Annotated in this window: 218 protein-coding genes, 2 tRNA genes and 7 pseudogenes (2 of these 227 only partly in view); 112 read left to right on the top strand and 115 right to left on the bottom strand. The window is 63.0% G+C overall.

The window, feature by feature from the left end; all coding sequences use genetic code 11:
- From groL to V1279_RS03105, 3 genes are all read left to right on the top strand, one after another.
- Positions 1–681: the end of a chaperonin GroEL gene (groL, locus tag V1279_RS03115; RefSeq protein ID WP_334432361.1), read on the top strand. Its footprint begins 966 nt before the window's first position; only the last 681 of its 1647 coding nucleotides appear in the window; its start codon lies beyond the left edge, outside the window; its stop codon occupies positions 679–681.
- Positions 682–854: 173 nt separating this feature from the next.
- Positions 855–2057, top strand: coding sequence for a hypothetical protein (locus V1279_RS03110; protein WP_334432359.1), 1203 nt, complete (start codon positions 855–857; stop codon positions 2055–2057).
- 201 nt (positions 2058–2258) lie between these two features.
- The gene (locus V1279_RS03105; RefSeq protein ID WP_334432357.1) at positions 2259–2915 is read left to right on the top strand and encodes a hypothetical protein; all 657 of its coding nucleotides are present in this window, start codon (positions 2259–2261) and stop codon (positions 2913–2915) included.
- A 13-nt stretch (positions 2916–2928) separates the two neighbouring features.
- Here the strand turns inward: V1279_RS03105 and V1279_RS03100 are convergent, their stop codons facing one another.
- Both V1279_RS03100 and V1279_RS37740 read right to left on the bottom strand, forming a co-directional pair.
- On the bottom strand, positions 2929–3345 hold the full coding sequence (locus V1279_RS03100; RefSeq protein ID WP_334432353.1) for an META domain-containing protein: 417 nt from the start codon (positions 3343–3345) through the stop codon (positions 2929–2931).
- A gap of 67 nt (positions 3346–3412) precedes the next feature.
- Positions 3413–3638, bottom strand: a pseudogene (locus V1279_RS37740) (hypothetical protein); the annotation flags it as partial.
- A 416-nt stretch (positions 3639–4054) separates the two neighbouring features.
- On the opposite strand from V1279_RS37740, the gene V1279_RS03090 reads away from it, so the two are divergent.
- Positions 4055–5797, top strand: coding sequence for an ABC transporter ATP-binding protein/permease (locus V1279_RS03090; RefSeq protein WP_334432351.1), 1743 nt, complete (start codon positions 4055–4057; stop codon positions 5795–5797).
- Between the two features lie 83 nt (positions 5798–5880).
- Here V1279_RS03090 and V1279_RS03085 read toward each other — a convergent pair whose 3' ends face one another.
- The 5 genes from V1279_RS03085 to V1279_RS03065 all read right to left on the bottom strand — a co-directional run bounded on the left by V1279_RS03085 (position 5881) and on the right by V1279_RS03065 (position 10652).
- On the bottom strand, positions 5881–6003 hold the full coding sequence (locus V1279_RS03085) for a hypothetical protein (protein ID WP_334432349.1): 123 nt from the start codon (positions 6001–6003) through the stop codon (positions 5881–5883).
- A gap of 67 nt (positions 6004–6070) precedes the next feature.
- A complete protein-coding gene (locus V1279_RS03080; protein WP_334432346.1) occupies positions 6071–7078 on the bottom strand; it encodes a TorF family putative porin in 1008 nt (335 codons plus the stop codon).
- 402 nt (positions 7079–7480) lie between these two features.
- Positions 7481–7870 carry a hypothetical protein gene (locus tag V1279_RS03075; RefSeq protein ID WP_334432344.1) on the bottom strand — a complete coding sequence of 130 codons (390 nt, stop codon included), beginning with the start codon at positions 7868–7870 and terminating at the stop codon, positions 7481–7483.
- A gap of 224 nt (positions 7871–8094) precedes the next feature.
- Positions 8095–9417 carry a glycolate oxidase subunit GlcF gene (glcF, locus tag V1279_RS03070; protein ID WP_334432342.1) on the bottom strand — a complete coding sequence of 441 codons (1323 nt, stop codon included), beginning with the start codon at positions 9415–9417 and terminating at the stop codon, positions 8095–8097.
- A complete protein-coding gene (locus V1279_RS03065; protein WP_334446181.1) occupies positions 9414–10652 on the bottom strand; it encodes an FAD-binding protein in 1239 nt (412 codons plus the stop codon). The genes glcF and V1279_RS03065 overlap by 4 nt, the downstream gene beginning before the upstream one ends.
- A 251-nt stretch (positions 10653–10903) precedes the next feature.
- Between V1279_RS03065 and V1279_RS03060 the strand changes: the two genes are divergently transcribed.
- Positions 10904–11242, top strand: coding sequence for a putative quinol monooxygenase (locus V1279_RS03060; RefSeq protein WP_334432340.1), 339 nt, complete (start codon positions 10904–10906; stop codon positions 11240–11242).
- Between the two features lie 69 nt (positions 11243–11311).
- Here V1279_RS03060 and V1279_RS03055 read toward each other — a convergent pair whose 3' ends face one another.
- Positions 11312–12805 (bottom strand): FAD-linked oxidase C-terminal domain-containing protein, encoded by a 1494-nt coding sequence (locus tag V1279_RS03055; protein WP_334432337.1) that lies wholly within the window; start codon positions 12803–12805, stop codon positions 11312–11314.
- Between the two features lie 231 nt (positions 12806–13036).
- On the opposite strand from V1279_RS03055, the gene cycA reads away from it, so the two are divergent.
- Positions 13037–13429 (top strand): cytochrome c-550 CycA, encoded by a 393-nt coding sequence (cycA, locus tag V1279_RS03050; protein WP_334432334.1) that lies wholly within the window; start codon positions 13037–13039, stop codon positions 13427–13429.
- 63 nt (positions 13430–13492) lie between these two features.
- Here the strand turns inward: cycA and V1279_RS03045 are convergent, their stop codons facing one another.
- A complete protein-coding gene (locus V1279_RS03045; RefSeq protein WP_334432332.1) occupies positions 13493–13786 on the bottom strand; it encodes an antibiotic biosynthesis monooxygenase in 294 nt (97 codons plus the stop codon).
- Positions 13787–13973: 187 nt separating this feature from the next.
- Positions 13974–14939: an alpha/beta fold hydrolase gene (locus V1279_RS03040; RefSeq protein WP_334432330.1), complete on the bottom strand. Its 966-nt coding sequence runs from the start codon at positions 14937–14939 to the stop codon at positions 13974–13976.
- 263 nt (positions 14940–15202) lie between these two features.
- Between V1279_RS03040 and V1279_RS03035 the strand changes: the two genes are divergently transcribed.
- A complete protein-coding gene (locus V1279_RS03035) occupies positions 15203–15382 on the top strand; it encodes a hypothetical protein (protein WP_334432327.1) in 180 nt (59 codons plus the stop codon).
- A 51-nt stretch (positions 15383–15433) separates the two neighbouring features.
- Here the strand turns inward: V1279_RS03035 and V1279_RS03030 are convergent, their stop codons facing one another.
- The 5 genes from V1279_RS03030 to V1279_RS03010 form a co-directional block, all read right to left on the bottom strand.
- A complete protein-coding gene (locus V1279_RS03030) occupies positions 15434–15709 on the bottom strand; it encodes a hypothetical protein (RefSeq protein ID WP_334432324.1) in 276 nt (91 codons plus the stop codon).
- A 99-nt stretch (positions 15710–15808) separates the two neighbouring features.
- Positions 15809–16408: a tetratricopeptide repeat protein gene (locus tag V1279_RS03025; RefSeq protein WP_442894871.1), complete on the bottom strand. Its 600-nt coding sequence runs from the start codon at positions 16406–16408 to the stop codon at positions 15809–15811.
- Between the two features lie 164 nt (positions 16409–16572).
- Positions 16573–16698 (bottom strand): type B 50S ribosomal protein L36, encoded by a 126-nt coding sequence (gene ykgO / locus V1279_RS03020; protein WP_002718645.1) that lies wholly within the window; start codon positions 16696–16698, stop codon positions 16573–16575.
- A gap of 258 nt (positions 16699–16956) precedes the next feature.
- On the bottom strand, positions 16957–17406 hold the full coding sequence (locus V1279_RS03015; protein ID WP_334432319.1) for a MaoC family dehydratase: 450 nt from the start codon (positions 17404–17406) through the stop codon (positions 16957–16959).
- Between the two features lie 13 nt (positions 17407–17419).
- Complete coding sequence (locus V1279_RS03010) at positions 17420–17896, bottom strand: MaoC family dehydratase (protein ID WP_334446179.1); 477 nt, start codon at positions 17894–17896, stop codon at positions 17420–17422.
- 106 nt (positions 17897–18002) lie between these two features.
- On the opposite strand from V1279_RS03010, the gene V1279_RS03005 reads away from it, so the two are divergent.
- Genes V1279_RS03005 through V1279_RS02990 form a run of 4 tightly spaced genes read left to right on the top strand, consistent with a single transcriptional unit; the run spans position 18003 to position 21008 of the window.
- The gene (locus tag V1279_RS03005; RefSeq protein ID WP_334432317.1) at positions 18003–18887 is read left to right on the top strand and encodes an amidohydrolase family protein; all 885 of its coding nucleotides are present in this window, start codon (positions 18003–18005) and stop codon (positions 18885–18887) included.
- A 38-nt stretch (positions 18888–18925) separates the two neighbouring features.
- The gene (locus V1279_RS03000) at positions 18926–19750 is read left to right on the top strand and encodes a dienelactone hydrolase family protein (protein WP_334432315.1); all 825 of its coding nucleotides are present in this window, start codon (positions 18926–18928) and stop codon (positions 19748–19750) included.
- A 5-nt stretch (positions 19751–19755) separates the two neighbouring features.
- A complete protein-coding gene (locus tag V1279_RS02995) occupies positions 19756–20502 on the top strand; it encodes a haloacid dehalogenase type II (RefSeq protein WP_334432312.1) in 747 nt (248 codons plus the stop codon).
- A 5-nt stretch (positions 20503–20507) separates the two neighbouring features.
- The gene (locus V1279_RS02990) at positions 20508–21008 is read left to right on the top strand and encodes a YbaK/EbsC family protein (RefSeq protein ID WP_334432310.1); all 501 of its coding nucleotides are present in this window, start codon (positions 20508–20510) and stop codon (positions 21006–21008) included.
- On the opposite strand, the gene V1279_RS02985 is transcribed toward V1279_RS02990, so the two are convergent.
- On the bottom strand, positions 20990–21352 hold the full coding sequence (locus tag V1279_RS02985) for a hypothetical protein (protein ID WP_334432306.1): 363 nt from the start codon (positions 21350–21352) through the stop codon (positions 20990–20992). The genes V1279_RS02990 and V1279_RS02985 overlap by 19 nt on opposite strands.
- 123 nt (positions 21353–21475) lie before the next feature.
- Positions 21476–22465, bottom strand: coding sequence for a tripartite tricarboxylate transporter substrate binding protein (locus V1279_RS02980; protein WP_334432303.1), 990 nt, complete (start codon positions 22463–22465; stop codon positions 21476–21478).
- Positions 22466–22740: 275 nt separating this feature from the next.
- Between V1279_RS02980 and V1279_RS02975 the strand changes: the two genes are divergently transcribed.
- Entirely contained in the window at positions 22741–23250 is a 510-nt protein-coding gene (locus tag V1279_RS02975; protein WP_334432301.1) for a hypothetical protein, read from the top strand.
- 135 nt (positions 23251–23385) lie between these two features.
- Here the strand turns inward: V1279_RS02975 and V1279_RS02970 are convergent, their stop codons facing one another.
- On the bottom strand, positions 23386–24297 hold the full coding sequence (locus V1279_RS02970) for a LysR family transcriptional regulator (protein WP_334432299.1): 912 nt from the start codon (positions 24295–24297) through the stop codon (positions 23386–23388).
- Between the two features lie 115 nt (positions 24298–24412).
- Here V1279_RS02970 and V1279_RS02965 point away from each other — a divergent pair, with 115 nt between their 5' ends.
- The 4 genes from V1279_RS02965 (at position 24413) to V1279_RS02950 (ending at position 27109) form a co-directional block, all read left to right on the top strand.
- The gene (locus V1279_RS02965) at positions 24413–25111 is read left to right on the top strand and encodes a pirin family protein (protein ID WP_334432296.1); all 699 of its coding nucleotides are present in this window, start codon (positions 24413–24415) and stop codon (positions 25109–25111) included.
- 156 nt (positions 25112–25267) lie between these two features.
- Positions 25268–25867: an NAD(P)H:quinone oxidoreductase gene (gene wrbA, locus V1279_RS02960; protein WP_334432294.1), complete on the top strand. Its 600-nt coding sequence runs from the start codon at positions 25268–25270 to the stop codon at positions 25865–25867.
- Positions 25868–25934: 67 nt separating this feature from the next.
- Entirely contained in the window at positions 25935–26069 is a 135-nt protein-coding gene (locus V1279_RS02955) for a hypothetical protein (protein WP_334432292.1), read from the top strand.
- Positions 26070–26161: 92 nt separating this feature from the next.
- On the top strand, positions 26162–27109 hold the full coding sequence (locus V1279_RS02950) for a DUF5996 family protein (protein WP_334432289.1): 948 nt from the start codon (positions 26162–26164) through the stop codon (positions 27107–27109).
- 71 nt (positions 27110–27180) lie between these two features.
- Here V1279_RS02950 and V1279_RS02945 read toward each other — a convergent pair whose 3' ends face one another.
- From V1279_RS02945 to V1279_RS02935, 3 genes are all read right to left on the bottom strand, one after another.
- On the bottom strand, positions 27181–27372 hold the full coding sequence (locus V1279_RS02945) for a hypothetical protein (RefSeq protein ID WP_334432286.1): 192 nt from the start codon (positions 27370–27372) through the stop codon (positions 27181–27183).
- Between the two features lie 178 nt (positions 27373–27550).
- Positions 27551–28738, bottom strand: a complete 1188-nt coding sequence (locus V1279_RS02940) for a GNAT family N-acetyltransferase (RefSeq protein WP_334432284.1) — start codon at positions 28736–28738, stop codon at positions 27551–27553.
- Positions 28739–28750: 12 nt separating this feature from the next.
- On the bottom strand, positions 28751–29683 hold the full coding sequence (locus tag V1279_RS02935) for a cupin-like domain-containing protein (protein ID WP_334432282.1): 933 nt from the start codon (positions 29681–29683) through the stop codon (positions 28751–28753).
- Positions 29684–29965: 282 nt separating this feature from the next.
- Between V1279_RS02935 and V1279_RS02930 the strand changes: the two genes are divergently transcribed.
- Entirely contained in the window at positions 29966–31057 is a 1092-nt protein-coding gene (locus V1279_RS02930) for a hypothetical protein (RefSeq protein WP_334432280.1), read from the top strand.
- Between the two features lie 3 nt (positions 31058–31060).
- Here the strand turns inward: V1279_RS02930 and V1279_RS02925 are convergent, their stop codons facing one another.
- The 4 genes from V1279_RS02925 to V1279_RS02910 all read right to left on the bottom strand — a co-directional run bounded on the left by V1279_RS02925 (position 31061) and on the right by V1279_RS02910 (position 34888).
- Positions 31061–32374, bottom strand: a complete 1314-nt coding sequence (locus tag V1279_RS02925; RefSeq protein ID WP_334432277.1) for an O-antigen ligase family protein — start codon at positions 32372–32374, stop codon at positions 31061–31063.
- Entirely contained in the window at positions 32371–33372 is a 1002-nt protein-coding gene (locus V1279_RS02920; RefSeq protein WP_334446178.1) for a glycosyltransferase family 2 protein, read from the bottom strand. Before V1279_RS02920 ends, V1279_RS02925 begins: the two co-directional genes overlap by 4 nt.
- A 261-nt stretch (positions 33373–33633) precedes the next feature.
- A complete protein-coding gene (locus V1279_RS02915; RefSeq protein WP_334432273.1) occupies positions 33634–34581 on the bottom strand; it encodes a glycoside hydrolase family 26 protein in 948 nt (315 codons plus the stop codon).
- A 25-nt stretch (positions 34582–34606) separates the two neighbouring features.
- A complete protein-coding gene (locus tag V1279_RS02910) occupies positions 34607–34888 on the bottom strand; it encodes a hypothetical protein (protein ID WP_334432270.1) in 282 nt (93 codons plus the stop codon).
- A 321-nt stretch (positions 34889–35209) separates the two neighbouring features.
- On the opposite strand from V1279_RS02910, the gene V1279_RS02905 reads away from it, so the two are divergent.
- The 7 genes from V1279_RS02905 (at position 35210) to galE (ending at position 43763) form a co-directional block, all read left to right on the top strand.
- Entirely contained in the window at positions 35210–36685 is a 1476-nt protein-coding gene (locus V1279_RS02905) for a lipopolysaccharide biosynthesis protein (RefSeq protein WP_334432267.1), read from the top strand.
- Entirely contained in the window at positions 36685–37896 is a 1212-nt protein-coding gene (locus V1279_RS02900) for a hypothetical protein (RefSeq protein WP_334432264.1), read from the top strand. Before V1279_RS02905 ends, V1279_RS02900 begins: the two co-directional genes overlap by 1 nt.
- Position 37897: 1 nt before the next feature.
- Positions 37898–38722, top strand: a complete 825-nt coding sequence (locus V1279_RS02895; RefSeq protein ID WP_334432262.1) for a class I SAM-dependent methyltransferase — start codon at positions 37898–37900, stop codon at positions 38720–38722.
- A 4-nt stretch (positions 38723–38726) separates the two neighbouring features.
- On the top strand, positions 38727–39479 hold the full coding sequence (locus V1279_RS02890; protein ID WP_334432260.1) for a polysaccharide deacetylase family protein: 753 nt from the start codon (positions 38727–38729) through the stop codon (positions 39477–39479).
- A gap of 156 nt (positions 39480–39635) precedes the next feature.
- Positions 39636–41939 carry an exopolysaccharide transport family protein gene (locus V1279_RS02885; protein ID WP_334432257.1) on the top strand — a complete coding sequence of 768 codons (2304 nt, stop codon included), beginning with the start codon at positions 39636–39638 and terminating at the stop codon, positions 41937–41939.
- Entirely contained in the window at positions 41932–42756 is an 825-nt protein-coding gene (locus V1279_RS02880; protein WP_334432254.1) for a WecB/TagA/CpsF family glycosyltransferase, read from the top strand. Before V1279_RS02885 ends, V1279_RS02880 begins: the two co-directional genes overlap by 8 nt.
- Positions 42753–43763, top strand: a complete 1011-nt coding sequence (gene galE / locus V1279_RS02875) for a UDP-glucose 4-epimerase GalE (protein ID WP_334432251.1) — start codon at positions 42753–42755, stop codon at positions 43761–43763. Before V1279_RS02880 ends, galE begins: the two co-directional genes overlap by 4 nt.
- Before the next feature lie 35 nt (positions 43764–43798).
- Here the strand turns inward: galE and V1279_RS02870 are convergent, their stop codons facing one another.
- The gene (locus V1279_RS02870; protein WP_334432248.1) at positions 43799–44401 is read right to left on the bottom strand and encodes a 3-keto-disaccharide hydrolase; all 603 of its coding nucleotides are present in this window, start codon (positions 44399–44401) and stop codon (positions 43799–43801) included.
- Positions 44402–44628: 227 nt separating this feature from the next.
- On the opposite strand from V1279_RS02870, the gene V1279_RS02865 reads away from it, so the two are divergent.
- From V1279_RS02865 to V1279_RS02855, 3 genes are all read left to right on the top strand, one after another.
- The gene (locus V1279_RS02865) at positions 44629–45096 is read left to right on the top strand and encodes a cupin domain-containing protein (protein ID WP_334432245.1); all 468 of its coding nucleotides are present in this window, start codon (positions 44629–44631) and stop codon (positions 45094–45096) included.
- A gap of 97 nt (positions 45097–45193) precedes the next feature.
- Positions 45194–45433 carry a DUF2171 domain-containing protein gene (locus V1279_RS02860; protein WP_334432242.1) on the top strand — a complete coding sequence of 80 codons (240 nt, stop codon included), beginning with the start codon at positions 45194–45196 and terminating at the stop codon, positions 45431–45433.
- Positions 45434–45492: 59 nt separating this feature from the next.
- Positions 45493–45834: a hypothetical protein gene (locus V1279_RS02855; RefSeq protein ID WP_334432240.1), complete on the top strand. Its 342-nt coding sequence runs from the start codon at positions 45493–45495 to the stop codon at positions 45832–45834.
- Here the strand turns inward: V1279_RS02855 and V1279_RS02850 are convergent.
- Positions 45808–46557: a putative bifunctional diguanylate cyclase/phosphodiesterase gene (locus tag V1279_RS02850; RefSeq protein ID WP_442894870.1), complete on the bottom strand. Its 750-nt coding sequence runs from the start codon at positions 46555–46557 to the stop codon at positions 45808–45810. The two genes, V1279_RS02855 and V1279_RS02850, sit on opposite strands and share 27 nt — an antisense overlap.
- 175 nt (positions 46558–46732) lie before the next feature.
- Positions 46733–49897: pseudogene (locus V1279_RS02845) on the bottom strand (GAF domain-containing protein); the annotation flags it as partial.
- A 387-nt stretch (positions 49898–50284) separates the two neighbouring features.
- Between V1279_RS02845 and V1279_RS02840 the strand changes: the two are divergent.
- The 4 genes from V1279_RS02840 (at position 50285) to iaaH (ending at position 55132) form a co-directional block, all read left to right on the top strand.
- Positions 50285–51337 (top strand): Ldh family oxidoreductase, encoded by a 1053-nt coding sequence (locus tag V1279_RS02840; RefSeq protein WP_334432238.1) that lies wholly within the window; start codon positions 50285–50287, stop codon positions 51335–51337.
- A gap of 30 nt (positions 51338–51367) precedes the next feature.
- Positions 51368–52735, top strand: coding sequence for an LLM class flavin-dependent oxidoreductase (locus V1279_RS02835; RefSeq protein WP_334432236.1), 1368 nt, complete (start codon positions 51368–51370; stop codon positions 52733–52735).
- 15 nt (positions 52736–52750) lie between these two features.
- Positions 52751–53536, top strand: coding sequence for a fumarylacetoacetate hydrolase family protein (locus tag V1279_RS02830; protein ID WP_334432234.1), 786 nt, complete (start codon positions 52751–52753; stop codon positions 53534–53536).
- Positions 53537–53704: 168 nt separating this feature from the next.
- Entirely contained in the window at positions 53705–55132 is a 1428-nt protein-coding gene (iaaH, locus tag V1279_RS02825) for an indoleacetamide hydrolase (protein WP_334446175.1), read from the top strand.
- A gap of 16 nt (positions 55133–55148) precedes the next feature.
- Here the strand turns inward: iaaH and V1279_RS02820 are convergent, their stop codons facing one another.
- The 3 genes from V1279_RS02820 to V1279_RS02810 are packed head-to-tail and all read right to left on the bottom strand — an operon-like array spanning position 55149 to position 58179.
- Positions 55149–55883 carry a helix-turn-helix transcriptional regulator gene (locus V1279_RS02820; protein WP_334432232.1) on the bottom strand — a complete coding sequence of 245 codons (735 nt, stop codon included), beginning with the start codon at positions 55881–55883 and terminating at the stop codon, positions 55149–55151.
- A 59-nt stretch (positions 55884–55942) separates the two neighbouring features.
- Positions 55943–56926 (bottom strand): tripartite tricarboxylate transporter substrate binding protein, encoded by a 984-nt coding sequence (locus V1279_RS02815; RefSeq protein ID WP_334432229.1) that lies wholly within the window; start codon positions 56924–56926, stop codon positions 55943–55945.
- A 32-nt stretch (positions 56927–56958) separates the two neighbouring features.
- On the bottom strand, positions 56959–58179 hold the full coding sequence (locus tag V1279_RS02810) for an acyltransferase (RefSeq protein ID WP_334432227.1): 1221 nt from the start codon (positions 58177–58179) through the stop codon (positions 56959–56961).
- Between the two features lie 121 nt (positions 58180–58300).
- Here V1279_RS02810 and V1279_RS02805 point away from each other — a divergent pair, with 121 nt between their 5' ends.
- Entirely contained in the window at positions 58301–58762 is a 462-nt protein-coding gene (locus V1279_RS02805; protein ID WP_334432225.1) for a carboxymuconolactone decarboxylase family protein, read from the top strand.
- A 21-nt stretch (positions 58763–58783) separates the two neighbouring features.
- Positions 58784–59191 carry a cupin domain-containing protein gene (locus tag V1279_RS02800; RefSeq protein WP_334446173.1) on the top strand — a complete coding sequence of 136 codons (408 nt, stop codon included), beginning with the start codon at positions 58784–58786 and terminating at the stop codon, positions 59189–59191.
- Between the two features lie 219 nt (positions 59192–59410).
- On the opposite strand, the gene V1279_RS02795 is transcribed toward V1279_RS02800, so the two are convergent.
- The 6 genes from V1279_RS02795 to V1279_RS02770 all read right to left on the bottom strand — a co-directional run bounded on the left by V1279_RS02795 (position 59411) and on the right by V1279_RS02770 (position 64200).
- A complete protein-coding gene (locus tag V1279_RS02795; protein WP_334432223.1) occupies positions 59411–60268 on the bottom strand; it encodes a D-amino-acid transaminase in 858 nt (285 codons plus the stop codon).
- A 56-nt stretch (positions 60269–60324) separates the two neighbouring features.
- Entirely contained in the window at positions 60325–61056 is a 732-nt protein-coding gene (locus tag V1279_RS02790) for an amino acid ABC transporter ATP-binding protein (protein WP_334432222.1), read from the bottom strand.
- 9 nt (positions 61057–61065) lie between these two features.
- The gene (locus tag V1279_RS02785) at positions 61066–61758 is read right to left on the bottom strand and encodes an amino acid ABC transporter permease (RefSeq protein WP_334432221.1); all 693 of its coding nucleotides are present in this window, start codon (positions 61756–61758) and stop codon (positions 61066–61068) included.
- Between the two features lie 2 nt (positions 61759–61760).
- Positions 61761–62492 (bottom strand): amino acid ABC transporter permease, encoded by a 732-nt coding sequence (locus tag V1279_RS02780; RefSeq protein WP_334432220.1) that lies wholly within the window; start codon positions 62490–62492, stop codon positions 61761–61763.
- A gap of 78 nt (positions 62493–62570) precedes the next feature.
- Complete coding sequence (locus tag V1279_RS02775; RefSeq protein WP_334446171.1) at positions 62571–63422, bottom strand: amino acid ABC transporter substrate-binding protein; 852 nt, start codon at positions 63420–63422, stop codon at positions 62571–62573.
- 397 nt (positions 63423–63819) lie between these two features.
- Entirely contained in the window at positions 63820–64200 is a 381-nt protein-coding gene (locus tag V1279_RS02770) for a hypothetical protein (RefSeq protein WP_334432219.1), read from the bottom strand.
- 50 nt (positions 64201–64250) lie between these two features.
- Here V1279_RS02770 and V1279_RS02765 point away from each other — a divergent pair, with 50 nt between their 5' ends.
- The 3 genes from V1279_RS02765 (at position 64251) to V1279_RS02755 (ending at position 67368) form a co-directional block, all read left to right on the top strand.
- The gene (locus tag V1279_RS02765) at positions 64251–65222 is read left to right on the top strand and encodes a Bug family tripartite tricarboxylate transporter substrate binding protein (RefSeq protein WP_334432218.1); all 972 of its coding nucleotides are present in this window, start codon (positions 64251–64253) and stop codon (positions 65220–65222) included.
- 144 nt (positions 65223–65366) lie between these two features.
- Entirely contained in the window at positions 65367–65852 is a 486-nt protein-coding gene (locus tag V1279_RS02760; protein ID WP_334432217.1) for a tripartite tricarboxylate transporter TctB family protein, read from the top strand.
- A 7-nt stretch (positions 65853–65859) separates the two neighbouring features.
- Positions 65860–67368, top strand: a complete 1509-nt coding sequence (locus V1279_RS02755; protein ID WP_334432216.1) for a tripartite tricarboxylate transporter permease — start codon at positions 65860–65862, stop codon at positions 67366–67368.
- Between the two features lie 7 nt (positions 67369–67375).
- On the opposite strand, the gene V1279_RS02750 is transcribed toward V1279_RS02755, so the two are convergent.
- Positions 67376–68761 (bottom strand): M20 family metallopeptidase, encoded by a 1386-nt coding sequence (locus V1279_RS02750; protein ID WP_334432215.1) that lies wholly within the window; start codon positions 68759–68761, stop codon positions 67376–67378.
- 183 nt (positions 68762–68944) lie between these two features.
- Here V1279_RS02750 and V1279_RS02745 point away from each other — a divergent pair, with 183 nt between their 5' ends.
- Positions 68945–70333: an LLM class flavin-dependent oxidoreductase gene (locus V1279_RS02745; RefSeq protein ID WP_334432214.1), complete on the top strand. Its 1389-nt coding sequence runs from the start codon at positions 68945–68947 to the stop codon at positions 70331–70333.
- Between the two features lie 97 nt (positions 70334–70430).
- Here the strand turns inward: V1279_RS02745 and V1279_RS02740 are convergent, their stop codons facing one another.
- The 3 genes from V1279_RS02740 to V1279_RS02730 form a co-directional block, all read right to left on the bottom strand.
- The gene (locus V1279_RS02740) at positions 70431–72095 is read right to left on the bottom strand and encodes a thiamine pyrophosphate-binding protein (RefSeq protein WP_334432212.1); all 1665 of its coding nucleotides are present in this window, start codon (positions 72093–72095) and stop codon (positions 70431–70433) included.
- A 284-nt stretch (positions 72096–72379) separates the two neighbouring features.
- Positions 72380–72892 carry a GFA family protein gene (locus V1279_RS02735; RefSeq protein WP_334432210.1) on the bottom strand — a complete coding sequence of 171 codons (513 nt, stop codon included), beginning with the start codon at positions 72890–72892 and terminating at the stop codon, positions 72380–72382.
- A gap of 115 nt (positions 72893–73007) precedes the next feature.
- Positions 73008–74132 (bottom strand): alkene reductase, encoded by a 1125-nt coding sequence (locus tag V1279_RS02730; protein WP_334432209.1) that lies wholly within the window; start codon positions 74130–74132, stop codon positions 73008–73010.
- A 106-nt stretch (positions 74133–74238) separates the two neighbouring features.
- On the opposite strand from V1279_RS02730, the gene V1279_RS02725 reads away from it, so the two are divergent.
- Positions 74239–74619: a winged helix-turn-helix domain-containing protein gene (locus tag V1279_RS02725; RefSeq protein WP_334432207.1), complete on the top strand. Its 381-nt coding sequence runs from the start codon at positions 74239–74241 to the stop codon at positions 74617–74619.
- A gap of 68 nt (positions 74620–74687) precedes the next feature.
- Positions 74688–75551, top strand: coding sequence for an SDR family NAD(P)-dependent oxidoreductase (locus tag V1279_RS02720; RefSeq protein WP_334432206.1), 864 nt, complete (start codon positions 74688–74690; stop codon positions 75549–75551).
- A 163-nt stretch (positions 75552–75714) separates the two neighbouring features.
- On the opposite strand, the gene V1279_RS02715 is transcribed toward V1279_RS02720, so the two are convergent.
- The 7 genes from V1279_RS02715 to V1279_RS02685 form a co-directional block, all read right to left on the bottom strand.
- A complete protein-coding gene (locus V1279_RS02715) occupies positions 75715–75921 on the bottom strand; it encodes a hypothetical protein (RefSeq protein WP_275190458.1) in 207 nt (68 codons plus the stop codon).
- Between the two features lie 93 nt (positions 75922–76014).
- Positions 76015–77214, bottom strand: coding sequence for a hypothetical protein (locus V1279_RS02710; RefSeq protein WP_334432203.1), 1200 nt, complete (start codon positions 77212–77214; stop codon positions 76015–76017).
- Positions 77211–78272, bottom strand: coding sequence for a hypothetical protein (locus V1279_RS02705; RefSeq protein ID WP_334432202.1), 1062 nt, complete (start codon positions 78270–78272; stop codon positions 77211–77213). The genes V1279_RS02710 and V1279_RS02705 overlap by 4 nt, the downstream gene beginning before the upstream one ends.
- 215 nt (positions 78273–78487) lie before the next feature.
- Positions 78488–78763 carry a YiaA/YiaB family inner membrane protein gene (locus V1279_RS02700; protein ID WP_247781240.1) on the bottom strand — a complete coding sequence of 92 codons (276 nt, stop codon included), beginning with the start codon at positions 78761–78763 and terminating at the stop codon, positions 78488–78490.
- A 405-nt stretch (positions 78764–79168) separates the two neighbouring features.
- Positions 79169–79585, bottom strand: coding sequence for a hypothetical protein (locus tag V1279_RS02695; protein WP_334432198.1), 417 nt, complete (start codon positions 79583–79585; stop codon positions 79169–79171).
- A gap of 141 nt (positions 79586–79726) precedes the next feature.
- Positions 79727–80002 (bottom strand): YiaA/YiaB family inner membrane protein, encoded by a 276-nt coding sequence (locus V1279_RS02690; protein ID WP_334432196.1) that lies wholly within the window; start codon positions 80000–80002, stop codon positions 79727–79729.
- A gap of 44 nt (positions 80003–80046) precedes the next feature.
- Positions 80047–80742 carry a PspA/IM30 family protein gene (locus V1279_RS02685; protein ID WP_334432195.1) on the bottom strand — a complete coding sequence of 232 codons (696 nt, stop codon included), beginning with the start codon at positions 80740–80742 and terminating at the stop codon, positions 80047–80049.
- Between the two features lie 104 nt (positions 80743–80846).
- On the opposite strand from V1279_RS02685, the gene V1279_RS02680 reads away from it, so the two are divergent.
- The 6 genes from V1279_RS02680 to V1279_RS02655 all read left to right on the top strand — a co-directional run bounded on the left by V1279_RS02680 (position 80847) and on the right by V1279_RS02655 (position 89621).
- The gene (locus tag V1279_RS02680) at positions 80847–81449 is read left to right on the top strand and encodes a TetR/AcrR family transcriptional regulator (RefSeq protein ID WP_334432194.1); all 603 of its coding nucleotides are present in this window, start codon (positions 80847–80849) and stop codon (positions 81447–81449) included.
- A gap of 217 nt (positions 81450–81666) precedes the next feature.
- The gene (locus tag V1279_RS02675) at positions 81667–83415 is read left to right on the top strand and encodes an FAD-dependent oxidoreductase (protein WP_334432192.1); all 1749 of its coding nucleotides are present in this window, start codon (positions 81667–81669) and stop codon (positions 83413–83415) included.
- Between the two features lie 66 nt (positions 83416–83481).
- Positions 83482–83952 (top strand): hypothetical protein, encoded by a 471-nt coding sequence (locus V1279_RS02670; RefSeq protein WP_334432190.1) that lies wholly within the window; start codon positions 83482–83484, stop codon positions 83950–83952.
- A gap of 125 nt (positions 83953–84077) precedes the next feature.
- On the top strand, positions 84078–85586 hold the full coding sequence (locus V1279_RS02665) for a glucan biosynthesis protein G (RefSeq protein ID WP_334432188.1): 1509 nt from the start codon (positions 84078–84080) through the stop codon (positions 85584–85586).
- A complete protein-coding gene (gene mdoH / locus V1279_RS02660; RefSeq protein WP_334432186.1) occupies positions 85574–87712 on the top strand; it encodes a glucans biosynthesis glucosyltransferase MdoH in 2139 nt (712 codons plus the stop codon). Before V1279_RS02665 ends, mdoH begins: the two co-directional genes overlap by 13 nt.
- A 145-nt stretch (positions 87713–87857) precedes the next feature.
- Positions 87858–89621: an adenylate/guanylate cyclase domain-containing protein gene (locus V1279_RS02655; protein WP_334432185.1), complete on the top strand. Its 1764-nt coding sequence runs from the start codon at positions 87858–87860 to the stop codon at positions 89619–89621.
- 130 nt (positions 89622–89751) lie between these two features.
- Here V1279_RS02655 and V1279_RS02650 read toward each other — a convergent pair.
- Together V1279_RS02650 and cpdR are read right to left on the bottom strand one after the other, a co-directional pair.
- Positions 89752–89826, bottom strand: a tRNA-Val gene (locus tag V1279_RS02650).
- Positions 89827–89960: 134 nt separating this feature from the next.
- Positions 89961–90320, bottom strand: a complete 360-nt coding sequence (gene cpdR, locus V1279_RS02645) for a cell cycle two-component system response regulator CpdR (RefSeq protein ID WP_334432184.1) — start codon at positions 90318–90320, stop codon at positions 89961–89963.
- Positions 90321–90641: 321 nt separating this feature from the next.
- Between cpdR and V1279_RS02640 the strand changes: the two genes are divergently transcribed.
- From V1279_RS02640 to V1279_RS02625, 4 genes and pseudogenes are all read left to right on the top strand, one after another.
- Positions 90642–91529 carry an N-formylglutamate amidohydrolase gene (locus V1279_RS02640; RefSeq protein ID WP_334432183.1) on the top strand — a complete coding sequence of 296 codons (888 nt, stop codon included), beginning with the start codon at positions 90642–90644 and terminating at the stop codon, positions 91527–91529.
- Between the two features lie 546 nt (positions 91530–92075).
- On the top strand, positions 92076–92855 hold the full coding sequence (hisN, locus tag V1279_RS02635; RefSeq protein ID WP_334432181.1) for a histidinol-phosphatase: 780 nt from the start codon (positions 92076–92078) through the stop codon (positions 92853–92855).
- 23 nt (positions 92856–92878) lie between these two features.
- On the top strand, positions 92879–93406 hold the full coding sequence (locus V1279_RS02630) for a cysteine hydrolase family protein (protein ID WP_334432179.1): 528 nt from the start codon (positions 92879–92881) through the stop codon (positions 93404–93406).
- 99 nt (positions 93407–93505) lie between these two features.
- Positions 93506–94472 (top strand): annotated as a pseudogene (locus tag V1279_RS02625) (Bug family tripartite tricarboxylate transporter substrate binding protein).
- A gap of 3 nt (positions 94473–94475) precedes the next feature.
- Here the strand turns inward: V1279_RS02625 and V1279_RS02620 are convergent.
- Positions 94476–95366 carry a LysR substrate-binding domain-containing protein gene (locus tag V1279_RS02620; protein ID WP_334432177.1) on the bottom strand — a complete coding sequence of 297 codons (891 nt, stop codon included), beginning with the start codon at positions 95364–95366 and terminating at the stop codon, positions 94476–94478.
- Between the two features lie 101 nt (positions 95367–95467).
- Here V1279_RS02620 and V1279_RS02615 point away from each other — a divergent pair, with 101 nt between their 5' ends.
- Positions 95468–96220 carry a sulfite exporter TauE/SafE family protein gene (locus V1279_RS02615; RefSeq protein WP_334432175.1) on the top strand — a complete coding sequence of 251 codons (753 nt, stop codon included), beginning with the start codon at positions 95468–95470 and terminating at the stop codon, positions 96218–96220.
- A gap of 74 nt (positions 96221–96294) precedes the next feature.
- Here V1279_RS02615 and V1279_RS02610 read toward each other — a convergent pair whose 3' ends face one another.
- Positions 96295–96939 carry a LysE family translocator gene (locus tag V1279_RS02610; RefSeq protein ID WP_334432172.1) on the bottom strand — a complete coding sequence of 215 codons (645 nt, stop codon included), beginning with the start codon at positions 96937–96939 and terminating at the stop codon, positions 96295–96297.
- Between the two features lie 187 nt (positions 96940–97126).
- On the opposite strand from V1279_RS02610, the gene V1279_RS02605 reads away from it, so the two are divergent.
- Both V1279_RS02605 and V1279_RS02600 read left to right on the top strand, forming a co-directional pair.
- A complete protein-coding gene (locus tag V1279_RS02605; RefSeq protein ID WP_334432169.1) occupies positions 97127–98941 on the top strand; it encodes a tetratricopeptide repeat protein in 1815 nt (604 codons plus the stop codon).
- A gap of 157 nt (positions 98942–99098) precedes the next feature.
- Positions 99099–99761, top strand: a pseudogene (locus V1279_RS02600) (di-heme-cytochrome C peroxidase); the annotation flags it as partial.
- A 9-nt stretch (positions 99762–99770) separates the two neighbouring features.
- Here the strand turns inward: V1279_RS02600 and V1279_RS02595 are convergent.
- Positions 99771–100718 carry an alpha/beta hydrolase gene (locus V1279_RS02595; protein ID WP_334432167.1) on the bottom strand — a complete coding sequence of 316 codons (948 nt, stop codon included), beginning with the start codon at positions 100716–100718 and terminating at the stop codon, positions 99771–99773.
- Positions 100719–100950: 232 nt separating this feature from the next.
- Between V1279_RS02595 and V1279_RS02590 the strand changes: the two genes are divergently transcribed.
- Positions 100951–101418, top strand: coding sequence for an Hsp20 family protein (locus V1279_RS02590; RefSeq protein WP_334432165.1), 468 nt, complete (start codon positions 100951–100953; stop codon positions 101416–101418).
- A gap of 106 nt (positions 101419–101524) precedes the next feature.
- Here the strand turns inward: V1279_RS02590 and V1279_RS02585 are convergent, their stop codons facing one another.
- Positions 101525–102238 (bottom strand): hypothetical protein, encoded by a 714-nt coding sequence (locus V1279_RS02585; RefSeq protein ID WP_334446169.1) that lies wholly within the window; start codon positions 102236–102238, stop codon positions 101525–101527.
- A gap of 480 nt (positions 102239–102718) precedes the next feature.
- Here V1279_RS02585 and gltB point away from each other — a divergent pair, with 480 nt between their 5' ends.
- Positions 102719–107467 (top strand): glutamate synthase large subunit, encoded by a 4749-nt coding sequence (gene gltB, locus V1279_RS02580; protein WP_334432163.1) that lies wholly within the window; start codon positions 102719–102721, stop codon positions 107465–107467.
- Positions 107468–107616: 149 nt separating this feature from the next.
- The gene (locus tag V1279_RS02575) at positions 107617–109074 is read left to right on the top strand and encodes a glutamate synthase subunit beta (RefSeq protein WP_334432161.1); all 1458 of its coding nucleotides are present in this window, start codon (positions 107617–107619) and stop codon (positions 109072–109074) included.
- 127 nt (positions 109075–109201) lie between these two features.
- On the opposite strand, the gene V1279_RS02570 is transcribed toward V1279_RS02575, so the two are convergent.
- On the bottom strand, positions 109202–110905 hold the full coding sequence (locus V1279_RS02570) for an outer membrane beta-barrel protein (RefSeq protein WP_334432159.1): 1704 nt from the start codon (positions 110903–110905) through the stop codon (positions 109202–109204).
- Between the two features lie 193 nt (positions 110906–111098).
- Between V1279_RS02570 and V1279_RS02565 the strand changes: the two genes are divergently transcribed.
- On the top strand, positions 111099–112112 hold the full coding sequence (locus V1279_RS02565) for a KpsF/GutQ family sugar-phosphate isomerase (RefSeq protein WP_334432156.1): 1014 nt from the start codon (positions 111099–111101) through the stop codon (positions 112110–112112).
- A 104-nt stretch (positions 112113–112216) separates the two neighbouring features.
- Here V1279_RS02565 and V1279_RS02560 read toward each other — a convergent pair whose 3' ends face one another.
- A complete protein-coding gene (locus V1279_RS02560) occupies positions 112217–112768 on the bottom strand; it encodes a carboxymuconolactone decarboxylase family protein (RefSeq protein ID WP_334432153.1) in 552 nt (183 codons plus the stop codon).
- Between the two features lie 69 nt (positions 112769–112837).
- Between V1279_RS02560 and V1279_RS02555 the strand changes: the two are divergent.
- Positions 112838–113043, top strand: a pseudogene (locus tag V1279_RS02555) (winged helix-turn-helix transcriptional regulator); the annotation flags it as partial.
- Positions 113044–113061: 18 nt separating this feature from the next.
- Here V1279_RS02555 and V1279_RS02550 read toward each other — a convergent pair.
- From V1279_RS02550 to hemH, 3 genes are all read right to left on the bottom strand, one after another.
- The gene (locus V1279_RS02550; RefSeq protein ID WP_334432151.1) at positions 113062–113508 is read right to left on the bottom strand and encodes an NfeD family protein; all 447 of its coding nucleotides are present in this window, start codon (positions 113506–113508) and stop codon (positions 113062–113064) included.
- A gap of 44 nt (positions 113509–113552) precedes the next feature.
- Complete coding sequence (locus V1279_RS02545) at positions 113553–114551, bottom strand: SPFH domain-containing protein (RefSeq protein ID WP_334432150.1); 999 nt, start codon at positions 114549–114551, stop codon at positions 113553–113555.
- 180 nt (positions 114552–114731) lie between these two features.
- Complete coding sequence (hemH, locus tag V1279_RS02540) at positions 114732–115769, bottom strand: ferrochelatase (protein WP_334432149.1); 1038 nt, start codon at positions 115767–115769, stop codon at positions 114732–114734.
- A 90-nt stretch (positions 115770–115859) separates the two neighbouring features.
- Here hemH and V1279_RS02535 point away from each other — a divergent pair, with 90 nt between their 5' ends.
- The 4 genes from V1279_RS02535 (at position 115860) to V1279_RS02520 (ending at position 122132) form a co-directional block, all read left to right on the top strand.
- The gene (locus tag V1279_RS02535) at positions 115860–116258 is read left to right on the top strand and encodes an MAPEG family protein (RefSeq protein WP_334432147.1); all 399 of its coding nucleotides are present in this window, start codon (positions 115860–115862) and stop codon (positions 116256–116258) included.
- 685 nt (positions 116259–116943) lie between these two features.
- Positions 116944–118605: an efflux RND transporter periplasmic adaptor subunit gene (locus V1279_RS02530; RefSeq protein ID WP_334432145.1), complete on the top strand. Its 1662-nt coding sequence runs from the start codon at positions 116944–116946 to the stop codon at positions 118603–118605.
- A 12-nt stretch (positions 118606–118617) separates the two neighbouring features.
- Entirely contained in the window at positions 118618–121746 is a 3129-nt protein-coding gene (locus tag V1279_RS02525) for an efflux RND transporter permease subunit (RefSeq protein ID WP_334432143.1), read from the top strand.
- Between the two features lie 53 nt (positions 121747–121799).
- Positions 121800–122132 carry a hypothetical protein gene (locus V1279_RS02520; protein ID WP_334432140.1) on the top strand — a complete coding sequence of 111 codons (333 nt, stop codon included), beginning with the start codon at positions 121800–121802 and terminating at the stop codon, positions 122130–122132.
- Between the two features lie 163 nt (positions 122133–122295).
- Here V1279_RS02520 and V1279_RS02515 read toward each other — a convergent pair whose 3' ends face one another.
- The 4 genes and pseudogenes from V1279_RS02515 to V1279_RS02500 all read right to left on the bottom strand — a co-directional run bounded on the left by V1279_RS02515 (position 122296) and on the right by V1279_RS02500 (position 126683).
- Complete coding sequence (locus tag V1279_RS02515; protein ID WP_334432138.1) at positions 122296–122733, bottom strand: acyl-CoA thioesterase; 438 nt, start codon at positions 122731–122733, stop codon at positions 122296–122298.
- 151 nt (positions 122734–122884) lie between these two features.
- Positions 122885–123938 (bottom strand): annotated as a pseudogene (locus V1279_RS02510) (nickel/cobalt transporter).
- Positions 123939–123943: 5 nt separating this feature from the next.
- The gene (locus tag V1279_RS02505; RefSeq protein WP_334432136.1) at positions 123944–124579 is read right to left on the bottom strand and encodes a DUF1007 family protein; all 636 of its coding nucleotides are present in this window, start codon (positions 124577–124579) and stop codon (positions 123944–123946) included.
- A 13-nt stretch (positions 124580–124592) separates the two neighbouring features.
- The gene (locus V1279_RS02500; protein WP_334432133.1) at positions 124593–126683 is read right to left on the bottom strand and encodes a M3 family metallopeptidase; all 2091 of its coding nucleotides are present in this window, start codon (positions 126681–126683) and stop codon (positions 124593–124595) included.
- A 130-nt stretch (positions 126684–126813) separates the two neighbouring features.
- Here V1279_RS02500 and V1279_RS02495 point away from each other — a divergent pair, with 130 nt between their 5' ends.
- From V1279_RS02495 to V1279_RS02460, 8 genes are all read left to right on the top strand, one after another.
- A complete protein-coding gene (locus tag V1279_RS02495) occupies positions 126814–127074 on the top strand; it encodes a hypothetical protein (RefSeq protein ID WP_334432130.1) in 261 nt (86 codons plus the stop codon).
- Between the two features lie 652 nt (positions 127075–127726).
- Positions 127727–128869, top strand: a complete 1143-nt coding sequence (locus V1279_RS02490; RefSeq protein ID WP_334432128.1) for a type III PLP-dependent enzyme — start codon at positions 127727–127729, stop codon at positions 128867–128869.
- Between the two features lie 120 nt (positions 128870–128989).
- Entirely contained in the window at positions 128990–129589 is a 600-nt protein-coding gene (locus V1279_RS02485; RefSeq protein WP_334432126.1) for a GNAT family N-acetyltransferase, read from the top strand.
- A gap of 4 nt (positions 129590–129593) precedes the next feature.
- A complete protein-coding gene (locus tag V1279_RS02480; protein ID WP_334432124.1) occupies positions 129594–129764 on the top strand; it encodes a hypothetical protein in 171 nt (56 codons plus the stop codon).
- Between the two features lie 93 nt (positions 129765–129857).
- On the top strand, positions 129858–130247 hold the full coding sequence (locus tag V1279_RS02475) for a RidA family protein (RefSeq protein WP_334432122.1): 390 nt from the start codon (positions 129858–129860) through the stop codon (positions 130245–130247).
- A gap of 40 nt (positions 130248–130287) precedes the next feature.
- Positions 130288–131718, top strand: coding sequence for a homospermidine synthase (locus V1279_RS02470; RefSeq protein WP_334432118.1), 1431 nt, complete (start codon positions 130288–130290; stop codon positions 131716–131718).
- Positions 131719–131949: 231 nt separating this feature from the next.
- Positions 131950–132822 carry a hypothetical protein gene (locus V1279_RS02465; protein ID WP_334432116.1) on the top strand — a complete coding sequence of 291 codons (873 nt, stop codon included), beginning with the start codon at positions 131950–131952 and terminating at the stop codon, positions 132820–132822.
- A 219-nt stretch (positions 132823–133041) separates the two neighbouring features.
- Entirely contained in the window at positions 133042–133263 is a 222-nt protein-coding gene (locus tag V1279_RS02460; RefSeq protein ID WP_334432113.1) for a hypothetical protein, read from the top strand.
- A gap of 24 nt (positions 133264–133287) precedes the next feature.
- On the opposite strand, the gene V1279_RS02455 is transcribed toward V1279_RS02460, so the two are convergent.
- The 24 genes and pseudogenes from V1279_RS02455 to V1279_RS02340 form a co-directional block, all read right to left on the bottom strand.
- Entirely contained in the window at positions 133288–134025 is a 738-nt protein-coding gene (locus V1279_RS02455; protein WP_334432110.1) for an ABC transporter ATP-binding protein, read from the bottom strand.
- A gap of 81 nt (positions 134026–134106) precedes the next feature.
- Complete coding sequence (locus tag V1279_RS02450) at positions 134107–134754, bottom strand: ABC transporter ATP-binding protein (protein ID WP_334432108.1); 648 nt, start codon at positions 134752–134754, stop codon at positions 134107–134109.
- Complete coding sequence (locus V1279_RS02445) at positions 134751–135716, bottom strand: branched-chain amino acid ABC transporter permease (RefSeq protein WP_334432106.1); 966 nt, start codon at positions 135714–135716, stop codon at positions 134751–134753. The genes V1279_RS02450 and V1279_RS02445 overlap by 4 nt, the downstream gene beginning before the upstream one ends.
- Positions 135713–136579 (bottom strand): branched-chain amino acid ABC transporter permease, encoded by an 867-nt coding sequence (locus V1279_RS02440; RefSeq protein ID WP_334446167.1) that lies wholly within the window; start codon positions 136577–136579, stop codon positions 135713–135715. Before V1279_RS02440 ends, V1279_RS02445 begins: the two co-directional genes overlap by 4 nt.
- Before the next feature lie 51 nt (positions 136580–136630).
- The gene (locus tag V1279_RS02435) at positions 136631–137134 is read right to left on the bottom strand and encodes an ABC transporter substrate-binding protein (RefSeq protein WP_334432103.1); all 504 of its coding nucleotides are present in this window, start codon (positions 137132–137134) and stop codon (positions 136631–136633) included.
- A gap of 61 nt (positions 137135–137195) precedes the next feature.
- A pseudogene (locus V1279_RS02430) lies at positions 137196–137774 on the bottom strand (ABC transporter substrate-binding protein); the annotation flags it as partial.
- 192 nt (positions 137775–137966) lie between these two features.
- Complete coding sequence (locus V1279_RS02425) at positions 137967–138911, bottom strand: dioxygenase family protein (RefSeq protein ID WP_334432100.1); 945 nt, start codon at positions 138909–138911, stop codon at positions 137967–137969.
- Positions 138912–139151: 240 nt separating this feature from the next.
- Entirely contained in the window at positions 139152–139487 is a 336-nt protein-coding gene (locus V1279_RS02420; RefSeq protein ID WP_334432097.1) for a hypothetical protein, read from the bottom strand.
- Between the two features lie 86 nt (positions 139488–139573).
- On the bottom strand, positions 139574–140590 hold the full coding sequence (locus tag V1279_RS02415; protein WP_334432094.1) for a WD40 repeat domain-containing protein: 1017 nt from the start codon (positions 140588–140590) through the stop codon (positions 139574–139576).
- The gene (locus V1279_RS02410) at positions 140590–141639 is read right to left on the bottom strand and encodes a CobW family GTP-binding protein (RefSeq protein WP_334432091.1); all 1050 of its coding nucleotides are present in this window, start codon (positions 141637–141639) and stop codon (positions 140590–140592) included. Before V1279_RS02410 ends, V1279_RS02415 begins: the two co-directional genes overlap by 1 nt.
- A gap of 50 nt (positions 141640–141689) precedes the next feature.
- Positions 141690–142559: a metal ABC transporter substrate-binding protein gene (locus V1279_RS02405; protein ID WP_334432089.1), complete on the bottom strand. Its 870-nt coding sequence runs from the start codon at positions 142557–142559 to the stop codon at positions 141690–141692.
- A 2-nt stretch (positions 142560–142561) separates the two neighbouring features.
- Positions 142562–143431, bottom strand: a complete 870-nt coding sequence (locus V1279_RS02400; RefSeq protein ID WP_334432087.1) for a metal ABC transporter permease — start codon at positions 143429–143431, stop codon at positions 142562–142564.
- Positions 143431–144186: a metal ABC transporter ATP-binding protein gene (locus tag V1279_RS02395; RefSeq protein ID WP_334432085.1), complete on the bottom strand. Its 756-nt coding sequence runs from the start codon at positions 144184–144186 to the stop codon at positions 143431–143433. The genes V1279_RS02400 and V1279_RS02395 overlap by 1 nt, the downstream gene beginning before the upstream one ends.
- A gap of 2 nt (positions 144187–144188) precedes the next feature.
- A complete protein-coding gene (locus tag V1279_RS02390; protein ID WP_334432083.1) occupies positions 144189–144392 on the bottom strand; it encodes a hypothetical protein in 204 nt (67 codons plus the stop codon).
- A gap of 643 nt (positions 144393–145035) precedes the next feature.
- A complete protein-coding gene (locus V1279_RS02385) occupies positions 145036–145173 on the bottom strand; it encodes a hypothetical protein (protein WP_334432082.1) in 138 nt (45 codons plus the stop codon).
- Positions 145174–145374: 201 nt separating this feature from the next.
- Positions 145375–145605, bottom strand: a complete 231-nt coding sequence (locus V1279_RS02380) for a HepT-like ribonuclease domain-containing protein (protein ID WP_334432081.1) — start codon at positions 145603–145605, stop codon at positions 145375–145377.
- Between the two features lie 112 nt (positions 145606–145717).
- On the bottom strand, positions 145718–146014 hold the full coding sequence (locus V1279_RS02375; RefSeq protein WP_334432080.1) for a nucleotidyltransferase family protein: 297 nt from the start codon (positions 146012–146014) through the stop codon (positions 145718–145720).
- A 300-nt stretch (positions 146015–146314) separates the two neighbouring features.
- Positions 146315–146953 (bottom strand): cation transporter, encoded by a 639-nt coding sequence (locus tag V1279_RS02370; RefSeq protein ID WP_334432078.1) that lies wholly within the window; start codon positions 146951–146953, stop codon positions 146315–146317.
- Between the two features lie 28 nt (positions 146954–146981).
- Positions 146982–147200: a GDCCVxC domain-containing (seleno)protein gene (locus tag V1279_RS02365; RefSeq protein ID WP_334432076.1), complete on the bottom strand. Its 219-nt coding sequence runs from the start codon at positions 147198–147200 to the stop codon at positions 146982–146984.
- Between the two features lie 31 nt (positions 147201–147231).
- Positions 147232–147417, bottom strand: coding sequence for a hypothetical protein (locus V1279_RS02360; protein WP_334432074.1), 186 nt, complete (start codon positions 147415–147417; stop codon positions 147232–147234).
- Positions 147418–147516: 99 nt separating this feature from the next.
- Complete coding sequence (locus tag V1279_RS02355; RefSeq protein ID WP_334432072.1) at positions 147517–148020, bottom strand: hypothetical protein; 504 nt, start codon at positions 148018–148020, stop codon at positions 147517–147519.
- Positions 148017–148619, bottom strand: coding sequence for a permease (locus V1279_RS02350; protein ID WP_334432070.1), 603 nt, complete (start codon positions 148617–148619; stop codon positions 148017–148019). The genes V1279_RS02355 and V1279_RS02350 overlap by 4 nt, the downstream gene beginning before the upstream one ends.
- Before the next feature lie 138 nt (positions 148620–148757).
- Positions 148758–149132 carry a fluoride efflux transporter CrcB gene (gene crcB, locus V1279_RS02345; RefSeq protein WP_334432068.1) on the bottom strand — a complete coding sequence of 125 codons (375 nt, stop codon included), beginning with the start codon at positions 149130–149132 and terminating at the stop codon, positions 148758–148760.
- 254 nt (positions 149133–149386) lie between these two features.
- Positions 149387–149989 (bottom strand): superoxide dismutase, encoded by a 603-nt coding sequence (locus V1279_RS02340; protein ID WP_334432066.1) that lies wholly within the window; start codon positions 149987–149989, stop codon positions 149387–149389.
- A gap of 182 nt (positions 149990–150171) precedes the next feature.
- Between V1279_RS02340 and V1279_RS02335 the strand changes: the two genes are divergently transcribed.
- The 3 genes from V1279_RS02335 (at position 150172) to V1279_RS02325 (ending at position 152707) form a co-directional block, all read left to right on the top strand.
- Positions 150172–150711: a GNAT family N-acetyltransferase gene (locus tag V1279_RS02335; RefSeq protein WP_334432064.1), complete on the top strand. Its 540-nt coding sequence runs from the start codon at positions 150172–150174 to the stop codon at positions 150709–150711.
- An 86-nt stretch (positions 150712–150797) separates the two neighbouring features.
- Positions 150798–152183, top strand: coding sequence for an MATE family efflux transporter (locus V1279_RS02330; RefSeq protein WP_334432062.1), 1386 nt, complete (start codon positions 150798–150800; stop codon positions 152181–152183).
- A gap of 80 nt (positions 152184–152263) precedes the next feature.
- Positions 152264–152707, top strand: a complete 444-nt coding sequence (locus tag V1279_RS02325) for a DUF2147 domain-containing protein (RefSeq protein ID WP_334432060.1) — start codon at positions 152264–152266, stop codon at positions 152705–152707.
- A gap of 138 nt (positions 152708–152845) precedes the next feature.
- Here the strand turns inward: V1279_RS02325 and V1279_RS02320 are convergent, their stop codons facing one another.
- From V1279_RS02320 to V1279_RS02305, 4 genes are all read right to left on the bottom strand, one after another.
- Positions 152846–154000, bottom strand: coding sequence for a DUF3095 domain-containing protein (locus V1279_RS02320; RefSeq protein ID WP_334432057.1), 1155 nt, complete (start codon positions 153998–154000; stop codon positions 152846–152848).
- 85 nt (positions 154001–154085) lie between these two features.
- Positions 154086–155966 (bottom strand): molecular chaperone HtpG, encoded by a 1881-nt coding sequence (gene htpG, locus V1279_RS02315; protein WP_334432055.1) that lies wholly within the window; start codon positions 155964–155966, stop codon positions 154086–154088.
- Positions 155967–156068: 102 nt separating this feature from the next.
- Positions 156069–158066 carry an HlyD family type I secretion periplasmic adaptor subunit gene (locus V1279_RS02310; RefSeq protein ID WP_334432052.1) on the bottom strand — a complete coding sequence of 666 codons (1998 nt, stop codon included), beginning with the start codon at positions 158064–158066 and terminating at the stop codon, positions 156069–156071.
- Entirely contained in the window at positions 158063–159778 is a 1716-nt protein-coding gene (locus tag V1279_RS02305; RefSeq protein WP_334446165.1) for a type I secretion system permease/ATPase, read from the bottom strand. The genes V1279_RS02310 and V1279_RS02305 overlap by 4 nt, the downstream gene beginning before the upstream one ends.
- Positions 159779–160360: 582 nt before the next feature.
- Here V1279_RS02305 and V1279_RS02300 point away from each other — a divergent pair.
- Genes V1279_RS02300 through V1279_RS02285 form a run of 4 tightly spaced genes read left to right on the top strand, consistent with a single transcriptional unit; the run spans position 160361 to position 164672 of the window.
- Positions 160361–161431, top strand: a complete 1071-nt coding sequence (locus V1279_RS02300) for a hypothetical protein (RefSeq protein WP_334432050.1) — start codon at positions 160361–160363, stop codon at positions 161429–161431.
- A gap of 54 nt (positions 161432–161485) precedes the next feature.
- Positions 161486–161668 (top strand): hypothetical protein, encoded by a 183-nt coding sequence (locus V1279_RS02295; protein WP_334432049.1) that lies wholly within the window; start codon positions 161486–161488, stop codon positions 161666–161668.
- 28 nt (positions 161669–161696) lie between these two features.
- Positions 161697–163583: an ethylbenzene dehydrogenase-related protein gene (locus V1279_RS02290; RefSeq protein ID WP_334432047.1), complete on the top strand. Its 1887-nt coding sequence runs from the start codon at positions 161697–161699 to the stop codon at positions 163581–163583.
- On the top strand, positions 163584–164672 hold the full coding sequence (locus tag V1279_RS02285; RefSeq protein WP_334432044.1) for a 2Fe-2S iron-sulfur cluster-binding protein: 1089 nt from the start codon (positions 163584–163586) through the stop codon (positions 164670–164672).
- A 108-nt stretch (positions 164673–164780) separates the two neighbouring features.
- On the opposite strand, the gene V1279_RS02280 is transcribed toward V1279_RS02285, so the two are convergent.
- The 3 genes from V1279_RS02280 to V1279_RS02270 all read right to left on the bottom strand — a co-directional run bounded on the left by V1279_RS02280 (position 164781) and on the right by V1279_RS02270 (position 169385).
- Complete coding sequence (locus tag V1279_RS02280) at positions 164781–165587, bottom strand: MBL fold metallo-hydrolase (protein WP_334432042.1); 807 nt, start codon at positions 165585–165587, stop codon at positions 164781–164783.
- Between the two features lie 71 nt (positions 165588–165658).
- Positions 165659–167281, bottom strand: coding sequence for a gamma-glutamyltransferase (ggt, locus tag V1279_RS02275; protein WP_334432040.1), 1623 nt, complete (start codon positions 167279–167281; stop codon positions 165659–165661).
- A gap of 127 nt (positions 167282–167408) precedes the next feature.
- On the bottom strand, positions 167409–169385 hold the full coding sequence (locus tag V1279_RS02270; protein ID WP_334432038.1) for a primary-amine oxidase: 1977 nt from the start codon (positions 169383–169385) through the stop codon (positions 167409–167411).
- A gap of 59 nt (positions 169386–169444) precedes the next feature.
- Between V1279_RS02270 and V1279_RS02265 the strand changes: the two genes are divergently transcribed.
- Positions 169445–170497 carry a helix-turn-helix domain-containing protein gene (locus V1279_RS02265; protein ID WP_334432036.1) on the top strand — a complete coding sequence of 351 codons (1053 nt, stop codon included), beginning with the start codon at positions 169445–169447 and terminating at the stop codon, positions 170495–170497.
- On the opposite strand, the gene V1279_RS02260 is transcribed toward V1279_RS02265, so the two are convergent.
- The 5 genes from V1279_RS02260 to V1279_RS02240 form a co-directional block, all read right to left on the bottom strand.
- Complete coding sequence (locus tag V1279_RS02260) at positions 170494–171516, bottom strand: NAD-dependent epimerase (protein ID WP_334446163.1); 1023 nt, start codon at positions 171514–171516, stop codon at positions 170494–170496. The two genes, V1279_RS02265 and V1279_RS02260, sit on opposite strands and share 4 nt — an antisense overlap.
- 49 nt (positions 171517–171565) lie before the next feature.
- The gene (locus V1279_RS02255) at positions 171566–172885 is read right to left on the bottom strand and encodes a UDP-glucose dehydrogenase family protein (RefSeq protein ID WP_334432034.1); all 1320 of its coding nucleotides are present in this window, start codon (positions 172883–172885) and stop codon (positions 171566–171568) included.
- Between the two features lie 66 nt (positions 172886–172951).
- The gene (locus V1279_RS02250) at positions 172952–173740 is read right to left on the bottom strand and encodes an FkbM family methyltransferase (protein WP_334432031.1); all 789 of its coding nucleotides are present in this window, start codon (positions 173738–173740) and stop codon (positions 172952–172954) included.
- Between the two features lie 87 nt (positions 173741–173827).
- Positions 173828–175261 carry a mannose-1-phosphate guanylyltransferase/mannose-6-phosphate isomerase gene (locus tag V1279_RS02245; protein ID WP_334446161.1) on the bottom strand — a complete coding sequence of 478 codons (1434 nt, stop codon included), beginning with the start codon at positions 175259–175261 and terminating at the stop codon, positions 173828–173830.
- A gap of 35 nt (positions 175262–175296) precedes the next feature.
- Positions 175297–176061 (bottom strand): sugar transferase, encoded by a 765-nt coding sequence (locus V1279_RS02240; protein WP_334432029.1) that lies wholly within the window; start codon positions 176059–176061, stop codon positions 175297–175299.
- A gap of 775 nt (positions 176062–176836) precedes the next feature.
- On the opposite strand from V1279_RS02240, the gene V1279_RS02235 reads away from it, so the two are divergent.
- The 9 genes from V1279_RS02235 (at position 176837) to V1279_RS02195 (ending at position 188384) form a co-directional block, all read left to right on the top strand.
- Positions 176837–177562: a metallophosphoesterase family protein gene (locus V1279_RS02235; RefSeq protein ID WP_334432027.1), complete on the top strand. Its 726-nt coding sequence runs from the start codon at positions 176837–176839 to the stop codon at positions 177560–177562.
- Positions 177563–177690: 128 nt separating this feature from the next.
- The gene (locus tag V1279_RS02230; protein WP_334432025.1) at positions 177691–178278 is read left to right on the top strand and encodes a polysaccharide biosynthesis/export family protein; all 588 of its coding nucleotides are present in this window, start codon (positions 177691–177693) and stop codon (positions 178276–178278) included.
- Between the two features lie 363 nt (positions 178279–178641).
- Positions 178642–179997 (top strand): outer membrane beta-barrel protein, encoded by a 1356-nt coding sequence (locus tag V1279_RS02225; RefSeq protein WP_334432023.1) that lies wholly within the window; start codon positions 178642–178644, stop codon positions 179995–179997.
- Complete coding sequence (locus V1279_RS02220; protein WP_334432021.1) at positions 179978–182290, top strand: AAA family ATPase; 2313 nt, start codon at positions 179978–179980, stop codon at positions 182288–182290. Before V1279_RS02225 ends, V1279_RS02220 begins: the two co-directional genes overlap by 20 nt.
- A 2-nt stretch (positions 182291–182292) precedes the next feature.
- Positions 182293–183687 (top strand): VpsF family polysaccharide biosynthesis protein, encoded by a 1395-nt coding sequence (locus V1279_RS02215; RefSeq protein WP_334446159.1) that lies wholly within the window; start codon positions 182293–182295, stop codon positions 183685–183687.
- 18 nt (positions 183688–183705) lie between these two features.
- Entirely contained in the window at positions 183706–184740 is a 1035-nt protein-coding gene (locus V1279_RS02210) for a glycosyltransferase (RefSeq protein ID WP_334432019.1), read from the top strand.
- A 42-nt stretch (positions 184741–184782) separates the two neighbouring features.
- Positions 184783–185889 (top strand): acyltransferase family protein, encoded by a 1107-nt coding sequence (locus V1279_RS02205; protein ID WP_334432017.1) that lies wholly within the window; start codon positions 184783–184785, stop codon positions 185887–185889.
- Positions 185886–186941 (top strand): acyltransferase, encoded by a 1056-nt coding sequence (locus V1279_RS02200; RefSeq protein WP_334432015.1) that lies wholly within the window; start codon positions 185886–185888, stop codon positions 186939–186941. The genes V1279_RS02205 and V1279_RS02200 overlap by 4 nt, the downstream gene beginning before the upstream one ends.
- A 3-nt stretch (positions 186942–186944) precedes the next feature.
- Complete coding sequence (locus V1279_RS02195; RefSeq protein WP_334432013.1) at positions 186945–188384, top strand: lipopolysaccharide biosynthesis protein; 1440 nt, start codon at positions 186945–186947, stop codon at positions 188382–188384.
- 22 nt (positions 188385–188406) lie between these two features.
- Here V1279_RS02195 and V1279_RS02190 read toward each other — a convergent pair whose 3' ends face one another.
- Complete coding sequence (locus tag V1279_RS02190) at positions 188407–189507, bottom strand: endo-1,4-beta-xylanase (RefSeq protein ID WP_334432011.1); 1101 nt, start codon at positions 189505–189507, stop codon at positions 188407–188409.
- A 203-nt stretch (positions 189508–189710) separates the two neighbouring features.
- Here V1279_RS02190 and V1279_RS02185 point away from each other — a divergent pair, with 203 nt between their 5' ends.
- From V1279_RS02185 to V1279_RS02170, 4 genes are read left to right on the top strand one after another with little or no spacing between them, the layout of a single operon-like run.
- Entirely contained in the window at positions 189711–190505 is a 795-nt protein-coding gene (locus V1279_RS02185) for a WecB/TagA/CpsF family glycosyltransferase (protein ID WP_334432009.1), read from the top strand.
- Positions 190502–191779 carry a glycosyltransferase family 4 protein gene (locus V1279_RS02180; RefSeq protein ID WP_334432007.1) on the top strand — a complete coding sequence of 426 codons (1278 nt, stop codon included), beginning with the start codon at positions 190502–190504 and terminating at the stop codon, positions 191777–191779. Before V1279_RS02185 ends, V1279_RS02180 begins: the two co-directional genes overlap by 4 nt.
- A complete protein-coding gene (locus tag V1279_RS02175; RefSeq protein ID WP_334432005.1) occupies positions 191742–192971 on the top strand; it encodes a glycosyltransferase family 4 protein in 1230 nt (409 codons plus the stop codon). The genes V1279_RS02180 and V1279_RS02175 overlap by 38 nt, the downstream gene beginning before the upstream one ends.
- Positions 192968–193381 (top strand): hypothetical protein, encoded by a 414-nt coding sequence (locus V1279_RS02170; protein ID WP_334432003.1) that lies wholly within the window; start codon positions 192968–192970, stop codon positions 193379–193381. The genes V1279_RS02175 and V1279_RS02170 overlap by 4 nt, the downstream gene beginning before the upstream one ends.
- A 23-nt stretch (positions 193382–193404) precedes the next feature.
- Here the strand turns inward: V1279_RS02170 and V1279_RS02165 are convergent, their stop codons facing one another.
- The gene (locus tag V1279_RS02165) at positions 193405–194226 is read right to left on the bottom strand and encodes a class I SAM-dependent methyltransferase (protein WP_334432001.1); all 822 of its coding nucleotides are present in this window, start codon (positions 194224–194226) and stop codon (positions 193405–193407) included.
- Positions 194227–195004: 778 nt separating this feature from the next.
- Between V1279_RS02165 and V1279_RS02160 the strand changes: the two genes are divergently transcribed.
- Together V1279_RS02160 and greA are read left to right on the top strand one after the other, a co-directional pair.
- Entirely contained in the window at positions 195005–195463 is a 459-nt protein-coding gene (locus tag V1279_RS02160; RefSeq protein WP_334431999.1) for a hypothetical protein, read from the top strand.
- Positions 195464–195667: 204 nt separating this feature from the next.
- The gene (gene greA / locus V1279_RS02155; protein WP_334431997.1) at positions 195668–196168 is read left to right on the top strand and encodes a transcription elongation factor GreA; all 501 of its coding nucleotides are present in this window, start codon (positions 195668–195670) and stop codon (positions 196166–196168) included.
- Between the two features lie 55 nt (positions 196169–196223).
- On the opposite strand, the gene V1279_RS02150 is transcribed toward greA, so the two are convergent.
- Entirely contained in the window at positions 196224–196688 is a 465-nt protein-coding gene (locus V1279_RS02150; protein WP_334431995.1) for a YbhB/YbcL family Raf kinase inhibitor-like protein, read from the bottom strand.
- Between the two features lie 422 nt (positions 196689–197110).
- On the opposite strand from V1279_RS02150, the gene V1279_RS02145 reads away from it, so the two are divergent.
- The gene (locus V1279_RS02145) at positions 197111–198208 is read left to right on the top strand and encodes a CapA family protein (RefSeq protein WP_334431993.1); all 1098 of its coding nucleotides are present in this window, start codon (positions 197111–197113) and stop codon (positions 198206–198208) included.
- Here V1279_RS02145 and V1279_RS02140 read toward each other — a convergent pair.
- Together V1279_RS02140 and V1279_RS02135 are read right to left on the bottom strand one after the other, a co-directional pair.
- Positions 198205–199239, bottom strand: coding sequence for a ribose-phosphate diphosphokinase (locus tag V1279_RS02140; protein ID WP_334431991.1), 1035 nt, complete (start codon positions 199237–199239; stop codon positions 198205–198207). The genes V1279_RS02145 and V1279_RS02140 overlap by 4 nt on opposite strands.
- 529 nt (positions 199240–199768) lie before the next feature.
- A complete protein-coding gene (locus V1279_RS02135; RefSeq protein WP_334431989.1) occupies positions 199769–201256 on the bottom strand; it encodes a trypsin-like peptidase domain-containing protein in 1488 nt (495 codons plus the stop codon).
- Between the two features lie 591 nt (positions 201257–201847).
- On the opposite strand from V1279_RS02135, the gene V1279_RS37735 reads away from it, so the two are divergent.
- Together V1279_RS37735 and V1279_RS02130 are read left to right on the top strand one after the other, a co-directional pair.
- Positions 201848–202021 (top strand): RNA polymerase sigma factor, encoded by a 174-nt coding sequence (locus tag V1279_RS37735; RefSeq protein WP_442894869.1) that lies wholly within the window; start codon positions 201848–201850, stop codon positions 202019–202021.
- On the top strand, positions 201984–202181 hold the full coding sequence (locus V1279_RS02130) for a hypothetical protein (RefSeq protein WP_442894722.1): 198 nt from the start codon (positions 201984–201986) through the stop codon (positions 202179–202181). The genes V1279_RS37735 and V1279_RS02130 overlap by 38 nt, the downstream gene beginning before the upstream one ends.
- Positions 202182–202375: 194 nt before the next feature.
- Here the strand turns inward: V1279_RS02130 and V1279_RS02125 are convergent, their stop codons facing one another.
- The 4 genes from V1279_RS02125 to V1279_RS02110 form a co-directional block, all read right to left on the bottom strand.
- Positions 202376–202954: a DUF302 domain-containing protein gene (locus V1279_RS02125; protein WP_334431984.1), complete on the bottom strand. Its 579-nt coding sequence runs from the start codon at positions 202952–202954 to the stop codon at positions 202376–202378.
- Positions 202924–203655 (bottom strand): cytochrome c biogenesis CcdA family protein, encoded by a 732-nt coding sequence (locus V1279_RS02120; RefSeq protein ID WP_334431982.1) that lies wholly within the window; start codon positions 203653–203655, stop codon positions 202924–202926. The genes V1279_RS02125 and V1279_RS02120 overlap by 31 nt, the downstream gene beginning before the upstream one ends.
- On the bottom strand, positions 203652–204032 hold the full coding sequence (locus tag V1279_RS02115) for a thioredoxin family protein (protein ID WP_334431979.1): 381 nt from the start codon (positions 204030–204032) through the stop codon (positions 203652–203654). Before V1279_RS02115 ends, V1279_RS02120 begins: the two co-directional genes overlap by 4 nt.
- Before the next feature lie 336 nt (positions 204033–204368).
- Positions 204369–204445: transfer RNA gene (locus V1279_RS02110), tRNA-Met, on the bottom strand.
- 326 nt (positions 204446–204771) lie between these two features.
- Here V1279_RS02110 and V1279_RS02105 point away from each other — a divergent pair.
- The 4 genes from V1279_RS02105 (at position 204772) to V1279_RS02090 (ending at position 209163) form a co-directional block, all read left to right on the top strand.
- Complete coding sequence (locus tag V1279_RS02105) at positions 204772–206379, top strand: GMC family oxidoreductase (RefSeq protein WP_334431977.1); 1608 nt, start codon at positions 204772–204774, stop codon at positions 206377–206379.
- A gap of 351 nt (positions 206380–206730) precedes the next feature.
- Positions 206731–207246 (top strand): CvpA family protein, encoded by a 516-nt coding sequence (locus tag V1279_RS02100; RefSeq protein ID WP_334431975.1) that lies wholly within the window; start codon positions 206731–206733, stop codon positions 207244–207246.
- Positions 207247–207379: 133 nt separating this feature from the next.
- On the top strand, positions 207380–208162 hold the full coding sequence (locus tag V1279_RS02095) for an SDR family oxidoreductase (RefSeq protein WP_334431973.1): 783 nt from the start codon (positions 207380–207382) through the stop codon (positions 208160–208162).
- On the top strand, positions 208159–209163 hold the full coding sequence (locus V1279_RS02090) for an NADPH:quinone reductase (RefSeq protein ID WP_334431971.1): 1005 nt from the start codon (positions 208159–208161) through the stop codon (positions 209161–209163). The genes V1279_RS02095 and V1279_RS02090 overlap by 4 nt, the downstream gene beginning before the upstream one ends.
- Here the strand turns inward: V1279_RS02090 and V1279_RS02085 are convergent.
- Positions 209126–209581 carry a DUF3775 domain-containing protein gene (locus V1279_RS02085; RefSeq protein WP_334431968.1) on the bottom strand — a complete coding sequence of 152 codons (456 nt, stop codon included), beginning with the start codon at positions 209579–209581 and terminating at the stop codon, positions 209126–209128. The genes V1279_RS02090 and V1279_RS02085 overlap by 38 nt on opposite strands.
- Positions 209582–209695: 114 nt before the next feature.
- Between V1279_RS02085 and V1279_RS02080 the strand changes: the two genes are divergently transcribed.
- From V1279_RS02080 to V1279_RS02055, 6 genes are all read left to right on the top strand, one after another.
- On the top strand, positions 209696–210550 hold the full coding sequence (locus V1279_RS02080) for an MBL fold metallo-hydrolase (RefSeq protein ID WP_334431966.1): 855 nt from the start codon (positions 209696–209698) through the stop codon (positions 210548–210550).
- 257 nt (positions 210551–210807) lie between these two features.
- Positions 210808–211650 (top strand): fumarylacetoacetate hydrolase family protein, encoded by an 843-nt coding sequence (locus tag V1279_RS02075; RefSeq protein WP_334431964.1) that lies wholly within the window; start codon positions 210808–210810, stop codon positions 211648–211650.
- A gap of 185 nt (positions 211651–211835) precedes the next feature.
- Positions 211836–212450 (top strand): glutathione S-transferase family protein, encoded by a 615-nt coding sequence (locus V1279_RS02070; protein ID WP_334431962.1) that lies wholly within the window; start codon positions 211836–211838, stop codon positions 212448–212450.
- Between the two features lie 22 nt (positions 212451–212472).
- Complete coding sequence (locus tag V1279_RS02065; RefSeq protein ID WP_334431959.1) at positions 212473–213669, top strand: serine hydrolase domain-containing protein; 1197 nt, start codon at positions 212473–212475, stop codon at positions 213667–213669.
- 15 nt (positions 213670–213684) lie between these two features.
- On the top strand, positions 213685–214554 hold the full coding sequence (locus tag V1279_RS02060) for an MBL fold metallo-hydrolase (protein ID WP_334431957.1): 870 nt from the start codon (positions 213685–213687) through the stop codon (positions 214552–214554).
- On the top strand, positions 214551–215354 hold the full coding sequence (locus tag V1279_RS02055; RefSeq protein WP_334431955.1) for an enoyl-CoA hydratase/isomerase family protein: 804 nt from the start codon (positions 214551–214553) through the stop codon (positions 215352–215354). Before V1279_RS02060 ends, V1279_RS02055 begins: the two co-directional genes overlap by 4 nt.
- Positions 215355–215452: 98 nt before the next feature.
- Here V1279_RS02055 and V1279_RS02050 read toward each other — a convergent pair whose 3' ends face one another.
- Positions 215453–215995, bottom strand: a complete 543-nt coding sequence (locus tag V1279_RS02050) for a methylated-DNA--[protein]-cysteine S-methyltransferase (RefSeq protein WP_334431953.1) — start codon at positions 215993–215995, stop codon at positions 215453–215455.
- A 187-nt stretch (positions 215996–216182) separates the two neighbouring features.
- On the opposite strand from V1279_RS02050, the gene V1279_RS02045 reads away from it, so the two are divergent.
- The gene (locus V1279_RS02045; RefSeq protein WP_334431951.1) at positions 216183–217004 is read left to right on the top strand and encodes an alpha/beta fold hydrolase; all 822 of its coding nucleotides are present in this window, start codon (positions 216183–216185) and stop codon (positions 217002–217004) included.
- Between the two features lie 13 nt (positions 217005–217017).
- On the opposite strand, the gene V1279_RS02040 is transcribed toward V1279_RS02045, so the two are convergent.
- The gene (locus tag V1279_RS02040; RefSeq protein ID WP_334431948.1) at positions 217018–218751 is read right to left on the bottom strand and encodes an adenylate/guanylate cyclase domain-containing protein; all 1734 of its coding nucleotides are present in this window, start codon (positions 218749–218751) and stop codon (positions 217018–217020) included.
- A 162-nt stretch (positions 218752–218913) separates the two neighbouring features.
- Entirely contained in the window at positions 218914–219369 is a 456-nt protein-coding gene (locus tag V1279_RS02035) for a carboxymuconolactone decarboxylase family protein (protein ID WP_334446158.1), read from the bottom strand.
- Positions 219370–219486: 117 nt separating this feature from the next.
- Here V1279_RS02035 and V1279_RS02030 point away from each other — a divergent pair, with 117 nt between their 5' ends.
- The gene (locus tag V1279_RS02030) at positions 219487–220344 is read left to right on the top strand and encodes a sigma-70 family RNA polymerase sigma factor (protein WP_334431946.1); all 858 of its coding nucleotides are present in this window, start codon (positions 219487–219489) and stop codon (positions 220342–220344) included.
- Between the two features lie 6 nt (positions 220345–220350).
- Here V1279_RS02030 and V1279_RS02025 read toward each other — a convergent pair whose 3' ends face one another.
- On the bottom strand, positions 220351–221163 hold the full coding sequence (locus tag V1279_RS02025; RefSeq protein ID WP_334431943.1) for a class I SAM-dependent methyltransferase: 813 nt from the start codon (positions 221161–221163) through the stop codon (positions 220351–220353).
- A gap of 158 nt (positions 221164–221321) precedes the next feature.
- On the opposite strand from V1279_RS02025, the gene V1279_RS02020 reads away from it, so the two are divergent.
- The 3 genes from V1279_RS02020 (at position 221322) to V1279_RS02010 (ending at position 224358) form a co-directional block, all read left to right on the top strand.
- The gene (locus tag V1279_RS02020) at positions 221322–221996 is read left to right on the top strand and encodes a GntR family transcriptional regulator (protein WP_334431941.1); all 675 of its coding nucleotides are present in this window, start codon (positions 221322–221324) and stop codon (positions 221994–221996) included.
- Positions 221997–222082: 86 nt separating this feature from the next.
- On the top strand, positions 222083–222883 hold the full coding sequence (locus V1279_RS02015) for a phytanoyl-CoA dioxygenase family protein (RefSeq protein WP_334431939.1): 801 nt from the start codon (positions 222083–222085) through the stop codon (positions 222881–222883).
- A 161-nt stretch (positions 222884–223044) separates the two neighbouring features.
- The gene (locus tag V1279_RS02010; protein ID WP_334431937.1) at positions 223045–224358 is read left to right on the top strand and encodes an NAD(P)H-dependent oxidoreductase; all 1314 of its coding nucleotides are present in this window, start codon (positions 223045–223047) and stop codon (positions 224356–224358) included.
- 39 nt (positions 224359–224397) lie between these two features.
- Here V1279_RS02010 and V1279_RS02005 read toward each other — a convergent pair whose 3' ends face one another.
- Positions 224398–224778: a hypothetical protein gene (locus V1279_RS02005; RefSeq protein WP_334431935.1), complete on the bottom strand. Its 381-nt coding sequence runs from the start codon at positions 224776–224778 to the stop codon at positions 224398–224400.
- Between the two features lie 13 nt (positions 224779–224791).
- Between V1279_RS02005 and V1279_RS02000 the strand changes: the two genes are divergently transcribed.
- Positions 224792–225880, top strand: a complete 1089-nt coding sequence (locus tag V1279_RS02000) for a TRAP transporter substrate-binding protein (RefSeq protein WP_334431933.1) — start codon at positions 224792–224794, stop codon at positions 225878–225880.
- 260 nt (positions 225881–226140) lie between these two features.
- On the opposite strand, the gene V1279_RS01995 is transcribed toward V1279_RS02000, so the two are convergent.
- Positions 226141–226749, bottom strand: coding sequence for a hypothetical protein (locus V1279_RS01995; protein WP_334431931.1), 609 nt, complete (start codon positions 226747–226749; stop codon positions 226141–226143).
- Between the two features lie 274 nt (positions 226750–227023).
- Here V1279_RS01995 and V1279_RS01990 point away from each other — a divergent pair, with 274 nt between their 5' ends.
- Positions 227024–227120, top strand: the start of a protein-coding gene (locus V1279_RS01990) for a DUF2199 domain-containing protein (RefSeq protein WP_334431929.1). 407 nt of this gene lie beyond the right edge of the window; 97 of the gene's 504 nt are visible here — the first part of the coding sequence; its start codon is at positions 227024–227026; its stop codon lies off the right edge, out of view.

Genomic DNA, 227120 nt, shown 5'->3' with positions numbered 1-227120 from the left:
GTGGTGATCGACAAGGAAAACACCACGATCGTCAAGGGCGCCGGCAAGAAGAAGGACATCGAAGCCCGCGTCACGCAGATCAAGGCGCAGATCGAGGAAACCACCTCGGACTACGACCGCGAAAAGCTGCAGGAGCGTCTGGCCAAGCTCGCCGGCGGCGTCGCGGTGATCCGCGTCGGCGGCGCGACCGAGATCGAGGTCAAGGAAAAGAAGGATCGCGTCGAGGACGCCCTCAACGCGACCCGTGCGGCCGTCCAGGAAGGCATCGTGCCGGGCGGCGGCGTGGCGCTGCTGCGCGCCAAGAAAGCCGTCGGCCGCATCCACAACGACAATTCCGACGTCCAGGCCGGTATCAATATCGTGCTGAAGGCGCTGGAAGCTCCGGTCCGCCAGATCTCGGAGAATGCCGGTGTCGAGGGCTCGATCGTGGTCGGCAAGATCCTCGAGAACAAGTCCGAGACCTTCGGCTTCGACGCCCAGACCGAGGAATATGTCGATATGGTCGACAAGGGCATCATCGACCCGGCCAAGGTGGTTCGTACCGCGCTGCAGGACGCTTCGTCGGTCGCGGGCCTGCTGGTGACCACCGAAGCCATGGTCGCCGAACTGCCAAGGGAGCCCGCGCCGGCGATGCCCGGCGGTGGCGGCGGCATGGGTGGAATGGGCGGCATGGGCTTCTAAGGCCTGGCTTTCCCAAGCAAACAGATCGAAGGCTGCCTCCGGGCGGCCTTCTTTTTTGGCTTTTTTTGGCGATGAAGCACGCCCGATCGGTTCCAGACGTGCTTGGCTCGAAAACTCTGCCGGGGTTTGCTACTTACGACCCCTGCCGATTCCATCGTTTCAGGGAATTTCATATGCGCGTGCGCTCCCTTCTCCTGCTCGGTCTGATCACGGTCTCCCCAAGCCTCGCTTTCGCCCAGATGAAACTTCCCTCCAAGACGGCGCCGGGCGCCATCGAGACACGCTATTTCACCGCAATCGACGGCCTGATGGACGGCAACGCCGATGTCATCCTGAAGGAAACCCGCCAGGGCAAGGCCGTCACCGCGGCCGTGCTCGACGTCTGTTACCCCGCCGCGAAGGGCTCCGACCGCAAGGACCGCTTCGTCGCCAATCTCGCCGTCCTCAACGGGCAGAACCTGACCGGCATCACGCAGAGCCTCGGTGACAAGCTGCCGGTCACCGTCAAGCTGTCGCGCAAGCCTGTCGGCGACACCTTCGAATTCCGCGGCCAGATCACGATTGGTCAGGCTGTCACCGAAGTGACCTCGACGGACAATTCCGATCTCAGCGAGAAGGAATTTCTGGACAACCAGACCAGCGACGACGGCATCACCCCGGCGCCGAAGGATTTTACCGACGTTTCGCCTGAGGCGTTCGGCGTGCGGGTCAAGCTCGACGCCGCGCTCGATTTCCTCAAAAGCCTGAAGGGCGAGGCCGTCGAGGTCGGGCTCTCGAGCCTTTCGATCTCCTGCGATGCACTGCGCGCGGGCGAGCAGACCATCAGCCTCACGGCCGATCCGGAGCGCACGGCTGCGCTGATTGCAAAGGCCAAATCGATGCCGGGCGTGGTCGCGGCGGGATGGACCAGCGGCTCTGTCGAGATGGACCGCACCATCCGCTTTGCCGCGGCCGAATGGCGCGACGGCGACAAGATCAACAAGGACAAGATCGCATCGGCGATTTCGGGCGTGCTCGCGAAAACGCTGGCCGCCAAGGCCGCAGGCACCGAGTGGGACGCCAACACCGGAAAACTGACATTGACCTTGAAGCGGCCGAGCCCGGTCTATCCGGCGCTCGGCCTCACCGAAAGCGTCGAGGTCACCGCGCTGGTCTCGCCGGACAAACCGGGTCCATCCGACAGACTGATGCTGTGGATCTCGAGCCCGGTGATAACGACCGCGGATGAAGGCACCGGCCCCAAGCTGAGCCTGTCGGAAGAGTCCACCGGCGACGAGGAAGGCGGCGAGCCAAAGGACGACAACGGTTCGGTCGAAGCGCTGGCCAGGGAATTCAAGGGCCAGCGCTGGGACGCCGACAGGAGCGTGTGGAAGTAAGGTCGCATGCCAGCACGATGGGGCGAGGGCGACCGGCAGGCTGCGCGCGTATCAACGCCTTCCCGCCACGGTACAGTGCGCAATGATCTGGTCCCGTGCCTCGATTGTTAAGATTCGATTCAGCTTAGAGGAACATCATCGGTTCGCCGAAATGTGGGTCACGCCATGCAAGACCGCGAGCCGAGTACCGTTGAAAGCATCTTGTCGGGGAATGTGGTTGCCGGCCAGTGGCGGGAGCAACGGGCGAACCTGTGGAATTTCGTGAAGCCCGATCGCGACGAAGTATTGGTGGTGCGGGAGCCATTTGGCGATCGGGCACGCACCGCTTTGCTGGTCACTGTCGCAGCGGTGGCAAGCTTTGGGCTGGGATGGGCCGGCGGTCTGAATTGGCCCCAGTTCGCAAACACGCTCGATCCTGTAGCAGTCGCGCAGAACGAAACGCCCTCGCCGCGAATTTCTGAAGCGCGATCAAGCGGCAGGATTGAAGGCACTCGAAAAACGGCATCCGCGTCAGATGCGCCTGCCATTGTCGGAAGCATTCCCAAGCCATCCGCGCTGTTGCCGGGCGGTGCACGCCCGTCTGCGAGCCCGGCCTCCCAGGCAAATGCGAGCCCTTCCGCCGCTGCGATCGCGATGCGGCAGCCGCTGGTGGCGGCGCCGGAAACCAGGCCGGCGACGATTCCCGGTTGGACGGTTGTTGATGTCCGGGACGGCACCGCTGTTCTCGAAGGTCCTGACGGTATCAGGATGGCCGCACGCGGCGACACCATTCCCGGAATCGGACGCGTGGAGTCCATCGTGCGCTGGGGCAACCGCTGGGTCATTGCCACTGCCAGCGGATTGATTGCGACGCAGTAACTGGGCTTCCGTCCTAATTCGTATTGATCCGGAAGCGCAGCGTCTTCGCGCCGACGAACGATACGAAATCGCCCTGCCGCTTCCAGGTGCCCGCCTCAGCCAGGGCCGCGATCAGTTCATCATCTTGTTGCGCGCGATCCGACGGACAAGTGCGGTTCTCCATCGCGCCGGGAACGAAAATCACGGTATTGCCAGCGACCGAGAACTGGCCCTTGCCGCCCTTGCACCAAAGTTCGAGGATCACCTCGCCCTTGTCGCCGATCTCGAGATTGGGAATCCGCTTCGACCCGCGCTGACGATCCACGTCGAGTGTCATTTCCGATCCGAACGGAAAGCCGTCATCGGCGAAGGCCGGGCTCAACGCCAGGACCGTTGCGATCAGCAAGAGCGAAGCAGTGCCTGCCCGCGCCATACCTGCGAATGAAATCATGCAACCTCTCGAAAAATACCTGACCTACCGCGCCGGGCGCCGTTCTATTGGACAAGTCCGTCGTTGGCTAGACGGCCGCGCCCGCAAAAAAAACACGGATGCCGGCCACGGGGATTTTAGCTGCCGTCGATAGCGCCTGCTTCAGCACCAGCATCGTGAACGGATAGACGTAAGCCTGCAGCGTCACGGGCACGCCGACGAGGCACCAGTTGGTTGCGGTCGAGGCGACGACGATCGATTGCGTCGATCATCTTGCCCATGACGCCAATGTTGGCGACGACAAGCGCGATGATGGCCGCGAGATGCGCCTTGACCTTGCCGTTGGCAATCAGCACCAGCAGGGCGACGACAGGCAGGGTGGCCGCCATCGTCGACGGGGCGGTGTTGCCAGGCAGATTATAGTGTTGGTCCCACATTTTGGTTCTCCCGCATTTGTTATTGGCGCGCCCGGCAGCGTGGTGGGACCGGATGCGGAGTTGAGCGATTTGCGGGAACAACCTTGCAAGGCGAGGTTGGGCTGCATTAATGCGCCCCAACGCTCACAACCTCGCGAAGTTCGATGGCCGCCGCCCCTCGCCGTCGCAGCCATGCTAGGGTCAAGCCGACCCTTGCGACAAGCCGTCGCAGGCAGCCCTTCCTAACCTTAGTCGTAGACCTGATTCCTCTATCCCTTCAGGGCCTTAAGCCCATTTTCCGGAGACGGTGATCTGTGAACAACATCCGCCCGAAGCTCACCACGGTATGGCGCATCGCCGCCCCCTACTTCCGCTCCGAGGACAAATGGGCCGGCCGCGGGCTGCTTGCCGCCGTGATCGCCATTGAGCTTGCGATCGTCGGCATCAACGTCCTGATCAATCAGTGGAACGCCCGCTTCTACAACGCGCTGCAGGAACGAAACTGGGACAACTTCGTCAGCGAGATCATCTATTTCAGCGTGCTAGCGACCGTTTTTATCGTGCTGGCGGTCTACCAGCTCTATCTCAATCAATGGCTGCAGATCCGTTGGCGGCGCTGGATGACCGCGCAATATCTCAGCGACTGGCTGCATCAGGCCAACCACTACCGGATGCAGCTTCAGGGCGACGCCGCAGACAACCCCGACCAGCGCATGACCGACGACGTCAAGCTGTTCGTCGATCGCACGCTCAACATCGGAGTCGGTTTGCTAAGCTCGATCGTCACGATCGCGTCGTTTGTCACGATCCTGTGGGGCCTTTCGAATGCCGCGCCGCTGCACATGTTCGGTCAGGATTATCCGATCCCCGGCTACCTGGTCTGGGGCGCGCTGATCTATTCGATACTCGGCACCATCCTGACCCATCTGATCGGCTGGCCGCTGGTCGGCATCGATTTTCGGCAGCAGCAATACGAAGCGGATTTTCGTTTCAACCTGGTGCGCGTGCGGGAAAACTCGGAACAGATCGCGCTGCTGGACGGCGAGCAGGCCGAGCGCGAGCGCCTTATGGTTCGCTTCGGACGTGTTGTTGAAAACTGGCTAGCCATCATGAACCGGACCAAGAAAATAACGGCGTTTACGGCGAGCTACAATCAGGCTTCAGTGATCTTTCCCTACGTGCTGGTGGCACCGGCCTACTTCGCAGAGAAGATCCAACTCGGCGGCATGATGCAAACCGCATCGGCGTTTTCGAACGTTCAGGGCGCGCTTTCGTTCTTCATCACCATCTACCGTCAATTGGCGGAATGGCAGGCCGTGGTTAACCGTCTCGACGGGTTCGAGGCGGGCATTGTGGCAGCGCGCGAACTCGCCACCCGTGACGACCGGATTCACGTCACCGAGGGAGGCGACGGCACCATCGACCTCAAGGGGCTGGCGCTGCGGCTGCCGAACGGAACGCCGCTGGTAAACGCGAGTGGACTGAGTTTGCGCAAGGGCGAGCGCACGCTGATGACGGGTCCCTCCGGCTCCGGCAAATCGACGCTGTTCCGTGCCATTGCCGGTATCTGGCCGTTCGGGACCGGCTCCATCACGATTCCGGCCGGAGCAACCATGATGATGCTGCCGCAGCGACCGTATTTCCCGACCGGGTCGCTGCGGGGCGCGATCGAGTACCCCGCCAAGGAAGGGACATTTACCGACGTTCAAATCGCCGACGCGCTCGCGTCGGTAGGACTTCCGAAGCTCGCGCCGCAACTCGACGAACACGGGCACTGGAACCGGACGCTTTCGCTCGGCGAACAGCAACGCCTTGGGCTGACCCGCGCGCTGCTGCACGCCCCGCAGTATTTGTTCCTGGACGAAGCGACGGCGTCGCTCGACGAACCTTCGGAGGCAGCACTGTATCAACTGCTCGAGAAGAAGCTGCTGACGACCACCATCGTCTCGATCGGCCATCGCTCGACGCTGGATGCCTTCCACCAGCGCAATATCGTGCTCGCCCGTGACGGCGATCGATTCGCGCTGCAGAAGGGAAAGAGCGTCGCTGCGTCGTGAGCGTGTAGCCCGGATGAAGCGAAGCGTAATCCGGGATAAATTCATCCGCTCGTAAACTGGTCCCGGATTTCGCTTCATCCGGGCTACGCTTCCAAGGCGCCGATGGCGATCGCGCCGCCGAGGCCCGCGACCGCGCCCGCCACGACGCTGCGGTGATCGTTGCGGGAGATCGCCTTCTGCGCCGCGCGCCGCCAATCCCGTTTCATCCGCTCCACCCAAAAAGAAAAGAGGCGGCAGATCGCTCTGCCGCCCCTCGTCTTCGACAGGAAGATCTTACTTCAGGTTGGTCAACGCGGTCAGGTCAGCCGACAGCTTGACGATACCGGCGGCGCCGCACCAGTTCGAACCCACGCCGGTCGGATTGATCGGGGTGACGAAGGTGCCCTGGTTTACAGCGAGGTTGCCGCGGGCTGAGAAGTCGCTGGTGAAGGCGTTGCAATCACCCTTCGACAGGTTGGTGTCGGAGTAACGGAAGTCCAGCGTGAACACCTTGTAGGTGAAGCCGATGCCGACATTCCAAGTGTTGTAGTCGGCATAGTTGATGCCGTTCGGGAACGCAGGGACACCGTAGAACGAGTCTGACGTGCCCAGCCACTGGCGGCCGAACTCACCCGACACATACATGCCGATGCCGCTGGCGCCGAACCAGGTGCTCGGCGCGATCGCCTTGCCGACGATCGAAGCATAGGTGCCTTCGGCGCCGCTGTTGAGGAAGCTCGGCGTATAGTAGACGTTGCCGCCCATCGAGAAGTTGTCGTTGAAGGTGTAGTTTACCTTGCCGTAGACCTCGAAGAAGCTGAGGTCTTTCTTGATGACGTTGCCGTTGATCAGCGCGTTGGTCTGGCATTCGAGGCTGAGCGGAACGCCGGCAGTATCGGTGGCCGCGCCGTAGTGGCAGGTTCCACCCGGATACATGTAGCCCCAAGCGCCGACGTCGAAGGCGAATTGGCCAACCGTCAGGCGCGCGCCGCCGTAAGCGTCGACTTCAGCCGCTGCACGGTTCGGGAACGAGATGCTGGCGCCGCCCACACCGACATAGAGCTGGAAATCCTTGGTGACGTTGTAGCGCGGCTCGAAATAGACGTTGACGGACGGCTTGTGGTTGGACTGGGTGATGCCGCGGAAAATGTAGTCATTGGTGATCCCGCCGCCGAAGGCGAAATCCCAGGGATCGAACGCGACCGGCGGCGGCGCCTTGACGGCCTTCAACCGCATATCCGCAGCGAGAGCCGGAGCCGATACCATTGCCAGCGCCGTTGCCAACAAAGCCAGTTTCTTCATGACGATCCCCATCACCTTCTAAAACAGTCCTGTACCGGCGCCCCCAGGGCAAGCGACAACTGACTGCGGCCAAATTTCTTAACGTGTTTGCAATCTGGTCCGCAGCGTCACGATCGTGAAGCAAAAAAGGCAAGCATGTGCCGCCTTTTTAGGCGTTCTGACCATTTCGGAAAATGTTGTCGGCGGGTGTTGCATTCCCATCACATTTTTGGCGATTTCCGGGTCGTATTCACGACATGGGAATCCGAAAAGCCACTATGGGGACGCAGTCGGACAGCGCTTTTTGCGAATCAACCTCCCCGTGAAACTACGGCGCCGGTGCATCGAGGCGGCCCTCACGAAAAAGGCCGCAGCGGTGGACGCTGCGGCCTTTCCGAAACGTTGTTCCCGGCAGGCGACCGTCTAGTTGTGGTCGCCGCCGTTGGACGAGCCCGACCCCCATGAGGGTGCGGACGGTTCCGGGGTCGCCCAGCTCGGCGCCGGTGTGGGCGCGGGTTCCGGCTCGGGCGCCGCCATCGCGGGCGCCGCCTTGGGAGCGGCAGGCTTGGCAACGGCCTTCTTTTTCTTTGCCGGGCTCTTCTTTGCGGCCTTCGGTGCGGCCGCCTTTGACTTCGTGGCAGCCTTCTTGGCGGATTTCTTTGCGCCCTTCTTGGCAGCCTTCTTCGCCGATTTCTTTGCAGATTTCTTGGCGGCCTTCTTCGACGCCTTCTTGGCGGACTTCTTCTTCGCCACTACGGCCTTCTTGGCCTTTTTAGCCTTCTTGCCCTTCTTGCTCTTCTTCGCCTTCGCCATCTGGTCCTCCTGTTGCCGCTGTCCATGTCTGTCGAGCGCTTCGAATAGTCCGTGGGCCAGACCGGGGCGACACTTCTTCGAAGTGCCCTCCCGCTCCATCCCTTGTCCGGGCGCGATCTCCGGGCAAACGCTTCGCGTTTGGTCCCGAAGAAACCGGATGCCGATCCCGCCATCCACATGCAGGGCAGGCTTTCCGGATCACGCCCGTAGGCCGATCGATCAATTCAATCCTGGCCGATCGATCCAGGCTTTGGACCTCCTGTCGCCCAATCGAGAAGCTCAATCGTGTGCACCACAGGAACTGACGTACCACCGGCAATTTGAACCATGCATCCAATATTGCCTGCAGCGATCATGTCCGGTTTGACTGTCGCAATATTGGCGATCTTCCGATCGCGCAATCTGCTCGCAATGTCGGGCTGGAGAATGTTGTAGGTCCCCGCCGAACCGCAACACAAATGGCTCTCGGGCACATCTTTCACCACGAATCCATTCTTGGAAAGCAATTCTTTCGGAAGGCCTGTGATTTTCTGTCCATGCTGCAGCGAACATGCCGAGTGATAGGCCACTGTTACGTCGCCTTTCTGGCGCGATGGCGTGAGCGCGAGGCCTGCGAGATACTCGGTGATATCCTTTGCCATCGCAGAAATCTGCGCCGCGCTTTCCGCGAAATCGAGGTCCTCGCGCAGCATGAAACCATAGTCCTTGATGACCGTGCCGCAGCCCGATGCCGTGACCAGGATGGCGTCGAGGCCGCCCTGCTCCGCCTCCTTTTTCCACACCGTGATGTTGGCGCGCGCCCGCGCCAGCGCGTCGCCGTCCTGCCCGAGGTGGTGGGTGAGCGCGCCGCAGCATTGCTCGTCCTTGACCAGGACGACCTCGATGCCATGGCGCGTCAGGAGATTGATGGCGGCCTGGTTGATGCGCGGCGCCAGCACCTGCTGGGCGCAGCCCTGCAGCAGCGCGACCCGCCCGTGCCGCTCGCCCGCGGCCGCAAAGACGCTGCCGCCCGAGGGCCCCGGCGGGGGAAGGCCGTTCGGCGCGAGCGCCAGCATCGCCTTGATCCGCCGCAACAGGCCGGGTGTCGCGGCCGCATTTGACGCCGGCAGCAGGGCCGCAAACGGCCGGGCGAGCCGCGCCATGATCATACTGGCGCGAAACAGCTTTGGCCGCGGCAGCACCAGCGCCAGCACCGCGCGCAACGCCCGCTCCGCCAGCGGCCTGGAAAAATCCCGTTCGATCCGGACCCGCGCCTGATCGACCAGGTGCATGTAGTGCACCCCCGACGGACAGGTGGTCATGCAGGCAAGGCAGGAGAGGCAGCGGTCGATATGCTTGACTACCTCCGCGGTCGGCGGGCGGTCCTTTTCCAGCATCTCCTTGATCAGGTAGATGCGACCGCGCGGGCTATCGAGCTCGTCGCCGAGCAGGACATAGGTCGGACAGGTCGCGGTGCAGAACCCGCAATGCACGCAGGCGCGCAGGATCTTGTCGGCTTCCGCGATATCGGGATCGGCGAGCTGAGTGAGCGAGAACTCGGTTTTCATGGCGCTGACATCGGCAGCATCCGGCCGCGGTTGAGGATGATCTTGGGATCGAAACTGTTGCGCACGCGCTGGCTCAGCGCGGCGAGGCCGTCAGCCTGCGGATGGAAGACGTCGACATTTTGCCTGGTCTGCTCGGACGCCCGGATCAGCGAGGCGTGGCCGCCGGCGGCCTCGACGCGCTGACGCACCAGCGCGGCTAGCGCATCCGGCTTGGGTGGCAATGCCGCCCAGATCAGGCCGCCGCCCCAATCATAGATCACGTCGCCCCCGCTGTCGCGCGCCAGCGCCTGGCCGAGCGCGCCGCCTGCGGCCGGTGGACAAACGATCCGCCACACCGGCCAGGCGCCGAGCGCGCCGCCGGCAGCAAAGGGTTCGACGTCGCGGATGGCGTCCCAAACCGTTGCCGAAGCCGCATCCTCCAGCATGTCCACAGACCCGAACGGGGCCAGCGTCTTGCCCAGCGAATTGGCGCGATCGGCGACCGATGCGGCAATGCCTTCGAGCCGCAGCAGCGTGACCGCCCGCCCCTGCGTCGAAAAACCCGCGAGCTCGCCCGTCGCGGGCCGGAATGCCGAGTTCGGCAGGTGCGCCGCGCCCGAGACGTCGTAGGGTGAGCCAAGTGCAGAGGTCATCGCCCGGTTTGCGGTCGCATCGTCCAGCCCGCTTAGCACCAGCGTGCGCTCGCTCTCCGGCTTCGGCATCACCTTGAGCGTCACTTCCGTCATGACCGCCAGCGTGCCCCACGACCCCGCCAACAGCTTGCAGAGATCGTAGCCGGTGACGTTCTTCACCACCTTACCCCCGGTTTTAAAACTGTCGCCGAAGCCGGACACCGCATGCGCGCCGAGCAGATGATCGCGGGCGCCGCCGGCCTTGATGCGGCGGGGACCGGCGAGCCCCGCGCCGATCATGCCGCCGATGGTGCCGCTGCCGGACACGCCCAGCAGCGCGGAAGTGTCCATCGGCTCGAAGGCGAATTGCTGGTTCTTGGAATCGATCAGCGACTGCACGTCGGCAAGGGGCGCACCGGCCTGCACCGTGATGATCAGCTCGTTCGGCTCGTAGGAGGTGACGGCGTTGAGCGCCGAGAGATCGAGCACCGCGTTGGTCGCCATCGGATGGCCGATCGTGCGCTTGGTGCCATGGCCAATGATCTCCAGCGGCTGATCGTCGGCGATCGCCGCGCGCACCACCTCTTCGACGTCTTTGGCGTCACGTACCTTGAGCGTATCCACGAGTGAGCCGGTAGCGAAATTTGCGGCGGAAATCAAATTTCGCGGCGCCATGCGCGAAGCGGCGGCCACGCTGGTTTCGGCGGACTGGCGTTCGGGACCGCTTCGGGCGATCACGTCCGCCGGCACCCGCGACATCCTTACTTCGGCGAGTATCGAATCATTGACGTGCAAATTTCGCTATCTGTCGAATTGTCCCCGTCACGTTCCTTTGCAACGCGGCAATCGGGAGCAGGTGCGAAGAGGAGTTCCACATGAACCAGCAGGTAATGAACCACCAAATCATCAACGAGGCGATCAGCGGCGGAGGGCTTCTGGTTGTGGCGCAATGGGAAGCCAGGGAGGGACAGGCCGACAGGGTCGCCGAGATCCTGCGCGACTTTCTTCCCGAGGCGCAAAGCGAACCCGGAGTAAAGCTGTTCCTGATCAGCCGCGCGACCGAGAACCCGGCGCAGTTTCTGTTCTACGAGCTGTTCCGCGATGAGGCGGCCTTTAAGGCGCATCAGGACAGCGCGCACTTCAAGACCCATATAGCAGGGCAAGCCGTGCCGCTGCTGGCGCGGCGCGAGCGTACGCAATATGCGCTGATGTGAAGCTGCCTCCGGTCAAGCGGCTGCGGGGGGAGGCAATTGCTTGTCGTCGCCCTCCGCATCTCGCGGGAGCTAGAATCTGGGGATATCCGGAAACGCCAGCTTGCCGGCATGGACATGCATGCGGCCGAGTTCGGCGCAGCGGTGCAGCGTCGGGAAAACCTTGCCGGGGTTGAGCAGCCCCTGGGCATCGAATGCGCATTTCAGCCGCTGCTGCTGGTTCAGGTCGATCTCGGAAAACATCTCTGGCATCAGGTCGCGCTTCTCGATGCCGACGCCATGTTCGCCGGTGAGCACGCCGCCGAATTCGACGCAGGCGCGCAGGATATCGGCGCCGAAGGCTTCCGCCCGCTCGATCTCGCCGGGCTGGTTGGCATCGTAGAGGATCAGCGGATGCAGATTGCCGTCGCCGGCGTGGAACACGTTGGCGACGCGCAGACCGTATTTGGCCGAGAGGTCGCGGATGCGGGCCAGCGCCTTCGGCAGCGCGCCGCGCGGAATGGTGCCGTCCATGCAGAGATAGTCGGGCGAAATCCTGCCCACCGCCGGGAATGCCGCCTTGCGGCCGGCCCAGAACAGATTGCGCTCGGCCTCTGACGTGGAAATCTGGCAGGTCGTCGAGCCGCAGCCTTGCGCGATCGCCTCGACCCGCTTGATCAGCTCGTCGACTTCCACGCTCGGGCCATCGAGTTCGATAATCAAAAGCGCCTCGACGTCGAGCGGATAGCCGGCATGGACGAAGGCTTCCGCCGCGTGGATCGCCGGCTTGTCCATCATCTCCATGCCGCCGGGGATGATGCCATTGCCGATGATCCGCGCCACGCATTCGCCGGCGGCCTCGACCTCGGCGAAACCGACCATCAGGGCGCGGGCCGTCTCCGGCTTCTGCAGGATCCGCACCGTGATTTCGGTGATGACGCCGAGCAGCCCTTCGGAGCCGGTGATGATGCCCATCAGGTCGTAGCCTGAGTTCTCCACAGCCTTGCCGCCGATCCGCAAGATCTCGCCCGACATCAGCACGATCTCGCAGCCCAGCACGTTGTTGGTGGTCATGCCGTATTTCAGGCAATGCACCCCGCCGGAATTTTCCGCGACATTGCCGCCGATCGAGCAGGCGATCTGCGACGACGGGTCGGGCGCATAATAGAAGCCGGCATGCGCCACCGCCTGGCTGATGGCAAGATTGGTGACGCCGGGCTCGGTCACCACCACGCGGTTGTCGAAATCAATCTCGCGGATGCGCTTGAACTTGCCGAGCCCCAGCAGCACGCCATCGGCGAGCGGCAGCGCGCCGCCCGATAGCGATGTGCCGGAGCCGCGCGGCACCACCTTGATGCCCTGCTCGAAGCAGTATTTCAGCACCTGCGAGACCTGTTCCGTGGTGTCCGGCAGCACCACGACCATCGGCGGCTGCCGGTACGCCATCAGCCCATCGGACTCGTAGGGCAGCATTTCGGCCGCGCTGTCGATCACGCCCTCACCCGGCACGATCGCGCGCAGGGCTGTGACGATTTCACCGCGACGGCTGAGAACCGCCTGATCGGCAGCCGGCATCATGATGGCCATGCGCGTCCTCCAGGCCCCGCGAATTAACGATTTATGGTGACAAATCAAGCACGTCCACCAAAGTTTGGGTAGGCCATCCAAAGGTTGGATTGCCACAGTCCAAACGATCAGTTCTCTCTGGGACAAGTCTGCAATGGTGAAACCTGTCAAAGTTTCGTGGCTTGTCCCGTCCAGGCGGGCCTGCCACAAGAAATTCGCCTCTCTGACCCGGGAAGAAACGAAGAGCACCACATGAAAACATCGACTTTGAGCGCGCTGGTTTTCGTTACCTCCTTGACCGCGGTATCCGGCGCGCTGGCGCAGGACGCCGCGGCCGGCAAGACCTCGTTCAACAAATGCCTGGCCTGCCACGCGATCGGCGAAGGCGCCAAGAACAAGGTCGGCCCCGTGCTGAACGGGCTCGATGGCCGCAAGTCCGGCACCATCGAGGGCTACTCCTATTCGGACGCCAACAAGAATTCCGGCATTACCTGGAACAAGGACGTGTTCCTCGAATACATCAAGGATCCGAAGGCTAAGATTCCCGGCACCAAGATGGTGTTCGCCGGCATCAAGAACGAGAAAGAGGCAGGCGATCTCTGGACCTATGTCTCCTCGTTCGACAAGGACGGCAAGACGAAGTGAGGTTATCAGCGGCTCTGCACGCGTTGCCGAGCCGCGGCTTCTCGCCAAGTCGTGCGCGCATCCTCAAGCCAGCGTGTGCACGATCACCGGCCCGGCCGTCGCGGTGGCCGGTCCGGTCAACAACGGTGCCAGATCGTGTTCGATCCACGCCAGCGCGCGCTTGTTGGATTCCTCGGCAGCCGCAAAATTGTTGAACAGGCTGATCGCGATCACGGTGTCGTCGGGCGCATAGACCACGTAATAGCCCATGAAACCGTCGACCCCGCTGATGACAGGAATCGCGCCTTCCTTGATCCTGCGTGTGAGTTCTTCGGCCTTGCCAGCCTTGGCCTTGCCCTGACGAATGGCGGCGTACATGGCGCTCTCCCTCGAAGGTCGGCTGCCCGATATCGCTAATCTCAGGTTCATCCCTGGCGGGACGAGCAGCGGAGTCCCGCACGGCCCGATCGTATCGCATCTGAAGCCGTCAGGCGACGTGCGGCGTCACCGTCGCCCCGGATCACGCGAAAAACGCGGGTCGATAGAACCCGGGCTCCGGTTCCCATCAATGGGCCGCCGCTGCCGCCCTCAGCGTCATCGCGCCCTTCATCGCCTCCACTTCCGCGATCACGAGATCGGGCGCCGCCTGCTGGATCATGTGGCCGACGCCGGGCAGCACGATCAGCTTTGCGTTCGGCGCAGTGGCGGCGAGCGGTCGCGAATGGATGTGGGTCGAGACCGTTTTGTCGGATCCATCGCCAGTGATGATCGTCATCGGCGCCGTGATCTCGGCGTAGCGCGGCGCTTGCTCGGCCACCGCCGCCTTTAACGTCACGAAGTCACGCGCATTGGCGATAAATTCGCGCGGCCGCAGCAGCAGCGGCGTCGCAGTGTTCCTGACAAAGTCGTCCGGCATGGTCTGCGGCAGGAAGACGACGCGCGCGCCGCGTTCGGCCAGGAGATGGCCGAGCGGCAGCGTGATTGTGTGGGCGAGCAGCGGGCCGATCATCGGCGTCGCGATGACCTTGTTGTATCGCCCGATGCCGCCCGGCCAGGGATAGGCGACCGGCGCCAGCATTACGAGGCCCGCCATAGTTTGCGGCTCATCCAGCGCCATGCGCAGGCCGAGGGCGCCCGCCCAGGAATGCACCACGAAGATCGCCGGGCCGACGCCGAGCTTTGCCAAAGCCTCCCCGATCATCCGGCCCTGGATTTCGGGCGTCGAATCCTCCAGCCGGAGGCGGGTGCTCCAGCCATGTCCGGGCCGGTCGATCAGGATCACGCGGTGCTTTCCGGCAAGCCGTTCCCCGACCGGCCGCCGCATCACCTCGAGATTGGAACTCGCGCCATGCAGCATCACGATCGGCGGGCCGGCCGCATCGCGCGGCCCTATTTCGAGGATGTGGAGGACACCGCCGGCCACCTCGACCATCCTGCCTTGGGCCGGATGAGCCCGCTGCGCGAGAAAGACGCCGATTTGCGTGACCAGCGCCAGCAGCGCCAGCGCCGCCACTACGATCACTATCGCCATCGAGAATTTCCGGCTGATTTTTTGCACCTGCGAGCTACGGCCCAAACCGGCGCTGGTTTCCGAGGTTGTCCACAGGGGACCGATTCTGTGGATAGCGGGGTCATACTGATGTCATCGACAAATTTGTACAGTGGCGCTGACACTTTCGCCATGTGTGCGCGTGCCTGATTAGGGGGTAGCCGGGCGCTGCGTTGTACCCAACATCCACAGGAACAAGGGCGCTCACTACAAATTGTTCCAGCGTATCATCGGAGGACTGCCCCATGATTTCTGACGCAAGCGAAGCCGCCATCGATCAGATCGTAGCGAGTTGCAATGGCGACATCCGCGGCGCACTCAAGGCCCTGCTGCGGGTAAACGAACAGCTCGAGGCGGAGCTGGCGCAATTCTACGCGGCGGTTGGCCTCGACGGCATGGCGCGCGGTAGCACCGCCGTACACTAAGGCGTTTTAGGGTCGACACATGTTCTCGACACGAAACGGCTTAAAAGCGCTCTAATCGGATTTGTTCTCGTCATCCTGCGCGGGCGGTTCTTCCACCGCCGGGCAACCGCGGATGGTCGAACGGGCCAGCTTGGCGTCGTCAAGCGACTTGAACGGCCCGGATCCAAACCAGATATTTCCGCCGACCTGGGCGTTGATGACGGGATTGCTCGTGACAATCTCGCATTTGTTGGTCGCGCGGTTGCCGGCTACCCAAAAACCACCTTGCGCGAAGGCGCAGGTTCCGGTCGCGACAATCATCGCGCCGGTCAGCAGCAATGATTTCATGGCTCACTCCTGTCACGCCGTCAGCCAATAATAGCGCTTTGGCGGCGCGACGTTCCTGCGTGAACCAGCTCGCGGGGCATCAAGGTTAATCGCGAAAGATCAGATATCGCGGCCTTCGACCTTTTCGGTGAGAGTCTTGACCAGCTCAGGCACCTTCTCGAGATGCGGATTGACGGCCAGCGCCTTGCGGAACGCTTCCAGCGCGCGCCTTTCGTCGCCGATGTCCTGCATGATCATGCCAAGGCCTGCCAGCGCGCCGAAATGCCGGGGCTCGCGGATCAGCACCTGCCGGATGTCCTCCAGCGAACGGGTGTAGTCGTTCTTCAGGTAGTACAGCGTCGCGCGCCGGTTCCATGCCTCGACATAATCGGGACGCAGCTTGACGACCGCATCGAGCAGTTTCAACGCAACGTCGGCCTTCTGCGCTTCCATCGCGGCCTTGGCGCGCAGCATCAACAGCGCAGCTGTGTCGCTCGGGGTCTGCATCCACAGCGCCCAGATCCGCGCCTCGACATGTTTGGCGCTGGCTTCATCGGGAGCGGCCTTCAGGGCGCCGAACAGGAAATCCAGCCCGCGGGTGCGATCGGCGCCGACCTTGGGAAGCTTGCTCGGCGCTTCCGGCAATTTCTTTTGGGCTTTCGGCGGGGGAATGACCCTGGGGTCGTCCTGGGCAACAGCGACCACCGGGACGGCCGTCATGATTGCGGCGAGGACCACGATCCGGCAGTTACGGGCGCTTGGGAATCTCAAAGCCATGGGGCAAGTCTAGACGCGCAAAATCGCGCCGCAAAGCGGCACGTCGTCAAAGACCTGTGAAACGAAGAAAAAAGCCGGCTCAGCGTCCGAGGCTTAGCCTTGGCGGCTTAACCTTGGCGGGCCTTGAAGCGGCGCTGCACCTTGTTGATCACGTAAACTCGGCCCTTGCGGCGGACCAGACGGTTGTTGCGGTGACGCCCACGCAGCGATTTCAAGGAGTTACGGACCTTCATGGGACAATCCTGATGCTTTGAAAGGCCGTGCTGGAGGCCCGAACCTGAGCTACCCGAAAGTGGCAAAATGGGGTTAATCCCGCCAGCGGTAACCGCCCGGGATGGGGCGGTTTCTAAGCAGCGCGGGAGCGTATGTCAATCCAAATGGGCCGTTTTCGGCTCCATCTGTCCTGTTCCGGACCTAACGCCGGATGGCTTATACCACTTGGCATTCAGCCTGGTGGAGTCAAGCTTCCGCATCCGTGGAACTCTGCGGAATCACTGGCAAAACAGGTCGCGCGGAAATTCGACCAGGGCCTCGCCGGTCGCGACCTTTTCGCCCGCCTGGTTCTTCACCACCACGTCGATCAACACCCAGCGGGATTTTTCAGTCGATTGCTTGGCCTTGATGATTCCTGTGGGCTGGATGGTATCGCCGGGCCGGACCGGCTTGACCCACCGCGTCTCCAGCCGCCGGTGGACCGCACCGGCGGGGCAGGCCCAATCGGTGATCATTCGGGAGATCAGCCCGAAATTGTTCATGCCGTGCATGATGATGCCGCCAAAATTGGTCTTGCCGAAATTGCCCTTCATGTAGTCGTCGTCGAGATGCAGCGGGTTGTAGTCGAGCGAGGCATCGCAGAACAGGCGGATGGATTCGCGTGAAACCGCGAATTTCGGGCCGTCGATGACGTCGCCGGCGGAGAGATTGTCGAACGTAGCAGTCATTGATCGCTCCCTCTCACATCGGCCGAATCGTCCAGCCGCGGCCGGAACAGATTACGTCGCCTTTCTGATTGAAAAAGACGTTGTCGTGCACCACGAACAGCCGCTCGCGCTTGATGAACTTGTCGAGCGCGCGGGCCTGCAGGGTGATGACGTCGTTGGGGCGCGCCGGAATGTTGTAGCTCCAGGACTGCCCGGCATTGACGGTGCCGGGCGAGCGCATCCAGTCGTCGGCTGGCGTGCAGGAAAATATCAAGAGGATGTGGATCGAGGGCGGCGCGATCAGCCCGCCATAGCGGGTGGTCTTGGCATAGGCCTCGTCGAAATAGATAGGATGATCCTCGCCGACCGATTTGCAGTACAGCTCGATCGCCTCTTTGGTCAGCGTGTAGGGAATGGTTTTGCGCGGCTCGCCCGGGACGATGTCGTCCCATGTTTTCCGCAAGTTAGCGTCTTTCCAGAAATCGGTCTCGAAGACCTCCGCCTGCGCCATACCATCCTCCCTGATTCCGCTCATATATTTCTGCCGTCTTGCGGAATTTGTTATATAGTATAATCAATTTTCCAGACCCAAAAATCAAGCCGCCGGGGAAGCTCAAATGCCCAAGCTCAAACTGCCCGATATCGAAAAAGTCGTCGCGATCGACATCCATACTCATGCGGAAGAACCCTGCGGCATGCATGGCGACGACGGCTACGACGATTTCCAGGAGCGCATGGCCGACTATTTCAAATCGCCGCACAAACATCCGCCGACTGTGCCGGAAACCGCGGCCTATTACCGTTCCAAGAACATCGCGGCCGTGATCTTTCCGGTCGACGCCGAGCGCGAAACCGGTTTCCGCCGCTACAACAATTACGAGATGCTGGAAGTCGCGTCCGACAATCTCGACGTTCTGATCCCCTTCGTCTCGATCGATCCGCACAAGGGCAAGCTTGGCGTGCGCGAGGCGAAGAAGCTGATGGAGGAATACGGCGTCCGCGGCTTCAAATTCCATCCGACCATGCAGGGTTTTTACGCCAACGACCGCATGGCCTATCCGCTGTACGAGGCGATCAACGACGGCGGCGCGATCGCGCTGTTTCACACCGGCCAGACCGGCGTCGGCTCGGGCATGCCCGGCGGCATGGGGATGCGGCTGAAATATTCCAACCCGATGTACATGGACGATGTGGCGGCGGATTTCCCCGACCTGAAAATCATCCTCGCGCACCCTTCCTTCCCCTGGCAGGAAGAGGCGTTGTCGGTCGCGACCCACAAGCCGAACGTCTATATCGACCTCTCCGGCTGGTCGCCGAAATATTTTCCGCCGATCCTGGTGCGCTACATCAACTCGATCCTGCAGGACAAGATGCTGTTCGGCTCGGATTGGCCGGTGATTACGCCGGACCGCTGGCTGGCGGATTTCGCCAAGCTCGACATCCGCGAGGAAATCAGGCCGAAGGTTTTGAAGGCCAACGCGCGGAAGATTTTGGGTATATAACGAAAGGCTCCCTCATCGGCGAAGCGTTGAGATGGCCCGTGACGAAATTCGCTAAGACCATCACCTTCCTCGCGGCGCTCCTGACCGGAAGCGTGGCTGATTGCTTTGCAGGTGAATCTTCCGCGATCGTGGTCGAAATCGAGAGCCCGCTTGCCAGTACGCATCCGCTCCAGGGTTACCTGAGGCGAGCCAACAATACGGGACCCGCGCCCGCGGTGGTGTTGCTGCATAGCTGCCATGGAAACTGGAAACGGATCGATGAACGCTGGGGAAAGCGGATCGCGTCCTGGGGCTATGTGGTGCTCACGGTAGATAGCTTGGGTCCGCGCGGTCTCAAAACGTGCGACGGCAGGGCTCCGAAGGATTCGGCCACGGACGCCTACCGTGCGCTGAACTTTCTGGTGAGCGATCAATTCGTCGATCCCAATCGTGTTGCAGTGATTGGTTTTGCGAATGGCGGCCGGGTGGCCCTGATGTCGGTCGAACATGGCTATCTGGAACAGGCATCGCCGACCAAGTTCCGCGCAGCCGTTGCGTTTTATCCGTCTTGCCTTAACTTGAAGGGCGAGATGACCGCGCCGGCGCTGATCCTGATCGGCGAGCTCGACGATTGGGCCTTGGCCAAGGAATGCCGGAATATGGTGGAGCGCCGAGACGACTGGGGGATATCGCGGCAGAAGGACAAGGGCGTGCCGATCAAGCTGATGGTCCTTCCCGGCGCCTATCACGCATTCGATGCTCCGCAGCTCACGACGCCGCTCCTGTTGAAGGGTCACCACCTCGAATTCAACCAGTCGGCGACAGATCAATCGTCCGAGGCGCTGCGCGAATTTCTCGATTCAACGATCGGCGCCAAAGAGTAGTTACAGTGACCATCAAAGCCGTTGTGTTCGACGCCTATGGCACGCTTTACGACATCCAGTCGGTGGCTGACGTCACCGAGGATGCGTTTCCCGGCTATGGCGGGATCATCACGCAGGTCTGGCGCATCAAGCAGCTCGAATACACCTGGCTGCGCTCGCTGATGCGGCACTACCGGGATTTCTCCGAAGTGACGCGCGACTCGCTGGCCTACACGCTTGATAGCCTCGGGCTCGAATATGACGACGACACGTTCACGCGCATCATCGACAAATACCTGCATCTCGATCTCTATCCGGATGCCCTTGCGACGCTTTCGGCGATGAAGGACCGCAAGCTCGCCATCCTGTCCAACGGCAGCCCCGATATGCTCGACACGCTGGTGCGCAACAGCGGGCTCGACCGCGTGCTCGATGCGGTCATCAGCGTCGACGCCAGGAAGATTTTCAAGCCCAGCCCCGAAGCCTACATGCTGATCGAGGAGGTGCTGCATGTGCCGCCCGGCGAGGTGCTGTTCATCTCGGCCAATCCCTGGGACGCCTGCGGCGCCAAGGCGTGCGGGCTCAACGTCGCCTGGATCGAGCGGGTGACGCCGGAAGCGATGGCATTGGCCTGCCTCGAAAGCGAGACGCTGCCGCCATTGACGATGTTTTGGGCGTTGCGTACCCAGATGGATGAACTCGGCGTCATGCCCGATCATCGCATCCACGGCCTCGCCGAACTTCCCACCCTGGTGTCTGCCCAAAGGTCCTGAACAAGATGAGCCTTGAGTCCGTCCGCGCCTTCTTCGCAGAAAAGGCGCCCGATATCTCCGTGATCGAATCCAGCATGAGCTCCGCCACCGTCGCGCTAGCCGCCGAAGCCTATGGCGTCGAGCCGGCGCGGATCGCCAAGACGCTGTCCCTGCGGGTCGGAGACCGCGTGGTGCTGATCGTGGCCGCCGGCACCTCGCGAATGGACAACAAGAAGGTGAAGGCGCTGTTCGGGGGAAAGCCGAAAATGCTCGGCCTCGAGGAAGTCGCCGAGATCACCGGGCACGAAGTCGGCGGCGTCTGTCCGTTCGGATTGAAGAAGCCGCTGCCGGTCTATTGCGACGTCTCGCTGAAGGCGTTCGATATCGTGGTGCCGGCCGCGGGCTCGACCCATAGCGCGGTGAAGATTACGCCGGCACGCATGGCGGAGCTGACGGCAGCCGAATGGGTCGACGTCTGCGAACTCAGGCCCGCGCCGGAAGAGCCGGCCTATTCGTCTTCCTCATAATAGAACGGTCGCGGCTGGGGCCGCACGGCCTGCGGCTGCACTTGTTGCGGCGCGCGCGAACGAGGCACCATCTGCTGTGGCACACGCTGTGTTGGCTGCTGTGCATTGGCCTGCGATTCGAATACCGCGCGGCAATTGCTGGAGAGCTGCGGCGTGTTCTGCCGCAAGCAGGCCACGATCCGGTTGACATCCGGGATCTGGTCGCCGCAGAGCCGCCAGACATCCGGCGTGCAGGCCATCTGCTGTTCCCAGGTTCCGCGGTATTCCTGCGACGACGCGGGAGCGATCACGCCTATTCCGCCGATCGCGATGGCGAGGCCGAGGACAATCCGCTGCGTTCGCATGGATAAAGTCCTTTCGTTCGATTTCGAGTTGACGCGGAACTCCGCGCGGCGGCGGCGTTCAGCCTGCGGAATGAATGCGGCCACGCGACGTTAGTGCGAACAAAAAATTGTGAAGCGGGTTCCCTACTCCACCTTGCCGATCTTCTTCACCGCCGCGACCAGCCGCGCGCTGTCTTCCGCGACGAATTTTGCAAATTCCGGCGCGTCGAGATAGGCGACCGGGCTGCCGGCGGTCTCGAAGGTCTTCACCACCTCCGGCGCCTTCACCGCTTGCGCCATCGCCTCACGCAGCCGCGTCATGATCGGTGCCGGCAAGGCTACTTGCGCGAACAATCCCGCCCAGATGTAGAACTCGACATCCTTGTAGCCGAGTTCGCGGAAGGTCGGCAGGTCGGGGAAACTCTTGACGCGCTCGGCGCCCCAATTGGCGAGCACGCGCATCTTGCCGTCATCGACCTGCTGCTTCAGCGTGCCCGGGGCGGATGCCATCGCCTGTACGGTGCCGCTCAAGAGCGCGGCTAGTGCGGGGCCGGCGCCGCGGAACGGCACATGCAGCAATTTGATGCCGGCGCTCGCCGCAAACATTTCCATCGCCACATGCAGCGTGCCGTAGGGACCGGACGAGCCATACGGAATTTGCCCGGGACGTTTTTTGGCGTCATCGACGAAATCCTGCAGCGTCTTCCACGGCGCAGACGCCGGCACCGCCAATAGCGTGGGATCGGCCAGCACGCGCGCGATCGGCGCGAACTGCGCGACCTCATACGCCACCGGGCGATCGAACAGCCGGTCGGCTTCGGGCAATACGGCCAGCGAGGACAGCGTCATCAATAGCGTGTGGCCATCGGGCTCGGCGCGCGCTGCTGCCGCATTGCCGACCGATCCGCCACCGCCGCCGGCGCGGTTGTCGACGATCACGGGCTTGCCGAGGATCCGCTCCAGCGCCTGCGCGATCGGGCGTGCGGCGAGATCGGCTTGGCCGCCGGGCGGGAATGGGACGATCATGGTGATGTTGCGCGAGGGATATGGGGCTTGCGCGGAGGCGGCGTTGGAGAGCGCGGCTTGCGCCAGCGGCAGCGCGGCGGCGGCCTTGAGAAGTTCGCGGCGGTTCATTGGTGGGTGCCTCCTCGGCGTTTGTTTTCGTTGTTGAAGACAGCCTAACCTCATTTCGTAGGGTGGGCAAAGCGAAGCGTGCCCACCATCCCTCGGCCTTGGCGCTCATTGCGTGCGTTCAACGAACTTTCCGGCCGTGCGCATCTGCGGGAGCGATAGCGGCCACCACCTCAATCTCCCATTCCGGAAGGGCTCAATCCGGTTTCGCTGCCTCGTCATCCGATCTACAATGAACCCGCGCCCCAAATCTCTCATGCAAAGTCGGGGGATTCGAGTTGCCGATCAACGCCCAAACATTGAACGACATCGTCAGGCGCGAACTGGCAACTGTAACCGACGCTCGCGTTGTCGCGCACATTCGGGGATTGCTGGTATCCCCGAAGGTTGTGCTTCGCGATTGGGACTATGGCTCACCAGGCCAACAGTATCCTTGCTGGATCGTTCTCAACGATGCTGGGCATTCGGACACGGCGATCGGCTATTGCGAATACGGCTTTGGACCGCGTTGCCCGTGGGGGCTGCTTCACTACGCGGACGATCCACAGCATCAAAGCATGGGTATGGATTCTGGCTGGTTTCCAACTTTTCTCGAAGCCTTTTTCGACTCATCCGCAGCTACTCGGCTTCCTATCTGGCGGATTTTCAAGGCTGCTGGCGACGGAGCTCGCACTCCGCTAACGGACGAAGGCCCATGGCAGGACACGTGGAAGCGGATCGAGGCGTTGCGAAGTCAGGATCCGACGGCCCGTTATGACTGCGATCACAGCATTTCTTATGGGCGTTAGCCTCAAACCGTAGGGGTGGGCGAAGCGCAGCGTGGCCTCCATCTCTAGGGCCTCGGTGTTCATTGTGCGCGTTCAGCTAATTTCCGGCCGTGCATATCAGCGGTGGACACGCTGCGCTTTGCCCACCCTACGAGACTACTTCCGCTTCTTCGCCTTCGCAAAATGCTTCGCCAAAAACTCCGCCAGCACTTCCACGCGCGCGGGCCGCGGGCCGCCGGGCGGGGTGACCAGATGCACCGCGCCTTCCGGCTGGTGCCAGCCTTTCAGGATCACCTCGACTTCGCCCGATGCAACGGCGTCGCCCACGATGAAGTCCGGCAGGTCGGCGATGCCGAGCCCGGCGATGACGCTCGGCAACAACGCCTCGCCATTATTGACGCGGAGCTGGCCCGCGGGCCGCACGCTGGCCTGCTCGCCAGAGCCGTTGGTGTAGTGCCAGACGCCGGGTGTGGAGAGATAGGCGTAGTCGAAGCATTTATGCTCCGCAAGATGCATGGGATGCGTCGGCCTGCCGTGGCGTTTCAGGTATGACGGCGCCGCTACCGTGTAGCGCGCCATCGCGCACAGTCGCCGCGCGATCAGCGAAGAGTCTGGCAGCCGCGCGATGCGCAGGCCGGCATCGAACCCTTCGCCGATCAGGTCCACCGTTGCGTCGCTCAGGTGCAGGTCGATCGAGACTTCCGGATAGGTGCTAAGAAATTCCGGCAAGATCGGCGCGACGGCTTTCACGCCGAATGTCATGGGTACCGCGAGCCGCACCAGCCCGCGCGGCGCCATCGATTGCGATAACGCCTCGTTCTCGACGTCTTCACCATCAGCCAGCAGGCGCGCCGCACGCCCGGCGAGCTTCTGCCCGGCATCGGTCAATGCGAGCCGCCGCGAGGTGCGGTTGAACAGCCGCGCGCCGAGCCGCTGCTCCAGCCGGCTGACCGCCTTGGACACCGTCGCCTTGGACAGCGCCAGTTCGGTCGCGGTTGCTGCAAACGACCGCATTTCCACGACTTTTGCGAAAATCGCCAGCGCCTCGAAATCCGGGAGCTTTGACATGCGGATCGCCTTCAAGGTCAATTCTGGAAACAATGCGTTTCAATAGTTTCTATTTCTATACCACGCCGGGCGGCATATCCAATGGCCATCGGAATGCAAGCAACGGAGAAATCCAATGATCGAACTCAGACCTTTTGCAAGACTCGCCAGCGCCGATCACGGCTGGCTGAAGGCAAAACATCACTTCTCGTTCGGCAGCCATTACGATCCCGATAATATGGGCCACGGCGCGTTGCGGGTGTGGAACGATGACGAGATCGCGCCGAACACCGGCTTTCCCGCCCATCCCCACGCCAACATGGAAATCATCACCTATGTGCGCGAAGGCGCCATCACGCACCAGGACTCGCTTGGCAACGAGGGCCGAACGGAAGCCGGCGACGTGCAGGTGATGAGCGCCGGAAGCGGCATTCGTCATTCCGAATACAATCTGGAATCTTCGAAGACCAAGATCTTCCAGATCTGGATCGAGCCGACCACGAAGGGCGGCCAGCCGACCTGGGGCGCGAAACCGTTTCCGAAGTCGGATCGCTCCGGCAAGCTCATCACCATCGCCAGCGGCATCGCCGGCGACAAGGATGCGCTGCCGATCCGCGCCGATGCGCGGGTGCTCGCTACCACGCTGAAGGCCGGCGAAAGCGCGGAATACGAACCGCAGAAGGCGCGTCATCTTTATCTCGTGCCGGCGGCCGGCAGCCTCGAAGTCAACGGCGTTCGCGTCAACGCCCGCGATGGTGCTGCGATCCGCGACGAGGCGAAGCTGACGATTACCGCGCTGGAAGATTCCGAACTGGTGCTGGTCGATGCGGCGTAGCGCCACTCGCTGATCGTCATGCCCGGGCTTGCCCCGGGCATCCATCCTCTTCGCGAGGAGTCTTTCGAAGCGCGATGGATTGCCGGGGTCAAGCCCGGCAATGACACCTCAGAAATCAACAACGGACACATCTGCAAACCCAAAAGGAAAGCCATCATGGCCAAAGTTCTCGTGCTCTATTATTCCGCCTACGGTCACATCGAGGCGATGGCGAATGCCGTCGCAGAAGGCGCGCGCAAGGCCGGCGCTACCGTCGACATCAAGCGCGTGCCGGAGTTGGTGCCCGAAGCGGTCGCCAAGGCTTCGTATTACAAGCTCGACCAGGCCGCGCCGATCGCCAACATCGAGGATCTCGCCAATTACGACGCGATCGTCATCGGCACCGGCACGCGCTTCGGCCGGATGGCCTCGCAGATGGCGAACTTCCTCGATCAGTCCGGCGGCCTCTGGACCAAGGGCGCGCTGCACGGCAAGGTCGGCGGTGCATTTACTTCAACGGCTACCCAGCACGGCGGACAGGAAACCACGCTGTTCTCGATCATCACCAACCTGCTGCACTTCGGCATGACGATCGTCGGCCTGAACTACGGCTTCGCCGGCCAGATGAAGCTCGACGAAGTCACCGGCGGCGCGCCTTATGGCGCGACCACGATCACCGGCGGCGACGGCAGCCGCCAGCCAAGCGAGAACGAACTCGCCGGCGCGCGCTACCAAGGGCGCGTGATCGCGGAGACCGCGAACAAACTGCATGGCTGATACGATATGGGCGGCATTCTCATTCGGGAATGCCGTCCTATCTCGTCCCTCACGGGACGACGGAAGAATGATGGTCGAAATTCTCTTTATCGCTCAACTGGCGCGCCGGCCGCTGCAAGCCATGGCGCGGCGCTGGTGGTGCAGAAACCTCTACCGTGCCTCGCGCGGCCAGCGGCGCTGCCGGGAGTGCACGAAATCGTGAGCCGCGGTTTTTAAAGGCCTCGTGAATTCGTGAGCCTCGTGAATTCGTGATACGCCTTCTGCCTTCACAGCAGGTACGCGCAGGGTTCTGGTATGAGTAACAATTCGCAAGGCCCGTGGCCGGAATTGCCGACTGCGGCGTGGCGTGACACCTGTGCGACGCTGCACCTCTGGACCCAGATCGTCGGCAAGATCCGGCTGACAAAATCGCCCTGGCTCAATCATTCCTGGCACGTGACGCTCTATGTCACGCCGCGCGGATTGACGACGTCGCCGGTCCCCGACGGCGCGCGAACGTTCCAGATCGACTTCGATTTCATTGACCACACGCTGCGCATCTCGACCAGCGACGGCTCGCTGGAGCAATTTACGCTAGCAGGACATTCGGTCGCCAGCTTCTACGCCGCCACCATGGCAGCGCTTGCCGAACTCGGCATTGCCGTTGCCATCGACGAGATGCCGAACGAACTGCCCGATCCGGTGCGCTTCCCAGAAGATACCGCGCATGCCTCCTACGATCCCGATGCCGTCGGGCGCTTCCTGCAAATCCTCGTCAACTGCGACCGCGTCTTCAAGCAATTCCGAACCGGCTTCCTCGGCAAGGCGAGCCCGGTGCATTTCTTTTGGGGCAGTTTCGATCTGGCGGTGACGCGCTTCTCGGGCCGTCGCGCGCCGCGCCATCCCGGCGGCGTACCGAATTTGCCCGACGCGGTCGCACACGAAGCCTATTCACACGAGGTCAGCAGCGCCGGCTTCTGGCCAGGCAGCGGCGCGATCGATTATCCCGCGTTCTATTCCTATGCCTATCCCGAGCCATCAGGCTTCCGCGCGGCGAAGGTGCGGCCGGACGCTGCGTTCTTCAGCGAAACGCTCGGCGAATTCATTCTGCCCTACGACGCTGTGCGAACGGCTGCCGGTCCCGACGAGGCGCTGCTCGATTTCCTGCAGAGCACCTACGAGGCTGCGGCGACTGCAGCGAAGTGGAATCGCGGGGAACTCGAATGCGATCCGGGCAAGCCGGGTGTGGTGCGGCAGGTTTGATGCTGCTGTGTAGGGTGGTTAGGCGCAGGCGTAACGCACTATCGCAGCAAAGAAATCGGTGAATTCACCGGCTAATGCCGCAGTTGCGGTTTCACGATGGTCTGGCGAACTTCGGTGCCGCAGTCGGCGCATTCATAGGTGAAGTCGATCTTCGCCATGCTCCAATGCGGCTCGACGTCGCGCACAAACATCGGCAGTCCGACGCAGCTCGGACAGAGAACGAAGGCTGGTTCGATATCGTGCTGATGGATAAAGGCTGGCATGTCGGCTCTCCCCAAGAAAGCTTTCAAGAAAGCATTCACCGGTGGTCCCTGACCCGACGCAGAGCATACGCCGCTGCCGCAAAGGCGATCATCAACTCTCGTGAACACAGGAAGAACAGCCGCACAATCCTGGCATGTGTTGCATATTTGCACGCCGTTCCCGTGCGGCAACAATGTGTCAATTCTCTTCGCGTGATAGCGGCTTACCGAGCGCGTGCCTCAGCCAGGCATCGAGCCGCGGGTAGTTGCGCAATGCGCGTACCACACGATCGCGAAGTGCGTAGGGCCATCCGCGCCAGCTCAAGGCGGCGCTGATGTCGATCAGCGGCAGCCGCGTCACGCCGAAGCGGCGCTTGTAAGCGTAGTTGCCGACAGAGAAGTCGAACTCGCGAACGCCATCCCTGTGCAGGGCGGCCATGGTACGCTCGATGATCAGCCGGCCCGGCGAACAGTTCGACCATTTCTCGCCGGCATTGCTGATGCGGATCATTACGTAGCGTGAGCCCGTCCTGATGCCGAGCAGTGTCGCCACGACCTCGTCGCCGACCGTGAGCACTGAGACCAGCGCATAGCCGTTGCCGACGCCGTCGCGAACCAGATTGCGGTAGAACGCCGCGCAGGTCTCGTCATTGAGAATGTAGTTCAGCCCGAGGCTCTGCATCCGTTCGCCCTGCTGGACCTCGGTGATCGAGAGTATCCGCAACGCCTCACTGGTATCGGTGATGATCGCAAAGGACGCGGCCGGATCGCGCGTGAACACACGCCAGTTCCGCTCCAGCTCCTTGCGTACGGTCCTCCCCAGCGTGTGGCGCCAGGCGTCGTAATCCTCGCCTGACGTGACGAGATTGCCGTTGAGCGCGCACGGACCGCCGGCGCCGAGCAAAGCCAGCGGGTTTGGCCTGCCGTCGAGATCGACAGGCACCTTGCGAAGGCGGATGAGATCGGCTTTCTCGGGCATCCGGCGCAGCGCCGACAACAGGCTGCGCCACAGCATGCGCGCCGCCCTGGCATCGCACGGCGCGGCGCTGCCCAGGATCGGCGCGTTGTAGTCGGTCAGATCGAGATCGGCGAATTCGACAATTGCAATATTGTCTTGCTCGCGGCGGATCAGCGGCAGCAGCACCGCCGGTTCGCCGGTCGAGGTGTCAGTGACAACTGCGATCAGCGGCTCAATACCCTCGGCGCCGGCGAAGGCGGCGTACCATGCGTCATACCATTGCGGGTGCTGGAATGGCGTAAACGGGCTGATGTCGTGCCAGCGCGCGAGGACCTGTTTCCAGTCGCGCAGCAGCTCGACGCGGAATCCGGCCGCGCGGCTTGTGGACCTCGCCGCCAATTGCCCCGCACTGGTCGTCAGCACCGTCATCGGCGTTGCGACTTATGCCGCCTTCGGCAGATCGACGATCCTGCCGGGCTCAGTGGCGTCGAGGCGGAAATCGATCGCGCGGCGCGCGTTGCGCTCGCGCTTGACCCACTTGCTGTCGCGCACGAGTTTTTGCAGCACCTTCTTGGCGAAGAAAGACGGCCCGCGCAGATTGCGGGTCTTCGGTGTGTAGCCGAAGCGGTGACGCAGCAGGCCGTTGGCTAGGTGGACGATCTGGGCGCGGCGGATCTCGTCGTTGCCGTAGGATACCGTCATGGAGATGTTGACGGTGCCGAGATTCTCGACGCGATGCGGCGCGTTCAGCGGCCAGTTCAGCATCTGGCCGGGTTCGAGATCGAACACCTGCGCATGCGCGTCGTACCAGGGCGCGTAAGGTAGATCGACCTCGACGTCGAACAGCGCAATGTCCTCAAGGTGTTGCGGCTTGATGAACGGCGCGGTGTTTGGATAGACATAGACCCGCTTGCGGCCGGCGATCTGGATCAAGCCCTGCCCCGGCAAATCGGCATGATAATAGACCTGCGCGTCCGGCGAGGAGATCAGAATGCCGGCCTGGTGATTCGGCACCACGAACCCTGGAACCTTGGCCGCGATCTCGTCGAACATCCGGTCTATCAGCTTGCGGTAGCGGCTATCGACCGAGCCGACATCGCGCATGTTGAGCCAGAGGCCACCGCGGGAAATCGCTTCGATGACCTGCCGGCCGGAGAGGTTACCGATATCGCCCTCGCGCCACACGCGGCTGGATCCCTTGGCGCCCGTCTTCACCAGGCTGTAGTGCTCGCGCGGATAGCTCTCGATCAACTGGGTGAGATCGTCGATCGAGAACGCCGGCGATTTGTGCATCTCGTGTTCGAGCCGGATCGGCTGATGGCTCCAAAGCTCGGAATGCGTCTCATCCCATGTGCCGAAGATCTTGCCCGTCATCGCCGCGCTCCTGCTTCCGTTGCCTGGCCCGCCGGCATTCCGGCTGTCCCGAAATCGCGGCCTTCCGCCATTGCCGTGACCGCCCGATGTCCCGTTATGAGACGGCCGGACGCTCTTCACGGTCGGATTGGCAAGAACGGTGCCGGGCGGACGCCGCCGCTTACCGGAAGCTAATGTCTGGGATGTATGGCTAACGCCGGTATCTATTTCGGCGCGTTTTCTTAACGCGAACCAGGATCCACTTCGCTTGAAAACGCTTTTAGAAAACCTCGCCGCCGCACGATGACTGGAGAAACCCGATATCAGGCGCTGTTTCTCGGCGCGGGACCGCAGATGCATTGCGGCGTCGGCCAGTTCACCCGCCTGTTGCAGGAAGCGATCGAAAAGCTCGAGCCCGGAACCAGCACGACGTTAACGCTAACGCGCAGCGAAGGTTCGCTTGCCGAGATCTGGCGCGCGGTCGGCACGGCGCAAAGCGTGGTCTGCAACTTCCCGATCGTGGCCTGGAAGCGCGTGATGTTCGCACCGCTCGTGGCGATGGCGATCGCCCGGCTGCGCCGGCGTAAGCTCGTCCTGATCCAGCACGAATGGAACGGGCTGCATTGGCTGCGCCGCATCACCTACATGCCGGCCTTGCTGCTTGCCGACGCCATTGTCATGTTCTCGCCGCTGGTGCGGCGCGAGCTGGCCAGTGACCGCCTGCTCGGCTGGACCGCCAAAAAGAGCGTGCTGGCGCCACTGCCGCCGAACATCGAGGCCCCGGCAGGAATTGAAGACTCGAAATTGCGGCATCGCCTCATCGCCGCGAAAGGTGACGGGCGGCTCTTGATCGGTCATTTCGGATCGATCTATCCGGGCAAGCAGCCCAATGCGCTGCTCGAGATCGGCGCCATTCTGAAGCAACGCGGGCTCAAGCCGCTGATCGTCTATATCGGCTCCTTCATCCGCGGCGTCGACAAGGTCGAGGCGGAGTTTCATGCCCGCGCCAGAGAACTCGGCATCGCCGACGACGTGATCGTCTCCGGCTTCGTCGCCTCCGATCACAAGGTGTTCGGCCTGTTCAGCGAGATCGACGCATTCTGTTATCCGCTCGATGAGGGACTCACGGCGCGCCGTTCCAGCATTCTCACCTGCGTGCAATCCGGCCGTCCGCTCGTCGTCGCCGGCCCTGCGCTGCCGGAGGAATTCGACCACCATCCGCGCTTCAAGGAATTGATCGGCCGCGGCGCGGTCGTGCTGGTCGCGCGCGGCGCTGATAACGAGACCTATGCCGACCGGATCGCCGCGGCGGTCAAACGGCCGCCGGTGCCGTTGCCGTTCGATTTCGACGGCTGGTGGACGGACGTGGCCGAAGCGGTGCGGGCGCAGCTTTGAGCCTCAGGCTCGCGCACGGAAACGCGCGAGATAGTGCAGGCCGAATACCGCCAGCAGGAACGTGAACCACAGGGGATCGGCACGGTCGAGGAAGAAGCTTTCCATCGCCGACAGATAGAGCCCGAACAGCCAGATCCGCAGCAGCATCATGGCGAGCGGACCGTTGTTGCCGCCCTCGTCCGCCCGCTGAAAATTCCGCAAGGGTACGATCACGAGTACCACAATGAGCAAGAGCAGCCCGGGAACGCCCATGCCCAGCGCCGTGTCGAGATAGCCATTGTGGCTGTGGGCGGCGAAGCTCGCCCACTCCTTGCCCTCGGGAAGATTTTGAATGGCGCTGCTGCCCCAGAAGGACGCAAAGCCGTAACCGGTGAGCAATCGTGCATGGAGCGACTGCAGCGCAAACGCCCAGATGTCGGTACGGCCGGTGAATGTCGAGTCGAACGGCAGCAGTTTGGAAATCGCGGCAAGCCCCTCAAACATCACGGTGCCGACGCTCAGCAGGTTCAGCAATAGCAGCGGCGTCAGCAATATGATCGCGCGAAGCCAGAACGAGCGGATGACTGACGCTAACGACGTCAGCAACAACACCGCAAAACACAGGGTAAGCGAGCTCTTTCCGGCCGAATACAGCAGGAACAGCGAGGCAAGCGCGATAATCGCGGCCCCCGATAGCCATAGGCCGGAACGGTTAATGTAGACGCCGAGAAACAGCACCATCACCATGATGGCCGCGGCCTGATTCTTGTGGCCGAACGTGCCGCGCCAGTTGCCGGCCAATCCGGGCTCCTGCGGATCGGTCGCCAGGTGAACCGAAAGGTCCGGGGCCAGCAATATTCCGAGATAGCAGATCGCCAATAACGCGAGCGCCGCGATCGTGAACCAGTGCATCAATTCCTGCTGCGACCGCGGCAGCAGCATCAGGGCGGCGGTCACCGCGACAACGCAGATCGTCAACGAAAGACGCCTGACCGACGTTGTCGGATCGAGCGACAGCACGACCGTCACCAGCACCCAGGTGCCGAACAGGACGAACGCCGGAGACAGCAACGTCGCCAGTCCTCGCGCGTCATTTCGCATGGCGAGCGCGATCGTCAGCACGCTGAGGGCGCCGAACATCGCATAGGTCGCCAGCTCGTTACCGGTGCCGACGTCGCCGATCTGCATGTCGCCGAGACTGACGAACGGATGCAGCGATACCCAGCCGAGCAGCAGCGTTCCGACAAAGGTCGCGCCGCGAACGACATCCATCACCTGCTGGCGCTCTATCCCGGCAGCAACGCTACGGATTTCGGATGCGTCGACGAGCTGGCTCATGAGACGATCCTCGAAGCCTTGTAGGGTTGCGGTTCGAGGCCGAACACGGCCAGCGCGCTGCCGATCGCCACCGTGACGGGATGCATGGCCATGGTCCGCTCACGTTCGGTCAGGATTACGCCCACGGCATAGACAAAAGAAAGCGGCAGGGCTGCCAGCAATTTGGCTGTCAACTTCGTCCGCAGCCAAAGCGTCGGCGTCGCCTTGCGCTGGACGTGATAGTTGATCGCGCCGATCCGCAGGCCGCGCATCGCCAACCATTTCAGGCTGGTCCGGCTTTGCGGCACGGTCTCGCTGATCACGGCTTCGGCCACCCAATGAAACCGCAAGCCGAGCCTTCGACAACGGTAGAAGAAATCGGTATCTCCGCCGCCCAGAAAATTGAAACGGAGGTCAAACGCCGGCGTGCCCAAGCGGGCAAACACCGAACGCCGGATCAGGCAATTACCGCAGCCATAGATCACCGGCACCGAGCCTGAGACGTCGTACGCCGGGGCAAAAGCGGGATGGCGGCGCAAGCCGCGCTTCCGTTCATCATCGAATTCGGGGAATACCGGACCACCGACGATGTCGGCGCCGGTCGCATTGGCAGTCCTTACCATCTGCTCCAGCCAGTCCGGCGACGCGATTTCGTCGTCGTCGATCATCAGGAAGCTGGTTGCCGCCGAGAACATCTGCAGCGCCGTCTCGAAGGCAGCGTTGATCGCATGGCAATTGCCCTGCCGCGGCTCGATCACGCATAGCCCTGCGAATTTCCCCGACGCCAGGAACTCTGTGGCAACCGGGACGCTCTCGCTCTTCGACGCATCGTTCTCCACCATGACGACGGCGAAGCGGCGGCTGGTGCGCTGAGCGGCAAGCGACTCCAGCGTCCGGCGCAGATACTGAGGACGACGGAAACAGGGGATGCAAACGACGGTTTCGATCGTGGGATCGAGCGCGGGCGAAACCGCCACCAGCGCGCGCAGAGCCCTGACCGACGGATCAGGCCCGTCCATCCGGAGATCGCTGGTCGAAATCTCTGCCATGACGCTCAGGTCGTTCACGAATATGTCTCATCGTCCCGAAACGGGATGGCCGGCGTCATGCCGGGACACTTCCGTCTCGATAAGGTCGTTCATTCCGGGATTGATCCGGCCTTTGCGAACGTAACGCGCGCAGCGGTGCAATATTCGGTCCGGCGGCAAAACGTGAAGCAACGAACTCCGACGACGGTTAATGGACGGAGTTAATCAGCGCTGAACGAACGCTGGCCGCAATCAGCGGCTGAACAGCTTTCGGAACAGCCGCTGCGAATTCGGAAACTGGCCGTTGTCGATCTGGGTAGGCCACGCACCGTTGACGTCGAAGTAAGCGGCGTAGGCAATCCTGTCTTCGTTCTTCATGAACCAGTCGTGCATCTGCTGAATGAAGAACGGATTGTCGCCAAAATTGCCCACGCCCCATTCGGGGTAGCTCATCCGCTTGCCGTGCAGATGCGCAAACTCGCGGTGCCATTCCAGGCCGAATGGCGCCTTGACGTAGAAGGCGTTCCAGCGCTCCTCAGGCGTGCCCTCGTGCTTGAAGTCGTAGACGTCGAGACCGATGTAGTCGACGACGTCGTCGCCGGGATAGCTGAGATCCGCCGGCATCTCCTGCGGCCCCCACCCCGGACACCAGTCGAACTTGAAGCCCGTGGAATGACGCCTGAATATTTCCACGACGCGCCGGAACGCCCTGATGTAATCGGCTTCATGTCCTTTGGCGAACCACGCCATGTCAGCCAGATTCATCTCCCAGCCGAGCCGAATGATCGCCTGCGGATGCGCCTCTGAAATCGCCCGGGCGGCGGCTTCGAATTCGGCATCGTGGAGCCCATCGGCAACGTCAGCGAGAGGCGTCCCCTTCATGGTCAGCGGGATCGACCAGACCAAATTGCGCGCAGGATTGAGCTTCTTCCAGACGCCCGGAACCCAGCTCAGTTTGGAAAAATCCTCCCAGGTCGTTTGCCCATAGAAGTCGACACCGAGCACCGAGGACGGCTTCTGCTTCAGCCATTTTTCCCACGCCTGCAGCGTATGCTCGCGCCCTATGGGCCCCCAATTGACGAAGGCGCCTGCGAACTTCGATGGGTTGGACGCGGCGCGCGAAGCGGCATTGCTGTCGACGCGCGCCAGCAGCAGCACGGTCAGGACAAAGGCCGCCAGAAACAGCACCAACCGCTTCACGCCGTGCCTTTTGGGTCGCTTTGGATCAGTTCGAAACATCGCTTGCCCTCGCGTGCTTTCTGGCAAAGGCGGCCGATAGCAGGAAGCCGTTGCGATCGTGGGCTCTCGCCGTCGCAAAAGGATACAGGCCGGACAGGGCGGCTGTACCAAAAAGAACAGGAGGCTCGCAGCCCGCTTCTTGCGAAAAGAGTTTTCTTCGAAAATCGGTCATCTGAAATCCAATCGCCGACGGGGTCGACGATGTCATCGACCGGCTTTGCAATATCCAGTCCAGTACGGGCCCATGCCCGAACGGCGCCTGCGCCATGGTTACCGCGGAGCTGGAGCGGCATCGGCGTGTCGCAAATGCGGACACCGTAGACGAGCCGGATGTGCCGGACATGCCGGGCTTCAGCGGCGGCGACGCCTTATCCGCAACAGACGATGGGAAAGCGACAAGTTAACCACGCCGACGCGCCGCAAGACGTACTGCGCCGGTTCGGCACCGATTTTGCTCCATGGGCACTGCGGGACTTCTGCGCCGGTTAGCGGCGGGCCTCCGGCAGATTGTTAAGCTGAATTGCAACGTGTCGTTAACCCTGAACCCATTGCCGAAGCGAAGTTCCGCGCTTCAAAGGCAGAAAGTATAATGCTCAGCCAAACGTTCCATTATTCGGTTGCGAGCGTCGTATCGGCCGCGATCGGCTTGCTGAGCGCGATCGTGTTCACGCGTCTGCTCTCGCCCGAAGAGTATGGCGTGTACGTCGTCGGTCTGAGCACCGCGGGCATCGTCTCGGCGCTGCTGTTCACCTGGGTTCGCGTCTCTGCGCTGCGTTTCCAGTCGGAAGGCGGCGCGGTCGACGTCCGGAAGACCATCTTCGTCGCCTATCTCATCTCGGCCCTCGCCGCACCGATCGCGCTCCTTATTGCCACGCTGACGACTTCGGTATCGCTGGAGCGAAATCTCGCAGCAATCTTTTTCGCGCTGGGGCTCGGCCTTTTTGAGCTCGGGCAGGAACTGCTGAAGGCGCGATTGCAATCGTTCGCATTCATGTCAGCGTCGATCATTCGCGCCTGCCTGGCGTTCACGCTGTGCCTGGCCGCGGCGCTTTTGGGCGGCGGCGGACTGTGCCAGCTCGCGATGGTGACCATCACCTACTTCGTCACGACGACGCTGTTTGCGGGCACGATCCTGCGATCCCCCGTCGCCGGCCCGAAGATTTCCGATTTGCGGACGTTTGCGACATTCGGCATTCCGATCACGCTGTCGGGCATCGTCTTTGCGATCCACGCCGCGCTCGACCGGATACTGGTGTTTCATTTCATGGGCGACCACGCGGCCGGCCAGTACGGCGCATCCGCCGATCTCGTCCGGCAGATCATCCTGATCCCGGCGGTGAGCATCGCGTCCGCAACGATCCCGCTGGCGGTGCGCGCCTGCGCCACCGGTGGCGCCGCCGAGGCGCGGCCGCATCTGGAATTCAGCCTCGAAATTCTGCTGGCCGCCGTCTTGCCGGCAGTGGTCGGCGTGGCCTTGACGAGCAGCTATATCGCTGGCGTGGTCCTCGGCAGCGAGTTCAGGGAGACCGCGGCGCAGATCATGCCGATCCTGGCCTTTGCCTGGCTGTTTCAGTCGATCTCCCAATCCTACATTCATGCGAGCTTTCACCTCGCCAAGACGCCGTTCTTGATGACGACGCAAAGCGTCGTGATGCTGATCGCGAATTTGCTGGTCATGCCGCTCCTGCTCGCCAGATTTGGCCTGGTCGGCGCGGCGTCGAGCCTCGTTATCGTGGAAGCTTTCGGCGCGGCCTTCGGCTGGTATCTCACGCGAAAGGCATTTCCGCTCCCCTTCAACGCATTCCAGGCCATGCGCATCGTCGCGGCGACGGCGATCATGGCGCTGGTGCTGACGTTCATCAAACCACTGCTTCCGATCGGCGTGGTCTCGTTTGGCGTGCTGGCCGCAACCGGCTGCCTGGTCTACGTCGCCGCGGCCTTCGCATTCGATATCACCGGCTTGCGCAAGGCCGTGATCGCCTATACCGCGCGGCGCAATCTCCCGGCCCCGTCCATCACCGCCCCGTCTCCGGGACTACCCAGCATGTCGACAAGAGAATCATGATGCGGCTGGCAAGCAAAAATGCGGTCGTTGCAACCGACAATCGACATGTCATCTGCCGGACCAACCCGATGTCGCTGTCGGACTTTACCGACAAGCGGCGCGAGGCGGCGCGCCCGCTCGAGTTTCGGGGCGAGAATTTCGACCGCGACTTCGACAGCAATACGTTGTTCTACGATGCAGTGCAGGTGAGCAAATCGAAGATTGCCCTGTTTGCACCGCCATTCTTCAACCTCGCGCGCGACGTCGCGACGACGAACTTCATCAGCGGCGCCGGGACCCGCAAGGCGCGGACAAGGCACCTCGACCGCCATGCCCAATTGTGGCTGGACATTCCCGAGCATGCAGGCCCGATCCAGGCATTGGGCGAACTGGGGAGCTTCGCGTTCTCGGTGTCGCCGAACGAGTCGGAGATGTTCCGGGATCGCCGTGTCATCTTCACGATGTCGAAGGACAATCCGATCGAATGGATCCTCGATTGGGTGAGGTTCAACCGGGACATTCACGGCGCAGATGCCGTTCTGATTTATGACAACGGCTCCAGCGCCTACGACAGCGCCACGCTGAGCGCGGCGCTCCGCTCGGTCCCGGGCATCCAATGCTCGGTCGTGATGGAGTGGCCTTTCAAATACGGTCCGCAGGGCGCGAACAGCTGGGATCACTGGGATTCCGATTTCTGCCAGCTGGGGGCGTGGGAGCACGCCAGATGGCGTTTCCTGCAGAATGCCCGGAGCGCCATGAACTCCGACATCGACGAGCTGGTCCTGTCAAAGACGGGAAAGTCGGTGTTTGAAGCCGCCGAACAATCGTGGACCGGGCTTGTCCGATATCGCGGGCGATGGATCATCGGCATCGACGATGGGGTCCGCGACAACGCAAGCAAGGCGCCCCATCGCCACGCCGACTTCTCGATTCTCATGCCGCCGAAATACGCGTTCTCAAGGCTCGTGATGCGGTGCGACTCGAACGAGTGTCTGCCGAAATGGACGGTGGTTCCCGCCCGATGCCCCACGCATGCGCAATGGCATGTCCATTCGATCTTCTCCTGGTGGGCGTCCTATTTCTGCACCAGGGACTTTTCGTTTCGACACTTCCGCGAGATCGGCAGCAATTGGAAGTATCAACGGACCAACCGCGTGCCGTTCGATCCGTCGATTCACACGGCAGACCAGGCATTGATGGAAGCTTTTCAGCGCGTCGATTGGGAAAACTAAAATGAGCAAGGCAACTCCCACGTCAGAATGGATGAAGTCGATGAACGAGGCAGCCACGATCGACCGCAGGCAGGCGACCGAAACCGTGAAGCATCCGCAGGCGCTGCTCGAGCTGGCACACGGCCAGGCACGGCAGAGCCTGCTGACCGTTCACGGCATCCTTGAAGCGACACTGCCTGCGGGCGAACTCTCGATCTACGAAGCCGGTGGCGGCTCAACCAGCTTCCTGCCGCTCAAGGTGCTGCATCGCGCCCATGTCACCGTGGTCGACATCGACGAGGACCAGGTCCGCAACAACGACTACGCGCAGCAGGCTATCCTCGGCGACATCCAGACCTATCGCTTCAAGCCCAACAGCTTCGATCTGGTGATCTGCTACAACGTGATCGAACACGTGCCCGACGTCGAAGCAGCCCTGCTGAATTTCCACGAATCGTTGAAGCCGAACGGCATGATCCTGATCGGCGCGCCCAATCCAAGGTCGCTGTCCGGCGTCGTCACCAAATACTCGCCGCACTGGTTCCATGTCTGGTTCTATCGCCACGTCCGCGGCGACAAGAAAGCCGGCCTGCCCGGCCACGCGCCGTTCCCAACGCTGTTCCATCCGCTGGTCACGCTTTCCAACCTGGAGGCGTTCGCCGAGCAGCACGGCCTGCAAATGATCTACCGCAAGCAGTATGAGAGCCCGCGCTACCCGGAGATGCGGCTGCGCAAGCCTCTGTTCGCCGCCATGGTCGATGCCGCGGCGAAGGTGATGAACTTCTTCCTGCCCGGCCGCATCGACGTGCGGCACGGCGACTACCACGTGATCCTGCGAAAGCGTTGAGACCATGAATACGATGTTGTCAGAGGCAAGGGCGAAGGTCGGTCACCGGCTGGCGATGCATCTGCGCGTCGATTTATTCCGGCTGCGCAACAGCACGCCGATGGTCAGCTTCACCTTCGATGATCTTCCAAAGAGTGCGGTGACGGCCGGCGCCGAGATGCTCGAAGCGCATGGCGCACGCGGGACGTTCTATGTCTCGGGCAGCCTGGTCGGCGCCGACGCGCCGGACTGGGTGGCGGGCGATGCCGAGGACGTGGTCGCGCTTCACCGCAGGGGTCACGAGATCGGCTGCCACACGTTCTCGCATCAGCGCGCCTGCGATCTCGACGAGGCCGCGATGCGGCAGGAAATCACGCGCAACAGCGCTTACCTTCGCGCGCTCGATCATTCGATACGGGTCGATAGTTTTGCCTACCCGTTCGGATACGGCTCCTACGCCCGGAAGCGTCAGCTCAGGAAGGCGTTCCAGACCTGCCGCAGCATCGTGCAGGGCGTCAACACCGGCAGCGTCGACTTGCAGTTCCTGCGCGCCATGCCGCTGATCGATCGCGAGATGGATTGCGGCGGGATCGACCGTGCGTTCGACGAAGCGCAAACCAATAACGGATGGTTAATTTTCTACGGTCACGACGTCACCGACCGGCCGAGTCCCTATGGCTGTTCGCCCGCCCTGCTCGCGCATGCGCTGGAAGCGGCATCGCGGCGGAAGATTCCGGTTCTCACCATGGCGGAGGCGATGCGATGCGCCCGCGTTTAAACGCTTTGTTTGCCAATTCGGGGAATAGTCCCTCAGTGAGTATGGTTAATTTTCCCTGTTGCGTTTGTTCAGCGCTTTTTTTCGGCGCCCATGGCGTAACCCGAGGAGTAGCCCCTCAGCCGAAGCGTACGGCAGTTCGAATGGAAGCTGGGGTCGATGCTTATCTATGACCAGCCGATAGACCGGGCGAAGCCTGAGGCCGGACCGGCGGCGGCAGCCGCGCCGGCGGGTTTCAGCGTGCTCGATCTGGCCCAGCTCCTGTGGCAGCGGAAGGTCGCGATCGCCTCAGCGGCACTGATCTCCGCCTGCGTCGCGGTTGCGATCGGCAAGGGCCTGACGCCGAAATACACCGCTTCCGCCCAGCTCTACGTCGATCCCCGCGAATTGCAGTTGGTCGATCGCGAACTGACGCCGCGCGCCCAGGACATTTCCGGCCTCGCGATGGTGGTGGAGAGCCAGGCGCGCGTCATCACCTCGAACAATGTGCTGCTGCAGGTGATCCGCGATACCCATCTGGAAAAGGACCCGGAGTTCGGCGGCGGCGATTCAAAGGGCATTCTGGGATCGCTGCTCGGCCTGTTCGGGGTCGAACTGCGCCCGACCGCCGAGCAGCAGAAGCAGATCGAGATGGGCGCGCTGGAAGCGCTCAATCGCCACATCAACGTCAAGAAGACCGACCGCACCTTCATCGTCGATATCGACGTCTGGTCGTATGAGCCAGCCAAGGCGGCGATGCTCGCCAACGCAATCTCGAAGGCCTATCTCGCCGAATCCAAGCAGTCGCAGGCCGCCGCCGCGCGGCGTGCAACCAGCGACCTTTCCGGCCGGCTGAAGGAATTGCAGGAACGGCTTCGCAACGCCGAGAACACGCTCGCGGTATACAAGGCGCAGAACAATTTCGTCGGCACCCAGGACACGCTGATCAGCGACCAGCAGCTCTCCTCCAGCAACCAGCGGCTCGCTGCCGCCCGCGCCCTGACGCTCGACGCACAGGCCAAGTACGACCAGATCGAAGCCAGCCGCAAGGCATCCTCCGATGCGGGCGCCATTCCCGAGGCGCTGCAGTCGCAGACCATCGCCAATCTGCGCGCGCAATATGCCGAGGCGCGGAAGCGCCAGGCGGAATTGCAGAGCGAGTTGGGACCGCGTCATCCGGCGCTGCGCCAGATGGAACAGCAGGTGCAGGACCTGCGCCGCGCCATCAACGAAGAGGTCGAGCGCTACGCGCAGGCCGCGAAGAACGACCTGATCCGCGCCCGCGACTATGAAGCCTCGCTCAACAAGGCGCTGGAAGCCCAGAAGCGCCAGAGCGTCCAGATGAGCCAGGCCTCGGTGCGCCTGCGCGAACTCGAACGCGAGGTGGAGGCAAGCCGCGACGTCTATCAGTCGTTCCTGAAGCGATCGCGCGAAACCGAGGAGCAGGAGAGCCTGAACACCTCGAACGCACGCATCATCGGCGACGCCACCGTGCCGCAGCGGCGCACCTTCCCGCCGGCCATGAGCCTGCTCGCGATGATCGGCTTCGTTCTTGGCGGGCTCGCAGCCGCCGGCTGGTTCGTTGCGCTCAACCAGTTGATACCGGGCACGAACCCGGTTCAGTCGCGGGATAACGCGCCGGCAGAAGCTTCCAGGGAACCTACCGCTCCTGCGGCCGCGAAGCAGCCGCCCGCCGCCGAACCTCGGCCGCAACCCGCAGTCAGCCTGATCGAAAAGCCTGTCATCGCGCGGCTGCAGGAAGCCGACGTGATGCGCACGCTCGGCAGCATCCTTGCAACTGATAGCACCGCCGACGTCACGCGACTGGGCTGGCCGACGCTGCGCGCGGGCTTTCCGCTGATGACTGTCCTCCATGCCATGCGCGAGATGCGCGCGGCGTTGGCCAGACGCACCGGCGGGGAAACCCCGCCCGTGATGGCTGTGATCGGCGCCGGCCCGGATCAGGACCGCAGCATCGCCGCGCTGAACATCGCACTCGCCGCGGCGCGTGACGGCGCCAAGGTGCTGTTGATCGATGCCGATCTGAAGGAACGCGCACTCTCGAAAAAGGCGAGCCACTTCATCAAGAGCGAGTCCAGCCGTTTCGGCTGGCTCAGCATCGGCACCAAGGCCGCCCGCGCGATTCCGACCGCCAACGGAATTTCGATCCTGCCGGCTCTCGATGCCGCCGACGCGAAAGCCGGCGACGCCATCCGCAAGGCCATTGCGCAGGCCCGTTCCGCCGGCGGCTACGACCTCGTGATTCTCGACGGGCCGACGATGCCGTGGACCACGATGGACCGCAAACTGCTCGACATGGTCGACGGACTCGTTGCGATCCTCCCCGTGCATCTCGACATCAACGACAGCATGGAAGATATCATCGCAGCCCTCGGCGGGACCGAGTGCAAGCTGGTCGGTGTCGTCCTCAGCGAAGTCAACCCGACGGCCGCGAGCCCGCAGCGGGACAAGCAATATGCGTGAGCGTCGCGCAAATCCCGTCGGGAGAGCAGCTACGGCCAACGTACCCCGCATCACGCTGGGCGGCCTGCGGCTCGCCGTGCTGGATCTCGAGCAGACCGCGAACTTCATGATCGAGATGGTGTTCCCGCAACGCCGCGTCAATCGTCCGCTCTATCTGACCTCGGCCAATGGCGAGGTGCTGGCGCGCTGCTCGACCGAACCGATGACCGACCGACTGTTTCGGGCCGCCGATCTGATCAATGCCGACGGCCAGCCGCTGGTGACCGTGTCGCGGTTCAAATCGTCGATGCCGCTGCCCGAACGCGTCGCGACCACCGACCTGTTTCACGTCGTTGCCGGCAAGGCGCAGGCGGCCGGCCTGACTTTCTACCTGTTAGGCGCGGACGAGACGGAGAACGCCGCCGCGGTCGCCTGCGTTCGCAAGCAATATCCCGATCTCAAGATCGTCGGACGATGCCATGGCTATCTGCGGGGCGAGGCGCTGCGCGCCAAGGTCGCAGAAATCAACGCACTGGCACCGGACTATCTCTGGGTTGCGCTCGGCATTCCCTATGAACAGGCATTCGTCGCGGAATTCACACCGGAGCTCTGCAATGTCGGCGTCATCAAGACAGCGGGTGGGCTGTTCAATTTCCTGTCGGGCAGCCGCGTCCGCGCGCCGCTGTGGATGCAGCATGCGAGTCTCGAATGGGCCTGGCGCATCTGGCTGGAACCGCGCCGCCTGTTCTGGCGCTATTTGACTACCAACCCGCGCGCGCTCTATCTGTTGCTGAACAGGAGCCGATCGACTGATATCGGCAGGACACACAACCAATGAGCAGACATCCAGCCATTCTCGTCACCGGTGGCGCCGGCTATATCGGCTCGCACTGCTGCAGGGCGTTGGATGCGGCGGGCTACCAGCCCGTCACCTACGACAATCTTTCGACCGGCCACCGCAGCTTCGCCGCGGGCGCGCTGGTGGTCGGCGACATCGCCGACAAGATAACGCTGGCACGGGCCTTTGCCGAGCATGACATCGTCGCCGTCATGCACTTCGCCGCGTCGAGCCTGGTCGGCGAATCCGTGGCCGACCCGCAGAAATACTACATCAACAACCTCGCCGGCACGCTGTCACTGCTGGAAACCATGCGCGAGGCTGGCTGCAACCGCCTGGTGTTTTCATCGACCGGCGCGGTCTATGGCAATGCCGACAGCAAGGCGCTACGGGAGGACTACCCCTGCGCGCCGATCAATCCCTATGGCGCCTCGAAATGGATGACCGAGCGCGTGCTGGCCGATTATCGCGCAGCCTATGGCTTCGGCTCATTCGCGCTGCGCTACTTCAACGCCGCTGGCGCCGATCCAGCCGGCGGCATCGGCGAGCTGCGCGAGGTCGAAACCCACCTCATTCCCCGCGCTATGATGGCGCTGCAGGGGCACGTGCCGGACTTCGCCGTGTTCGGCGATGATTACGACACGGCCGATGGAACGGCGATCCGCGACTACATCCATGTCACAGACCTCGCAGCTGCCCATGTGCTGGCGCTCAAGCTGCTGCTCGAGGGACATTCAGGCGGCGCGTTCAATCTCGGCACCGGCAACGGTTTCTCGGTGCGCGAAATCCTCGCGGCGATTGCGGCCGAGACCGGCCGCGAAGTCCCGCATGTCGTCAAGCCGCGGCGGACAGGCGATCCGACCTATCTGGTCGCCGATCCCTCCGCCGCACGCGCGACATTGAACTTCCGTCCAGCCCATTCGGACCTGGCCACGATCATCCGCACCGCCTGGGCGTGGCACAAAAAGGCGCACCCGCTGAAGACGGGTGCGCCGGCTCGCGAGTGAGGCGGAGCAACCGCGTAAGCGATCGCTCAACCGGCCTACAGCGGCTTGATCTGCACCTTGCGCCACTTGATCACGCCAGAGCCGTATTGCAGCGCGAACGGGCCGCTGGCGTGTTTTGAATCCTGGACATCGGCGGTTTTCTGGCCATTCAGCACAACGACGAGATGCGGCCCCCGCGCCGTGATTTCGAAAGTGTTCCATTTGCCGCCCGCCTTCGGCATCGGGTCGACCTTGGCCACATCAACGATCGCGCCGGTGCCGTAGGTCGGATCGGGCCGCTTGTCGAAAATATTGATCTCGTAGCAGATCTTGGAGTCGATCTTCCCCGACTGGTCGCAGCGAATGAAGATTCCGCTGTTGGCGTCATCGTCGGCCCAGAATTCGACCTTCATCTCGAAATCCTTGTAGGATTCCTTGCTGACGAGATAGGAGGGATCCTTGCCCTCGGTGATCTTATCGGCCACAAGCGCGCCGTCCTTCATCGCCCAATTGGCTTTACCGACCTCGGTCCAGTCGCCCATCTTGGTGCCATCGACGAGCGTCACCCAGCCAGCGCTCTGCCCGGACGCCACGCCGGAAAATTGAATAGCGGCGGTGCCGATCAACAGACCGGCGGCAAGTATCGACAAACGCTTCATGAACGTAACCCTCCCATGGCTGCTTTTAGTTGGGCGGCAACCTATCACCGCGACGCGCGGCGTAAATCCGTTTTTCATGCTGCAATTGCGTTGTGCGACATTTCGCTTACCGCTGTTGCCGATCACGCATGCACCCGCGCGCCTTGCTCCGCTGGAACGAGACCAGCTAGCATCGCGACAACAGAGATGAGCGCATCTCAGCTGACGAAACGGCAAGGGAGGAAATCATGAAGGCGATACCCCGGTCCTGGCGATACCTCATGACGCCGCTGGCTATCGCCGGCATGTTGAGCATCAGCTCCGCTGCAGAACTCGATCCAGCCGCCGTCATCTACAAATTGCCGGACCAGATTCCCTGGGGCCCGGTCAATTCTGCCGGCGCGCAAAGCGCTGTTGTCGTAGGCGATCCGGCCAAGCCCGGCTTTTATATGGTCTACAACAGATGGACCAAGGGCAATCATTTCAGCCGCCCGCACTTCCATCCCAACGATCGCTACATCGTCGTGCTGCAGGGTACGTGGTGGGTCGGCTCGGGGCCGAAGTTCGATCGCGCCAACACGACGCCGATGCCGGCCGGCAGCTTTGTCACGCATTTCGCCAAGCAGGTGCATTGGGACGGCGCAAAGGATGAGGACGCCGTTCTCCTGATCATGGGCGAAGGCCCGGCGACGTCGACGGCGGCGGAAGAGAAGTAACCGCTGGCGGAACGGGACCGGCTTCGAGATCAACGACCGAGCAACCATTCCGGCAGCGGCGCGTTTTATCTCCCCAACCATTGGAGGGATATGAAACATGGCCTCCGCTTCACAGATCCGGGAACATATGGACGTCATCTCGTCGGACAAAAAGACAGTCGGAAAAGTCGACCATATGGAAGGAACCGACAAGATCAAGCTGACCAAACAGAGTTCGCCTGATGGCCAGCATCATCACTTCATTCCGATGTCATGGGTCGACCACGTCGATCAGCATGTCCATCTCAACAAATCAGGCACGGATGTGACCTTGCACTGGCAACACGGCCGGCAATAACCGGCAACATGCATTGCGCCGCCCGTGGATGCGGATATCATCAGGCTTCAGGAGATGGAATGCATCCGGCGGCGATACTGCAATTTGAACGTATGATCGGCGAATACATCACGTGGCGTGCCGTTCCGGAAACGGAACGCTCACCCGCACCGGCATGGTGGTGGGGACCCGCGATGGAGTTGCGCGCCTCCTCCCAGTCGCTCCCCGCCGAATGGTGCGCCGAGCTCGGATTGCCAGACCGGGCGACTTATGCTTCCGCCGCGGACATCTTCCTTGGGGCCTTCGCAGGCCAGACCTCTGTGCCGTGGCCTTATGATTTTCCCCGCAAAACGGCCATCCCGGATCCGACGGTCCGCGAGCTGCACCCGCAGCCGTCAGACGACAGTGCTTTTCAACCCTGACCCGGCTTCCGGCTGCAATGGCGGCGAAGCCAGCCGCGGTTCGGCCCGAAGCAGATCGGCCATTTGCTTCGCAGGCAGCGGCATGGAGAACAGGAAGCCCTGCATTTCATCGCAGGCATGGCTACGCAGGAAAGCCTCCTGCTCCACGGTCTCGACACCCTCCGCAATGACGGTCATGCCAAGCGCCTTGCCCATGCTGATGATCGCCTGGGCAATGGCCTGGTCTTCGGAATCGACGGGCAGATCGCGAACGAAGGAGCGGTCGATCTTGATCGTATCGATCGGAAACTGCTTCATCAGCGACATCGACGAATAGCCGGTGCCGAAGTCGTCGATCGCAAGGCGAATGCCGCGGCTCTGGATCGCGTCGAGTATCTTGATCGCGCGCGAGACGTTCCGCATCACCATGCTTTCGGTGACTTCGAGCTGCAGCAGCACCGGCGACATGCCGCTTGCCAGCAGCGCCTCGTCGACATCGTGCAAGAGATGCGGATCGGCGAATTGCCGCGGCGACAGGTTGACCGCCATCGTCACCGGCCGCAGGCCGCGGTGCTGCCAGGCCATGTTCTGCGCGCAGGCTTCCTTGAGCACCCAGCGGCCGATCGGAACGATCAACCCGGTTTCCTCGGCAAGCGGAATGAATTGCCCCGGCGACACGGTGCCGAGATCGGGGTGATTCCAGCGCAACAGTGCCTCGACGCCGGTAATCTGGCCGCTCGCCATGTCGATCTTGGGCTGATAGTGCAGCGAGAACTGGTCGCGCTCCAACGCGCGGCGCAGCGCGCTCTCCCAGCGTCAGGCGCTCGATCGACTGCGTCTTGATCTCCTTGGTGAAGAAGCGGAAGCCGTTCTTGCCGTCTTCCTTGGCGAGGTACATCGCCATGTCGGCGTTCTTGGTCAGCGTCTGCATGTCGGTGCCGTCGGATGGGTACATCGCGATCCCGATCGAAGCGGTGGTGTGGCATTCGTGACCGCTGAGCTGCAGCGGCTGGCTCAGCACGGAGAGCAACTCGCCGGCAATGTGCTCGACCTCGTGACGCTCGGCGGCCTCCTCCAGAATGACCACGAACTCGTCGCCGCCGAGCCGCGCCACGACATCGCTCGAACGCAGCGCGCGGCGCAGTCTGCCGCCGATCTCCACCAGCAGCATGTCGCCGGCGTCGTGTCCCAGCGAGTCGTTGATGACCTTGAACCTGTCGAGGTCGATGAACAGCAGGGCGAACTGCCGCTGGTAGCGCGCGGCAGCATCGATCGCGCGGCGTAGCATGCCGTTGAACATTTCCCGGTTCGGCAGGTTGGTCAGGCTGTCGTGCGACGCCAGATACTCGATCCGCTCATCGGCCTTGGTCTTTTCATCGGCGCGATCGAAATTCTCCAGCGCGAACGATACGTTGTCGACGAGCCGGTGTAGCAACTCCGCAAACTCGGGCGTGAACGTATCCTTCTCGCGTGACATGAATGACATTGCGCCGACTACTTGCCCTTGCGCCAACAAGGGGAATGAAGCGCCTGAGTTCGTACCGTCAGTGCGCGCTGTACCGTGAAACGCCGCGGCGCGCGGATCAGAGAGGTAATCGTTCATGATGCAGGCTCGCTGCGAACGTATCGCCTGGCCACACAGCCCGCGTCCCTCCGGGTGCGCCTCATTGACCGAAAGCTTTGCCAGGCGCGCGCTGACACCGGTCGGCCCGGCGGCAGCCACCACGTCGAGATAATCGCTATCGGGCTTTACCAGCGCGATCGAGGTCAAGGTGAACTTGCCGCCGTCGGCCGCGGCCTCGCACACCAGATCGAACAATTCCGCCCGCGACGTCGCGCGGATGATCGCCTCATTGGTTGAGCTCAGCGCCGCCAGCATGCGCGTCAGGCGCTCTTTCTGGACCTCGGTCCGTGCCTTGTCGTCAGCGCGGTCGAAATTCTCCAACGCGAACGACACATTGTCGGCCAATCGCTGCAGCAATTCCGAAAACTCGGGCGTGAAGGTGTCCTTGTCCAGGGACATGTAAATCATGACGCCGACCGGCTCGCCGCGAACCAGCAGGGGAAAGGCGGCGCCTGACTGAGCGCCGTAGCTGCCGACGATGGCCTGGAAAGCCGCGACGCGCCGGTCGGTCACATAATCATTGGTGATGCAGGGCCGTCTGGTTCGAAACGCCGTTCCGCTGAGCCCTCGGCCCTCGGGACGGGCTTCATCGACCGACAACCTGACGTGGCGCGTCGTCTCGGCAGCCGGGCCCGACGCGGCGACGATCCTGAGCAGGTCGCTGCCGGAATCGGCCAATGCGATGGTGGCCGAGGTGAACCGGCCGCCGTTCGCCGCCGCCTCACACACCATATCGAACAGTTCGTTGCGGGATTTGGCCCGCATGATGGCTTCGTTGGTTGCGCTGAGAGCGGCGAACATCCGCGTCAGGCGCTCTTTCTGGCTTTCCGTCCTGGCCTTCTCGTCGGCCCGATCGAAGTTTCCTATCGCGAACGACACGTTGTCGGTGAGCCGCTGCAGCAGTTCAGCGAATTCGGGCGTGAATGTATCCTTCTCGGAGGAAATGAAAAACATCACGCCGACCGCCTGACCGGAAACCAGCAGCGGGAACGCCGCCCCTGACATCGCGCCGTCGCTGTGAATGAACCGGTGAAACGCCGACCCGCGCGGGTCAGCGCGCAAATCGTTGGCGATGCTGGCCTGGCGGGAGCGGAAAGCGTTGCCACACAGCCCGCGTCCTTCCGGATGGTCCGCGTTGATCGAAACCTTCACCCGGCGCATATTGTCGGCCGTCGGCCCCGCCACGGCCACCAAATCGGTGTAGTCGCTGTCGGATCTGGCCAGCATGATGCTGGTCGAATTGAACCGGCCGCCGTTCGCGGCAGCTTCGCATACCAGCTCGAACAGTTCCGTCCGCGACGTTGCACGAATGATCGCTTCGTTGGTCGCGCTGAGCGCCGCCAGCATGCGCCTCAGCCGCTCCTTCTGGGCGTCGGCTCTCGCCTTTTCGCCAGCACGCTCGAAATTGTCCAGCGCAAAGGAGACGTTCTCCGCGATCCGCGCCATCAGGGCGACGATCTCTTCGTCTTCCGCCCACAGTTTTCCGACAAAGAACATCAACACGCCGATGCTCTCGTCGGCCTTGATCAGGGGAACGGCGACACAGGCGGTGACGCCGGTCTCGCGTGCGGCCTGATGCCAGGGCTGCCCCTGGGTCGAGTTGAGGATATCGTTGTTGACGGCTGGCTGCTGCGTTCGGAATGCCCTGCCGCAGACGCCCGTTCCATAGGGGTTGCCCGCATCGATCGAGAACGGCGCCCGCATGATCTGTTCGACGATGGCGCCCGTCCCGGCGGCCGGCTTCAACCAGATCGAGTCCGGCTGCGCCAGCAGGATCACCGTAGCCGCGGATTTGCCGCTGTGTACCGCGGCATCGCAGACGCGCTGATAGAGTTCCTGTTCGGTCTTGGCGCGAAGAATGGCTTCGTTGGTCGCGCTGATGGCGCCGAACATCCGGTTCAACCGCCGCATGGTACGCTCGCTGTTCTTGCGCGCGGCCTCATGGTCGAAATTGTCGAGTGCAAATGAAATGTTTGCCGACACGCGCTCCAGCATCGAGACGAGCTGCCCGTCGATCGAGTGCGCCTCGCGACGCGAAACGAGCAACACGCCGACGCTCTCGCCATTGCAGGTCAGCGGCAGGGCCGCCGCCGCGCCGACCTGGTTGGCCTTGGCGCTATCGCGCCAGGCCAGCGAGCGCTGGTCGTTCAGAAAATCGTTGCTGACGCATATTCGCCGGTCGCGGAAGGCTTGCCCGGCAACCCCGGATCCCTCGGGCGTACCGGCCACGACCGAAATGTCGATGCTGCGCAGGCGGGGCACGTCATCACCGCAGCCGGCGGCGAAGCGCAGGAGATTGGTTTCCGCCTCCAGCAGGAAGACCGCCACAGCCAGGAAGTCGCCAACCGAGAACGCGGCTTCGCAGACCTTCGCGTACAATTCTTCGGGTGATTTGGCGTACAGAATCGCTTCGTTGGTCGCATTCAACGCCGCAAACGTGCGCGCGATATCGGTCTTCACCGTCCCCAAGCTCCCTGCCGGCAGCGCCGGGCTGCCCCTTGCGGACTTTATGCGTGCAAGGGGCCTAAATGCTCGTTATTGGCGGCCGGGAGTTGCGATTCAGAGTAAATGTCGGACCAACGAACAGCGACGTCGCTCCGGAGAACTACGGCCCATTCACGATTTGTCAGCCATGCCGACGGCGCGCGCCGACCGGGAAGCGGGCCTACCGAAGGCCATCGTCTAACTTTGCAGGACGAAATTCCGAGCCCTCGAGGACCGTGCCGGCGGCATGGCTAACAGGATATTTCCACACTTGCCCTGCCGAGGCCGCTTTGAGAGCATGCCGGCTGCGGCACAAGCAAGACCCGCTATTCGCGCGGGCGTTCAATGGTGGAGGAGATTCCCATGCCGATGGTCCAGGCCGACCGTCTCACGCGAATCGGCGCGGCGCTGCTCAAGGCCGCCGGCGCCTCGGAGGAGGAGGCTCATGCCGTCGCGGTCGGCTGCGTCAACGCCAATCTCGCCGGCCACGATTCACACGGCGTGATCGCGATCCCGACCTATATCGACCGCATCAAGGCCGGCCATATCGTGCCCGGCGCGAAATGGACCACCGTCCAGGAATCGCCGACCACGACCGTGATCGACGGTCACTGGGGCTTCGGCTTTCACGTCAACGCCAAGGCGATGGAGTTGACGATCGAAAAGGCGAAGACCGCCAATGTCGCCGCCTGCACGGTGTTCCGCCAGAGCCATGTCGGGCGGCTCGCCGCCTATCCCCTGATGGCGATGCGGGCGGGGATGATCGGCATTGCCACCGCCGATTCCGGCCGCTCACCGAAGCATGTCGCACCGTTCGGCGGCCGCGAGGCAAGGCTCGGCACCAACCCGATCTCAATTGCGGTGCCGTCCGATCTCGAGGCGCCGTTCTATCTTGATATGGCGACCTCGGCGGTAGCGGCCGGCAAGATCGCGCTGTCGGTCGCGCGCGGCGAACAAATCCCGCAGGGTTGGATCATCGACGCGGAGGGACGGCACACCACCGATCCGACCCAATATCGCAAGGGCGGCGCGCTGCTGCCGCTCGGCGGCAGCGAGGGTTACAAGGGAAGCGGCCTCGCCGCAATGGTCGAAGTGTTGTGCGGCCTGCTCACGGGCTTGGGCTTTGGCGTCGAGCCGACCGGCCGTCACAATGACGGATGCTTCATGGCGGTGTTCAATGTCGCCGCATTCCGTCCCTTGAAGGACTTCGAGAAAGAGGTCGGCGAGTTCGCCCGCTATCTCAAATCGACGTCACCGTCGGAAGGTTCGCCCGGCGTGTTCTATCCCGGTGAGATCGAGCACATCCGAGAACAGCAGCGCCGGCGCGACGGCATCGAGATCGAGGACGCCACCTGGGACAAGCTGAAAGCGCTCGCTACTGACTACAAGCTCGCCGTCGAACTCGGTCTGAGATGAAATCGAATCCCACGCGCAAAGGAGAACGGCATGACGCGGCAAATGGCGCTGGTTGGATTCCTGCAGGCGCAGAACTGCACCAATCTGCCGAGTTCGTGGCGGCACCCGGAATCGCGCGACGATTCGATGTCGGCCGACTATTACCAGGAGATCGCCCGGATTCTCGAAGCCGGCAAATTCCACATGGCGTTCTTCGACGACCGCCTGGCGATGCCGGACCGCTACGGTAACGATCACGCTCACACCGTCGAGTACGGCATCCGCTGCGTGAAGATGGACCCGCTGATCGTGCTGACCACGATGGGCATGGTCACCGAAAAGCTCGGGCTGGGGTCGACCTGCTCGACCACCTATTACGAGCCGTTCGATGTCGCACGCCGGTTCGCCACCCTTGACTTAATGTCGGGCGGACGCGCGGGGTGGAACGTCGTCACCTCGCTCAATGACGGCGAGGCCCACAACATGGGCAAGGACGCCCATCTCGAACATGACTACCGCTACGATCGCGCCGACGAGTTCATGGAAGTCGTGCTCGGACATTGGGACACCTGGGAAGACGGCTCCCTGATCATGGACAAGAACAGCGGCCGGTTCGCCGATCCGGCCAGGGTGAAGCGGCTCGACCACAACGGCGCGTTCTTCAAGTCGCGCGGGCCGTTCACCGTACCGCGCTCGGCGCAGGGCCATCCCGTCATCATCCAGGCCGGCGCATCCGGCCGCGGCCAGCGCTTTGCGGGCCGATGGGGCGAGGTGATTTTCACCGCCGCGCGCAACGTGGCCGCCGCCAGGGAAGGCTATGTGGCTGTCCGCAACGAAGCGGCGAAGGCCGGCCGCGATCCGGACCAGATGTATCTCTGCAACCTCACCACGCCCGTCTGCGGCGCGACCAAGACCGAGGCCGAGGACAAGATGGCGCTGATCAACAAGCTGCCGCTGCAGATCGATGCGCTGTCGCTGCTGGCGGAGGCGCTGAACTATGACTTCGCATCAAAACCGCTCGACGAGCCGCTCACCACCGAAGAGCTCATGAGCATGCAGGGCATCCTCGGCATTCGCGACGGCGTTCTGAAGAATTCGGGCAAGACCAATCCCAGTGCGCGCGACTTCGTCACCTTCTCTGGACGCGGCCAGGTGCAGGACGCGATCGTCGGCGGCCCCAAGGAGATCGCCGACAAGTTAGAGGAGATGTTCGTTGAGCGCGGCTGCGATGGCTTTGTCATCGCGGCCACCATCGTGCCCGGCTCCTACGCCGATTTCGTCCAGCACATCGTGCCGGAATTGCAGCGCCGCGGCCTGTTTCACAAGGATTACGCCGGCAAGACGTTGCGCGAGAATCTCGGCCTGACGCGTCCTGCCGCCGGCGCCTGGAAAACCGGCCCGCAGGCCGCAGCCGAATAAAGAAAAGGACACCACATGCGTTGGCTCAAATTCACCGCCGCCGGCAAGACATCCTGGGGAATTGTCGAGGGCGAACACGTGATCGCCGTCAATGGCGATCCCTTCGGCGAATGGCAGCGCGGGACGCAGTCGCATGCGCTGAAGGACGTCAAGATCGAGCTGCCGCTGATCCCACGCACCTTCTATTGCGTCGGGCTGAACTACCTCAAGCATCTCAAGGAAGCCGCCGACAAGGCCGGCACTGTGCCGAACGTGCCCGACCGGCCTGAGATCGGTTATCGTGCGCAGAATGCGCTGATCGCCCATGACGAGGATGTGGTTATCCCGGCGACCGCGACAGAAAAAATCCATTACGAGGGCGAGCTCGTGGTCGTCATCGGCAAGAAGGCAAAGCACCTGACCCAAGCCAACGCGATGGATTGCGTGTTCGGCTACACTATCGGCAACGATGTCAGCGAGCGCAGCTGGCAGAAGGCCGATCGCAGCCTGTGGCGCTCCAAGAACGCCGACACCTTCAAGCCGATGGGCCCGTGGATCGAAACCGATGTCGACTTCGACAGGATGGAAACCGTGATCCGGGTCAACGGCAAGGAGACCGGCCGCTTCCGTACCAATGACATGATCTTCGGCATCGTGCCGTTCCTCGTCGAGCTCTCCAAGTATTTCACGTTGTCGCCGGGCGACGTGATCTGGATGGGCACCGACGGCGCCTCGCCCGACCTGAAAGCTGGCGACGTCGTCGAGATCGACATCACCGGGATAGGCACGTTGCGGAACAGGTTCGTGGCGGAGAAGGCCTGACGTCCTCAGAAATAAGGACAGGCGCCGGAACCGGCGGCTGGTAAGGTTCGTCCGGACGGGTACCTATTCGCACGGAGGATCATCATGGCTCGCAGCTCAATCCTGCTCGGCTCGGCCCTCACGAGCCTTGTCCTCGCCGCGGCGTCTCCGGCCGCAGCCCAACCAACGATCGACCTGGATCAACTGACCGCGACACAGGCCGCCGCCGATTTGTGCGCAGGCAAGGTCACCAGCAAGGCGCTGACCACGGCGGTGCTGGCGCGCGCCAAGGCAAAGGCCGAGCTCAATGCTTTCATCACGCTGGACGAGGCCGGCGCGATGAAGGCCGCCGAGGCCTTCGACGCCGGCCGCAAGAAAGGCTCGTGCAAGCTGCTCGGCGGCGTTCCCGTCGTGATCAAGGACAATATCGAGGTGGCCGGGCTTCCCGCCAGCGCGGGAACGCCGGCGCTGAAGGGCTTCGTCCCGAAGAAGGATGCGCCGGTGGCGGCAAAACTGCGCGCGGCGGGCGCGATCATCATCGGCAAGACCAACATGCATGAGCTTGCCTTCGGCATTTCCGGCTACAACGCCGCTTTCAAGACCGGCGCGGAGCCCGGCGTGCGCAACGCCTATGACGCGACGAGAATCGCCGGGGGCTCGTCGTCGGGAACGGGGGCTGCGGTCGGCGCACGGATCGTGACCGCGGGCCTCGGCACGGACACCGGCGGCTCGGTCAGGGTCCCCTGCGCGCTGAACGGCTGCGCCGCCCTGCGTCCGACCGTCGGCCGCTATTCGCAGCAAGGAATCGCGCCGATTTCTCACACCCGCGACACCGCCGGCCCGATGGCTGCCACGATGGCCGATGTCGCGGCCCTCGACCGCGTTATCGCCGGAGGCGGCGCGATTGCGCCCGCCGCGCTGAAACAGGTACGCATCGGCGTCGACAAATCCATGCTGGCCAATCTCGATGCCGATACCGAAGCCGCATTCAAAGCGGCGCTGGAGAAGCTCAAGTCCAACGGCGTGACGGTGGTCGATATCGAAATGCCAAAACTTACCGAGCTCAACGGCCAGGTCGGATTTCCGCTCGCCCTCTACGAGGGCTATGACGACATGGTCGCTTATCTCAAGAAAGGCGCCACTGGCGTCAGCATCGAGAATCTCGCCAAGGAGATCGCAAGCCCCGACGTGAAGGGCACCTATGACGGGCTGGTCATTCCGCGCAAGCTGCCGGGACCGAACAATACCGTCACCGACGCCAAGCCGGCCTATGATGCCGCCATGAAGACTGCCCGGCCCGCGCTGCAGGCGCTCTATCGCGACACGTTTGCGAAGAACAAGCTCGACGCCATCGCCTTCCCGACCGTGCCGAAGGTTGCGATCGCGTCAAATGCGGAGGCATCGAGCCTCGCCAATTTCCTGCTGTTCATCCAGAACACCGATCCCGGCAGCAATGCCGGCGTTCCCGGCATCCAGCTTCCGATCGCGCTGGGCGCGTCGAGCAAGCTGCCTGTCGGCCTTGAACTCGATGGCCCCGCGGGGAGCGATCGCAGGTTGCTCGCAGTCGGCATGGCGATGGAGAAGATATTCGGCCGGCTGCCGCCACCGTCACGCTAGGCCGGGCATCGCGACGTTAATGCCTTGCAAACAGGCTGGCGACGCCGCTGCGGCGGCGGACGCCGAGCTTGGCAAAAATCCGCTCGATATGGGTACGGATGGTGGAGACCTCGACCCGCAGCCGGTGAGCGATCTCCTTGTCGCTGAGATCGTCCGATATCATTCGCGCGATCTCGAACTCACGCACCGAGAGCTTCAGGATCGGTGAGCCGTCCGCCGCATTGACCGGATCTCCACCGGCCGCGCGGACCAGCGCACCGGTGAAAGCCGGGTCGATCAGCCGCAACAATTCAAGCGTATGGCCGTCGAAATTGTCGCGGCGCCGGCCGCGCCAGATCCTGACGTCGCCGACATTGCGACCGTCGACGAAACTGTAGGCATTGACGCCCCAATGCAGGCCGTCGCGGGCGAGAAAGTCGTTGAAGAACTCGGTCCGCATCAGGTCGCGCTGCGGCATCACCTGCGTGACCAGCGTCGCCTCGCGGCGGGCCTGAAGCTTTGAGGTGATAGGGTCGTGCTGCTGATAATAGCGGTCGTAGGCCGCGATGTTGTCCGGGTCCATGTTCAGGTACACGGCCTTCTCAAAACGGCCGGTCGCATCCTGCCAGACGAAGGAGGCGTAGTGATCGGCTTCCAGCAGTTCCAGCAAATGGCGGCCGACCGCCTCGCGAACGTCGCGCTCGCTGAGATCTTCGGACAACAGCCCAAAGATGCGCGCCAGCACTCGGCTCTCGGAAGCGCTCACATACATGACGTCATCCTAGCGGGGAACCGCGATCAGGGGAACCGGGTTCGCGCCGCCCTGCCCGCCTACTCGATCTTGATACCGGCTTCTTCGATCACCCTGCGCCAGCGCTCCACCTCGCTGCGGTAGTAGCGGCCGAATTCTTGCGGAGGCGCGGCGATCAACACGAGGCCCTCATTGACGCTGAGCTTTTTGAAGGCGTCGGCCTGCGCGGCCTTTGCCGCCGACTTGTTGAGGCGGTCGATGATGTCAGGCGGCGTTTTCGCCGGCGCAAGCAGGCCGTACCAGGTTTCCGCTTCAAAACCGGGAAGACCGGTTTCGGCGACCGTCGGCAATTGCGGAAAGGCGGGCGAGCGCTCCGCCGTGGTCACCGCCAACGCGCGCAACTGCCCGCCCTCGATCAGGGACGCCGCGCTTGCGACCGTCGTGAACATCACCTGGATCTGCCCACCGATCAGGTCGGTGATCGCAGGCGCGGAACCCTTGTACGGAACCGTGGTCATGTTGACCTTGGCCATGTGCTTGAACATTTCGCCCGCAAGGTGCGCCGAGGTGCCGGTGCCGAACGTGCCGTAGGAGATCTTGTCGGGCTCGGCCTTCGCCGCCGCGATCAGATCGGCGATGGAGCGAAATGGCGACTTTGGATTGACGACGACGATGTTGGGAGACCGCGCCACCAGTGCGACGGGTGAAAAATCCTTGTTCGGATCGAAAGGCAGTTTGGCGTTCAGGCTGGGATTGACGGCATGGGCAAACGTCCCCATCAGCAGCGTATAGCCATCGCCTTCGGCGGTCGCGACCGCCTGCGCGCCGATAATGGTGCCCGCGCCCGGCTTGTTTTCGATGATGATGCTGGCGCCGAGATCCTTTGTCATCTCCTGCGCCAGCACGCGCGCGATGGCGTCGGTGCCGCCTCCCGGCGCAAAGGGAACGATAATCTTGATGACGCGATCCGGATAGGCGGCAAAGGCAGGCATGCCGGAAAGCAACATGACGGTTGCGAGCACGAACAGCGCGGCCAGACTTTTCCCCTTATACTGAACTTGCATGGTCTAATTCCATCAGATGCATGAGATCCATTCTAGATCATCCGCGCCACAACTGGAATTTTCCGTAGCAGCAGCGTGACCATCCAGCTCAACGCCAGCGTTCCGATGAAAACAACGGCAAATTTGGCGAAGGCCGGCCAGGAATAATCGTAGACGGCGTATTGCAGCCAGATGACGAAGATGTAGTGCGTGAGGAAGATGCCATAGGCCTGCGGCCGCATGGCATCGAGCAGCTTCATGCCCGATGAGGCGAAGGCCAGCGACACGGTCAGTACCGTGAATGTCATCGCTGCACTGAACAGCGCAAAGGCAAAGCCATAGCCGGATTGCCAGGATAGCGGAGGCGAATCGACATCCGCGATCCAGTTGTGGTGGGCATAGACCATCAGCAGGATGGCGCCATAGAACAACGACGCAAAGGCAAGCCAGAGCGGCCAGCGCCTGGCGAGCGCACCTTCCTCGCTCAGGATTCCGGCGCGAAGGCTGACCACGCCGACGCCGACACCGGTCAGGAAATAACCGGCATAGAGCAAAATCCGGCTGGTCTGGATCGGCAGCGGATAGCCGGCCGGCTCCAGCCAGCTCATATCGCCGAAGATCAGCCGCATCGGTACGTAGACCGCGACCGAGAAAGTCAGAAAGGCGACAAATGCCGTCCACGGACAGTCGCGCAGCGAGAAGATCAGCAGGCCGAACATCTTCAGCATCCGCGGCGCGAGCGCCAGCGACACCGCGGCGGCGATGTCGAGCGCCAGCAGCACCCACAAGAACCATGCCGGGCCCGACGGCCAGGGGCCAACCGTCAGCGTGCGCCACCAGAAATGAAAGAAGTTGAAATCGGTGGTGCCGGGCAAATGATAACGCAGGAAGGTCGGATAATATGCAATCGGCATCAGCACGAAGATCGAAACCAGAAAGGGAATCCCGAGCCGCCACGCGCGATGTCGCAGGAAGTTCGACGCTCCCCTGCGGGTCAGGCTGTCGTGAACGAACAGGCCCGAGATCAGGAACATGCAGGCCATGAAGAAGCTGTCGTTGAACAGCACGACGAGGTCGAATCCCAGCCAGCGCATTTTGTCGCCGCTGCCGAAATGGGTGTAATTGACCACGGAGTGATGGATCAGCACCAATAGCGTGACGAAGGTGCGCGCGCGGTCGAACGCGACGACACGTATGGAGGCCGTTTTGGCCTGATTGCCCGCGGCCAGCGGCATCGCACAGTGGCCTGCCGACACCGACTTGCGCGATAACATCCGCCGCCTCCCCCGTTGCATCGGTTCACATTATTGTATCTGGCAACATCGATCCAGATGGTGATTATCAGGATACGTTGACATTCGCCTCAAATTGAAAACGTCCAGAGAGGAGAATTGCATGAAGCCCCGGATGAACTACTACCAAGCCGCGCCTGACACCATCAAAGCGCTCGTCGCACTCGAAGCCCAGATCGTCGCGTCCGGCCTCGAAAAATCGCTGATCGAGCTGGTCAAGACGCGCGCCTCGCAGATCAATGGTTGCGCCTATTGCATCAACATGCACACCCAGGACGCCCGCAAGCAGGGCGAGACCGAGCAGCGGCTGTATCTGTTGAGCGCCTGGCACGAGTCGCCGCTCTACACCGATCGCGAACGCGCGGCGCTGGCCTGGACCGACGCGCTGACGCTGATTGCCGAAACGCATGCCCCTGACGATCTCTACGAAGACGTGCGCGCCCACTTCTCGGAAGCGGAGACGGTCAATCTGACCATGCTGATCGGGGCTATCAATGCCTGGAACCGGCTAGCCATCGCTTTTCGCGCGGTACACCCGGTCAAGGCCAAGGCGGCAGTGGCATAAAGCGAGGAGGCCGACATGGCAATAACGATACGTCGTGTGGCAGCGATGACCGCGGTTGCGCTGGCAATTGCCGGCGCGCCTACGGTCCATGCCGAAGGCGACAAGGTGACGCCGGTTCGATCAGAGAAGCTTCCCAACGTGCCCGGCAAGAGTCTGACCGCGGTCGTGGTCAACTACGCGCCGGGCGGCAAGTCGGCCAGTCATCATCACGCCGGCAGCGTGTTCGCCTATGTGCTGTCGGGCAGCATCCGTTCGGAAAATTCGGCGACCGGCCCGGCGCGCGTCTACAAGGCGGGTGAAAGCTTCTTTGAGCCGCCCGGCAGCGAGCACCTCGTCAGCGAGAATGCCAGCACGACGGAGCCCGCAAGCCTGCTCGCGGTTTTCGTTGCCGATGATGGCGCGCTACTGACGACGTTCGGCAAGAAATGATGGGTGGCGTGGTGGCGAACCGCTCGCACCACACACTCCGCTGTCATGCCCCGCGCATGCGGGGCATCCAGTACGCCGCGGCCTCTCGGCTCCAACGCTAACGCCTCTGGAATACTGAGCGCCCGGTCCCGTCTACGCCAAGGCTGCGCCGAGGCTTCCGCTCTTTGGCTCGCCGGAGCTTTAGCGGAGGCGGCAAGCCGGGCGACGACATCCTGGGTGCTAAACCGCGGTCGCCTTGGCGAACTCGACGTAGATCTCGCGCAGCCGGTTGGTCATCGGGCCTGGCTTGCCGTCGGCGACCATCTTGCCGTCGATCGACACCACGGCCTGCACGAAAACGCTGGCGCTGGTGACGAAGGCTTCCTTGGCGGCCAGCGCTTCCTCGACCGAAAACGCCCGCTCCTCCACGCGAAGCTGGCGCTCTTCGGCGAGCGCGACCACGGCCTTGCGGGTGCAGCCGGGCAGGATCTCGCTGCCGTTCTGACGCGTCACGATCACGTCGTCCTGGGTCAGGATGAAGCACGACGACGAGCCGCCCTCGGTCACCTTGCCGTCCTCGACCATCCAGGCCTCGCCGGCGCCGGCCGCTGCGGCGGCCTGCTTGGCCAGCACCTGCGCCAGCAGAGCGACGCTCTTGATGTCGCGCCGGGCCCAGCGCAGGTCAGGCACCGTGATCACCTTGATGCCAGTCCTGGCCGAGGGCGCATTGATGATGTCCTTCGTGGACGTAAACATGATCATCGTCGGCTTGATGCCCTTCGGAAATGCGAAGTCGCGCCCGGTATCGGCGCCGCGCGTCACTTCCAGATAGACCATGCCGTTGACGAGATTGTTGCGCGCGACCAGCTCCTTCTGGATCTCCTGAATGCGTGCCGTCGTCTCCGGCAATGCCAGCTCGATCTCGCCGACGGAGCGCTCCAGCCGCGCCAGATGGGAGGCATTGTCGATCAGCTTGCCGTCGAGTACGGCGGCAACCTCATAGATGCCGTCGGCAAACAGGAATCCGCGGTCGAGGATCGAGACCTTCGCCTCTGAAAGTGGCACGAACGAACCATTGACGTAAGCGATCTGTTCCAAAGTAGAGTCTCCTGTCGGCGCGAAGCAATTGCGCCGCGTTTATTATACCCAAATCGTTAATGCGACAGAATCTTCGACAAGAACTTCTGCGCGCGTTCGCTGCGCGGACTGCCGAAGAAATCGGTCTTGAGCGCATCTTCGACGATCTCGCCCTTGTCCATGAAGATCACGCGATGCGCGACCTTGCTGGCAAAGCCCATTTCGTGGGTGACGACCATCATGGTCATGCCTTCGTGAGCAAGATCGACCATCACATCGAGCACCTCGCTGATCATTTCGGGATCGAGCGCCGAAGTCGGCTCGTCGAACAGCATCGCGATCGGGTCCATGGCGAGAGCGCGCGCAATCGCCACGCGCTGCTGCTGTCCGCCGGACAGTTCGGCCGGGTATTTGTTCGCATGCACCGTCAACCCGACGCGTTCGAGCAGTTTCTCGGCCTTGGCCACTGCCTCCTCGTGCGAGCGGCCGAGCACCTTCTCCTGCGCCAGGCACAGGTTTTCGATGATCCGCAGGTGCGGAAACAGCTCGAAATGCTGGAACACCATGCCGACGCGGGCGCGTAGCTTCGGCAAATCGGTTTTGGGATCGTTGACCTTGATGCCGTCGAGAATGATGTCACCGCTTTGAAACGGCTCCAGCGCGTTGACGCACTTGATCAGCGTCGATTTTCCCGAGCCTGATGGCCCGCACACTACCACCACCTCGCCCTTGGCGACGCTGGTGGTGCAGTCCTTCAACGCCTGGAAGTTCGGCCCGTACCATTTATTGACGTGGCTGATTTCGATCATGCGCCCTCGCTAGCGAACAATAGCAATGCGCGCCTGCAGGCGCCGGACGCCGTAGGACGCGAGACAGGAAATCGCGAAATAGACGGCGGCCGCAAACAAATACATCTCGACCAGCCGCCCGTCGCGCTGCGCCACCTTGCTGGCGGCCCCGAGAAAGTCCGGGATCGACAGCACGTAGACCAGCGAAGTGTCCTGGAACAGCACGATGGTCTGCGTCAGCAGCACCGGCAGCATGTTCCGAAACGCCTGCGGCAGCACGATATAGCGCATGGATTGAGCGTAGGTCAGGCCGAGCGCGCTTGCCGCCGCCGGCTGTCCCTTTGAGATCGACTGGATGCCGGCGCGCATGATTTCGGAGAAATACGCGGCCTCGAACATGATGAAGGTGACGAGCGTTGAGGTGAACGCGCCGACGCGTATCGGCCGCGACGCGCCTGTCAGCCATTGACCGATATAGGGCACCAGGAAATAGAACCAGAAGATCACCAGCACCAGCGGCAGCGACCGCATGAAGTCGACATAAAGCCCCGCGATGCGGCCGAGCAGCCGGTAGCTCGACAGCCGCATCAGCGCGATCAGCGTGCCGAAAACGAGGCCACCCAGCGCGGCCAGCCCCGTCAACATCAGCGTGAAACTCATGCCGTCAAGAAACAGATAAGGTAGCGAGCGGCGGATGACGTCGAAATCGAGGTTGTCGAACATCGTCATTTCCCCGTGATGTAGCCGGGGATCGCCAGGCTGCGTTCGAGGAAGCGCATCCCGGTGACGACGACGATGTTGATCGCGAGATACATCACGGTCGCGGCGGTGAAGGCCTCGAACACCTGGAACGAGAACTCCTGCATCGCCCGCGCCTGGCCGGTCAGTTCGATCAGGCCGATGGTGATCGCGACGGAAGTATTCTTCACGGTATTGAGAAACTCGGAAGTGAGCGGCGGCATGATGATGCGGAACGCTATCGGCAGCAGCACATAGCGATAGCCCTGCGCCGTCGTCAGCCCGAGCGCGGTCGCGGCCTGCTTCTGTCCCCGCGGCAGCGAGGCGATGCCGGCGGCAAGCTGCACCGCGACGCGCGCCGACATGAACAGCCCTACCCCGATCGCCGCCGTCCAGAACGGCGCGTTGGGGAGCTGCTTCATCCACAGCCCTGCGGCGCGCGGCAACAGCTCCGGCAGCACGAAGAACCAGAGAAACAGTTGCACCAATAGCGGCATGTTGCGGAAGAATTCGACATAGCGGAAGCCGATCCAGGATGCCGTCTTCGACGGCAGCGAGCGCAAGATGCCGATGATGGTCCCGAAGATCAGCGCAATGACCCAGGCCAGCAGTGCCGTCTCGATGGTCAGCACCAGCCCCGACGCCAGCATATCGAGATAGTTGCCGGCCCCGGTCGGGTTCGGCTCGAAGAAGATGTGCCAATTCCAGTTATAGTTCACGGGCCCCTACCGTCCACCGTGTCGCCACATAAAGCGCGCTCATGCAATGACCAGGCCATTGCATGAGCGCGGGAATGTTTACTTATACGAATCCGGATCCGGCGAGTCGGACGGCTTCGCAAACTCGTTCTTCAGCTCGGAGCTGATCGGCACGTTGAGGTTCAGCCCCTTGGGCGGGATCTTCTGCGTGAACCACTTGTCGTAGATCTTCTGGCCCTCGCCGCCGGTGTAGAGCGCCGCGGTCGCCGCATCGACCATCTTCTTGAAGGCCGGATCGTCCTTGCGCAGCATGATGCCGTAGGGCTCGGGCTTGGAGAACGCGTCCTTGGAGATGACGTAATCGCCCGGCGCTTTCGAGCCAGCGATCAGGCTCGCCAGCAGGATGTCGTCCATCACAAACGCCACCGCGCGGTCGGTCTCCACCATCAGGAACGCCTCGGCGTGGTCCTTGGCCGGGATGATGTTGATGTTGAGGCTGCGCGCCGCATTGGCTTCGGTGAGCTGCTTGATGTTGGTGGTGCCGGCGGTGGAGACCACCGACTTGCCCTTGAGTTCGTCGATCGAGTTGATCTTGGCCGCCTTCTTGGTGACGTAGCGGCTCGCGGTCAGGAAGTGGGTGTTAGTATAGGCGATCTGCTTCTGGCGTTCGACATTGTTGGTGGTCGAGCCGCATTCGAGATCGATCGTGCCGTTGGCCAGCAGCGGGATACGGGTCGACGACGTCACCGGATTGAGCTTGACCTCGAGCTTGTCGAGCTTGAGCTCCTTCTTCACGGCATCGACGATCTTGTAGCAGATGTCCATGGCGTAGCCGATCGGCTTCTGATTGTCGTCGAGATAGGAGAACGGAATGGACGAGTCGCGGAAGCCGAGCGTGATGGCGCCGGTGTCCTTGATGTTCTTCAGCGTCCCGGTGAGTTCCTGCGCCATTGCCGGGGTAGTGCACAACGCACCCGCGAGCAGGCAGCCGATAATCTGACGGTGTTTCACGTAACTTCTCCCTCCAAAGGTTTCGGATGATTGCTCATCCACCCTAACTCAGCAACTTGCCGGGCCGTTTGGCCGACAGTCTCGAACCTGTTCTTGCAAGACCGCCCCCGGCGTGCCCGGCACTATGCCTGCACAATTCGGACCAAAACAGATTTAGTGCCCGTTGACCATCATGCATTCGACCCCTGAATGCGACTAAAGACAAAGGCAACGCCCATTTATCGCTGCCGATCGGGGTCAGCCGCTTCCGGCCCGAAGCCGCCACGGTGCCCGCCGTTAACCACGCCGCGACCGCTCAGTGCCATCCCGCAGAGCGCGTCGGACATGTCACTTTCGATCACCCGCGTGCCGGGGCATTCTGCTGGATGAGATCGACCAGCCGGGCGAAGTAGACGCCAGGCGAATACATCAGAAGCGGCATGGGATGCGACGCCCGTCCGGGCAGCGACGCGCCTCCCTTCGCCACCAGCGCTTCACTGGCATAGGGCCGCAGGAATTCGGTGCCGAGGATCACACGTTCGTAGCGATCCGGATCGAGATGGATCGGCTGTTGGTATCCCGTGGTGCAGCAGCAGCCAAATTCCGTATCTCGGGATGCCCTGGCAGACCAATTGTCGCAGATGCCGTTTCCAGCCGGTTGCGGTGCAGTCGGCGCGAGCAGCCCCAGGTCAATAAGCTTTTCTTCCAGTCCGATTTCGGGGAAGATCAGGTACAGCAAAGAAAATAAACGCGCCTCGCCATCAAAGAGGCCGCCGGGGAGGATTTGATATGGTTCGACGCAGCCGTCTGACGATCGCTGTCGCTACCGTCGGCATGCTGATATCGGCAGCCGCCGGCGCGCAGGAGTATCCCACCAAGCCGATCACGCTGATCGTCCCATGGCCGGCGGGCGGCTCGACCGACATCTCGATGCGCGCGATCGCCGAAAGCGCCTCCAAGCTGCTCGGACAGCCGATCGCCATCGACAACAAGGCCGGTGGCAGCGGCACCGTCGGCCCTGCCACCATGGCGGCAGGCGCCAAGCCCGACGGCTACACCATCGCCCAGATCCCGATCACCGTGTTCCGCCTACCCTTGATGCAGGAAGTCTCCTGGAATCCGGACAAGGACTTTAGCTATATCGTCCACCTCACCGGCTACACGTTCGGCGTTACTACCAGCACCGAGTCGCAATTCAAGACCTGGAAGGACGTCGTCGACTACGCCAAGCAGAACCCCGGCAAGGTAACGTATGCGACGCCGGGCGCCGGCACGTCGCTGCATATCGGGATGGAGCAGATCGCCAGCATGGCGGGGATCAAGCTGACCCAGGTGCCATTCAAGGGCGGCGCGGAAACCAATGCCGCGGTGCTGGGACAGCACACCATGCTGCAGGCGGACTCGACCGGCTGGCGGCCGTTGGTCGACGCCGGCAAGCTGCGGCTATTGATGGTGTGGACCTCGGCGCGCTCGCCGAATTATCCCGACGTGCCGACGCTGAAGGAGCTCGGCTATCCCATGGTCTATGACTCGCCGTTCGGTATCGCTGGACCGAAGGGTATGGACCCGAAGATCGTCGCCAAGCTGCATGACGCCTTCAAGAAGGCGCTGGAAGATCCGGCCGTGATCGCCACGCTGGCGAAATTCGACATGGTGCCCAGTTACAAGAGCACCGAGGACTACAAGAAGTTCGTCGTCGAGGTTACCGAGTCAGAGCGCAAGGTGGTCGACAAGCTCGGTCTGGCGAAGAAGACGAATTGAAACACCACCGTGTCCCGGACGCGGTGCAGCGCACAGCGCTGCGGCGCAGAACCGGGACCCACTGCGCGCAAACTCATCGACCCCGGCTCAGCAGCGCACCACTTCGTGCTGCGCCGCGTCCGGGGAACGGCTGAGAGAGTATCAATGAGTGATCAATCCAACGTCAAATTCCGCCTCAACAATTCCGAATTGTGGGGCGGACTGATCGGGCTCGCCCTTGGCGGATTTGTCGTCTGGTCCGGGCTCAAGCTCAAGCTCGGCACCATCAACGATCCCGGCGCCGGGTTCGTGCTGTTCTATACCGGCATCCTGATGTGCCTGTTCGCCGCCTCGATCATCATCGCCGCATTGACCGAGGGCGGGCCGACCTTTGGCTCGCGCTGGGTGAACACGCGCTGGACCAAGCCGCTGTTGGTGATCGTCTGCCTCATCGCCTTTTCCTTCGCCCTCAACCCGCTCGGCTTTCTGCTGTCCTCAGTTCCTCTGATGTTGCTGCTGTTGCGCGTGGTCGACCCGGTCCGCTGGCCGCTCGCTGTTCCGATTGCAGTGCTCGTTCCGCTCGGCATGTGGTGGGTCCTCAAACGCCTGCTCCTGATCCAACTGCCTTCGGGCATTTTCGAAATCGGCTGATCGCATCATGGACACACTCATCAATGTCGCCCATGGCTTCGGCGTCGCCCTTCAGCCCGTCAATCTGATCTATTGCTTCATCGGCGTCTTCATCGGTACGCTGGTCGGCGTGCTGCCGGGCATCGGTCCGATCTCGGCGATGTCGCTGTTGCTGCCGATCACGCTGTCAGGAACGCCGGAATCCGGCATCATCATGATGGCCGGCATCTATTACGGCTCGATGTATGGCGGCTCGACCACCTCGATCCTGGTCAACATTCCCGGCGAAGCCGCTTCCGTCGTCACCTGTATCGATGGCCACCAGATGGCCAGGCAGGGCCGCGCGGGACCTGCGCTCGGCATCTCCGCATTCGGCTCGTTCTTCGCCGGCACCTTCGCGCTGATCGCGCTGATGCTGGTGGCGCCCAAGCTCGCCAGCGTCGCGATCGCTTTCGGTCCGGCCGAATATTTCAGCCTGATGGTTCTCGGCCTCGTGGTCCTCACTTTCCTGACGCAGGGCTCGATGGCGAAGGCGTTGCTGATGGCCTGCATCGGCATCGTGCTCGGCGTGATCGGGCTCGACAGCATTACCGCGCAACCGCGCCTGACCTTCGGCCGCCTGGAACTGATCGACGGCATCGGCCTCGTCCCCGTGGTCATGGGCCTGTTCGGCGTCGCCGAAGTCCTGTTCAACACCGAGCAGGTCATCAAGCGCGACGTCATCAACACGAAGATAACGCACCTGTTGCCGAGTAAAGAGGACTGGAAAGCCAGCGCCGGCCCGATGGCGCGAGGAACGGTCCTCGGATTTTTCCTCGGCATCCTGCCTGGCGGCGGCGCAGTGATCTCGTCGTTCGCCTCCTATGCGCTGGAGAAGCGATTATCCAAAACGCCGGAACGGTTCGGCCAGGGTGCGATCGAGGGTGTTGCAGGTCCCGAAGCCGCCAACAACGCCGCGGCCGGCGGCGCCTTCATTCCGCTGATGACGCTTGGCATTCCGCCGAACGTGGTGATGGCGCTGTTGCTCGGCGCTTTCGTCATTCACGGGCTGCAGCCCGGTCCGCTGATGATCACGCAGAACCCGGGCCTGTTCTGGGGCATCGTTGCCAGCATGTATATCGGCAACCTGATGCTGCTGGTGCTGAACCTGCCGATGATCGGGATGTGGGTGCAGCTCCTCAAATTGCCCTACAACATCCTGTTCCCGCTGATCATCCTGTTCACCATCATCGGCGTCTATTGCTCCAGCAACAACGTGTTCGACGTCTATGTGATGATCGCATTCGGCATTATCGGCTATTTCATGCGCAAGCTCGGCTACGAGCCGGCGCCGCTGGTGCTGGCTTTCGTGCTGGGGCCGATGCTGGAGAACAACCTGCGCAAGTCGCTGATCCTCTCGCAGGGCGATCTGATGACCTTCATTGAAAGGCCAATCTCGGCCGTCTGCCTGGCGTTCGCGGTCGTGCTGCTGGTCGGCCCACTGCTGCCGGCGCTGCGCAAGAAACGCGAACTGATCGCGCTCGACGAAGAGGTGTGAGCCGCGGCTAGAACGCCCGCTTCATCTCGCCGAGGTCCCAGAACACCCCCGCCATGATGGCGAGCGCTTCCTCGGTCACCGGCAGGAGGATGTGCTCGTCCGGCGCATGCTGCGAGCAGCCGGGATAGGAATGCGGCACCCAGATCGTCGGCAGCCCCAGCCCCTCGGCGAACACGTCATTGGGCAGCGAGCCGCCGAAATTCGGCAGGATCGCCGGCGCCTTGCCGGTGGTCTTCAGGATCGAGTTCGCCGTCCAGTTCACCCAGGGACTGTCGACATCGGTGCGCGAGGCGGCGAAACGCTGCGCGCCGCTCACCTCCACCATCGGAAAGCCATTGGCATGCAGGTGCGCGCGCACGGCGTCGATGACCTCTTCATATCTGGTGCCGACGACGAAGCGAAGCTGCAGCACGGCGTTGGCGCGCCCCGGAATCGCGTTGGCCGGCTTCTCGACACTGCCTGAAGACATCGCCAGGACTTCCAGCGTATTCCAGGCAAACAGCCGCTCTGCCGGCGACAATCCCTCCTCGCCCCAGTCGGGCGCCAGCGCCGGCTCGTCGGCGGTCGGCTCGATCTTCACGTCCGCGAGCGCCGCGCGCACCGCGTTCGAAATCCGCGGCGGCTTGAGCGCGTCGAGCTTCATCCGTCCCTTGCCGTCGACGAGGCTCGCGATGGCGCCGCAAAGGATCGTCGCCGGGTTGGCGAGGACGCCGCCCCAATTGCCCGAATGGTGCCCGCCCTCGCGCAAATTGACATCGAGATGGATGCGGTTGCCGCCGCGGCAGCCGAGAAAGATGGTCGGCCGGTCGGCCGAAAGCCGCGGTCCGTCGGAGGCCAGGAACAGATCCGCCTTCAGCTCCTCGCGGTGGGCTTCGCACACCTGCCGCAGATCGGGCGAGCCGATCTCCTCGCCGGTCTCGATGATGAATTTGACGTTGAAGCCGAGCTTGCCGCCGCGGGTCTCGCGCACGGCACGCAATGCCGCGAGATTGATGCTGTGCTGGCCCTTGTTGTCGGCGGTGCCGCGGCCATAGACGCGCTCGCCTTTGGTCGTGGTTTTCCAGGGATCGAGATTGTCGCGCCATTCGCCGTCCATGCCGTCGACGACATCGCCATGGCCATAGGTGAGCACAGTCGGCAGCGACGCATCCTCGCGATAATCCGCCAGCAGATATGGCCCCTTGCCGGTCGGCGATTCGATCAGGCGGGTGGAGAAATCGAGCGCGGCGAAGGCAGGCTGGAGGTCGTCGACGAGATAGGCGCGCAACGCCTCGCCGCTGCCGGGGTTCTGGCTTTCGGTCCGATAACTGATCCTGCGGTCGAGCTCGGCGAGAAACGCGCCGGAATTCAGATGCTCACGTACCCGCGCAATTGCGTCGGCCCTATCAGCCATATTTCTTTCCCTTGTTCGCTAATTTGTGGAGCGCAACCTATCGGGATAAGCCGCCCGCTGGAAGTGGCATGGCCTGCCGAATGGGCCTTGCTAAAAGCTGCGAGGATGCAACAATTTCAGGCAACAGCCCGGCGTTAACCGGGCGGATGCGCAGGGAACCCTGCACGTACCGAGGTTCACGTCATGACAAAGCAAATCCGGCTCAACGCCTTCGCCATGAACTGCGTGGCGCATCAATCGCCGGGGCTCTGGACCCATCCGCGCGACCGCACCCTCGGCTACAACCGCCTGCCCTATTGGCTCGATCTGGCGAAAACGCTGGAGCGCGGCCGGTTCGACGGATTGTTTCTCGCCGACGTGCTCGGCGTCTACGACGTGTTCGGCAGCAGCCCGGACGCCGCGTTGCGCAATGCCGCGCAGACGCCGGCCAACGAGCCGCTGATGCTGATCCCGGCGATGGCGTCGGTCACGCAGAATCTTGGTTTTGGCGTCACCAGCAACCTCTCGTTCGAGCCGCCCTATCCGTTTGCCCGAAGGATGTCGACGCTCGACCATCTGACCGAGGGCCGCATCGGCTGGAACGTGGTGACCGGCTATCTCGACTCTGCCGCCCGCGGCGCCGGCAAGGACAAGCAGACCGCGCATGACGACCGCTACGAGATCGCGGATGAATATATGGAGCTGGTCTACAAGCTCTGGGAGGGAAGCTGGGAGGACGAGGCCGTGCTGCGCGACCGCGCGCGCGGCATTTTCGCCGACCCTTCCAAGGTGCATCGCATTGAGCACGAGGGAAGCAACTACCGGCTCAACGCGATTCACCTGAGCGAGCCATCGCCGCAACGCACGCCGGTGCTGTATCAGGCCGGCACCTCGCCGCGCGGACGGCAGTTTGCCGCCCAGCACGCCGAATGCGTGTTCATGTCGGGCCCGTCGGCCAAGATCATCGGCCCACGCGTGGCGGCGATCCGCGCTGCTGCGAAGGAAACCGGGCGCAATCCGGCCGAGATCCTGATGTTCTCCATGATGACGATCATTCTCGGCCGCACCGAGGCCGAGGCGAAAGCGAAATACGCCGACTATCGCCGCCACATCGCGCCCGAGGGCGCGCTGGCGCTGATGTCGGGCTGGATGGGTATCGATTTCTCGGGCTACGAGCTCGACCAGCAGGTGCGCCACATCCAGAACGACGCCGGCCGCACCGCGCTCGACAACGTCACGCGTGCCGATCCTGATAGGGTCTGGACCGTGCGCGAGGTTGTTGAACACGTCGGCATCGGCGGTGCCGGCCCGGTCGTGGTCGGCACGCCCGAGAAGGTCGCCGACGATATCGAGGCCTGGTTCGAGCAGACCGACGTCGACGGCCTCAACGTCGCGTTCGCCACCTCGCCCGGCGATTTCGAGGATATCGCCGACATGCTGGTGCCTGAGCTGACACGGCGCGGACGCTACAAGGAAGCTTACGCGAAGGGCACATTGCGGGAGAAGCTGTTTGGTGCCGGACGCGCGCGGCTGACGGAAGCGCATCCGGCGGCAAGTTATCGCGTGAAGCCACGCGCTGCGGCGGCGGAATGAGATGCGTAGCCCGGATGAAGCGCAGCGAAATCCGGGAAACCGTCGGAAATCGGCCCCGGATTTCGCTGCGCTCCATCCGGGCTACACGTAATCAATATCAATTCACCGAATTGCTCACGACAACTTCGATCAGCTTCGCGCCGGGGCGGCTGAAGGCGGATGACAATACGGACTTCAACTGCGAGGGATCGCTGACCCGGGTCGCCTCCAACCCCAGCGATTTTGCCAATCCCGTAAAATCCACCGGCGGGTCGATGAAATCCATGCCGACATATTGATCGTCGCCGTGGAAGGCGAGCAGCCGCTGCTTGATGATGCGGTAGCCGCCATTATTGACGATCACGAATGTCAGCGGCAGCTTGTGGTTCGCCGCGGTCCATAGCGACTGAATCGAATACATTGAACTGCCGTCGCCGGAGTAACACACGACGGGCCGCTCGGGATTGGCGAGACTGACGCCGACGGACGCCGGCAATCCCCAGCCGATGCCGCCCGATGCCAGCGCGTGATAGCCGTAGCGGTCGCGATGGGCGCGCAGCGCGATAATCTGCCGCGACGAGGTCAGTCCCTCGTCAACCAGGATGGCGTTATCGGGCATCGCTTCGACCACCTGCAGCGCCAGCCAGTCCGGGTCGATCGGCGAGGTGCTGGCGTGTTTCGCTATCTGTTGGACCAGCGGCCCGCGCCGGGCCGTCCAGTTCTTCGACGCCAGCGCGTCCAATCCCTGTTTTGCGCGCCCCTGAAGCGCGCTGCCGCCCGCGGCCTTCAGCGCCGGCAGCAGCGCGCGCAGGGTTTCCCTCACGTCGGCCTTGAGCGCAATATCGGCACCGTAATTCCTGGCGAGATCGTCATCGACCAGGCCAACCTGCACGATCGAAAGCCCGTCCGGCAGCGGGTCGGTCTCGCTGTAGACCGACATCCGCAGGGGATCGCCGCCGAGCGCAATGATGAGGTCGTAAGGCGCGAGCGTCTCGCGGGCGATCTTCTGGATCCGCGCCAGCGCGCCCATGAAACACGGGCTTTCGGACAGGAAATGCGCGCCATAAGGCGTCGAAGACTGATACGCCGGGCAGCCCAGCGTTTCCGCGAGTTGAGCGGCCTCCTGCAATGCGTCGCTCTTGACGATCTCGTCGCCGACGATGATCACGGGCCGCTCTGCCTTGAGGATGCGCGCGGTCAACGCCTGCAGCGATTCGTCCGACGGTTTGACGCGCGTATCGACCCGGGTCGAGCGGCCGAGTTCGATGCCGGCCTCGGCATTGAGGATGTCGCCCGGCAGCGAGATGAACACCGGCCCGGTCGGCGGCGTGGTCGCGATCTTGGCGGCGCGGCGCACGATGCGCGGCAGATCTTCCAGCCGCGTCACTTCGACGGCCCATTTCACTAGCGGCGCCGCCATCTGCACCAGCGGACCATAGAGCACCGGCTCGGTCAGGCCGTGGCCCTGCTCCTGCTGGCCGGCAGTCAGAATCAAGGGCGTGCCGGTGAAGCTTGCGTTGTAGAGCGAACCCATGGCGTTGCCGAGGCCGGGCGCGACATGGACGTTGCAGGCGACGAGCTTGCCCGAGGCGCGGCTAAAGCCGTCGGCCATGGCGACAACAAGGCTCTCCTGCATCGCCATCACATAGGTGAGGTCGGGATGGTCCTTCAGCGCGTGCATGATCGGCAGTTCGGTGGTGCCGGGATTGCCGAACAAGTGCGTGACGCCCTCGTCCTTCAGCAATGCGAGAAATGCCGAACGCCCAGTGATCTTGTTCTTCATGTCTCCTCCTGCCCGCCGGTTCGTTAACCCGCGGGATGAAGGCACATGACCAAACTTGGACGACGCGCGCAATGGAGCCCGGTCATGGCTGCTCTGCACGGCTACGCCCGTGTCCCGGACGCGGCGGAGATACTCTTCGGCGGTACACCGCAGGGCCCAGACACAAAATCGCGAAAACAACCCCATGCAAAGTAGAATAGGCCCCTGGCGCGCAGCACTCAGGCCGCTTGCGTCCGGGGCACGAGATGGTCCGTCGTCACGGCCCAACCTAATCTCATCCTGCTCTAGACCATCCCTTCCCGGCCCGCGCGCTTTTTCTTCTTCGAGCGTTGCCAGACCACGCCGGGATATCCCTTCAGCGGCACCAGCGGTTCGCCGGTGTAGGCCCATTCCTGCAATTCCTCGATCGCGATGTGATAGAGCGGTTGCCGCCCGGTGCGGCCCGAAAACAGCGCACGGGGGATGTTGACCATGTGCGGCGAGCGCGGACGTTCATAGGCGATCGGCGTGCCGCAGTGCGAGCAGAAGCTGCGTACGGTTTTGGTCGCCTTGTCCTCGTAGCGCGTGAGGCTGGTCTTGCCCTTGGTGATGCGGAAGCGTTTGCGCCAGCTTCCGACATAGGTGGCATAGGCCGCACCGTGCGCCCGGCGGCTCGACGGCGAATGATCGTGCCAGGCCCAGCGCGCCGGCACGTCGATCTCGAAGGCGACCTTCCCGCACAGGCATTGCCCGGTGGCGGGTTTGCCGAGGGATACGGCCTTGGTTTTCTTCTTTTCCGATTCTTCTTCGGGAAACATTTTCGGACCTCTCGGCGATCATGTAGCCCGGATGGAGCGAAGCGTAATCCGGGATTCTCGCGAGCGGATAGCGTTATCCCGGATTTCGCTTCGCTCCATCCGGGCTACGATCGTGTCACGCCTGCTCCAGCTCGTTGTGCTCCGGATAATCCGTATAGCCCGCCACGTCGCCGCCGTAGAACGTCGCGCGGTTATAGGGCGTCAGCGGGAAGCCGCGTTGCAGGCGGCGCGGCAGGTCGGGATTGGAAATGAAGATGCGACCGAACGCGACCGCGTCGGCATAGCCGTCCCGGATCGCCGCATCCGCGGTCTCGCCGGTGAAGCCGCCGGCGGCGATCAGCACGCCCTTCCAGATCGGGCGAAACAGCACCATCGCCGACGGCACGTTCTGGTGATTGACCTCGGCGCGGCCGGCGCCGGAGGAGCGCGGTTCGATGAAATGCAGATAGGCGAGGCCAAGCGGATTGAGCTGTTCGACCGCATAGGTATAGAGCGGCATCGGATCCGGCTCGCCGCTGCCATTGGCGACGCCATAGGGCGACAGCCGCACGCCGACGCGATCTGCGCCCCAGACCTCGACCACCGCTTTGGTTATTTCCATCAGAAACCGAGTGCGGTTTATGACGGAGCCGCCATACTGGTCGGTGCGCAAATTGGTGTGCGACTGCAAAAACTGCTCGATCAGATAGCCGTTGGCGCCGTGCACCTCGACGCCGTCAAAGCCGGCCGCAAGCGCATTCTTCGCCGCCAGCCGATAGGCATCGACAACGCCGGGAATTTCCGACGTATCGAGCGCCCGCGGCGTTTCGTAAGGCACCGCCCTGCCGTCCGCCGTCCCGGTCTTCAGGTCGGCGATCGGCACCGCCGATGGCGCGACCGGCAACACGCCGCCCGGCTGGAACGAGGAATGCGAGACGCGTCCGACATGCCAGAGCTGCAGGAAGATCACGCCGCCCTTGGCGTGAACGGCGTCGACCACCTCGCGCCAGCCCGCGATCTGCTGCTCGGTGTAGATGCCGGGCACGCCGGGGCTGCCGAAGCCCGTTTCCGTCACCGGCGAGGCTTCGGCGATCAGCAGCGCGCCAGGCGTCGCGCGCTGTGCGTAATACTCGGCGTTCAGCGGCCGCGGCGCGAGCGAGGGCTTGGCTGCCCGCATCCGCGTCAACGGCGCCAGCGCGAGGCGATGCTGGAGCTGATAGGGGCCGACCTTGAGCGGCGAAAACAACGATGGATAATTCATGTCTATTTCAGAACCCCGTGGTGATACGGATATGTAACCGCTTCAGCTTGTTCGTAAAAGGTTTGGGATGCAACGTGTAGCCTCGAAGCGAGTGAGCACATCTTCCATGCAAAAACCGAACGGCAAGCCCGGTCCTTCGCTCAGCGTCCGCATCGATATCGACGCAGGGGGGCGTATCGGTCCCGGCAAGATCGAGTTGCTCGAAACGATCCATCGAAGCGGTTCGATTTCCGCCGCCGGCCGGGCCATGGAAATGTCCTACAAGCGGGCATGGGATCTGGTCGACGAGATCAACCGCATCTACCGTCAGGCCGCCGTGGAGCGGCAGGCCGGCGGCAAGAACGGCGGCGGCGCGGTGCTGACGCCGTTTGGCCTCTCGCTGGTCGCGCGCTACCGCAAGATCGAGCGCACCGCCGCAAGCGCGGCGCGCAAGGAATTGCAGGCATTGCGATCCGATATCGGCCGGGCGAAGAAACGCGCGGGCTGATAACAGGCGGAAAGTATGCGATAACTGGACGCGCTGAGGTCGCCCCCAAGCAGTCCAGGAAACTTTACATGCCCCATCCCGCCATGTCGCCGAACAATGTCGCCGTGATCACCGGGGGCGCGTCCGGTATCGGACTCGCGGCTGCGACACATTTCGCCGGAATCGGCATGAAGGTCTGCATCGCCGACATCGGCAACGAGCGGCTTGCTGAAGCCGCCGCAAGGCTCGCATCTGTCGCGAGGGGCGGCGCTGCCGATATCATGACGGCCTCGGTCGACGTCAGCCGCTTCGATGACGTAGCTAGCCTGGAGACCGCGGTGCAAAAGCGGTTCGGCGGCACCGACATCCTGATGAACAATGCCGGCATCGGTCCCGACAGCACCAGCCTTGGCCCGCTGGAGAACTGGCAGCGTATTCTCGCGGTGAACCTGTGGGGCGTCATTCACGGCACGCTGGCTTTTGCGCCCCGCATGATCGAACGCGCCCGCCCTGGCCTGATCATCAACACCGGCTCCAAGCAGGGCATCACGACGCCGCCCGGCAATCCCGCCTACAACGTCTCGAAGGCCGGCGTGAAGGCGCAGACGGAAGCGCTGCAGCACGAGTTGCGGAACATACCGGGCTGCAGGATCACTGCGCATCTGATGATCCCCGGCCACGTCTTCACCGCGCTGACCGCGCGCGGCCGCACCGAGAAGCCGCCCGGCGCCTGGACGGCTGAGCAGACCGTCGACTTCATGATCGCGCGCATCGATGCCGGCGATTTCTACATCCTCTGCCCCGACAACGACGTGCCCCGACAACTCGACGAACGGCGCATGCTGTGGGCTGCCGGCGATATTGTGGAAAATCGTCCGGCGCTGTCGCGCTGGCATCCGGATTATGCGGAGGCGTTTGCGAGGTTTGTGAAGGGGGGACTGAGCGGGTCGTAGTTCGTAGGGTGGGCAAAGGCGCGCTTGCGCTGTGCCCACCATCACGCACTACGCAAGGAATGGTGGGCACGCTTCGCTTTGCCCACCCTACAAACTGTCATCGGGCGCGCGTTCGCGCGACCCGTTGGCGGGCAATGACAGCTTTGGTTGAGCTCACAGGAGCTCACAGCGTTTCCTGCTTGTGGCCGCATTGCTTGCAGGCGAATTTGACGCGGGTGGCGCCCTTCTCGGCCTGCAGGCGGTTCGGCGCGCCGCATTTTCCGCAGGTGGTCTCGATCCTGGTGTTGCCCTGCTTGACGACGAGGGCCTTCTTTTCCATCGTCTCGCGGATCAGGCGCTCGGCCTCCTCGCGCATCGCTTGCTTCGACATCGGCCTGCCTCGTCATGAACCGTTACGGCGGCGGTCTTATCACAGTCACGATGCATTTCGTAAGCCGGGCAAGAAAATTTGCGCGACGGAATGTCAGATGGTCTCCGGCGTCAGCGCCAGCAGGCGCCGCACCAGGGCGAGTGCGGTTTCCGTGGCCGGATCGGCCGAAATCACGGGAACCGCAAGCGCGATGACGTCGATCGGATCGTGCGACAGGACAATGAGATGCGTCGCGCTGTTGGCTGCCAGCAGCGACACGACGCGCTCGACAGCCGGATCAGACGATGTCAGACCCCACGGCGCGTCGGGGCGGCGCAGCACCCGCCGCGTCGACAGGAAATCGCGCAGCAACGGCGGATCGTAGGTCAAAAGTTCGCTCTCGCGATAGCGCCGGGCGCTCTCGAAGATCGGATGACGCGCGAGTTCCGCGATCAGCGCGTCGCGCGTTCTGGCCGGCGACGCCGCGACGGAATTGAGAACGCCGGGCACTTGAGATTCGAAGTAGGCGCGCAGCGCGTCCACCATCAAGCCAATGGTGAGAACGCCCGCGATGGCGATGGCGCAAAATCGCATGACCTGCGCCGCATCGACATCCGGCGCGACAAACGCCGCGGCAATACCGAGAAGCGCCGAACTCGAGAGCCGCAGCGCCGTCATCAGAAGCGCCTGACGCTGTGTCTCCGCACCGCGTTCCGCGATCAGGATCGCGGTGACGACGAGCAGTGCCCCCAATGCCCCGAGCCTGACCGGGATATCCGGCATCAGCACCCTGAAATCGGTGACGATGAAGGGAATGACGAGAACGGCACCGACAGCGAGGCGACCGATGCTCGTATTCTCGGACGCCATCAGCGTGGTCCGGTCGCGCGTCGCCAACAGCCAGGCGCAGATTGCAAAGCCGCCAAGCTGGAACAGCGCAAGCAGGATGGCCGCGGGCGTCACAAAGGGCTCCAATCCAACAGCGCCGGCGAGACCGAGCGCGATGCCGCCGGTCAGAATCGCGATCTTGGCCGGCCGCGGCGCGTGACGCCGCAGGATCCCTTCGGTGACGAGCAAAGCGCCGAGCGGGATCAGCGCAGCCGGAATGATCGACAGGTTGTCGAGCACCCCGCTGCCGCTCCACCAGGCCACGCCGCGTACCAGGAACAGCAACGCGATGATGCCAAGCGCGACCAGAAGGCGCCGGGTCAGCGGGCTCCGGGGATCGCGCCGGTAGAGCGTGACCATGGCGACGCCAAGCCCGATCGCGCCGCACAGGTTGACGATGGAATCGGCGATCATCCCCGGCGTCATGGGCCGTTCCCATTTCCCGGCGTCCGCGGCCGCAAGATACCGAAGGGCCGCGTATCGTCCATCCAGTGAATGGCGGGAAGCACCAGGCGCTGCAAGGCGAGCGCCGCGCCCGTCCCGAGCAGTGCCGGCAGCGAACCAGGGGGCACCTCGCTCAGGAGATAGCGGCGCGCTCCGGCAAGGTCGATGCGACCGAGCTGCAGGACGTCGTCGCCCCTGGCGTAGTCCAGCTCACGGGCGCAAAACGTGTTGTATTGCTCGTCGCGATGTTTTGGCGCGACTTCGAAGGTTTTCTTAAGCGCGTCCGATCCGCCGGTATAGGCATTGGTGATGACAAACCGGGCTTCATCGAATCCGGCTTCCGCACCCACGCCGAACACGGCGCGATGACGGGACATGATGCCGCGCGCCAGTTGCAGATGGGCAAAGCTCTGGCGCGAGTCCGGATGCGGCGACGGAAAGACATCCGAAAAGGTCTGGCTGACCATGCCGACCACTGACGGCACCTGAGTGACGTTCGAGATCCATTTCGGGCGCAGCCCATCACGGGCAAAAAGAACCAGCGCCGTCAGCCCATAGAGGACCCAGGACAGCCCCCGCCCGCGCTCGTCGGGATCGACCATCACGAGGCCGAGATGGGTGACCTCGATAGGTTCACCATCGAGTTCGACCTCCATCACCGACAGCGCGTTGAAGGCGATCGGCCGTCCGGTCGCTTCCTCGCAGATCAGCGTGACGATGGCGCGCGCCAGCCGTTCGCGGTCGCCGGAGAAAATGCCGTAAGTAAGACTTTCCTCTGGCAGGGTTTTGGCGGCCACGACGCGCAGTTGCGATACCAGTTCGCCGAGTTCGGCTTCGGAAAGCGACAGGCCCGGGGTTTCGACAATGCGCGTGATCAGCCCGGCATGGGTGCGCAGGGTGAGATCGATGGTCGGCTGGCGCAGCGCCTTCAGCCAGAAGACGCCATAGCCGCCGAGGCGTCCGGCCGCGGAGCGGACCTGCCCCAAGGTCTGCCCAAAGGCATGACGGATCACCGAATTGCCGCTGCTGAAAGACGCCATGCCACTTGCCCGCACTCGGTCCGGATTTGTGCGCCGGGCCCGTTAAGGAGCCATGAGTGCGACACGTTACGGTGGCAGCAAGGTAAACGATGCATTGGTGACGTCAAACATTCTGCGCGGCAGGAAAAACGGCGGATGCCGAAGCATCCGCCGCCTGCCTTCGCCAGCACCGCGTCACAGGTTACGCGGCCTTGGAAATGATGAAGCCTTGGAAATTACGAACCTTTGGAAACTTCCATCAGCAGCCGTTCGGCCTTGGCATCCTCGATGCGGTTCACAAAGCGGCTGCTCTCATGCACGTCACGCACGGTCTTGGTCAGGGTGACGCAGGACTGAACGAGCATCACGATGCCCATCGCGAGATAGCCCTTGATCCACAAATCGACCGGCAGAAAGTACACGCCGATCGCGACCAGGAACGCCGAGGTGCCGAACGAAGCATAGGTGAAGGTGACCCAGGCGTTACTGTGGTGTTGGATATTCTGATTCATGGCGCCATCCTGCAAATGAGATCATGCGATGAAATTTCGGTCTCAGACGGGCAGCATGCGCTTCGCGAAGCCGCGCCGCAACCTGATCCGCCCGGCATTTCTGCGCCCGCGCCGGTTAAGGAGCTATGAGCACATCACCTTTAGGTTGCGGCAGGGTAAACGATGCATTTAGCGGGGGCGGCAAATGATTCATGACTGGGAACAGTGGGGCGGGGGCGAATTTTCTAGTTGCGATAATTGTGCGAGAGCAACGAGCACACACCCATGGCAAGTGCGCCGACGATTGCGACCGGCAACTGCGTGTGCAGTAAGTTGCCCTCGAACAGATAGTGGCTGAGCCCGGCGGCGATGCCCCCTGACGCTAGCGCCGCGCGTCACAGCTTACGCGGCCCTCGCATTTCATCTTCATGCGCAAGCCGGTTCAATCAAATGCCGCCGCCGGTCGATGTCGTTCGACAACAGCGAGCACACGCCCATCGGCAGCAGCAAGAAGAAGCCCGCGCAGAGTGCTCCATTCATGACCTCTGGCGGCACTGTCGGTGAGAACATCATCTTGAACAAGGCGAGAACCAGGCCGATGGCACCCATCATACCGATGGCTGCGGCCAGGAATGCTCTCAAGAGCGGCGGCAAGCCCCGTGCAAGATATCCGTCCACGAGCCCGGTGATCGTCGATACAGGCAAGGTGAGCAGAAAGGACACCATTGCGCATACTGCAATGAAGCTATCGTCGATCCGCCCCACGATGGCAGCAGCAACCATTGATACCGCCAGCGCGACCAGCGAAGGCCCCAGCAGAAGAAATACCACGGGTCGTTTCATTGAAGTCGATCCTTCCTTGAGTCTTCCAACGCGAAGCCGGGCTGCAGCGATTTGCCGGCCAACGAATCCAGGGCTATGCCGCCGACGGACGGCGGGTGCCGAAACACCCGCCATCCGCCTTCGCCAGCACCGCGTCACAGGTTACGCGGCCTTGGAAACTTCCATCAGCAGCCGTTCGGCCTTGGCGTCTTCGATGCGGTTCACCAGCTTGCCGCCCTCATGCATGTCGCGCACGGTCTTGGTCAGGGTGACGCAAGACTGGACGAGCATGACGATGCCCATCGCGAGATAGCCCTTGATCCAGAGATCGAGTGGCAGGAAGAACACGCCGACGGCGACCATGAAGGCCGAGGCGGAAAACGAAACATAGGTGAAGGTAACCCAGGCACCGCTGTGGGGTTGAACGTTCTGGTTCATGATAATCTCCTGTTTGATATGGGTTTAATCGATCGAGTTCAGTTTCAGGCAGTTTGCGTGCGTTTGGCGTTCAGCCGCGAGAGCACGTCATCCGCGGTTGATTTGAGCCGTGGCCCAAAGCCCTGTTCGGCGAGCTTCTCGGCGGTCGCCAGCGGTCCGCTGGCGGCGTCGAGTTCGATCAAGGCGTCGGCGGCGGCCTGGGCCTCGATCTGTCGTTCACGCAGGCGCTTCAGCGTGTTCTCCGCCTCCGGCAGCGTGGATTCGTAGGGACGCGCGGCTTCGATACCGCCCCTTCGAAGATTGCGAACCGCTTCAGAAGCGCGGGCGATACGGCGGCCGCGATCGAGTTCGGTGATGCGCGCCTCCGCACCGGCGACCTGGCGCTTCATGCGCGTGATTTCAGAGGCGAACAGGGTTCGCGCGGTCATTGCAGCATCGCGGTCGGCCTCGAGACTGGCGATCGATTGCGCCGCCTCGCGGGCGAGATCTTCCCGGCCGCCATCAAGCGCTGCGGTGGCGCGGACTTCGAGATCGGCGATCCGGGCGTTGGTGGCGTCGAGACGGCGGCCTTCCTGCTGATCGCCCGCAATCGCCAGCGCCAGCGTACGCTTGGAACGTTCGACGGCCGCCGCCGCATCGCGCATCTGCTGGTCGAGAATGAGCAGCGCCGAGCGGTCTTCCAGTTCTTCCCCGGCGGCAGCCACGCTGCCTCGGAAGAGCGTCAAAACAGTTTTGAACATTGGTAGCTCCCTGTGTTATGAGCGTTGCTCATGAATTAGTTGTAGCACCAACGTGAGCGTTGCTCAAGAGATATTTTGAGCATCGCTCAAGAAATTGGTAGATAATGTCTAAAGCACTGGAAAGACGAGCAAAATTTCGGGAAGAACTGATCCTGGCGGCGGAACGAAGCATTTCCGCAGGCGGATTGGCCGGTCTAAAAACGCGGGAGCTGGCGCGGGACATCGGCGTCGCCAACGGCGCGGTCTACAATCTCGTCGCGGACGTGGACGAACTCATCCTGCGGGTGGGATCGAGGACGCTTGGGCGGCTGGATGCGGCCCTTACCGAGGCCGAAGCGCAGGGCTCCGCCTCTCCTCGCGACACGCTGGTGCGCATCGCGGTCGCCTATTGCGATTTCGCAGCGGAAAATCTCGAACTGTGGCGGGCGCTGTTCGAACACCGGATGGCGCCAGGCAAGCCGGTTCCGGAATGGGCGGTCGACGAACAGATGAATCTGTTTCGGCACATCTACCACCCGCTCGCTGCGCTGTTTCCAAAGCGAACGCCGGCCGAACTCGGTGTGACGGCGCGCAGCCTGTTCTCCGCCGTGCACGGCATGGTGCTGCTCGGGCTCGAACAGAAATTGATCGCGGTGCCAGTCGAGGCGTTGCGGAAGGAAATTGCGGCTATCGTCAGAGCAATGGTCGATGGGCTGACGGCGAACTAAGTCTCGATGATGACGTAACTGTCCTCGACGTGCACCGGAAAAGTCTCGGCCACATAAGGCCCCTGAGGTGGATCAACCGCGCAAAGCGCGGTTGAGACGGATGAGGGGTCAGCCTCCGCGGAGAGCAACCCCTCATCCGGCGCTTCGCCACCTTCTCCCACAAGGGGAGAAGGGAAACAGCGCAGCGTGATTGACAGATAATTCGATCCCAATCCAAATGTCCGCCCAAGAAACGAGAAACGAGGCGGATCGCGTGGCGGGCAACGAACAAGAAACTTACGAATGCGACGCGCTGGTGGTGGGCTCCGGCTGCGCCGGAATGTCGGCGGCGGTCACCGCGGGGTATCACGGCCTCAACGTGCTCATCGTCGAGAAGGAGCCGCGCTTCGGCGGCACCACCGCCCGCTCCGGCGGCTGGCTGTGGATTCCCGGCACCTCGCTGGCGCGCGACTGGGGCATCACTGAGAGTCCCGACCAGGCGCGGACCTATCTGCGGCATGAGGCCGGCAACAGTTTCGACGCAGCGCGTGTCGATGCGTTTCTCTCCGCCGGTCCCGAAGCGGTGGATTTTTTCACCAGCAAGACCGCGGTGTGCTTCGACATGCCGCTGACCTTTCCGGATTATCATGCGGAAGCGCCTGGCGGTGCACAGGGCGGCCGCTCGATGGTAACCCGGCCGTTCGACGGCCGCGAACTGGGCGAGCACATCAAGGACATCGGCAGCCCCCTGCCCGAACTGACCGTGTTCGGCATGATGCTGGGCTCCGGCAAGGAAATCATCCATTTCATGCGCGCTACCAAATCGCTGGCCTCGGCGGCCTACGTCACCAGGCGGCTGTCGAAGCATGCGATCGACGTGCTGCGCCACGGCCGCGGCATGACGCTGACAAATGGCAATGCGCTCGCGGGACGTCTGGCGAAGTCGGCGTTCGACCTGAAAATTCCGCTGTGGCTGTCATCGCCGGTGCACGAACTGATCGTCGAGGAGGGCGCGGTGCGCGGCGCGGTCGTCGAGCGCCATGGAAAGCTGGTCCGCGTCAACGCCAGGCGCGGGGTGGTGCTGGCCTGTGGTGGCTTCCCGCATGACGTTGCGAGGCGCAAGGCGATGTTCCCGCACGCGGGCGATGGCACCGCGCATTTCTCGCCGGGCCCTGTCGGCAACACCGGTGACGGCTTGCGATTGGCGGAGACCGCGGGCGGCCGCATCGAGGACAATTTGCCGAATGCCGCGGCCTGGGTGCCCGTCTCGATTACCGAACGCAAGGACGACAGCAAGGGCGTGATGCCGCATTTCATCGACCGCGCCAAACCCGGCGTCATCGCCGTGATGCGCGACGGCAGGCGCTTCGCCAATGAAGGCAATTCGTACCACGACTTCGTGCAGGCGATGGTGAAGGCGGCGAAGCCGGGCGAGGAGATCACGGCGTATCTCGTGTGCGATCACCGCGCCTTGCGAAAATATGGCCTTGGATGCGTGCCGCCTTTTCCGATGCCGCTGCGCCATCATCTCGCCACCGGCTATCTCAAGCGCGGCACCACGCTGGCCGAACTGGCCGACCGCACCGGCATCGATCGACAAGGGCTCGAGGCCACGATTGCCGAATTCAACGCCTCAGCCGCGGAGGGCCGCGATCCCGCCTTCGGCAAGGGATCGCGCGCCTATAACCGCTACCAGGGCGATGCGCTGCATGGTCCGAACCCCTGCGTCGCGCCGATCAAGGACGGACCGTTTTACGCGATCAAGCTGGTGATCGGCGATCTCGGCACCTACGCCGGCATCAGGACCGACGAACACGCCCGCGCGCTGGATGAACACGGCCAGCCGATCGCAGGCCTCTATGCCGCCGGCAACGATATGGCCAGCATCATGGGCGGCAACTATCCCGGCGCCGGCATCACGCTCGGCCCTGCGCTGACGTTCGGCTACATCGCGGGGAAACATATCGCGGGCGAGGCTGCGCGCTAGAAATGTCTGGAGCTGGAACGAACCTCGATCGATTCGATTGTCTCGAATCGAACCGGAGATCGTTCCATGCGCGCGTACCGCCTGTCCGCAGCTCTCGCCGTCTTGGCCTTCACTCCTGCGCTCGCTTTTGCCGGCGATACCGAGTGGCGGCGCTACGAGATCCCGAGCACCGGGACCAGCGTCGACATGCCGGTCTCGATCTTCACCAGCGACGCCGGGCCGCCGGAAGGCGGAACCGGACGACGGTTTTTCACCGAAGACCGCCGCGCCGATCTGACGGTGCAGTCCGTTCCCAATACGGAGAACGATTCGCCCGCCACATTCCTGACCAAGAAGCGCCCGCCCGCCGGCATCATCTACAAACGGATCACGTCTGATTTCTTCGTGGTGTCCAGCATTCGCAAGGACCGGATCTGGTACAACCGCTGCAACCGCGGCAACGGCACCATGAATTGCGTGCTGATCAATTATCCCGCCGCCGAAAAGCGCCAGTGGGACAGTGTGGTTACGCGGATGAGCCACACGCTGCGAAGTTAGCGCGGCCCGCGTGACCGGATTTTAGGCAATCGGGAAAAACCAAGCAGTTCTGTTCCGAAGTGGGGAACCGCCACGCGTGCACTGCGTTGCCGAGGGTCGCCGTTAGTAACCGCGAGGTTGTTTTAGTGAATCGCAGGGATTTCCTCGCTGCTTCCGCGTTGCCATTGGTAACCGGCGTAGTACCCGGACTTCTATCCGTCGCCCATGCCCAACCGGCGCCGTTCGATCGATCCATCGTCCGGCAAATGGCGCGCGACCTCGCAAGCAAGCCCTACAAGGCCCCGAGCGAGAAGCTGCCCGACAATCTCGCCAATATTGACTACGATCATTATCGGGCGATCCGGTTCTTGCCGGAACGCGCGCTCTGGCGTGGCGAAAAACTTCCCTTCGAGGCGCAGTTCTTCCATCGCGGGTTCTTCTACAAGAACCGCGTCGACATCTTCGAGGTGAAGGACGGCAAAGCATCGATCATTCCCTACCAGCCCGACCTGTTTTCGTTCGGCGATCTGGCACCGCCGGGACCGGCGGTTGACCTCGGCTTTGCCGGCTTCCGGCTTCATGCGCCGATCAACAAGCCGGACTATTATGACGAGGTCTGTGTCTTTCTCGGCGCGAGCTATTTCCGTGCGGTGGCCAAAGGCCAATTGTACGGCCTTTCGGCGCGCGGCCTGTCGATCAACACCGGCGAAGCCAAGGGCGAAGAATTCCCGTTCTTCAAAACGTTCTGGATCGAGAAGCCGGCATCAGGCGCCAATTCCATCGTCGTACATGCACTGCTCGACAGCGAGAGCGCCGCTGCAGCCTATCGTTTCACCATCCGGCCCGGCGATACCACCGTGTTCGACGTCGAAATGGCGATCTATCCACGCGTGGATTTAGCTCATGCGGGCCTCGCGCCGATGACCAGCATGTTCTTCTTCGGACCGAACGACCGCAAGGACGTCGAGGACTTCCGTCCCTCGGTCCATGATTCGGATGGGCTTGCGATCTTCAACGGCCGCGGCGAGGAGCTTTGGCGACCGCTGCATAATCCGACGGATCTGCAAGTCTCTTCGTTTGCCGATCTCAACCCGCGGGGCTTCGGCCTGATGCAGCGTCAGAGGGATTTTGCCGCTTTCCAGGACCTGGAATCGAATTTCGAGCGCCGGCCGAGCCTGTGGGCGGAGCCGATCGGCGATTGGGGCGAAGGCGCGGTCAAGCTGCTCGAAATCCCGACCAAGGAAGAGATTCACGACAACATTGCGTCGTTCTGGCTTCCTAAAAATCCATTACCCGCCAAGGGCGAGAACACCTACACCTATCGTTTGCACTGGGGACCGGGTGCGCCGAAGTCCACCTCGCTTGCGCGATTTTCTCGAACCGGCATCGGCGCGCGAGGCGACAACGCCACGATCTTCGTGCTCGACGTCACCGGCGAGCGGCTGAAATCCGTCGATCCGAAAATCCTGCGCGGCGTCGTGACGGCCGAGAAGGCGAAAATCCAGAACATCGTCACCCAGCCAAACCCGGCGACCGGCGGCTGGCGATTGAGCTTCGAGCTGTTGAAGGAAAAGACCCCGGTCGAAATCCGCGCGTCGCTCATGCAGGACAATGAGGCGATATCGGAGGCCTGGGTCTATCGATGGATACCGTAGCAAAAACGCGCGCGCCTGAGATCGGCGAGATCCCGTTGAACGAATTTCTTCCCCGGGAAGCGCCGATGGATATGGCAGTGCAGCCGTTGCAGCGGTTTGAGCCGCAACCCGCGTCACGCTTTGCACCGATGTGGGCCCGGCGCGGCTTCGTCCTGACCGGCACCGCGATCCTGACCGCGGCGGGCTGTTATGAGATGTACCGGGTTCTCCAGGTCGGCGGTGTCACTGTTCTGGAATCGATCATTCTTGCGCTGTTCGTGCTGCTGTTTGCATGGATCGCCTTCTCCTTCATGTCGGCGCTGGCCGGCTTCTTCGTGCTGCTCACCAGGAAGAAGGACGAACTCGGCATCGACCCCAGGGCTCCCCTGCCCGCGATCCACAGCCGGACCGCGATGCTGCTGCCGACCTACAACGAGGACCCCCATCGGGTCCTGGCGAGATTGCGCGCAACTTATGAATCGGTCGAGGCCACCGGACACGGCGCGCGGTTCGACTGGTTCGTGCTGAGCGACACCACCGATCCCGCGACCTGGATCGCCGAGGAAAAATGCTTTCTGAAGCTGCGACAGGACGTCGGCAGCGCGGCCGCGATCTTCTATCGCCACCGCCCCGAGAACACCGCGCGCAAGTCGGGCAATATCGAGGAATGGATCAGGCGGTTCGGCTCCAACTATGAGTGCATGCTGATCCTGGACGCCGACAGTCTGATGACCGGCGACAGCGTCGTTCGCCTCGTTGCCGCCATGGAGGCGCACCCGAAGGCCGCGCTGATTCAGACGCTGCCTGTCATCGTCAATGCGAGATCGCTGTTCGCGCGCTGGCAGCAATTCGCAGGAAGGCTGTACGGCCCGATGCTGGCCGCGGGGATCGCGTGGTGGCACGGCTCCGAGGGCAATTACTGGGGCCACAACGCCATCATTCGCGTCCGTGCCTTTGCGCAATATGCGGGGCTGCCCGAACTCAGGGGACGCAAGCCGTTCGGCGGGCACATCATGAGCCACGACTTCATCGAGGCGGCGCTGATGCGGCGCGGCGGCTGGGCGATCCACATGGCGCCGACGCTTCGCGGCAGCTACGAGGAATCTCCGCCCACGCTATCGGATTTTGCCGCCCGCGACCGGCGCTGGTGCCAGGGCAATCTGCAACATCTGGCGCTGCTGCCGACCCGCGGCTTTCACTGGGTATCGCGGCTTCATCTGCTGACGGGAATCGGATCGTATCTCACCGCGCCGCTCTGGCTGATTTTTCTCGTATTCGGAATCCTGGTCTCGCTGCAGGCGCAGTTCGTCCGGCCCGAATATTTCCCGAAGGGATATTCGCTGTTCCCGCAATGGCCGGCACAGGATCCGGTCCTGGCGGCATGGGTGTTCGCCGGCACCATGGGCATGCTGATCGCGCCGAAGCTGCTGGCCTTCCTCGTGCTCGTTACTGATCGTGACACGCGGAAGAAATTCAGCGGCGGCCTGCTGGTGCTTGTCGGCATCCTCGCCGAAACCATCCTTTCGGGCCTGACCGCGCCCGTCATGATGATCTTCCAGTCGTCCGCCGTCGGCGAAATCCTGTTCGGGCGCGACGCCGGATGGCAGGTGCAACGCCGGGACGACGGCGCGGTCTCGCACCGTGACACGATCAACACCTATTCGGTACCGACATTGGTCGGGATCGCCATGGCCGCCGCCGCCTATGCCGTCTCGCTGCCATTGCTGCTCTGGATGACGCCGGTGATCCTCGGCCTGCTGCTTTCGATTCCGATTGCAATATTGTCGTCATCGTCGGGGCCGAACCGCAGGTCCAGATTGTTCAAAACCCCGGAGCAGACCGCGCCGCCACCGGTCCTGGCAAGGGCCAATGAACTGACCAGCGCGCCGCATTCACCGCTCGCCTGCCCGTTGCACGAATTGCGCCGCGATGCCGCGCTGCTCGAAGCGCATCAGAACAATCTTTCCGGACAACGGCCGCGAAAGCGCGGCGAGGTCGATCCGCATCTCGCGATTGCGCGGGCAAAAATCGAAGATGCTGAAACCTTCGAGGAGGCGGCGGGATATTTGAGCCAGCGCGAGAAGTTCGCTGTGCTCAAGTCGCCTGCGGTTCTCGCCGTCCTGTTCGCCCTGCCAGATGCGACGTAATTGCAGGATCCACCTTCCTGCTGCTTGAGAACTGCGGCTGCCGTCATCCCGGATGCACCCTTGCATCCCGGATGCACCCTTGCATCCCGGATGCAGCCTTGGCTCACGCGCCAATTCTGCTAGACTGCTTGCCCGAGAGGCGAAAATGCAGGCGCCTGGACCTGAGCGAAGACTCGCAGCGATCCTTGCCGCCGACATGGTCGGCTACAGCCGGCTGATGGAGGTCGACGAGTCGGGCACGCTCGCCCGTCTCAAGACCCACCGGCTCGAGCTCATCGACCCGGCCATCGCCAAGAATCGCGGTCGCATCATCAAGACAACCGGCGATGGGCTGCTGGTCGAATTCCAGAGTGTTGCGGACGCGGTGCTGTGCGCGGCCGAGGTCCAGCGCAGGATGGCGCGGCGCAATGCCGATGTGTCGCCGGCCCGGTGGATTCAGTTCCGCATCGGCATCAATCTCGGCGACGTGATCGTCGAGGAAAACGACATTTTCGGCGACGGCGTCAACGTCGCGGCGCGCCTCGAGGCGCTCGCCGAACCGGGTGGCATCTGCATCTCGGGCGCGGTGCGCGATCAAGTCGGTGATCGGCTGGACGAGATCGCATTCGAGGATCTCGGCGAGCAGAGCGTCAAGAATATCACCCGCCCGATCCATGTCTTCCGGGTGCGGCTCGAGTCAGCCACGATCGCAGCGCTCGAAAGCAGCAAGGAGGCTTCGGCAACACCCGTTACCAGAAAGCCATCCATCGCCGTGCTGCCGCTGGTGAACATGAGCGGCGATCCGGAGCAGGAATTCTTTGCGGACGGCCTCACCGAGGACATCATCACCGAGCTGTCGCGCTTCCGTGACCTGCTCGTCATCTCGCGCAACTCGACCTTCGTGCACAAGGGCAAAGCCGTAAAGGTGCAGGAGGTCGCGCGCGAGCTCGGCGTCGAATACGTCCTCGAAGGCAGTGTGCGCAAGGTTGGCGATCGCGTCCGCGTCACCGTGCAGTTGATCGACGCTCAAACCGACCGGCACATCTGGGCCGAGCGCTACGACCGCAAGCTGGAAGACATCTTCGCCATCCAGGACGAAGTGACCGGCGCGATCGTTGCAACGCTTCCCGGCCGCGTCGAAGCGGCCACGCAGGAACGCGTAAAGCGCAAGCCAACCGACAACATGGCCGCGTATGAATGCGTCCTCGCTGCCAAAGTGCTGCACCATCGCTCGCAGCGCGACGCCAACGCAGAGGCGCAGCTTCTGCTTGATCGCGCCATCGCGCTCGATCCGAACTACGCGCACGCGCATGCCTGGAAAGCCTGCGTGCTGGGCCAGACCTGGGTCTATGGATGGTGCGCGGATCGCGACGCCACCTTTCAGCGGGTCGCTGACGAGTTGCAGATTGCGCTAGCGCTGGATGATAACGACAGCGACGTTCACCGCATCCTGGCTGCGGTCAACCTGACGCGCAACGATCATGACAAGGCGGCGTATCATCAGGAACGCGCAATTGCGCTCAATCCGAACTATGATCTGATCGTGGTGCAGCAGGGCGAGTTTCTGACCTGGCTGGGGCGGCCGGAAGAGGGGATCGACTGGATCAGGAAGGCAATGCGCCTCAATCCGTACCACCCCGAGCGCTTCTGGAACCACCTCGGCCGCGCCCTCTACTGCGCCGAGAGATTCGCGGAAGCCGCCGAAGCCTTCGCGCGGATCACGCGGCCCGACCACACCCATCACGCCTTCCTCGCGGCCATCTTCGCGCAGATGGGCAATACCGTTGCCGCCGCCGCCCATGCCGCTGAGGTCGTGAAGCTTGAACCGACTTTCTCGGTGGCCAGCTATCTCGCCACCCAGCATTACAAGCAGGACGCCGACCGGGCGCGTCATGAGGCGGGGCTACTCAAGGCGGGGTTACCGGTGTGAGGTGTTTGCCGGGGTCACATCGTAGTGGCTGGGTTCTTGTGGCTTGCCGAGCCGTAGCTCGCGGACACAAGCCCGCCTTCGCCCGTTGGGCTTCGGCGCGGCAGCCTTCACTCGCTTCGCGAGCGAAGGCTGGTGGGCGCGACAGGGATCGAACCTGTGACCCCTACCATGTCAAGGTAGTGCTCTCCCGCTGAGCTACGCGCCCCAGAATGGGATGACTGGTCATCCCGCTCCAGCTTTATTCGTATTGGGTGGGGTCCGTATATCGGCTCCAAAGCGCCCGGGCAAGGACGCTGCAGAGTAATTTCTGGTGTGATTTCGAGGGAAATCGAGGCCGAATCAGGCCGCCAGCATCTTGTTCACTTCGCTGACCAGTTCGCGCAGGTGAACCGGCTTGGCCAGCACCTTGGCATTCTTAGGCGCTGCCGAATCGGAATTCAGCGCGACCGCGGCAAAGCCGGTGATGAACATGATCTTGATGTCGGGGTCGAGTTCCGAGGCGCGGCGCGCCAGCTCGATGCCGTCCATTTCCGGCATCACGATATCGGTTAGCAGCATCTCGAACGGCTCCTCGCGCAGCCGCTGGTAGGCCGACAAGCCATTGTCGTGGGGCGAGACCTGAAACCCCGCGTTTTCCAGTGCCTTGACCAGGAAGCGGCGCATGTCGTTGTCGTCTTCGGCGAGGAGGATCTTGTGCATGGCGGTCAGTCGTCGAACCCGGCTTGGAGGATCATTGCGCCCACTAAGCCCGACAGAGGGTAAATTTCGGGTGAAAGGTAATTACTTCTTGGCGGTGGTGAGCGGCGCTATTTCTGTAGCGAAACCTACCAAGATCGATCAAGGCGGCGCTTTTCAGGCGTTTGCGACACTTCCAGGAGGACGGCGGCTTTTTTCCCTTGGCAGAATGATTACGATTACGGACAATACATCCTTACAAAGCCCTGCCCTTCGCCGGCAGAATCGATCGCATGATCGATCGGCCCAAAGGGAATGCGGACATTCAAGGGACGGCGCCCCACGATGACCCAGTTTGATGGCGAGCTGTCGCCCCCGTTCGAGATCCTGGAGCCGGCGCACTGGCGGGCGCCGATCATCTTCAACTCGCCCCATTCCGGCTCGGTCTATCCGCTCGAATTTCTCAATGCCTCCCGGATCGACCTTGCCGCGCTGCGCCGCTCCGAGGATTCGTTCATGGATGAACTGATCGGAGACCTGAGCGCGCAGGGCTTTCCGACGGTCCGGGTCAATTTCCCCCGCTCCTATGTCGACGTGAACCGCGAGCCCTATGAGCTCGATCCGCGCATGTTCACCGGACGCCTGCCGAGCTTCGCCAATACCCGCTCGATGCGGGTTGCCGGCGGCCTCGGCACCATTCCGCGCGTGGTCGGCGACGGGCAGGAAATCTACCGCGAGCGGCTTTCCGTCGACGACGCGCTGGGGCGGATCGAAGCGCTCTACAAGCCCTATCACCGGGCGCTGCGGCGGCTGATCAACAAGGCCCATCAGGCGTTCGGAACCGTAATCCTGGTGGATTGCCATTCGATGCCGTCGGTCGGCGTGTCGCGCGACGAGCCGCGGCGGCCCGACATCGTGATCGGCGACCGCTACGGCACCAGTTGCGCGAGCCTGCTGCCCGATGTCGTCGAGGAAATCATGAGCGGGCTCGGCTATTCGATCGGCCGCAACAAGCCCTATGCCGGCGGCTTCATCACCGAGCACTACGGCAACCCGGCCAGCGGACTGCACACCGTGCAGCTCGAGCTCAATCGCGCGATCTATATGGACGAGCGGCGGCGCGAACGCAGCCCGCGCTTTGCGCAGGTGGCCGCCGATTTCGCCGCGCTGGCTGACGCGCTGGCGCAGGTGCCGCTCGGGGATCTGGGCCCGTTCCAGGCGGCGGCGGAGTAAATTCTGCCCTCGTCATTCCGGGGCGCGCCTCTTGGTGCTAGCCCGGAATGATGAAGCAAGAAAATCCGAAATGACGAGCAGCATTCAGCCAAGAAAAAAGGGCCGCTTGAATGAACAAGCGGCCCAAGTCTAGGGAGGAAACGCCCAAGGAGGGCAGCGATAGCGCCAGGCGCTACCGCACCGCAACAATATGCGGCCGCGCTGCACAAAACGCAAGAGTTTTTGGATGGGTTCCGGCCCAAACTGGAACAAGCTGGCGGATCAGCAACACCGCCGACCGATGACATTTACGCCAGTAAAATCAATGCATTACACGGATGCTAGGGCAAGCCCCGGCCCCACTGCAGTGCTGGTATGCCAAAACTCGCAACTTCGTGATGGCAGGGCTAACCAAAAATCCACGCTTAAACGAAGCCTTTTCGAAAGCCGATTCGAAAGCCAGTTCGCAATACGAACGGGAATAACGCGCCGTTGGCGGTGCGCGACGGTGCGGATTGGGCTAGGCAAGAGGCGGTATTCTTCTTCCATTGGCGGTAAGGGACAGCCGTGACGGTCATCGATTTCACAGCCTTCATCGGCCGCCTCGCGACTGCGTCCGGTGAAACCATCCTGCCGTTCTTCCGGACCTCGCTCTCCATCGACAACAAGAGCGCGAGCGATTTCGATCCGGTCACCGAGGCCGACCGCGCCGCGGAAGCGGTGATGCGCCGCCTGATCAAGGGCAATTTTCCCCAGCACGGCATCGTCGGCGAGGAGTTCGGCAACGAGCGTGAGGACGCCGAATATGTCTGGGTGCTGGATCCGATCGACGGCACCAAATCCTTCATCGCGGGATTTCCGATCTGGGGCACGCTGATCGCGCTGTTGCACAAGGGCACGCCGGTGTTCGGCATGATGCACCAGCCCTATATCGGCGAGCGCTTTTCCGGCGATAGCGGTTCAGCGCATTATTCCGGGCCGTCCGGTGAGCGGCGGCTGACGACGCGGCGCTGCGCCTCGCTGAAGGAAGCGACCTCCTTCACCACGAGCCCACTATTGATGAACGCCGCCGACCGCGAAATCTTCGGCCGGGTCGAGAGTGCGGTTAAGCTGTCGCGCTATGGCGGAGACTGCTATTCCTACTGCATGCTGGCGGCCGGCCATCTCGACCTCGTGGTCGAGACCGAGCTCAAGCCCTACGACATCGCAGCCTTGATCCCGATCGTCACCGGCGCCGGCGGCATCGTCACCAACTGGGAAGGCAAGCCGGCCCAGAGCGGCGGCCGCATCGTCGCCGCCGGCGACGCCCGGGTGCACGAGGCCACGCTGAAACTCTTGAACAGCTAGCGGCACAGCCTCGCAGGACCCCGATGGATGCATTGATCGTCGTCGATATGCAGGTCGGGCTCCTCAACGGGGAGCCGAAGCACGATCTGCGCGATGTCGTCGAGCGCATCAACCACCTCGCTGCCAAGGTCCGCGAACGGTCTGGCACGGTCATCTTCGTCCAGCATTGCGGCGGCAAGGGCGACGATTTCGAGCCGGAAACGCCCGGCTGGGCGCTTCTTCCAGAACTGCACCGCGAGCCCACCGATATCGTGGTTCGGAAGACCCTGAACGATCCTTTCGCCGGGACCGACCTGTCCGCTCGCCTGCAAGCGATCGCACCGGACCGGATCCTCATCACGGGATGGGCAACCGATTTTTGTGTCGACGCGACCGTGCGGTCTGCCGTTTCGAACCATTACGATGTCGTCGTGGTAATGGACGCCCACACCTTGAACGACCGTCCCCACCTCGACGCGGCGAGCGTCATTCGTCACCACAACTGGGTCTGGGGCAACCTGATCACCCAACGATCGGTCAGGCTCGCGCGCACCGACGAACTCCTGCTCTGACAAGGCTTGCTTTGACGAGGCTTGTTTTTAGAAACTTGGCTCCCGCCGCAATCGACAGCACCTTGCATTGCGGCCGTGGCAAAATTACCGGAGGCTTCCATGCAGGCTCTTCGCGTGCTTCTCACCGGATTGTCCGTGCTGCTGCCGGCGGCGGCGGCAGCGCAGGATTTCCCGAGCAAACCGATCCGGCTGATCGTTCCGTTCCCACCCGGCGGCCCCCAACGACATCATCGCGCGCCTGGTCGGCCAGCGCATGTCCGAGATCACGAAGCAGCCGGTTGTGATCGACAATCGCGGCGGGCAGGCCGGCGTGCTCGGCACTGACGCGATCGCAAAGGCCGTCCCCGACGGCTACACGATCGGGATCGTGAGCGCGAGCGCGCTGGTCATCAACCCGACGATGGAAAAGGTGCCCTACGACGTAACGAAGGACTTTGCGCCCGTCACGCTGGTGACGACGGTGCCGGAAATGCTTGTTGTCGCCAGCAACGTGCCCGCCGGCGACATGAAGGAGCTGGTCGCGCTCGCCAAGGCCCAGCCCGGAAAACTCAATTTCGCATCCGCCGGCGTCGGCGGCATGCCGCATCTTGCCGGTGAACTGCTCAAGCAGACGGCCAGGATCGACATTGTGCACGTGCCTTACCGCGGCGCTGCGCCCGCCATCAACGATCTGCTCGGCCAGCAGGTGCAGATGGCGTTCCTCGATTTGCCGGTGCTGCTGCCGCACATCAAGGCGGGCACCCTGCGCCCGATTGCGCTTGGCGCTCCGAAACGCGCGCCCACCTCACCCGACGTGCCGACCACCGCGGAGGTAGGCATGCCCGATCTCCTGATCGAAAACTGGTACGGCATGATCGCGCCGCGCGGGACGTCTGAGGCGATCGTCACCACCCTGAACCGCCTTGCCAACGAGGCAATGAACGATCCGCAGGTCAAGCAGAAGCTCGCCGATCAGGGCCTGACGGTCGCTGGTAACACGCCGGCGCATTTTCGCGACTACATCGGAGCCGAGACCCAAAAATGGGCGCGCGTCATCAAGGCCGCCGGCCTCGACAAGGTAAAGTGAGCGTCACAGCACCGCGTTGCGCAAATAGTCCGCCAGCTGTTTTGCCGGTCGCGGCAGCGCCTTGAAACTGCGGGCGCAGATCGCAAGCCGCCGGTCGGCCCAGGAATCCCTGATCCTGATCGTATTAATCTTCATCGAACGCGCGCAACGTTTTGCGGCGACCTCGGGCATCACAGCAACCCCGATACCGGCGGCGACCATCTGGCCGATCGCATCGAAATTGTTCATCCGGGCGCGGAAACGCAGCCGCGCGCCGAGCCTTGCGGCGTGTCCGGCGACGTGGGCATGCAGCGCGCTGGAGGTGATAAGGCCGACAAAGTCGCGATCCACCACTTCACTGAAATCGACCTGCCGCCGGTTCGCAAGGTCCCCGTCGCGTGGAGCAACCAGCACCAGGCGGTCCTCGCTGAACGGGATCCGCTCGATATTGCCGGGCAGCGCATGTTCGGCCGCGAGCCCCAGATCGGCGCTGCCGCTGGCGATTGCGCGGGCGATGTCCGCGCTTTCGCGCTCTTCGACATCGATCGAGATGTGGGGATGCTGGCTGAGAAAGGCGGCAAGGGCCTTCGGCAGATATTCAGAGATGCTTGACGTATTCGCGAGCAGGCGGACCGTCGCCTTCACACCGCGGGCAAAAGCGGCCAGATCGCCGCGCATCGCCTCGACATTGTGGATCACGACCCTTGCATGATCGAGCAGGCTTTCACCGGCCGGCGTCAGCTCGACGCCGCGGCGGCCACGCGTCAGCAGCGATACGCCGAGCGCTTCTTCCAGTCCCTTGATCCGCGCGCTCGCCGAGGCCAGCGCGAGATGAACCTTTGCCGCGCCGTTGGTGATGCTGCGCGTCTCCGCCACCGCGATGAAGAGCTGAAGATCGACCAGATCGAAACGCATCGGGATTCCTCGCGGCAAGGCCTCCAGCCTTCGAATTTGCCGAAGGCTGTCTCCGTAATCTCCAGATTGTGCGCATTATGCCGATAGGTCAATGTTGCCCCATGATCGATAGCCTGCTTCTCCTCGTCACCGCCACCTTCCTGCTCGCGGGCTTCGTGAAGGGCGCACTCGGGCTCGGCCTGCCGACGGTATCGATGGGCCTGCTTGCGGTGTCGATGCCGCCGGCCCAGGCGATCGCCATCGTCATCGTGCCGGCGATCGTCACCAACGTCTGGCAAACCTTCGGCGGTCCTTATCTGCGCGATATTTTCCGACGGCTATGGCCGTTGCTGGCAGGAACGGCCGCGGGAGTCTGGCTGAACGCGGCGTCGCTGACCGGGCCCTATGCGCGCTACACCACGATCGCGCTCGGCCTGTTACTGGCGATCAATGCCATTATCGGCCTGAGCAAGTTTAATTTCACCGTTGCCCGCCGAAACGAAAAATGGGTCGGCGGCATCGTCGGGCTGATCACCGGCATGATTTCGGCGGCAACCGGCGTGCAGGTCATTCCGTCGGTGCCGTTCCTGCAGGCGATCGGCATGGAGAAGGAAGAGCTGATCCAGGCATTGGGCGTGTTCTTCACAGTCGCGACCCTGGCGCTCGGCCTCAACCTCACCGGCGCCGGCCTGCTGACGGCCGCAACCGCACTGCCGGGCGCGGTCGCCATGGCGGCGTCCTTTGCCGGCATGTTTATCGGACAGGCGGTGCGGACGCGGCTGCAGCCGGATATCTTTCGGCGCTGGTTCCAGATCGGCATGATCGTGCTCGGCCTCTATCTCGCCGGCAATGCGCTTGCGAAACTGATCTCGTAACTTCCCCCGAAGCCGCGCAGGAAATCTGTGAATTCCTTGCGGAGGAATTCCTCCAGATCGGCGGACGGCTGAACCTAGCGCGTCTCCAGCATCGCGACGCGGATGCCGAGATAGACGAAGAGCCCGCCGAGAGCCCGGTTGATCCAGGCCATCACGCCAGCCGATTGCCGGATGCGGCGGGCCGCCCTTGCCGCGAAGGCCGCAACCCCGAAGCACCACAGCGTGCCGCTGGTGATGAAGATCAGGCCGAGCACCAGGAAGGCCAGCGTCTTGTGGCCGGAGTCCGCCGCCACGAATTGCGGCAGGAAGGCCAGGAAGAACAGCGCCACTTTCGGATTGAGCACGTTGGTCAGCGCGCCCTGCCAGAACACGCGGGAAAGCGACGTCTCGGCCGCTGCCGCCGCCTCCGCAATCGGCTGCGGCCGCGACAGCAACATCTGGATCCCCGTAAACAGGAGATAGGCGGCACCGGCCCATTTCAGCACCGTGAAGGCGGTCGATGACGCCATCAACAGCGCCGACAGGCCGATCGCGGCGCCGAACACGTGAACGAGGCAGCCGACGCTGATCCCGGTTGCAGCCGCCGCCCCGCCGCGCCATCCGAACTGGATGCTGCGGCCGATAATATAGGCGGTGTCCGGCCCCGGGGTGACGTTGAGCAGGAGCCCGGAGAGGATGAAAAGCCAGAGTTCATGAATGCCGAGCGTCTCAACCATCATTTGACCGGTTCCTTGACCCTACCTGCCCTTACTTGTGCGTGTAACAATTCCAGACGGTTTGCAGTACTATCATGAGCAAATCGGGCTTCCACCAGACTGCTCATATTTTATAAACATTGGAATCGGTCGGCCGACCACGTAGTGGTTATCCCGCCCATTCCGGCGCCGTTGGGGATATAGTGGGGACATGGAAAGACGCTTGGCAGCCATCGTCTGTGCTGACGTCGCCGGCTATTCCCGCATGATGGGGGCCGACGAGGCGGGGACGCACGCCACGTTCAAGGCCCATCGCACCGCGATCTACCCGATCATCCTCAATCACGGCGGCCGCCTTGTGAAGAACACCGGCGACGGCTTCCTCCTTGAATTTCCCTCTATCGTCGGCGCCATCGAGGCCGCGATCGCGATGCAGATGGTGATGGCCGAGCGAAACGAGCACCTCCCTGCCGATCGATCCATGCAGTTCCGCATGGGCATCCACATGGGCGACGTGATGGCCGACGAGGACGAGGTTTTCGGCGACGACGTCAATATCGCCGTCCGCCTCGAATCGGTCGCCGCCCCCGGCGGCGTGGCGGTTTCGGGCAAGGCCTGCCATGAGGCCGGCAAACGCCTCAGCGTCGTGCTGGCCGACGCCGGCCCCCACCGGTTCAAGAACATCGACGAGCCGATCCACGTCTGGACCTGGCAGCCCGCCGGCTCCGACGCCGGCGGCCCTGCGCCCAAAGCCTCGACCGAAACATCGGTCACCAATCTTCCGGCCCAGTACCGGACGGCGATCGTGGGCGTGCTGCCGTTCGCAAATCTGAGCGAGAGCGCGGACGAGTATTTTTCCGACGGGCTGACCGAAGACCTGATCCACGCGCTTTCGCTGCAATCCTTCTACCGGGTGCTGAGCCGGAATGCGACGTTCTCGTTCAAGGGCAAGAATGTCAGCACGCGCCTGATCGCGCGCGAGATCGACGCGACCTATCTGATCCAGGGCTCGGTCCGGCGCGCCGCAACCAAGATCCGCGTCACCGCCGAACTAATCGCGCCCGAGACCGGCGAGCAATTATGGACTGGCCGGTTCGACCGCGACATCGGCGACCTGTTCGCGATGCAGGACGAACTTACCACCAGCCTGTCCGCGGCGATCGCGGCCGAGATCTACCGGGCGGAGGCCTCCGCCCCGCCCCGCGCATCGTCGAACGACATCACTGCCTGGGATCGGTTCCTGAAAGGGCTGTCCTACTACTACCTGCACACCAAGGCGGATTACGAAACCTCGATCGGCCTGTTCAGGGAAGCCATCGCGCTCGATCCGACGCTGTCGATCGCGCGCGCCTATCTCGCCACCATCCAGATGCAGGGCATGCAGTTCGGATGGATCAAGAGCACGCGCGAATTGTGGGAATCCGCGATGAGCCTCGCGGAGAGCAGCGTCCGGCTCGACCCCCGTTCGTCTTTTGCGTTTCAGATTCTAGCCTATCTGCACGCGGTGGAAGGGCACTACGAGGCTGCGATGGATGCCGCAAAGCGCGCAGTCGGGCTCAATCCATACGACATGGGCGCCCGCGGCGTGCTCGGCTTTTGTCATCTCATGAGCGGCGAACACCGGCAAGCCATCGAGTTGTTTACGATGGCGGCGCAGCAAGGCAACAACGATCCTCGATATCAGTGGGCGACAGTGAACGCGTTCAGCCATTACCTGCTCGGGCAATATGACGCTTCGCTGTCCTGGGCGCGCGAAGAGCTTTATGTGAATCCCAATCATCTCCAGGCACTGGCGATACGGGCGGCAGCGCTGGCGCAATTGGGGCGAACGGCGGAAGCGGTAAACGCGGCCGAGGTTCTCTTGAGCAACTACCCGACCCTGACCGTCGAGCGCTACTTGCGGAATTTTCACTGGAAGGCCGCGGCCGACATTGCCCATTACCGTGACGGCCTTGTGAAAGCCGGCATCCCCTTCAGCAAATTGACTCTCGTCGAATCCTCTCCAAGGCTTGCCGCAGATTCCTGAGCGTGTGTAGGCTGGTCGGTTGACACCGCGCCGGATTCCGCCAAAACTTGCTACACGCTGAAGTAGCGCACCGCCGAATTCCCTTTTCAGAACCGTCATGCGCTTCGCCTTGGCGGCGGACCGATTTTCATACTTGGCGCTTTGAGGATTTGAAGCCATGTCGGATAACCCCATCGGTACTGCTTCGGGCACCACGCCGGCCGGGCAGATTCCCGTTTCCCCCAATAATCCATGCCCGTTTTTGCGCGCGTTGGTCGCCAACAGCTACGTCGGCGGCCACGTCGTGCCGCTTCCGAAGCTGTCCGAAACCATCGGGCTCGCAAGCGGCGAAACGGGCTTTGCCCAAAAGAAGGTGCGGTTGGCAACCTGGATGGTCGCCGTCATTGCGAACGGCCTCGGGCCGCTGCGCGTCTTGAAGAGCGCGACCTCGGGCGCCGTGCTCGACGAGCTGCGAAACGGTCCCCTCGACAAGCATGGCGGCGGCTCGCGCATTCTCGACGCCGACGCGAAGGTTCATGAAGAGCAGATCGACCGGCTCGCCACCTTCGGCAAGGACTGCAAGGATCCTTCAGGGGGCATCGAACTCGGGCTGACGGCGAAAGAGATCGACGCCTTCATGAACGCCAACATCAAGCGCGACGGCGACGCCGCGCACTGGTACTACCCGATGCTGATGAAAGGCGAATGGCCCGTCCTGCTGAAAATCCTCGGCAAGGGCGAAGGCGAGGCGCGCTACCTCAGCGTCGCCGAGGTCAGGACGCTGTTCGTCGAACGGCGGCTGCCCGAACGGATCACGGCACGGTTGCCGAAGCCACCCTCGAGCTAGATCTCACTTGAACAGCGGCGTGCCCGGCACGAAGGCGTCGAACGCCGCCCAGAATTGCGAGCGGTAGCGGTCCTGCTCCTGCAGGATCTCGTGCCTGGAGCCCGCGATCACCAGATGCGAGCCGGCGCGCAGATGATAGGCGAATTCCTCGATCGCGGCCGTTGAAACAATGGTGTCGTTGCTGGCGGCCAGCATCAGGATCGGCTGGCGGATTTCGGACGGATAGTTCACGCCACGAAAGGTATGCATCGCCCTGAACGCGGTATCGGCCCAGGCTACCGTCGGCGAGCCGATGCCCAGCGTCGGATCTTCTTCCAGGATCGCGGCGTTGCGGGCGTAGCGCACGGGATCGCTGGTGAAGGGGTTGTTGATGAAGGATTCCGTTCCGGTCAGCGCATCGCTGCCGCCGGGCACGTAGCGGCCGCCCTGCCCCATCAGCCGCATCACCCGCAGCAACGCCCGCGTCGGAAGCGCGGTCCTGCGCCCCGGCAGGTCGATCATCGGCGCCGTCAGCACCATGCGGTCGAACCAGCGTTTTCCCGCGCGCGCCACCCGCAGCATGACCGCCCCGCCCATCGAATGCGCCAGCGCGAAATAGGGCGGCGGGCAATCCGGCAGCACCACCTGCTGCACGAAGGTTTCGACGTCGACCTCGAAATCGGAGAAGTCGCGGACATAGCCCTTGCGCGGATCGCGCAGACGGCGCGACGAATGCCCCTGGCCACGCCAGTCAATCATCGCCACCGCAAAGCCGCGGTCGCGCAGGTCCCGCACCGTCTCGAAATATTTTTCGATCGACTCGCTGCGCCCGGTGAAAACGCACACCGTGCCCTTGCGCCCCGCCGGCGGCGCCCAGCGCGCGAACCGCAATTCCGCGCCGTCGGGCGTCTTGATGGTGCCTGAGACGACGTCCTCCGGAACCGGATTGGCGGGAATAGAGACGAGCGTCATGATAGGAAACCGGCTAGGTGAATAGGGCTGGAAATCAAGGCAGGAGCGCAAAAAAGGGCCTGTTTCGCCCCACTTGAACGCCGTTTCACCCCTCCCATATCATTTCTGTGCAGGCCGCTACCAGTGTTTCGGAACCGAAACACGAAGGCTGCACACCCAAGACTATCTTGGACTAAAGCCCGGCCCGATGGCGGGCGGGTAACTGAAACAGTCGCTCAATGGAGGACTACCCATGCGTACCTACGATCTCACCCCGTTTTATCGTTCCACCGTCGGCTTCGACCGCTTCTTCAACCTGCTCGATCAGGTGACGTCAGACGGCAGCCCCGGTTATCCGCCCTACAATATCGAGCGCACCGGTGAGAACGCCTACCGCATCAGCGTTGCGGTCTCCGGCTTCTCACAAGGCGAGCTGTCGATCGTCGCGAAGGAAAACACGCTGACGATCAAGGGCGAGAAAACCGCCAACGAGAACGGCAAGGACAATTCCGAAGTGCTGTACCGCGGCATCGCGGCGCGTGCCTTCGAGCGCATCTTCCAGCTTGCCGATTTCGTGCAGGTGAAGAGCGCCTCGCTCGAGAACGGCCTGCTCCACGTCGATCTCGTCCGCGAGATCCCCGAAGCCAAGAAGCCGCGCAGCATTCCGATCAATTCCGGCGCGCAGGCCCCGCAGGTGGTCGACGCTTCGGTCGCTGCGTAACGCAGGTCAAGTCTTCGGCCAATATCGGCTGAATGCGAAAACGCCCCGGGAAACCGGGGCGTTTTTTGTTCGTAGGTTCGTAGTGCGCATGGAGCCAACCGGTGCTTCACTCCAGCCCCTGCACCGTGGGCATGTCCTGGGTCGGTGCAATCTGCGCGGCGGGCTTGGCTGGAACCGAGCCGGTTGTCACCGGGGCGGCTGCCGGCACCTCGGCCGGCTTCGGCGCAGGCGCTGCCGCCTGCTTGATCGGCGCGGCAGCGGGTTTGGAGGCGAGCGGATTGGCCTTCGGCATCGGCACCGTGCGGCTCGCGACATGAGGAGCTGGCCGTGCCGGCCGCGGCGCGGCCTGGACGTGGTCCGGCGCTTGGGCCTGCAGCGGCTGAGCCACAGAGGGCCCACGGAGAGCGCTCTGGTCTTCGTAGTAATTGTCGCCCATCCCGTTGGCCGGCACGAAACGGATAATCCGGCCGTTGCGTGCGTCGATCATCAGCCGGCCGTCCTCGCCGCCGCGGTCGATCACCGCAATCGTGTAGACGACGCCGCGCAGCCTGGGGATGCCGAGCGGCGAGAATCCGTTGTCGCGCAGCACCGAATAGACTTCCGTCGACGGCAGCAAGCCGGGGCCGGGGCCGTATCCGAACTGCGGCCCGGGTGCGTAGCGTGGACCGGGTACGTACTGCGGCCCGGGAACCGGGGCCGGTGCCACCGCATAGGGGGCATCGAAATCCGACGCCGCCGTGTAAGGCCCAGGCACCTGCGCCTGCGCGCTGCCCGCCAGAAGGACCAGTCCCGCCGCCAAAGATCCCGTGAACAACTTCATCACCGAAAGCTCCTGTAAGCCTCGCAGCCGCCGGGCCCGAGCGGGAGCATTTCGCCCTCTCGCCTGCCGGCACGGGCCAATATTTCATTGCGAAATCCGGCGGTCCTTGGGCCGGATCGGGGCGCCGCTGCCGCAAACCCGCGCCGGCGGCTTTTTCCCCGGCCGCCAGGCGCCAATCCGCATGCGGGCGAGGACTTTCACGCGCTTGTGTGATAAAGAAAAATTTGGCATGGTCGAAGTTAGGACAGTATCACTGTCTCAATTGCGGAGCGGTCCCGGCACAGGGATTGCAACGAAACCGTGGCGCCACGAGCTCCAGGGCAGTGCAGGCAAGGCCGTTCCTCAGGGACGTTGAACGCCCAAGCCTGAATTTAAGAAATTGCGGCTCGCGGAGGACGAGCGGTGGCCCGGTGGGTGCCGCAAGCGTCCAAGGTGCGCCGACGATGCGGTGAGGCCCTTAGCCTTTTTGAGAGGAATGAGATGAGCGGGTCGGAATTCGAGCGCGAAAACATCGTGGCAGAAACACTGTCGGCGACCGCGGCCTCGAAACCGGCCGACGCCTTGTTTGAAGATGCTCCGCGCGAGCATGACTGGCGTCCGCCGGCCGAGGGCCTGTACGACCTCAGCATGGAGAAGGATTCCTGCGGCGTCGGCTTCATCGCCAACATCAAGGGCAAGAAGTCGCATCAGATCGTCTCCGACGCGATCAGCATTCTCTGTAACCTCGAGCATCGCGGCGCGGTCGGCGCCGATCCGCGCGCCGGCGACGGCGCCGGCATCCTCGTGCAGATCCCGCATGCGTTCTTCGCGCGCAAGGCCGCCGAGATCGGCTTCAAGCTGCCGGAGCCCGGCCACTACGCGATCGGCGCGCTGTTCATGCCGAAGGAGACGGCGTGGCGAAAGGTGATCCAGAGCATCATCGCCGAACAGATCAAGGAAGAGGGCCTCGTGCTGCTCGGCTGGCGCGACGTGCCGTCCGACAACGCCTCGCTCGGCGAAACCGTCAAGCCGACCGAGCCCTACCACATGCAGGTGTTCATCGGCCGCAACGGCACGGCGAAGACCGAGGAAGAGTTCGAGCGCAGGCTCTACATCCTGCGCAAGTCGATCTCCCAGGCGATCTATCAGCGCCGCGACCGCGGCATGGCCGGCTACTACCCGGTCTCGCTGTCGTGCCGCACTGTGATCTACAAGGGCATGTTCCTCGCCGACCAGCTCGGCAAGTACTATCCCGACCTGCATGAAGAAGATTTCGAGAGCGCGCTGGCGCTGGTGCATCAGCGCTTCTCGACCAACACCTTCCCGACCTGGTCGCTGGCGCATCCGTACCGGATGATCGCCCATAACGGCGAAATCAACACGCTGCGCGGCAACGTCAACTGGATGGCGGCGCGCCAGGCTTCCGTGCATTCGGAGCTCTACGGCAAGGACATCAGCCGGCTGTGGCCGATCTCCTATGAAGGCCAGAGCGACACCGCCTGCTTCGACAACGCGCTCGAATTCCTGGTGCAGGGCGGCTACTCGCTGCCGCACGCGGTCATGATGATGATTCCGGAAGCCTGGGCCGGCAATCCCCTGATGGATGAGACGCGCCGCGCCTTCTACGAATATCACGCGGCCCTGATGGAGCCGTGGGACGGCCCTGCCGCGATCGCCTTCACCGACGGCCGCCAGATCGGCGCCACGCTCGACCGCAATGGCTTGCGTCCGGCGCGCTATCTCGTCACCAAGGACGACCGCATCGTGATGGCGTCCGAAATGGGCGTGCTGAAGATCCCTGAGGACCAGATCGTCACCAAGTGGCGGCTGCAGCCCGGCAAGATGCTGCTGGTCGACCTCGAACAGGGACGCCTGATTCCCGACGACGAGATCAAGGCGACGCTGGCCAAGAGCCATCCCTACAGCGACTGGCTGCAGCGCACCCAGCTCGTGCTGGAGGAATTGCCCGACGCGCCGACCAAGGGCATCCGCTCGAACCTGCCGCTGCTCGACCGGCAGCAGGCGTTCGGCTATAGCCAGGAAGACATCAACATCCTGATGACGCCGATGGCGGCCACCGGCGAAGAAGCCGCGGGCTCGATGGGCAATGACACGCCGATCTCGGCGCTGTCGGACCGACCGAAGCCGCTCTTCACCTATTTCAAGCAGAATTTTGCGCAGGTCACCAACCCGCCGATCGATCCGATCCGCGAGGAGCTCGTGATGAGCCTCGTCTCGATCATCGGGCCGCGGCCGAACCTGTTCGACCTGCAGGGCATGGCCTCGACCAAGCGGCTCGAAGTGCGCCAGCCGATCCTGACCGATGCGGACCTGGAAAAGATCCGCTCGATCTCCGATGTCGCGGACACGCATTTCAAGTCGCGCACGCTCGACACCACCTTCCATGCCGGCTTCGGCGCAGCGGGAATGGAGCAGGTGCTCGATGAACTCTGCGCGCGCGCCGAAGGCGCGGTGCGCGAAGGCGTCAACATCATCATCCTGTCCGACCGCATGGCGGGCTCGGACCGGATTCCGATCCCCTCGCTGCTCGCCTGCGCCGCCGTGCATCATCATCTGATCCGCACCGGCCTGCGCACCTCGGTCGGTCTCGTCGTCGAATCCGGCGAACCGCGCGAAGTGCACCATTTCGCCTGTCTCGCCGGCTACGGCGCCGAGGCGATCAATCCCTATCTGGCGTTCGAAACCATCATCGCGATGAAGGACCGCCTGCCGGGCGCGCTCGACGACTATGAGATCGTCAAGCGCTACATCAAGTCGATCGGCAAAGGCCTGTTGAAGGTGATGTCCAAGATGGGCATCTCGACCTATCAGTCCTATTGCGGCGCGCAGATCTTCGACGCCGTCGGATTGAAGGCCGACTTTGTCGCGAAGTATTTTGCCGGCACCCACACCCGCATCGAGGGCGTGGGCCTCGCCGAGATCGCCGAGGAAACCGCGCGCCGCCATACGGACGCGTTCGGCGACGCGCAGGTCTACAAGACCGCGCTCGACGTCGGCGGCGAATATGCCTACCGCACCCGCGGCGAGGACCATGCCTGGACCGCGGAATCCGTCTCCACGCTGCAGCATGCCGTGCGCGGCAACTCGCTGGAGCGTTACCGGGCCTTCGCAAAGATCCTCAACGAGCAGTCCGAGCGGCTGCTGACATTGCGCGGCCTGTTCCGGATCAAGACCGCCGAGGACGAGAAGCGCAAGCCGGTGAAGCTCGACCAGGTCGAGCCCGCCAAGGACATCGTCAAGCGGTTTGCCACGGGCGCCATGTCGTTCGGCTCGATTTCGCGCGAGGCGCATACGACGCTGGCCATCGCCATGAACCGGATCGGCGGCAAGTCGAACACCGGCGAAGGCGGTGAAGAATCCGATCGCTTCAAGCCGATGCCGAACGGCGACAGCATGCGCTCGGCGATCAAGCAGGTCGCCTCGGGCCGGTTCGGCGTGACGACGGAATATCTCGTCAACTCCGACATGATGCAGATCAAGATGGCGCAGGGCGCCAAGCCCGGCGAAGGCGGCCAGTTGCCCGGCCACAAGGTCGACGCGACCATCGCCCGCGTACGGCATTCGACGCCGGGCGTCGGTCTCATTTCGCCGCCGCCGCACCACGACATCTATTCGATCGAGGATCTGGCGCAGCTCATCTACGACCTCAAGAACGTCAATCCGGACGGTCAGGTCTCGGTTAAGCTGGTTTCCGAAATCGGCGTCGGCACGGTGGCCGCGGGCGTCGCGAAAGCGCGCGCCGACCACGTCACCATCGCAGGCTTCGAGGGCGGCACCGGCGCCTCCCCGCTCACCTCGATCAAGCACGCGGGCTCGCCGTGGGAAATCGGCCTTGCCGAAACCCACCAGACGCTGGTGCGCGAGCGACTGCGCAGCCGCATCGTGGTCCAGGTCGACGGCGGTTTCCGCACCGGACGCGACGTCGTGATCGGCGCTCTGCTCGGCGCCGACGAGTTCGGCTTCGCGACCGCGCCGCTAATCGCGGCCGGCTGCATCATGATGCGCAAGTGCCATCTCAACACCTGCCCGGTCGGCGTGGCGACGCAGGATCCGGTACTGCGCAAGCGCTTCACCGGCCAGCCCGAGCACGTCATCAACTACTTCTTCTTCGTCGCCGAAGAGGTGCGCGAGATCATGGCGCAGCTCGGCTACAAGAAATTCGACGAGATGGTCGGCCAAACCCAGATGCTCGACCAGTCGACGCTGGTAGCGCACTGGAAGGCCAAGGGCCTCGATTTCTCAAAACTGTTCGTGCGGCAGAACGAACTGCCCGGCCAAAAGATCTATCACGCCGAGGCCCAGAACCATCATCTGGAGAAGGTGCTCGACCGCCGCCTGATCGACAAGGCGCAGGCTGCGCTCGACCGCGGCGCACCGGTCAAGATCGAGGAAGAGATCAACAACACCGACCGCTCCGCCGGCGCGATGCTGTCGGGTCAGGTCGCCAAGATCTACGGCCATGCCGGGCTGCCGCATGACACCATTCAGGTCAGCCTGAAGGGCACCGCAGGCCAGGCATTCGGCGCCTGGCTGGCGCGCGGCGTCACCTTCGATCTCGAAGGCGAAGGCAACGACTATGTCGGCAAGGGCCTGTCCGGCGGCCGCATCATCGTCAAGCCGCCGCGGAATTCCGGCATCGTGCCGGAAGAATCCATCATCGTCGGCAACACGGTGATGTACGGCGCGATCGAGGGCGAATGCTATTTCCGCGGCATCGCCGGCGAGCGCTTTGCGGTGCGTAACTCTGGCGCGATCGCGGTGGTCGAAGGCGCCGGCGACCATTGCTGCGAATACATGACCGGCGGCATCGTCGTGGTGCTCGGCAAGACCGGGCGCAACTTCGCGGCCGGCATGTCGGGCGGCATCGCCTATGTGCTGGACGAGGCCGGCGACTTCGCCAAGCTTTGCAACATGGCGATGGTCGAACTGGAGCCGGTGCTCTCGGAAGAGATGATCAACCAGAACACCTATCACCACGCTGGCGATCTCGAGCAGCATGGCCGGGTCGACGTGTTCCAGGACCTGCTCGCTTCCGACGTCGAGCGGCTGCACGTGCTGATCACGCGTCATGCCAAACTGACCGGCTCGAAGAGGGCCGCCGAGATCCTCGCCAACTGGAAGGCCTGGCTGCCGAAATTCCGCAAGGTAATGCCGGTGGAATACCGCCGCGCACTGAAGGAATTGAAGGCGAACGCCGACGCCGAGCCAAAAATCGCAATCGGGGCCTAGTAGTTGCACGAGCCCGTCATTGCGAGCGCAGCGAAGCAATCCATAGCGCCACAAGCCGAACCATGGATTGCTTCGTCGCCAACACTCCTCGCAATGACGGAGGGTGACGGAAACAGATACGAACGAGAGATGCAGGGGCATCAGGATTAATGGGCAAGATCACAGGTTTTCTCGAGATCGACCGGAACGAGCGCAAGTACACGCCGGTCGCCGAGCGCGTGAAGCATTACCGCGAATTCGTCATTCCCCTGAGCGAGAAAGACACCCGCGACCAGGCCGCGCGCTGCATGAATTGCGGCATCCCCTATTGCCACGGCACCGGTTCGGTGGCGCCGGGCACGCCGGGCTGCCCGGTCAACAACCAGATCCCCGATTTCAACGACCTCGTCTATCAGGGCAACTGGGAAGAAGCCTCGCGCAACCTGCACTCGACCAACAATTTCCCCGAGTTCACTGGCCGCATCTGCCCCGCCCCGTGCGAAGCGTCATGCACGCTCAACATCGACGACAACCCGGTCACCATCAAGACCATCGAATGCGCCATTGTGGATCGCGCCTGGGACAATGGCTGGCTGAAGCCGGAGATTGCGCCTGCAAAGACCGGCAAGAAGGTCGCGGTCATCGGCTCCGGACCCGCGGGACTTGCGGCTGCGCAGCAGCTCGCGCGCGCCGGCCACGACGTCCACGTCTACGAAAAATTCGCCAAGGCCGGCGGTTTGCTCCGTTACGGCATCCCCGACTTCAAGATGGAAAAGCACATCATCGACCGCCGCGTGGCGCAGATGGAAGCCGAGGGCGTGACGTTCCATTACGGCGTCCATGTCGGCGGCACCTCGCAAGGTGCGATCGATCCGCGCGAACTGCTCAACCTGTATGACGCAGTCGCCTTGACCGGCGGCGCCGAAGCCGGCCGCGATCTGCCGATCCCCGGCCGCGACCTCGACGGCATCCATTTTGCGATGGATTTCCTGCCGCAACAAAATCGCCGTGTCTCCTCCGAGCCGCTCGGCGACGCCAAGGACATTCTCGCCGAAGGCAAGCATGTCGTCGTGATCGGCGGCGGCGACACCGGTTCGGACTGCATCGGCACCTCGTTCCGGCAGGGCGCAAAATCCGTCACCCAGCTCGAAATCATGCCGGCGCCGCCCGAGCACGAGAACAAGGGCGTGACCTGGCCGAACTGGCCGTTGAAGATGCGGACCTCGTCGAGCCAGGCCGAAGGCGCCAAGCGCGAATACGCGGTGCTGACGCAAAAATTCTCCGGCGAAAACGGCAAGGTGCAGAAGCTGCACTGCGTCCAGGTCGACGACAAGTTCAAGCCGATCGCCGGTACCGAATTCGAACTCGAGGCGCAGCTCGTGCTGCTCGCCATGGGCTTCGTGCATCCGGTGCACGAGGGCATGCTGAAGACGCTCGCCGTCGATCTCGACCAGCGCGGCAACGTCCGCGCCAATATGCAGGACTACAAGACCTCGCTGCCCAACGTGTTTTCCGCCGGCGACATGCGCCGCGGGCAGTCGCTGGTGGTATGGGCGATCCGCGAGGGACGCCTGTGCGCGCGGGCGATCGATCAGTATCTGATGGGGACGACGACGCTACCGCGGTAGTGAGAAGCGGGACGCAACTGTCATGCCCGGACTTGATCCGGGCATCCATCAATCTTCATCAGACTCTTGCGAAGCGATGGATTGCCGGGTCAAGCCCGGCAATGACGAGGTGGGCACATCGCGCCGCTCAGTGCTGCAGCCTCACGCCCATCATCATCACCGTCGATGCCGTGCTGTTGCCGGGCTGGTTCGAATCAAGCCAGTCCCGGCGCAGCGTTCCCTTGAGCCAGATGTTGCGGTTCAGCTTGTAGATCAGGTCGCCGGACAGCGAGTAGGAACGGTCGAAGCGGTCGTCGCCCTGGTATTGCTGGGTGCCCCAGGTGAATTTGCCGATGGCGGTCAGCCAGCGGCGGAAATCGTGGTCGACTTCGGCGGTGTAGGTGTGTGTCAGCACGCCGGATACGCCGGGCACGGTGGTCTCGTCAATCGAGGTGGTGGCGAAGAATCTTGCGGTGGTCAGCGGCGTTGCGACCCACACCAGCGAGGCCGATGTCAGCAGGCCCTGCAACGATTGCAGCCGCGGATCTTCATAGGTGCGCGCCGCCCAGCCGACCGCGACTTCGCCGGTCAGCATCCGCGACAACTCGAAGCTGGTGCCGGCCCTGACGTTGCCGCCGCTGGAATTGCGCTGATAGCCGCTACGATCGACCAGAAGGTCGTGCGAGCGGATATTGCCCACGATTTCGCCGAACGGTTTCAAGCCCGGCATCAGGTCGTAGCTGACGCGGCCGAGGCCGCCGTACTGATTGTAGTTGCGGTCGTCGTTGCTGGTCGAGGTGCCGTCGGTCAACTCTGAGTACTGATAGATGGTGCGATCGACCTCCGCGCCTGCGGAAAGCTGCAGGCGGTTGAAGTTCTGATCGACGCCAAGCGTGCCGCCGAACGTCGCATAGACCGGATATCTGGACAGGCCGGCCTGCACATTCGGGCTGCCGGGATTGTCGGTCGCGACGCGCAATCGCGCCTGGCCGAGCAGGCGGGTGTCGTGGGTGACATCGAGACGACCATCGACATGGCCGATGAAGTCCGGACGGTCGATATTCGTGGGCGCCGACGACACCACGCCGTCCACCGGCTGAAAAGTGTTGGTGTAGCCGGTGAAGGAACCCCTGAGGTCGGCGACAACGGCGTGGCGCTCCCAGTCGGAGAATGCAACGAATTCCGGTGCGATCACATAGAACGGCGATCCCCGCGGCACGGACGTTCGCGCGGGATTGGTGTCGTAACCGCCTCTGAGTTCGACCGCGGATTTGATCAGGAAACCGCCGGCGTAATCGCCGACCGCGCCAAACGGATCGTCGTCTATCCTGAGGCGCTTGCGCGGCGGCTGTCCCATCACCGTGCCCGCCATCGCCGGCGGGATAGGCGTTTTGTGCGCCGACTCCGACGGGGGAATCGAAAGCCGCAACCGCGTGTTCGACGCAATCGGCGGCGGTGGGCTACCCGGACCAACCGGTGGCTTCGGCTTCGCCTGCCCCGGATAGTATTTCGGCTTCTTGCGCTTGCGGTTGAGCGAGTCGTAGCCGGAATCGGCAGCGCCACTCGCGGCCGGCAGACCGTATTTCGGGATCTGTCCGATCCGCGACAGCGCGGGCCTGTCACGCTCCTGCAGCTTCGGACTATTGAGCGGATCGTTCGCCTCGGCCGCGGTCCGGCGCAGCGGCGAATCCGGCGACGTCACCTGGCTGGTGCGGTTTGAGCTGAACAGGTCCGGCGTGACGATCTGCGCCTCGGTTGCGGTTCCGGTCAGGACGATCAGCACTAGGCACGGCAAGGCTGCGCGAAAGACGCGCGCGCGGCTATTCCGGCCGGTTACTGGCCCCGCCCTCACGAAAAGAAATACTCCAACAAAAACAGATATTTGAACGGTACGCACCGAGCGCTCGCGGGAGCACGTCGTTAATGGAGTTAAAACAATTATGGTTAATGAGCCGTTGAGAGCCGTGCCGCGCACGTCGCATCGCCGGGCAGGCCATGCTATGGACGGGTTTGCGGGCGCAGCGCCCTCCTCCCCTGGGACAGACATGGCCAATCCGAAACCGCTGATGGCAAAATCATCCGGCACCGAAACCGCTGACGCCGCCGTTCAGTCGGCCCTGCGCACGCTCGATGCGGAAGGCGGCGGGATCGCCGCGATCGCGGCGGCGCTGCAATCCGATCTCCGCACGCCCTTTATCGCCGCCGCCGATCTGATCAAGAACGCCAAGGGCCGGCTGATCGTCACCGGGCTCGGCAAGTCGGGCCATATCGGCCGCAAGATCGCCGCGACCTTCGCCTCCACCGGCACGCCGGCGTTCTTCGTTCATGCCGCCGAAGCGAGCCATGGCGATCTCGGCATGATCACGGCCGACGACGTCATCCTGGCGCTGTCCTGGTCGGGCGAGCAGCCGGAGATGAAAAACCTGATCAGCTACGCCGTGCGGTTCCGGATTGCCGTGATCGCGATGACGGCGGAGCGGGAATCTTCGCTCGCCAAGGCGGCCGACGTCGCGCTGACGCTGCCAAAGGCGCGCGAGGCCTGTCCGCACAATCTCGCGCCCACCACCTCCTCGCTGATGATGCTGGCGCTCGGCGATGCGCTGGCGATTGCGCTCTTGGAAGGCCGCGGCTTCACCTCGATCGACTTCAGCGTGCTGCATCCGGGCGGCAAGCTCGGCGCGCTGCTGAAATACACCCGCGACCTCATGCATTCCGGCGACGCCGTGCCGCTGAAGCCGCTCGGCACCAAGATGTCCGAGGCACTGGTCGAGATGACGTCGAAGGGCTTTGGCTGCGTCGGCATCGTCGATGTCCGTGGACACCTCGCCGGCATCGTCACCGACGGCGATTTGCGTCGCCACATGGGGCCCGATCTGATGACGGCCACCGTCGACGAGGTGATGACGAGGAATCCGAAGACGATCGACCGCGACGTGCTGGCCGGCGAGGCGCTGGAAATCCTCAACTCCTCGAAGATCACGACGCTGATCGTCACCGACGCCGGCAAGCCGGTCGGCATCGTGCATCTGCACGATTTCCTGCGCGCGGGCGTGGCGTAGCTCGTAGGTCTCGTAGGTGGACAAAGGCGCTCTTGCGCCGTGCCCACCACCCGTCGCGCGAAAGACGGTGGGCACGCTTCCGCTTTGCCCACCCTACGGCTCCGTCACTCCGGAAACCGCGCCGCCTTCTCCTCCAGCGGCAGCGCCAGCCCGTTCGCGAGATATGACACCGTGCGGTAGAATCCGCACAGCAGGATGATCTCGAATATCTGCGCCTCATTGTAATGCGCCGACAGCGCCGCGAATTCGGCCTCGTTGAGGGTCGCGCGGTCATGCAGCGCGTCGACGGCCGCGATCAGCACCTGCTCGGCCTCCGACCAGCATGCGTCTGTGGCGGCGCCGCGCACGGTGGCCCTGACCTGTTGTTCCGTCAGGCGCGCGGCGTCAGCGAACGTCGTGACATGCACGCCCCATTCGTACTCGCACCTCGTTCGCGCGCAGGTACGGTCGATGACGATCTCACGCTCCCGCAAGCCGAGCGGCCCGCGATCCAAGAGGCTGCCAGCGCGGAATTTCTCCCAGGCGCGGGCGTTGCCGGCCATGACGCGAAACAGCACCAGCGGCGGCGCGCCGCGCATGATGCGGTCGAATTGCTCGGCAATCTCTGGTGCATAGGGCGGCTGCAGCGGCGCGATGCGCGGCGTGGTCTGGGACACGGCGGGCTCCTGTACTACAATAAGCGTAGCACGCTACATAATCTGTAGCAAAACGCAAGAGGGCTTTCGATGGCGAAACAGGCCGATATCGCCTCGAAACGAGCCGAGCGCGGCTCCAGAACGGGCCGGCCGGTCATGGCGCTACTCGATCTGCTCAGCCGCCGCTGGACCTTGCAGATCGTCTGGGAGCTGCGCGATGGCCCGCTGACCTCGCTGCCCTGCGCGCCGCCTGCGGCGATGCCTCGCCGACGCTGATGCAGGCCCGGCTGTCGGAGAAGCAGGCGAATAGCAAGCTAGGCCGCCGCCACCGTCAGGCTCGCGCCGTCGACCTGCACGACCTTGACGCGGCTGCCGGCCGGCGCGTCGGGGCCGGCGACGCGCCAGATCGTGTCGTCGATCCGCACCGTGCCCGTCCCGTCAACGATCGGCTTTTCCAGGGTGAATTCGCGGCCGATCAGCGCCTCGGTCCGCTTGTTGAGAAACGGATTGCTCAGGCTGCGGCTCCCTTCGCTGCGCGCAAAGTGCCGCCACGCCGGTACCGCGGCAACCGCGAACACCGCGAACAGCAAGAGTTGTGTTTGCCACGACGGGTTGATCGCAAACGACAACAGCCCGACCAAGAGCGCCGCGAGCCCGAGCCAGAACATGAAGACACCCGGCGCGAGCAGCTCCAGCGCCATCAGGACGAAGCCGAAGATCAGCCAGTTCCAGGTGCCTAACGTAGAGAACATTTCGGTCATGACACGAACCTCTAATCAAACAATATGACCTTCCGGATCCGCCCCTATCGCTGCGGCGCGACCGGCGGCGGCGTCGGGCCGGTGTTCGGCACCGAGGACGTTCGCCGTGCGGCTGCCGCTGACGTCGCGGTTTCGCCGAAGGTCGCCTTGGCGATCTCGCCGATGCCGGCCAGCGATCCCAAAATGCTCATCGCTTCGATCGGCAGCATGACGATCTTCTGGTTCGGCGAATCCGCAAGCTGCCCGAACGCCTTGATGTACTTGTCGGCGATGAAATAGTTAAGTGCGGCGACGTCGCCCTTGGCGATGGCCTCGGAGACCATCTGCGTCGCCTTGGCCTCGGCTTCGGCGGAGCGCTCGCGCGCTTCGGCGTCGCGGAACGCAGCCTCCTTGCGGCCCTCGGCCTGCAGGATCTGGCCTTGCTTGGCGCCTTCCGCGCGCAGGATTTCCGACTGGCGCTGGCCTTCCGCCTGCAGGATGTCGGCGCGCTTGACGCGCTCGGCCTTCATCTGCCGTCCCATCGCTTCGACCAGGTCCGCCGGCGGAACGATGTCTTTGATCTCGATGCGATTGACCTTCAGCCCCCACGGCGAGACGGCGGCATCGACCACGCGCAACAACCGCTCGTTGATCTCGTCGCGATGCGACAGCACCTGGTCGAGATCCATCGCGCCCATCACTGAGCGGATATTGGTCATGGTCAGCACGATGATGGCCTGATCGAGATTGGATACTTCGTAACTCGCCTTGGCGGCATCGAACACCTGGTAGAAGGCGACGCCGTCCACCGTCACGGTGGCGTTGTCCTTGGTGATCACCTCCTGCTCGGGAATGCTGATCACCTGCTCCATCATGTTCACCTTGCGGCCGACGCGGTCGAAGTAGGGAACGATGATGTTGAGCCCCGGCGCCAGCGTGCGGGTGTATTTGCCGAACCGCTCGATGGTCCAGTCATAGCCCTGCGGCACCGTCTTGACGCCCGCAAACAGCGTGACAATGACGAGCAGAACAAAGGCAATCGCGAAGATGTCGAAACCGCTCATAAATCCCCTCCAAAGCCGGCAAGATGCGTTGCCGGGCGCCATCTCTTTTGTCAGCAACGCCGCGACGCCGGTTCAGCCGGCTGTTCTCAAGTGATGGTTATATAGCTGGGGAACGGCTTGGCGGCCACCAGATGTTCTCTGGTCCGAACGGCGGTAAGCTATCGGCAAATTTTCAGGAAGCTATATCCATCCTTGGAGCTCGCGCAAAACGAGCTGGCGGATGACGTCCATGCCGGGGTCGCTGTCGTTGAGGCAGGGTATGGCGGAGAATTGCTCGCCGCCATTGTGCTTGAAGATCTCGGCATTCTCGTGCGCGATCTCCTCCAGCGTCTCCAGGCAATCGGCGGAAAATCCAGGCATCACGACAGCAATGCGTTTCACACCATCTTTCGCCAGTTTTTCGATGGTCTTGTCGGTATAAGGCTGCAACCACTGGTCGAAGCCGAAGCGCGATTGAAATGTAAGAATCAGTTTTGCGGCATCAAGGCCCATGCGCTGGCGCAGCGCCTCGGTTGTTGCGATGCACTGCGCCTGATAGGGATCGCCCTTGTCGACATATTTCTGCGGCATGCCGTGAAACGACGCCACGATCAGCTCGGGCTGAAACGGCAAGGTCGCCAGATGCGCTGATATCGAGACCGCGAGCGCCTCGATGTAATCGGGATCGTCGTAGTAAGGCGGGCTCACCCGCAGCGTCGGCTGCGCGCGCATGCCGGCGAGTGCACGAAACACCTCGTCGCCGACGGTCGCCGAAGTCGCCGCGGAATATTGCGGATAGAGCGGCACCACCAGCAGGCGATCGCAGCTTTGCGCAGCCAAGGCATCGATGCGCGAGCGGATCGACGGATTGCCGTAGCGCATCGCCCAATCGACCACGACGTGGTCGTGATCTGCGATCGCCTCGGCAAGCTTCTCAGCCTGCGCACGCGTAATCGTCTTGAGCGGGGATTCGTCTCTCTCGGCGTTCCAGATCTTCTGGTAGTCGCGTGCCTTGCGGGCAGGACGCACGCGCAGAATGATGCCGTTGAGGATCAGCTTCCATACGAGGCCCTGATCCTCGATCACACGCGGATCAGAGAGGAATTCCTTGAGGTAAACCCGCACGCCGCGGGCGTCGGCAGTGTCAGGCGTGCCGAGATTGACCAGCAGCACGCCGACGCGCTGCGGCTGGGCTGCCGATGCCGGCTTTGGATGTCCAATGGGGGCGGCCGCGGTCATGATTTCGATGGCTTCGCGCGTTGCACTATCCTTGTCAAGATAATGGCGGGTTCGATACGCTTTGCCCATATCCTGCGGGCGGGAGGAACCATGACGGTCGCCGAATGGTGCGTTTTCGGAACGCTGATGCTGTATTTGCTGACGATCGCCTCGGTCAAATGGGCCGGGCATCGCCATTTCGACAATGCCAAACCGCGCGATCCCACCTTCTACGAGGACGCGATCCGTGCCCGCGCGCTCGGCGCCCACCAGAACGGCATCGAGGCGTTTCCGTTCTTTGCGGTCGCCGTGCTGCTGGCGGAATTCCGCCTGGGGCCGCAGCACCTGATCGACGAGCTCGCGGTTCTCTTCCTGATCGTGCGGATCGCCTATGTCTTCACCTATCTCGGCAATCGCCCGACGCTGCGCTCGATTCTCTGGAGCATCGGGTTCGCGATCAACATCGCGATTTTCTTTCTGCCGGCGATCAGGGGTTATCTGCCAGCGTAAGGTCGTGACATGAAGCCTTGAAGACAATGAGAGGGCATGCATTCGCGTTGTCGCGGCGCGGGCAGGTTTTGCCGTCATTTCCGGGCGTGCGAAGCAAGAGCTATGGCGGGGGTCGGGCTCTCCGGAGGACCTTGAATTCCCGGTTCCCCGGCGATATCTAAGGGATACTTGTGCTACAATAGAGCCATTATGCCAAAGCAACAGATCATGCGAGTTCTGGGAGCGGCGATCGTTCTGATCGCGCTTTCGTTCGCGCCGTCTGTTGCCCAGGCCCATGCCGGCCATCAGCACCAGGCATCCGTTCATGACGGCCAGGGCCAGGCGGCCTCCCAAGTCGCATCTCATGAATCCGAACGGCCGGCCACGCCTGCATCGTTGCAGCAGGCTCAGTGGAAGCAGACCGGGACGCCCCCGGCTTCGGACCGGAATTGCACCGGCGACTGCTGCTTGTCCGCATGCGCCGCCTGCTGCGCGGCCGGGTTGCCTAGCCCTGTGGCGTTCGTCGCGTTTCCCCGGGTGATAACGCGTGTTGCGTTTGCCCCGTCACAGATGTGGCCAGACCGCGCGCCCGAGTCGCTCAGGCGCCCTCCCAGATACTTCATCTGAATCCACCGAACAATGAGTTTGCGAGGCATGCCGCGTGCTGCCCGCAAACGACGGCAATTCAGATTGAAGGACTACCAGTATGCTTTCCCATTTTGGGCGTGCCCTGCGTGCTCTAGCGGTGACCGCAGTTCTATGCGCTGCTATCGCGCCCGCTTCCGCCCACGAGGGCCACGACCACGAGGAACAGCAGCCCGTGTCGGCAGGCGCGCTGCCACGCGGCGAGGCTGATTCCGACGCGTTCGAGATCGTTGCGATTGCCCGCGGCGAAAATCTCGAGATTTATCTCGACCGGTTCGCCACCAACGAGCCGGTGTCCGGTGCAATCCTTGAAGTCGAAACCCCCGATGGTTCCGTCAAAGCTACGGAGGGTGCCGATGGCACATACCGGGTGGCAGCGCCGTGGCTGGCAAAGAGCGGACGCGCGGACCTGATCTTCACGGTCACGGCAGGAGACGCCACCGACATTCTGCCGCTGACGATTCAGACGGCGCCAGGCGCCGCGCAAAGCGCGGCACAACGCGATCCGGCTCCTGGCGGGTATATCAACAAGGTTTCGATTTTTCTCGTGCTGGGCGGCGCGCTCATGGGGGCGCTGCTCTCTGCCATCGCACTGCGCGGTGGGCGCAGGACAGCAGCCCTTGTTGTGATGTTTTCCGTGCTCATGGGTGCGCGCGCGCCGGAAGCGCATGAAGGCCACGGCCATGAGGAAGAAAAGGCGCAAGTGGCCATCAACACCGTCTCAGGCGAGCGCGCCCAGCGCCTTCCGGATGGAGCGGTTTTTGTGCCCAAGACGGTGCAGCGGATATTTGCGCTGCGGACGCTGCTCGCCGAAAACGCCGAGCACAGGAAAGTCACTGAACTTCCGGGGAGGATCATTCCCGATCCCAATGCCAGCGGGTATGTGCAATCCGCCGTCGGCGGCCGTCTTTCCGCGCCGCCGGGCGGCTTTCCCCGATTGGGCACGCGGGTGAAGCAAGGCGACATCCTCGGCTATGTCACGCCGCCCATTGCGGCGATCGATGTTTCCGACATGCGGCAGCGCCAGGGCGAACTCGATCAGCAAATCTCGATTGTTGAGCGCAGATTCGCGCGTTACGAGCAGCTCGCGCCGTCGGGCGCCATATCGCGCACCCAACTTGAGGACACGCGGCTCGAGCTGGAAGGGCTGCGCGAACGGCGCGCATCGATCGATAAATCACGTCGCGATCCCGAAGCGCTGATCGCGCCGGTTGCAGGCGTGATCGCCGAAGGCACCGCCGTGGCGGGCCAGATCGTTCAGCCGAGCTCCATCGTCTTCAACATCATCGATCCGTCGCGGCTGTGGGTCGAGGCGCTGAGCTTCGAGAGCCTCGAACCGTCCCGCGGCGCGCGGGCGTCGACATATACCGGCAGGAACTACGACCTTGTCTATCAGGGCACCGGCTTTGCCGATCGCAGCCAATCGGTGCCGGTGCATTTTGCCGTGACCGGCGACACGGCAGGCCTTAGGGCCGGCCAGTTCCTGACGGTGCTGGTCACGACCGATGATACAAAGGAAGGCCTTGCGGTGCCGCGCGGCAGCGTCGTTCGCGGCTCAAACGGCCAGGATTTCGTCTACGAGCACATAGCCCCCGAGCGGTTCATGGCGAGGAGCGTGCGCACCGAACCGCTCGACGGCGATCGTGTGCTGATCGTGTCCGGTTTCACTCCCGGCAAGCGGATCGTGTCGCAAGGCGCGGACCTTCTCGATCACGTACGCTGAAGAGGCCCGTTCATGTTCACATTCCTGGTCAGCGCCTCGCTCCGCAATCGCTTTCTCGTTCTTGCGATGGCGGGCATCCTGGTTCTTCTGGGCGCCTATACCGCGCGCCAGTTGCCCGTCGATGTGTTTCCGGACCTCAACCGTCCGACCGTTACCATCATGACGGAATCCGAAGGGTACGCCCCGCCGGAAGTCGAGCAGCTCGTCAGCTTCCCGATCGAAACCCAGATGAATGGCGTGCCGGGCGTCAGCCGGGTTCGATCGGTCTCGGGCATCGGGCTTTCGATCGTCTACGTGGAGTTCGATTGGGGAACCGATATCTTCCGCAACCGCCAACTGGTCGCGGAACGTCTCGCGCAAGTGCAGAGCCAGCTGCCCTTGAACGTCACCCCGCAGATCGGCCCCATCAGCTCGATCATGGGTCAGATTCTCCTGATCGCGGTGACGTCGAAGACGGCATCGCCGATGGAGGTGCGCGAGATCGCCGACTTCACGATCAGGCCCCGGCTGCTCGCGATACCCGGTGTCGCGCAGGTCATCCCGATTGGCGGCGAGGTCCGTCAGTACCGGATTGCGCCGCTGCCTTCTGCGTTGCGCGCGCTCGGGGTGAGCTATGAGCAAATGGAGCAGGCGCTCAGGCAGTTCGGCACCAACACCGGCGGCGGATTCACCGACCAGAATGCCCGCGAATTCCTGATCCGGAATATCGGGCGCACCACGAGCCTGGAGGACCTGCGCAACATCGTCGTTACCACCATCGAAGGACGCCCCATCCTGCTGCGGCAGGTGGCGAACGTCGAATTTGCGCCCAAGGTCAAGCGCGGCGACGCCGGCTATATGGGCAAGCCCGCCGTGGTCGTCTCGGTCGAGAAGCAGCCCAATGTCGACACGGTGAAGTTGACGCAGCAGATCACACAGACGCTCGCGGAGCTGGAGCCCAGCCTGCCGTCCGGCGTAAAGGCCAACGAGATCATATTCAGGCAAGCGAGTTTCATCGAAAACTCGATCCAGAACGTCGAGCGGGTGTTGCTCGAAGCCGCCCTTGTCGTGGCCGCCATCCTGTTCGCGTTCCTTCTCAACTGGCGCACGACGGCCATTTCGCTCACCGCGATCCCGGTCTCGATCCTGACCACGGCCATCATCTTCAAGCTGCTTGGCCTATCGATCAACACGATGACCCTGGGCGGCCTTGCGATCGCCATCGGCGAGCTGGTCGATGACGCCGTTGTCGATGTCGAGAACATCTTCCGCCGGCTGCGCGAAAACAGGGAGCAAGGCAGTCCCCGGTCCGTGTTCGACGTGGTGGTTTCGGCATCCAACGAAGTGCGGTCGGGCATCGTCTACGCCACGATGATCATTGTCCTCGTGTTCGTGCCGCTGTTTGCGCTTTCGGGCATCGAGGGGCGGCTGTTTGCACCGCTCGGCCACGCCTACATCATCTCGATCCTCGCGAGCCTGTTCGTTTCGATCACCCTCACCCCGGTGATGGCCTATTACCTGCTGCCGGGGATGAAACGCCTCGCGCAACAGGAGAGCTGGCTGGTCCGCAAGCTCAAGTCTGTGAACCATGCGGCGCTCGGGTTTGCCTTCGCCCACAAGGGATTGCTGCTCGGCGTCACGGCGCTGGCAGTGCTGGGCGCCGGTGCGGGCGCACTCGGCCTGAAGCGCGCGTTCCTTCCGGCCTTCAACGAAGGTACGTTCACGATCAATATTGCGTTCAACCCCGGCGTTTCACTTTCCGAGTCGACCCGGGTGGGCTCGATCGCCGAGCGCCTTCTGCTCGATGTGCCGGAAGTGATCAGCGTCGGAAGGCGCACGGGGCGCGCGGAACTGGACGAACACGCGGAAGGCATCCATTCGTCCGACCTCGAAGTCGATCTCAAGCGCTCGCAGCGGCCGAAGCCGGAGATCGTCGCGGACATACGCTCCCGGCTTTCGGTGCTGCCGCTCTCGGTCAATGTCGGGCAGCCGATCTCGCACCGGCTCGATCATCTGCTCTCGGGCGTCCGTGCCGAGCTCGCCCTGAAACTGTTCGGCGACGACCTCGACACGCTGCGAAACAGCGCCGAAGAGCTCCGCCTGCGGCTCTCGAAGATCGAAGGCATCCAGGACCTGCAGGTTGAGAAGCAGGTTCGGATTCCGCAACTCGAGATCCGCGTCGATTATACGCGGGCCGCTTTGTACGGCGTGCAGCCCGGCGCCGTGACCGATCAGTTGTCGCGCCTGTCGAGCGGACGCGTCATCTCGCGCGTGGTCGACGGCTACAAGCGCTACGACGTCGTCATGAGGCTGCCCGACCGGCTTCGCACGACGGAGAAGCTCGGCGACCTCCTGATCAAGACTCCGTCGGGGTGGATACCGGCGCGTCAGATCGCGGATGTAAAGGAGACCGATGGGCCAAATCAGATCCTGAGAGAGAACGGCCGCAGGCGCATCGTCATACTCGCGAACTCGGACGGCAAGACCGACATGGCGGAGATCGTGCGCCGCATTCGCGCGGAACTGGACGCGGCGAGCCTCCCGCAGGGCGTCACCACGAGCCTTGAAGGCACATTCCAGGCCCAGGAGGAAGCCAGCCGCAGAATCGGTATCCTTTCAGTTGTTTCCCTGGCGCTGATCTTCGCGATTCTCTACAGCCGCTACCGCTCCGCCGTGCTGGCCGCGATCATCATGGGCGGGGTGCCGCTGGCGCTGATCGGTTCGGTCGCGGCGCTGGCGCTGACCGACCAGCCGCTGTCCGTCGCCAGCATGGTTGGCTTCATAACGCTGGCGGGGATCGCGACCCGCAACGGCATTCTCAAGATCAGCCACTACATCAATCTCGCTCTTCGAGAGCAGATGGAGTTCGGGCCGGCGCTTGTCATCCGCGGAAGCCTCGAGCGCATGACACCCGTCCTGATGACCGCGCTGTCCGCGGGGCTGGCGCTATTGCCGCTGCTGATCGCGGTCGACGAGCCCGGCAAGGAGATCTTGCACCCGGTCGCCGTGACGATCTTCGGCGGACTTGTCAGCGCGACGTTGCTCGATGCCCTGATCACGCCCGTGCTGTTTCTCATGTTCGGCAGGAAGCCGCTGATGCGGCTCATGCAACGGCAGTCCGAGGAGCACCTCAAGGATCATGCCGCTTCACATTCCTATTAATCGTTGAAAGGAGACTACGCATGAAGTTCCGATATCTCACCCTCGGCATTGCCTTGCTGGCCGGCCTGCCGGCCTACGCACACGAGCCGAAACCGTCCCATGGCGGACGTCTCGCCGAAGCCGGTCCATACCATGTGGAACTCGTCGCGAAGGGCACGGCGATTGAAATCTTCCTCATCGGCGAAAACGACAAGCCGGTTGATCCGAAAGGCTTCAAGGGCGTCGCTATTTTCAGCCTGGGAGGAAAGGCCGAACGCATCCCGCTCGCGCCTTCGGAAAAGAACAACCTGAGCGGAACAGCGGCCACGGCCCTGCCGGCCAATCTCAAAGGGGCGGTTCAGCTAACGGCGCCGAACGGCAAGACTGCAACGGCGCGATTCGACTAACGCCGCCAGACGCCGCGCTCGCACGCCGGTAATGACGCAACTCCCTCCCCGTCATTGCGAGCGAAGCGAACAATCCAAATCTCGCTTGGAGAAAAATGGATTGCTTCGTCGCTTCGCTCCTCGCAATGACGTGGATGGGCCCGAATACGACAAGCGCGAAATCTCACGTTCCGAGATGATGTTCGCGCGCCGCGATCAGGTCCCGGATCGCCTTCGATATCGGGACCGGACGATGCGTTTGCTGGTTGGTGTTGACCCAGACGATCTCGCCGGTCACCAGCGCATCCGCGCCGCCTTTCAGGAAAATGGCGAGTTCGAAGGTGAGGCTTGAATTGCCGATCCGTGCCACGCGCGCGCCAACGTCCAATTCCCAGTCGAACCGGACCGGCGCCTTGTATTCAATGACCGATCTGACGACGTGGAAATCCTCGCCCGTCTGCCTGGCGTCGGCATACTGATCGTAGCCGAGCGCCCGAAAATACTCGGTGATCGTGGTGTCGAAATAGGTCAGATAATGCGCGTTGAAGACAACGCCCTGACCGTCGATTTCGGAATAGCGCACCCGGAATGGGTGAAAGAACCAGAACTGCTCGCGTGACATGGGATTCCCGATTTTGCGTGTTTGGCCGCCTGCATAGCATAAAGCCACCGCTTGTAGCCCGGATGGAGCGCAGCGCAATCCGGGGTCCTGGAATGTGCAGGTAAAGGCGTCCCGGGTTGCGCTGCGCTCCACCCGGGCTACGGCTGTGCGGTCACAAACACGTCGCGCGTTCGGCGGCGAGGTAGCCGAACAGCAGGCCAAGACCGAACAGCAGAACGAGGCCAGCCGCGCCGAATTCGATGCCGCGCATGATCAGCGTGCCGCCGCCTTCGCTTCCTGCGCTGAGCCGCCGGGCGAGCCCCTTTGCGGATACGGCAACGACGGCAATGGTCGCGACCGTGATCGCGGTGCCGAGCCCCATCACGAAGGTCGCGGCAATGCCGGCCCAGAAACAGCCCCTGCGCCAGCGAAAACACCAGCACCAGGATCGCGCCCGAGCAGGGCCGCATGCCAACGGCGAAGATCGCGCCCAGGCCGCGTTGCCAGCCGCCGGGGCCGGCGAGTTGATCCGGCGTCGGTCCGTGGGAATGGCCGCAATGCTCGTCGTGAACATGGTCGTGGCCGTGAGCATGATCGTGGTCGTGATGACCGTGGTCATGGCCATGATCATGATGATGGTGTGCCGCCGCCATCGCAGGCTGTGGCTTCGCCTGCAGCGCGCGAATAAAGCCGCCGCCCTTGGTCCAGACCAGCCGGGCACCCAAGGCTGCGATCAGAGTATAGCTGGCGATCTCGATGACCTTCTCCGCCCCGCACATGCTCTTGGCGGTCGCATTCAGCAGCCAGGCACCGATGCCGACGATCACGACCGCCACCAGCGCCTGTAACAGCGCCGACGCGAACGACAGCACGATGCCGCGCCGCGCGGTTTCCTCGTTGGCGACGAGATAAGACGAGATCACCGCCTTGCCGTGGCCGGGGCCGGCGGCGTGAAAAATGCCGTAGGCAAAGGAAATCCCAAGCAGCGTCCAGACCGCGCTGCCATCCGACTTCGCGGCGCGTATGGTCGCCGACATCTCGCGATAGAATTCGGATTGCTTGGCGAGGATCCATCCGATGATGCCGCCGACCTGCGGCTCGGCAGGAGGCCGCGGGCCGCCGAACGGATTTTGCGCCATCAAGGCGTGCACGGTCGCGTCCAGGACAATAACAGCCGATAATGCGGCTACGGTGAAGGTGATGCCTCGCGCAAGGCCGGCGGGCATTCGCCTCACGGGCAATTCACCGTGATCTTGTTGGCAAACATCGCGCCGTAATTGGAATTGTCGCCGTTCATGAAGTTCTGCTCGTTCAGGCGCTGGGTGTTGGCGGTCTCGTCATTCGGCCGCTGGAACTGGATCTTGCAGGCGGCGGGCGCGCCGACCAGCTTGATCGGATCCTTGTCGTCGAATTTGAAGTCGATGAAGTAGGAGGGATCGAACACTTCCAGTGCGAGCTGTTTCGGCGTCACCGGCGCCTTCAGCGGCAGAACGAAATGCAGCGTCAGTGCGCTGTCCTTGTATTCGAGGAAGTAGTCGGTCGGTTCCTCGAATTTCGTCTTCTTGCCGTCGGCCTTGGCGAAGGTGAAGTAGGCGAACTCCTTCAGCGACTCGACATTGGTCTGCGCCAGCGGCGCCAGTTCCTCGCGGCTGTAGACGCCCTTGGTCTTGGTCGTGATGCCCTGCAGCGCGTAGGTTGTGAACATCTCATCGAAAGTCCAGGCGTGACGCACCCCCGTCATCGATCCGTCGGGCGCGTAGACCACCTCGCTCTTGGCCTCGATCCAGACATGAGGATGTGCATGCGCCACAGCGGCGCCGAACGCGACGCCGCCGATGAGCAGGAGCAGACCGAGCAATCCGCGCATGGTTGATATCACCTCAGGCCGCCGGTGTTGTTTCGAGCAGTCCCCGCCGGCGCAACAACGCATCGGCCTCCGGCTCGCGACCGCGGAAGGCGACATAGGCCTCCTCGGGCTCGCGTGAGCCGCCCGACGAATAGATGTCGTCATGCAGGCGCTTTGCCACCGCTGGATCGAAGATGTCGCCGGCCTCCTCGAAGGCGCCGAACGCGTCGGCATCCATCACTTCGGACCACATATAGCTATAATAGCCGGATGCATAATGATCGCCGGAAAAGATATGACCGAATTGTGTGGGCCGGTGCCGCAGCGCGATTTCCGCGGGCATGCCGATCTTTTCCAGTTCCGCCTTCTCGAACGCTGCAACGTCGCGGCTGGCCTCGGCAGGCTGGGTATGGAACTCCAGGTCGATCAGCGCCGAGGATACGAACTCCACGGTGGCAAAACCCTGATTGAACTTGCGGGCGGCGAGGAAACGCTGCAGCAGGTCGTCCGGCAGCGGCTCGCCGGTCTGGTAGTGCTTTGCGAACTGCCGCAGCACCTGCGGCTGCTCCTGCCAGTGCTCGTAGAGCTGCGAGGGCAATTCGACGAAGTCGGTGAACACCGATGTCCCCGACAGCGAGGGATAGGTCACGTTGGACAGCAGGCCGTGCAGGCCATGGCCGAACTCATGGAATAGCGTACGCGCATCGTCGGGCGACAACAGCGACGGCTCGCCGTCGGCGCCCCTGGCGAAGTTGCAGACGTTGATGATGAGCGGGGCGATCTCGACGTCGAGCTTCTGCTGGTCGCGCAGCGAGGTCATCCAGGCGCCGGAGCGCTTCGAGGACCTGGCGAAGTAATCGCCATAGAACAGCGCCTTGTGCTTGCCGTCGGCGTCCTTGACCTCCCAGACCCGGACGTCCGGATGCCAGACCGGGATGTCTTTCCGCTCCGAGAAGGTGATCCCGAACAGCCGGGTGGCGCAATCGAAGGCGGCCTCGATCATGTGGTCAAGCACCAGATAGGGCTTGATCGCAGCGTCGTCGAAATTGGCGCGGCGCTGCCGCAGGATCTCGGCGTAGTAGCGCCAGTCCCACGGGGCGAGCGCAAAATTGCCGCCCTCCTCCGCGATCAGCGCCTGCAGGGCGTCGCGGTCGGCGAGCGCTCGCGCCCGGGCAGGTTTCCAGACCCGCTCCAGCAGGCTGCGCACCGCCTCCGGCGTCTTGGCCATGGAATCCTCCAGCCGGTAGGCGGCATAGGTCGGAAAGCCCATGATCTTGGCCGCCTCCTCGCGGAGCGCGAGGATTTCCACGATGGTGGCGTTGTTGTCGTTGGCGTTGCCATTGTCGCCGCGCGCGGTGAAGGCCTTGAAGACCTTCTCGCGCAGGTCGCGGCGGGAGGAACTCTTCAGGAACGGCTCGACCGAGGAGCGCGACAGCGTCACGATCGCCTTGCCGGCCATGCCCCGCTCTTCCGCAGCCGCCTTGGCCGCGGCCACGAAGGCCTCGGGAAGGCCGGCGCGGTCGTCCTCGCCGAGCTCCATGAACCAGTCCTGCTCGTCGCCGAGCAGATGGTGGCTGAACGAGGTGCCGAGCTGGGCCAGCCGCTCGTTGATCTCGGCCCGGCGCTTCTTGGCGACCTCGTCGAGGCCGGCGCCGGCGCGGTGGAAATTGGTGTAGGTACGCTCCAGCAGCCGCATCTGTTCGCCGGTCAGGCCGAGCGTGGCGCGCTTCTCGTGCAGCATCGCGATGCGGCCGAACAGCACCGCATTCATCATGATCGGGTTCCAGTGCCGCGCCATCCGCAAGGAGACTTCCTTGTCGATCTCGAGAATCGCCGGATTGGAGTGCGCCGAGACCAGGTCGTAGAACACGGCTGCGACCTTGGAGAGCAGCTTGCCGGAGCGTTCCAGCGCCGTAACGGTGTTGGCGAAGTCCGGCACCGAGGGATCATGGGTGATCGCCGCGATCTCGGCGGCATGGTCGGCAAAGGCCTGCTCGAAGGCGGGCAGGAAGTGCTCCGGCTCGATCTCGGCAAAAGGCGGCGTCTCGAACGGCGTCTGCCACGGCTTGAGCAGCGGATTTGCTCCAGCTTCCGGAGCGGCCGCCGTCTGCAGGGTTTCTGACATCACAATTCCCGTCTTTTCCTTGAAAACATGCGGCAATCTATATCACGCGATGCGGCATTTTTGGGCCTTTTGCGCTTGATAGATGGGGCCTTTTCGGAGAGATTGCGCCCCTTGAACAGGACCTTTTTCCATGAGCCCACAGCCCGCTTCCACCTCCTCCCGCGCCGTCGCCTGGCCAAGCGTCGTCACCGTCATCTCGGCGGCGATCCTGATCGGCGCCGAAGTGTTCGGCGCGGCCTTTGCCGGCGGCTGGGCGCTCGCGATCCTGTTCGGCCTCGACGACACCAGCGCTCACATCCTGCAGGCGGTGCTGTTCGGGATCGGCGTGCTGATCATGGTGGCGTTCATCCGCGCCGCGCAACGCATCGAACCGTTCTTCAGGCGCGCCTGACGCGCGTTCAAGAAAGCGCTGCGGCACAGGCGCTGAAGCACTCACGCATCTTGCAGAAATCTTAACGTCCGTTCATGCTTGTTCATCGGCGGCGCGCGCTGAGAACGAATTTGTAAGCACTCGTCGGGGAAATTTGTCCCCAGCCTAAAAAAATTGTTGCGAAGCGAAATCAAAAGTCTTATTTCCTGCCTTGCCCAATTTCGCACGTGCCTGTGGTCGTGTGTCAGTCGGTAGGTATCCGGACAAGAGGCCGGACAGCCGCCAAGGGATGGAAGAACCGAGGGTCGCTCCATAAGCGGCCAGCATCTCTCTCAAGAGATGCCGTTGAAGGTCTCTCCATCCTTTGCAACCGTGACTGGCAGCCGGAGGCGAACCGGCGCACCCCGCTCTCAACGGGGGACGCGACTTAAAGCAACGACGGATCGGGCTTTTTTGGTCTCTACCGGCATTCCAACGCCGGCGCGGGCTACTGAAAAGGCTTGTCCTTCATTGCCAGGTGTGCGGGCGGGAAGATTCCCGACCAATCCACGGCAGCACAATTCGGTCTGAGTTCAAGGCCTTGTCGCGTCTCCATCGTGCGACAACGCCGAAGCACTCATGTCCGAGATCAAAATTTGAACGGGTCCCGTCGCTGGGCCGTTTGGAGGGTGCTATGACCGAACGTATTCAGGAATTCCTGCGTAACCGCCGCAGCGAGGGCCATGACACCGAGCCGTGCCTCGTGGTCGACCTCGAAGTCGTGCGCGACAATTACCAGACCTTTGCCAAGGCGCTGCCGGACAGCCGTGTGTTCTATGCCGTGAAGGCGAACCCGGCGCCGGAAGTGCTGTCGCTGCTCGCCTCCATGGGCTCCTGCTTCGACACCGCAACCGTCGCCGAAATCGAAATGGCGCTGGCTGCCGGTGCGACGCCGGACCGCGTCTCCTATGGCAACACGATCAAGAAGGAGCGCGACATCGCGCGCGCCTTCGCGCTCGGCATTCGCCTGTTCGCGGTCGACTGCGCCGCCGAAGTCGAGAAGATCGCGCGAGCCGCCCCCGGTGCAAAAGTGTTCTGCCGCATTCTCTATGACTGCGCAGGCGCCGAATGGCCGCTGTCGCGCAAGTTCGGCTGCGACCCGGAGATGGCGGTCGAGGTGCTCGACCTCGCCAAGCGTCTGGGCCTGGAGCCGTGTGGCATCTCGTTCCATGTCGGCTCGCAGCAGCGCAAGGTGAAGGCGTGGGACCGTGCGCTGGCGATGGCCTCGACGGTGTTCCGGGACTGCGCCGAGCGCGGGATCAACCTGTCCATGGTCAACATGGGCGGCGGCTTCCCGACCAAGTACCTCAAGGACGTTCCTCCGGTCCTGCAATACGGCCGATCGATCTTCCGTGCGCTGCGCAAGCATTTCGGCAACCAGATCCCGGAGACCATCATCGAGCCGGGCCGCGGCATGGTCGGAAATGCCGGCGTCATCGAGACCGAAGTCGTCCTGATCTCCAGGAAGAGCGACGAGGACGAGGTGCGCTGGGTGTATCTCGACATCGGCAAGTTCGGCGGCCTCGCCGAGACGATGGATGAGTCGATCCGCTACGCTATCCGCACGCCGCATGACGGCGCGGAGATGACGCCGTGCGTGCTCGCGGGGCCGACCTGCGATAGCGCCGACGTGCTGTACGAGAAGTTGCCGTATCCGCTTCCGGTGACGCTCGAGATCGGCGACAAGCTGCTGATCGAAGGCACCGGGGCCTATACGTCGACCTACTCGGCGGTGGCGTTCAACGGCATCCCGCCGCTGCGGACTTACCACATCTGAAGCCTCGTGAGAGGCTCGACTAATCGGGAGCCGGTGCGCCGGCTCCCTCCCCTCATTTGCCGATTTTCTGACAACGCTTCGCGCGGCTCACCTTGCCGTGGAAGCGGGGACTGACGTGCCATGACTGCTTTGCGGAAGACCACCACTGCCCTCACCCCCGATGCCGCTCCGTTCGCGATCCGTGCGGAGCGAGCCTCGGACGTCGCTGCGCGCGAGGCGCTGCTGGATGCCTGCTTTGGCGCAAGTCGCCATACGCGCACCTGCCAGCGCCTGCGCGACGGACGCGCGCCTGCCGAAGGCCTTGCCTTGTCGGCCGTGCGCCAGGGCCGGGTGGTCGGGTCCGTGCAGTTGTGGCACGTCAGCGCCGGGGGCATCCCGGCGCTCATGCTCGGCCCGCTGGCAGTGGAGGCATCCTCCCGCCAGTTCGGCGTCGGGGCTGCGCTGATGGACCATGCGCTCGCGGCGGCGAAGGCGCGTGGCCATCGCGCGGTAATCCTGCTGGGCGACGCGCCCTATTACGCCCGCTTCGGCTTCTCAGCCGCCAAGACCGGCGAGCTGCGGCTACCGGGTGCGTTCGAGCGCGACCGGCTACTCGGCGTCGAACTTAGCGAAGGTGCGCTCGACGGCGCCTGGGGTTTGATCGCCGCGACCGGCGCGCCGCTGCCTAAGCCCAAGGCAGGCCGCGTCAGGAAGGCGCTGCTCGTGCCGCGCGTGGCTTGATGCCATGCCGGAGAGCCTTTCCGAGCCAGGCGGCGGCGCGCGCCCGCGCTTGCGCAGCGTCATCACCACGGTGCTCCTGATCATGATCTCGGTCATGATCGTGCGAGACATCCTCGTGCGCCGCTGGGGCGGCTCCGCACCCCCGGCCTCCGATGTTGCCAGGCCATCCAGGTAGCCCCGCGAGGGGTTGCGCGCGCAGGCGAAAAGCCCTTAAACCGCGCCAAACCCGCCCCGGATCATGCCCATTCCTTCCACGATCGAGGTTCCGATGCCCCGTCGCCTGATCTCCACCGGCTCGCCTTTCGAAAAGATCGCCGGCTACAGCCGCGCCGTCATCGACGGCGATTTCGCCTTCGTCGCCGGCACCACCGGCTACGACTACACGACCATGGTCATTCCGGCCGATGTCACAAGCCAGGCACGTAACTGCTTTAGGAACATAGAGGCTGCGCTGAAGGAAGGCGGCTTCGCGATGGCCGATATCGTCCGCGCGACCTATTACATCACTGACCTCGCGGATGCGGACGCGTTCTTCGCGGTCTGCGGCGAAGCGTTCGGCGAGATCCGCCCGGCCACAACGCTCCTCGTCGTCGCGGGGCTCTACAAGCCCGAGATGAAGGTCGAGATCGAAGTGACCGCGAAGCGCCGCACCCCCTGATCCCATCCAACACTGACACCGTTTTCCGGAGACCCCACTAATGAACCCGCCTGCGCAGACCCACGCGAAAATTTCCGGCCCCATCGTCATGATCGGCTTCGGCTCGATCGGCAAGGGCACGCTGCCTCTGATCGAACGTCACTTTGACTATGACAAGTCGCGCTTCGTCATCATCGATCCGCATGAGGATGGCGAGCTCGCCAAGCAGCACGGCGTGCGTTTCATCAAGCAGGGTATCACCCGCGAGAACTACCGCGAGGTGCTGGTGCCACTGCTCACCGCAGGCGGCGGCCAGGGCTTTTGCGTCAACCTGTCGGTCGATACCTCGTCCGTCGACATCATGACCTTGTGCCGCGAGATCGGCGCGCTCTACATCGACACCGTCGTGGAGCCGTGGCTCGGCTTCTATTTCGACAAGAACATCGGCCCGGAGAAGCGCTCGAACTACGCGCTGCGCGAGACGCTGCTGGCGGCCAAGCACAAGAGCCCGGGCGGCACCACCGCGGTCTCCACCTGCGGCGCCAATCCCGGCATGGTGTCGTGGTTCGTCAAGCAGGCGCTGCTCGATATCGCCCGCGATACGGGCGTTGAGGTCAACGAACCGAAGAGCCGTGAAGGCTGGGGCCAGCTCGCGCACAAGCTCGGCATCAAGGGCATTCATATCGCCGAGCGCGACACCCAGCGTTCGAAGAAGCCGAAGCCGATGAACGTGTTCGTCAACACCTGGTCAGTCGAAGGCTTCGTCTCCGAGGGCATGCAGCCGGCCGAACTCGGCTGGGGCACCCATGAGAAATGGATGCCTGATAACGGTCGCCAGCACACCGAGGGCTGTGGCGCTGCCATCTACCTCCTGCAGCCCGGTGCCAACACCCGCGTCCGCTCCTGGTGCCCGACGCCCGGCGCGCAATATGGCTTCCTCGTCACCCACAACGAGTCGATCTCGATCGCGGACTACTTCACCGTGCGCGACGGCGCGAAGGTGGTCTACCGCCCGACCTGTCACTACGCCTATCATCCGGCCAACGACGCCGTGCTGTCGCTGCACGAGATTTTTGGCGCCACCGGCAAGATGCAGCCGAAGTGGCACATTCTGGACGAGAACGAGATCGAGGACGGCATCGACGAACTCGGCGTGCTGCTCTACGGCCACGGCAAGAACGCCTATTGGTACGGCTCGCAGCTCTCGATCGAGGAAACCCGCCGCATCTGCCCCTACCAGAACGCCACCGGCATGCAGGTGTCCTCCGCCGTGCTGGCCGGCATGGTGTGGGCGCTGGAAAACCCCGAAGCCGGCATCGTCGAGGCCGACGAGTTGGATTTCCGCCGCTGCCTCGAAATCCAGAAGCCCTATCTCGGCCCGGTGAAAGGCTATTACACCGACTGGACGCCGCTGTCGGACCGGCCGGGCCTGTTCCCGGAAGACATCGACACGTCAGATCCCTGGCAGTTCAGGAACATCCTGGTGCGGTAACCGCGCCGGCACGGCGCAGCCAGAGAGGTGATGCACCGGCCATTGTCGAAATCGAGGTGAGGCTGATAGGGTGCACAACCACAACGTGACACCCTGACAGCCGCGCCGGTGATAATGAGCCGAAATTCAAACGCAGCCTGCTCCGCGAAGCTGAGAACTGCTGGCGTAGCAATCGCCCTGATGATCTCATCGCTATGTCCCGGCGCAGCTCTCACCGCCGGGGAACGATGCATGGCGAGCTACTACCGCAGCAAGTCGGCGGCCTGCGTCGACGATACGCTGGCGCAGCTCCGGCAAACGGCCGCAAGCGGGCGGGCCGACCCCAACACCATCACCGGCTTTCTCGCCGAACTCTTCAGGACCTCCCCGCAGGAGCGCGAGCGCCTCCTCAAGGCCGAGCCCTCGGACTACATGAAGTCGGTGGACGTCATCAGCCTGTACAGGGCGGGCTTGCCCGACGAGGCGCAGAAGTTTGCCGCCGCCAACAATCTTTCCAGCCTGTCGGACAGATTGCGGGCGGCGCGGATGCCGCCGCTGGACGCCGTGACGCCGTCCTCCACGCCGGCCGACAATGACCTGCTGATCGGCGCTTACATGGCATCCGGCAACACGGCGCATATCCAGCGAATTCTCGACAATTATTCCGGCGCCGACGACGGCATGGTCAGTGACGGCTTGCGCGTCGGCTTCATGATGAGCAAATTCGGTCCCGGCCTCGCGCCGAAGGGACGCGACAGCGTCATGATCAAGGTCGCCTGCACCAAATACGGCTGCAAGGCGGACCAAACCAAATTCCTTCGGGTCATGACACTGGGGACGGCGATCTGGTCGCTGCAATCGCTGGCGGCGCAGGACGACGGTATCAAGAAGACGCTGTCCGAGTTCTTTTCCCGCGACGCGCGTCTCAAAAACCTGTTCGCGGCCGAGCAGGCCGCTTTCGGGAACTACTTGACTACGATCGTGCTCGTGTCGACCTTCCAGAAAGATCGCACCGGAGCAGCCCAGGACCAGACCTACGACCTGATGAACAAATCCGCGTCGGTCTACGAAAATCTGGGGTCCGGCAAGGACGCGTTTGAGCCCTTCAGGAATCTCAAGAAGTAACCGAGTACGCGTAGCCGCGTAGAGCGGCAGCCGCCCAGCGGTTCCTGCTGCAGTGCACAGCAGGCGGCGCGATTCCGGGCGTAGAACTACGCACGAAAACCCGACCCCTCGTAACTCTCGATTAATCCAATCGCGCGACCCTGAGGGGTAATTTTCTGCGACGGCCCAAGGCCGTCACCGCAGTTTTTTGAGCGAGGGCTCCCGGTTGGGGCGACCAACATGCGCGTCATTATTGCCATCGTCCTGTCGGCCGCTGCGCTAGCCGCATGCACGCCTGAAAGCAACAACGACGTTACGGGCTCGGTCGGAGACTGCGCCCGCAAGCTGTACAGCCAGTACAACCCCAAGGACAAGAAGCAGTGCATCGCGGTGTGCATCGCCTGCGAGCGCGGAGTGATGACGACCTGCTCAACCGCCTGCACTCTCAAGGGTGCGATTTGATCGCACGCCGGCGGCACCTTGCCGTCAGACGACGCCGCCGAGATAGAGCCGCTTGACGATGTCGTTGGCCTTCAACTCGTCGACCGACTGCGCCGCCACCGCGATCTCGCCGTGGACGATGATGTAGCCGCGGTCGGCGATCCGGATCGCCTGGTTGAAATTCTGCTCCGCCATCAGCACGGTCAGACCGACGCGCTGCTTGAGTTCGCCGATCTTGGCGATGGTCTGCGACACCAGCAGCGGCGACAGGCCGACCGAGGGTTCGTCGATCAATAGCAGGCGCGGCGAGGACATCAGCGCACGCGCAATCGCGAGCATCTGCTGCTGTCCGCCGGACAAGGTGCCGGCGAGCTGGCTGCGGCGCTCCTTCAACGCGGGAAACGTCTCATAGGCCAGCGCCAGATTGCGATCGATGGCGCTGCGAGCGGCCTTGCGGAAAGCGCCCAGCATCAGATTTTCCACGACCGTCAGCTTGGGGAATAGCCGCCGTCCCTCCGGCACCAGCGCCACGCCGAGATCGACGATCTCTTCCGCCGAAAGTTTGGTGAGGTCGTGCGCCTTGCCGTCGATCGTCAACGACAGCCGGCCGCGATCCGGGCGGACCAGGCCCATGATGCACTTCATCAGCGTGCTCTTGCCGTTGCCGTTGGTGCCGAGCAGCGCAACCGTCTCGCCGGCCTCGACATGGAGCGTCACGCCGCGCAGCGCCTTGACGGCGCCGTAGCCGGCATCGAGGCCCTCGATGGCAAGGCTAAGTGCCAAGGTAGGCCTCCTGCACCCGCTTGTTGGCCATCACCTCGGCCGGTGCGCCGATCGCGATGATTTTCCCCGCGTCGAGGCACATCACCCGTTCGGAAAAACGCGCATCACCGCCTGCATGATGTGCTCGATCATGATGATGGTGATGTCCTCCTCGCCGAGGCTGATCAGGAGATCGAGCACCTCATCGACCTCGGAAGAGGAAAGTCCCGCCATCGCTTCGTCCGAAATCAAAAGTTTCGGCCGCACCGCCATCGCGCGCGCGAGCTCCATCTTGCGCAATTCCACCTGGCTCAGCGTATCGGTCGACGCACCGGCCTTGGCGGCAAGTCCCATCCGCGTCAGGATCGACATTGCGACGTCTTCCTCCGGCAGGCTCGAACCGACGGTAGCAAAGTCGAGCCCGACCATGAGGTTTCCCAGCACCGTCATGCTCTTGAACGGTCGCGGAATCTGGAAGCTGCGGGCGATGCCACGGCGCGCGCGCAGATGCGGCGGCAGTTGGGTAATGTCCTCGCCGCAGAACACCACGCTGCCGACCTGCGGACGCAACGCCCCGGAAATGCAGTTGATCAGCGTGGTCTTGCCCGAGCCGTTCGGCCCGATCAGGCCGAACCGTTCGCCTTTCCTTATGTCGACGCTGATATTGTCGAGCGCGGTGAACCCGCCGAAGGTCTTGGTAAGGGTTCCGACTTGCAGCAAAGGCGCGTCAGGCGCGGCTGTCACCGTCATGGCTTGCCTCCCGCGCGCAGACGATAGCGCGGCCGCAGCAGCCCGATGATGCCCTTGGGCGCGCCGACCACGAACAGCACCAGCATGATGCCGAGCACCAGCACGTTGACTTCCGAGGAGATGGTCACGGCGAGAAGCTGTTGCGTCGAGCCGAGCAGGATGGCGCCGAGCACCGGGCCGATCCAGTGCGCGGTTCCGCCGATCAGCGCCATCGCAAGCGCCGACACCGAGTAGCTCAGGTTGAACGCCGAGGACGGATCGGCATATTGCAGGTACATGGCGGCAGGCGCCCCGGCCGCGGAAATCAGCGCGCCCGATATCATGCAGGCGACCAGTTTCAGCTTCAGGGTCGGCACGCCCGTGCATTCGGCGGCGAGTTCGTCGTCCCTTAGCGCCTGCAGGCCGCGGCCGATCCGGGAGTTCTGGATGTAGCGCGCGATCGAAACGGCAATGACTACCAAGAGCGCCTGCACAAAAAACAGCATCTTCACGTAACTGTCGAACGGCGCCATCACCGGCGGCCGCTGCAACTGGATGCCGGCCGCACCGCCGACGAACCGCCAGTTCATCACAAAGGTCTCGATGATGATCGCCAGCGCAATCGTCGCGATCGAGAAAAAGATGCCGCGCATCCGCAGGGTCAGGAGGCCAACGCCAAAGCCGAGCGTCATGCCGACGACCGCGGCGGCTGCGATCTGCACCACGAGCGGAGCCCCCGTCGCCTTGAACAGGGCCACTGCCGTGTAGACGCCGACCCCGAAAAAGGCGTTGGTGCCGAAATTGACGTAACCGGCATAGCCGCCGAGGATGCTCCAGGCGACCGCGAGCGCGATGAATTGCAGGATGACGTAGCCAGCAAAAAACGGATACTCGTTGCGGACGATCTGGGTCATCGACAGTACGGCGACGAGGAAGACGACCACGCCGGCCCAGAACGCGATGCTGTTGCGGTGCTTCGTCATCGGCCGAGCAGACCTTGCGGACGCACGGCGAGCACGCCGAGCAGCATCGCGAACGAGATCGCAGGCGCCCAGGAGGCGCCGAACATCGTCAGCACGATCGATTCGGCGACGCCGAGGATAATGGCGGCGATCAGGGTGCCGCTGATGCTGCCGAGCCCGGCCATGACCACGACGCAGAAGGTACGCCCGATATAGGCGCGGTCGAGCGTCGGCTCCACCGGCGCCACGATGATCAAGAGCGCACCGGCGATCCCGAGCACGGCGGTGGCGATGCCAAAGGCAAATTGCTTGATGCGGACCGGATTGGCGCCCATCAGCCGCAGCGCCTCCTCGTCCTGCGCGACCGCTCGGATCGCACGGCCCATGAAGGTTTTCGACAGATACACCGCCAGCAGCACCGTCAGCGCCAGAGCGACCGCGAACGCAACGAGCTGCCGGATCGGTATCCGAAACTCGCCGAACCGCCAGGACTTGCCGATATAGGTCGCCGAGACCGAGCGCTGGTCAACGCCGAACTGCAGGATGATCAGCACCTCGATGATGAAGGCGATGCCGAAAAAAAACGCGATGCCGCGGACGCCGGCGTCGCTGCCGCGCCGCTCGAAGGTCTCGTAATAAACGCGGTAGGCGAGCAAGCCGAACACGAAAAACAGCGGCGTGAGCGCGAGCCCCGCCAGCAACGGATCGACGTCGTAGCTTTCGTTGAGCTGGTACACGCCGTAGGACGCGAGCACCAGGAACGCCGGATGCGCGACATGGGGAACGTCGAGCAGTCCGAACGAGACGGACAACCCGACGCTGACGGCTGCATAGAAGCAGCCGAGCAGCACCCCAAGCACCACTGCTCCAAGCAGCAGGTCCATCGAAAACACGTCAGGTCCCCCCTTGGCTCCGGGCCGGAAAAGCCACGAGGCCTAGTTTCGGGCCGCCTCGAAGGGACTGATGAGATTTCCAGTCTTCAGCTTTTCCGGGAACAGGATCACCTGCTTGCCGGACGACCGGAACTGTTCGATGTCCTTGTCCTTCACGCCCCGGAACTGCGCCTGTAGCGTCGCCGTTTCCTTGCGCTCGCCATCCGCCGAAAACGCCATCGGCCCGACGATGGTCTTGTGCTCGTTCTCGCGCAGATATTTGGCGATAGCCTTCTGGTCGAGCGACTTGGTCGCACCGACCGCCGCCTCGATCATCTGTCCCATCGCATAGCCGAACGGCGCCAGATAATAGCCGAGCGGATCGACCTTGGCCTCGATGGCACGCTTTGTGTACTTGTCGAAAAATTCCTTGGTGCCGTCGAAATACATGCTCTTTTCCGGCAGCCAGGTATTGTAGTTCACGACGCCGTTGAGCAGCGAGCCGAGGTTGGACATGACGGCGGCAAATTGCAGGCCGACCATGCCGCCGCCGAAAATCGTTGACATCATCGCCGATCCCGATCTCGTTCACGGCACGCAGGATGCCGGCCGAGTCGGGCGGATACGACGCGACATAGACGATATCGGGCTTGGCGGCCTTGAGCGCGCGGATGATGGAGGCGAATTCCACCGTGTTCGGCGGATAGGACTGATCGAACACAACCGGGATGTTGCGCTTCTTGGCGACGTCGCGTGCGGTCAGCGCGAGGTTCTGGGCGAATTCCTGATCCGCGGTGAGCAGCGCCATGCTCTTGCCGCCGGCCTTCTGCGCCAGATCGAGGAACGAGGCCGCCCAACTGTCGGCCGGCCCCCAGGGCGCATTGTTGAACCACATGTCGTGGCCGACCTTGCTGTTCACCTGGAACGAGAAATTCCCCATCAGCAGCAGGCCGCGCTGCTTGACGAACGGCATGATCGGCGCGGTCGGCACCGTCGCGTAAGGCGCGAACAGGAGGTCGACCTTGTCGACATCCACGAGCTTCGCGTAGATCGCCGGCGTCTCTGATGCGCTCGACTTGTCGTCATAGACGACCAGTTCGACCTTGCGGCCGAGCAGGCCGCCCTTGGCATTGATGTCGTCGCGCCAGATTTCGATACCGAGCAACGAAGCCTTGCCGCCGCCGGCAAGACCGCCGGTTTGCGGCATCGACATGCCGATCTTGATCGGCGGCTGCTGGGCATGAGCGCTCGAACCCTGTCCAAGCACCGCAACCGCCATCGCCCCGCCGAGAAATGTCCTGCGTTTCATTGCTTCCCCCTTATGTGCCGTTTTCCGTTGTCATTCTGGTTCCGCCGGATCTTTGCCCGGCTGTTGCGAATGGATTCTGTCAGGCTGAGACTATTCGGCAGCCCCTGCCGGAGCGGGTTCATTTTTGGCCGATCGTTTCATGATCGCCGACGGATCGGCGCCTACGCGCCCGCTGGTCTTGTCGGCCGCACTTTCGCGCGACAGCCGCATGTCGAACCGGATGCTCGGCATCCCCTTGATCGGGCAGTCCGGATCGTTTGCCGCCACGTCGACGGCGAGATCGCCCGACGAACCGAATACGACATCGTCAGCCAGATGCGGATCGTCGCGCAGATAGAGCGCGGTGACTAGTTCGCGATAGCCTGATGCGCCGACCAGGAAGTGAATATGCGCCGGCCGCATGCCATGCCGCTCCTGCGCCTTCACCATGGCGCCGACCGGCCCGTCCATCGGAATCGAATATCCGAGTGGTTTCACGGTGCGCAGCACATAGAGACCATCGGCATCGGTTGCGAACACGCCGCGATAATCGATCGATGTCGCGCTGGCCTGAATGTCGTAGAGACCGTCGGCACCGGTCTGCCAGATCGAGACGGTGGCGCCCGCGACCGGCTTGCCGGTGGCATCGGTGACGCGGCCGTAAAGCACGCATTCGCTGCCCGGCTGCGGGTTTTTGGCGATCGAACTGCCAGCCGCCAAGGTCGGCGTGGCCTCGCGGTAAAATGGGCCGAGCAGGCTGGTGTGGGTGGCTTCCTCCAGCGCGGTGGCGTCGTGCAGGCCGTTGACGAGCGCGGAGAGGCCGAGCGTGTCGGAAAGCAGGATGAATTCCTGCCGCTCCGGCGAACACATCTTGCCGGCGGCGGTCATGAATTCGATGCCTTTGATCCATTCCGCCGGCGTCAGATTGACCTCGCGGGCGAAGGCATGGAGGTGCTTGACCGCCGACGCCATGATCTCCTTCAGGCGCGGGTCCGGCGTTGTCGCCATCTGGTCGAGCACGGCGTCCGTGATCGTTTCAGGCGTTAACTCACGCATGCATCACTCCCTGAAGCTGCCGGCGCTAATTCGACCCGCCGGCCGTTATTGCAGCAAGCCTAACCGCTTGTTGGGGATCAACACAAGGCGTCCGGAGGCGCCGCCTGCACCCCCTCATACAAATTGATACGAGGGAATCGGGGTCGCATGGCTGCACAATCGTGCGTCAAGGCGCGCGCGCCACGGATTTCTACCAGCCCACGATTTTGCGACTGCACAATCAGGGCGGCGAACGTGGGATCATTTCTCGCGGACCGGCGGCGCAACCTTCTCTGCCGGCGCCGGCGGCAGCGCGGGCTCAGCGCCCCGCTTCTGCGCGTCCGGGTCGGGCCGGGCCGGTTGCGGCGGAACGTCTGACGGCCTTTGGCCGGTCGTGCCCGGTTCGGATGGTGCGGGCGGCTTCGTTTCCGCGCCCGGCGTCGATTGCGTAGGCGGTGTCGCCTGCGCGATATGCTGGGGGTCGCGGGAGTTGAGCGCGGTCAGCGCAAGCACTGAGATGGCCAGCCCGGCCACGATCAGCGCGGACGCGAGCAGCATATCCCGTCGGTATTCGCGCTTGTCGTCATCGGCAGGCATGTCATTCAACCCACGAAATTGTTCGCGAGGTCAACGGCCGGCAAGGCGCATGGTTCCGTAGGGAACCTGGGCTCGTCCGAGGGCGCCTAGAATTCCAACATCCCGGCGTCGCCATCCTCGGTGCCGAAGGCCAGCAGCGTGCCCTTCGCATTCCAGGCCAGCGCCGAAACCGGCTCGCTGCCATTGCGGCGCACCAAAATTTCCGCGCCGTCCTCGAGCCGAACGATCAGCACGGTGCCATCGCTGTAGCCTGCGGCCATGATGTCCTGCTTCGGATGACAGGCAACCATGGAGACGCGCGCCTGCAGCGGCGCCAGCATCGCCGGCTCCTTGCCCATCGGCCCGTCCTTGCTGGCGAACGGCCAGATGATCACGCTATCGGCGCCCGAGGTGGCGAGCCCCTTGCCGCCTGCGCTCCACGACATCGAGCGGACGCGGCCGGGATAGCCGCTCATTCGCATGTGCCTGTTATCGGCAAGCCGCCAGCCGTGCAGCGCGGGTTCATGCATGGCAGTGACCAGAAATTTGTTGTCGGGGCTGAAAGTGACGGCAAGGTGCGAGCCGGCCCATTCGAGAAATTCCGGCTTCGCGGCCATGTTGGGAAACCACAGCGTCACGCCATTGTAATGGGCAACCGCCACGCGCAGGCCCTTCGGCGCGAATGCCAGGCCGCCGACCGTCGAGGGCGCATCAAAGGCCTTCTCCTCGCCCTTGCCGCTGCGGACAAACGCGGTCTTGCCCGCCGACCACGCCACCGCGCCTTCGGGATGCAGCGCGACATTGTCGATCCAGCGCCGTTTTGCATCGGTCGCGAGCACCGACGTCTCACCTTTTGCGTTCAGCGTGACGACCTTGCCGTCATCGCCGCCGCTGACGATACGCTTGCCATCGGACGCCGCGCACAGGACGGCGCCGCCATGGATGGCGACTTTCGAAACTTCGCCCGCTTCGTTCACCACCGCCGCGTTTTCCTCGACGCCGACAAACACCGCGGTATCGCCGAGGAAGTAGATCGACGTGGCGGGCATGCCGACCGGCAACGCCCGCACCTGGTCGGTGATGGAAGCGATGGAGGGCGCCTCGCCTGGATCAAACTCTTTCATCACGTGACGATACAGCTTTCAAAACCGTCGCGGATCAACTGCTGCGGCAACTCGCGGCCGATGAAGACGACGCGGCTTTCGCGCGCCTCGCCGTCCTTCCACTTCCGCTGGTGATCGCCTTCCAGCATCATGTGCACGCCCTGGAATACGTAGCGGTCGTCGTCGTCGGTGAAGGCGAGGATGCCTTTGGAGCGCAAAATCTTCTGGCCCTCGGTGGCGACGAGGTTTTGTAGCCACGGCATGAATATGGTCGGGTCGAGCGGCTTGTCCGACCGCAGCGACAGCGATTGCATGTCCTCGTCGTGGTAGTGCTTCAGCCCGCCATGGCTGTGCCCGTGATCATGGTGACCGTGATGATGGTCATGGTCATGGTGATGATCGTGACCGTCGCCGGCGTCGAGGAATTCCGGCTCGATCTCGAGGATGCGATCGAGATCGAACGCGCCGCGCTCCAGCACGTCCGACAGGGCGACCTTGCAACGCTCGGTGCGATGCAGTTTTGCGTAAGGGTTGATGCCACGGATGCGGGCTTCGACTTCGGCCAATTCGGCCTTGGAGACGAGGTCCGTCTTGTTGAGCACGATCACGTCCGCAAACGCGATCTGGTTCTTGGCCTCCGGCGCATCCTTCAGACGGTCGCTCAGCCATTTGGCGTCGGCCACCGTTACGACCGCGTCGAGCCGGGCGTTCTTCTGCACGTCTTCGTCGACGAAGAAGGTCTGCGCCACCGGGGCCGGATCGGCGAGGCCTGTCGTCTCGACGATGATGGCGTCGAACTTGCCCTTGCGCTTCATCAAGCCGTCGAGAATGCGAACGAGGTCGCCGCGCACGGTGCAGCAGACGCAGCCATTGTTCATCTCGAACACTTCCTCATCCGCGCCGATGATGAGGTCGTTGTCGATGCCGATCTCGCCGAATTCGTTGACGATGACGGCGTATTTCTTGCCGTGGTTTTCCGACAGGATGCGGTTGAGCAGCGTGGTCTTGCCGGCGCCGAGATAGCCCGTCAGCACGGTCACTGGAATTTTTTGGGACGAAGGTTCAGACATAATCGCTCCGGCGGAATGGTCGCGCACCGGCAAGCAGGGAGGCCCCTGCCCTATGGGCTCAGCGCGCTGGTCAGGGTCTTTATATTGTGCCTGACCATTGCAATGTAAGTGGGAGAATCGCCCTTTTCGGCCGTCAGGCTGTCCGAATAGAGCGTTCCGCCGACCTTGGCGCCGGTCTCGGCCGAGATCCGGCGGATCAACCTGGTGTCGCTGACATTTTCCATGAAAACGGCCGGTATGTTAGTGGCCCTGATTTGGGTGATAATCCGGGCCACATCGCGGGCGCTCGCCTCGGATTCGGTCGAGACACCGACAGGCGCGATGAATTCAACGCCATAGGCGGCGGCAAAATAGCCGAAGGCGTCGTGGGTGGAGATCACCTTGCGGCGGCTTGGCGGAATTTGTGCAACCGCTTCGCGCACCTCGCGGTCCAGCGCGTCCAGTTGCGCCAGATAAGCGCCGGCATTCGATTTGTAGACCTCGGCATTAGCGGGATCGGCCGCCGCCAACGCGTCGCGAATATTGGTGACATAGACCTTCGCATTGGCCACCGATTGCCAGGCGTGGGGATCGGCGCCCGAGCCGAGCTTGAGCGGGGTAATGCCCGATGTCGCGGTCACGATGGTAGCCTTGCTGCCGGCGGACTTCACCAGCCGCGACAGCCAACCTTCCAGGCCAAGCCCATTGACGAAAACGATCTTCGCGTCCGCGACCCTTTTGACGTCCGCCGGTGCCGGCATGTAGACATGTGTATCGCCGTCGGGCCCGACCAGCGTCGTGACGCTGATGTACTCGCCCCCCACGTTACGGACGAAATCGCCGAGGATCGAGAAGCTGGCGACGACGTTGAGGCGATCCGCGGCGCGGGCCGGGTCAACAGCCGCGATCAGGGTGAGAATGATGAGCCAGAACCGGATCATGACTACGCCTCGAGGTGACGGCCGGGGAACATCTGCCGGACCAGGCCGCTGACACTGCCGAACAGCAGCGACACTACATAGAGCACTGCCGCGATCAGAATGATTGCAGGACCGGAGGGGATGCGAGTCTGGAACGACAGCACCAGCCCGGCATAGCCCGACAGGATGGCGCTCGCGACCGCGATGCAGATCATACCGGTGATCTCGCGCGACCAGAACCGCGCGATGCCGGCCGGCAGGATCATCAGGCCGACCCCGAGCAGCGTGCCGAGCGCGTGAAAGCCGTTGACGAGGTTGATGACGACCAGCGCCAGGAACGCCAGATGTGCGGGCGCACCGGCGCGGCTGACGGTGCTCAGGAAAACCGGATCGACGCATTCGATCACCAGCGGCCGAAAGATCACCGCCATCACCAGCAGCGTGATGGTGGCGTTGAAGGCGATCACCAGCAGCGTCTGGTCGTCCATCGCCAGGATGTTGCCGAACAACACGTGCAGCAGGTCGATATTGGTGCCCTTGATGGAAACGATGGTGACGCCGAGCGCGAGCGACACCAGATAGAAGGTCGCAAGTGAAGCGTCCTCCTTCAGCTCCGTATTGCGCGCCACCACGCCGGCGAGGATCGCAACCGTAAAGCCTGCGATCAGTCCGCCCGTCGTCATCGCGAACAAGTTGATGCCGGAGACGAGGAAGCCGATCGCGGCTCCGGGCAGGATCGCATGCGCCATGGCGTCGCCGACCAGGCTCATCCGGCGCAGCATCAGGAACACGCCGATCGGCGCCGCCCCCAGCGCAAGCGCGATCACGGCGGCGAGCGCGCGGCGCATGAACTCGAATTCGGTGAAGGGCGCGATCAGCGCGTCGTACAGCATCAGGCGGCCCGTGACGGCATATCGTCCGCGCAGGCGGCGGCGGTGTCGTCGAACGCCTCGCACATCCGCAAGGCGACCATCAGGTTTTCCGCGGTCAGCACCTCTGCGGTCGGGCCCCAGGCCACGGGTCCGCGCGCGAGCAGCAGCGTTTCCGGAAAATGGTCACGCACCAGCTCCATGTCGTGCAGCGCCGCCAGCACGGTGCGGCCCTCGCCGTGCCAGCGCTTCACCAGCGCCAGCAGATCGGCCGATGTTTTCGTGTCGATGGCGTTGAACGGCTCGTCGAGCACGATAAGGCGCGCGTCCTGCAGCAGCACGCGCGCGAACAGCATGCGCTGCATCTGGCCGCCGGACAGCGTGCCGATCGAACGGTTCTCAAATCCGTTGAGGCCGACGGCGGCAAGCGCCCGCGTGATCTTGTCGCGCTCGGCCTTGCCCATGCCGCCGAAAAATCCTGTCCTGCGCCACAGCCCCGTGCCGACCAGATCGAACACCGAAATCGGAAAGGTTCGGTCGATGTCCGCGGTCTGCGGCAGATAGGCGATGTCGCGGATATCGAGCCCGCCGAGATCGATCGATCCCGACAGCGGCTTCAAGATGCCGGCGAGCCCGCGAAACAGCGTCGACTTGCCGGCGCCGTTCGGCCCGATCACCGCCACCAGCGCACCGGCCGCGACCTCGCCCTTGAGGTGATGCACGGCCGGGTGCCGGTCATAGCCGAGCGTGACGTTGTGGAATTTTATCTGCGCAGCCATGCTCACCTCATCGCCACCAGCACGACAACCCAGAGGCCGGCACTGACCAACAGCGCCGCGCCGAGCCGGGCGGCAACCGTCATGCGCAGGATCGACCAGGGAGCGGCCTGCGCCGGATGCGGCGTCGCCGGGCCATGGGAATGGGCGTGGCCGTGGTGATGGCCGGGGCCATGGTGATGGCCGGGGTGGGAATGGTCGTGAGGCATGGAAAAATGTTACATTATAACATTACGGGAGTCCACGTGGTGGCCGGACAGGTTTAGATCCTACGACAGACACGCCTTCGCGATCTCGCGACGCGTTCGCCCGAGGTTTGATTTTCGTTTGCCCTCATCGAGAACAGAGGGCGCAGGGAAGACCGGGTGCTTGCTGCACCCGCGGTCTCGCGTGCGATTTGCGCAAACAAAAGTGCACACGAGCATACAGGGCAGCGGGAGCATTCCGGCCTTCCCTGCGCAATGGCTTTACGGCTTACTTCGCGCTCTTCCCGGAGAACGGCTTTCTTGCCTCCGTCGCCCCCGAGAAGCCTCGCTTCTCTTGGACTTAGCGCCAGCACCGCGGCGCCCGAACCACACGACTTCGCCGTACGCGTCATGCCAGCCTCGTCAGTCTTGGCTTCCGCGTCCACCGCATCCCACCGCGCGTTTCGTGACGATCGCGAGCCGCCCCTCTTGTCGGGTGGGACGCCGTATGGATGAACTGATTTGCATGAGAACAAAAGGGGAATATTTTCGCGCCGGATACTGGACCAAGCGGTGGCGTGATTTGCCCGCCAGGCAGCACAGGCTTTGGTAGGTCGGCGGGGAGAAGCCGGACACGCCGCTTGAATTCCGGCCGACCGAGGCGGCCTTAAATTCGAATGCCGATCGATGAACCCACCGACCGGATCATCTGCGCGGCGGCGTCGGTGTAACGGCTGCCATTGAAATTGACATCAACGGCCCACAAAACGAACACAGCAACAAATGCGGCGGTAACAGCTTTCATGAATTGTTAACGATGAGGGTGCGGCAAGCGTTCCGGCCGCGATCCGCTGCCACCGGAGGTACGAAGGCACCAAGGGAGGGCTTGGAGAGGACTTACCCGGTCCCTAACACCCGAGAACAGACGTCCAACCCTTTGCGGACCGTGCCAGAGCGCCCGCCGTGCGTAGTTTTCTCGCCTCTGCGGTCAATTGCACACGCAAGATCATATCTCGCCTTCCAGCGCCTTGATCTCGGCGACAACGGCAGCAAGCAAGGGCGGAAGATGTACAGTCACCGTTTCCCAGACATAGGACGCGGCCACGTTGTCGTATTGATGCCGATAAAAATTGCCAACGTCCCGGATGGACCGCCAAGGCAGTTGAGGATGCCGATCGCGCAGATCATCGGGCAACCGGCGGCTTGCTTCCGAGATAATTTCCAGCGCCCGCGTCACGGCCTAGAGATGCAAACGTGACTCGCCGAATTCTTCGCAGGTCAAGCCGTCGACAAATTGGCCGGCGATCAGGATATTGTCCCGAATGTCGTACAAGGCCAGCTTGATGGACTCAGAACGCATAAATGGCTTCGCGCTCGGCGATCGGTTTCACATGAGACTTGAGCGCGATCCGGTTTGACACATCCACGCGCACCGGAAAAAGATCTTCGATGCTGTGAACGATACCGACGTATTTGAAAACATCCATCCGAACGTCCGGCGCGATTTCGACCAGAATGTCGATGTCGCTGTCGGGGCGGGCGTCGCCGCGGGCGCGGGAGCCAAACAAGGCAGCATGACTGACGCCTTGAGCTTTCAAGACGGCTTCATGCTCGCGCAGTCTGGCTAGAATGTCCTGCTTGTCCATGGGCGCATTCTACCAGAACCGCCGCTTCCCGGCAGTCCAAAACGCGGTACGCCGTTAGCCGAGGCTTACCAGAATAAATCATCTTTATTTTCAACAGCTTGAGGAGACCAGATGCGCAAGCCTCACGGCTTCCCGATCGCCACCACGATCGCCGCGGCCAGAAACGGGCACCGACACCGCAGCGCGAAACCAGACGAACCGGGGCTGGCATGAACGGGATTTCCCGCAGAATCATGCGCTGGAAGGCGAACAGCGCCCAGGCGACGACATAGGCGATCACCTGCGGCGGGAGGCGCTGGCCTAAGCCGTCGCTGCGGCGGGCTGCTTCAATTCGGCCAGGGCGTGCCGCACGACGGTCACTGAGCCTTGCAGCGCAAGCACTGCCATAATCGCGGCAACGATAATGTCGGGCCACCCGGTGCCGGTGCCGAACACGCCAAGCGCAGCCAGCAACACAGCCAGATTGCCTAACACGTCATTGCGCGTGCAAATCCAGGCCGACCGCATGTTGGCGTCGCCCGCGCGGTGCCGCCACAACAGGTAAAAGGATAGCGCATTGGCGACCAGCGCGGCAAAACCGACACTGCCCATGGTGACAGAATGCGGCAGCGTCCCGTGCAGGACATGCCAGCCGGTGACGCCGATAACCCATAGCCCGAAAGCGCCCATCGTGACGCCCTTGGCAAGCGCGGCGCTGGCCCGATAGCGCAAGGCCATGCCGACCACGAACAGGCTAATCGCGTAGTTGGCTGCATCGCCCAGAAAGTCGAGCGCGTCGGCTTGGAGTGAGGCAGAGCCAGCAGCCAGGCCCGCGCCGATTTCAACCAGGAACATCGCGGCATTGATGCCGAGCACGGCCCACAAGACGCGCCGGAACGCGCTCACGTCCTGGCGCGGGCCCAGGTTCAAGGGTGGAGGTGCGCAGCAGTGATCTGCCATGACTGGAAGATAGTCGCGGGAGGCAACGTTACACAATCACGCTGCAACCCGTTCCCTTGCCGTCTATCTGGATCGGCGGGCACGGCACGGTTCCGTACGAGCAGTAAACGCAGCAATCGCCCGGCTTGGGCTTGAGCCGGGTGCCGCAGCACTGACAGTCGTAGAAGAACTGGCAGGCATCTGTCGGCATCGTCTCGGTGGCTTGGTGCCCACACGTGGGACAGGTCAGCGTCGATTCAAGCTGCATGGACCTAAACTGAATTGGTGCACTTCCAGATTCACAGCCCCTGCTTCGCCCAGACGGCGCGGACTTCTTCATCCGTCGCGAACTCACCCTTCGCGGCTTCGGCCAACGAAGCATCGAGGTCGGCGGCTTCCTCAGGCGTGAGCTCATAGAGTGGCTGGTCCACACCTGCGAGCTGCAAGAGAATCGGCGCGAGATCGTCCTGAGTCTCATCGGGCAAAGCGGATACGGCTTCGACAGCCTATTCAAGCAAGCGGGTCATACTGCAAATATAGTGGTTCCACCATCTCGTAGGAAGCCTTGTGGCCGGTCTCTCGGCTCACGGCTTCCCGATCACCATCGCGATCGCCGCCGCCAGGAACGGAAACGGCAGCGAGACCGCGGCGCGAAACCAGACGAACCGGGCCGGCATGAACGGGATTTCCCACAGGATCATGCGCTGGAAGGCGAACAGCGCCCAGGCGACGACATAGGCGATCACCTGCGGCGGGCCGCCGCCGACCTTCAACGCCACCGCGCCGATCGAGAAGCCGACCACCGGGCCACCGGGGGTTGCGGCGCCCGCGATCACCGCAGCGAGCACGCCGAACCAGCCGCTGTCCGGGCCGAGCCAGCCGGTGATGACTTCCGGCGGGATGACGGCGGCGATGTAGCCGGAGCCGATCACGCCGAGCGCGATGCGCGGCACGATGTTGATGAAGTCCATGCTGCCTTCGCGCACCGACGACACCAGCACCACGCGGCCGCGCTGCCAGGCCATGAATCCGAGGATTAAGACCGAGCCCCACAGGGTGACGTCGATGATCAGCGCGGAGAGGGTCATGCCGGCGGCTCCGGCTCGCCCTTCGGATACATCCGCACAAAAACGAAGCGGCCGAGCGCGCCTGCCAGCACCGGGATCGGCAGCGAGATCACGATCCGCCACAGCGTGAACTCGGTGCCGAGGATCGGCAGCTCCCAGGCGACCGCGCGGCCATAGCCGATCAGCGTCCAGCTCACCACCATCGCGATGGTGGCGCCGAAATCGGCGCCGACGGTGAGCAGCGCCGCCGCCACCGGATAGGCAGTGAAGGGACCGCCCGGCAGGATCGCGCCGAACGCCGTTCCGATCAGCAATCCCTTGAGTCCGGACGACGGCCCCAGCGCCCGCGAGACTTTTTCGTGCGGCAGGATCTCCGCGATGAAGCCGCCGAGCAGGCAGCCGGCCAGCACGCGCGGCATGACTTCCCCGAACAGCCACAGATCATGCGTGAGGATCTTGAGCACGCCATCGATGCCGTCGCGCCGCCAGACCAAGCCTGCGCAAACCGCGACCAGCGCGCCGATGAAGATCATCGACCAGCCCACAGGCTTGCGGGCGCGCCGGGGCTTCGGCTCGGCGTCATCGGCAGGCGCCGGGTCTTTTATCTGATGTTCTGACAAGGGCGATGGGTTCGGGGGTGAAGCGAATCCATCCTGCTTAGTCCGGCCATGGTGGCGGCGCAACGATAGCCATGCGCATCTCAGGCATGCCCATGCGAGGACGTCACACGGCTCTGCCCCGCCCCACGGGCCATCCGTTCAGGTGAACTGGCGGACCAGCGCAAGGCCGGCAAACAGCCCGGCAATCGAGAGCACGACCGAGCCAACGACGTAAAGCGCCGCGGATGCGAGTTCGCCGCGCTCGTAGAGCAGCGCCGCATCGAGCGAGTAGGCCGAAAACGTGGTGTAGCCGCCGAGGATGCCGGTCATCAAAAACAGCCGCCAGGGCTGCGACGCCCCGCCCTTGAAGGCGAGATAGCCCGCGATCAGCCCCATCACCGTCGAGCCTGTGATATTGATGATGAAGGTGCCCCAGGGAAAGCCGGTGCCGAGAGCACGGGCGCAGGTGAGATTGATGAGATGGCGGAGACTCGCGCCAAGCCCGCCACCGAAGAAGACCAGCAAATAGCTCATCGCAGCATTTTCCCACGTCAGCAAAGTCACCCGGCATGCCGCTTGTGCCGGACCGCAGCGATCTCTGCAAGGATCGGGACGCAATGAAAAGGGGCGGCAGCCGCAGCTACCGCCCCTGAAAACTTCCTACGTCATTCCGAGGCGATGCGCAGCATCGAACTACGATGCGCAATTGCGCATCGGAGAATCTCGAGATTCTCAGGTGCGCAATTGCGCACCGTAGTTCGCGCTATGCGCGTCCCGGAATGACCGTGTTAGGCTCCGACCTTGCCGAACAGTTCGTCGACGTAGTCCCAGTTGATCAGATGATCGCAGAACGCCTTCAGATAGTCGGGACGGCGGTTGCGATAGTCGATGTAGTAGGAGTGCTCCCAGACGTCACAGCCGAGAATAGGCGTCGCGCCATGGACCAGCGGGCTTTCGCCGTTCGCGGTCTTGGAGATTTCGAGCTTGCCGTTCTTGACCGACAGCCAGCACCAGCCGGAGCCGAACTGACCGACGCCGGCGGCGGCGAAATCGGCCTTGAACTTGTCGAGACCGCCGAGGTCCTCGGTGATCTTCTTTTCCAGACGGCCGGGCAGCTTGCTGCCGCCGCCGTTCGGCTTCATCCAGTTCCAGAAATGCAGATGGTTGTAGTGCTGGCCGGCGTTGTTGAACACGGCCGGATTCTTGCCGAACGAACCCTTGACGATCTCCTCCAGGGACTTGCCTTCGAATTCAGTCCCCTTGATCGCGTTGTTTCCGTTGGTCACGTAAGCCTGGTGATGCTTGTCGTGGTGATATTCCAGCGTTTCCTTGGACATGTGGGGCGCAAGGGCGTCGTGGGAATAGGGAAGATTGGGCAGCGTGAAGGTCATGGGGTGATGTCCGAACTGATTGGGAGACGTGGTTTGGTCTAACGGGAACCGTTATAGAAGGTTCCATTGCGCATAAACACCGCAATTTGGCAAGAACGCTCGAGGTTCTGGGTAACGCCCCTCCGCGTCCAGCGTATGACGGATATGGCGCCGACTCGATTTTGGCACGATGAGGGAATGAAATGAGCATCGAGATCGACGTCCTGAACGGGGACGCATCATGGCGAAGGGCCGAACCGCTGATGCAAGCGGTCTGGCCGGCTCATGTGGTCGAAAAGCTTTCGTGGGGTCACGTCAAATGGGCCCACGCCGATTTGCGCGTGCTGATTGACGCGCCGGAGGACGCGGCCCAGCCGGGTCTTGCCTGCCATGTCGGCATCTATTTCCGTGACGCCATTTGGGACGGGCGCAAGGTTCATATCGGCGGCATCGGCGGCGTCTCGACCCGCGACGACTGCCGGGGACGCGGCTACGCCACACTGGCGCTCAACGCCGCGATCCGAACCATGCGCGACCACGAAGCCATCAGGTTTGCAATGCTGTTCTGCGAGCCGCACAATGAAGCATTCTATGAAGCGCGCGGCTGGCATCCGTTTAAAGGCGAGGTCTATGCCGAACAGCCGGAGGGACGCGTGCGTTTCGAGGCCATGGCGCCGTTCGTGTTCGATTTTACCCGCAAGCCGCGCGACGGCGTCATCGACCTATGCGGCCTGCCGTGGTGACCCCTGCATGGCACGCGGGTGGCTTGCGTTCGCCCGGCCGGATAATATGTCATCCATAATTTATTCCCTTGGATGACCGGCGACGCATGACCTTGGAAGCCCCGCTCGACATGCGCCCCACCGCCGCGGTTCCATCCGCGTCGGCCAACGGCCTGCTCACCTCGCCGATCCTGCCGACGCTGCTGAAGCTCACGCTGCCCAATGCGATCGCCATGGCCGGCACGACGCTGGTTGCGGTCGCCGAGACCTCCTATATCGGCCGGCTCGGCACCGAGCCGCTCGCCGGCATCGCGCTGGTGTTTCCCTTCGTCATGCTGACGCAGATGATGTCGGCGGGCGCGATGGGCGGCGGCGTTTCCTCCGCGATCAGCCGGGCGATCGGCGCTGATGATCGCGACCGCGCGGCGACGCTGGCGCTGCATGCCGCGATGATCGGCGCCTGCGCCGGAATCTTTTTCACCGTGATGATGCTGATTTTCGGCCGCGCGTTTTACACGCTGCTCGGCGGGCGTGGCGGCGTGCTCGAGCAGGCCATGCAATATTCGCATGTGCTGTTCTCCGGCGCGATCGCGATCTGGCTGGTCAACACGCTGGCCTCGGTGGTGCGCGGCACCGGCGACATGCGGATTCCATCGGTAACGCTGATCGGCACCGCGCTGGTGCAGATTGCTGTCGGCGGCGCGCTGGGCTTTGGGCTGTTCGGCCTGCCGAAATTCGGCATGAGCGGCGTTGCCGCAGGCCAGCTTGTCGCGTTCACGCTGGGGGCGATGTTCCTGGCCTGGCACCTCCTCAGCGGCCGCAGCCGGCTGGCGCTGAATTTCAAGGGCTTCAAATTCCAGCGCGACATGTTCCTCGACATTCTCAAGGTCGGCGCGGTGTCCTGCCTGTCGCCGCTGCAGACCGTGCTGACGGTGCTGATCTTCACCAAAATCCTGGCCGGCTACGGCACCGAGACGCTGGCCGGCTATGGCATGGGCTCGCGGCTGGAATTTCTGCTGACGCCGATCGCATTTGCATTCGGCGTGGCGTCAGTGCCGATGGTCGGCATGGCTGTTGGCGCAGGGCTGGTGACACGCGCGCGGCAGGTGGCGTGGACCGCGGGCATAGCTGCCGCCATCACCGTGGGCGCCATCGGGCTGATCGTAGCAGCAATGCCGTCGCTCTGGGTTTCGCTGTTCACCAGCGACGCCGGCGTCACCGCCGCGGCTTCTTCCTATCTCGTCTGGGCCGGCCCGGCATTCGCCTTTTTCGGAATGGGCGTCTGCCTCTATTTTTCCTCGCAAGGGGCCGCGAAGGTCGGCGGCCCCGTGATAGCCGGCACCGCGCGATTGCTGATCGTCGGCGGCGGCGGCTGGTGGCTGGCCTCAACGGGCGCGCCGGCATGGACACTGTTCGCACTGGTGGGCGCGGCGATGGTCGTTTACGGCCTCGGTACGGCGCTGTCGATCCGCCTCACCCGCTGGGACAAATGATCGGCCGAAATTGCACCTCAATCCGACGTTGCACAAATCTGATTAGTTGCTTATGCAGGCCTGCTTTTGGGGAATCAATCATGGCTTGCAGAACGGCTTTCATCATCGCGATCTCGGCGGCATTGCTGGCCGCACCATCCGTCCTGGCGCAAGGCGCCGGCGAGCCGACCGGCGTCTGGCAGACGCAGTCCGGCGACGCGCGGGTAAAGGTCAGCAAATGCGGCGGCGGCATCTGCGGCGTGATCGTCGGCCTCAAAGACCCGGTCGATCCCGCCACCGGCAAGCCTCAGGTCGATGACAAGAATCCCAATCCGGCCCTGAAGAAGCGGCCGATGATCGGCCTGCCGCTGTTCAACGGCATGAATCCCAGCGGTCCCAACAAATGGTCGGGCCAGATCTACAACGCCGATGACGGCGGCACCTATGCGAGCAGTGTCTCGGTGGCGGGGACGGACACGCTCAAGGTCGAAGGCTGCGTCGGCGCGCTCTGCGGTGGCGAGACCTGGACGCGGGTTGGGCGGTAGACACATCATACGCGGGCTTGACCCGCGTATCCATCAGTCTTGAGGAAGAGCTTCACGAAGCGAGATGGATTGCCGGGAGCGTAGGCAAGTTTACGTAGTCTGCGCAAGGCAGACTACTATGCCCGGCAATGACGGAGATCACGCCGCCATCGCCTTCAGCGCGGTCGCCGCCGAGGCGTAGCCGCCGCGGGCGCCGTCGATGAAGTGGACGTGATCGCTGCGCATCACCGACGGCGTGAAGCAGGTCATCATCGCCGCGTCCTGCCGGTGCAGGCCGTAGCGCACGATCCTCTCCGAAGCCGCGTTGGCCAGAAGCTCGGCCAGCGCGCGCTCCAGTTCCTCCGTGCAATCGAGGATCATCCGCAGGCCGTCGTCATATTTGCGGAAGTCGGAATTCTCTACTACCTGCTGCACATAATTCTTCGGCACGAAATTGCCGACCTTGATGCCGAAGCGCATCACGACATAGGCCCACAGCGTCACCGCCAGCACGACGGTGCGCCGCTTCAACAACGGCCCGCCGCGCGCGGCGCGCGCCTCAAACTCCACGCCGGCCGGCGGCCAGCGCAGCGGCGGCCCATCCGGCGGCACCGGCCGCCCGGCATCCGGAGACTGTTCGACCAGCCTGATGATGTCCTCGATCACCTTGCGGAAGGCGAGCGGATCGGCGCCCTTGGCCGGCACCACCAGCACCGACAGAATGAGCCCGCGGGCGGAGGGAATTTCCTCGAACCGGCATGACAGGCCGGACAGGTCGGGCTGCGTGCCCGGCGTTGCCGCCGGCACCGCAAACTTGCCCCGCTTCATCGCGGCATCCGCCCAGCCCAGCCCCCCGCCGGAAAACATCGCATAGGACAGATTGGCCGACGCGCCGAAGCGGGCGACCTTGATATCGAGGCCTTGCGCGCGGATGTCCTTGACCGGCACCAGCGCCACCCGCATCACCAGATCGAGATCGTCGCGGACCCATGCCGCCGTCGCCGCCAGCGCGTCGCGGGCGCGCGCGAGGTCTGAGGGCGACACCGCAAAGCTCGCGCCATCGCCGCCGAACACGAACGGAAATTCGCGCCCGTCAAGCGCATTGGTGACGGCGGCGATGACGGCGGCGCCGGCCATGTTGACCGCCTTGTAGCGCTGGTTCTCGATCGCTTTGGTCGATTCCACGATATCGGCGACGCCGACGGTCCAGTCGTCCGGCAGCGGCGAATACATCGCCGGGTCCATCAGGCTGCCAAAGCCGCGAAAGACCGGGATCGAGCCATAGAAAATGTCGGTGCCGTCGGGCGTCGTCATGGCGATCTGGGCTACCCCGGGGTTCTCACCTTCCTAGCAGATACGGCCGTTTTCGGAATCCGGTTCAGCCGTGCGGCTGAACGTCCTACCCCTTCACGATCCCCCGCAGCACCAATTGGTTCAGCCGGTTGGCAAACGCCGCCGGATCGTCCGGCAGCTCGCCGTCGAGGATCTGCGCCTGCTCCAGCAACAGGAACGACAGATCCTTTGACAGATCCTTGGCCGCATCCTTGTCGCCGGCGATCGCCGCGACCAGCGGATGGCGCATGTTGATCTCCAGGATCGGCTTGGTGGTGGGAGCCTTGTTCTGCATCGCCAAGAGCCGCTCGAGCATGCGATCATGCGCGTCGCCGCCGGCAACCAGGCATGACGCGCTCGAGGTCAGCCGCTGCGAGGCGCGCACGTCGGAGACGCGCTCGCCGAGCGCGTCCTTGATCAGCGCAATCGTCATGGCCTCGTCGGTGCCGGAGGCGTCCTTCTTGTCCTCGGCCTTGTCATCCAGGAGCGGGATCAGGGCGAAATCGATATCGCCCTGGCTCAGCGATTTCAGCGGCTTGCCGCCGAAATCGAGCGGCGCCGAGGTCCAGAACGCATCGACCGGATCGGTCAGCAGCAGCACCTCGATGCCGCGCGCGGTGGCAGATTCCAGCTTCGGGTTCGCCTTCAGCCGTTCGATGCTGTCGCCGGTCAGGTAATAGATGTCGGTCTGGTTCGGCTTGAGGTCCTCGACATATTGCTTGAGCGAGCGCTTCTCGCCCTTCGTAGTGGTGAAGCGCGACAGCGACAGCAATTTCTCGCGGCGCTCAAAGTCCTCCCAGATGCCTTCCTTGATCACGGGGCCGAACGCGTCCCAGATTTTTGCGAACGCTTCCGGCTCCTTCTCGCCGAGGCTTTCCAGCTCCGATATCACGCGGCCGGTGACGGCTTTGCGGATCTGGGTGAGTTGCGGATTGTTCTGCAGCATCTCGCGCGAAATATTGAGCGGCAGATCCTCGCTGTCGATCACGCCGCGGATGAAGCGCAAATAAGCCGGCAAGACATCGGCGTCGTCGGCGATGAAGACACGGCGGACATAAAGCTTGATCTTACCCTTGCGCGCTTGATCGAACAGATCGAACGGCTTGGTCGACGGCGCGAACAGCAGCACCGCATAGGACTGCCGGCCCTCGGCGCGATAATGCAGCGTCATCGCCGGCTCGTCGAAGGCGCCGGCGATCTGTTGGTAGGCCTGCTTGTAGTCTTCCGGCGAGAGCTCCGATTTCGGCCGCTGCCATAGCGCGCTGGCCGAATTGATCTGGCGCGGCTCGCCCTCCTCCGGCACCAGTTCGATCGGGAACTGGATGTTGTCGGACCAGGCGCGGACGATGCGCTCGATCTCGTGGGTCTCGAGATATTTCGCTGCATCCTTCTTCAGATGCAGGACGATCTCAGTTCCGCGCGTGACGCGGGCGGCTTCCTCCTCGCTGGCCGGCGCGATTTCAAATCCGCTGCCGCCGGAGGCCGACCAGACAAAGACCTGATCGGAACCGGCGCGGCGGCTGGTGACCACGATGCGCTCGGCCACCATGAACGCCGCATAGAAGCCGACGCCGAACTGGCCGATCAGATTGGTGCCGTCCTTGGCCTCGGTCAGGCGGGAGAGAAAGGATTTTGTGCCGGAGCGTGCGATGGTGCCGAGATTGTCGATCAGTTCCTGCCGGTCCATGCCGATGCCGCTGTCGACGACGGAAAGCGTATTGGCCTTCTTGTCCGGCGCGATGCGGATTTTGGGCGGCGCGCCGTCCGTGATCAGCTCAGGCGCCGATATCGCCTCATAGCGCAGCTTGTCGCAGGCATCCGATGCGTTCGAAATCAGCTCGCGCAGGAAGATGTCGGTCTCCGAATAGACCGAGTGCACCATCAGATTCAGAAGCTCGGCAACCTCGGCCTGGAATGGCTGGGATTCGGGGGCAGTGGTGGTGGTCATACGGGGCTCGCAGGGAACAGGGCCAAAGGAAAGCCCTGATATAGCGATGCCATCCGGGGTGGCAAGCTTTGCCGGGCCCCGTCAGACGCCTGTGCACGCCCCTTACCGCTCGATAAAAGCGCGTTGGAATTGATCTAGAATCGGCTTGAACAGGTAGCTGAGCATGGTGCGGCTGCCGGTCTGCATGAACACTTCCGCGGGCATGCCCGAGGAGAGCTGCAGCCCGGCCAGCCGCCGGCGCTCTTCTTCCGGCAGCATGATCCGGACCGTGAAATAGGACGTGCCGGCCTGCTGGTCACGGGTGGTGTCGGGCGAGACATACGACACCTGACCGATCAGCTGCGGCGTCACCCGCTGGTTGAAGGCCGAGAAGCGGACAAAAGCCTGCTGGCCTTTCCGCACCTGATCGATGTCATTCGGCTGCAACCGCGCCTCGATCTGCAGATCGTCGGAATCCGGCACCACCTCCATGACGGCGTCGCCGGCGCGAATGACGCCGCCGATGGTGTGCGCGGTCAGCTGATGGATCACACCCGACGTCGGCGCGCGCATCTCGATGCGCTCGAGGATGTCGCGCGCTGCGACGCTTCGTTCGCTGAGTTCGGCTTCCTTGCCCTGCGCCTCGCCGAGCTCCTTGACGACTTCCGTCTGCACATCCTGGTCGAGCCTGACCATCTGAAGCTTCGCCTCGTCGACCTTGGTTCTGGTCTCAGCGATGGTTGAGATCAACTGGCCGCGCTCGCCTTCGATTCTGGCGCTCTCGCGCTGCAAGGCCGTGAGCCGCGCGATCGGCACCAGACGCTTGTCGAAGAGCTCCTGCACGCCCGTGAGCTCGCCCGTGATCAGGTCCAGTTGCTTGGCCTTGGACGCGACCTGCGCCTCCAGGCCCACGATCTCCTCGCCAAGCTGCGATACCTTGCTCTTGAGCAGCTCCCTCTGACTCTCGCGTGCCGTCACCCGCGCCCTGAACAGCGACGCCTCCGAAGCAAGCAGCGTCTTGACACTGTTGTCGTCCAGCCGGGCCGACATTTCCGGGGGGATCGCCGGGCGGGGCAGACCGTCGCGCTCGGCGACCAGCCGTGAGATCTTCGCCCGCATTTCGTCGAGTTGCTTGCTGACCACCTGAAGGCTGGCCTGCGCCTGCGTCGAGTCCAGCCGCAGCAGCAGATCGCCGGCATTGACCCGCATGCCGTTATGAATCGGGATCTGCGCGACCACGCCGCCGGTCGGATGCTGGATGGTCTTGACGTTGGACTGCACCACCAGATTGCCCGGCACCACGACGGCGCCCGACAACGGCACCAGCGTCATCCAGCCGCCTGCCAACCCGCCGACAACGAGCAGCGCCCGCAGCCCGGTGCGCAATTCGCTCTCAAAGGCGCGCGCCGCCCGGACGACGATGCTTTCGCCGGGCGCGCCCGCCACATCCGCCGATCCATCGCGATTGGCAAGGAATGCCACCCCCGCGGTCAGGCCATTGCGGACGACCCCCGTCACGGAACGATTGCGCGGTATCGCGCCCGCCGGGCCCGGCGGCGCCAATTGGGGAGCCTCGATGCGGGGCGGCAGCCGTTGGTCGTCGATCGGCAAAACCTCCGGCCTCGACCTCGGCATGTTCATGAGCGACGGATCGTCGGGCGCGATGATCGGACCGCGTGCCTGCCGTTGATTCAGCCAGGAATTGTTTGCCGGAGCATTACCCGCCGGGCCGCGGGCGCTGCTGGCCGGTGGCGGGGCCATGAACTGCGGCTCACGCGTGACGCGTCCGCCGCGCGCCGCCGGAGGCTCGGCATCTAGGCGGTCGGACTGGGATCCAAAGGGGCCGAGCCAGTCCAGCACCCGTCCCATCTTGCCTTTCTTTTTCGACCGCTTCGGCCGGGCCTGACGCGAACGCCGCGCGCCCTGATGTGGCTCGTCATTCGCCGGGCGGCGAAGCGGCGGCCGCTGGTCCTGCAGATTGTCGTGCTCGAACGCCTGCCGCAATCGCTGCAGTTCGAGGATCAGCGCCTGGCCTTGCGGCGCCGCGACGTCCTCATCCGTCCCGCCCATCCGGTGGCGCGCAACTCTTTCATCGGCATGCACGTGATCAAAACTCTTCATGATGAAACACTCTCGGCAAGCGATGCGCGCTGTTCTGCCTTGGCCTGCGGCGGGGGCTGCGGCGATCCCGGCGGTCCCTTGCCCCCAGAGTTGCGGACGCGCGCGAACACTTCTGCGCTCGGGCCGAACGCGATCGCCTTGCCTTCGTAGAGCACCATCGTCATATCAAGCGCGGAGAGCGCGCTCGGGCGATGCGAGATGACGACGACGATGGATTTGTTCTGGCGCATGATCCCGATGGCGCGCGTCAAGGCGTTCTCGCCGTCCGCATCCAGATTGGCGTTGGGCTCATCGAGCACGAGCAGGAAGGGATCTCCGAACACCGCCCGCGCCAGGCCAACCCGCTGCTTCTGACCAGCCGATAGCGACATACCGCCCTGCCCTATTCGCGTCGCGTAGCCCTCCGGCAGGCGCAGGATGATGTCGTGGACACCGGCGATCTGTGCGGCCTTGAGGATGGCGTCGGAGGTCGCGTACTCGTCGAAGCGGCAGATGTTTTCCGCCACGGTGCCGTCGAACAGGCCGACATCCTGCGGGAGATAGCCGATATGCCGGCCGAGATCCTCGTTGCGCCATTGATCGAGCGACGCGCCGTCGAGCCGCACGGCGCCCCGATGCGCCGGCCAGATTCCAACCAGCGCCTTCGAGAGCGAGGTCTTGCCCGACGCGCTCGCGCCCAATAGCGCCAGCCCCGCACCGGCCTTGAGCGAAAACGTGACACCGGACACGATCGGCATGTCGAAGCCTGGTGCTGCCACCGCGAGATTCTGCACGGACAATTCGCGGCAGGGGCGCGGCAGCATGACCGGCGGCGCCGGAGGCGGCGCGGTCGCCTTGCAGATGTCGCGCAAACGCGTGAGGCCCTGGCGGGCGGCGGCCAGTTGCTTCCAGGTGCCAAGCGCGATTTCGACGGGCGCGAGCGCGCGGCCCATCAGGATCGAGGACGCGATCATGATGCCGCCCGACGCCTTGTCGGCGATGACGAGATAGGCGCCTATGCCCAGCATTCCCGATTGCAGGATGTAGCGCAGCACCTTCGCGGCCGAGCCGAGATTGGCATAGACGTCGGTCGCGCGGATGTTTTCCTGCAAGTACCGCTCGTTGGCCTGCGACCAGCGCGCCGTCAACCGATCGGTCATGCCGAGCGCCCGAACGATTTCCGCGTTGCGCTGCGTTGCATCCGCCAGCACCTGCCGCTGCGCGTTCAAGTCCATTGCCGCCTTGGTCGCGCCGCGCGAGATCCGCTCGGTCACCAATGTCATGGCAATGATCGCGGCGGTGCCAAGCAGCGCCGTGAAGCCGATCAGCGGGTGAAACAGAAACAGCCCGATCAGAAAGACCGGGATCCACGGCATGTCCAGGAATGCCGTCGGCCCCATGCCCGACATGAAGGTGCGCACCTGATCGAGATCGCGCAGCGGCTGCTGCATCAGGACCGGCTTCACCCCGCGCAGCGGCAAGGTGGCGAGCGCCGAATGGATCGACCCCTGCAGCGCGCCATCGAACAGCGTCGCGATCCGGCAAAGCATCCGCGACCGCATCGCATCGAAATATCCCTGCACCAGGTAGGCGATCAGAACCATCAAGGACAGGCCGAACAGGGTCGCGAGGTTACGGCTCGGAATCACCCGATCGTACACCTGCAACATATAAAGGGAGCCCGACAGCATCAGGATGTTGATGACGCCGCTGAAGACGGCGACGCCGATCATGCGGCGCGCGCTCGCGCGAATCGCGCTCGCGACGGGATCGTCGGCGGCCAGCGTCGAAAGCAGACCCGAAATTGCGCGGGGCGTCGGCGCTGCCCGCGCTCGGTTCTGTGCCTGACCCTGAGCGATACCCATTGAACTGCCCTTCGACCCATCGACCGGGTCTCCCTGCAAATCTCCTTGACGGGCGATGCAGACCATTTTTCGGCAAGAATGCGACGAATGCCGATTGTTCAAGTTCGCTCGTGGGTAGAACGATGGCAAAGGCCTCGATGTCGCTGATCCCGTGTGCACGCGGGCGCGCAAAATTTCGGCATGGGAGGGACAGCGCCGTCGACTCTCGCAACGGACACAGACAAGGCTGCGATGTCCTTAGCTTTCGGGCGCGCCTCTTTCGTCGTTTTTCAGCGCGACGCGCGTCACGGATTCGTCTGTCTATCACCTTGCTTAGGCGCTCATTGGTCGCTGTGTCGGCCGAATGACGCCACGAAGCTCAATGATCCTTCATCCTGCGCACATCCTGCTCTCCGGCGGATGCGTGCGCCCACGCGTCATGAATTCCAGGGATAACAGGGGCGAATAGTAATGGCTCGCTTTGCTCACGGACATCAGCCCGACGCTGATCTCGATCTCCCGATCGATGAAGCCGCCAGTCCGCCGGTCGATACTGCTTCGCCGTCCACGATGCCATCAGAGGAAACGCTGCCGGCCAACCAAACCACACGACCGATCGGTTCGAGTTTCTCCGACCTCGGCGCCACCTTCTACGGCATGGCTCGGCCGCCGATGGATGCTTCGTCGCAAAACGCCCTCGACCAAGGCGGCCAGGGAGCTGCCAGCATGGCACTCCACACCAACGATCTCACCGCGGTGCAGAGCAATCTGCTGGCCGAACTCAATACAGGCCAGTTTTCCGGCGCCGCGCTCGGCCATGTTCAGGCGATCTTGTCCGACCTCACCACCGCCATCTCGGCAGCCAACGCCTCGGTGAGTGGTGGAGGCATGCCCGGCGCAGAACAAACGCTTCGGGCCAGCCAACTGAGCATCATCAATACCGTCAATACCGATCCCGTGCTGGCGAATCCGGCGCCGCAGAACGGGGTAACCGAACCAATCGCGGCGCCCGAGGCTGCCCGCGCTGACACGGCCACCGCGCCGAACGCCAATTCGGCGGAGACCACCAATCTGGCGGAGGCCGGCGACGCCGAGAACACGGCGCAGATCGACGAGAACCTCGATGCTGCGATAGCAGAGATGGAAGCGTTGATAGCTGCAAACCCTGACCTGTTCGTTGGGTTGACCGCCGATGATGCCGACGAGATCGTGCAGCAGATCCAGCTCGAACTCAGCCATATCAACAAGGGGGACGTCCCTCCTGGTGCGGCACAGGGCAGCAGTGGCGATATCACCGATATCGTTACGGGCGATATCAATCTGGCAAGCATGACTGCGCAAGGCCCGCCGAACTCATCTGGACAGCAGGCCGTCAACATCGCCGGCGCCAGCGAAACCCAGGCCCCGCCGCAAGTTGCCACCATCGCGATCGAGGATGTGCCGGTCACGATTGTAACGACGGAAGCCTCAACGATCACCGTCGATCACAGCAATTCGGGCGCGCCCGAATTGGCACATGATTTACATCACATGTGGGGATAGCGGCGCGCGGCGCGGCCTCCAGTGTCGCCGAGGCTCTCGCGGCGCTGGAGGCCAATGCATCACATCAAGAAGCGCGTTCGCCGATCCGGCTCACGCGGCGGGCGCACAGAAGACCTTTTCATCGGCCTGTGCCCGCAAAGGACGAAACTAGACGATGGCCTCAACGACGGCTTTGGGGACCATCATTGGTACGGCAGCGACATCGGCGGTTGGGGAAACGACGCCAACGGTTGCTGACCGGGAAGTGAAGTAGCGGGGCGTATGCGTGAGGAAGCGTAAGACGGACTATGGGACCATCATTCTACACTGGACGTTCGTCGCAGCCTTCGCCGTTGCGCTCGTCACCGGTTTGCGCATCGCGACTGAAACGCCCGACCGAACCTGGATCAACTGGTTCGATGCCGTGCTGCCGCGTGACAGCGTATGGATCGCCCATATGCAGGCCGCCATCGTCCTGGTTGCGGTGGCGATCGGCTACGTCGTCTATATGCTCCGCTCCGGACTCGGCCGCCGCGTCCAGCTCGACAAGGTTCGCCTGCGCGGGCTGTTCGTCGGCCGTGGGCAGGCGAGATTGAGCGCCGTGATCGCCGTGATGTACTGGATTTTCTTTGTCACGATGTCGGGACTATTGGTCAGCGGCGGCGCGCTCTATTTCGGTTTCTACTCCGGCTATGACGTGGCGATGCTGCACTGGGTCGGGACCTGGGTGATCCTCGCCTTTGTCGTCCTGCATGTCCTGACCCAATTTAAGAGTGGCGGCGCTTCGCAGCTGCTGCGCATCTTTCGTCCCGCCCCGCTGCCTGCGCCGCCGCCGCGGCTCGATGCCGTCGAACTGCTGGGTCTTCTGGCCGAGCGGTCGGCGCGCTCGCAAGGATCCGAAACTCTGGACGTGCCGCCCGATGCCTCGCCCCATCCGCTGCAGCCGCGCGCAGAGATGCGCCGCGATCGAACGGCTGAGCCTGATCCGGCGCCCCGCCCCCCGGCCGGTCCCGCGCGATCGCGAAACCCGACCCTGCAGGCCAATGCGTTCGTGGTCGCGGTCGCGGCCGCGATCACTGGCGCCTCGCTCATCGTAGCTACCGATCGGCTGGCGGTGGATAGTGTGCAGATTCGCCGCATCAATTCCGCCGACGCACCGAGCCTCGACGGCGACACGTCCGATCGGGCCTGGCGTGGCGTCAAGCCGTTTTCGCTGCTGACCGGAGAAGGCGGAAATTTCGACGGCAAGGGAGAAGCCAGAATCGAGATTCGAGCGGTGCACGACGGCACCTATGCGTATTTCCTCTTCACCTGGCAGGATTCGACGCGTTCGCTGAAGCACCTGCCGCTCGTCAAGGAAGCCGACGGATGGCACCTGCTTCATTCCGGCTTTCAGCTCGGCGACGAGCATCAATACAACGAAGACAAGTTTTCGGTGCTGCTGACCACCTCCGATGTCACGCTGGCCGGCGGCCGAACCTTTCATCCAGGGCCGCAGCCGGTCGCCGGCGCGCCGGCCACCATGAGCGGCCGCGGACTGCATTACACGGACACCGGCTATGCCGATGTCTGGCAGTGGAAGGCGACGAGCGGCGCGACCGGATCGATGGACGACGCGCATTTCGGGCCTCCGCTGAATCCGACCCCGATGCAGGCGGCCAACGTCGTTCCGTACAAGGGCGGCTTCGCGCCCGACCCGGGGACGGCAAGCTACCGGGACAATTTCACCGTCGAGGCCGACACGTCAGGCGGCCCGCGCCGCAGTCGCCTGGTCGCTCCGCTGCGCCTGCCCAAAGTCGTCGCTGCCACCACCGCCGCATTGGGGGATATCGACCTCGATCCCAATCATGGCGAGAGCGACGGCGCGCGCTGGTTCATGACCGATCAGGATTCAGTTCCCTATTCGACCGATATCGACGCCCGCATCCCGACGGGGACCGTGATCCCGGGCGTCATCCTGGGCGGCGAATTTTCAGGCGACCGCGCCGACGTTCGAAGTGCAGCCCGCTGGGCCTCCGGCCTTTGGGCGCTCGAGGTGAGACGCCGGCTCGACACCACAAGCCAGTTTGACGTGCCGATCAAGACCGGCGTCTTCATGCGGGTCGCCGCTTTCGACCACAGCCAGATCAGACATACACGGCATGTTCGGCCGATCCGTATCGAGGTGGAATAAATGTCAAAGATTTGCAAAGTCACGATCAACGACGAGCCGTTTCTGGCGAATCGCGGCGAGCTTCTGCTCGATTGGGCGTTGATGAACGGCGTCGATCTTCCGCATGATTGCCGGTCCGGAATTTGCGGCGCCTGCCGCGTGCGCCTCGTCGACGGCACGGTGTTCGGCGGCTACAGCCGGGGCGACGACATGATTCATGCCTGCCAGGCAAGAATCGTCTCCGATCTGGAGATTGCGATCGAGGCCGCTCCCGAGCCGGTGGCGCTGTCGGCGGAAGTGGCGCAAACGGTTCAGCTCGCGCCCGACGTGGTTGGCGTCGACGTCGAACTGCCGAAGCCGCTCGACTACCTTCCCGGCCAGTATTGCAAGCTGCAGTTTCAGGGATTCCCGGCAAGGCCCTACAGCCCGACCTTTCCGCTGGAAGGCGCTCCCCACGATCGCGTGCTGCACTTTCACATCCGGAAGGTCGCCGACGGGTTGGTATCCTCGGCGCTTGGCCGCGAGATCCGCCCCGGGCACCGCGTCAAGCTGACGGGACCGTACGGCCGCGCCTTTTTCAGGAAAGGCCATGCCGGCCGCATCGTTCTCGTCGCCAGCGGTACCGGTTTCGCCCCGATGTGGTCGGTCGCGGTCGCCGCGATCATGGAGCAGCCGCAGCGCGAGATGGTCTTCATCGTGCAGGCCCGCAGCATCCGCTCGCTCTACATGCACACGGCGCTGTGCCGGCTGGCGCTGTTTCCCAACGTCACGCTGATCCCGATGGTGTCGGAGCCGCAACAAATCTCGCACGCCATTCAGAGCGGCCGGCCGACCGATCATCTGCCAAAGCTGTCGCCGGACGATGTGGTCTACACCGCGGGCGCGCCGGCGATGACGGACGCCGTGGCGCGGATTGCGAAGGCCGCGGGCGCCCGATGCTACACCGACCCGTTCGTGCAGGAGCCGCGGACGGCCGAACAGGCAGGATTGATGTCGCGCCTCACCGGCTGGCTCAACGAACCCAAAAGCGGGACTATCCCGCCGCAGCCGGCGCGAAAGCCGGCGCCGATGCCGCGAGGCGTAGCCGCGGTTGGCGCCAGCAACCGCTAGCCGACCGTGGGCTAGCCACCATCACGCTGCGGGAGCCGGCAGCCTCTCGCATCCCGTCCCTGCGATGATCGACGACACTGCTTGCTGTGCGGCATCGCGCTGCGTTCCTCAGCCGGAGATCGCCGCGATATACCGCCGGACGGACATTTCGAATGCCTGCTTTGCATTGTCGGCGATGTTGCGGCCCCACCACGCGCCGTAGATGCGGTCGAACGCCAGCGGCTCGACCGCAGCCCAGATCCGACGCACAGCCGCGGCGTTGAGCGGAATGTAATTCGGAAAACTGTACATGAAGCTGAGCGAACGGCGGTCCATCGCCACCATCGCGACATCGCCGGTGAGCAGCGCGCCTTTGCCCTCCGCGCCGGCGCACCAATGCATGATCGTGCCGCCGACGAAATGCCCGCCGGTTCGCAGCAGAAGGATGTCATCGGAGAGCCTGTGGCTGTCGCCGGTCCAGGGCACGATGGCGGGATGCGGCCGGGTGACGAAGGCGCGATCGTCGCCATGCAGGTAGACCGGCACGCCAGCGAACGCCTCGCTCCAGTCGGCGACCGCGCCGTAGTAGTGCGGATGCGAGACGGCGATCGCCTTCAGGCCGCCGAGCGAACGGACGTGGTCTATGGCTTCGCGGGTAGCCAGCGGCACACAGTCCCACATCACGCAGCCATCGGCCTCCCGCACCAACAGCGCGCGCTGCCCGATCGCAAAACCCGGCTCGACGGCGATGCCGGGAATGCCGAGATCGTCGCGCCAGACCAGCTTGTGATGCCGCGCCAATTCCTCGCGTGTCAGCCACGCCTGGCCCTTCCAGTTCACAAATTGCCGCTCGTCTTCGCAGATCAAGCAGGCCTGCGGCGACTCAGCGTTTTCGGGAAACTGGGCGCCACATTGTTCGCAGGTCCACAGCGGCATCGGCATTACTCCTGTCGAGAGGACTGGTAGCGCAAAATGAAACGACCAGCCAATGCCAAGATAGCGAGGTGCTAATACCCGATCGCCGCGCCATCGCTGCGCGGATCGGAACCGCCGCTCAACATGCCGTTCCACCGATCGATCGTGATGCCATGCGCGTGACCGGCCATTTCGTTCCAGGCGTTCCAACGATTGACCGTGTGGCCGCGTCGCGCGAGCGCGTCGATCGTAGCTTCGGGGAAGCGGCTCTCGATATGCAGCGTGTCGCGCGCTTCGCCGAGCGCGAAGCGGCCGGACAGGAACCGCGGCATCTCGATCGCTTCCTGGATGTCGAGACCGAAATCGATCATCGCCGAATAGAGCTGCATCTGGATTTGCGGCTGGCCATCCGCCCCCATGCAGCCGAGCACGCTCCAGAGCTTGCCGTCGCGTTTGGCCATTGAGGCAATCAACGTATGCAGCGGAATCTTGCCCGGCTCGAGGCGATTGGGGTGATTGCGATCCAGCGAGAAATACGCACCGCGATTTTGCAGGATGACGCCGGTCTTTCCCGCAACCACGCAGGATCCGAACGCGCCATACAGGCTTTGAATCAGCGACGCCGCATTGCCGTCGCGATCGACGGCGGCGACATAGACCGTATCGCCGGACAGGCTGCCGAATGACGGCACCATGTCCCATTTCAATGCAGACCTTTCGTCGATCAGCCGGCCGCGCTCGGCCGCGTATTCCTTCGAGATCAGCCGCTCGACCGGCACGTTGGCGAACGAAGGATCGGCGAGCACCTGATCGCGGTCGTGGTAGGCAATCTGCTTGGCCTGCACCAGGAGATGGACATGGTCGGGCCCGAGGAAATCCTTGCGGTGCAGTTCATGCGGCTCGACGAGGTTGAGCATTTCGAGCACGGTAAAACCCTGCGTCGGCGGGGGCGTGTTGAAGACCGTGACGTCGCGGTAGCGCCCAACAAGCGGCTCGCCCCAGACGGCCTTTTGCCGGTCAAAATCGGCAAGCTGGAACAGGCCGCCGGCCGCTTCCGAAAAGCGCGCCATCTCGGCGGCGACCGGCCCCTGGTAAAAGCCCTGCCATCCCTCATTTGCGATCGATTGCAGCGTGCGCGCCAGGTTGGCGTTGGTGAGCCTTTCGCCGGGCGCCGCGGCTTCGCCTCGCGGAAAAAACAACGCGGCGGCTACGCGATCCCTGAGGAGATCATCGCGCACCATCTCGATGAAGCCTGCAAGGCGGCCGGTGACCGGAAAGCCGTCGCGTGCGTATCCAATGGCGCTTTCCAGCACACGCTGGAGCGGCAGCCGCCCATGGACGCTGTGCGCCTCGATCCAGCTAGCCACCGCGCCCGGCACCGTCAGGGTCGCTGGCACGATGCCCCGCAACGGAACCTCATTCAGCCCGCGCGCTTCGAGCGATGCCAGCGTGGCGCCCTCGGCTGCCTTGCCGCCGCCATTGAGGGTGCGGATCTCGCCACTCGCGCCATCGTGAATGAGCCAGAACGCATCGCCGCCGAGACCGGTCATGTGCGGATAGACGACCGCGAGCACGGCGCTCGTCGCGATCGCGGCATCGACGGCGGAGCCGCCGGCGCGAAGCACGTCAAGGCCGGCCGCAGAGGCGAGCGAATGCGGCGACGTCACCATGCCATTCGACGCAAGCGTGACGGGCCGGCCGGTACGAATGTCCAATTCAAGCCCCCGAGTTGCCAGCCGTCAGGCGCGGATCCGCCTGATCATGTAATTGTCGTAGGTGGCCTCGCATGTCGTGAGACGCCGTCTCCTTGCTTGGTGAAATGAAAAGCGAACGCGCGGATCGTCAGTCGCAGCATGAATTGTCGGCGCGGTTATCCCGGCTCGCGCTGTTTCGGTCGGGCGGCAGGTCCATCGCCGGATTCTCGGCAAAGAAGCCGTTCGGCTTTAGCGTGAAGCCGACATATTCGACCGGCATCACCGGAAAATCCTCGGGCCGGCAGACATGGGTCGCTCCGAAACTGTGCCAGACTACGATATCCTGGTTTTCGATTTCGCGGTTCCTGGCAATATATTTCGGCAGACCGTCGCCGCCGGCATGCTGGTTCGGAAACTCGCCGCTCGCGTAGCGTTCGTCGGGCGCATAGCGCGTCACCCAGATGTGCTTGGTCGCAAAGCCGCCGCGCGAAGTCATGTAGCAGCCCTGCTGCGCAAGCATCACGGGCGCACTGTGCGCCAGGAGCTTGTAGGCCGTCGGGCCGCCGACACTGTTCTTTTGATTGGGATTGGTGATCTTCCAGTAGCGTCCGGTCCGCCCGTCGGCCTCGCGGACCGCGTCGCGCTCGCGTGAAAGCACCCGCGACGTGGTGTCGAACACATTGCCGTAGGGATTGTCTGTTCCCCACGGCCGCGGCCGGAACTCGTGCTCCGTCACCGTATTGCCCTCACCGTCCAGCATCATGTGCAGGCGGGCGTTGAAGAAATGCTGGTGCGTCGGACCGCCTAGATTGTCGGCGACCATGCCGCCCCACGGATACGGCTTGCCCGGCGCGATCGCCGCCGTCTGGATGATGCCGGTGAGCTTGACTTCGAGCTGAATGGTGCCGTCCTGGTAGAAGTACCAGAAGAATCCGTAATCGTAGTTTCCGACGGTCGTGAAGAACGAGATGACGAGCCGCCGTGACCGCCGCACCTCGAACGTCTCGTTGCGGAATTCGTAATGCTTCCAGAGGATGCCGTAATCCTCCTCGTGCAGGCAGATAGCATTGTTCATGACGGTTGGCTTGCCGTAATCGTCGGCCACCGGCACGTCGAAATAGTGGATATGGCCGAGGCAGTCGCAGCCGAGTTCGAGCGCGTTGGCGAGCTTGCCGAGCCCATACTCTCCGGCGTCAAACGCGCATTTCCAGAAATGGTTGGCGGTCGGATCAGCATAGGGAACGATCATGTCGGTGACACTGGCCCGATAGATGATCGGCCGTTCGCGCGCACCGTCGCGAAAGGCGATCTGGTGCAGCACCAGGCCTTCGCGCGCGGTCCAACCGACGCGGAACGACCAGTTCTGCCAATTAACCTTCCATCCCTCGACCGTGAAGCTCGGGCCGTCCTTCTGCACGACATCCAGCGGCTTCACGTCCTTGCGCGTTTGCGGAATCGATGCCCGGTCGTAGTTGCGCGATTTCTTTGGGATCGGAATGATGTCGGACTCGTCGACCAGCTGGACGATCCTGTTCTCGATCAGGTCGACCAGCGCGACCACGCCTTCGATCGGATGAGCATAGCCATTGTCCTTGAGATCCCTACGCCAGTAGGACACGGCGCTGACCAGCCTGCGGCCCTTCTCCACCTCCCGATCGAAATAGCCGGCTGAAAACGGGTCGACCTGAACCAGTTCGATGTCCTCATCGCTCAGACCGCGCCGCTTCATCGCACGCCGCCAGTCCGTATCGGCCTTGACGATGTCGCCGACCTTGAACACCTCCTCGATCGTGATCGGCGGCTGGCCGTAAGGATGGGCCTTGGTCGAATACTCCCGCCACGCCGTGACCGTCCTCGATTCGAGATCGACCGTCGCGACATGCGTCGCGCCGGTCTTGCTGTCGAACAGGGTGACGGCGGCCCGCCGCGGGAGCCCGGCAGGCGGCTTCCATCCGAGGACGTCGGACTTGGCCGGCTCTTCGAGCTGCACATGCGTAAACCGCGCGTGCGGACCGAGCCTCTTTTCTTTCCGCAATATTTCGGACGCCAGCGCGACCTCGGTCTCGCTGAGCGGGTCGAGCGGATGGCCGGCATCTATGCCGGCAGACGGCTTTGTACGTACCATATCGGACCGAATTCTCCCGGGATCTGGCCGCAGGTTACGGCGGCCCGAGCCGCCGTGTCTTGAATGAACCTGCCACCTTCGGCCGGTTCGGCCCTTGCCAGAGCCACCGGTCCTGGGCGACGCTGGGGGACCACAAACCGGATCTTGTTCGCACGATGCCGATCAGCGTCTCCACCGACCCGATCCGCCCGACGGAGCGCCAGGCCTTCTGGACCGAGGCGATCTGCCGGTCATTCGCCAATATTGAAACCAAGCCGCTCGGCTCGACCGTGGTCAGCGGCCACTTCGAGTTCGTCGAGATCGGCGACGCCAAGCTCGTCCGCTTCGACAGCAGCCCACAATGCTATACCCGCGATGCCAGGCTCGTGAGCCGGGCCGGCTCCGACGAATTCATGTTCGATTTCCAGCGCCGCGGGTGCAGCGCGATGGTGCAAGCCGGCAACGAAGGCACGATCAATCCGGGATATGGCGTGCTCTACGACGCGCGGCGTCCGTTCGAGGATCGGCTGTTCGGCCCCGAACAACGCGCCGAAGTGCTGATCGCAACCGTGCCCGCCGCGGCCCTGCTGCGGGCCGTCCCCGACGCGGAGCGATTATGCGCCAAGCCTGTGCCGCTGTCGGGCGCGGTTGCACGCTCAATTGCGGCTTTGGTGCGTGCGGCAATCTCTGTGCCGAGCGCGCCTGAAACGCGTTCCGGGCCTGACATCACAGCCTATCTGTCCGCCCTGCTGCGCATTGCCTTGGGCGGCAGCCATCAGCTCACCCGGCCGGATCTGTTTCACCTGATCGACGGCTATCTGAGGACAAATATCAGTAACGTTCGGTCGGCGCCGGCGCTTGCCGCCGAGTTCGGCATTTCGGAACGGACCTTTCATCGTATCTTCGCCGACCGCGAGACCACGTTCGAACGCCACGTCCTTCATCTGCGCGTCGAATTGTTCAAAGACCTGCTGCGGCGGCCCTCGCTGGCAAACATTTCGATCGCCAGACTTGCGCATCAATGCGGCTTTGCCGATGCCGCCCATGCCACGCGCACGTTCAAGGACCGATTTGGCGCCACGCCACGGGACTTTCGCTCAGGCCCGCCGGAGCAGCGAACCGCTTCGGATTAAGCCGCCGCCTCACAATAGCTGCGATACCAGCTAGCGAACCTGTGGATGCCGTCCTCGATCGGGGTCGCCGGGCGGAAGTCCACGTCACGCACGAGATCATCGACATCGGCATAGGTCGTCGGCACGTCGCCCGGCTGCATCGGCAGCATTTCCTTGTTGGCCTTGCGCCCCAGCTCCTGCTCGAGGAGACCGAGCACGAGCATCAATTCCTGCGGCTTGTTGTTGCCGACATTATAGATGCGCCAGGGGGCGATGCTCGATCCCGGGTCCTGAATTCCGCCCAGCCCAGCCTGCCCAACCTGCGGCGGGCGGTCGATCAGGCGGACCAGGGCTTCGGTTACATCGTCAACATAGGTGAAGTCGCGCAGCATCCGGCCGCCGTTGAACAACTTGACCGGGTTGCCGCGGACGATCGCGTCCGCAAACACGAACAGCGCCATGTCGGGCCGATACCAGGGGCCATACACCGTGAAGAACCGCAAGCCGGTGCACGGGATCCCGTAAAGATGACTGTACGAATGCGCCATCAACTCGTTGGCCTTCTTGCTCGCGGCATAAAGGCTGATCGGGTGATCCACGTTGTCATGCACCGAGAACGGCAGCTTCCGGTTGGCCCCGTAGACGGACGACGAGGATGCGAACAACAGATGACGGCAGCCATTGTGCCGGCATCCCTCCAGGACATTGGCGAAGCCGACCAGATTGGCGTCGACATAGGCGTGCGGATCCTGCAGCGAGTATCGCACGCCCGCTTGCGCGGCCAGATGGATGACGACAGGAAACCGATATCGCGCGAACAGCCCCGGTATCGCAACGCGATCCGCCACATCAAGCTTTTCGAACTGGAAGCGCGGGTCGTTGCGGAGGATATCGAGCCGGGCCGCCTTCAGCCGCGGATCATAATATCCATTGAGATTGTCGATCCCGACGACGCGGTGGCCGGACTGCAGCAACCGCTGCGCCACGTGGAATCCGATGAAGCCCGCGGCCCCCGTTACCAGAATTGCCTGATCCGGCATTATCATCCGTGTATCCTTAACCAGCCGATGTCATGGCGGCGCATGCGTGTCAGTACGCCACCGATTTCGGCCGACCAACGCCGCAGTACAGAAAGCCGTTCCGCTCCACCTCCTCCGGAGAGTAGATGTTGCGCAGATCGACGATGACGGGGCAGGCCATGATGGTGGACAATTCCTTGAGATCGAGCGCCCGGAACTGCTCCCATTCCGTGACGATGACGAGCGCGTGGCATCCCTTGGCGCAACGGTAGGCGTTCTCGCTGAAGGTGACGTTCTCGAACACCTTCTTCGCCTGCTCCATGCCGACGGGATCGAAAACGCGAACCTCGGCTCCCATGTCCTGCAGCGCCGTGATCAGCGGAATCGATGGCGCGTCGCGCATATCGTCGGTATCGGGCTTGAAGGTGACGCCGAGAACCGCAATCGATTTTCCGCGGATATTGCCGCCGAATGCATTCGCGACCTTGCGCGCCATCGCCCGCTTGCGCTGGTCGTTGACGGCGACCACCGTCTCCACGATCCGCACCGGCGATTCATTGTCCTGGCCGGTCTTGATCAGCGCCATCGCATCCTTTGGAAAGCAGGATCCGCCGAAGCCCGGGCCTGCGTGCAGGAATTTCTGACCGATCCGGTTGTCGAGGCCGATCCCGCGTGCGACTTCCTGCACATCGGCGCCGACCTTTTCTGCAAGGTCGGCAATCTCGTTGATGAACGCAATCTTGGTGGCGAGGAAGGAGTTGGCGGCATATTTCGTCAGCTCCGCGGTGCGGCGGTCGGTATAGAGGATCGGCGACGCGTTGAGGTGAAGCGGCCGGTACACTTCGGCCATCACGCTGCGGGCGCGCGCGTCATCCGTTCCGATCACGATCCGGTCGGGATGCTTGAAGTCGCGGATCGCCGCCCCTTCGCGCAAGAACTCGGGATTCGAGACGACGGCAACCGTGGCTGTCGGGTTCTCTTCGCGGATGATGCGCTCGACCTCGTCGCCGGTCCCGACCGGAACCGTCGACTTGGTAACCACCACTGCCCGTTCCGGGAGCGCGCCCGCGATCTCGCGCGCCGCCGCATAGACATAGGAAAGATCGGCGTGACCATCGCCGCGGCGCGACGGCGTGCCGACCGCGATGAACACCACCTCCGCTTCGCGCACGGCCGACTTCAGATCGCTCGCAAATGACAGGCGGCCCTGGCCGACATTTCGCGCCACCAGTTCGGCAAGTCCGGGTTCGTGAATCGGCATCTCTCCGTTGTTGAGGCTGGCAACTTTCTCGGCGTTGCTATCGATACAGACGACCTGATGCCCGAAATCGGAAAAACACGCCCCTGACACCAGCCCGACATAGCCGGCGCCAATCATCGCTATATGCATTACGGTTCCTGTCTGAAAAGCCGCGCGCGGCCCTGCGCCGACGGAGATAAAAGGTGAAACGACGGGCTAGCTGCTCAGTATCGATTCACCGTCGAGATGACGGGGAAAGAAAAAGAAATTGTTGACGTAGAACCGTCCGTCCTTGCGTCCGCCGTCCGGTCGCAGCGCACCGGCATCCTGGAGCCTGCGGGAATCGAACTGTTCGACGCCGATCACCTCGCTGTCCTTAAGGAAGAACCCCCGATAGGATTTACTCCGGAAGAATTCGAACACCGAGCGCGTCGCCTCGGCGCGATGGCGGTCTTCCGCCTCCACCAAAAATACCGGCTGGCAACGCTCCAGAAGTTCGACGGCGCCGTTCAGGACGTTCAACTCGTGGCCTTCGACGTCGATCTTCACGAACGCCACATCCTGATTGATGACCGCGTCGAGCCGCGCGATCGGCACATGGGTAGAGACTAACCTGGCCGATGAATCGGTTCGCGCCTCCAGCGAGGCCAGGCCATAGACCAGGCCGTCGTCGCCTTGCGGGATGTATAACTCGGCATCGCCGTCATGATCCGACAGTGCGATCTCGTGGACACTCACATTCCGCGCCGAGGTTCGGCGCAGCAGCCTCGCCATCTGCTGCGAAGGCTCGAAGGCGTGAACCTGCCTGGAAAGGCGCGCCAGCCGCCGCGTGTACAGGCCGCAATTGGCGCCGACGTCCACCGTCACCGCGTCATCGGGAATCACCTTGTCGAGATAGGACAGCTCCCGCTCCGCCGATTTGGGGCGCTTCATGAAATGCCATTGCAGCCATACCGAGGGAAACGCATCCTTCACCAGTTCCTTGACCTGTTGCTTTGCGTTCATCGCTGCCTCCCTTGGTGTCGCACACACAGCCTTCGCTGCGACGTACGTCGTCCTCGATGCGGGTGCTGCCTCCCACCCGGCCGCACCTCAGACGCGGTCATAGATATCCTGAACCCGGACGATGTCGTCCTCCCCGAGATAGGAACCGGACTGGACCTCGATCAGATTGAGGGGAACCTTTCCGGGATTCTCCAGACGATGCATGCATCCCAGGGGCACGAAGATCGACTCGTTCTCGCGCAGCAGGATCTCCTCGTCGTCGCGCGTGACGATCGCGGTGCCGTTCACCACGACCCAATGTTCGGCGCGATGATAATGTTTCTGCAGCGACAGCTTGGCGCCGGGATTGACGGTAATTCGCTTGACCTGAAACCGCTCGCCGGCATGGATCGACTGATAGTAGCCCCAAGGGCGATGGACGCTGTGGGTCTGGGTCGCCGACCGATGGCCGTTTGCCTTCAGACGCTCGACCAATTTTCCGACATCCTGGTCACGCTTCCGGCTGGTCACCAGCACCACGTCAGGCGAAGTGGCGATGACGAGATCCTCGACCCCGAGTGCTGCGACCAGTTGCCCGTCGCCGCGGACATAGCAGCCCGAGGTGTCTTCCATCACGGCATCGCCAATCACCACATTCCCCGACGGATCCTTTTCCGCCATCGACCACAAGGCCGACCAGCTTCCGACATCGCTCCAGTCGAACGTGGCGGGAACGACCACCGCATTGTCGGTCTTTTCCATGATCGCGTAGTCCATCGAGATGGACGGGCAGGCTTCGAAAGCGCGCTCGTCGAGGCGGAGAAAATCGAGATCGCGCGTTGCGCCGGTCAGCGCCTTGCGGCAGGCGGCAAGCACCTCCGGCGCCCGATGCGCCAATTCGTCGATGAACTGGCGGGCCGGCAGCAAGAATATCCCGCTGTTCCAGACATGCTCGTCGCAGGCCAGCAGGCGCTCCACCGTCACCAGATCCGGCTTCTCGACGAAGCTTGCAACGTTGCGAATCGGGGAAGCGGCTTCCAGTTCGACGCCCATCCGGATATAGCCAAACCCGGTCGCCGCCGATAAAGGCCGAACGCCGAACAGGACGAATCGACCGTAGCGCGCTGCCGTGACGCCCGTCGATATGGCGGCGCGAAACGCGGCGTGATCGCGCACCCAGTGATCGACCGGCATCGCCAGTATCACGGCGTCGGGATCGCTCTCGCTGGCGAGCAGCGCAGCAACCGCGACGGCGGGAGCGGTATTCCTTCCGAACGGTTCGAGCACGATGGTTGGACGATCGACGCCGACCGCGCGCAGCTGCTCGCCGATCGCGAAGCGATGCTCGGCGTTTGCGATCACCATCGGTTCAGCAAACAGCGAGCGATCGTCGACCCGCAGCGCGGTTTGCTGCAGCAAGGTGTTTTCGCCGAGCAGCGAAAGCAATTGCTTGGGATAGGTCTCGCGTGACAACGGCCACAGCCGCGAGCCGGCGCCGCCCGACAGGAGAACGGGTACGATACGGCCGTGCGGCTCGATCATCGCCATGGCATGGTCCTTCGATGTGTTGACGTTGGTCAGAATCCGCTTCCCGACAGGAACTCTTTGCGGATCGTGCGGATGATGATCATGATGTCCAAGCGCAGCGACCATCTTTCGATGTAGTGGAGATCGTAATCGATCCGCGAAATCGCCGGCCCGGACTGGGCCGTGCTTCCTCGGCAGCCGCTGACCTGCGCGAGCCCGGTAATGCCCGGCCGCGCCGTATGACGTTGAAAATAGTATGGCACGAGGTCTTCGTAGGGCAGATCCGCCGCCAGCATTCCCGGCACATGCGGCCGGGGCCCGACCAGCGACATGTCGCCCTTGATCACGTTGATCAGTTGCGGAATTTCGTCGAGGCTGGTCTTGCGCAGAATTCGCCCCACAGGCGTCACGCGCGCGTCGCCCTGCACCGTCTGCGTTACGCCGCGCACATCGCCGGCATCGTTGCGCATGGTGCGGAACTTGTAGATCTTGAAGCGGCGGTTTCGATAGCCGTAGCGATACTGAAAGAACAGCACCGGGCCCGGCGACGTCGCCTTTATCGCCACCGCAATCGCGATCAGGAGAGGTGCGAAAAACAGCAATGCGCCGCTTGCCGCGGCGATATCGAAGATGCGCTTTGCAATCGATGACGACGGTTCAGTCCGCGCGATGCGGCGCGAACGCCGGCGGCGTCGATACGCACCATACGTACCGCCGCCGGCAAACTCGACAGGACGGACCGATATCTCGGTACGCTCCCTCCGAATCGGCGTGACGTTGTTCCGATCGAAGTTGGCTGTCACGATCGAGGCCATGACTCTCCTCTCTGCTGGAACCGGACTGTGACCCGAGGGATGTTCGAGTTGCTCGGACAGAGCGTGACGATTCCGCAGCAGCGAACGTCAGCTCTTCGCGGTCGCTAAGACTTTCCAGAATCTTGAGCGAAATTTGGCGCAAAAGCGAAAATGTCGCGCGTGACGTCGTAACTGAATCGTTAACGAGATTTGTGCGACGCGATATTCCGTTTTGTTCGGAGACGCTTAGTTGCGATTTGCCCGGTTAATGATCTGCGTGTGACTCGACGCTGCCATGCATAATCGAAAATCGCGGAACAAATTCCGCTGTTCGATTCTCGACATTCAACTGAACAAACTCAGCGTCGCGGCGATGGCAACAAATGGCGGTCACGTCGTTGATTTGAACGAGATTGTTCATCGAACGCTAAAGCGATCTGCCACAGCCTGACGACGGAGTGATCGAGGCGCACAAGGCTGGTGCTAACATCGCAAGGCTTCGGAAGAAAACAGAGACGGCAGCGATTCGCGAGCCGTCCACTTCACGGAACAATTCCGGGGAGGCGCCCATGATGGCCGAACGTCTGCATAGCCGCGCGCTGGTGCAACACGACAGATTGCCGAGATCGTCGCCTGACCGCAGGCTCAGGAACCGAATCATCATCGCAAACGCGATAGCGTGGGTTGCGATCGTCATCCTGATTCGCCTGCTCTCATTCTAGACACCTCACTTCGGCCTGTTGCATGGATTGACCGCCACCCGGTTCCATGATCGACATCGCACACCATGCAACAAATGTCCGCGGCACCTTCGCGCTCCGTTAACGCTTCGGCGCCGACCGATACGCGCATCTATGCGGTCGGTGACATCCACGGCCGGGCCGACCTGTTGAGCGAGATCACCGCGCGCATCGACGACGACATCCGACGCAGGCCGATCGCACATACGGTCGAAGTCTATCTCGGCGACTACATCGATCGCGGACCGCACTCCAGGACGGTGATCGATTTGCTCGCAGTCCGGCTCGTTGCCAATCGCGCGGTGTGTCTGCGCGGCAACCACGAAGCTGTGATGGAAGGGTTCCTTCAGGACCCCGCCATCCTGCAGTACTGGCTGCCATTGGGCGGCATGCAGACGCTGGCATCTTATGGCATCGAGCTGCACGACGAGACCGAGACGGCCTCTGACCTGCGTCTCCGCTTTCTCGACGCGTTTCCGCGTGCACACGAACTGTTCATGCAGTGTTTGCACAATCAGTTCAGCTGCGGCGATTTCTTGTTCGTGCACGCCGGCATTCGACCGGAAATCCCGATCGCGCAACAGGATGTTAACGATCTGATCTGGATTCGGAACGAGTTCCTCGACTCCACGCGGAGTCACGAACGATTCGTCGTGCACGGTCACACGCCGGTTCCGCATCCGGAGATTCGCCCCAACCGAATCAACATCGACACCTGTGCGTGGCGAACGGGAACGCTGACCTGCATCGCAATCGAAGGATCGACGATCCTGTTCTTGTGACAGTCGTGCAACGAGTTGTGACCGACCTGCGCGCATCTTGGGCACACGGAACTCACGCCTCACATTCTTTCGCCTTTTTTGCTTCTTTATGATCGGCGGCTGTTACATGCACTCACGGAGATGCAGCCATGCAGCTACGGTCGTCCAGCGCCGGCCTGACGCTTAACCTTCTTCTTTTCGTCCTTGCGATCGCCGGCATCAGTGCCGGTCTTTCGATTCATGCTTCAGCACAGACACCGCCATCCGCATCATCTGCGGAGGGTTACATTCTTGGCCCGAACGACCGAATCAGGCTGAAGGTCTACGGTGAGCCCGACATCACCGGCGAATATGAAATCAGCAATGGCGGTCAAGTTTCGATTCCACTCGCGGGCCATATAAGGGCTGCAGGTGCCACGACGCGGCAGCTCGAAAAGTCGATCGCATCCGCGCTCGCAAAGGGAATCGTCCGCGATCCGCGCGTGAACGTCGAGATCGCGCAGTATCGCCCCTATTACATTCTTGGCGAAGTCAAGAAGAGCGGCGAATACCCGTATCGCAATGGGCTGACGGTCATGGACGCGGTCGCAAGCGCCGGCGGGTTCACGTATCGCGCCAATGAGAACAAGGTCCATCTGCGCCGGGCAGGCGCCGGTACAGAGGAGACCTTGCCTCTCGATGCTCCTGTTCCGGTTTATCCGGGCGACAACATTCGGATTCCGGAACGCTACTTCTAGCGTCGCGGGACCGCAGATGAGGTGAATGCCGCTCGCGCAGATGACGACGTGTGTGTTGCGTTGTCGTCACAGCATTTTGCGATGCAAAATATTTTGCGACGCGAGGAAAACTTTTTCCGGCAAGGCGCGTTGCAAGCGAGCGCATCACTTCAATCTCACAATTCAAAAACCTTGCGCCCGCGTACCGAGTAGAGGCCTGCCTTTCCTATGCGCAGTCGACGATCATTTTCTGAGCGATGGGCTTCGCCCGTTAAGTGTTCGCCGCCTTCGCATTCCCGCAAGGGATGGGTGATGGGATCGGAGTTTGCACTTGCATCGCTCAATGCATCCGAAGGAAGCGGAGAACGATCCCGCTCCATACGCGTGCCCCGCCGACGCCGCTTCAGCCTGTTGCCCGTCCCGGCGGTTGCAATCCTGCTGGGTCTTGGATCGTCGGCGAATGCACAGGCCATTCCGTGGACCAGCGGGGAATTCGCATCACCCTGGAACGCGCAGAAGATCTTCGAACCGTCGTCGCTGCCGGACCGGACCGACCCGGAAAGCCGCGAAGAGATACCGCCCGAGGACATGCCGGTGAAGAAGCGACAACAGCCCGGCTATGAACCCATCGGCATTCGTTCCGGCTCCTGGATGTTCAATCCGTCGCTGACCGCCGGCACTTTTTATGACAGCAACGTCTTTGCGTCGAACACCGCGCCGCGTTCCGATATCGCGGCCGTGATCGAGCCGACGCTGCGCGCGCATTCGCTATGGGGGCGGCATGGCGTCGATCTGAAGCTGGATGCGCAGTCGACGGCCTATAGCCAGTTTTCGAGCCTGAACCAGACCAATGCCAGCCTGAAGGGCAATGGCTGGCTGGACATCACGAAAGACACGATGCTGCTGGGCAGCTTTCAGATCGCGCATCTGAACGAAGGCGTCGGCACGCTCACTTCCCCCGCCAACGCCATATCGCCGACGCCATACAATCTGATGTCCGGCGACGTCACGCTGCGCAAGGAATTCAACCGGCTGACGACATCGGTCGGCTTCCGTACCGATTCCTACGACTACGGATCGACGCGCGCGCAGGACGGCAGCGTCATCAACCAGGACGCCCGCGACGGACAGATCTACGCGCTGCACAGCCGGATCGACTATGCGATCTCTTCCACCCTCGGCTGGTTCGGCGGCGTGGAAGGCAATCAGCGCGACATCCGGGGAACGCCGGGCCATACCCTGGACTCGCAAGGGTATCGCGCACTGTCCGGCATCACGATCGGCTTAAGCAATCTGGTTACCGGCGAATTCGGCGCCGGCTACGTGCAGCAGCGTTTCGACGATCCTTCGATCGGCACCATCGAAGGCCCCTCCTACCGCGCGCGGCTGACATGGCGGCCAACGCGCCTGCTCGACGTGCACGTCAATGCCGAGCAGCTCGTGACGCAGACCACCGACACCAGTGCCACCGGCGTGCTCGCGAACGCGGTGCAACTCGGCCTCGACTACGAACTGCGGCGCAACGTCATCGTGTCACTCGCGGGCGGCTACGAGAACGACAAGTTTTTCGGCCAGCTCCGCAAGGACAACGTGCTGACGTCAGACACGCGCGTCAAATACCTCGTCAACCGCTTCGCGGCCGTGTCCGCCTACTACCGCTACACCAAGCGCGAGAGTGACGTCTCCACCTTCAGCTTCGACAAACACCTGGTAGGCATGAATGTTACAGCGCAATTCTGACCTGCCCTATGTGATCCCCGACGAGCCTGTCGGCCGCCCGGCCGAAAGCTGGCAGTATCCGACCGTCGATTTGCGCGAGATGGGCCGCATTCTGCGCCGCCGCTACAAGATGGCGGTACTGCCGGCCTTAATCCTCCTTGGGCTGGCGGTGATCTACCTGCTGTCCACCACCACTCTCTATACAGCGACATCGACCGTGCTGGTCGATCCGCGCCGCGCCAACGTCGTCGAGACCAACCAGTCCGTGCTGTCGAACTTCGGCACCGACGATGCGACCATCGAAAGCCAGACGCTGCTGATCCAGTCGGTCGCGATACTGGTGCGCGTCGTCGGCAAGCTGAAGCTGACGGAAGATGCGGAATTCCAGCCAAAGCCCGGCCTCCTCGATCCGATCAAGCGGCTGTTCCGCAGCAGCGGGCCAAGCGACGGCGCCAGCCCCGAGGACGCCGCCAAGTCGCGATCGGTGGAGATCCTTCAGAAGCGGATGAAAGTGACGCGGCAGGGCACTACCTTCCTCGTCGACATCGCCGTTAATTCGGAATCGCCGCAGAAAGCCGCAACCATCGCCAACGCGATTGCCGACGCGTATTTCGACGAGCAGGTTCGCACCAAATACGATGCCACGCGCATTGCCGCGAATTGGCTCAACGGTCAGATCGACGAGTTGAAGTCGAAGGTCGTCGCCTCCGAAAAGGCGGTCGAGGATTATCGTTCCGCCAATAATCTGATGGTGTCCCAGGGCGTAACCCTCAATGACCAGCAGATCACCGACCTCAACAACAAGCTGATCGCCGCGCGCGTGCAAACGGCGGAGGCGCGGGCAAAGTATGAGCAGGTCCAGGACATCGCGAAATCGGGCGGCGATCCCGGCGGCATCAATGCGGCGATTTCCTCCGAAATGATCACGAAGCTGCGTACCCAGTTCGCCGACATCGCCAAGAACGAAGCCGACCTGTCGAGCAAATATGGCGCGCGTCATCCTCTCGTCGCCAACGTCCGGGCGCAACGGCGCGACACCCAGAGGCTGATCAACGAGGAAATCCGGCGAATACTGGAGAGTACCAAGCACGACTACGACGTCTCGCGTTCGCGCGAAGCGTCGCTGCTGCAAAGCCTCGACCAGCTTCAAGGCGTGTCCACTTCGTCAAGCCAGGCGCAGGTGCGCTTGCGCGAGTTGCAGCGCGAGGCCGAGGCCAACCGCACACAGTATGAATCCTATCTGGCGCGCTCCAAGGAAACGACGGCGCAAGAGAGCCTGGAGATGCCGGATTCCCGGATCGTGACCAAGGCCAGCATTCCGATCAGGCCGTCATCGCCCAAGACCATGCTGATCCTGGGCCTCGCCGTGATGCTCGGCCTCGGCGCGGGCAGCGTGCTGGCATTTCTTGCCGACTATCTCGACGACCGTGTGAAGACGATCGAACGCGCCGAAGCCATTGCGGGCGTGCCCGCCCTTGCCGCGGTTCCCTTGATCAGTGCGCGCGAGCTCGCCGGCCTCGCCCGGCGCGGACGCAACGAACTCGGCCGCTACGACCCGAAGACCACGAAACTTCTGCCGGCGGCGCTGCAGCCGCCCTTGACGCGTTACGCGATCGACGAACCCGGTACATTCTTCGCGGAAGCGATCCGTTCCGTTCGCCTCGCCCTGCAACGGACGATGCGATCGCAGCCGGTGAAGGTCGTACAGGTCACCTCCGCGCTCGACAGCGAGGGCAAGACGACGCTTGCGATCAACCTGGCGCAGTCGCTGGCCATGCTCGGCATCCGAACGCTCCTCATCGATGGCGATCTCCGCAACCCGCAAGTGACCCGCGCACTCTGTCCGCGGGCCGATGCCGGACTTTTGGAAGTCGCGATCGGCCAGACCTCGCCGGAGCGCGCCATTCTTGTCGATCCCAGCACCGGGCTTTCGATTCTGCCGTCCACCGCGATCAAGCAGGTCGAATACATCACGGAGCTGATGTTCTCCGATCGGATCGTCGACGTGCTCGATTACTTCCGCCACCGCTACGAATTGATCGTGATCGACTCGCCGCCGCTGGTGCCCCTAGTCGATGGCCGCGCGCTCGCTGAACTGGCCGATCGCATCATTCTGGCGCTGGCCTGGGACCAGACTCCGGGTGAAGTGCTGTCCCATGCCATGGACCTGCTGTCCCCGGTCCGCGACCGGATCATGGGCACGGTGCTGACCCGCGTCGATCTCAGCCGCCTGCAGTTCTATGACTATTACCGCAGCTCCGCCTATCTCAAGCCATACGGCGCCGCGAGCCTCCATGCAGGAGCGGCGCGGTGAGAATGCGCGGACCGGTGACCGAACCAGCCGGCGTCGCACAGCTGCGTCGTCGCCCCCTTGCGTCACCGGCGCCGCGGCCGGACTCCCATGCATATAGGCGCGCTGCGAATGCCGACGCGTTCATCGAACGGATCGCGGCCGGCCTGTTACTGCTGGCCGTGATTGCAACATTCACGCTCTCGTCCTCCGTTCTGACCAACTGGAAAATTCACTATTTGACGGCGGGCGGCAATTTTCTCGAAAAGCTGCACCCGGCAACCTACTTCACGTTGCTCGCATTCTCTCTCCTGTTGATACGCAGCCACGGCCCCGTCGGTGAGATCAACCGGATGTTTTCCGAATCGAAGCTGCTGCTGGCCTATCTGCTCTGCTGGCTGTTCCTTCTGATCCAGGTGGTCGTGCTCGAACGCCCGTTCACGGTCATCATCGACACGTTTCTGTTGCCGATCCTGATCGCGATGGTGATGTGGCAGTTGTCACCGTCGCAAAAACGCCCGCTGGTCTGGGCCATTCATTTCACAATCCTCCTGAACGTCGTGCTCGGCTATTACGAGTATTTCTCCGGCCACCGGATGATCCCGTTGACACTCGGTGACGTCGTGGTGATGGGAGAATGGCGCTCCGCGGCGCTGCTGGGCCATCCGCTCACGGCATCCGGCATCGTCGGCGCCTACGTGCTGGCGCTGGTGCTTCGTCCGGCGATTTGTCCGCCACTCCTGGTGCGGCTGCCGCTGATCGCGCTCTCTCTGGGATCGCTGATGGCCTTTGGCGGCCGAACGTCGCTGGTCACGGTGCTGGCGATGATCGGGCTGGTCGGCGGCTTTGAGGCATTCCGCCTGATGCAGGGACGGCGAATGCCGCTTCCCGCGGCAATTCTCGCCATCTGTGTGCTGTTTGCTGCAGGCGCCATCGTCTTCGCCGCGCTCGACCTCGGCATTTTCGACAAGATGCTGCTGCGCTTCTCCTCCGACAAGGGCAGCACGCTGGCGCGCTTCGCCACCTTCAGCCTGCTCTCGCACTTCGATTGGTATGAACTGATCCTCGGCCCCAACCCGGTTCGGGTGAATGCGCTGCAGTCGCAGCTCGGCCTCAACTACGGCATCGAAAACTTCTGGATTGCCTCCGTCGTCCAGTTCGGCCTCGTCCACACCGTCCTGATGACGGTCGGACTGGTCTGCTTCTTCGTCGAATTGCTGCGCCGTTCGAGCCGGGCGGCATGGGCCATCGTGCTGCTGATCGTCATCATCGCCGCCAGTTCGGTGAGCTTCTCGTCGAAGAACATTCAGCTCGCGCAGTTCGTGATCCTCATTTCGGTCTTGCTGCCGCGCGAGCCGCGGCGCGTTGCCGTGCCCTCGCAAGTCCGCCCGCCTGTCAGCTACCGGTCCGTTCCGGCATAACTCGGGATTCCCTTTCGCATGACCATCTATGTCGACAACACCCATCTCGGACGTCACGTAACCGGTCTTGAGCGCATCACGCTGGAGCTATTCTCCGAGGCCGCGCTTGCGCCGCTCGATGTCGTGCCGGTGAAGGCGCAAGGTCTTCGCCAGATGCTGACGACGCAGACGCTGGGACTGCCGATGCGGCTTGCCGCTTCGTCCTCCATCCTGCTGTGTCCCGGCTTTCCGCCCAGCCCACTGCTGCGGCCGTTCGCATCGCGGGTGCTGCCCTATATCCACGATGATTTCCTGATCACGCGGCGCGCCGAGCTCAACATGCGGGCCCGACTTTACATGGCCGGACCCTTCATGCTCGCGTTGCGCCACTACCCGCGCTTTCTGGCAAATTCCGGCGATACCAGGCGCAAACTTGCCGCACATTGCCGGCCCGATGCCGAGGTGACACTCTATCGGCCTTCGGTCCGCAACGTGTTTAGCCTGGATCTCGACGCGCGCACCGAACGGAGCGCACAGCCCAAGCCACTTCGGCTGATCGCGCTCGGCACGGTGGAACCGCGCAAGAATTTCAGAGCGGCGGCAAAAATCCTCGACGCGTTGCGCATGCACGGATTTCCGGAAGCGACGCTGGACATCGTCGGTAGACCAGGATGGGGCGACGACTGGCAAGCGTTGGAGAGCCAGCCGGGCGTTACGCTGCACGGATATCAGTCCGCCGACCGGGTCAATCAGTTGCTTGACGCCGCCGACCTCTTCATCTGCACCTCCCATGACGAAGGCCTGGGATTGCCGCTGCTGGAGGCGCAATACGCCGGCCTTCCGATCATCGCCCCGGATGCCGCCATTTTCCGCGAGGTGCTCGGCGAGTCCGGCATCCACGTCGATACCGCCGATCCCGCGTCTGCGGCCGCGCGGATCGCGGCTGCCCTGTCGAACGAGGACTGGCGCGCCCGGTACGTGGCGATGGCGGTGCGGAATCTGGCGCGCTGGAACGATCTGGCGCGCGGCGACCGCGAAGCGGTTATCAGCCTGATCGCCCGTCTCGCCGCCTGACACTCGCCGTTCCAGGAAATTCGAGTCCGGAGTACCGCAGCCTTGAATGACACCAGCACCACAAGGCATCAGGACGGGTTGCGGATCATTGCGGCCAGCGCCGTGGTGATCCTTCACTACTCCGATTACTTCAAGGACGTGACGATCGGCCGCTTCATGGTCGCTCACACCTGGCACTTCAATCTGTTCGTCGATCTGTTCTTTGTGGTCTCCGGCTTTGTCATTGCCCGTCAATATTTCGGCCGCGTCAACGATGCCGCATCGATCGGCCGCTTTCTCTGGCGTCGCCTCGCCCGCATCTATCCGCTGCATCTCGCCACGCTCGCCTTCTACGTAGCGCTTGCCGGCGCGCTGCACTTCGGCGCCGCCCGAACCGACAACCCGGCCCGTTACCCGCTTTCCGACCTTCCTGCGCAGTTCCTGCTGCTTCACGCCTTCATCGGCGAGCGCTTGACGTTCAACTTCCCGAGCTGGTCGCTGTCGGCGGAGATGTTCTGCTATCTGCTTTTCCCGCTCGTCGCGCTGATCGCACAACGCCGTAAGGAGGCGGTCATTGCGCTCGTGGCCATCACCGCGCTCGCCAACTCTGTCTGGGCCGAGGCGGCTGCGACGACGCCATGGGCCGACTGGATCAACCAGGGCGGCGGCTTCAGGGCGCTGCCTGCCTTCAACCTCGGCATGGCCTGCTATCTGTTTCGCGACCAGATCGCGCGTTGGCCCGCGATTCCCGGCGCGCTGGCCGCATCGCTGGCGGCGTTTATCGTGCTGGGCTCCCTGCTGCCGACGATGACCGCCCTGATCGCGGTCTACGCCATCGCGATGCTTGCCGTTCAGGCAGACTGCGCGGGCCGTGAAACGCTGCTGTCGCGGCTCCGATTCGATCGCTGGTCACCGCTGACCTACTCCTGTTACATGCTGCATATTCCGGTTGCGACGGTCATCATCACCTTCGGATCGCGGCTGCTTTCCCTGTCGCCGTATGAACGGCTAGTCCTCGCGCCGGTGGCGATCATCGTCCTTGCATTCGCGAGTGTCGTCTCGCTGCGCACGTTCGAAACGCCGCTGCGGCGATATCTGACCGAGGCTTACGACCGCCGCGCTATCAGGCCCGCACCGTCTCCTGCGATCTCACGGCAGGAGAGCACATGACGACGGTCGTGGAGCGCATAGCGGCGAATCCGACATCCCTGAGCGTCGCGCAGGCGCCGGCCAGAAGCCGCGACGGCGTCGTCGACGCCATGCGCGGCATCGCCATCCTGATGGTGATCGGAATCCATTCGCTGCCGCAGCCGCTCGATGCCATCTGGGCAAAATCCCTCGACGCGGCGCTGCGGCCGTGCGTGCCGGTCTTCCTGTTCGTATCAGGATATCTGACGGCGCTTTCCGGCCGCGTGCCACTCGCGAAGCGGTTGAAGGCCGCTCTGATCCCCTACGCGATCGCGTTCGCCGCCGCCTATGCCTACATGGCCCTGCACAATCCGGCGATGGACCATCGCATCGGCACGATGCTTGCCCGGTTCGCTCTCGGATACGTCTTCGTCTACTATTACGTCTTCGTCTATGTCTGCTGCACGCTCGGTCTATGGCTCGTCTTTGCGGTTGGCGATGCCAGGAAGCCGGGCGCAGACAAGCGGATCGCTCTTCTCCTTGCGCTTTCGATCGGCTGCGGTCTGCTTGCCGGCAGTTATCTCGACTCGGCCATCTCCAGGCTGGGTGCCTCGGACGCATTGCTCGACGAAGTCCGCATGCGCGACATTCCGTTCTGGTTCTCGTTTGTCGCGCTCGGCGCGCTGACCGCGATGTTCGCAGATCTGAGCGATCAGGGCATGCGCCGCGCGCTGCTTGGCGCCATGCTGGCGGCCTACCTGATCTATGCCGTCGTGCGCATTCTCGGCCTTGGCGACGCCGCCACCTACGATTCGATCGCCTTCTTCCTCTATGCAGCCCTGTTCTGCATTGCACTGTTCGTCATCCAGCCGGGCTCGCCGCTGCTTGGATGGATCGGCTCGGGCAGCTATTTCATCTATCTCTGGCACATCTTCGTCGTCATGGCGCTGCGCGATCACACATCGCTGCGCCAGCTCGGCGGCGTTGCCAGCTTTGCCGTTTGCTGCGGCTTGACCGTCCTCGTCAGCGCCGCCGCGCTGCTGGCTGTCCGGCAACTGGCCTCCCCTCGACTCTGCCGCTGGCTGGGGGCCTGAGCAATGCTCTTAAAACACACCCTGCTCTATCTGCCCGCGCAATTCGTCGGACCGCTGTTCCAGCTTCTGGCGATGATCGTTTGGACGCATGTCGTCGATGAGCACACGCTCGGCATCATCACGCTGATCACGGCCACGCACGAATTGCTGCAGATCGGCTTTCTCGCCTGGTGGTCGCAATATGCGCTGCGTTTCCTCGGACGCTACCAGGACGCCAACGACGCGCCTCGCTTCTATCGCACCGAAAACGCGGTCTTGCTGGTATCCGTTGCGTTGCAGAGCGCGACCGTCATCGGAATTCTGCTTCTGGTCATCGCGCCCGGCGCCAGAGCGGGCCTTCTCGTTGCCACCGTCGCCTATGTGATGACCCGTTCTCTCAACCTCTACATCGGCGAGCGCGCCCGCGCGCAGCAGCAGATCCGGGTCTACACGATCCAGCAGGTGTTCGGTCCGTCAGTCGGATTTGTCGCCGGGCTGGCGTTGATCGGACTATTCGGCAAATCGGCAGAATGGCCACTTGCCGGCTATGCGATGGCGCAGTTGATCGCCGTGCTGATCGTTCTGCCGCGAATCCGCGGTGGATACAGCCTTTGGCCGGTCGACCGCGAGATCGTCGTGCACGCGCTGCGCTACGGCATTCCACTGATTGTCGGCGGTGCGCTCGGCTGGGTCGGCCTCAATGCGTCGCGCTTCATCGTCAACCAAATGTCGGGAGTGGCCGCAGCCGGACTCTTCGCGGTGGGTTACGGACTCGGCCAACGCGCCGCGGCGGTCGCGGCCATGCTGGTGACGGCCGCCGCGTTTCCGCTTGCGGTAAAGAGCATGGAACAGGAGGGCAGCCAGGCCGGCATGCGCCAGCTTGCCGCCAACAGCGCGCTGCTTGTCGCGATCCTGGCGCCGAGCCTCGCCGGCATATTCATGCTGAGAACGGAGATCGTGCATCTCTTGATCGCAGCGCCGTTCCAGGCGGTGACGCTCGCCATCCTGCCACTCTCTACGCTTGCCGGCGCTATTCGCAACCTGCGCGCCCATTTCGGCGATCAGGTGTTTCTCCTGCAAAACCGCACGCGCTGGATGATGGCCATCGCAGCGATCGACGCGTCGATGACCGTGGTGTTGAGCGCTCTGTTCCTGCCGCGCTGGGGACTAGCCGGCGTCGCCGGCGCAACCGTGCTGGCGGCGCTGGCCGCCGCCATCGTCAGTTTCTCGATCGGGTTTACGCGGTTTGGCCTGCGCCTTCCGGTCGGCCATCTCGTGCGCATCGCATTGGCCACGATTGCGATGGCGGCACTGCTGCGGATCTTCCCGGAAGCCCGCACCATTGCGGTGTTGGCGGCACATGTAGCGGCGGGCGCCGCCGCCTATTTCGGAGCGCTCGCCCTGCTCTACGCACCGACGCTGCTGCGAATGCTCCGCCCACGCCCCCAACATTCGGGGGCATGAGCATATCAGGTACGATCGCCGCCTACGACTTCCTGGAATTCTCGAACGCGCGCGCCATCGCGAACCAGAGCGGCTTCTTCTGCATCGACGAATCGAACGGCAGCGGCCGAGGCAGCCGTTGCGCGAGCGGATCCTTCTTCTTCGCCGCATCGGTATAGAACGAGTAGTTGTCGGCCAGTTCCCAGGCAATCACTACTTTGACCGCCGGATTGCGCAGCGCGTTGCTCAGAAACTTCTCGGCCGTATCGGCGATCATGGCATCGCGTGCCGCGATGTCATCTGGAAACGTGTCGTCGCGCACGTCGAACTCGGTCAGATAGATATCGACACCACGTCCGGCGAGCGCGTGAAGGAATTCGGAGAAACGTCCGGGGTCGTGCGGGTACCGAGGCTGCAGGTGGCTTTGCAATCCGACAGCGTGCAACGGCACGCCGGCGTGCTTCAATTCGTCGACCAGTTGCAGCAAGCCGCGGCGAACCGCGAGGCCGACGTCGTCGTCGCGCTCGCTCTGTGCTTCGTTGAGAACCAGTTTGGTCTTCCGGTCGACCATCGCCACGCGCTCGAAGGCGCGGCGAACATACCCCGTGCCGAACGTGTCGTACCATGGACCGAGCCTGTAACCGCCGGGCGCCTTGTGCCCGGGCCAGAACGGCTCGTTGACGACGTCCCATGAGTGCAGCTTGCCGACATAACGGGCAGCCACTTCCTCGATATAGGAATCGAAGAACCTCTCGCGTTCGACGCCGCTCATGTTCCTGATCCATTGTGGAACCCATTCGTTCCAGATCAGGCAATGGCCCCGCATCGGAATGTTGTTGCTTGCACAGAATTGCAGCAGACGGTCCGCGCTTTCGAACCGCTTGGGGCCCGGCTGCGGCGCGATGGTTCCCATCTTCATCGCAATGTCAGTCGTAACGATACGCGTCTGCGTCTGATAGAGCTCGCGATAGGCATGATCCTTGTCGATCACCGGACCCGCAGCCGCGCCGAACACGATCCCGTTGCGAGCTGCGATGGCGCCGAGACTCTGCGCGGGCTGCGCGGCGAATACTCTGTTCTCGTACGACGCAACACTTGCGCCTGCGATGAGAGCGAGCGCATTTCGCCTCGACCACTGCTGCATAGCTGATCTCCATCATGTGAATGATTCGTCGCCACGTCTCGTTGTTCGCAATGCGACATCGCCATCGTTGCGTCGCATTAGTTCGATTTCGTGACGATGCCGGTCGAGAAATTTTCGGCACGCAGTTCCCGCCGCGAGCGACGGGCATGTCGATAGTCCAGCGTAAATGCGTCTCTCGATCAAATCATCATCAGGGGATCGACATGTCGGAACCGCCAATATCGTTGCAGCCGAGCCTCACTGTCGATGGCATCACCATCAATGTTCCCTCGCTTCCGGAAGCGGTCTCCTCGATCGTGTCGGTTGCGCAACAAGGCGACAACTTCAGCGTCTGCACGCTCAATCTCGATCACGTTGTCCAGTTGCAGCAACACGCCAACTTTCGCGCCGCCTATCGCCGTGCCCGATTTGTCACGGCCGACGGGTTCCCGATCGTCGTGCTGAGCCGTCTCATGGGCACACGAGTCGAGCGCACGACCGGCGCCGATCTTGTCGAACCCGTCTGTGCGGAGGCGCGAAAGAAAGGACTCCCGGTCTTTCTGTTGGGTGCGAACGACCTCACGCTGGACGTGACGGCGCGGCGTCTGTCGGAACGATTCAGGGGATTGCAGATCGCGGGGTGCCTTGCGCCGGGGCCGGGATTTGATCCCTATTCCAGTGAAGCCGACGCTGCGATCGAAGCTATTCGCGCCTCGGGCGCCAGGCTCTGCTTCGTCGCGCTGGGCGCGCCACGGCAGGAACTGTTCGCGGCGCGATGCCTCGACGAGCTGAATGGAACCGGCATGTTATGCATCGGGGCCGCGCTCGATTTCATCGCCGGCACGCAGAGCCGTGCACCGTCCATCGCGCGCAGAACCGGCCTGGAATGGGCGTGGCGCATGCTGCGCGAGCCACGGCGGCTCGGCCCCCGCTACGTCAGATGCATGAGCGTGGTTCCGCGTCTCGTTGCGCGAACCATTCCGCAAATCGTCCAGGCACGCATGAGGAAAGCCGCATGACTTCAACATTGACCCTGGCGCTGCGGGCGCGAAACACCAGCCGTATCAAGCCGCGCTATCAGATCTGCCTGATCCATCCGTTCGATCCGCGCGGCGAAAAGGTCGGCGGCCTCGAAACCTACATCCGCGACTTCATTACGTTTCATCCTGTTGACACCGACATCCTCTTTATCGGCGTCGACTCGATCGGCGATCTGGAGCTGGGAAAGCTTCATCGGCTGACATTCCGCGGCCGCGGTTTCGACTTCCTGCCCATCCTGCATTATTCGGACCAGCAGGCGCGCGAAGCGGCCCGCACGATCCGTACCTCGCTGACCGGCCAATTCTTTATGGCGCTACTCCGTTACTTCGGCCCGATCGCAAGGCTGATCCGCGCCAGGCGATGTTCGGTCGATCTGCGGCGGGTTGAATTTTCCTGGCTGCCGGCGATCCTGCGGCTTCCATTCGTGCAGATGCTTCACGGCGAGGGCGCGCCGAAATTGCAGATGGATTCGCTGCTGCGCAAATACGCCTTCGTCCACAACACCGGCGAGCGGTTTGCCGTCGCCATGAGCGAAAAATTCCTTTGCGTCAATCCGTTCATCACCGAGCGGCTGCAACAGACCTATCCGCGTCGCAAGGACAAGATCGACACGCTCTGGACGTGGGTCAATACGGATATCTTCAAGCCGCAACTCTGGCCGTTGAACTCGTCACCGTTCCAGATCGTGTTCGCGGGCCGGCTCGACGAGTTCAAGGATCCGCCGCTGATGTTTCGCACGATCGATCGCCTGCGGCGGCGGTTGAATGGCGATGTCAGGTTTCACTACATCGGCACCAGCGACCCGCACCGGTTCGAGGAATTCGCTGCCATCGAGGACATCACCGTGCGCCACGGTTTCAAGGATGCCGCGGGAATGGCGGAGACGCTGGCGAGTGCACATGCCGGAATCCTAACATCCGAGTTCGAAGGCATGCCGCGTTGCGTGCTCGAGACCCTGGCGGTGGGCCGTCCCGTCGTCGCCATGCACCTGCCGCAGCTCGAGCCCGTGATCCGCCCTGGCGTCAGCGGTTATCTGGTGGCGCGGGACGGCAGTCCCGACGACATGGCCGATACGCTCGTCCAGCGGTTCGTCGATATCAGGACCGCGATCGAAGCGGGTGTGATGAATCCGGTGCAGATCGCCGACAGCATCAGGTCGTTCACCCCAGGCACCCAGCTCGCGCGGGTGTTCCGCTATCATCAGGAAATTCAGGATGCGCGCGGACTTGCCGCCGCGGCGCCGACCTATTGAGGGCGCCGGGTTGAACATCCTTCTATTGACCAGCGAGTTCGCTCCCGCGATGGGAGGCATTGGGACCTACGCCCGCGAAATCGCCGCGGCCGCCAGCCGGCTCGGCGCAAAGGTTACCGTGGTGGCGCCCGATTACGCACAACAGACGAACGACGACGACCGGTCCCTGCCCTTCGAGGTCGTTCGCTACAGCGGCGGCCTCCACTCCATGCGCGACCTGCCGCGCAAGATCATGCTGGCGCGCCGCGGCGTCCGCGGCGATCGATACGATGTGGTCCATGCCGCCGATTGGCCGTTCTTCATTCCGCTCGCGCTTTCGAGATGGCGGACGCCGGCGCGGGTATTGATGACGGTGCATGGCACCGAGATCAACGAAACGCAGACGCGGCTGAAGCGCATGGCGATACGCAGCGCCGGTGTGTTCGGGCCGCGAACGGAGGTCGTCGCCAACAGCCGCTATACCGAGACGCTGTTCCGCGAGCGGTTTGCCGTCGACCCGCGCCGGATCAGCGCGATCAATCTCGGCGTATCGGAATTCTGGTTCGGCGCGCAACGGAAACGCCGCGAGGTACGCCTGGCCTATCGGCTGCCGGAAGAGCGGCTGGTGATGATCACGGTGGCGCGGATCACACGCCGCAAAGGACATCACCTGACGCTCGCCGCATTGTCGCGGCTTCCGGACGAACTGCGCAATCGCATCACGTGGCTCGTGATCGGCCCGGACGGCGAAGCCGACTATGTCGGCGAACTGCGACGGGCAGCCGGTCAGGCAGCCTGCGACATTCGTTTCCTCGGCCCGCAGCCGAACGAGGCAATCCGCGATCTCTACGCGGCTGCGGATTTCTTCTGCCTGACGGGGCTGCCTGACACGACCGGCCGGGTGGAGGGATTTGGACTGGTCTATCTCGAGGCCGGGGCCGGCGGCCTGCCGAGCGTCGCGACCGAGGTCGGCGGGGTACCGGACGCCGTGCTCGCCGACGAGACCGGAATTCTCGTGCCGCCGTCGGTGGAAAGCATATCACAGGCGATCGCCGAGCTCGCCGCAGATCGCGGCCTGCGCGCCATTCTCGCGGCGGGCGCATCCGCCCAAGCCCGCGCCCTTTCATGGGAACGCTGCGCGGCGACAACCTATGGCCTGGCCTACGCCGGCAAGCGGGCATCCGCGGGCCGCGCCATCGGAACGGTGGCATGAAGCAGATGGTCGCGACCGCGATGCTGCTGGCGCTCGCGACCGGTGCGGCGCGGGCGGACAACGAGAACTGCCGCAAGAGCCGCGAGTATTTGCTGGGCACTCCCGGCGGAGATCTGACCCTGACGCCCCAGGCCTATAATGACCTGTTCAAGGTCTGCGTCGCGACGTCAGCCATGCCCAACGTGAAGGACGCGTACATGCTGAGGGATGGCGGCATCGCCGTAATCCCCAAACAGGACACCGTTGCCGCAACGGCCGCCACGCTGGCGCAGTTCTGCGACGCTCATCCGCACGGCGTACTGCGCTTCATCACGGCTAAGGAAAAGCTTTCCATTCGCTCCGTAACCGACGTCGCACGGATGTCGTCGACCTCGTCGACGCCTTGCAAGAAAATCAAGGGCCTTTCGTAAAGTAGCGCGCGCCTGTCGAAACCTCACTTTTGCCGATTGTAGTATTCCGGCATGGCGTGCGGATCCATCGCCTGCTCGGCCCTGCGGCCGAGAAAGAAGAAGCCGCTGGCGGCGTCTGCCGCGGCCCGGCCGCGACCGAATGCATCGAGATACCTGATCCAGAAGAATGGCAGCACGATCAGGCGCGACAGTTTGTTGCCCGCGCCGAGCGCACGCGAGAAATAGCGGATCGACCATGCCAGCGCGACGCCGGCGCCGCCGACCGGCCCGGCGCTGATTTCGGAGAATCGCCTGAACAGCCAGCGGTGACCGCTCTGCGTGAAGCGCGAGAAGTCGTAGGCCCGTTCATGCACCTGCTGCATGAACGGCGTCTCTGCGTAGACCAGGCCCTCCAGCCGGAGCACGCGATGCAGCTCGGCAACGACGGTTGCGGGTTCCAGCACATGTTCCAGCACCGCCTGCACCCAGACGCCGTCGAACACGCCATCTTCGAACGGCAGTCTGTGGGCGTCGGCCACCAGCACGGTGTGCGGCGAGGCGTAGACATCGGTGCCGACGAGTTCGATGGAATCATCCCGGTAGAGTTCCTCCGCGCCCGAACCGATCGTGCCGCCGCCGACCACGAGCACAACCGGCCGTCTCGATTCCCGCTTCAACAGATCGATGAACTTCATGCTGTTGGAGACCGCAACGGGATTGCCCCCGAAGGTAAAACGATGCAGCCGCGACCCCATGGAACGGCGGCTGACATCCCGCTGCAGCACCGAGCCGTTCTCGGCATCGTACATTCGGCGCTCAAAAATGCTGGCCGCAAAATCGATCAGCACCGGTTGCGCGCCGATCATGGGAAACCCAGCCTTGCTGTAATCGCAGGCACGGTTCGAGCAGGACGGCTGTGACCACACGCTTCGCAGCGCCGACGAACAGCGAGGGCAGCGAAGACGCTTTTTCCAGTGCGCGGGTTCCGTATTCGCTACCGAGCGATCGACGGCAGAAAGCTGCAAAGAGGGACCTCGTACGTCATTTCTTCTGCCCTGCCCCGCTTTTGGTTCGCAATCGAAGCTATTTCGAATGCAACGACGGCGCAACAAGCGTGGCCGGGAACAATTCGGAAGATTGCAATTTGGACGCCGCAGGAAGCCGCCACGTGAGGACGTGCAGGGATGCAACGCACAAACCCGCCCTGCTGTTTCGCAAAAATTTTAGGATTTCTCGAAAACGCGTTCCAGCCGGCAACCCACCATGATGTTCCTGGTTAAGGTCGACAGCGTCATGGTGGTCACCGTCGGCCCCGAACGGGCCTAAAGCGGCGCGCCCGCGCGATCAGGTGAAGAGCAGATAATCCGCCGGCAGCGACGTCACGCCGGCGGCGTGACGGATGCATCGAGGGCACCGTCCGAACGGCAAGATGCGCAATGTCGGCAGCGATCGTCGGATCGATCTGGAGCGCGTCATGATCGGTAGCGGCAAGCCAGGCAATTAAAGTTGCGATGGGTAAGCCCACCATGCGATCGGCCCGGTCGATGAGAGGGCTGGCTGCGCCTTGCGCGAGGATGATCGCTGGATTGCCCGTGAAACTATTTTTCGCGGGAGACGTTCATTCTCGTCCAGGGAGAATACTCAATGTGTGACTATAGCCTTCACGCTGTCAGATCGCGGGCGGCCAAGCTGGGCGACCGGCTAATTTCAACCAGATTTCCCGGGACCGAAACGCGTGGCTTCGCTGCGGTGGGCGAGCCGGGAGTGGCAGTCTGTGTTCTCCCAGGCACTGAACTCGTCTTCGAGCGCGAGATCGAAACCGTCCACGCCTTCGCGAGGTTTCTGCCGAACTTCGGGTTTGGCATGCAAGGCGGGCAACTTGCCCGGTTTCGACACCTCAACACCCGCCAACCGCATGCGCATCATGACGCACTGGAGCTTGGCAACGGCAGGGTTGTTCTCGTGACGAAGCTGAGAGAGGGGCAGCGGGCAACTATCCTGCAGCTACCGGCGAACTCGCAGTTCGGTAAAGCGGATAAGAACAGCAGTTCTTCCAAACCACCACCGCGCACCTCCCCGAAGGAATTGGTGACCCGGCCCTGATTAGCCCATGATGGGAGTTCGCGTTCACGCGTGCAGCAGTTCCAATCCAAACAGCCTGCGAACGCGAAACATGGCACCCCTGCGGCGGTTGGGCAAAGCGGGGTGCTGGTCGATACGGTTCCCTTTGTACCCGAAGTTCCCTGCGGCAGAGCTTCGCGGGGCAACGTCCGAATGTAAGCCGCACATCGGATTTAGGCACAGCAAATGAACCAGAATATTGAAGCGCCATTTCAGAAACTGCCCACGACAGCCGAGGGTTACGCAGCCCTGCAAAACGAACTGAAGCGCCGCATCCAGCTCGATCGCCCGCGTGTCGCCGAACGCATCAAGGACGCCATGGCGGATGACCCCAACCTGCTCGAGAATGCGGAGTATCAAGCCGCCAAGTCCGAGCAGGAGGTCAATGAGAACCGTATCGCGGAACTTCAGGGCAAGCTCGCGCGTGCCGAAGTGATCGACGTATCGAAGCTCTCCGGCGACACGATCAAATTCGGGGCCACCGTGACCGTGATCGACGAGGACACCAAAGAGAAACAGGTATGGCAGATCGTCGGCGAGCCCGAGGCGGATGCAAAGATGCGCAAGATTTCGATCTTTTCGCCGCTTGCCCGCGCGCTCATCGGCAAAACCAAAAACGCGACCGTTGAAGTCATGACACCCGGCGGCGCCCGGGCCTACAAGGTCGGCAAGGTGGAATGGCGCTAACCCCTCGGCGCCATTCCGGCATGCGCGCACGACTCCAGGCCGTCGATAATCGGGGTCACCGCTGGTACGTGCCAACGAGTTCGGTTTGGCCAAGCATGTGCTTTTCGGCGGCCTTCCAAAGGTCGGCTACCGGCATGCTTGGCGCACGAGAAAGCTGTTCGACATCCAGAGCCGCGAGCTTGAAGTGATAGTGATGGGTTCCGTGTCCCTTTGGCGGGGCAGGTCCGACGTAGCGCGACTCTCCGAAGTCGTTCACGCCTTTGCCAAGCTTTTCGGTTTTTGGGCCATGACCGATTCCCTCCGGCAGCAGTGTCCGCTCGCCCATGATGTTGTAGAGGCCCCAATGCCGGAACGTGCCGGATGGCGCATCGGGATCCTCGACAATCAAGGCGAAGCTTTTGGTGCCTGCGGGCGGGTCCGACCATTCGAGCGGCGGCGAGAGGTTTTCGCCGTCGGCTGTGAACTTCTGCGGGATCAGCCCGCCATCGCCGAATGCGGGGCTTTTCAGGCTAAACGTCATCTCCAGACTCTCCTAGACCGGTTCGAATGAACAAGCTTGCCGCTTGGCATGAGTTCGCAAACTTGCACTGTTCTCTCCTGACGCTTTGAAGCGACAGATCGCTCGCGGGGGCCGGCCCGCGAAGCGGTGATACGAAGCAACGTCTAACCAGCACGTGAGTTGCGTCGATTGTGCACGCCGATCGTCCGCTCTTTGATGGCCTGACCCCGTTCCGGTTACACGCCATCCATTCAGCCGCCCGCGGGGCTGGTTCACGGAACTCACAAACCCCGCGCATAGTTGCAGCGGGAGGCGTTTTCTCAATCTGGAACTGGAGACGCTGGCGGCTTCCTGCCGCCCAGCATGGCCTGATGACACGAGAGTTATTCCTTTCAGCCGCGCCGCGCGGTGAAGGCCGTTCCGACCAATCGCCGCCGGACAACTTGCGCCTGTTCCTGTGCGGCGACGTCATGACGGGCCGCGGGATCGATCAAGTCCTGCCTCACCCGGGCGACCCCGCGCTCCATGAGAGGCATGTGAAGTCGGCTCAGACGTATATCGAGCTTGCCGAATGCGCAAACGGCGCGATCCCACAACCCGCCGGATATGAGTATGTCTGGGGCGATTGCCTCGCTGAACTGAAGCACGCAGCGCCCGCCGCACGAATCATCAACCTGGAGACCGCCATCACAACCAGCAACGATGCTGCGGCAAAGGGCATCAATTATCGGATGAATCCGCGCAACGCCGAAATACTCACCACGGCGAAGATCGACTGCTGCGTGCTGGCCAACAATCATGTTCTGGACTGGGGCGAAAAGGGTCTCGAAGAGACACTCGATGTTCTGGATGCCGCGCATGTTCTACGCGCCGGTGCGGGCCGCAATTTTCACGAAGCTGCCGCGCCGGGACGGATCGCGCTTCCGGACGGACGGCGCATTCTGGTCTTCGCCTTCGGTTTCGAAAGCAGCGGCATTCCGCCGGCCTGGGCGGCCAGATCAGGGCCTGGAGTCAATTTCGTCGCAGAAGCCGGCGAAGACGCAGTTGGGCGCATTGCGAAGCAGGTGGAGATGTTCGTGCGCGAGGGTGACGTTTGCGTCGCTTCGATCCACTGGGGCGGCAATTGGGGCTACAGCGTTCCGCCTGCTCAACGCGCCTTTGCGCACGACCTGATTGACGTCGCAGGATTTCATGTTGTTCACGGCCATTCGTCGCATCATGCCAAGGCGATCGAAGTCTACCGCGGCCGGTTGATCCTCTATGGCTGCGGCGATTTCATCACCGACTACGAGGGCATCAGCGGCTACGAGCGATTCCGGGGTGATCTTTCCATGATGTATCTCCCCGAATTTCGGAAAACCGGTGAGCTTTCGACGCTGAGGATGGTTCCGTTTCAGATGCGCAGGTTCCGGCTGAATCACGCCGCGCCCGGTGATGCCCAATGGCTTCAGCAACGACTGGAGCGAGAAAGCGCAACCTTCGGCAACCATGTCGTCCTCAACCCGGACAATTCGCTGTCGCTCGTCTGGCAAGACACTTAGACGGCGGCAATATTGCGAATTCCATCCGCGATCGGCTGGCTTGCGGGCAGGATCGTGACTTTCTCCGCAGCCAGGCGGGGGGCGAGACGGAAGGGCGGTATGGTGTCCGTGATAATGATCCGGTCCACTAGGCTGCTCGCAACGAGCTCCTGCGCGCCTTCAAGGAACAAGCCATGCGTCGCCGCGAGGATAACATAGGCGGCTCCGCCGCTGCGGCAGGCCTTCACGGCCCGCATCATGGTGGAGCCGGTAGCGATCATATCGTCGAAGATAACCACCGTTCGTTCACGGACGCCGCCCGGGATTTCCTCGTCGCTGACAATGTGATCCAGTCGCCGTTTGCCTAGCGCGCCCAATTCGAGGTCTTCATTCATCGTTGTGCTGAGGGCATCGCGGAAGCGCTCGGCGCGTTTCACTCCGCCGATATCGGGCGAAATGACCTCGATGTCCTGGTCGGCAAGCGCTTTGCCGAAATGCGCGGCGAACAGCAGGCCACATTCGACGTTCACTGCCGGTATCCGAAACGCATTCTCGAAAGCGGCGACATCGTGCACGTCCACCGCCACGATCGCATCGACGCCGGCTGCTTCGAGCAGTTGCGCAACATACCGCAGCGACAGCGGTTCTCCGGGTTTTGCGCGCCGGTCCTGCCGCGCGTAACAAAGATAGGGCGCGATCAAGATCACGCGCACCGCGCCCGAATCCTTCAGGGCGCCCACGAAAATCAGCACATCGCAGAGCTTGTCGTGCACGCTGCGCGACGGCCCGTCATATAGCGACTGGACGACGAACGCATCCCGGCCGCGGATGTCCGCCAGCGGCCCCAGCTTGCATTCGCCATCGTCGAAGCGCTTCTCTTCATGCTCGGCCAGGCCAACGCCCAGGCAGCGGGCGATGCCTTCGCCTTCGGCGCGGCTGGCCTCGAGGGCGAAGATGACCGGGGTCGCCATCACAGCCCCGCAGCGATGCGAATGCCCAGGGCCAGAAGAACGCAGCCCACAAGGCCGGCTATGAAAACCACACGCATCCACGGCCTGCGCAGGATGATCTCGCCCTGCCGCGCCTTCTCGCCGGGATAGGCTCGGAGACCACCGGAATGTCGACGTGTCGAATCTTGCTTTTCAGACATTTGCGTACCGCCTCGGCAAGGTATTCCGCAACGAATGCTGGCGGACAAGTTCCTGGTTGGAACGCCGCCCCGTGGCATCGCGTTGCCGATACAGCCAAGGGAATAACCATCGATGTCACGATCTGATCCTTTGATGAGGCAAACCTTGGTTGGACGGGAGGTCGCGATGATCGAACCTGCCCGGCCAGGCGGTTATCTGGCTGCTCCGCAAGGTCGTAGACCTGGCGAGCCGCTGGCTCGAAACTCATTTGAAAAGAGCGCGGCCATCATGAACCATCATCGGTGCCGGCGCGTGTCCAAATCCGACATCGCCAAAGTCTCGAAGCCAAACGAACATCGAGCGCAGCGAAGGCGGGGATCCTCGGCCCCTTGCTCCTTCACTACGGCCCACCCTCGACTCGCCGTCGTGTGCCCGCCGCGACTTCGCTTCGTCAACCGACGGGAATAGCCACAAATCGGGTTGCTTCGCTTGACTTTACCCGCGCCAATGCGATGCGCTTGCCCTTGCTTTGAACATCGGTCAGCGCCTTGTAGAAGTCGACGGGTGTCTTCACGGCGTTGCCGCCTACGTCGAGAATAACATCCCCGGTCGAAAGCCCGCTTTCAGCCGCCACACCCCCGGGATCAAGATCGGCGACAATGACACCTCGGACACCGAGTCCAAGGTTTTCCGCAGGCATCAGAGTCAGTCCGATGCTTGGCTTATCTCCATCTGCCTCTGGTGATTTTTGCTTTTCGGCACTCAAGATGCCCTCATTGCCAGGAACCGGAAGCTCGCCCAGGGTTACGTTGATATTTTTCTTCTCGTTTTGACGGATCAGGCCAATCTCGATCGATTTGCCGGGCAGCATATCGCTGACCTTTTTGATCAACTCGCGATCATCGCTGGCCGGCTGGCCCGCAATAGACGTAATGACGTCGCCCGGCGCGATGCCGGCTTTCGCAGCCGGGCTGTCAGGTTGAATCTCGGCGACCAGGACGCCATATGCCGGTTTGTTAAGACCGAGACCCTCGACGATTTCGGAGTTCAAAGGCTGAACCTCGACGCCGATCCAGCCGCGGGAGACGGCACCCTTGTCTTTAAGTCTGGCCGCGATCGTCTTTACGGTTTCCGCTGGAATGGCAAAGCCGACACCGACCGAGCCGCCTGTCGGCGAAACGATTGCACTGTTGATGCCAATGACTTTGCCACTGGCATCGAAGGTCGGTCCACCGGAATTGCCCCGATTGACCGGCGCATCGATCTGGATGAAGTCGTTGTAGGGACCAAGGTCTCGCGCGCGGGCCGAGACAATACCAGCCGTCACCGTTCCGCCGAGTCCAAAGGGGTTGCCGACGACAACAACCCACTCGCCGATCCGGGGCGCCTTGTCGCCGAGCCGGGCAACCGGGAATTCGTTTCCGCCCTCAACTTTGAGCAGCGCGAGGTCTGTTTTCGGATCGGCGCCCGCCAACCTCGCGGGGTAAGTCTTGCCGTCATCGGTGGTAATCTCAATTTTTTCACTGCGCTTGACGAGGTGGCTGGTCGTCACGGCGTATCCGTCCGATGATATGAAGAAACCTGACCCCTGAGTGGTGGTGAAACGGGGCTGCGACGCGCTTGGGCCGCCCATCGGCACATCGGAACGATTCGAGGGTCCGCCACGGCCAGAAGGTAGTTCGTCCGCGTCTTGCTCTACCTTCGCGCGCACGCCCACGACAGTCGGCTTGACGCGGTCCACGAGATCTTCAAATCCCACCGGCAGGGCGACAGATTGAAAGCCAACCGAGGGGTTGTACCAGGAATGCAGTTCTCTCCACGTCGTGACGCCCGATCCAGCCAGCCACGCGGCCGCTCCGATTCCGAGAATTCCGATCGCAAGGATAGAGGCAGCGAGAGTGACGCGGCGCATCTTGTTGGCGGTACGCGTTTCGGTCATGAGGCGTCTCCTGGAAATCGCCTATTCTGGAACCGCCTCGCGGGCGCCCCAGCATCCGATGAGCATTGAATTTCAGGTGGTCAGCCGTCGATCCCTGCCGCCGAGGCGCACGCCACGCGGCCCTGCGACGAACCGGCATGCAAGCCCCATCGGCCGATGCCATTTCGTCCTCCGGGGCCAAATCAAAGCCCGGACAAAGGTTCCTGAACGAGGCACAAACATCGCGGATCGGCGCATTCGCGGAACGGGTGGGAATGCGCCAAGCGCTTTAGGTTCCGGCAAAGCGATACAGGGCCGGTATGGCCGAAGGTGCGCTACGCAATTTTGCGATCAATTTTGGACCGCAGCACCCGGCGCACAGCACAGCGCCATCTAAATAGTCGGTGTCATTCCTCGGTTCTACCTTCACCAATTTGTGAGTCTAGGTCAGCGGAGGATTTATCCGCGTCGTCGTCTTAACTTCAGAATTCAGGCGCGGCGAACGGCGATCCGCAAAGGGGGCGAAGGTGAGTGCACGACGGGGGCAAGCGACGACGGTTCGAGGTGCTGGCAAGACCAGAGCTCGATGCGTTGTTTCGTACAGCTCGGCGGATGACGGGCGATGCGGTGTTGGCTCAGGATCTTGTCCAGGATACCTGCCTCAAGGCCTATAAGGCGTTTTCGCCGGACGATGAACCTCGACAGATCCGCCCCTGGCTTTTCCGCATCCTCATCAACGGCGCAGTTGATGATGCCCGCCGAGCGCGGCGCTTTCGATGCGCATGATATCTGCGCTCAAGCGCAGTCGCGGTTCTCGCCCTTTGAAAGCCTCCGTTCCCAGCCGGCCAACGACGCCTTTGAAAACTGTCCGACCGCGATGGACTGGTCCGCCGGCGTGCGTGTCATTCGCGCGCAACAGTCTCACCGTGAAGATCGCGCCGAGTGATCTTGGTCACGGCGTCGACTCCGAAAACAAGGCCGCCGCCCTAAAGCGTCGAGCATCCACCCGCTGAAGCCCCCGGAGTCCGAAACACATATTCGCCAGCCTTGCGCCAGGAGAGCTTGCCCGCTGCTAAACCCGAACCGCTCTCCCGCTCCTGCGGCCCAATACCTTAGGAGACCCAGGCGTTGGCAGAGGCGCTATTTGTCGGAAGTTGCCCGCTCGGCGATTTTGGCGAATATTTCGTCCAGCTCTGCGCCGACCGATTTAAGAGCATCTCCGCCTTCATCGGCATATGGCGCAAACACAGTGCTGGGCTTCTTGTAGGAAAGCGTCGCCGTACCGTCCTGATTCTCCGTGACGTAGATGCGAATGGGAGCCTCTATGCCGGCGGCTACGCTCGAGGCCAGCATCCGTCGCGCGAAGTCGTTTCGGAAAACACCGAATACCTTGTTGCCCGGAATCGTAATGCCGGCCGCCTTCGCACCCTCGGACGCGCTCGCCGACGTTACGATTCCCATTTTTTCGGATTTTACGGTTGCCTCAAGCCGCTCGACCAACGCCTGGAAGGATTGCCGTGTGTCGACGACGACCCACCCTGTCCGCGCCTTCACGGTGCCTGCGGAAGCAGCCGAAAGGCCAATGAGAAGTACTGCAATCGAAAGCGCCAGTCGTACCATGGTTTGTCCTTTCACTTTATGTGACAAAATCTGCCCGTTTCTTCCCGTCTGGCCGTGGTCGGATGGATTCAGAGACGAGTGGTCAGAGTTGTCAGCCAATCGGGCATGGCATTCGTAAGCAATGTTTCGACGATCTTGTCGAGGCCGGTGAGCACGAATGCGCCGACGAACGCGAATGCCGCGCCCATGACAGGCTTGGCGATGCGCGACGTCCTCGCCAACAGATCTCGCCGGGCGAAGATTGCTTGCCGGGAACCATAGGCGAGCGCCAGGATGGGCGTAGCCGCTCCAAGCCCGAAGACCGCCATTACGGCGGCCGCCTTGATCACCGAGTCGCCTTGAGTTGCAAGTCCGATCGCGGCTCCAAGAGTTGGACCGGAACACGGCGACCAGATTGCGCCCAGCAAACCACCGAGCACGAACTGCCCCGCAAGGCCGGATGGCTGAATGCGATCGAGCAATGTCTGGCCGCCGGTTGCGACGGGAGCCGCGAACGCCGCCAATCTCCCCTGCAGAGCAGGAATCAGCAGCACAACGCCCATGGCCAGCATAAGCATCGCGACAGCGTTTCTGAGCATCGCGGGATCCAGACCGATGTTGAAACCGACCGCGGCGATCGTGGTGCCAAGCACAGCGAACGAGGTCGCAAGACCGGCAGCCAGGACAACCGGTCCCCAGGCATGCCTCTCAAGCACGCCGAACAGCACGATCGGCAGCAATGGAAGCACGCATGGCGAGAGGGTCGATAGCGCGCCTGCGGCATAGCTGAGCGCCAGGTTGGCGATTTCGGGCACCCTCACAACCCTTTCGAGACAAGGGCCCTGATGCTGGCGGGATTGGTGTCGCCGGTTGACCTGCCAACCTCGGTGGCGCCCTTGAAGACGATGAGAGTACTCTGGCTTTGGACCCGAAGGCGCTTCAGGACATCCTTCGCGCTATCGAAATCTACTTGATACACGACGAGATTCGGCGTCGATTTTTCGATTTCCTGAACGATTGGCCGTTGCACCTTGCACGTCGGACACCAGGGCGCAGTCACGTCGATGAGAATGGGCTTTCCAGCCGCCTGCGCTTGCTGGAACGCACTCGTATCGAACGGTTGCCCGGCCTGGGCTACCAGCGACGTCCCGACAAGGAATGCGGTTGCGATCAGCGTCTTTAAGGATTTCAACAACATGTCCGATGTATCTCCGAGAAAGCCAGGATGGCCAGCCTTGGAGTTTCGCTGCGGAGCCGGAGGAAGTTACACGCGCTCTGCAAAATTTGGGCGGCCGATGTCCACTTCCGGGCGATGGGGAACCCTCGCCCAACCGCAATCTTCGTCGGCTTTGGCCGTATCGGCAGTGAAATGAAATGTCGACGGCGCGATGCCGCGGGCTTCCTACTATCTGTGAGCGAGTGGTTGCGCGGTAATTTGAACCTACAAGCTAAGTCATCGATGTTGTTAGGGTCGATTCCAACACCAAAAACAATCCCAGCAATCTCCTTGAGATTGCTGGGATTTTTATCAACTTGGTTGCGGGGATAGGATTTGAACCTATGACCTTCAGGTTATGAGCCTGACGAGCTACCGGGCTGCTCCACCCCGCGTTAAACCGTTGCACTGCCTTCGAAAACCGGACCGGAAGTGAACCGGCCAACGCGTGTTCGGCGCCGATCGATCCCGTCCGGAGGCTTCCTGAGAAGGCAACCCGGGCAAAGCCATCGGGTGCGAGGGGTATGTATCAATGTCGCCCTGCTTTGGAAAGGGGCAAGACCCCCCTTTTGCAGATTTTATGACAGCAAGAACGAGGGGTTGGAGTGCCAAAACCGCTTCGTGGAACCGCTCTTGCCAGAAACGCTGCAAAAGCGGAGTTTTGCGCCCCAAGGCGCGGCCAGGCAGGCCGCCAGAACAAAAAATCCGGGGGGAATGAGCGGTGACGGATACGTTCGACTTCGTGGTGGTGGGCGGCGGCTCGGGCGGCTGCACGGTGGCGGGGCGGCTGTCGGAGGATCCGAACATTTCGGTGGCGGTGCTGGACGCCGGCGGCAAGAACGACAATTGGGTGGTCACGACACCGTTCGCACTCGTGCTGATGGTCGCCGGCAACGTCAACAACTGGGCCTTCAACACCGTGCCGCAGAAGGGCCTCAACGGCCGCATCGGCTATCAGCCGCGCGGCAAGGGGCTCGGCGGCTCATCGGCGATCAATGCGATGGTCTATATCCGCGGCCACCGCGCTGATTACGATCAATGGGCCTCGCTCGGCAATGCCGGCTGGTCGTTCGCCGACGTGCTGCCTTACTTCAAGCGGGCCGAAGACAATTCCGATTTCGACGGCGAATATCACGGCAAGGGCGGGCCGCTCGCCGTCAACAAGTCGCGCACCGGCAATCCGGTGCAACAGATATTCCTGCAGGCCGCCCAGGAAGCGCAGTTTCGCCTGCGCAATGATTTCAACGCCGACGAGCATGAGGGCCTCGGCATCTATCAACTGACGCAGAAGAACGGCGAACGTTGCAGCGCCGCGCGCGCCTATATCCACCCGCATATGGGAAGCCGCGCCAATTTGCGCGTCGAGACGCATGCCCATGCCACCCGCATCCTGTTCGAAGGCAAGCGCGCGGTCGGCGTCGAATACCGCCAGGGCAAGGAGCTCAAGCAAATTCGCGCCCGGCGCGAGGTGATCGTGTCCTCCGGCGCGTTCCAGACGCCGCAGCTCCTGATGCTCTCCGGTGTCGGCGACGGCGCGGCGCTTGGCAAGCACGGCATCGCCACCGTGCATCATCTGCCCGGCGTCGGACAGAACCTGCAGGATCACCCGGACTTCGTGTTCGGCTACATGTCCGACAATCCCAATTTCAACGGCATTTCGCTTAAAGCCCTGCCACGGCTATTGCGGGCCATCCGCCAGTATCGCCGCGAACGCACCGGACCGATGACGTCGAACTTCGCCGAATGCGGCGGCTTCCTGAAAACCCGGCCCGATCTCGACATCCCCGATATCCAACTCCATTTCGGCATGGCGCTGGCGGACGACCACGGCCGCAAGCGCCACCGCGGCACCGGCTTCACCTGCCACGTCTGCCTGCTGCGGCCGAAGAGCCGCGGCAGCGTTTCGCTTCTGAGCACCGATCCGCTTGCAGCTCCTCTGATCGACCCGAACTTCTTCGGCGAGGCGGATGATCTGGAAACCATGGTTGCGGGCTTCAAGACCACGCGGCGGCTGATGGAGACGCCGACGCTGCGCGCGTTGCAAAAGAAGGAGATGTTCACTGAAGGCGTGCATACCGATGATGACATCCGCAACCTCTTGCGCGCCCGCGTCGACACCGTCTATCACCCGGTCGGCACCGCAAGGATGGGCGTCAACGATCCGATGGCCGTGGTCGACCCGAAGCTGAAAGTGTACGGCGTCGACGGACTGCGCGTGGTCGACGCCTCGATCATGCCGACGCCGATCGGCGGCAACACCAACGCGCCGACCATCATGATCGGGGAAAAGGCCGCCGACATGATCAAAGCGGAGATGCGGGCGGGTTGATTTTTTGCACCCGTCATTGCCTGCGACAAACGCGAAGCGTTTGCGCAAGGGAGCGCAGCGACGAAGCAATCCATCTATCCGTTATGCCGCAATATGGATTGCTTCGCTTCGCTCGCAGCAATGACGTGGAGGGAGCCGAGCACGCATGCTCGGCCGGACACAGTCGCCCCTGACTTCCCGGATGTCGCGGAGCCTGTCAACGGGGCGCGCATTCGCGCGACCCGTTGAATCATCCGGGCTACGGACTGACGTCGGAGTTCAGGCACGCTTTGGTTGATACAGACGATTTTAGCAATCGCGACGCCGATCCATTGACGAAGCATCGGTATCGGAACGGGGTGGAGTTTCCCCATGAACAGTTTCGATGCCGTCGTCTATCTCGGACTGATTATTGCCGTGGTCATCGGTTTCAATACAGGGCTATTGCGCAGCGCAATTGCGATTCTGGCCTATATCGCCGCGATGCCGATTGCGATGGGGCTGGTGCCACTGGTGTCGCCGCAGCTCGACGGCCAGCATGCCTTACCGTTTGCGCAGAATTCGCCGCTGTTCTTCGGAGCTTTTCTGGTCATCGGAATGGTGCTCGGAAAGCTGACCTGCTTGGCTCTCGACGACATCATTGGACCGCAATCCGGCATCGGAGACCGCCTTGGCGGCGCCGCCCTTGGCGCAGTGCGCGTCGGCCTGATCGCGATCACGGTTGTGCTGATTTTCGACCAGCTTGTGCCGACAAACCTGCAGCCGGCATTCATGACCGGTTCACGGTTGCGGCCTGTGCTATCGGCCGCCGGGCAATTGGGCGTCAAGTCCCTTCCGCCGGATCTCGTGGCTGCGATCGACCGCCTGAAGAAAGACCGGCATATATAATCGGCGTGTAATCGGCGTGGTCTCCCTGATATGCGTTTCGGCGGTAGCCGCTCTCTTATCAGGGCCGCTCGACTTGGCTAGAGTGGTCCCATCCGACTTTCAGAAAATCACCTGACACAACGGGAGAGAAACAGTGGATCTTGGGATCAAAGGCCGCCGCGCCATCGTCTGCGCATCGAGCAAGGGCCTGGGCCGCGCCTGCGCCATGGCGCTGGCCAATGAAGGCGTGCATGTCACGCTGACCGCACGCGGCGCCGAGGCGCTGAAAAAGACCGCCGATGAAATCCGCAAAGCCCATCCGGGCGTCACCGTCACGGAAGTCGCGGGCGACATCACCACGCCGGCCGGGCGCGATGCCGCACTGAAGGCATGCCCCGATCCGGATATCCTGATCAACAATGCCGGCGGCCCGCCGCCTGGCGATTTCCGCAACTGGACCCGCGACGACTGGATCAAGGCGATCGACGCCAACATGCTGACGCCGATCGAACTGATCAAGGCGACGGTGGACGGCATGATGGCGCGGAAATTCGGCCGCATCGTCAACATCACCTCGGCCGCGGTGAAGGCGCCAATCGATATCCTCGGCCTTTCCAACGGCGCGCGTGCCGGCCTCACCGGCTTCGTCGCCGGACTGTCGCGCAAGACCGTGATCAGCAACGTCACCATCAATGCGCTGCTGCCGGGACCGTTCGACACCGACCGCCTGCGCGGTGTTGGGAAAGCGGAAGCCGAGAAGCGCGGCATCACGCCGGACCAGGTGTTTGCCGAGCGCGCCAAGCAAAATCCGGCCGGACGGTTCGGCGAGCCCGATGAGTTCGGCTATGCCTGTGCGTTCCTGTGCGGTGCCAGGGCCGGCTACATCACCGGCCAGAACATCCTGCTCGACGGCGGCGCCTTCCCGGGCACGCTGTGAAAGCAATCTGGTACGAGCGAGCGGGCCCCGCGCCCGAGGTGCTGACCTATGGCGAGATGCCGACGCCGGTAGCCGGCCCGGGCGAAGTCCGGGTGCGGCTGGAAGCGTCCGGCATCAATCCCGCCGATGTCGGCCGCCGCGGCGGCGGCTACCGGCCGATGGAATATCCGCGCGTCATTCCGAATAGCGACGGTGCTGGCATCATCGACCAGGTCGGCGACGGCGTCACGCGGCTCAAGGCCGGCCAGCGCGTCTGGCTATTCAACGGCCAGCGTAACGGCCGCGCCTTCGGCACGGCGGCTGAATACATTGCGCTCGCCGAACATCTGGTGACGCCGCTGCCGGATAATCTGTCCTTTGCGGAAGGCGCCACCCTCGGCATCCCCGGCATGACGGCGTGGACCTGCCTTTTCTGCGATGGCCCGATAGTCGGCAAGACGGTACTGGTCACCGGCGGTGCAGGCGCCGTCGGACATTATGCCGTGCAGTTCGCCAAATGGGGCGGCGCGCAAGTCATCGCCACCGTCAGCTCGGCGGCGAAAGCCGAACAGGCGCGGCTTGCAGGCGCCGACCTCGTTATCAATTACAAGACGGAGGATGTTGTCGCCAAAGCGATGGCCTTCACCGGGCAGCGCGGCGTCGACCGCGTTATCGATGTCGATTTCGGCGGCAATATCGAGACCACGCTGAAACTGATGGGGATGAATTCGACCATTGCCGCCTACGCCAGCAACGGCAACCGCACGCCTGTCGTGCCGATGCGCGAGTTGATGGAAAAATGCATCGCGCTTCGCGCGCTGGTGCTGTTCGCGCTGCCGCAGCCGCTATTGGCGGCGGCGCAGGCGGACATTTCAAAGTGGCTGGCGGCGGGTCCGCGCATTCACAACGTCGCGGCGCAATTTGCGCTCTCGGACACCGCGCAGGCGCATCTTGCGGTGGAGAAGGGCGACAAGCTCGGCACCGTTATCGTGGATTGTGCTCGTCTTCTTCCCGCTGGCTGACACTGGAGGAATCCGCCGTCGCTCGCTCCGCATCCCAGGCCAGGCCGAACTCGTCGAGGCCTTGCGCCAGCAAATCGCCGAGCATCGGCTCGCCCAGAAGATAGCGCGCAGTGTGACGTTCGCGTTGGCCGGCGGCTTCCTTACGCAAATCCTCCCATTCATCAATGGAGGCGTCGCCACGGCCGAGCCGCATCAGGGCGACCAGATCGACCTTCTCCTCTTCGGAGAGCGCGTTGATGAAGCCAGTGATCTCGCGCATCACCGGATCATTCCCATTATCCTGCAGCACATCGATCATGTCGTCGTCGGCGGCGTTCGATCCGGAATCAGGATCGGACGTGGCCTCCTTCACGTCGAATTGCCGGGCCTTCTCAATCAAAAAGCCGACTTTTTCAGTCGAAATCCCGAGTTCCGGCATCGCGCGCTCCTGGTGTGATGCCGCGATAACGTTCCATCGCGCCATACGATCCATTGCACCTGCCTGCGGAAACCCGCATCTTCGCAGCCAACAACATCAAAAAGGAAGCGCCGGATGCACTGGACCGTGGGCAGGGTCAAAATCACAGAGATCATCGAAATGGAGACCGTCGGCAGCACCCGCTTCATCCTGCCGCTCGCGACCAATGAGGAAATCCAGAAGCTGCCCTGGCTGATCCCGCCCTTCGCGACCGAGGAAGGGCGCTTGAAAATGTCAATCCACTCGCTGCTGGTGGAAACACCGTCGCGCCGCATCATCGTCGATACGGGCTTAGGCAACGACAAGCAGGGCCGCAACGTGCCGACCTGGAACAACCGCCAGGACCCGTTCCTCGACAGGCTGACGGCGGCGGGCTTCCCGCCTGACAGCATCGATACCGTGCTGTGCACGCACCTGCATGTCGACCATGTCGGATGGAATACAAGGCTCGTCGATGACAAATGGGTGCCCACCTTTGCCAACGCGCGATACGTGTTCGGCAAGACCGAATACGAGCACTGGCGCGACCACAGCGATGAGCCGGACAAGCTGGCCGTGTTCGGCGATTCCGTGCAACCGATTGCGGAGGCCGGCAAGGCCGACCTTGTTGCCGGCGATGCCAGGCTGACGGACGAAATCACCCTGATCCCGACCCCCGGCCACAGCCCCGGTCATATGAGCGTCCACATCAAGTCGGACGGAGAGGAAGGCCTGCTGACGGGGGACGTTGCCCACCATCCCTGCCAGATGGCGCATCTCGACTGGTCGTCGACTGCGGATTCCGATCCCAAGCAGTCCGTGGTAACGCGGAGGGAGCTGTTCTCGCGCTTTGCCAACACGCCGACGCTGGTGATCGGCGGGCATTTCAGTGTCGGTCATATCAAGCGCGATGGCGACGCCTTCAAGTTTGTGGCGCTGGAGAATCTATAGGGTGGGCCAAGCCACCCGGTCGCGCGAATGCGCGCCCAGCGACGAGCGCAATTGCGCTCGCACAGTGATGACAGGCTCCGCGTGCCCGCCATTCAATGTTTCGTCTGGCGACAGAGTGGTGGGCGCGGCGCAAGGGCGCCTTTGCCCACCCTACCCTGCGCTTTCGGCAGTTGAATTTCCGCGCCCGCTGTTCCAAGAAGCGTCTGAAGGGCAGAAAATCCCGACAAATCCCAAAGAACCCCGCAGGGAGTGACAAAATGAAGCTTGTTCGTTACGGCGCCAAGGGTGCGGAAAAGCCCGGCTTGATCGATAAATCCGGCCAGTTGCGCGATCTTTCGGCGCAGGTGAAGGACCTCGACGGCGAGGCCTATTCGCCCACCTCGCTGGCCAAGCTCGCCGGCCTCGACACCTCCAAGCTTCCCGGCGTCGACGGCAAACAGCGCTTCGGCGCGCCGGTCACCGGCATCTCGAAATTCGTCGCGATCGGCCTGAACTATGTCGACCACGCCAAGGAGACCGGCTCCCCGATCCCGACCGAACCGATTTTCTTCCTGAAGGCCAACACCGCGCTCTCCGGCCCGAGCGATGCGATCGAAAAGCCGCGCGGCTCGACCAAGCTCGACTGGGAAGTCGAGATTGCCGCCATCATCGGCACCCGAGCCAAATATGTCAGCGAGGCCGACGCGCTCAATCATGTCGCCGGCTATTGCGTCTGTAACGACGTCTCCGAGCGCAATTTCCAGATCGAGCGGCTGGGTCAGTGGACCAAGGGCAAATCGCACGACACCTTCGGACCCGTGGGTCCGTGGCTGGTCACCAAGGATGAAATTCCCGACGTGCAGAAACTGTCGATGTGGCTCGACGTCAACGGCAAGCGCTGCCAGACCGGATCGACCTCGACCATGATCTTCTCGATGGCGAAGTGCATTTCCTACGTCTCGCAATTCATGACGCTGATGCCCGGCGACATCGTCACCACGGGAACCCCGCCCGGCGTCGGCACCGGCATGAAGCCGCCGCAGTACCTCAACGTCGGCGACGTCGTCACGCTCGGCATCGAAGGGCTCGGCGAGCAGCGCCAGGAGATCGTCGCGGCGTAGACGCCGTCGTACCCCGCGAAAGCGGGGTATCCAGTACGCCGCGGCTTTGGTGAGTAAACCGAACGGCCGCGGCGTACTGGATCATCCGCCCCAGTGCGCAATTGCGCACAAGGCGGATGATGACATTGAGTGGTCGTCATGACCGGGCAAAACAAAGAAGAAAACCTCCAAGGGAAACTCCCAGCATGAAACTCACCTTCTCCCCCGCCTCGCCGTTCGCCCGAAAAGTCCGCATCGCCGCGATCGAGACCGGCCTGATCGACAAGATCGAATTCGTCCCGGCCACGGTCGCGCCGGGTCAGGCTAACGCGGAGTATTCGAAGATCACCCCGCTGAAGAAGCTGCCGGTGCTGATCCTCGACAATGGCGACGTCATTCTCGATTCGTATGTGATCGTCGAATACCTCGACGAGCTCGCCGGCGGCGGCAAGCTGATTCCTGCCTCCGGCCCCGAGCGATGGAAAGTGAAGAGCGACCATTCTCTGCTGCAGGGCATGCTCGATGCCATGCTGCTGTGCCGCTACGAGGGCATGGTGCGGCCGGAGCCGCTGCGGTGGAAGGCATGGTCTGATGATCATTGGAACCGCGCGTGGATCGGCATGGCACGCTTCGAGAACAAGCCCGACGTGCTGTCGGGGCCGTTCAATATTGCGCAGATCGGCCTTACTTGCGTGCTTGGCTATGCCGATTTCCGCTTTGCCGATTGCGGCTGGCGCAAGGCCTTTCCGAAGCTCGACGCCTTCCATCAGCGTATGATGGAGCGGCCGTCGGTGAAAATCTCGGTACCGCCCCCGGCGTAACAAGAAAAGCGGAGATAGCGGCATGCGCGAGGGTGGCAGACGATTGCGGCGCCTCGGCTTCGCCGCCCTCTTCATGCTCGCGGCAACCGCTGCCGACGCGCAGATCCATCAATTTTCCACCGACCAGCGCAACCTCGCCTGCGGAAGTCCGACCTCCATCGGCGATGGCTGGCCCACCGCGACGCCGGAAAGCGTCGGCCTCGACGGTGCGCGCCTGTGCGGCATCGCCGCGCGGCTAACCGCCACCAACGCCAATGTTCATGCCGTCATCGTGGTCCGGCATGGCAAGCTGGTATTCGAGCAATATTTCGCGGGCTATGACGAGCCCTGGGGAATGGGCGGCGCGCGGCACGACTTTGATGCGACGACCAAGCACGACATGCGGTCGATCTCCAAGAGCGTGATCTCCTTGCTGGTGGGAATCGCGATCGATCGCGAGCTGATCAAGAATGCCGACGAGCCGGTCGTCAAATTCTTTCCGGATTATTCGGCGCTGAAAACGGCGGGTTGGGACAACATCACCCTTCGCCATCTGCTGACCATGTCGTCGGGCATTCAGTGGGACGAGAATCGCGCCTGGAAAGATCCTGAGAATGACGAACCGCATCTCGGCAGCGAGGCCGATCCGTTCCGCTATGTCCTGTCGAAGCCGATCGCGGCACCTCCGGACACCGTGTGGAATTATAATGGCGGCGGGACGGACCTGCTCGGCAACATCATTGAGCGCGTATCAGGTAAATCGCTGGACGCATTTGCGCGTGAGACCCTGTTCACGCCACTTGGCATCTCGGACTGGGAATGGATGAAGTGGCGGAATGAGCATATTGCCTCGGCGGCAGGCCTTCGCCTCCGCCCGCGCGATGCCGCAAAGATCGGCCAGCTCGTGCTCAACAAGGGCGCGTGGGGCGGCCGGCAGATCGTCTCGGCCAAATGGATCGAGCAGTCGATCACGCCGCGCTTTCAGGCTATCGGCTATTTCGGCGGGCTGTTCTACTACGGCCAGCAATGGTGGGTGGGCCGCACGCTGTCCGGCGACAAGGATGTGAAGTGGATTGCGGCCCAAGGCCTCGGCGGCCAACGCATCTTCATCGTCCCCGAACTCGACCTTGTGGTGATGACCACCTCAGGACTCTATGGCAGCGGCCGGCAAGGTCAGGCCGCGCTCGACATCCTGGCCAACTTCATCATCCCATATGTCCGGGACAACAATGCGCGATAATTCAGCGGGAAAATCATGAGCCTGAAATTCACCGTCGGCGATCTCACCATCCATCGCATCATCGAGCAGGAAACTACCTTCCTGCCGACGCTGGAAATGCTGCCGGGCCTGACGCCGGAGTTGCTGGCGGAGAACCGGGCGTGGATGCGGGATGCCGGTGCGCTCGACGACAAGGACGTGCTGATCCTGTGCTTCCAGTCCTATGTGGTGAAGACGCCGCACCACACCATCCTGATCGATAGCTGCATCGGCAACGACAAGCCGCGGCCGCAGCGGCCGAAATGGAACATGAAGACCGACGACACCTATATGCGCGGGTTGGCCGACGCCGGAATTTCCGTCGGTGACATCGATTACGTCATGTGCACGCATCTGCATGTCGACCATGTCGGCTGGAACACGCGGCTCGACAACGGCCGCTGGGTGCCCACCTTCCCCAAGGCGCGCTACGTGTTCGACAAGACCGAGTTCGACTACTGGACCGAGATGCACGCGAAAACGCCCGTGCCGCCGTTTGGCGACAGCGTGCTGCCGGTGGTCGAGGCGAAACAGGCCGAGATCGTCCGCAGCGACTTCGCGATCGGCGATCACACCCGCATCCTGCCGACGCCGGGCCACACGCCCGGCCATGTCGCCTTCACCTTCGGCCGCGGCAAGGACGACGCCGTGTTCTCGGGCGACCTGATGCATTCGCCGCTGCAAACGCGCTATCCGGAACTATCCGTGAAATTCGACGTCGATCAGGCGCAGGCGGCAACGACGCGACGAAATTTCATGGAGCGCTACTGCGACACCGATACGCTGTGCTGCACCGCGCATTTCCCCTCCCCGTCGGTCGGAAAGATCCGGCGCAAGGGCAACGGATTCTCCTGCGAGGCGATATGAGTTCGAACCCGCCCCCTTTTGAGACGCTTTTGGTTGAGCCGGTCGATGAGCATGTAGCGGTCATCCGGCTCAATCGGCCGGAAGCTTCCAACGCGCTCAACACCCAGATGGGTCGCGACCTAGTTCGCTATTTCGAGGACGCGGCGCTCGATCCGAAGAGCCTGCGCTGCATCGTCCTGACCGGTGCCGGCGACAAGGCGTTCTGCGCCGGCGGCGACTTGAAGGAGCGCCGCGGCATGACGGACGAAGCATGGACGCGCCAGCACGTCATCTTCGAACGCATGGTGCGGGCGCTGATCGACTGCCCCGTCCCGATCATCGGTGCGGTCAACGGCGCGGCCTATGGCGGCGGCTGCGAGATCGCAGGCTGCTGCGATTTTCTCTACGCCGCTGACAGCGCCCGCTTCGCGCTCACCGAAGTCACGCTCGGCATCATGCCAGGTGGTGGCGGCACGCAAACCCTGCCGCGGGCCGTCGGCGAGCGCCGCGCCAAGGAGCTGATCCTGACCGGCAAGCCGTTTACCGCGGCCGAAGCCCACGCCTGGGGGCTTGTGAATGAAGTATTTCCGCTATCCGAACTGCTGCCGGCGGCGCTGGCGACCGCCTCACGCATCGCCCGCAATGCCCCGATCTCTGTCCGCCAGGCAAAGCTGTCGATCGATCGTGGGCTGCAACTGTCGCTGCGGGACGGCCTCGCGCTCGAGATCGAGGCCTATAATCGCATGGTCCCGACCGAGGATCGCCGCGAGGGCGTGCTGGCCTTCAACGAGAAACGGCCGCCGAACTTCAAGGGGCGGTGAACCCATAGCGTTTTCGAGCGAAGTGGGTACCGGTTCGCGTGAAGAAAACGCGTCAAAACATAGAGCTTCGGTTCTGATTCAATCAGAACCGAAGCCGCTCAATCGAACAGGTTCGGCGTGTGGTTCACGGCCGCACCTTCAATCGCCAACATCTTCAGCTTCGTCACCACCCCGCCATTGGCGGAGAAGCCGCCGGGCTTGTTGCCGGCCGCCAGCACGCGGTGACACGGCACCACGATCGGACAGGGGTTGCGACCCAGCGCCTGGCCGACGTCGCGCGACAGCTCCACGCCACCGAGTTTTTTGGCTATATCGCCATAGGTCATGGTCTTGCCCGGCGGAATGGTGCGCGCGATGTCGTAGACGCCGCGGTTGAACTCGGGAACGCCGTCGAGATCGAGCACGACGCCGGTGAGGTCGTTCGGCTTGCCTTCGAGCAGCTCCTTGATCCCGTCGATCGCGGCCTGCACCTTCGTGGGCGGCTCCGCCTCGACAAGGTCGTCGTGGCGCTGCTGCAGGCGGGAGCGGGTCTTCTTCTCGTCGCCCATCGGCAATTGCACCGAGATGATGCCACGCTCGCCCCACACGATGCCGCAACGGCCGATCGCGGTGTCGAATATCGCAAAATGGTGCCCGGTCATGGCTGGCTCCATATTCTCCTGTTCAGTGCCACTCAGCTTGCTCTTGAGCCCAAATCTAGGCTTGGAGATTATTGCTATCCACCCGAAACCTGAGGGAACTTGACGGCATGAACAACTTCCGCTGATCTGGGGTTCTAGCCAGCGCCCTTCGATGGCCTTTGGCCCCATCCCACCCTCACGAGACCCCATGCAAACAATAAACGTCAACGGCTATGACATGGCCTATCTCGATATCGGCCAAAGCGCTAGTAATCGTCCGCCGCTGGTGTGCGTCCACGGCTCACTGTGCGATTTCCGGATATGGTCGTCCGTGCTGGGTCCCCTGACACGCCAGCACCGCGTGATCGCGCCGTCGTTGCGGCATTTCTTCCCCGACCACTGGGACGGCGTCGGCGAAACCTACTCCACCGCGCAACACGTCGACGACGTCATCGCCTTTATCGAGAAGCTGGATAGCAGACCGGTCGACCTGATGGGCCATTCCCGCGGCGGGAATATCTGTTTTCGCGTCGCTCAGCGGCGGCCTGATCTGTTGCGCAAGCTGATCCTGGCCGAGCCCGGGGGCGAGCTCGACGCCACGCTCGATCCTGCCTACAAGCCTGGCCCCTCGCCGCTGGCCGCTCAGATCGCGGCTTCCGCCGAGGCAATCGCCAAAGGCGACATCGACGGCGGCCTGCAGATCTTCCTGGATGCGCTGGAAGGGCCCGGCGCCTGGAGGCGGCTGCCGGCGACGCCGAAACAAATGCTGCGCGACAATGCCACGACGCTGATCGGCCAGATCCGCGACCAGCGTCCGCCGCTCTCCAGGGCGGATGCGGAAGCGATCAGGACACCGACGCTGTTCATCGGCGGCGCCAATACCAAGGGCACGTTCCCGCACGTGCTGCACGCACTGACGGCCAACGTGAAGGGTGCGCGCACCGCGACGATCCCCGGCACCACCCACCCGATGTTCGAGCAGGCACCGCAGAAATATTGCGAGATCGTATTGGCGTATCTCGCGGAATAAACGCACCGCGGCGTTACTTCTGATCCAGCCGCCACGCGCCATCCCAATCGGCGGCCGGCGGATTAGCCTGAAAGTTCTCGACACGTTGGGCCATCGTCCTGGACGGCCCGTCGCCGGGGACGGCCTCAAGCGCCGCCTGGAAAGCCCGGCGCGCATCATCCCAGCGGCGCGCACGATAGGCGGCGAGCCCTTCGGCGTACCGCGCCAGCAGTTCAAGTTGCTTCTCGGTCAGCTCGCCCGCGCGCCCGATGATCTCGAACACCGCCTCGGGACGGGTCTGGCCTGCGACCACCAGCCGGTCGATCTCGCGGGCTTCGACCGCATCGCCGGCCGCAGTGATCGCAGGCTCCGACGCCAGCGAGTGGCTGCCGTAGATCTTGTTGGCGTTCTCCAGGCGCGACGCCAGATTCACCGCATCGCCCATCACCGTGTAGCTCATCATGAATTCCGAACCGATGCTGCCGACCAGCACCTCGCCGGTGGCGATGCCGATGCGCACTTCGCAGTCGCTTGGCACGGTGCGCACGCCAAGCAGCTCAGGCAGTTCGGTCCGCAAAGCCGTGCCGCGATCGGCCATCTCGACGGCGGCAAGACAGGCCAGCCGCGCCTGTTCGCTATGCTCCGTGAACGGAGGCCCCCAATAGGCCATGATCGCATCGCCGATATATTTATCGATGATGCCGCGGTGGCTGCGGATCGGTCCCGACATCGTCGAGAGATAGTGGTTCATCACCTTGACGAGGCCCTGCGGCGTCGTGCCCTCGCTGAGGCTGGTAAAGCCCTTCATGTCGCAGAACAGCACCGTCATCACCCGCCGCTCACCGTCGCTCGCAGTGAGCGACTGCGAGGCGATCAAGCCTTCCACTACGCGCGGGTCGACATAGCGGCCGAACGTTTCGCGCAAGCGCTCCTTGTGACGCAACTGTTCGACCATGTTGTTGAAAGCGGCCGTGAGCTGGCCGATTTCGTCGCGCGTGGTGACGTCGATCGATCCGTCGAGCCGGCCGGCTTCGACCGCACGGGTGCCCTCCAGCAGCCGCCGGACCGGGCGGGTAATGCCGGTAGAGACGAAGAACGCGAACGTCAGTCCAAGGATGGCCGCAAGCGTCGTCACGATCGCGGATACGATAATCGCGCGCTGCTGATCCCGCATCGTCACGCTGGCATCGCTGCGGACCTGCCCCAGCATGTCGTGACGGATTTCCTCAATCTTCTGATTGAATTCGTCGCGTAGTGTGTCGGCCCGAACGAGGCTGGCCCGGACTTCCATCATGTTGCCGGCTTCGAGCAGCGGCCACATCCGTTTGTTCTCTTCGTCCAGATAACGGTGAAGATCGCTGGTTACGGTTTCGATCCGGTTTTCGATCCGCCCGAGCTTGGCGTCGTCGGAGACGGTGGTGGGATCATCAATGATGGCAATGATCAGGGCGCGTGCGGCTTGCGCCTCCTGGTCAATCTCCTTGCCTTTCGCCTCATAGACGGTTTGCTGATTTGCGAAGGCAGTCTCGTCCGGCGGCGTCTGTATCTTGGCAGCCACCATCCGGCGAACCACCACTGCCTGCTCCAGCGTGCGGACGTTCATCCGCGCCAGATGCCCATAAGCTTCGACGTATTTTGTCGTCAGCTCATCGAGCTGATGCGCAATTTTTTGCGTCATCACCGTCGACAGCGCCGAGGTGACCACCATCAGAAAGATCAGCCCCAGGGCGATGCCAAGGATTCGCTTGCGGATGCTCGGTCGCAGCATGGATGCATTTTCTAAAGTGACGGTCATGATCGGAAGCGGGATGAAGACAACAAAGCGAAAGCCCGGCCGCTCCGGCCGGGCTTGTTGTTTAGCGCGCGCCGGTGAATTAAGCACGATCCGGCGCGTTAAAATTGGCCATAGTTTTGGGAATACCCTCCCCGGCTACGGCTTCCAGACGCCTGCCGGCTGACGCACGGCGACGTTGAGCCTGTTCCAGACATTAATATTGGCAATCGCCAAAATCAGCGCCGCCAGCTCCTGTTCGTCGAAATGCTTGTCGGCCTCGCCCCAGACCTCATCCGGTACCGGATCGGCCCGATCGCTGAGCCGGGTCAGCGCTTCTGTGAGCGCCAACGCTGCGCGCTCGCCTTCCGTGAAGTAGGGCGTATCGCGCCAGGCGGCCACCGCAAACAGGCGCTCATCGGTCTCCCCGGCCCGCTTGGCGATCTTGGGGTGCATGTCGACACAGGTGCTGCAGCCGTTGATTTGGCTGGCGCGCAGATGCACCAGTTCGAGCAGTTTTTCCGGCAGGCTGTTCTTGGTCAATTCACCCAGCGCCTGCAGCGCCTTCATGGCATCGGGAACCACCATGACCGGGTGATTCATGCGTGCGTGCATCATTTTACTCTCCGTACGGTTTGTTCTGTTTTGACGTCGCTTGCGCCGATTTGCTGTCACATCGGCGCGGTTTCGTTCGTCATAGCCAAGACGGAACGCGATATGGGAATGTGACCGATGGACGAGAAAAAGTTTCTTGCCGAGCAATTCGAGGCCAATCGGGCCCGCCTGAGGGCGGTGGCCTACCGTATGCTGGGCTCGACCAGCGAGGTCGACGATGCCGTGCAGGAGACCTGGCTGCGGCTGAGCCGTTCCGATGCAAGTGCGGTCGAAAACCTCGGCGGCTGGCTGACCACGGTCGTCGCCCGCGTCTGCCTCGACATGCTGCGCTCGCGGAAATCGCGGCGCGAGGAGCCGATGGGCCCGCAAGTGCCGGAACCTGCCGCTGACGATGCGCATGGGCGCGATGCGGAGATGGCCGATTCCGTCGGCGCCGCGCTTCTGGTGGTGCTGGAAACCCTGGCGCCAGCCGAACGGCTGGCCTTCGTGCTGCACGACATGTTTGCCGTGCCGTTCGAGGAGATCGCGCCGATCGTCGGCCGCACGCCTTCTGCTGCGAGGCAATTGGCCAGCCGCGCCCGCCGGCGGGTGCAGGGCTCGCCGCCGCCGGACGCCGATTTCGGCCGGCAGAAAAAGATCGTCGACGCCTTCCTCAAGGCCTCGCGCGAAGGCGACTTCGAAGGGCTGCTCGCGGTGCTGGATCCCGACGTGGTGCTCCGCGCCGATACTGCCGCCCAGCGGCTCGGCTCGCTCGCCGAAATCCGCGGCGCCACGGCCGTGGCCGAAACCTTCAAGGGACGCGCGCAGGCTGCCAAACCGGCGCTGGTCGACGGTACGCTGGCGGTCGCCGTCATTGTCGGCGGGCAATTGCGTATCGTGCTGCACCTTACCCTGAGCGGGGAGCGGATATCGGCGGTCGAGGCGGTGGCGGACGCCGAACGGCTCGGTTCGTTCGACCTCACCGTGCTCGCGTGAGGAGGGTCATCTCTTCACTGCCGAGAACACGATGGCCTGCAGCGGCATTCGGCCGGGATCGTCGCCGAACTCCCGGCGAAATTCCTGTGCCAGCGCGTCAACGATGCGGTCCGGATCGACGCCACCGCGCTCCCGGACCTGGTCGATCAGCGGATTGCCGTAGACCGCCGCACGCGCGAAGTTCGCGATGTCAGGGAGCTCTCGCTCCTGCCTGATCACGGCAATGTCGATCCTGTCGAACCCTGCTGTGATCAGCAATTCCTTGATCGGATCGATCTGGTGGCAGGAGAACGGCACGTTGTAAAACTGCGGCGGATCGACCGGAAAAAGGCGGCCCGCCATCTCGTGCGCGATGCGGCCGAATGGATTGTGGCGGTGCGAATCCCAGACGCTGAGCACATAGCGTCCGCCTGGAGCGAGGGCACGGCGCGCTTCGGAAAAGGACGCCGCCTTGTCCGGAAAGAACATCAGGCCGAACTGACAGACGATGGCGTCGAAGCTTGCATCGGCAAAGGGAAGCGCTGTGGCGTCGGCGGGCTGGAAGCTGACCTGCTCGCCCGGCCGAAACTTGGCGCGCGCAAGATCGAGCATTGGCGGATTGAGATCGGTCGCCGTCAGCTTGGCATTCGGCGATAAGGCATCGCGCAGCTTACGCGTGACAATGCCGGTGCCCGCCGCCGTCTCCAGTACCCGGGCCGGCCGGCCGGCCGCGACGCGTTGCGCCATATCGGCGGCATAGCCGGCGAAGATCACCGGCCCCAGGCCCTGATCGTAGTACTGCGGGATGCTGCCGGTGAAACTTGCGGCGTCGTCAGCCATGAGCGCTCTCCGATCGGGCGTGCCCCATTGGAGTATAGCGTGGCGGCTCACGTACGGGAGCGCTGTAGGGGCTTTCCTCATCACGGCCCACTTGACGTGGTCACGGCGCGGCGCTATTTTTGAATTCGGAATTCCGTATTCCAAACTGGACAGCCGGCATGATCCCATTGGATCCGCTCCCCAACCTGATCGACCAGGTCTATGCCCGGATCCTCGAGGCGATCACCGACCGTTCGCTGCCGCCCGGGCATCGCATCCGGCAGAACGAGCTTGCGGAAAAGCTCGGCGTCTCGCGCCAGCCGGTCTCCCACGCGCTGCACTTGCTGCACCGACAGGGGCTCGTCGCCGAAAGCGGCCGCCGCGGCTTTGAAGTCACCCGGCTCGACCCGGAGCGCATCCGCCAGCTCTACGAGGTGCGCGGCGCCATCGACGCGCTGGCCGCACGGCTCGCCGCCGGAAGGGCCAGATCCGATGTATCGGGACGCGCGCAACTTGAGGCAGCGCTGCAGGCCGGACGGACCATCGGCAAGGACACGCCGCTTTCGCGGCTGATCGCGCTCGACGTCGATTTTCACAGCGCGATCTATCGCCTCGCGGGCAATCCCGCGATCGAGGAAATGATCGCGCCGCAATGGCCGCACATGCGCCGCTCGATGGCGACCGTGCTGGCCGAGCTCGATTACCGCGAGAGTGCCTGGACCGAACACGAGACGATCGCCGCGCAGATCCTCGCCGGCAACGCCAAGGCAGCGGAAACCGCGGCGCTGGCGCATGCGTTGACGGCCGGACGAATGACGGAGGAGAGACTGAGGGCGACTGACGAGGCGGCGTAATGGAAACGCCGTCGTTCCGGGGCTCCGGGTTCGGTGCTTTGCACCGTCCCGGAATGACAAAACAAAAAACCAAAGGAGGAAACACCATGAAACTGACGCCACAGCAGATCGAATTCTTCAACCGCGAAGGCTGGCTGTTTCTGCCCGAGCTGTTCAGCCCCGAGGAAGTGGCCTATCTCGCGCGCGAAGCCGAAGGCATCTACGACGCCAACCGGCCCGAGGTGTGGCGCGAGAAAAGCGGCGCGCCGCGCACCGCTTTTGCCGCGCATCTCTATAACGAAGCGTTCGGCGTTCTCGGCGCCCATCCCCGCATGATCGAGCCGGTCGAGCAGATTTTCGGCGAGAAGGTCTACATGCACCAATACAAGATCAACGCCAAATCCGCCTTCACCGGCGATGTCTGGCAATGGCACCAGGATTACGGCACCTGGAAGCGCGACGACGGCATGTCCGAGCCGCGCGCGATGAACATCGCGATCTTCCTCGACGAGGTGATGCCGATCAACGGTCCCTTGATGCTGGTGCCGAAGAGCCAGCACGCCGGCGACCTCAAGGCCTCGCATGACCTGGAGACCACCTCCTATCCGCTGTGGACGCTGGACGAGGCGACCGTCACCCGGCTGGTGAAGGAAGGCGGCATCGTCGCACCCACCGGCAAGGCCGGCGGCATGCTGATGTTCCACGGCAATCTGGTGCACGGATCGAGCGGCAACATCACGCCCTATCCGCGCAAGATCGTTTACCTGACACTGAATGCGGTTTCGAACTACATCCGCACCCCGACGCGGCCGGAATATATCGCCCATCGCGACTTCACGCCGATCCAGACGGTGGAGGACGATGCGTTGCTACGGCTTGCGCGTGCGCATCGCCAGGCGGCGGAGTAGGATTGCTCGATCGTGCCCCGGACGCAGTGCATCCTGAAATGATGCGCTGCCGAGCCGGGGCCCACATTCGTTTATAGCTGCGCATGGTCCCGGCTCTGCGGAGCAGCGTGAAGAACGCTGCACCGCGTCCGGGACACGCCTCAATCCGATCGGATTCCCCCATGAACCTTCATCGCCTCCTCAACGCCCGCCTTGCGGCCGGCAAGCCGGTTCGCGTCGCGCTGATCGGCGCCGGAAAATTCGGCTCGATGTTTTTGTCGCAGGTACCGCACACGCCGGGACTTGAAGTGTCCGTCATCATCGATCTCGACCGCGACCGCGCCCGCGAGGCGTGCCGCACCGTCGGCTGGGACCAGGCGCTGATCGCGCGAACGGCCTTCACCGATGACGGCATCCGCGCGATTGCTGGCGGCGCAATGGACGTCGTGGTGGAGGCGACCGGCAATCCCGCGGTCGGCATCAGGCATGCCCGCGCGGCGATTGCTGCCGGCAAGCATGTCGTCATGGTCAATGTCGAGGCCGATGTGCTGGCGGGTCCGCTGTTGGCCGAGGAAGCACGCAAGGCAGGCGTGGTCTATTCGCTTGCCTATGGCGACCAGCCGGCGTTGACCGCCGAGATGGTTGACTGGGCGCGTGCGACGGGCTTTCGCGTCGTCGCCGCCGGCAAGGGCACCAAGTATCTGCCGGCCTATCACGACGTGACGCCGGACGGCGTCTGGAGCCATTACGGGCTGACGGCCGGCGAAGCGCAATCGGCCGGCATGAACCCGCAGATGTTCAACTCGTTTCTGGACGGCACCAAATCCGCGATCGAAATGGCGGCGATTGCGAATGCTTGCGGGCTCGACGTGCCATCGGACGGCTTGCTGTTTCCGCCTTGCGGCGTCGACGATTTGCCGCATGTGATGCGGCCACGCGACAAGGGCGGCGTGCTGGAGAAGGCCGGCCTCGCGGAAGTCGTGTCGTCGCTCGAGCGCGACGGCCGACCTGTGTTCAGGGATCTGCGCTGGGGCGTCTATGTCGTGCTGGAAGCGCCGAACGATTACGCCGCCGATTGCTTCAAGCAGTATGGGCTGAAGACGGACGCCTCAGGCCGGTATGCGGCGATGTACAAGCCGTATCATCTGATCGGCCTCGAGCTCAACATTTCCATCCTGTCGGCTGCGCTACGCAACGAGCCGACCGGGCAGCCGCATGATTTTCGCGGCGACGTCGCAGCGGTCGCCAAGCGCGATCTGCGCGCCGGCGAAATGCTCGATGGCGAAGGCGGCTACACGGTGTGGGGCAAGTTGATGCCTGCGTCCAAAAGCCTCGCCGCCGGCGCGCTGCCGATCGGCCTTGCCCATCGCGTCAAGTTGAAGAACGACGTTGCCCATGGCGCGGTGGTGCGCTGGAGCGATGTCGAGGTCGACGAAAACAACGACACCATCAAGACGCGCAGGGCGATGGAAGCGGCATTCTCCGCGCGACGATAATCGCGCGGCGCGTATCGACGCCAGACTGCAGCCGGAAATTCATTGCCCCTGCATGTTCAGGTCTGCGGGCGCCGTCGCGAGCGCTCGCCCGGCGGAATTGCCGCAATGCGGCATTTCCGATTGCCTAGTCGCGCATCCACCTTTCGCTCGCGGTCCTAGCCTTTCGTCGGTGAAGCACTCAGTCGCTCGATATTCAGGCAGCTCTTCGCAACTGCGGCCAAACCAGAACCCTTGATTATCAATCACCAATTCGTCATCCTGCCCGCAGGTCCATAAAGCCGGGAAATTGATTGCATTCGAAAAACCAAGAGCCTTGGTTTCAGGGCCCACATTCCTGAACAACAGTCCAGCACCGGCCATCGGCACACCAGAGAAGACGACACCAGATCGTTGTCCCTTGGTCGGTATCGGCAAAAACATAGAGGGAGAGCAAATGAAGCGTCGTGATTTCTTGAAGGTGGGCGGCGTTGGTCTCGCCGCAAGTGCGGTTGCAGCACCAGCGATTGCGCAATCGAACCCGGAGATAAAGTGGCGGCTTGCGGCAAGCTGGCCGAAGTCCCTCGACACGCTCTACGGCGGTTGCGAATACTTCACCAAGCGCGTCGCCGAAATTACTGATAACAAATTCCAGATTCAGCCGTTCGCCGCAGGCGAAATCGTGCCAGCCTTGCAGGTGCTCGACGCCGTCTCGAACGGCACCGTGGAGATGGGCAATACGGCGCTCTATTACTACTGGGGCAAGAACGCGGCCTTCACCTTCGGCACCTCGTTGCCATTCGGCCTCAACACGCGGGCGCATATCTCCTGGCTGCGGTTCGGCGGCGGCATGGATATGCTCAACGACCTCCTGAAAGAGTATAAGTGCGTGGGCGTTCCGACTGGAAGCACAGGCGCCCAAATGGGCGGCTGGTTCCGGAAGGAAATCAAGTCCGTTGAGGATTTCAAGGGCCTGAAATTCCGCGTCGGCGGCTTTGCCGGCACCATCATCGCCAAGGTCGGCGGCGTGCCGCAGCAGATCGCGGCCGGCGACATCTATCCGGCGCTCGAAAAGGGCACCATCGATGCAGCCGAGTGGGTCGGACCCTACGACGACGAGAAGCTCGGCTTCGTGAAGGTCGCGAAGTTTTACTACTATCCGGGCTGGTGGGAAGGCACCGGCCAGGGTCACAACATCATGAACCTCGACAAATTCAACGCCCTGCCGAAGCAATATCAAGCTGCGATCGAGACCGCTTCCTACGATACGTTCAGCTGGGTTACCGGCAAATACGACTACGTCAATGCAGCAGCGTTGAAGCGGCTGATCGCAGCGGGTGCGATCCTGAAGCCGTTTCCGCAGGAAGTGCTGGAGGCCTGTTACAATGCCGCCACCGAAATCTACAACGATCTGTCCAAGAGCAATCCGCACTTCAGCAAGATGTACACGAGTCTCACTGCGTTCCGCGCCGAGTCGGTGGCGTGGATGCAGGTCGCTGAATTGAGCTTCGACAGCTTCATGATGCGGATGCGCACCCGCACCTGAGGTGCACGATCGCAGACAAAAAAGAAGCCCCGGAGATTTCTCCGGGGCTTCCTCGTTGAGGGGTAGTACTCTATTTTTGACGCGTTTTCTTCACGCGAACCGGTGTCCACTTCGCTTGAAAACGCTTCGGGCTATTCCTCGCCCTCGCCGAGCGCCTCGGCGAGCTTGTCGTAATATTTCCTCGTTGAGGGGTAGTACTCTATTTTTGACGCGTTTTCTTCACGCGAACCGGTGTCCACTTCGCTTGAAAACGCTTCGGGCTATTCCTCGCCCTCGCCGAGCGCCTCGGCGAGCTTGTCGTAATATTTCGCGACGATGTCGATGTTGCCCTTGTTCTCGATCGCCGGCGGCGGCGATTTCAGCGCCTCGTTGAGATCGGCGAGCGCTTCCTTCTTGTCTTTGGCCGAAATCTTCTTGTCGGCCTTGAGCTGCGCGATCTGCGCCTTGAGGACGGCCTCGGCACCGACAAACTTCTTCGTCGCGGGATCGAAGCCGCCGAGCACCAGGCTGACGTTATCGACCACGGTGTTGTATTCGTCGTAGCTGGCAAAGCCGTGCTTCTTGGCGACGGCGTCGAGCTGCGCGTCGATCTTCGGATCCGGCTTGGCGTTATCGGGGATCTTGTCGGTGATCGTGTCGACATCCTTTTGCGCCGCGAGCACACCCTCGATCTGCTTCTCGGTCAGCGCGATCTGCTTGATTTGGGGGACTTCGGCAGCCGGCGGCGGAGCGGCCTGGGCCGGCGCGGACTGCTTCGGCGGCGCCTGCTTGGCCTGCGCCAGCACCTCGCCGCTGGAAATGGCCGACAACGCGAACGCGAGACAGGCAGCGCTCAGGGCGCAGGCGGCGGGGCGAAAGATCTCACGCATGGGAAGGCTCCTTGAGGTAAGGCGGTGTTCGGACTTCGTGGGCAAACGAGGTACGGGAACCCGAATGAATGGCCCGTGAACTTTGCCGAAAGCTGATGCCGAATCGTGGCCGAATGATCACGACCCGTTCAGAGTTTGGTGATCGGCCATCGCGCCTGTCCTTCGGACTGCTCCGAGGTCGAAGTTGGCGGATCTCGCGGCTCACCGACTGGCGTCAAAACGCGAAGTCTGTGAGGATTGCGCGTCGCCACCGTGAATTGATCGGCCCGGAACAATGTTTCGTTTCAAGTGCGCGTCCTGCAATGAGTGGCACGAGGGGATGCCGACCTTCGCCGCCGATGCCCCATTGCATCTCTACGCGATCCCCGAGG

This window comes from Bradyrhizobium sp. AZCC 1610, assembly GCF_036924515.1.
GTDB lineage: Bacteria > Pseudomonadota > Alphaproteobacteria > Rhizobiales > Xanthobacteraceae > Bradyrhizobium.
This window is presented reverse-complemented; position numbering and strand designations above follow the sequence as displayed.

What these genes read in the sequence shown, in the direction of transcription:
- V1279_RS03110 (WP_334432359.1), top strand. Translation starts at nt 855, where the DNA reads ATGCGCGTGCGCTCCCTTCTCCTGCTCGGTCTGATCACGGTCTCCCCA.
- V1279_RS03100 (WP_334432353.1), bottom strand. Translation starts at nt 3,345, where the DNA reads ATGATTTCATTCGCAGGTATGGCGCGGGCAGGCACTGCTTCGCTCTTG.
- V1279_RS03085 (WP_334432349.1), bottom strand. Translation starts at nt 6,003, where the DNA reads ATGAAACGGGATTGGCGGCGCGCGGCGCAGAAGGCGATCTCCCGCAAC.
- V1279_RS03080 (WP_334432346.1), bottom strand. Translation starts at nt 7,078, where the DNA reads ATGAAGAAACTGGCTTTGTTGGCAACGGCGCTGGCAATGGTATCGGCT.
- V1279_RS03075 (WP_334432344.1), bottom strand. Translation starts at nt 7,870, where the DNA reads ATGGCGAAGGCGAAGAAGAGCAAGAAGGGCAAGAAGGCTAAAAAGGCC.
- glcF (WP_334432342.1), bottom strand. Translation starts at nt 9,417, where the DNA reads ATGAAAACCGAGTTCTCGCTCACTCAGCTCGCCGATCCCGATATCGCG.
- V1279_RS03060 (WP_334432340.1), top strand. Translation starts at nt 10,904, where the DNA reads ATGAACCAGCAGGTAATGAACCACCAAATCATCAACGAGGCGATCAGC.
- V1279_RS03055 (WP_334432337.1), bottom strand. Translation starts at nt 12,805, where the DNA reads ATGGCCATCATGATGCCGGCTGCCGATCAGGCGGTTCTCAGCCGTCGC.
- cycA (WP_334432334.1), top strand. Translation starts at nt 13,037, where the DNA reads ATGAAAACATCGACTTTGAGCGCGCTGGTTTTCGTTACCTCCTTGACC.
- V1279_RS03045 (WP_334432332.1), bottom strand. Translation starts at nt 13,786, where the DNA reads ATGTACGCCGCCATTCGTCAGGGCAAGGCCAAGGCTGGCAAGGCCGAA.
- V1279_RS03040 (WP_334432330.1), bottom strand. Translation starts at nt 14,939, where the DNA reads ATGGCGATAGTGATCGTAGTGGCGGCGCTGGCGCTGCTGGCGCTGGTC.
- V1279_RS03035 (WP_334432327.1), top strand. Translation starts at nt 15,203, where the DNA reads ATGATTTCTGACGCAAGCGAAGCCGCCATCGATCAGATCGTAGCGAGT.
- V1279_RS03030 (WP_334432324.1), bottom strand. Translation starts at nt 15,709, where the DNA reads ATGAAATCATTGCTGCTGACCGGCGCGATGATTGTCGCGACCGGAACC.
- V1279_RS03025 (WP_442894871.1), bottom strand. Translation starts at nt 16,408, where the DNA reads ATGACGGCCGTCCCGGTGGTCGCTGTTGCCCAGGACGACCCCAGGGTC.
- ykgO (WP_002718645.1), bottom strand. Translation starts at nt 16,698, where the DNA reads ATGAAGGTCCGTAACTCCTTGAAATCGCTGCGTGGGCGTCACCGCAAC.
- V1279_RS03015 (WP_334432319.1), bottom strand. Translation starts at nt 17,406, where the DNA reads ATGACTGCTACGTTCGACAATCTCTCCGCCGGCGACGTCATCGACGGC.
- V1279_RS03010 (WP_334446179.1), bottom strand. Translation starts at nt 17,896, where the DNA reads ATGGCGCAGGCGGAGGTCTTCGAGACCGATTTCTGGAAAGACGCTAAC.
- V1279_RS03005 (WP_334432317.1), top strand. Translation starts at nt 18,003, where the DNA reads ATGCCCAAGCTCAAACTGCCCGATATCGAAAAAGTCGTCGCGATCGAC.
- V1279_RS02990 (WP_334432310.1), top strand. Translation starts at nt 20,508, where the DNA reads ATGAGCCTTGAGTCCGTCCGCGCCTTCTTCGCAGAAAAGGCGCCCGAT.
- V1279_RS02985 (WP_334432306.1), bottom strand. Translation starts at nt 21,352, where the DNA reads ATGCGAACGCAGCGGATTGTCCTCGGCCTCGCCATCGCGATCGGCGGA.
- V1279_RS02980 (WP_334432303.1), bottom strand. Translation starts at nt 22,465, where the DNA reads ATGAACCGCCGCGAACTTCTCAAGGCCGCCGCCGCGCTGCCGCTGGCG.
- V1279_RS02970 (WP_334432299.1), bottom strand. Translation starts at nt 24,297, where the DNA reads ATGTCAAAGCTCCCGGATTTCGAGGCGCTGGCGATTTTCGCAAAAGTC.
- V1279_RS02965 (WP_334432296.1), top strand. Translation starts at nt 24,413, where the DNA reads ATGATCGAACTCAGACCTTTTGCAAGACTCGCCAGCGCCGATCACGGC.
- wrbA (WP_334432294.1), top strand. Translation starts at nt 25,268, where the DNA reads ATGGCCAAAGTTCTCGTGCTCTATTATTCCGCCTACGGTCACATCGAG.
- V1279_RS02955 (WP_334432292.1), top strand. Translation starts at nt 25,935, where the DNA reads ATGATGGTCGAAATTCTCTTTATCGCTCAACTGGCGCGCCGGCCGCTG.
- V1279_RS02950 (WP_334432289.1), top strand. Translation starts at nt 26,162, where the DNA reads ATGAGTAACAATTCGCAAGGCCCGTGGCCGGAATTGCCGACTGCGGCG.
- V1279_RS02945 (WP_334432286.1), bottom strand. Translation starts at nt 27,372, where the DNA reads ATGCCAGCCTTTATCCATCAGCACGATATCGAACCAGCCTTCGTTCTC.
- V1279_RS02940 (WP_334432284.1), bottom strand. Translation starts at nt 28,738, where the DNA reads ATGACGGTGCTGACGACCAGTGCGGGGCAATTGGCGGCGAGGTCCACA.
- V1279_RS02935 (WP_334432282.1), bottom strand. Translation starts at nt 29,683, where the DNA reads ATGACGGGCAAGATCTTCGGCACATGGGATGAGACGCATTCCGAGCTT.
- V1279_RS02930 (WP_334432280.1), top strand. Translation starts at nt 29,966, where the DNA reads ATGACTGGAGAAACCCGATATCAGGCGCTGTTTCTCGGCGCGGGACCG.
- V1279_RS02925 (WP_334432277.1), bottom strand. Translation starts at nt 32,374, where the DNA reads ATGAGCCAGCTCGTCGACGCATCCGAAATCCGTAGCGTTGCTGCCGGG.
- V1279_RS02920 (WP_334446178.1), bottom strand. Translation starts at nt 33,372, where the DNA reads ATGGACGGGCCTGATCCGTCGGTCAGGGCTCTGCGCGCGCTGGTGGCG.
- V1279_RS02910 (WP_334432270.1), bottom strand. Translation starts at nt 34,888, where the DNA reads ATGGCGCAGGCGCCGTTCGGGCATGGGCCCGTACTGGACTGGATATTG.
- V1279_RS02905 (WP_334432267.1), top strand. Translation starts at nt 35,210, where the DNA reads ATGCTCAGCCAAACGTTCCATTATTCGGTTGCGAGCGTCGTATCGGCC.
- V1279_RS02900 (WP_334432264.1), top strand. Translation starts at nt 36,685, where the DNA reads ATGCGGCTGGCAAGCAAAAATGCGGTCGTTGCAACCGACAATCGACAT.
- V1279_RS02895 (WP_334432262.1), top strand. Translation starts at nt 37,898, where the DNA reads ATGAGCAAGGCAACTCCCACGTCAGAATGGATGAAGTCGATGAACGAG.
- V1279_RS02890 (WP_334432260.1), top strand. Translation starts at nt 38,727, where the DNA reads ATGAATACGATGTTGTCAGAGGCAAGGGCGAAGGTCGGTCACCGGCTG.
- V1279_RS02885 (WP_334432257.1), top strand. Translation starts at nt 39,636, where the DNA reads ATGCTTATCTATGACCAGCCGATAGACCGGGCGAAGCCTGAGGCCGGA.
- V1279_RS02880 (WP_334432254.1), top strand. Translation starts at nt 41,932, where the DNA reads ATGCGTGAGCGTCGCGCAAATCCCGTCGGGAGAGCAGCTACGGCCAAC.
- galE (WP_334432251.1), top strand. Translation starts at nt 42,753, where the DNA reads ATGAGCAGACATCCAGCCATTCTCGTCACCGGTGGCGCCGGCTATATC.
- V1279_RS02870 (WP_334432248.1), bottom strand. Translation starts at nt 44,401, where the DNA reads ATGAAGCGTTTGTCGATACTTGCCGCCGGTCTGTTGATCGGCACCGCC.
- V1279_RS02865 (WP_334432245.1), top strand. Translation starts at nt 44,629, where the DNA reads ATGAAGGCGATACCCCGGTCCTGGCGATACCTCATGACGCCGCTGGCT.
- V1279_RS02860 (WP_334432242.1), top strand. Translation starts at nt 45,194, where the DNA reads ATGGCCTCCGCTTCACAGATCCGGGAACATATGGACGTCATCTCGTCG.
- V1279_RS02855 (WP_334432240.1), top strand. Translation starts at nt 45,493, where the DNA reads ATGCATCCGGCGGCGATACTGCAATTTGAACGTATGATCGGCGAATAC.
- V1279_RS02850 (WP_442894870.1), bottom strand. Translation starts at nt 46,557, where the DNA reads ATGGCGAGCGGCCAGATTACCGGCGTCGAGGCACTGTTGCGCTGGAAT.
- V1279_RS02840 (WP_334432238.1), top strand. Translation starts at nt 50,285, where the DNA reads ATGCCGATGGTCCAGGCCGACCGTCTCACGCGAATCGGCGCGGCGCTG.
- V1279_RS02835 (WP_334432236.1), top strand. Translation starts at nt 51,368, where the DNA reads ATGACGCGGCAAATGGCGCTGGTTGGATTCCTGCAGGCGCAGAACTGC.
- V1279_RS02830 (WP_334432234.1), top strand. Translation starts at nt 52,751, where the DNA reads ATGCGTTGGCTCAAATTCACCGCCGCCGGCAAGACATCCTGGGGAATT.
- V1279_RS02820 (WP_334432232.1), bottom strand. Translation starts at nt 55,883, where the DNA reads ATGTATGTGAGCGCTTCCGAGAGCCGAGTGCTGGCGCGCATCTTTGGG.
- V1279_RS02815 (WP_334432229.1), bottom strand. Translation starts at nt 56,926, where the DNA reads ATGCAAGTTCAGTATAAGGGGAAAAGTCTGGCCGCGCTGTTCGTGCTC.
- V1279_RS02810 (WP_334432227.1), bottom strand. Translation starts at nt 58,179, where the DNA reads ATGTTATCGCGCAAGTCGGTGTCGGCAGGCCACTGTGCGATGCCGCTG.
- V1279_RS02805 (WP_334432225.1), top strand. Translation starts at nt 58,301, where the DNA reads ATGAAGCCCCGGATGAACTACTACCAAGCCGCGCCTGACACCATCAAA.
- V1279_RS02790 (WP_334432222.1), bottom strand. Translation starts at nt 61,056, where the DNA reads ATGATCGAAATCAGCCACGTCAATAAATGGTACGGGCCGAACTTCCAG.
- V1279_RS02785 (WP_334432221.1), bottom strand. Translation starts at nt 61,758, where the DNA reads ATGTTCGACAACCTCGATTTCGACGTCATCCGCCGCTCGCTACCTTAT.
- V1279_RS02775 (WP_334446171.1), bottom strand. Translation starts at nt 63,422, where the DNA reads ATGGCGCAGGAACTCACCGGGACGCTGAAGAACATCAAGGACACCGGC.
- V1279_RS02765 (WP_334432218.1), top strand. Translation starts at nt 64,251, where the DNA reads ATGGTTCGACGCAGCCGTCTGACGATCGCTGTCGCTACCGTCGGCATG.
- V1279_RS02760 (WP_334432217.1), top strand. Translation starts at nt 65,367, where the DNA reads ATGAGTGATCAATCCAACGTCAAATTCCGCCTCAACAATTCCGAATTG.
- V1279_RS02755 (WP_334432216.1), top strand. Translation starts at nt 65,860, where the DNA reads ATGGACACACTCATCAATGTCGCCCATGGCTTCGGCGTCGCCCTTCAG.
- V1279_RS02750 (WP_334432215.1), bottom strand. Translation starts at nt 68,761, where the DNA reads ATGGCTGATAGGGCCGACGCAATTGCGCGGGTACGTGAGCATCTGAAT.
- V1279_RS02745 (WP_334432214.1), top strand. Translation starts at nt 68,945, where the DNA reads ATGACAAAGCAAATCCGGCTCAACGCCTTCGCCATGAACTGCGTGGCG.
- V1279_RS02740 (WP_334432212.1), bottom strand. Translation starts at nt 72,095, where the DNA reads ATGAAGAACAAGATCACTGGGCGTTCGGCATTTCTCGCATTGCTGAAG.
- V1279_RS02735 (WP_334432210.1), bottom strand. Translation starts at nt 72,892, where the DNA reads ATGTTTCCCGAAGAAGAATCGGAAAAGAAGAAAACCAAGGCCGTATCC.
- V1279_RS02730 (WP_334432209.1), bottom strand. Translation starts at nt 74,132, where the DNA reads ATGAATTATCCATCGTTGTTTTCGCCGCTCAAGGTCGGCCCCTATCAG.
- V1279_RS02725 (WP_334432207.1), top strand. Translation starts at nt 74,239, where the DNA reads ATGCAAAAACCGAACGGCAAGCCCGGTCCTTCGCTCAGCGTCCGCATC.
- V1279_RS02720 (WP_334432206.1), top strand. Translation starts at nt 74,688, where the DNA reads ATGCCCCATCCCGCCATGTCGCCGAACAATGTCGCCGTGATCACCGGG.
- V1279_RS02715 (WP_275190458.1), bottom strand. Translation starts at nt 75,921, where the DNA reads ATGTCGAAGCAAGCGATGCGCGAGGAGGCCGAGCGCCTGATCCGCGAG.
- V1279_RS02710 (WP_334432203.1), bottom strand. Translation starts at nt 77,214, where the DNA reads ATGACGCCGGGGATGATCGCCGATTCCATCGTCAACCTGTGCGGCGCG.
- V1279_RS02705 (WP_334432202.1), bottom strand. Translation starts at nt 78,272, where the DNA reads ATGGCGTCTTTCAGCAGCGGCAATTCGGTGATCCGTCATGCCTTTGGG.
- V1279_RS02700 (WP_247781240.1), bottom strand. Translation starts at nt 78,763, where the DNA reads ATGAATCAGAATATCCAACACCACAGTAACGCCTGGGTCACCTTCACC.
- V1279_RS02695 (WP_334432198.1), bottom strand. Translation starts at nt 79,585, where the DNA reads ATGAAACGACCCGTGGTATTTCTTCTGCTGGGGCCTTCGCTGGTCGCG.
- V1279_RS02690 (WP_334432196.1), bottom strand. Translation starts at nt 80,002, where the DNA reads ATGAACCAGAACGTTCAACCCCACAGCGGTGCCTGGGTTACCTTCACC.
- V1279_RS02685 (WP_334432195.1), bottom strand. Translation starts at nt 80,742, where the DNA reads ATGTTCAAAACTGTTTTGACGCTCTTCCGAGGCAGCGTGGCTGCCGCC.
- V1279_RS02680 (WP_334432194.1), top strand. Translation starts at nt 80,847, where the DNA reads ATGTCTAAAGCACTGGAAAGACGAGCAAAATTTCGGGAAGAACTGATC.
- V1279_RS02675 (WP_334432192.1), top strand. Translation starts at nt 81,667, where the DNA reads ATGTCCGCCCAAGAAACGAGAAACGAGGCGGATCGCGTGGCGGGCAAC.
- V1279_RS02670 (WP_334432190.1), top strand. Translation starts at nt 83,482, where the DNA reads ATGCGCGCGTACCGCCTGTCCGCAGCTCTCGCCGTCTTGGCCTTCACT.
- mdoH (WP_334432186.1), top strand. Translation starts at nt 85,574, where the DNA reads ATGGATACCGTAGCAAAAACGCGCGCGCCTGAGATCGGCGAGATCCCG.
- V1279_RS02655 (WP_334432185.1), top strand. Translation starts at nt 87,858, where the DNA reads ATGCAGGCGCCTGGACCTGAGCGAAGACTCGCAGCGATCCTTGCCGCC.
- cpdR (WP_334432184.1), bottom strand. Translation starts at nt 90,320, where the DNA reads ATGCACAAGATCCTCCTCGCCGAAGACGACAACGACATGCGCCGCTTC.
- V1279_RS02640 (WP_334432183.1), top strand. Translation starts at nt 90,642, where the DNA reads ATGACCCAGTTTGATGGCGAGCTGTCGCCCCCGTTCGAGATCCTGGAG.
- V1279_RS02630 (WP_334432179.1), top strand. Translation starts at nt 92,879, where the DNA reads ATGGATGCATTGATCGTCGTCGATATGCAGGTCGGGCTCCTCAACGGG.
- V1279_RS02620 (WP_334432177.1), bottom strand. Translation starts at nt 95,366, where the DNA reads ATGCGTTTCGATCTGGTCGATCTTCAGCTCTTCATCGCGGTGGCGGAG.
- V1279_RS02615 (WP_334432175.1), top strand. Translation starts at nt 95,468, where the DNA reads ATGATCGATAGCCTGCTTCTCCTCGTCACCGCCACCTTCCTGCTCGCG.
- V1279_RS02610 (WP_334432172.1), bottom strand. Translation starts at nt 96,939, where the DNA reads ATGATGGTTGAGACGCTCGGCATTCATGAACTCTGGCTTTTCATCCTC.
- V1279_RS02605 (WP_334432169.1), top strand. Translation starts at nt 97,127, where the DNA reads ATGGAAAGACGCTTGGCAGCCATCGTCTGTGCTGACGTCGCCGGCTAT.
- V1279_RS02595 (WP_334432167.1), bottom strand. Translation starts at nt 100,718, where the DNA reads ATGACGCTCGTCTCTATTCCCGCCAATCCGGTTCCGGAGGACGTCGTC.
- V1279_RS02590 (WP_334432165.1), top strand. Translation starts at nt 100,951, where the DNA reads ATGCGTACCTACGATCTCACCCCGTTTTATCGTTCCACCGTCGGCTTC.
- V1279_RS02585 (WP_334446169.1), bottom strand. Translation starts at nt 102,238, where the DNA reads ATGAAGTTGTTCACGGGATCTTTGGCGGCGGGACTGGTCCTTCTGGCG.
- gltB (WP_334432163.1), top strand. Translation starts at nt 102,719, where the DNA reads ATGAGCGGGTCGGAATTCGAGCGCGAAAACATCGTGGCAGAAACACTG.
- V1279_RS02575 (WP_334432161.1), top strand. Translation starts at nt 107,617, where the DNA reads ATGGGCAAGATCACAGGTTTTCTCGAGATCGACCGGAACGAGCGCAAG.
- V1279_RS02565 (WP_334432156.1), top strand. Translation starts at nt 111,099, where the DNA reads ATGGCCAATCCGAAACCGCTGATGGCAAAATCATCCGGCACCGAAACC.
- V1279_RS02550 (WP_334432151.1), bottom strand. Translation starts at nt 113,508, where the DNA reads ATGACCGAAATGTTCTCTACGTTAGGCACCTGGAACTGGCTGATCTTC.
- V1279_RS02545 (WP_334432150.1), bottom strand. Translation starts at nt 114,551, where the DNA reads ATGAGCGGTTTCGACATCTTCGCGATTGCCTTTGTTCTGCTCGTCATT.
- hemH (WP_334432149.1), bottom strand. Translation starts at nt 115,769, where the DNA reads ATGACCGCGGCCGCCCCCATTGGACATCCAAAGCCGGCATCGGCAGCC.
- V1279_RS02535 (WP_334432147.1), top strand. Translation starts at nt 115,860, where the DNA reads ATGACGGTCGCCGAATGGTGCGTTTTCGGAACGCTGATGCTGTATTTG.
- V1279_RS02530 (WP_334432145.1), top strand. Translation starts at nt 116,944, where the DNA reads ATGCTTTCCCATTTTGGGCGTGCCCTGCGTGCTCTAGCGGTGACCGCA.
- V1279_RS02525 (WP_334432143.1), top strand. Translation starts at nt 118,618, where the DNA reads ATGTTCACATTCCTGGTCAGCGCCTCGCTCCGCAATCGCTTTCTCGTT.
- V1279_RS02515 (WP_334432138.1), bottom strand. Translation starts at nt 122,733, where the DNA reads ATGTCACGCGAGCAGTTCTGGTTCTTTCACCCATTCCGGGTGCGCTAT.
- V1279_RS02505 (WP_334432136.1), bottom strand. Translation starts at nt 124,579, where the DNA reads ATGCGCGGATTGCTCGGTCTGCTCCTGCTCATCGGCGGCGTCGCGTTC.
- V1279_RS02500 (WP_334432133.1), bottom strand. Translation starts at nt 126,683, where the DNA reads ATGTCAGAAACCCTGCAGACGGCGGCCGCTCCGGAAGCTGGAGCAAAT.
- V1279_RS02495 (WP_334432130.1), top strand. Translation starts at nt 126,814, where the DNA reads ATGAGCCCACAGCCCGCTTCCACCTCCTCCCGCGCCGTCGCCTGGCCA.
- V1279_RS02490 (WP_334432128.1), top strand. Translation starts at nt 127,727, where the DNA reads ATGACCGAACGTATTCAGGAATTCCTGCGTAACCGCCGCAGCGAGGGC.
- V1279_RS02485 (WP_334432126.1), top strand. Translation starts at nt 128,990, where the DNA reads ATGACTGCTTTGCGGAAGACCACCACTGCCCTCACCCCCGATGCCGCT.
- V1279_RS02480 (WP_334432124.1), top strand. Translation starts at nt 129,594, where the DNA reads ATGCCGGAGAGCCTTTCCGAGCCAGGCGGCGGCGCGCGCCCGCGCTTG.
- V1279_RS02475 (WP_334432122.1), top strand. Translation starts at nt 129,858, where the DNA reads ATGCCCCGTCGCCTGATCTCCACCGGCTCGCCTTTCGAAAAGATCGCC.
- V1279_RS02470 (WP_334432118.1), top strand. Translation starts at nt 130,288, where the DNA reads ATGAACCCGCCTGCGCAGACCCACGCGAAAATTTCCGGCCCCATCGTC.
- V1279_RS02465 (WP_334432116.1), top strand. Translation starts at nt 131,950, where the DNA reads ATGGCGAGCTACTACCGCAGCAAGTCGGCGGCCTGCGTCGACGATACG.
- V1279_RS02460 (WP_334432113.1), top strand. Translation starts at nt 133,042, where the DNA reads ATGCGCGTCATTATTGCCATCGTCCTGTCGGCCGCTGCGCTAGCCGCA.
- V1279_RS02450 (WP_334432108.1), bottom strand. Translation starts at nt 134,754, where the DNA reads ATGACGGTGACAGCCGCGCCTGACGCGCCTTTGCTGCAAGTCGGAACC.
- V1279_RS02445 (WP_334432106.1), bottom strand. Translation starts at nt 135,716, where the DNA reads ATGACGAAGCACCGCAACAGCATCGCGTTCTGGGCCGGCGTGGTCGTC.
- V1279_RS02440 (WP_334446167.1), bottom strand. Translation starts at nt 136,579, where the DNA reads ATGGACCTGCTGCTTGGAGCAGTGGTGCTTGGGGTGCTGCTCGGCTGC.
- V1279_RS02435 (WP_334432103.1), bottom strand. Translation starts at nt 137,134, where the DNA reads ATGTCAACGATTTTCGGCGGCGGCATGGTCGGCCTGCAATTTGCCGCC.
- V1279_RS02425 (WP_334432100.1), bottom strand. Translation starts at nt 138,911, where the DNA reads ATGCGTGAGTTAACGCCTGAAACGATCACGGACGCCGTGCTCGACCAG.
- V1279_RS02420 (WP_334432097.1), bottom strand. Translation starts at nt 139,487, where the DNA reads ATGCCTGCCGATGACGACAAGCGCGAATACCGACGGGATATGCTGCTC.
- V1279_RS02415 (WP_334432094.1), bottom strand. Translation starts at nt 140,590, where the DNA reads ATGAAAGAGTTTGATCCAGGCGAGGCGCCCTCCATCGCTTCCATCACC.
- V1279_RS02410 (WP_334432091.1), bottom strand. Translation starts at nt 141,639, where the DNA reads ATGTCTGAACCTTCGTCCCAAAAAATTCCAGTGACCGTGCTGACGGGC.
- V1279_RS02405 (WP_334432089.1), bottom strand. Translation starts at nt 142,559, where the DNA reads ATGATCCGGTTCTGGCTCATCATTCTCACCCTGATCGCGGCTGTTGAC.
- V1279_RS02400 (WP_334432087.1), bottom strand. Translation starts at nt 143,431, where the DNA reads ATGCTGTACGACGCGCTGATCGCGCCCTTCACCGAATTCGAGTTCATG.
- V1279_RS02395 (WP_334432085.1), bottom strand. Translation starts at nt 144,186, where the DNA reads ATGGCTGCGCAGATAAAATTCCACAACGTCACGCTCGGCTATGACCGG.
- V1279_RS02390 (WP_334432083.1), bottom strand. Translation starts at nt 144,392, where the DNA reads ATGCCTCACGACCATTCCCACCCCGGCCATCACCATGGCCCCGGCCAT.
- V1279_RS02385 (WP_334432082.1), bottom strand. Translation starts at nt 145,173, where the DNA reads ATGAAAGCTGTTACCGCCGCATTTGTTGCTGTGTTCGTTTTGTGGGCC.
- V1279_RS02375 (WP_334432080.1), bottom strand. Translation starts at nt 146,014, where the DNA reads ATGGACAAGCAGGACATTCTAGCCAGACTGCGCGAGCATGAAGCCGTC.
- V1279_RS02370 (WP_334432078.1), bottom strand. Translation starts at nt 146,953, where the DNA reads ATGGCAGATCACTGCTGCGCACCTCCACCCTTGAACCTGGGCCCGCGC.
- V1279_RS02365 (WP_334432076.1), bottom strand. Translation starts at nt 147,200, where the DNA reads ATGCAGCTTGAATCGACGCTGACCTGTCCCACGTGTGGGCACCAAGCC.
- V1279_RS02355 (WP_334432072.1), bottom strand. Translation starts at nt 148,020, where the DNA reads ATGACCCTCTCCGCGCTGATCATCGACGTCACCCTGTGGGGCTCGGTC.
- crcB (WP_334432068.1), bottom strand. Translation starts at nt 149,132, where the DNA reads ATGAGCTATTTGCTGGTCTTCTTCGGTGGCGGGCTTGGCGCGAGTCTC.
- V1279_RS02340 (WP_334432066.1), bottom strand. Translation starts at nt 149,989, where the DNA reads ATGACCTTCACGCTGCCCAATCTTCCCTATTCCCACGACGCCCTTGCG.
- V1279_RS02335 (WP_334432064.1), top strand. Translation starts at nt 150,172, where the DNA reads ATGAGCATCGAGATCGACGTCCTGAACGGGGACGCATCATGGCGAAGG.
- V1279_RS02330 (WP_334432062.1), top strand. Translation starts at nt 150,798, where the DNA reads ATGACCTTGGAAGCCCCGCTCGACATGCGCCCCACCGCCGCGGTTCCA.
- V1279_RS02325 (WP_334432060.1), top strand. Translation starts at nt 152,264, where the DNA reads ATGGCTTGCAGAACGGCTTTCATCATCGCGATCTCGGCGGCATTGCTG.
- V1279_RS02320 (WP_334432057.1), bottom strand. Translation starts at nt 154,000, where the DNA reads ATGACGACGCCCGACGGCACCGACATTTTCTATGGCTCGATCCCGGTC.
- htpG (WP_334432055.1), bottom strand. Translation starts at nt 155,966, where the DNA reads ATGACCACCACCACTGCCCCCGAATCCCAGCCATTCCAGGCCGAGGTT.
- V1279_RS02310 (WP_334432052.1), bottom strand. Translation starts at nt 158,066, where the DNA reads ATGAAGAGTTTTGATCACGTGCATGCCGATGAAAGAGTTGCGCGCCAC.
- V1279_RS02305 (WP_334446165.1), bottom strand. Translation starts at nt 159,778, where the DNA reads ATGATCGGCGTCGCCGTCTTCAGCGGCGTCATCAACATCCTGATGCTG.
- V1279_RS02300 (WP_334432050.1), top strand. Translation starts at nt 160,361, where the DNA reads ATGGCTCGCTTTGCTCACGGACATCAGCCCGACGCTGATCTCGATCTC.
- V1279_RS02295 (WP_334432049.1), top strand. Translation starts at nt 161,486, where the DNA reads ATGCATCACATCAAGAAGCGCGTTCGCCGATCCGGCTCACGCGGCGGG.
- V1279_RS02285 (WP_334432044.1), top strand. Translation starts at nt 163,584, where the DNA reads ATGTCAAAGATTTGCAAAGTCACGATCAACGACGAGCCGTTTCTGGCG.
- V1279_RS02280 (WP_334432042.1), bottom strand. Translation starts at nt 165,587, where the DNA reads ATGCCGCTGTGGACCTGCGAACAATGTGGCGCCCAGTTTCCCGAAAAC.
- V1279_RS02270 (WP_334432038.1), bottom strand. Translation starts at nt 169,385, where the DNA reads ATGGTACGTACAAAGCCGTCTGCCGGCATAGATGCCGGCCATCCGCTC.
- V1279_RS02260 (WP_334446163.1), bottom strand. Translation starts at nt 171,516, where the DNA reads ATGCCGGATCAGGCAATTCTGGTAACGGGGGCCGCGGGCTTCATCGGA.
- V1279_RS02255 (WP_334432034.1), bottom strand. Translation starts at nt 172,885, where the DNA reads ATGCATATAGCGATGATTGGCGCCGGCTATGTCGGGCTGGTGTCAGGG.
- V1279_RS02250 (WP_334432031.1), bottom strand. Translation starts at nt 173,740, where the DNA reads ATGAACGCAAAGCAACAGGTCAAGGAACTGGTGAAGGATGCGTTTCCC.
- V1279_RS02245 (WP_334446161.1), bottom strand. Translation starts at nt 175,261, where the DNA reads ATGATCGAGCCGCACGGCCGTATCGTACCCGTTCTCCTGTCGGGCGGC.
- V1279_RS02240 (WP_334432029.1), bottom strand. Translation starts at nt 176,061, where the DNA reads ATGGCCTCGATCGTGACAGCCAACTTCGATCGGAACAACGTCACGCCG.
- V1279_RS02235 (WP_334432027.1), top strand. Translation starts at nt 176,837, where the DNA reads ATGTCCGCGGCACCTTCGCGCTCCGTTAACGCTTCGGCGCCGACCGAT.
- V1279_RS02230 (WP_334432025.1), top strand. Translation starts at nt 177,691, where the DNA reads ATGCAGCTACGGTCGTCCAGCGCCGGCCTGACGCTTAACCTTCTTCTT.
- V1279_RS02220 (WP_334432021.1), top strand. Translation starts at nt 179,978, where the DNA reads ATGTTACAGCGCAATTCTGACCTGCCCTATGTGATCCCCGACGAGCCT.
- V1279_RS02215 (WP_334446159.1), top strand. Translation starts at nt 182,293, where the DNA reads ATGCGCGGACCGGTGACCGAACCAGCCGGCGTCGCACAGCTGCGTCGT.
- V1279_RS02210 (WP_334432019.1), top strand. Translation starts at nt 183,706, where the DNA reads ATGACCATCTATGTCGACAACACCCATCTCGGACGTCACGTAACCGGT.
- V1279_RS02200 (WP_334432015.1), top strand. Translation starts at nt 185,886, where the DNA reads ATGACGACGGTCGTGGAGCGCATAGCGGCGAATCCGACATCCCTGAGC.
- V1279_RS02195 (WP_334432013.1), top strand. Translation starts at nt 186,945, where the DNA reads ATGCTCTTAAAACACACCCTGCTCTATCTGCCCGCGCAATTCGTCGGA.
- V1279_RS02190 (WP_334432011.1), bottom strand. Translation starts at nt 189,507, where the DNA reads ATGCAGCAGTGGTCGAGGCGAAATGCGCTCGCTCTCATCGCAGGCGCA.
- V1279_RS02185 (WP_334432009.1), top strand. Translation starts at nt 189,711, where the DNA reads ATGTCGGAACCGCCAATATCGTTGCAGCCGAGCCTCACTGTCGATGGC.
- V1279_RS02180 (WP_334432007.1), top strand. Translation starts at nt 190,502, where the DNA reads ATGACTTCAACATTGACCCTGGCGCTGCGGGCGCGAAACACCAGCCGT.
- V1279_RS02175 (WP_334432005.1), top strand. Translation starts at nt 191,742, where the DNA reads ATGCGCGCGGACTTGCCGCCGCGGCGCCGACCTATTGAGGGCGCCGGG.
- V1279_RS02170 (WP_334432003.1), top strand. Translation starts at nt 192,968, where the DNA reads ATGAAGCAGATGGTCGCGACCGCGATGCTGCTGGCGCTCGCGACCGGT.
- V1279_RS02165 (WP_334432001.1), bottom strand. Translation starts at nt 194,226, where the DNA reads ATGATCGGCGCGCAACCGGTGCTGATCGATTTTGCGGCCAGCATTTTT.
- V1279_RS02160 (WP_334431999.1), top strand. Translation starts at nt 195,005, where the DNA reads ATGTGTGACTATAGCCTTCACGCTGTCAGATCGCGGGCGGCCAAGCTG.
- greA (WP_334431997.1), top strand. Translation starts at nt 195,668, where the DNA reads ATGAACCAGAATATTGAAGCGCCATTTCAGAAACTGCCCACGACAGCC.
- V1279_RS02150 (WP_334431995.1), bottom strand. Translation starts at nt 196,688, where the DNA reads ATGACGTTTAGCCTGAAAAGCCCCGCATTCGGCGATGGCGGGCTGATC.
- V1279_RS02135 (WP_334431989.1), bottom strand. Translation starts at nt 201,256, where the DNA reads ATGACCGAAACGCGTACCGCCAACAAGATGCGCCGCGTCACTCTCGCT.
- V1279_RS37735 (WP_442894869.1), top strand. Translation starts at nt 201,848, where the DNA reads ATGACGGGCGATGCGGTGTTGGCTCAGGATCTTGTCCAGGATACCTGC.
- V1279_RS02130 (WP_442894722.1), top strand. Translation starts at nt 201,984, where the DNA reads ATGATGCCCGCCGAGCGCGGCGCTTTCGATGCGCATGATATCTGCGCT.
- V1279_RS02115 (WP_334431979.1), bottom strand. Translation starts at nt 204,032, where the DNA reads ATGTTGTTGAAATCCTTAAAGACGCTGATCGCAACCGCATTCCTTGTC.
- V1279_RS02100 (WP_334431975.1), top strand. Translation starts at nt 206,731, where the DNA reads ATGAACAGTTTCGATGCCGTCGTCTATCTCGGACTGATTATTGCCGTG.
- V1279_RS02085 (WP_334431968.1), bottom strand. Translation starts at nt 209,581, where the DNA reads ATGCCGGAACTCGGGATTTCGACTGAAAAAGTCGGCTTTTTGATTGAG.
- V1279_RS02080 (WP_334431966.1), top strand. Translation starts at nt 209,696, where the DNA reads ATGCACTGGACCGTGGGCAGGGTCAAAATCACAGAGATCATCGAAATG.
- V1279_RS02075 (WP_334431964.1), top strand. Translation starts at nt 210,808, where the DNA reads ATGAAGCTTGTTCGTTACGGCGCCAAGGGTGCGGAAAAGCCCGGCTTG.
- V1279_RS02070 (WP_334431962.1), top strand. Translation starts at nt 211,836, where the DNA reads ATGAAACTCACCTTCTCCCCCGCCTCGCCGTTCGCCCGAAAAGTCCGC.
- V1279_RS02065 (WP_334431959.1), top strand. Translation starts at nt 212,473, where the DNA reads ATGCGCGAGGGTGGCAGACGATTGCGGCGCCTCGGCTTCGCCGCCCTC.
- V1279_RS02060 (WP_334431957.1), top strand. Translation starts at nt 213,685, where the DNA reads ATGAGCCTGAAATTCACCGTCGGCGATCTCACCATCCATCGCATCATC.
- V1279_RS02055 (WP_334431955.1), top strand. Translation starts at nt 214,551, where the DNA reads ATGAGTTCGAACCCGCCCCCTTTTGAGACGCTTTTGGTTGAGCCGGTC.
- V1279_RS02050 (WP_334431953.1), bottom strand. Translation starts at nt 215,995, where the DNA reads ATGACCGGGCACCATTTTGCGATATTCGACACCGCGATCGGCCGTTGC.
- V1279_RS02045 (WP_334431951.1), top strand. Translation starts at nt 216,183, where the DNA reads ATGCAAACAATAAACGTCAACGGCTATGACATGGCCTATCTCGATATC.
- V1279_RS02040 (WP_334431948.1), bottom strand. Translation starts at nt 218,751, where the DNA reads ATGCTGCGACCGAGCATCCGCAAGCGAATCCTTGGCATCGCCCTGGGG.
- V1279_RS02035 (WP_334446158.1), bottom strand. Translation starts at nt 219,369, where the DNA reads ATGCACGCACGCATGAATCACCCGGTCATGGTGGTTCCCGATGCCATG.
- V1279_RS02030 (WP_334431946.1), top strand. Translation starts at nt 219,487, where the DNA reads ATGGACGAGAAAAAGTTTCTTGCCGAGCAATTCGAGGCCAATCGGGCC.
- V1279_RS02025 (WP_334431943.1), bottom strand. Translation starts at nt 221,163, where the DNA reads ATGGCTGACGACGCCGCAAGTTTCACCGGCAGCATCCCGCAGTACTAC.
- V1279_RS02020 (WP_334431941.1), top strand. Translation starts at nt 221,322, where the DNA reads ATGATCCCATTGGATCCGCTCCCCAACCTGATCGACCAGGTCTATGCC.
- V1279_RS02015 (WP_334431939.1), top strand. Translation starts at nt 222,083, where the DNA reads ATGAAACTGACGCCACAGCAGATCGAATTCTTCAACCGCGAAGGCTGG.
- V1279_RS02010 (WP_334431937.1), top strand. Translation starts at nt 223,045, where the DNA reads ATGAACCTTCATCGCCTCCTCAACGCCCGCCTTGCGGCCGGCAAGCCG.
- V1279_RS02005 (WP_334431935.1), bottom strand. Translation starts at nt 224,778, where the DNA reads ATGTTTTTGCCGATACCGACCAAGGGACAACGATCTGGTGTCGTCTTC.
- V1279_RS02000 (WP_334431933.1), top strand. Translation starts at nt 224,792, where the DNA reads ATGAAGCGTCGTGATTTCTTGAAGGTGGGCGGCGTTGGTCTCGCCGCA.
- V1279_RS01995 (WP_334431931.1), bottom strand. Translation starts at nt 226,749, where the DNA reads ATGCGTGAGATCTTTCGCCCCGCCGCCTGCGCCCTGAGCGCTGCCTGT.